Genomic DNA, 230,686 nt, shown 5'->3' with positions numbered 1-230,686 from the left:
GGGGCGTTTTTCCACAACTAGATGCTCAATCTTCGAATCGTTGGTCTAAAGTAAACATGAATAGTGGGTATCAAACGTTTGGATGGCATCTAACAGCAATGCATTCAACAGCAAAATGGCATTATTATATTACGAAACCAAACTGGAACCCTAATCAGCCATTAACGCGCGATCAATTTGAACTTGTTCCATTCTATGAAAAATTTGATGGCGGTGCTCGTCCAGGACAGAAAGTAAGTCATCAGTTAACTGTGCCTGAGCGCTCAGGTTATCATGTCATTCTTGGTGTTTGGGACGTGGCAGATACTGTAAATGCGTTCTACCAAGTAATTGACGCTCAATTCAGTGGTGGAAGTAATCCTACTCCAAATCCAGACCCTGGTTCACCAGAACAGCCACCTGCATACCCTGCTTGGACGTCAACTGCAACATACGTTGGCGGTGACTATGTGACACACAACGGTCAAGTATACCGTGCAAAATGGTGGACGCGTGGTGAAACTCCTGGTCGTGCCGATGTTTGGGAGCTTATCCGCTAACGCTTTTACTTATCCCCCTATTATAAAAAGCACATTATAAGGAGCAAATCCCTATATGTGCTTTTTTGTTTTAGACGAAGATGTTCACTATCTTTTAGATAAAAATGATGAAAAACTACAATTAACGACGTATCGCTTCAAACGTAATAAGCGATGTTTCCTTCGATGGAGCTTTATCATGAAGATAGTCCGCCGACATTTGTATAGATGTAAATCCAGCTTCTTTAAGCATATATGTAAATTCTTTCACTCCGTACCAATGTACCTTAAATTGTTGCAACTCTGTATCAACCTCTTTACCAGATCGCCACTTCCGGTAGGTTAAATAGGTAAGTGAATATTGGTCTATCCAGTTCAGTTCCACCTCATAAACAGAGAGGGTAATTCCTTCTTTATCACTGAGTTCAACTGTTCTTAACGATTGGCTGTCTTCTGAAAACACCTTAGGAAAACCCAAATCAATCAAAATCCGGCCACCAGGTGAGAGATGTCGATTGAAGCGCATTAACGTTTGCATTGCATTTTTTCGGCCATTTAATAGAGCAAAAGAGCCCGTAGGCATTATAATCGCCTCATACGTGTGAGGTAACTCCAATTCTTCAAGCCTCTGTGTCATGAGAAATGGATGAAGGTTTCGTTTCTCACAATGCTCTCTACATAAAGCGAGCATATCGTTTGATGCATCTACACCATCCACACATAAGCCATTCTCTAGAAGCGGAATAAGCATTCTACCAGTTCCAACACCTGCTTCTAATATTCTGCCTGTAGTGCCTGCTAATCGCTGCTGATAAAACTCAATATCCCCAGACATTGAAAACCCAATTGGTTTTGTTGCCTCATAAAATTGCGTACTTAACTTTCCATACTCGGAAAACATTCACTCTCCACCTCACAGATGTATTGATTGAAAAAGTGCGTAATTTTTCTCACTCCAATGTGTTCAGTAAATTCACCGTCTGTCCATTCCTCAATGACTTTTCTCCAAAACGTTTGCGCAGGTTGATTCTCTTTTAATTGCGAAACATGCCAACGCCCTTCATAATCTTGGAAGATCTGTCTAGCAACCAGTCTACCTAAACCCTGTCGCCGATACTTCCTCATAATAAAGAATTCTGCGATCGAATGATAAGGTCGTTGCCTAATCTCAATCTGTTTAACAAGAACAAAACCTGCGTAACAATTATCCACAATCACAAAGTACGGATCATGCTTAGGCTTTGTCCAATAATCGAGTAGAGGATAATCCGTATAGCGGCCGTTCGATTCTACATCTAAATCAATATACGATGAAAAATCGTGCAAATAAAACTGCACTAAATTTGAAAGTATCTGACGCTGTTCCACTTCTGCTCTTATTAACTGAACGTTCATTTCACACCTTCCTTTACAGTATAGATCGTGACCTCGAATACAACGAGGTCGTATGACTAGAACCTCCAACTGACCGTCTTACATCCCAGTATATAGGCATAAACATTCGGTTTCTCCTAATCACTCCAGTTGCAAATGAATAAAAACGGTCCTCACCCATTTTTCGAACGATGCATCAATGGGTTGACCCATCGCATGGAAATAACCCCAATCTAGTACAAGTTGGTGTAACAAGTGAATGCGCAAACGAAGCTGAACCTCTACTAGTGGTTGTCCGGTAGTGTATTCAGCTATAAATTGGTTTGCAATGTCTACTAGGTCATGCCTCTGATAAAAAAGGGTCATTTTCGTTAAATCTACTAACGAATCTGCAAAATAACTATTTGTAAAATCAAATAATCCACTTATTGCCCATTGCCCTTCTAGTTGATCTATTAGGAAGTTTCCAGGTTTAACGTCACCCATAATAAAACACGGGTCATTCATCTTAGAAAAAACATCGTTAGCTCTTCTCAGCTCTCCATATAACCAACGTTCATCTCCTTCTGTTAAGGTTGAATACTTCTTTGCGTCATGGAACCAATGAACGATTCGGTTAAAGAGCCAGTCTTTATAACTAGAATGAAAAGGTTCGATCGTATGATTAAGAGGATGGAGCTGACCATACGATAAGCTTTTCCATTCATGCATTTCTTTTAATACACCTGCTAACGATCTAGCAATAGCAGAATGATCCGCCACTATCAATTTTTCCGCTACATCATGAAGATGTATTCCTTTCATTTTTGGCATGATGCTATAAGCAAATCCTAGAATAGTTGGATCGTGATGAACAATATAAGGAGTTGGCACTTGGAGAGACGTTTTTCCCGCTAAACAATCAATAACATACTTTTCTTCCTCTAACTGTCCTTCATAGACGGGATTTCCTTTTACAATCCATTCTCCCTTAGTAGACACTATAGACAATGTCTGCTTCATGGCGCCTTCCTTGGTTTCATTAAAGCTACGTAGCGTTCCTAGCCCGTGAACAGCGAGTAGCTCATTCATTTGTGCTGTTGTCGGAAGACCAATTGTTTTAGATGTAAATAAAAGCTCCGCAGTCAATTGAGTCACATCCTTATAAAAAAATCCGAAACGATTATATTCTACACCATGAATTGATTTCCTTTTTTTATCACAAAAATGAAGTGATAACGGAACTGGTTAAATCCAATTGAATAGGGTATACTAACCTTACAATTAACGTAAACTAAAAAACCGCCTAGTGTGCGACCACTAGACGGGTGCTGAACCCCACATAGAGTGGGAACTGGCGCAAGAAGAGAGTTAAGTCCTCCTGAGCCGTCAACTCATCGTGGGGACTTAATTTTTTTTAATCAGCAAAAGCACCAACGTCACTAAGGCAAGAATAAACATCCCAAACCCTAAAGCTAAACTAAGTGCTTCAAAAACCGACACGGCACCACCCCCTCTTGAGAGTGCTACCAATCCCCACAGCTATGAGTTATTCAACTCCTTTTATCATACCATCATTTTACCAGCGAACGGCTAGTTTTCCTTTATATCTCTCTCTTGTTTTTCAACTTCTCTTAACTCACGCATAGATGCTTTTATCTGTAGCCGCCGCACCAATTGGAAAAAGAAAAGTGCAAACCCTATATATACAAATCCAATAACGAATGCCATTTGAAAAGCAGTGAACCATTCACTCAAAAACCCACCAGCCACCATCGCCAGTCCCATAGCACTCGTCTGTACCATGGACAAAGTGCCCGAAATCACTCCCCTTTTTGACGGAGGAAGGATTTTCATTAAGACCGTATCAAAGCAGATCGTGCTAATCCCCCCTACAAACGTAATGCTCGCCGCTACAATCAGCGCCTGTAAAAAGAAGACTGATTGACTTAACAAGAGGTGACCGACTCCTTCAAGCGCAATCATGATAACCCCTATTATTAAATAGTTTTTTTTAAGGTAAATGGTTACCTTCGAACTAAGTACAAAACCTAGACCAAGAGCGGCGTACATGAAGCCAACGCCAAGCTCTCCACGCTCAAATTCATCAAGAGCAATCATATTCATTACAATATTATCAATCCCATTCGCTAATGGCATAAGAAGCATCATGATGAAAAAAACTTGTAACACCCGTATGCCAACAAACCATTTTATTGTTTGTAACAAAGGTAAACGGACCGTTGGTATTGGCTGCTGTTCTCTTGTTTTAATAGATAAAATCGGTTTTAAGACGGCTGCCGCGATAAGCAAACAAACGGCATTCAAAACAAATAACACGTTTGTCCCTATCCAAAATGCAAGTATGCCACCGATCAAAGAACCAAGCACAAGCGTATAGCCAATCAGATGTTGCTCCATTCCGTTAACGTGCAACAGGCTCTTTCTTTGTACAAGATCTGGTATCGCAGCAAATCGAACAGGTCGATAGAATGCATTGCCAATAGCAGTGAGAAAGGTACTGACAAAAAGCCACCGTACATCTCCTGCACTAATCGCTACAAGTGGTAACAAGGCAAATGGGGCACGAGCCCACGCTGACCAACTCATCAGTTTAATTTTATGAAATCGATCCGCTAGCATACCACTTATAGGAGCAAGTAGAATTGTTGGTAATACTTGCAACGAGAGCAAGATTCCTAATGCGAACCCTGAGCCTGTCAATTGAAAGACAAGTGCAAATGAAGCAACTTGAGCAAATCGATGACCAATTTCGATAAAAAGTGAACTCCAAAACAAATATGAATAGGCTTTCTCTTTCTTAAGTATACTTGCCATATTTCCTCCATCTAATTAGATAATTATCAAAATAGATTCCAAAAAAGAGAACCTGCTTAAACAGGCCACATCTCTTTCGGATTCAATTCATATTGCTGTTCATTTCGGTACATAAAATGAGACATGATTAATTCCCTTCTAATTGTTGCAAAATCACTGTTATAGCGTTTAATTACTTGATTAACATCTGTTTCAGCGTACTGGCGCCCTTCATCAAATTGTCGTGCGATCACTTCGAGTATAATGAGTCTTTTCTTCCGTTGCGCAGGTAGATGGCTTAACATTCCCTCTCGATTAAAAAAGCTTTTTACAACGGATGCCTTTTCTTCAATCGTTACATCGAAATACTCAAACCGGTCATCTCCACCAATACGAATGATAGCTTCTGCCATTTGCTCGAGCTTCGACTCGTTCAAATGAAAATAGATGGTGTTCTTGTCTCTTCGTTGGTATATCACATCAATTTCTTTTAGCTTAGTTAAGTGATGAGAAATAGTTGGTGGAGTAAGTCCAAGCTTCCCTGCAATGGCACCATTGTGAAGTGGCCCTGCTTTTAACATGCTAATTATTTGAATTCTTGTCTTATCCCCAAGCGTTTTATGAAAATGAACCATTCGACTTAATTGCATGATATCCCTCCATCTAATTAGATAATAATCGAAATAGATGAAAATGAAAAGAGGAATCATCACTTATTCCTCTTAAAAAATGGCTGATCGAGTAATAATATCGTCACTTGTACATTGTGTGGCTTCAAATATGGTTAACCCCGTCTCTTCTAAGAACGCTTTAACAACAACATATCCGACTGCATAACCGGCCGCAAATGAAAGACCTACTGGTTGATAGCCTCTCTCTGTTGCATAAGAATCACCGAACATATAGCTACTTACTTCTGCAAAACCTTTAATGTGTAAGGCATCTTTTATAACAGATATGGAATCATTTAAATCATCTTCATCTAAGCCAGTTACCCAAGGACCGAGCTGCTCTTTTCCATAAATGGTTTCTGCGAAAACATCTGCTAACCCTTCAATAACAATGTATTCCCCTACAGTTACATCGCCATGGCTCCAATTAAAATAAGAAAAACGCAGATTATGATGAAATTCATGGGCAAGCAACCCTTCAAAACGGCTGGTATTTCGCTCATTCGGAAACAGAAGTACCATCAAATAGCCTGGAATTCCACCGAACCCTGTATACCCTTCGTGCAAGCTTAACTTCTCTTCATCTGCTAAATAAATCCCTAATTGAATGGCATTCGCTCTCACTTCTAAACCTTGATCGTTCGCTACTTCCAGTAAATGTTTTAATGCCCGTTCCCCGCGATCAACTATGTTCATAGTTCGTAACCGTTCTACTCCCTCTTTCAGAATCTCCCGGTCTTCTAATTTAGCGAAACCTAACATGTCCGCAGCATAGAGAACGTCATAACCATTTGGTTGTTTTGCCTTCATTGGCACTTGCAAGTACGTCCACATCGTCTTTAATGGTTCCATCATCGTATAGCGAAAAAATTGTTGTTTTTGCTCCAAGGTCTCGCACCGTAGTAACTCCTCATATTGTTGTAATGGATCATTTACCTTTATGATCATCGTATCCCCTCCTATGCTTACGATAGTGGATGACGTAACGTGAAGGTCAACATAAAAAATAAGCATTTACTTTTAAATAGGCTTTTGCTATAGTAAAGTCACAAATCTCGATGAAGTAAATTTTCTAAATAATTAATTTATAATAGTAACGACAAAAAATCCGCAAAAGTCCTTCTGTTTCGCTAAAGGAAATGCAGTTAAAGCAGCGAATACAAAAGAAAACGAATCTTTTTTTAAAGAAGAGGCATGAATTCTTTTGGGATTGCCTAAGATGAAGATAGAGTACATCTTCGTCATAAGCAAAAGGTTTGCGATTATGTGAAAACAGGTACACACTAGAGTGAAAAGGCGAAAGGGTGATAAGGATGGAACAAGCCATTGTTTATGATCTTCTTAATCAACAATTTTTACATGCCTTAAAAGAATTGGCGGCACGACCAGCTGACGAAGATCAACAAATGGCAGCTGACATAGTGGGCTTACTTACGAAAAACCCTCAAGCTATTCATGCCATTGATAGCGACTATAAAGAAGCAACGATCATGGCGTGCTGGTCACCTCAGTTAACCAATCAATCTCATTGCACAAATCCTTCATAAACTAAAGGAACGTGTCTCTGCTCATCAAGTCAGTTGATGAGCTTTTTTAGAGCACACTCCTCGTCCACTACCTTTCCTGTTGTCTTTTTTCATGATATCGTGTACAATCAAGAGCGGTTAAACTGTATACTTCGAACAAAAGTTTTTAACTTGTGGACCTTTTCAGAGCGATAACTGCTCTTTTTCCGCCACACTGGGCTTCGTGCCTAGTGTGGCTTTTTTATGTAATTAAGGGAGGTAAAAAAATGAAATCAACATGGCTCTATTCATTAGCTGTATTAATCGGGGGTGCTTGCTTTGGCATTTTATCCACTTTTGTCAAAATTGGTTACGGACAAGGAGCTGACCTCGTTCATGTGGTCATGACACAGTTCTTTTTTGGTTTTCTCATTTTAGCCATCTTACTGTTTTTCTCAGCTCGTAAAAAAATACCCTTAAAGATGGTAGTGGCTCTACTCGCTTGTGGTATCCCTACAGGTCTTACAGGCATTTTTTATTATCATTCGTTGCAAACATTAGATGCATCACTTGCCGTTATTTTTTTGTTTCAATTTGTATGGATTGGTTCCTTTTACGAATTTATTTTCGCAAAAAAAATACCATCCAAACGACGCCTTCTTTCTATTGGCGTGTTGATAGCTGGGTCCATTTTAGCAGCTGGTGTTTTACAGACAGCTGTACAATTTGATTGGGTTGGTGCCTTCTGGGCGTTGCTTAGTGCATTTTGCTCTGCTTTATTTATGTATGTAACTGGCGTGGTCGGTACTGAAGTTCCTGTTGTCCAAAAAGGATTTATCATTTCCATCGGTGGGTTCCTCTTATCAGCGATCATTCTTGTACCGACAGCAGAAACCCTTTCATTCACTGGAATTGAGACAGGATTTATCGGTATTGCCTTTTTACTTGGCTTATTTGGCATTGTCTTGCCTCCACTCATGTTCTCAATTGGTATGCCAAAGATAGGCTCTGGTCTAGGGGCCATTCTTTCTACAGCAGAACTACCTGTTGCGCTAATTTTATCCATTGCCTTACTTGGTGAAACGATTTTACCCATGCAATGGGCAGGTGTCGCCATTATTTTCGCGGGTATTTTCTATGGCAACGTTGAAAGAAAAAAAGTCAGATACGAGTACGCAAGGGAATAACCTTGCGTACTTTTTAGTTGTCTAACGTTTTTGTCATCTTAACAATTTCTTGTTGATATCCGAATGTCTCGTAAAACGTGACTGCATGCTCATTGGCTTTAAAAACATCTAAAACAATTGTATTCACTTCGTGCTCCTGTGCCCATTCTTCTGCTTTTTGCATCAGCCGCTTCCCAACACCCTTCCCCTCGGCTTCAGACGTGGTGGCAACAGCCGATATGTACGCTTGTCGCTCATTAGTAAAAAAATCACTTTGTAAGCGCATTTCCAAAAAACCTAAAAAATGGTGATCCTTTTCAGCAATGAAGAGGGACAAATCGTCACGCTGAAGGGATTCTAGTAATAATGCTTCCTGTTTTTGTTCCAACGCTACTCGATCACGATGTTTCATTAAGCCAAATTGCAAAAATCGTTTTGTTAACGCCATTACATTACTTCGATCTTTTTCTTCAAATGAACGAATTTTCATAGTTAGCCTCCTTGTTACTACCTTATTGGAAAGCAGATGTAAACACAAGACTAGCGACGGTAAAAAAGACTTAATGACCGATGGTACTCATGATCACTAAGTCTAGGATGATAACATTTCTATGATAGCTCCACTGTATCCATCTTACGTAACGTGCTATCTCCTAAAACATCTGACCGACTAACGGCACCACTTGTCATCCGACTTAAAAACACGGCAAGAACACCTGGTAATAGAAGCGCATTCCCAACAACTGTAAACGCAAGCAATCCAGCAAATAAAATAAGTTGTAGAAAGCAGCCGATCGTATACAATGGATACTTTAACAATAATTTCAAACTAATCCCCATAGCTCTTACTAAGCTCACGTTGTATTTATTTATAAGTGGGACTGTGTAAAGCTGACTTAAAAGAACCATTCCTGCAAAATAGCTTTGAAAACAAGCGATAGCAAACGCTACATAGCTTTGCTCTACCGACCAATGCCACCATGAAGCAACGAGTATAACAGCAAACCCTCCAAAAAAGAATGAAAGACCTAACGCTTTAAAATACTGGCATTTTAAAGAAATGAAAAACGTTCGCATTAACGGGACGTTTTTATTTGTTAATACCGTTTCCATACTAGTAGCAGCCGCTAACCAAACTGGTCCACCCAAAAAAAGCACAAAGGCAATCGCTAACTGCCACGGCAAAAATAATAGAAATGGGACGCATAGAAGAGAGACCAATACACTTATTGAGATAATTGAAACAATATGCTGATACAAATCTTTTGCCGTTATACGCACTATCGATGTAACTGAAAACATAGCCTCACCCGATCCTTTGTTTCGTTTCTATATCAAATAAATGCATTTTTTCCGTTTGAAACGTCATCGCTATCGTTTCACCTGCTTTACTAAAATGTTCTCCAGCCGTTTTTGATATAACAGACTGTTTATTAAAAGAAAAGTACAGAAGATTCTCTGCCCCTAAATGTTCAAATACCTTCACCTTCACTTCTACATTCCCCTTTGGGTCTAGTAAAATATGTTCTGGCCGAATGCCAAACATGACATTTCGATTGACGTAGGCACGAACATAGTCTTGTAAATCTAAAGGAATATCTAAGAGATACTCCCCCATCTGTAACTGCTTCTCTGACAGGACGTAAGCAGGAATGAAATTCATTGCCGGAGAACCGATAAACCCTGCCACAAACATATTTTGTGGTCGTGCATACAACTCTTTCGGTGAAGCGATTTGCTGAACTTTTCCTTCGTTCATTACAACAATTCGTTCGCCAAGTGTCATGGCTTCTACTTGATCATGGGTGACATATACAATAGTTGCCCCTAATCGTTGATGAAGCTCTGCTAGTTCAATTCGCATTTGCACTCGTAGTTTTGCGTCTAAGTTCGAAAGTGGCTCATCAAAAAGAAAGACTTTAGGGTCTCGTACAATCGCTCGACCTAACGCAACCCGCTGACGTTGCCCTCCTGACAACTCCCGTGGCTTTCGATCCAATAATTGATCCAATCCTAATATTCTCGACGCATATGAGACTTTTTCTTCTATTATCGCTTTGTCCATTTTCATATTTTTTAAACCAAAACTTAAGTTTTGTTCAATCGACATATGAGGGTATAGCGCATAATCTTGAAAAACCATGGCAATATCCCGATCCTTTGGATGAACATGATTAACAAGTTGGCCATCAATATAAATATTTCCATCTGTTTGCTTCTCAAGCCCTGCAATCATTCGGAGGGATGTTGTTTTCCCACAGCCTGATGGGCCTACGAAAACAAGAAACTCTTTGTCTTTAATCTCGAAGGTTGCTTCGTCAACGGCTGTAAAGATACCACCTTTTTTTGTATCAGCAAACGTTTTTGTAATCCCTTCAAATACTATCGTTGCCATTTTTTCACCTACCCTTTCACCGCACCAATCGTAATGCCTTGTAAGAAATACTTTTGCAAGGAAAAAAACAAGATAAACATTGGCAATGCTGCAATAACTGAACCAGCCATCATCGCACCAAAGTCGGTGGCTTCGGCAAATTTAAAGCTCGCTAGTCCAATCTGAATCGTTCTCATTGAACTTGTTTGTGTAACGAGGAACGGCCAGAAAAATTCATTCCACGTAGCCACAAATGTAAAGATTGCTAACACAGCCAAACCAGGCTTTGAGATGGGTAGAATAATTTTATAAAAGATTCGCCATTCACTACAGCCGTCAATTCGAGCTGCTTGAATAAGCGTTGATGGCAATGTTGACATGTACTGCTTCATTAAAAAGATGTTTCCTACAGTCGCAAACATTGGTAGCATAATCGCTGTATACGTATTTCCTAGTTGAAACGTGTTCACCACAATAATATAAACTGGAATAAGCGTCACTTGTGCTGGAATCATCATCGTTCCAAGTAACATCCAAAAAATTGTATTCCTACCAGGAAAACGCAGCTTTGCAAAAGCATAGCCTGCTAGCGAACAAAACAATACATTTGTGAACGTTAGAACCGATGAAATAAACAAACTGTTCCCAAGCCACCTCATGGCATCGGTTTCAGTAAAAAAGCGGATATACGTAGCAACTGATGGGTTTTTCGGAAACCACTCTGGAGAAAAAGATGCACTCATGGATGTGTCTTTAAAAGACATGACAAGCATCCAATATAACGGGATTAATGTAATGACGATCCAGAACAATAAGATGGCGTAACTGACTATTCTTGCTGCTATTCGTTTTCCATTTGCGCGCTTTATGCTTGAGTCTTTTTGATGGTGAAAAGCAGGCTGATTCACGCTCAATGCCCCCTTTTTTAAAATTCGACATCACTTGACATTAGTTTAAATTGAAAAACAGAGGCTAGAATAATGACAATTCCAAGGGCAAAGGATTCAGCAGCCGCTAGCCCAAATTGATAATATTCAAAAGCATGTACATAAATTAAATACGCAATGGTGGTTGTGGCAAAATTCGGTCCACCTTGAGTCATTAAATAAATACTCATAAACACTTGGAAGGAGCCAATAATCCCCATTACAAGCAAGTACAGAGTCGTTGGTTTTAAAAGCGGCATCGTAATGTTTTTAAATTGAGACCACCCGCTGGCATGATCGATATCTGCAGCCTCATACAAAGACTTCGGAATCCCACCTAGGGCAGCTAAATACAAAATAATCCCTGCACCATGACCCGTTAACCAGCTCATTAAAATAAGCGAAAATAATGCTGTACTTTTGCTTCCAAGCCACATCGTATTCTCCATACCGATAAAACTTAGGATCATATTTAAAAGCCCCATATTTGTCGGATCATAAATCCAGAACCAGACAAGCGCCATCGTTACACCAGAAGCAACAGTAGGGAGATATAATGACGCCTTAAAGAAGGTTTGTACTTTTTTTCCTCTTGGAAAGATAAGCACCGCCAGCACAAGCGTAATTCCAACGCTCACCGGTACAGTCGCTACCGTAAAAACAAACGTATTGCGCATAGAGCGCCAAAATATTTCATCTTGAACCATGGTTTGATAATTCTCTAGCCCAATAAATGTAGATCCCATAACATGGTATTGTTGAAAGCTCATAATAAACGCATAAATAACTGGAATAAACGTGAATAGCAAAAAGACAAGAATAGGAACAAGAATGAACACATAACACCATCCGTAGTCTCTTAAAAAGAGGGTCAGTTTAGACGGTGATGCCTGTACGGTTTCTGTCATAAGAAGCACTCCTTTATCAAGAAAGTAGAGGAGAGAAACGAGCCCCCTACTTTCCGGTTAACTAAGGTTGGTACTTTGCTGCTGCTGCTTCCGTCTTAAATTTTTCAAACGCTTCCTCAGGCGTTAATTCTCCACTAATTAGACCTTGAAATGTCGGAACAACGACCTGTGTCTTAAACATGTCGTCTTTAGCAGCAAGCTCACTCGTAATTGGATTTGGCGGTAATACGTTACTCGCAAGTCGTTCAGCGGCAAGTCTATTCTCATCTGAAAGTGGTAGCTCATAGTTATCAGCTGCTTCTTTATGAATAATCGGTAAAGCGAGCGCGGAGGATGTCTTTCCAATTGCATCTGCACCAGCTAAGTGTTCAAGTACTTTAACGCTATTATCAATATGCGCATCATCAGCATTATTTTGTGTGAATAATAAGTAACCTTCAGCCCCACCTTGTGAAACCTCTACTTCTCCCTCGTGATGAGGAATTGGAAGCAAGACAAAGTCTAATTCTTTTCCTTCTGTAACACCATCTTGAATCTCTTGGTTACGATTTTGAACGATTGCATCTGCGTAAGGAATTGCCCGTCCGTAGAAAAGGGCTTGGTAGTTGTAATACATTTCTTGTCGTTTTGCCGCATCAATGGCTGCAGTCTCAGCTGGCATGATTCCTTCATCTCTTAACTTCACAATAAACGCCATTGCTTCTACTATTCTGTCGTCATCCCATTGAATACCCTCTTCTGTCATTCGATAAGGGATTCCATTATTTCGAGCTAAATGGTCTAATAACTCTTCATCAACACCTTGAAATACAAATCCATATTGCTGATCACCGTGATCATTTTTCTGTTCGCCGATAGAAGCTAGCTCATAAAATTCATCCCATGTCCAGCCTTCTGACTGAATTTTCTCATAATCGACATCGTATTCTTCAAGCAATGCTTTATTGCCACCCCATACATGAAGATATTGATATAACGGTAAGCCATACATGGACCCTTCTAACGTCATATGATCAAGTGCTATCTCATCATAATCGCTTAAATCAATGGATAATTTGTCATCTATAGGTACTAAAAGCTCTGTCTCTTTATATTTCCCGAGTGGTCGACCAAAATATAAATCCGGTGGACTGCCTGAATTTAAGGCAATATCGAACTTCTGTAAACCTTCTGCCCAAGATAGCACTTCATACTCTACTTTAATTGTCGGATTCTCTTTTTCAAAAGCAGCAATGGATTCTTTTAATTCCCCTTCATATTCACCATGAACAGGATACGTCCATACTTTTACGACGTCTCTTTTTTCTTCATCCCCTCCACCACACGCCGTTAACGCAACAAACATAGCGCCTGTTACGGTAGAAAGCATTAACAGCTTCTTCATTCCCATTTCCCCCTTTTTTTCGTTACTTGCTCTGCTTTCTTTCCCCCTCCTTTTTGTCAGTCGATAGTACAATGTATGCCCTAGAATCTTTGGACATACCATTTTGAGCTAAAACAGTATAACGTTTATGGTGTTTATCAATCGAGTGAGAAAGCTAGCAGAAATTACTATATTAAAAAAATAATGACGACTTCCTGATAACTATGTATAATGATGTACACACAGAGAGAACAAAAGTATTTTTAATTAGCACTACACGGGGTGAGAGTATGAAACAAATTGAAACCATTAGTTCGTTCGCAGGAAAGTATTTTGTTTTTTTCGTCATAGGTGCAAGCGTGTTTGCTTTCTTACAACCAGAACCATTTTTACCTATCGCTAGCTATGTTCCTATTTTACTGGGCATTATTATGTTTGGGATGGGCATGACGTTAAAGCCTGTTGATTTTAAAATGGTAGCAAAACATCCATTACCTGTATTTCTTGGGCTTGTTGCTCAATTTACCATTATGCCATTAACAGCATTCGGCATTGCCTACTTATTAAGTCTTCCACCAGAATTGGCAGCTGGTCTCGTTTTGCTTGGTTCTGTACCAGGAGGAACATCGTCAAACGTTATGGTTTATCTTGCAAAAGGAGATTTACCTTTATCGATTACCATGACGTCATTTTCTACTCTTGTAGCACCAATTGCTACTCCAGCAATTCTATATATTCTTGCTAACCAATGGATGCCTGTTCAATTTTGGGACATGTTCACCATGATCGTACAAGTTATTATCATTCCAGTGGCTCTTGGCGTTACGATAAAACGATTTTTGCCTACTTTTGCTAAGCAAACAGAAAAAGCAATGCCTCTCGTATCGGTACTAGCCGTACTAGCTATTCTATCTGCTGTAGTCGCTGCAAACAATGAGGCCCTTGCTTCTACCGGGATGGTTGTCTTTTTCGCTGTCATGCTTCATAATGCAGCCGGGTTAATTCTTGGTTATTTTGCTGCTGCTGCGTTCCGCTTATCACCTAGTCAATGTAGAGCGGTCTCAATTGAAATTGGCATGCAAAACACAGGACTCGGGGCGACCCTTGCTACTGCTCACTTAACGCCATTTGCTGCGATTCCGAGTGTATTTGGAGCAGCTTGGCATAACTTTACTGGAACCATTGTCGCAACCTATTGGGCAAGAAAAAATAGTGATAAAGAACATGTTTCAACGCAAAAGAAAAGTGCATAACCACAATGGCTAGCGGATGATCTTTATAACAGGATCATTCGCCTTTTGTTTTAAAAAGACGTCACTCAAACAATCGCGCAAAGTCGGATACCAATCGTGAACCTAAGTAGAAGCCCCCTAGAATGCATAAGGTTTCTTTATCCTCACATACTAAAGCTACCTAAGAGGAGGACAAGAAAATGAAACGATACCAGCTACTCGTTCTACTTACGATCGTACTCTTGAGCGTCATTCATTCATCTGCTAGCTTTGCAGCGATTAAAGAACGTTATGAATATGAACAAACAGGTAAAGTTTTTTGGGAAGCTGATACAGACGAAACCAAACTGGCTTTAACCTTTGATGATGGACCTCACCCTGCTAACACACCTGAATTACTGGATATTCTAAAAGGATATAATGTAAAGGCGACGTTTTTCGTTGTCGGAAAATGGGTCGAAGCCTATCCTGACATCGTCCAACGCATGCTTGATGAAGGACATGAAGTGGCTAACCATACATATTCTCACATTTATGACGAGGCCATAACAAAAGAGGATTTAATGGAAGAAATTGATCACGCCAATCAAGTTTTAGAGGAAACGGTTCATATACGTCCAACTTATTTCCGTCCGGTAGGAGGATACTACACAGATGATATTATTGATGCCGCCATTGACTTAAAACAAGATGTACTCCTCTGGTCTTGGCATCAAGACCCACGGGATTGGGCTGGAACGCCGACAACTGAAATTGTGAAACACGTTGTCGATCATGCACAAGGAGGCGACGTCATTTTACTTCACGATGGTGGCGGAGATCGCCAAAAAACATTGCGAGCAGTGAAATTGATTATTCCTGTTTTAAAACATCAAGGGTATCAATTTGTTACGGCTTCAGAACTTTTAAAGCCCTCTCCTATCTACTTAAATTAAAAGAAGAGTTTCTCCGAAAATTAACAACAAGCAAGGCATCCCCTGTGCCTTGCTTGTTCCTCATTTTAAATTTAAAAATTGAAGGATACGGTCAATAAACGTTTGCTCTTCTTCCTCTTCTTGCACCTCAACAGGAAGCGCTTCTTCTTCATCTTCTTCAATCTGCTTCAATGGTTCAGAGCGAATAATCTGTTTGTCATCCTCTATGACCAATGATCCGTTTCGAATATCAAACTGCAGATCGGCATCTTTTTCATACGTAACCGATGTCGTATGTTCAAGAATATATTCGTTCCCATAAACGTCTTCGAACTGCTTCCCTTTTTCTACCGTTTTTGTGTCAAACGTATCCACACCATAATCAAGTAGTCGCTTTGTATCATTGTAACTATCGTTGGTTGTCGGTGCATTTAGTGTAACAACAATATATTCATCGTTATCAGTCTCATAGGTCGTCACTAGTGTAAAACCTGATTGAGAGACAAACCCATTTTTCACACCTGTTACATTCTCATGATCGCGTACAAGTTGATGGTGATTGTACAGGGTTGTTTCCCATCCTTCACCTACCCATTCTAGTTCTTCTATTGCGACGATTTCTCGAAATGTGCTATTCTTCATAGCATACTTCGTTATTTTTGCCATGTCTGCAGCTGTTGTATAATGATCGTCATCGTATAAACCATGTGGATTTGTAAAATGCGTATCCGAAACACCGACTTGTTCTTCTACAAACGTATTCATCAGCTCTGCAAACTCTTCTTCACTACCTGCCATATGCTCCGCTATAGCTGTACCAGCATCGTTTCCTGAATTGATTAATAAACCTTGTACAAGCTGCTCTAGCTTCATCTCTTCCTCTTCTAAAAGATAGACAGAAGTTCCAATGACATCAACAGCATTCTCACTAATTGTCACCATGTCATTCAAGTCTCCGTATTCAATCGCAAGAATACCTGTTACGATTTTGGTTATGCTTGCTGGGTACATTTGTTGATTGGCTTCTTTATCAAATAGTATTTCTCCTGATTTTGCGCTCATCAACACCGCTGCTTCACTATGTACGTTCGGTGCATCTTCTGTGTTTGCAACTACTGAGTTCGATGACACAGCTAGTATAACGATAACCATCATTGCACAACAAACGGTACGTAATTTGGTTCTCATATGAATTCCCCTTCGACTTCATTCTACAATTTCCCCATCCTATATTTAAGCAGAAGGAGATCAAAGGAATGTAACAAAGAGATAACAATATTGTTTCAAGTCCTAACGATTAAGCGTTTTGTGGTACAAGCTTTGCATGAACAACAAAACGACCATCCGAACCAGCAGTGTCATCGCACGTCGAAAGCGTAATGATTCGATCTCTGCTTGATACCTCGGTAGTTGATGAATACATCGATCGTGCCTGTACTTCTTTTAAAAATTCACTGTATGCCTCATCATCTTCAAAGTCTGTTTCAATGTAATATACATCTGTTGTCGTATAATACACCGAAAAAACGTCAATCGTATATTGTCCATCTGGTGTGTCAAAAAAATGACCGTGGCTATCATAAAAGAATGCTTTGTCCGTAAACCGCTCTAGCTCATTAAACATTGTTCCGTCTCTCATATGATGCCCATATAAAATGGTGTGTTTCGCTTCTTCAGGGTGGTTTCGATAATCCATGAAAATGCTACCTGCTCTTGTACGTTCCCCTTTGTAATTCCGATTTAAATAGTAATCATTATCACTACTTTGTAAAATAGGGTAATGAATGACTGTGTCATTAATAGAAATCCATCCGACAATATCTTGATTCATGGTTTGTAGCTCGTCAAAGGCATTTTCACCCTTACTGCTTCTTTCTTTCTGGAACAAGTGAGGATCAGAATAGATTGCTTTTGCTTCTAACAACGTTTGCTTATTTTCGTACGAATCATACCAGATATAAAGAAGATGACCACTCGCATAAAGAAACACAAGTGCGAAAAGACCAGTTACGCCTTTACTCCATATCTGTTTCATTTTTTCACACCCCTTCCCTAGACACTTTCCCTGTTGGAATAAGCAACGGCCTTGTTCCTTCACTCCCCTTATCAATACGCGCTCGTACACAAAATACGTCTTCTACCAACGAAGTTGTCAACACATCCTGCACGTTTCCTGCTGCTACCAGCGACCCTTCTTTCATTACCCACAAATCATCACTATATTGCAACGCTTGGTTTAAATCATGTAAGACCATTACGATGGTTTTGCCTTGCTCCCTTTTCAACCCTTCAATTAAATCAAGTAATTCAAACTGATGATAAAGATCTAAATACGTCGTTGGTTCATCTAAAAGTAATATAGGGGTCTGCTGAGCCAGAGAGAGTGCCAACCATACTCTTTGGCGCTCTCCACCTGACAACTGGAGGAGAGATTTGTTAGCCATGGTGTCTAAACCTGTCATCGCTAACGCTTCCTCAACCGCTTGCTCATCTTCTTTTTTCCATGAACGGAATCTGTTCTGATATGGAAACCGCCCGTACTTTACAAGGCTTTTAATGGTAAATTCATGTGCAACATCGTTTTGCTGGTATACAATCGCTAGTTGTTTTGCCCAATTTTTCAAAGAATACGTATCGATATTTTTCTTATAGAGAGTGGTATACCCTTGTTGCACGCGAAGTTGTCTTGCTAAAAGCGATAACATAGTGGACTTCCCACTACCGTTCGGCCCTACTATAGACGTGATGTGGCCAAGCCGAATTGAACCACTTAATTTATCTATGAGTGGTTGCTGTTTACTATAGGAGAAAGACACATTATGTAGTTCCATCATTGATACGCCCCCTGACTAGCAGAAAGATTAAGAACGGTCCACCTATAATCGACATAAAAATGGATGCTGGAATCTCATTCGGTGCTAATACGAGCCTGCCAAGTGTATCTGCTAGTAATAAGATCCAAGCTCCAGCAATGGCACAGAATGGTAGCAACCACTTATAATCAGAACCAATTAGTTGTCTACCAATATGAGGAACTAGTAATCCTAAAAATGCAATGACACCCGCGACTGCTGTTGCAATGGACGCAAGTACAACCGCTGTTATTGACACGAGCAAACGAGTTAATGTTACTTTCATTCCAATTCCAAGGGCTGTTTTATCACTAAGTAATAATCGGTTGCAAGCTCCCGCTAGGAACAAAGAAAGCAAGATTGCGACACCACCATAAAGCACCATCATTGTTGCATCAGACCACGTTTTCATCGCTAACGTGGAAGTCGTTGCTGCCGAAATACTCGTAACCGAATAACTTCCTCGATAGTTAAATACGTCCGCTAATCCTGTAAATGTAGCGTGAACTGCTACACCGATCAAAATCAACTTTAGTGGGTTTAAACCGCCTCGATAAGCAAAGCTATACACAAGGAGAAAAGCAATAATTCCTCCAATAAAAGCAAAGAGTGGCATAAAGAAATACAACTGCGGATAAAGGGTCACAAACAATAACGAGGTAAAGCTTGCACCTGACGAAATCCCAATAATACTTGGATCTGCAATCGGATTCCTCATTACAGATTGCATTAATGCACCTGAGATGGCTAAAGCTCCACCTGCAAAACAAGCGATGATGATACGTGGAAACCGTAGATCATAAATAACGTTGACCTCTTCATCTGTTTTTGAACCTAAGCCATCTAGTAGTTGAGTAAACGATATACGAATACTACCACTCATAACAGCTAGATAGAGGAGGAAGAGAAATGTAATGATTACACTTGCAAAAACAATGATTTTCTTCACCTTTCGTTGTCCTCTGGATGCAACATTTCCTCTAAGGCATCCAATGCTTCAAGAACAGCCATGTTTCCAGTCGTTCCAAACAATTCTTCCTCCAAATCGTAAACACGCCCTTTTTCCACTGCATGAAAATGTTTCCAAATATCATTGCTTTTAAATTCCTCATCAAACATCTCGATCACCTCTTCTGGCATACCATGGGCTGCACGTAAAATAATATCTGGATTCGATTGCTGCAAATATTCTGTGTTTGAAGCTAAATACTCCATATCATTATCGACATCAATTGCTATTTCTCCTCCAGCAATCTCAACAAGATCACCTATATATGAATGTTTAGTAGCAACAAGATAGCTTCCTGGAACCCCCATCAAAACGAGAACCGACGGCTTCTCGCTATGGCGATAGGTCTCTTCAAGCGCAGCTATTCGACTATTGAATCCGTTGGCTAAAGCAGTCGCTTCATCCTCACGATTGTACCGCTCACCGATACTCAAAATTTCTTGAATCATGCCTTCAACACTTTGAAAATCTAAAAACTCTGCCTCAATCCCAGCTGATGTAAAAGGTTCTTCTAAATCAACTTGCAACGTTGATACACTCCAAACAACATCCGCCTGTAGCTGTCGAATTTGTTCTACATCTGGGCTCATTGGATTACCTAGTTCAGTCACATCCTCATAACGTGTAGGCAGTTCTTTATAACTGGTTGGAATACCGACTAACTCTAAATCAAGAGCAGCCGCTAATTCTGTTGCAGATACTGTCGTAGCAACAATTCGCTCTTCTTGAGCGGAAGCAGCAGAAGAAGGAGAGTGATCTCCTTCTTTTGGATCACTTGTTGGCTGACATGCCGCAAACAGAAACAAACTCGTTAGCACGATGCCATAAAGTGACTTCTGCATAGCCATCCCTCTTTTCATTATTTTTACAACGCTTTTCTCCTGTTTTGTCTCCATTTCCATACAAAGAATGAAGTAGACAGTAAAAGCAATGCGAGGTAGAAGCTTACTAAGGCAGGGTCTGACGTTTGTGGATTTTGCTGATTAACGTTCGCTGCATTCCCTACTCCACTCCCTGCCCCATTATCAGAGCGATCATAAATAAGGTCATTGTCATTACCGTTATTACTGCCATTCCCATTGTCATTGTTGGTTCCTAAATGAGTCACAGGATTTGGCGCTTGATCCGCTTTAACGAGGGTTAAACTTTCTCGATCAAATTGAATATCTACTTCATATTGATTGTCATAGTCAAAACCAGGAATTCCTTTTACAATAATATGGACCCAGGCATCAATCGCTTCGTGGATAGACTTTGTTTCAAAACGCACTGTTTGCTCATTCTTATCAAGGTCTTCATTTACGACGGCTGGACGGACTCCATTAATTTTCAGATCTTCGTACCATGTACGATTTGTTAATGTAAGATCGATTGTATACGTACCATCCTTAAAAAAGACAGTAGCAGGTTTTTTCGTGTACTCGTCCATTACCGATGTCTCTGTCGTACCTTTCTTTAAAACAGAAAAACTAACAGTATACTCACCATTCACAAGTTCTTCATCAAGTGAACGCTCTTTGTGATCACTTTTTGGTTTTTCTTCTTTTGGTTTTTCTTCATTAACTGGAGTCGGCTCTTTTTCTTTTTCAACTAATGTTAAAGATTCCTCGTTAAATTGAAGCTGAGCATCGTACTGATTATCGTACTCAAAACCAGGTATCCCTTCTACACGAATGTGTACCCATAGATCAACCAACTCAATTAAATTTGAAACAGCAAAACGAACAACTCTCTTGTCTTCTGTTTCATCAACTGTCACTACTTCTGGACGTTGTCCGTTGATTGTTAAATCACGATACCAGCTTTCATTAAGTAACGTTAAATCAACTGTAAATTCACCGTTTTTTACATAAATGGTTGCCGGTTTTTCTGTATAACCATCCATAACGGAAACATCACTTGAGCCTGACTTTAGCACGTTAAACTCAATCTGATATCGACCGTCTACAAGTTCGCCCTCATTAGGTTGATTCGGTGATGGTTGTTCTGGTTGTTCTGGACCATCTTCTACTTTCTTAGCGTTTTCTAAGTCGAAAAACAGACGAAAATCTTGTGTATTTTCGTAGACATTCCCATTTGGTAAAGCAACACGCATAGACACTTTGGCTGCTTGTGGATTTTTTAGCTCATCGACGTTAAACGCATATGTACGCGTATTCTCGTCTGTATTTTCATTTACAATTGTACCTGTTACTAGCTCACCATTGTTCAACACTAAGTTCGTAATTTGATGACTTTCTTTTACCGTCACTGTTAATTCTTGTTTCCCTTTACCGATCGTTACTTGTGCTGGATTAACCAAGTAGCGACTCATCGCCGAATCACGATCTTCGGTTGCATGCTTTGCTGCAAACGGCACATCATATTTTCCATGTTGTAACGAGCTCCACGTTGGCCCTTCTTCCGGCTGTTCTTCTTTTGGTTGTTCAACTGGCTCTTCTTCCGGCTGTTCTTCCTCTGGTTGCTCACCTGGCTCTTCTTCTGGCTGTTCTTCTTTTGGTTGTTCAACTGGCTCTTCTTCCGGCTGTTCTTCCTCTGGTTGCTCACCTGGCTCTTCTTCTGGCTGTTCTTCTTTTGGTTGTTCACTTGGCTCTTCTTCTGGTTGTTCTTCTTCTGGTTGTTCACTTGGCTCTTCTTCTGGTTGTTCTTCTTCTGGTTGTTCACTTGGCTCTTCTTCTGGCTGTTCTAATTCAATCATTGTTGCGTCAGCATAATGAAACGCAATATCGACATCATATTGGTTATCGTAATGAAAGCCTGGGATGCCTGTTACCACAATGTGTACCCATGCATCTACTGTTTCTGCATTCGTTATAAAACGTACGATTTGTTTTCCCTGCTCTGTATTCTCTGAAATGACTTCAGGTCGTTGTCCTTCAACAGTAAAATCCTTATACCAACTACTGTTTGTAAGGGTTAAATCAACTTGAAAGGTTCCATCTTTCACTACAACTCTAGCTGGTTTTTCTGTATAACCATCCATGACAGAAGCCTCAGTTGACCCTTTCTTTAATACAGTAAACGGAACATCATACATACCATTTTCTATTTCATTCATACTTTCTGCCGCAAAGCTAGTGGATGGTGCAATGAGACTAAAGACTAACAGAAATGTCAGGAGCACATTCACCATACGATTATGAATTTTCACTTTGTCTCTCCTCCTACTTTTAAGCTTGTTTTACTTGTCTACGAAGGAGTACAATAGCACTGACAATGACTAAACTCATAAGTAAAGCAATGGGTGCCCCGTCACTTGTTTGTGGGTTGTTCTCCCTCTCTGTTTTATTGCCATAAATGTGTTTTGGATCATTGTTATTTGACGATTGAGCTGCCCCCAGCGGCTCTTCGTCTTCTTTTGTTTCTTCTTTTGTTTCTTCTTTCGTTACCGCCTCACCAGTCGGCGTTAGTGTATTTTCATGGAAGTCAAGCCGAACGGTATACTGATGGTCATAATCAATATCTGGCACAATGACATGTATTTTTGATTCAGTCATTCCATTTATATCATCTAGCGGGAACTGTACAATCCGCTTATCTGCTGCTGTATCTTCAGATAACACTGTGACGTTTGAGAAACTTCCGTTTGCCTTAGATTGATACTCCACAATCCAAGAACTATTATTTAACGTTAGTTTTGCATCGATTTGACCATTCTTTACTGTTAGTGTAGCCGGTTTTTCCCAGTAATCATTAGCAATTGATGCGGATGAATCACTCCCGTGCATGACCGTGTAATCAATTGTATACGTACCGTCTGCTAGTTCTGCCTTACTAACTGATGGGAAGACTACAGACAGAAATAAAAAGGTTGCCCCTAGTAGAAGACATACTTTTTTCCATTGGATACTCATTACATCTCTTCCTTTTCTATATTGTTTATTTAGGCCTCTTGGGTTTTCGGTAAAGGCATCCGAACAATTTCAACTTCGTAAAATTCAATTTCGTTTCCTAAAATGTAGTCAGGTCGAGCATTCTTCCCAGAGTGCGCTTCACGAAATGCTTCACTCTTCGTCCAAGCGTGAAAGTCTGCCTTTTCCTCCCAGCGCGTACTAATTGTTATTTCATCGTGCTCTTTTTCCTTTGAATTGACCAATACTTCTAATCCAAGAAAGCCCTTTGCATATTCAATTTTCCCAATTTTGTCAAAGCGTTCTACAAGCTTGTAGCCTTCCCCTTTACGAATAAGTGTTTTATTTGCCACTATAATCATTTACTTCTCCTCCTAAAGTTTAGTACGTGTGTCTTGCCCGCTTTCTCCGTTCACCTCCTTTAAAGATAAGATGCTACAATCGAATCGTGTTTTTCTTTAACAAATAAAGAAAGAATGGGGCCCCTAAGCAAGCTAATAAAATTCCAACTGGTAATTCAATGGGATCAAAAACGGTTCTTGCTAGCGAATCTGTAAAAACAACAAGCGCTGCCCCACCAATCATTGAAAATGGTAAGAGGTAACGAGAATCACTGCCAATTAGAAGTCGAATCATATGGGGTACGACTAGCCCAACAAAACCTAAAAGACCCGCAACACTAACTGCTGCTCCTGCTAGTAAAGCCGAAAGTAAGATGAGGTAAAACCGCATCCGTTCTACTGGTGCGCCCAGCAATTTCGCAGTATGGTCCCCTAATAACATCAGGTTTAATGGACGAATGGCTAAGAGGGCAAGAATTAAGCCGATCACTGCATAGGGCCATACAAATTCAACATGATACCATCCTCTACCTTGAAATCCACCAGCTAACCAAGGCAAGATTCCCTGAACACGGTCACTATAAAGAATCATAATGCCACTTTGTAGTGCTCCACATAGCGCATTAATGGCTACGCCTGCCAAAATAATCTTTAGTGGCGATGCTCCTTTTTCCCATGAAAGGGTGTAAATACAGAGCATGGCAACAATAGCACCAACAAATGCAAATGCTGGCGTTAAAAATCCATACTGCGGTAGGGCAACCATCGCTATACTTGCAGCCAAACCTGCTCCTGCTGTTACACCAATAATGCTTGGATCAGCAAGGGGGTTTTTCATTACCCCTTGTAAAATCGTTCCTGCTGCGGCTAAACATGCGCCTGCAAAAGCTGCCACAATGAGCCTTGGGAGACGAACATTGATTAATATCAGTGCATTTGCTTCGGTTTGGTTTTGTAAAGCTTCAGTCAAATCGGTAAGAGTAAACGTCACAGCCCCAAGAGATATACCTGTTAAAAAGGAAACGGCTAAAAAGATAGGTAGTCCAATTGCCAACCATTTTCGACGCTTATTACGTGTTTGAACGGTTAATTCACTCACTCTGCGCCTCAGTTAACTGCTCGCGCATATAGTCAATCGCTTCTGTTACACGGGTTCCCGGATTTGTACCAAACAGATCTGCTGGCAGTATATTCATACGTCCCTCTTGCACTGCCGGCAATTGTGACCATCCAGCGTGTTGCTCCATTTCCTGAATAAAACTTTCTTCTACACTTGATGGATCTCCATGTGCCATAAAAAAGACAATAGCTGGATTGGCTTGTATGACCCTTTCCGGTGAGAGCGCCGCATATTGTGGATAATCTTGCAGTTGTTCAAATTCCGCAGCGATGTTTATCCCACCTGCAGCTTCTAATAGATTTCCTGCTAATGAATTTGGTAATGCTACTAAGTTGGACCCTGGTGCGCCATAAATTAATAATGCTTTTGTTTCTGTATGTAATGGCTCATCCACCATCTCTTTTTCCGTTTTCTCTATCCCGCGAACGATATGACGAGCCTTTTCTTCTTGTTGTACAACCTCTCCAATCAACGTAATTTGGGCTTTAATATCGTTAATTGAATTGGCTCTTGTTAGCACTACCTCAGCTCCAGTCCCCTCAATAGCAGTTACGTCTTTTTGATTCATTGGATCATTTGCGAATACAACATCTGGCTGAGTAAGCGTTAGTCGTTCGATGTCCACTTCATGATAGGAGCCAATTTGCTCTGCTTGGTCAGCCTCTGCTACAACGGGTTGACCCTGACTTGTTGGTCGTGCTACAACTTCTTGTTCCAGTGCGTACACAATATCAAGCTCCCCATTTCCTAACACTGCAATTCGTTCAGGAACTTGAGCAAATTGGATGGAACGATGGGCGATATCCGTCACCCCGTGACTTGCTTGTTCACTGTCAGCATTCGTTGCTTGACATCCGACTAGAAGCAACCCGAATAGGAAAAAGACAAACGAGCGCAGTTTCATTTTCAAAACCCCCAACGATAATGAGAATCAATTTCATTTAAGTCTTATGATATTGATAATGAATCTCATTGTCAATTACTAGTTTGAACGTTTTACATTATTTTTTATCTTTATGTACTACCTCACCCCTCCTGATCTTCTCGTTTTCATTCAATAAGTGCCGCAACAAATAAAATACTGAAATAATCTATAAACACTTTTTTTCGTTTGACTCTAAAAAATCCAAAAAACTAATTGAAAATGATTATCACTATCATTTATTATCTAAGATATACACTAAAGGAGTGAAGATCATGCGCATTTGCTTACTATATGCTTCTATGTCTGGAAATACCGAAGACATGGCCATCATCATAAAAAAGGAACTTGAAAAAGAAGAAATTGAGGTTGTTATGGAGGAAATGGATGGCTATGAAGTGGAGAAGCTCACCGATTTCACCGGAATCATTCTCGGAAGTTATACGTGGGGAGATGGAGATTTGCCTTACGAAGTGGAAGAGTTTGAGGAAGAACTTGTCCATGTTGACTTATCTCGTATACCTGCTGCTGTCTTTGGTTCAGGTGATCGGAATTACCCGTCCTATTGTGAGGCTGTGCACATATTTGAAAAAACACTAAAAAAAGCGGGGGCTGTCCTTGTTTGTAGCGGATTTAAAAACGAATTTGAACCAAAAAATGAGGAAGAAATAGAGGCGTGTCGCCACTTTGCCCAACAATTTTCCGTTGCCTTAAAAGAACGAGTCTAGCACCCTCTTTTTCTCAACGAAGGCAGTCTTCACCCCCTTACTCTCCTATTGAGGGGTGATCGTTAAGCTCACTCATACTTGTTGGCGAAGGGTCAGAGCTACCTTACACCCTTCCCCTTCCACTGACTTGCACATTCATCGTCAACTATCGATTATTATATGACGACAGGTTGATCGGCACTGTTCAGAGTCACTGACAGCGACAACATAAATCTCTCATTTGCTCTGTTATTTTAACCTTTTGCTTGAGAAGACTTGATGTTTGTACGATTCTTCTTTCGATACGTTGGTTTTTTGGTAAAATCAAATTCAACTTTCCCTTCCTTTAACACAAGTGCTGCAGAAAACGATTTACCTGCCTTACTTTTGAAGCCTTTTAATACAGCTGTTTCACCTTTCGTCAGTAGACGTTTTACCATCCCTTCTGTTAAGGTCTTTTTTGCTAGTCTTTTGACGATCACAAACTTGCAATTGTTCTCCTTTGACTTAGAGCAAGCGAACACAGGTCCTCTTTGTACAACCGCCGCCCCACAAAGTGGACATGGGCCTATACCTGCACTTTCACTCGTGTCGATGGTAGAGGTGTCTAATTTCATTGTCTTCACATGACTCGGTGCATCCGTTAACAGTCGATGAATATACGTATGAATGTTGGAAATAAATGTTGCGCTATCCTTTTCTCCTTGTCCAATTTTCCGCAAAAATAGTTCCCATTGAGCTGTCATTTCCGCCTTGCTTAATAAATTGCCTTCTACAGCTTCACAAAGGATTTTGCCTTTAGGGGTAACATAAACGCTATTTTTATTGATCGTAATGTACTCTCGACTTTTTAGTGTTTCAATAATATTTGCTCGTGTAGCCCCTGTACCAATTCCAGTTACTTCGTTGAGAATCGCTTGTTCTTCTTCGTCTTCTACAAATTTACCAGCTGTTTTCATAAGTGGAATAAGCTGTCCTTCTGTATAATATGCTGGAGGTTGAGTTTTTCCTTCTTTCGCTTTAACCATCGCCTGAATTGGTTCTCCTTTTTCTAGAGGAGGCAAAACTTGTTCGTCTTCTTTCTTCTTAGATTTGCTACTTTGAAACAATTCTTTCCACCCTAAAGCTTGCTCGATCTTACCCGTTGTATGAAACGCCAAGCCTTGTACATCAACCGTTACTTTTGTCTCCTCCACTTTATAAGGAGGTGCAAACATGGCTAAGGTTGTCTTCACTACTTCCAAGTAAAGGTTTCGCTCATCTTGACGAAGTTTTTCTACTTGGCTGGCAGTTGGTATTTTTTTTGTTGGTATAATAGCATAATGTTCCTGTACTTTAGCATCGTTTACATAGCGCTTTCGTGGATAGAGATATGCTGGTTCAAATGGACTTTCTAAAAGTTGCTGATAGCCAGTTACGTTTTTTCGTAGATAACTAAACTCTGCTTGTGTAATATGATTCGATTCGGTTCTTGGATAGGTTAGCCATTTTTTCTCATACAGCTTTTGCATAATCTTTAGTACTGTGGACGGACTATATTTCCATATACGGTTCGCAGTTGCCTGCAACGTTGAGAGACTATGAAGCAAAGGAGAAGGAACTTCCTTATTTTTCTTCGTTAACTCAGAAATAACACCTGGCGTCTTCCCTTTTATCCCATGCTTCTCTAATAACGTTGTGACATCTTCTTTTGTTTTCAGACGCTGTTTATGGGATGCTTGAAAGGTACCTCTACTGGCATCCACGTTCGCCTTTAATTCAAAGAACGGCTCCGACACAAATGCCTCAATCTCCTTTTGTCGCAAATAGATTAAGTAAAGGGTCGGCGTTTGTACCCTACCAACGGAAAAGGTATCTTGCACTCCTTTCGTTTGAAGTAACAATGAATACAACGGACTCGCGTTCATTCCCACTAACCAATCCGCCACCTGCCTCGCTTTTGCCTCCTCGTACATTGGTAAGAATTTTTCGCCGGGCTGTAGCTGAAGAAACCCTTCGCGTACGACGTCATTTTCCTGCGAATTAATCCATAGTCGCTTAATAGGAACATGGTTACGTACTCCTGCTTGTTTTATAATCGACCGAGCAATATTTTCACCTTCACGGTCTGGATCTGTAGCGATAATAATCGTTGTTGCTTTCTTTAGCCAATTCTTGACTATGTTGAACTGTTCTTGCTTGCTACGAGGAACTTGAAATTCTACTTGTTCAGGTAAAATAGGCAGATTTGCTAAGTTCCAACGTTTCCATTCTTTTTTATAGTGACCTGGTAAACAAAGCTCGACTAAATGACCGATTCCCCATGTCATAATGGCTTCCCCTTTAAAAAAGCGTGGATCTTGAATCGTAATATAGCCTTTCTGCTTTGTCGTTTGCTTAAAAACCGCTGCATAGCTTCTCGCTTGGTCAGGTTTTTCTGCTAATATAACAGTTGTCATGAAATCCCCCCTGTACTACCAATTCCTTTGGAGTGTACGGCTAGTATACTACGATCACCGTTTCATCTGCACCCTGCCACCATAGAAGATTCGTTCCTTTCCAACAAATAGGATAAATGACACACCATTCTGTTTAGTAGTGGTAAAATAAAGTCTAAATAGAGGGGGAATTCAATGTGAAGGGAACCTGGTTTTTGCTATTATTAGTAGGGCTAGCTGGTTGTTCAGATAACAGATTGTCTGGAGACACATTACCAGAAGAACAGCCCGAGGATTTCAATTTTCGCCTAGCCTATGGAGTGAGTCCTCAAACGTTTAATGAGATCAATACCATTGATGGAACTTTTACAAAAGATTTAGTTACGGCAGGAACAGAAACAACCTCTTTCTTGTGGGCAGAAGAAGAGCTTGCTTTTTTTTATCAGCAATTTAAGCAGCTCAACATATTGGATCTTCCAAGACAAAGTAAAAAAGCATCCTCCCCTTGTAGCGAACCGTTTCACTCTTATGAACTCTATTTGATTGCAGATGAAGAAAAATACACCCTATCTTGGGATAGTAGCTGCTCAAATAAGGCGCTAGAAGAATGGGAAGGGTTTATGCATAAGGTTCATGATGACATCATTTATCCGAGCGAAGCCTACCAGTCCTTACCCGAAGCAGTGGGTGGCTATGATTAAAAAAATAGAGGCTGGGACAAAAGTAGATAGACAGACCAAAATGACGAACATTCCTGAAAGTAGGAACGTTCGTCGTTTGTTTTATATGAAAATGAGCGGAAGGAGAATCCGAAGACTCCTGGGGAATCAGCACGTGTCCGAAGACTCTGGAGTGGCGGTTTTCCAAGGAGGAGGCTGAGGCCGTGTCCCCGGAAAGCGAAGGATTCTCCTGTAGCGATGCTACTCAGCATATTTTGGACTATTCGTCTTTTCAACTACGACTTTTCGTTATGTCCCAGCCTCTACCGTCTTAACCGATTTTCGTCTTCTTCACGCCAATCACACAATCGCTTTACACGATTCATTAAATGCCGATGATCTCTGCAACGCTCTCGTTTTGTTTTTCGTTCCATAATCGATTACTCCTCTGCTTGGTTTTTGTAGTATTGCTTTTCTTTCTTTGCACTACTAAACGTTTTTTGCGTTGGATAATGCGCTTTTGAAAACGAACCACCACTCACATCTTTAACCGTATGAACAACGGTAAAGGCGTTCTCATCAACATCTCGGATCAATTTTTTCAAATAAAAAAGCTGTTGTTTGGACACAGATACATAAATTAAATGCTCATCCATTCCATTTTCATCATTCTTCCCCTGCAAAATAGTTGTATGCGCCCCTAAATTGGTACGAACGCTTTTTGCCACTGCTTCATACGAACTAGAGAAAATATGCACGACTTTTTTAGATTCGAAACCTTCTAATACATAATCGGTTACCTTTTTACCAATAAACAACGCCACCACCGTATACAACGTTTGAACTGGGCCAATGACAAAAATTCCCCCTACCACAATCGCGGCATCGAGTACAAAATTAGTACCTGTTAATTCCCAGCCCAATTTATGGTTTACCATTCGAGCAATCGTAGAAGAACCACCTGTGGTACTACCTGAACGAAAAACAAACCCGAATCCAATTCCAGTAAACACGCCAGTGTAAAGTGCAGCAAGAAGAGGGTCATGAACGGGTCCACTCTTATCTTCAAGCACGTATAAAAACAATGAAAACAGTGGAATTGTCACTATTGATTTTACAATCATTGTTCGCGGTAAATACCGGTAGCCAATCAGTAAGATTAAGCCATTTGCAAGTAGAGTGACAAATGAAGGAGACCAACCAATACTGTAGTACAGTAAAAGCGCGAGACCTGGAATACCACCTTCTGCTAATCCATTTGGCATCGCAAAAATAGCGACTGAAAAAGCAAAGAAAAACGTTCCAAGAATCATAAAACCATATTCTTTCATACGCCACTTCCTCTCTCTATCTAGTGAGTGTGCGCTGCGAACCATGTAGTACGATGCTTCATTTAACTTGTTATAGCTCCATTACCCGTTTTAACAAAAAGTAGTCACTTTATTGACAACAAAAAAAGATGCGTGTTAGCGCATCTTTTTTTCTAAAACGATTTATCCTAGCTTTCTGTTATTGGTTTTATCGGAACACCATCTTTATAATACAATTCTGGTGAAAGGATTAGAAAATAAATATGAACTGTTTCAAATCCTTCCTCACGTAAAAGTGCGGCTAAATTGCTCGCTATCTGGTCATGGACCGATTGAGCTCTGGAAAACATTCGAATTTCTATTGTAAGAGGAACATTCAAAATTGGTTCTAAGGTGCTCCTCTCAATTTTCACTTTTTCTTTTGAGATATGGACGATTTCCGAGAATACATCAATAACAACTGGTGCAAGTGCTTGTAGTCGCTCGGACGAAAAACCTGTAAAGCGTAAATATGGCAACCCCATCACGTCTTTTCTTCTAGTTTCTACTTGATAAGTGTACTTGTCTCCTTTTGAAAATGCAACGAAAGACCGCCCAAAAAGACGTCCAATCATACGCACGTCATATAAAGCTATAGGACACAACGAGCGAACCGCACTCAAGGGGGAAGTGCGGTTCAGTGTGTATATATATTCATAAAGGAAGGGGGAGAAACAAATCTTAGGCATGCCTATGATTCGTTGTCCATTTAATAGCCGCTTTCTTTACACTCTAAACCTGTTTTCCACAAAAATTTCACCCTTTTTTATGTAAAAATGTGTAAAGGGATCATGGTAAAAGAGTTTACTTGCATGAGAAGATTGTCCCTTTTTTTAAGTGTGCATATGAACATCAGTAAAGGACAGGTTGTCTCCTTGAAAGAATCTTGATATGTTTAAAGAAAAAGAGATTGGATTTTGTAGAATGACGATACATGAGTGGATTATGATAATTCTCGCCTTTTTTATTGCACTCGGCGCAATTGACTGGTGTTTAGGTAATCGGTTTGGTCTGGGGAATGAATTCCAACACGGCATCATGAGCATGGGGCAGGTTGCGCTAGCCATGATTGGCATTATAACCATTGCGCCACTTGCTGCCCAGTGGCTAACCCCCGTTATCTCACCACTCTATCTAGCAGTCGGTGCAGACCCCTCATCATTTGCCAATACCATTCTCGCACTTGATATGGGTGGCTATGCCCTCGCACAGGAGATGGGTATTGATACAGACGCAGCGCGTTTTTCTTGGGTCTTTTTAGGGACGATGCTCGGTCCAACGATTGTCTTTACAATTCCCATTGCATTACGCATGGTCGAAACAGGTGATCAACCTGCACTTGCAAAAGGCATGCTAATTGGATTAAGTACTGTTCCTCTCGGTTGTTTTATTGGTGGACTAACTGCAGGAATGGCTCCATGGATGATGCTGCAAAACTTACTAATTCCTACGATTTTTTCGTGCATTGTCATGTATGCATTACGCTTTTATTCAAAAACCTCTATTACGTTATTTTTATTATTTGGCAAAGCCATTCAAACGGTAGGGGTGCTTGGTTTAGCTCTTGCTGCCATCACTCATCTTTCTGGATACAACATTCATCCTAAACTTGCTTCGTTCGAAGAAGGTTTGTTGATTGTCGGAGCGATTGCGGTAGTTCTTGCAGGCGCATTTCCTTTTGTCGCTTTTTTAAAGCAAGTATGTCAGCCCCTATTTGCCCGTGTAGGACAACGATTCTCACTCGAAGGTGCTGCCATTACGGCAATGATCACTTCGTTAGCCCATGCTATACCTGCTTTTAGCTTATTAAAAGACATGTCTGTGAAGAGTAAAGTAGTTGCAACGTCCTTTATGGTGTCCGGCGCGTTTGTTTTAGGCGGGCATCTCGGTTTTACCGCCAGTGTTGATCAAAGTATGGTCGTCCCGATGATCATCGGAAAACTTATTGGCGGAGGAAGTGCTGTCTTTATTGCGCTTATTGTTGAACGCAATAACAACACACTAAAACCGAATCCATAGGATTACATTAGTTCACGATCGATGAGGTAGATTCCAAAGAGAGTCTACCTTTTTTCACTTCCCTCAATTAGTTGGTTAGCGTTTTATTCATCCTTTGACATTTTAATAAAATTAGGTATAGTAGTATACGTAAACGCTTACGCAAACGATTACGTATTCGTTAAGAAAGGAATTTAATCACATGAGCCGTGTAAGTATTAAAGATGTGGCTAAGGAAGCGTCTGTGTCCACTGCAACTGTGTCCCATGTTGTAAATGGTACTCGTTTTGTTGCTGAATCCACAACCATTCGTGTTAAACAAGCAATGAAAAACCTTGGCTATACACCAAATTTCGCAGCAAAAACTTTACGAAGTCAAAAAACGTCTACCATCGGTATTGTTCTTCCAGATATCGGAAACCACTTTTTTACTTCCGTTGTTAAAGAGATCGAATCCGTTCTAGGCGAACAACAGTATCAATTATTAGTTGGCAATACAAATGAAGACATCGAAACAGAACGCAAAAAAATTCAAGCGTTTATTTCTCAGCAAGTTTCAGGGCTTATTATTGCATCAAGCGCAAAGCATTATAGCGAGATTGCCTGGGACATTCCTGATGATTTGCCAATTGTTTTTATCGACCGACTGCCAGAGGAAACGAATCAAAGTTCCATCGTTGTTGATAACGAAAAAGGAGTTCAAATGGCAATTGAACAATTCATTCAAAGTGGTCATCAGAACATAGGGCTTATTACAGGTATTCATTCTTTAAGCACAACAAAAGACCGTATAAAAGGCTACAAATTGGCTCTAGCCAAGCATGGCCTTCCGTTTTCGACTAACCTAATCTACAATGGAAATTCTAAATTTGAAAGTGGTTACAAAGGCTGTGAACATTTACTAGGCACAACCAACGCATCAGCACTATTTGTCGCAAATAATTTAATGAGTGTTGGTGCGATGACCTATTTAACAGAGAACGACATAGCTGTGCCAGATGACGTCGCTATTATTGGTTTCGACGATTATAGGTGGGCAGAAATCACCTCACCACCGTTAACCGTTATCAAACAACCAGTCGAACAAATTGGTGCAGCAGCGGCAACAGAACTCTTAGAACAAATTGAATTGGGACAGCCAAGAAACAAACCATACCGGTTTGAAACGGAGTTAATCCTTCGTTCTTCCCATCACAATCATAAATAAGAACTAACTTTTTTAAGTTTTTTATAAGGAGCGTTTTTGTCTTGAAAAATAATAATCGTGAAATTGCAGAAGCCATTATCGCCGCTGTTGGTGGTGAAACAAATATAAAGTCGATTGCTCATTGTGCAACTCGACTCCGAATTATGGTATATGACGAAGAAAAGATCGAGAAAGAGACTGTTGAGGGTATTGATAAAGTAAAAGGAGCCTATTTTCATTCCGGGCAATATCAAATTATTCTCGGTACCGGAACAGTCAATCAAATCTATGAGAAAATCGAAAAATTAGGTGTTAGCGGCTCCACGAAAGAAGATCAAAAGAAAGAAAAGAACAATCAAGGTAACTGGTTTCAACGGATGATACGCACGTTTGGAGATGTGTTTGTACCGATCATCCCTGTTCTTGTCGCTACAGGTCTTTTCATGGGCGTGCGAGGGTTATTTATGCAGGATCAAGTCTTAGGATGGTTTGGATTAACGGCAGAAACCATCCCTGAGAATTTTCTTCTGTTTACAGAGATCCTAACAGACACAGCTTTTGCCTTCTTACCTGCACTGATTGCTTGGTCTGCATTTCGTGTATTTGGCGGTAGCCCGGTTATTGGTATCGTATTGGGACTTATGCTTGTGAATCCTGCATTACCTAATGCATGGGCAGTTGGAGATGGCTCTGCTGATCCAATTACGTTCTTTGGACTTATTGAAGTTAGTGGCTATCAATCATCTGTTTTACCAGCGTTTATTGCTGGATTCTTAGGTGCAAAATTGGAAATTGCTATTCGTAAACGAGTTCCTGAGGCACTTGATCTTATTTTAACACCCTTCTTAACATTATTCATTATGATTACCTTAGCTTTATTTGTAATTGGTCCTGTCTTTGGTGCAGTAGAACAAATTGTCATGACTGGTGTACTCTTTTTACTTGACGTTCCATTCGGCATTAGCGGATTAATTATAGGCTTCTTTCACCAATTAATTGTTATTACTGGTGTACATCATATTTTTAACTTTCTAGAAGTACAGCTTCTTGATCAATTAGGAGCAAACCCTTTTAATGCCATCATTACTGCGGCAATTGCTGCTCAAGCAGGGGCTGCACTTGCAGTTGGTTTAAAAACACGCAGTAAAAAGTTAAAAGCACTTGCGCTCCCATCCTCTTTTTCCGCTTTTCTTGGTATAACTGAACCTGCTATCTTTGGTGTTAATCTACGTTATGGAAAACCTTTTGTAATGGGCCTTATCGGAGGTGGTGCAGGTGGCTTCTTCGCTTCACTTGTAGGATTAGCTGGTACGGGTATGGCCATCACTGTTCTACCTGGAACGTTACTCTACCTTAACGGACAAATTTTATTCTATATCTTAGCGAACATCATTGCGGCTGGAGTAGCCTTTGGATTAACTTGGCTCTTTGGTTATAGTGATAAGAAAAAAGAAGAGATTGAACAAGCATGAAGGAGTATGAGTGTTTATGAAATGGACAAATGAAAACCGCTATCGTGCATATAGTCAAATGAGCAAAAAGGAAGAAACCAAATTGCATGAGACGGTCAGCCATTCACCCTGGAGGCAGCACTATCACATTCAGCCCCCTACAGGTTTGCTAAATGATCCGAATGGGTTTAGCTATTATAACGGGATGTATCATTTGTTTTATCAATGGTTCCCTTATGGGGCTGTTCATGGGCTAAAGCACTGGTACCACGTTGTTTCACCAGACCTTGTTCACTGGGAAGAGAGAGGTCTTGCCATTGAACCGGATCGCTCATATGAGAGTCATGGAGCCTATTCAGGTAGTGGAATTGTTCACAAAAATAAGCTTTATTTATTCTATACTGGGAATCAACGCACAGCAGATTGGGAGCGTATTCCAAATCAAGCATTAGCCATCATGGATGAACATGGTTCCATTAGCAAGCACCCTACCCCTCTTTTAATTGGTTCGCCAAAAGGGTATACAGAACATTTTCGAGACCCTAAAGTTTGGCAAGTGGGGGATGATTTCTACTTCGTCATAGGGGCACAGCGAGAGACCAAAACCGGGGCCGCACTACTTTATCATTCAAGTGATCTAGAGAATTGGTCGTTAGTAGGGGAAATTCAAACAGAACTAACTGATTTTGGCTATATGTGGGAATGTCCTGATTACTTTGAGCTTGACGGAAAAGGAATCTTTATCTTTTCACCACAAGGATTGGAGCCCGTAGGTTTTCATTACCAAAACATTTACCAATCAGGCTACCTAATTGGCCAACCGCTTGATGTCACAACAGGTCATTTTAGCCACAACCTTTTTTATGAGTTAGATGCAGGCTTTGATTTTTACGCACCGCAATCTACCATGACACCTGACGGTCGTAGAATACTAGTTGGTTGGATGGGACTCCCTGACATTGAGTACCCGACTGATCCCTATGACTGGGCTCATTGTTTAACACTACCGAGAGAAATATCCGTAAAAGAAGACAAGCTCATTCAAAAACCCATCCGTGAACTAACGAAGCTTAGAGGGGAGCAATTTAGCTTTTGTGATGTAATTGGAAATTTTTATACGGAAGCCGGTACGGCCTATGAAATGATCTTAACATTCGACGCCATACAAGCAGAGTCCTACGGCATTTCCTTTCGTACAAGTGATGTCGAAAAAACAACCCTAACTTACAACCGAGAAAGCCGCCTTTTAACCTTGGATAGAGGCCAATCAGGTCAAGTGCCCGCACAAACATATGGAACCACTCGATCTGTTTTATTAGAAAGCAGTGACCTTTTATCGCTTCATGTATTTGTTGACACATCATCTGTCGAACTTTTTGTGAATGATGGCGAGGTTGTTTTAACAAGCCGTATTTTCCCTCAAGACGTATCAACAGGTTTTCAGGCCTTTGCTGAAAAAGGAACCGTACATGTAAACGGAACCCATTGGAGCCTCTCCTAACAAGGAAGACCCCTCCTTCTTTTAGCTAGAACTAGTTAAGGAGGGGTTTCTTATTCTTCTTCCGAATCATGAAACGGACTTTGTTCTTCATTTATTTGCGTGTTGCCTGCGTTGTGAAAGGCTTCAATTTCATCTTCTGAAACATCGCCAACAATGATCATCTGAGTAGGCATCACATGCAGATCCCTTGCTGTAACATGGGTCTGTACAATGTAGATCCCATCTTCACCAAACTCATAAGGAATGGCATAGACTCCGTCAGCATCTAGTGTGCCTTCAATAAGCTCTCCAGCATCTCGTTCTTGGTCTTTCCATACTTCGAACACAACTTCCTCTGCATCATCTACATCTTCTTCACCTTGGGTAACATATGCACGTAGCACAGTTTTAGAGTCTGCAGGAATATGCTCCTCCACTTGGATATCCACATCAACAAGATCTGGTACACTCCACTCTTCCTGCTTACCTTGCATACAGCCGCTAAGTACTAATAAAACAATTAATCCCCCTATTAATAGCGGTTTCACTTTTACTCTGACCTTCCTTTCTAATCAGACCTCTTACACTTAGTTTACAAGAAAAGTGTGTAATCTGCATGAAGTTTCACTAGATTCTTCCCTAAAGATTACGTTGTCACATAATCTGAACTCTAATCTGAAGCTATCGAGCAACTGCCTAACCTCTCTCGACATCTGTCAAACCAAGCATGTTTTTCAATGAAAAAAAAGTTGTCTCTTTTATGAAGGAAAAATAATTTTCCTACAAAAAACTTTCCCTTACTGATGCCTAAGTGCCTTTATGATCGTTCAAAAGCGTTGATATAAAAGCATTTTCCCATGTGCAACTTTATTCCTAATAGGCAAGAACTTTAGTATGACCAAAAAAGATTTCTGTAGACCCACATGGAACCTCCTTGCTATAGTCATACTATTGCTTTATAGGAGGGCACGTAATGGAGGAAAGATACAAGGAATTAAAGCAGGGAGAACGAGGTGCTCAAGTCAGCTTAGTGGCTTATATCATTCTCGCTATTTTAAAACTAACAATGGGGATTTACGCTGGTTCAGTTGCTTTACGTGCAGACGGTCTTAATAACGTAACAGACGTTGTTGTTGCCATTGCCGTTTTAATTGGACTCAGAGTGTCACAAAAACCGCCAGATAAGGATCATCCCTATGGTCACTGGAAAGCAGAAACAGTTGCTTCTCTCGTCGCATCCTTCATCATTATGGTCGTCGGTATTCAAGTAATGATTGACGCCGTTACTTCTGCTTTCACAGGTACAACTGAACCTCCTAACGTCATTGCAGCCTGGGTCGGCGCCTTTGGTTTTGTTGTCATGTTTGCCGTCTATCTCTATACACGAAAATTAGCAAAACGCATTAATAGTCACGCCGTCGAGTCTGTTTCTAAAGATAATTTATCAGATGCCCTCGTTAGCGCAGGCGCAACACTAGGGATTATTGGTTCCCAATTTGGGCTACCGTGGCTAGATCCGTTGCTTGCTTTTGTTGTTGGTGTCATTATTTGTCACACAGCCTGGGGGATCTTCTCAAAATCTTCTCTATCCCTTACCGATGGCGTTGACGATCAAACATTAGATGATATAAAAGAGACAGCTCTTGCTGTTGCAAAAGTAAATTACGTGACAGACGTAAAAGCACGCTATTATGGAAGTAATTTAATTGTCGATTTAGTTATTCAGCTTGATCATTCGCTCACCTTTACAGAGGCCCACGATGTATCGACCATTGTAGAAGATCAAATTACAGAAAAACACCGAACCATTGATGTTCATGTGCACGTTGAACCAGAAGGAAAAACCAATCACGAATAAATAGGAAAAGCGGATGATCCCTTGTCACCCGCTTTTTCCCTCTTTGTTTCGATCTTCGACCTTCTTCTTTCATAGCGTTTGGCTACTGTTGAATAACCCAATCAAATGGGTCAGGGAGAGTGTTCCAATCTTGTTGATATTCCTCTTCCGTTAAAAGACACTCCTCTAACTCTTTAAGAATGTCTTCTTTATTCATTCCCATTCCAATAAGAACCACCTTCGTATGGCGATCGCCAAAGGTTGTGTCCCAGTCTTTTGCTACTTCTTTATTTACTGCTAGAATTTGTTGTTGCTGCTCTTTAGGTAAAGCCGCTACCCAGTACGTTACAGGTTCAATCGATACAGACGAACCAGCTTGAGAAAATAATAAAGCATAGTCATTTCTTGTCGCACACCAAACAATACCCTTTGCACGAACAATTGATTGGGGCATAGACTCACACCATTTATCCAGTCGTTCTGCATGAAACGGTCGTTTGCTTTCAAACACAAAGGAAGAGATTCCATACTCCTCTGTTTCCGGCGTATGATTTTCTGGTCCAAGCTCTAATTCCTTTAACCAACCAGCAGACTCGCTCGCTTTGTCAAAGTCAAACAATCCTGTATTTAAAACCTCCTTAATCGGAACTTCAGATCGAGTCGAACGCAGTAGCTTTGCTTCTGGTTGTAGCTTCTTAAGAACCTGTTCTAGTTGCAAGAGCTGCTCTTCTGAAACAAGGTCACATTTGTTAAGAACGAGCACATCACAAAATTCAATTTGATCAATAAGTAAGTCGGCAACCTCTCGGTAATCCTCTTCGCCTACTTCTTGCTTCCGCTCTAACAACGATTCACCAGATTCAAAGTCATGCCAGAAACGATTTGCATCGACAACGGTCACCATTGTATCTAACGTACAAAAACGGCTAAGGTCTATCCCTAATTCTTCATCTACGTAACTAAATGTGTGTGCAACAGGTATCGGTTCACTAATCCCTGAGGATTCAATTACGATGTAGTCGATGTCTCCTTGCTTAGAAAGACGCTCAACTTCTACTAAAAGATCCTCACGTAATGTACAACAGATGCACCCATTGGATAGTTCTACGAGCTTCTCATCTGTTCTTGAGAATCCTCCTTGCTTTTCCACGAGTTCAGAATCAATATTTACCTCACTCATATCATTTACAATAACAGCTACTTTTAAGCCATCTCGATTATGTAGAATATAATTTAATAAGGTGGTTTTACCTGAACCAAGGTAACCACTTAACACTGTCACTGGTATTTTTTTCATTTATTAGCATCTCCTTTTATCAAATCGTAATGATTACGATTTATAATACAGCAGTTACCTAACGTTGACAACCCTTTTTCATAAAACATTTCTTGTAATTCCGTCATACCTGTAATAGAATGTGTAACAAGCATAAATGTGTTTTATGTAGAGAACTAGTTGAGTAGAGTTTAGTGAGAAGAGCAGAGATGAGTAGAGCAAACGATTATAAAAAGGGCATACCCCTGTTTATTTGCTGATGCTTTCTCTGTATACAAACGTATACAAAGGAGGTTTTTTAGTGTGAGTATTCTTTCCACATTGAAAACAAATGAAAAAACAAAACACTACATTACAGACGGAGACATTCTCGTTACAAGAAGAATTGAGACCGTCTCCCCAACCAAAATTGACACAGACATTTTGCCAGAAATAGATGCTGTAAAAGGCGCTGTTTTTTCAAGTAGCTTTGAATTTACAGGGCGTTATTCAAGATGGGATGTTGCCTTTTTACGTCCCCCACTCGAAATAAGCTTTTCAAATAACCGTTATTCCATTAATGCACTTAACGAACGAGGCGAATTTCTATTAGAACTGGTTCGTACTCATTTTTCAAACAGTCGTTTTGATTTTATTCGGGGCTTTAATGACCAACAAACGAGCCTACACGGAACGATCCCGGCTACAGCAGCCATACAAAATGAGGAAGACCGCACCAAACAACCTTCCATCTTTCACATTATTCGAGAACTGAAACAACTATTTGCTTCCGATGAAGATCAATTTTTCGGTTTATATGGTGCATTCGGGTTTGACCTTATCTATCAATTTGAACAGCTTGCGAAAGAAAAAAAACGCCCAGACGACCAAAAGGATCTCGTTCTCTATTTACCTGATGAATTAACCATTGTAGACCATCATTTATCAATCGCCTATACCCTTTCTTATGACGTCCAATTTAATAAGAAATCGACGAATCACTTAGAAAGAACAGGTCAGTTTAAACCATATGAACGAGGAACCCTCACACGGGAAACACCTTATAAAAAGGGTTATTACGCTGATCTTGTTAAGAAGGCCATTCCTTCTTTTCACGCAGGCGACTTGTTTGAAGTAGTGCCAACCCAAGTGCTTGAAAAATCACTTGTCTTAACACCTTCAGAAGTTTTTCAACAACTACGCGACATTAACCCAAGTCCGTATGGCTTTATTATTAATTTAGGTGAAGAGTACCTTGTTGGAGCCTCACCAGAAATGTTTGTCCGCGTGCAAGGGCAACAGGTAGAAACCTGCCCCATATCTGGAACCATTCGCCGTGGAAAAGACCCACTTGAAGACGCACAAAATATTAAAAAACTGCTAAACTCGAAAAAAGATGAAACCGAACTAACGATGTGCACAGACGTTGATCGGAATGATAAAGCACGTATTTGCTTACCAGGCTCTATAGAAGTAATTGGACGCAGGCAAGTCGAAACCTATGCGCGACTTTTTCATACAGTCGATCACATAGTCGGTGAAATGCGTGAAGAATACGACGCCTTAGATGCGTTTATGACGCATATGTGGGCCGTAACCGTTACAGGGGCTCCAAAAATTGAGGCATTACGCTGGATTGAAAAAAATGAAGAGACGCCCCGGGGATGGTATGGAGGTGCAGTTGGCTGGTTCGCTTTTAACGGTGACCTTAATACAGGCTTAACCTTACGGACTACAGCAATTAAAAACAATACTGCAACGTTACGCGTTGGCGCAACGCTTTTGCACACTTCTGACCCGGAAGAAGAGGAAGAAGAAACACTCGTGAAAGTTTCCGCGCTGGCGGAAGCCGTATCGCCACAAAACCATGAACCAAGAACACCACATGTTTTCCAGCAATCTGGTAAAGGCAAACGCGTCCTTATTGTTGATCATGAGGATTCGTTTGTTCATACCCTAGGTAGTTATTTCAAGCAAACAGGTGCAACCGTTTCAACAACACGGTCCATTTATGCACAAGATTTTTTAGAACGGAATTCATATGATTTAGTCGTGCTGTCTCCTGGTCCCGGAACACCTAAACGCTTCGGACTCTCAGACACCATTGCTCTTTGTGTAGAAAAAGACATACCGATCTTCGGCGTTTGCTTAGGCTTCCAAGGCATTGTTGAACACTTTAAAGGTGAGCTCGGCCTGCTTGAAACGCCGTCCCATGGCGAACAATCAGACGTATTTGTTCAACAGAGAGATGGACTGTTTAGCAATGTCCCAAAACAAATTAGTGTTGGTCGCTATCATTCCATTTACGCCAAAACGCTGCCAGATTGCCTACGCTTAGAGGCAACCACTACTGACCATATCCCAATGGCCATTCAGCATAAACATCTACCAATTGCAGGGGTTCAATTTCATCCTGAATCCATACTAAGCAAGTCTGGAGAAGTTGGCTTGCAGCTTATTCAAAACGTCATGGCAAAATTATGCGTATAACAAAGAGGCCGATGAATCCATCGGCCTCTTTCATGAGCTTTTGCAGCAAAGGCTTATTATTGTCAACGTCTTTCGAAACTTAGAAAACGTGTGCCTTGAAATGTTAGTGTCCCAACGTCTCTTTCGGCAAGTAATCCATACTGACTACTCGTTAAAGAAAACTCTAACCGGTCCCCACTCTCAAATTGGAAGGTGGCATAATAAAAAGTGGAAGCACGGTACGAGGAATGCTCATGATGATGAGACGTTCCCTGACGAACGTCAGATCGCTTTGTTGTGACAATTGCGTCTACTCGTAACTTAGGAGATTGATTGTTTGTGTTCCATTCTTTTAACCCTCTAACACCTACACTAATAAAAACGACTAGGACAATCGCAAAAATACAGAAAAACACCACCGGAAATAATGAGAAAAACCAGTCCCCTCCGGTTTCAAAACTATCATACATGTCCATCCCCCCTCTATCATTACGTATCATACGTTATTCGGCACACAATCGGTTCAAACTAAACAATGGCATCAAAAAAAAAGTGCCGCAGAAGCACTTCACTTTTTCAATTCAGCTTTTTCTTAATGAAGCTTGCGCTAGTAAAAAAAACAAACGCTAGTACTCCTAAGAGGACTTCGAATACGATTATTCGTTCCGTATTAAAAAGATAAGAGGAACAAATCAAAAGAAGAACGATACTAATAGAGAAAACGAGACCACTTAGAATAATCGAAACAGTAGACCATTCTTTCATACTACCACCCACTTTTTTACCTTTTTACCCTTTTCTACTATATTATAGCACAAGCACCTTATTTGCTATTTCCGTACATACTGCACCCCACTCTAGGCACATGCATATGCTACAGCAACAACTTTATTGTAGAAAGGACTCTGATGAAGGGTGTTGACGCTTCCACATTGGCTTTATCTCTTTGGCATGTTACTCATTATTGGCACCATGCTTTTTCGAAAAAATGTCGTTGTCCCTGCCATTATTATGACGTTTCTACTAGGGGTCGCCTATACAGGTGCTATCACTACTGGTGTCCAAACGGTTTTCTCAGCTAGCCTTATTGCGGCAGGTGAGCTATTCAGTATTTTCCTCATCATTGCCGTCATGTCTGCTCTTTTACAAGGACTTGAAGCCATCGGTGCGAACAAACAAATGATTCAACCGATTGGGAAAATCATGATTAACGGTCATATCTCGTATCTTATTATTATACTCGTTACGTATATCATTTCATTATTCTTTTGGCCAACGCCAGCAGTTCCATTAGTCGGGGCGCTGCTACTACCTGTTGCTATACGTGCTGGTCTCCCACCTATTGCTGGTGCTGCGGCAATTGTTTTGGCGGGGCAAGGGATGGCACTCTCTTCTGACTATATGATTCAAATTGCACCAATGCTTAGTGCTACAGCGGCTGGTGTTGAGGTGCAGGCGGTTGCGGATCAAGCACTGATTCTTTCTCTCCTTACAGGAATCACCGCCATCCTCCTTGCTTATTTATTTCTTAGACGGCACATTAAGCGAAAAGACGACCGTCATTTAACGAAATGGATGCAGGGCGTTACTCAAATAAAAACTGACGTACAAGTCACGTGGAAATCAAAGCTTTTTGCCATTGTTGTGCCACTATGCTTTCTTTTAGTTGTTGGCTATATGCTCTATACAGCCTTTTTCACTAACTTGTCTTTAGAAGGCGGTGCAGGGGCTGCTTTAATAGGAGGATTAGCATTACTCTTACTCATTTTAACGAGTCTCGTTCATAAACCAAAGCAAGTGTTTGATTCTGTAAGTGATCATCTTGTAGACGGATTCTTATTTGCCTTTAGGGCAATGGGACCAGTTATTCCCATTGCAGGATTTTTCTTTTTAGGAAGTAGTGACTTTTCGTCGGCTATTTTGCAAACAGATGCTTCACCAGCTTTTCTTTTTGAACTGGTCTCAGCTGGTCAACCGTTCATTCCAGAATCCGGTGGTTGGACGGCGTTTGGTATTTTACTAATTGGGATGATCACAGGTCTCGATGGATCTGGCTTTTCTGGCCTACCCCTTACAGGCGCACTTGCTGGTGCTCTCGGTCCAGTATCTGGGATGGACCCAGTCACTTTAGCGGCCATTGGACAAATGGGGGCAGTTTGGGTTGGTGGTGGTACGCTGATTGCCTGGTCTTCCCTAGTAGCAGTTGCTGGTGTATCACGGGTACCAGCACAGGAAATCGTTCGAGTTTGCTTTCTTCCGGTTATCATCGGATTGATCGTTTCAACCCTTTTCGCCGTCTTGTTTTTTTAATTTACACGGACTGTTCACTTAAAAAAGTACCATAGGCTGCTAGTTAAGCAGCCTATGGTACTTTATCGTTAAACAAGCTTTGTTTCATTATAACTATTCCTTAGGCTATTCATTCTCATAGTACGATTTTTTCCCTTTATTCATCACAACCATATACATGTAGCAGCCAAAGACGAGAAACATAGCCGAACTAAAAATATAGACAGGACGAATAGCACTCCATTCTGCAAAAGTACCGATTAATGCAACTGCCACAATCGTTAACACCGCCTCGACCATACCAACAAGATTCGTAAACCGTCCCATAATTGATAGCGGAATATGACGCTGGTAAAAAGTGAGAAACCCTATATTGGCGAATGTAATAGCAAATGTCACGATGAAAACACCCAGTGAAGCTATAAGAAATGTGTGGGAAAATGCAAAAATACAATAGCCAATTGGCGCAACTACTGCACCAATGCCCATTAATATATTTATCTTGAGCTTCTTCGCAAACCAAGCATTCAAAAGTGAACTCACGACCATTCCTAGACCAGCAATGGCGACTAGGAAGCCATACGTACTTTCAGATAATAGTAGCACCGTCCTTGCAAATGCCGCTTCTATGGAATCAATCCCTGCTAAAAAAACAACAAACCCGCCAAATAAGAGATACACCCACGTCACATGTGTATGTTTACGCCCAAAAGCCACAACCATTTTCCAATCTTCCTTTATGACGGGAAGCGTTACTCTTTCATAGACCACTTCTTCATCTTTGGAATCAAGATTAGGAAGTAGCATAATGACAAACGCTGATACGAGTAAGGCAATCGCATTCACAAAAATAGCCATATTGGCTGAACTAACAATAAAAAGCATCCCTGCGATTGAGGGTCCGAGTAAAAAGCCACTGGACTGAATGAAATTTCGCAATGAGTTGAAACGCTGCCTATTCTCTTTCGGGATTAACTTTGTCATATAGACAATTGATGTTGATTCAAACATTGAACTACCCATATTAATCAACAAAACAAGTAGATAGATGAATACCAATGAATCCAAAAATGGTAGACAGAAGATCAAGCATGCACGCACAATATCTAATATGATCATTAGCGTTCGTTTGTTTAACCGATCAATATACGAACCTGCCCACACATCAGTTAAAAGGGTGGCCATTGGGATTAGTAAATACAGAATTCCAACTGCTAAAGGTGAATTCCCTGTCATGGTTAATACCGTTAAATTTAAAGCAAGTAGGTAAACCCACGCACCAATATTTGAAATTCCAACACCAACTAACAAAAGTATAGGGGCTTTCCAGTTCATGTAGCACCACTCCTAATCGTTTTTTTGAACAACGAAAAAAAGTCTCACCTCCCAAGGTTCTTAACCTTGGGGGCGAGACTTCGGATTGTTAGAAGTTTCGCGGTGCCACCCCAGTTTGCTGCTGTATCGCTACAACAACCTTTTCAAGTACGCCATTCACATGAATGGTTATACTCTATCTCAATAACGGGAGAACCCGGCACACCATCACTTTCAGTTGAAATGAAAGATCCTTTGTACAGCTCAGAGACTTGTTTCCTTGCGCCATTACATTCTCCATTCCCACCATCAGGAGTTCTCTGTTATGCTTGTGCACAAGTACTCTTCTCATCGTCGCTTGTTTCGTTTTTTTATTATAGGTATTTTTCTGAATAAAGTAAAGACATTATTTTATTCCATGAAAGATAAAGGATGAGCTTGACGGGGTTGCTTTTTTAAATTCCCAGTCACCGTAGCTGTATACCGAAGAAAAACCCGCCTGATGCAATGACTGCCGCAACGTTTCATGACTTCTGAACGTCAGCTTCATTTGTTCGGTTACATACACCTCTCCAGATTGAGCCCCTTTTACCGTTTCATAAAAGGTATAAACATCATCAATAAATCCATCATAAGTCGTCCAAATTTCTAATGGCTCCCCTGTCTGTTCATGAACAGCGAAATCCGGCGTATCATCTTGTTCCCACTGTTCCCATACCTTTGCTTCGGGATTACGTGTATCAAAAATAAGATGACCTCCCTTTTTCAGCCCACGATAGGCATCTTGGAGCATTTTCTCCCAGCTTTCCTCAGTAAGAAAAACTTGGGACACATTTGCTGTTAATACAACTGCATCATATGTTTCTTTTTTTAACATCGAGCTATCACCAAGAACCCACTGTACCTCTTTTCCTCGCCATTTCTTTTTGGCATAAGCAAGCGCTTCTTCATTCGGATCAATTCCTGTTACATCATAACCTCTTTCTATATAATGAACCGTTAACCGCCCTGTACCGCATCCTAAATCAGCTACTACCTGAACATTGACTTTTTCTAATAAAGCAAGAATAAATTCGTCATCTTTACCAAAGTGATTCAGTTGATCATAGACTAAAGGAATCATGAAAGTCCCCCTATTTATAGTAGTTTATATAAGTAATATTCATTCACAGGCTTTCCATCCACTAGTAAGGAATGGATCTTTTCCCCTTCAACCGTAAATCCTAAATTGCGGTACAGTCGATAGGCTTCTGTGTTGGTTTTCATAACCGTTAACTCCAATCGAGTTAGCTTCATCTCTTTCGCCCATTCGAATAACCGTTTAAATAATTTCGTTGCTACTCCTTTGCCACGAAATGGTTCATCAACACCGATTACAATGTAGGCAGAGTGACGTTTACGCTTTACTGTCCCACCAATCGCCATGATAAAGCCAATTAAGCTTTCGTCTACTTCAGCCACAAATAATTCGGTGGTTTTGGTTTGGATGATTTGTTCAATCATTTCCTGTTGTTTCGCGATTGAAATGTTTTTTTCTTCAGGTTCAAACAACATATAGCCCGAGGAATCGATACGTTTACTTAGTGCTAAATAGTTCTCAGCGTCTTTTAGCTCAATTGTCCTTATGTGCATCTTATCACCCTCTTACTAGCAATTGAAAAAAATGTAAGTTCCCCTTACAATGAAGATCAGTCGTCTTCTTGGAGGGAATGAAATGGCTTTACGTTTAACATCTATTATACTTCACGGTTTACTTGCTGTACTTGCCCTTGTGATTGGCCTAACAGCACTCTATTATCCTAGTAACATTTATGTAGCACCGGTACCAAGCGTTTGGATTACGTTGCTTGTCCTCTATCTCATGATCATCATTGCGTCTACCTTTATGCAACTACGGCGCCCAAGCAGCGGTTTACTAGTCTTGTCCGTTTTGATCCTTACGCTAGGTTTCTTTTCTATTCCAGTTCTAGCAGCATTTATTGAATTCACCTTTCACTTATAAGAGGGTCATTCCTGACTCTCTTCTTCATCATCACGTAATAGTTCCTCAAGCATTGTCTTCCGATGTTGCAAAAAGGAACGTGTCACCGCATAGGCATTTGTCTCTTCATACTCAACTTTTTTTATTGACTCTTCACCGAAATGAAAAATAGCAGCATTCGGAAATCCAAGTAAGATAGGAGAATGTGTTGCAATGATAAATTGGCACTGTCCCTTCTTTGTTAAATCATGCAGTATACGCAAAAACGAAAGCTGCCGCTGTGGAGAAAGAGCTGCTTCAGGCTCATCTAATAAATAAATTCCTTTCTGTCCAAACCGATTTGCAAAGAGGGAGAAAAACGATTCTCCGTGTGATTGATGATGAAGCGATTTGCCTCCATACGCGTTAAGGGCTTCAGGATGACTGTCTAAATAAGAGGCAAAGTGAAAAAAAGACTCAGCTCTGAAAAAGAATCCTTTTGTTGCTTTAGGTAGCCACGATAACCGTAAATAGTCGCCAAGTGAAGATTCAGAAGCATGAAGGTCATACACGTTGTTTCGACTTCCACCAGCCGTGTTAAACTCACATTTATCAGCAATCCCTTCTAATAACGTTGATTTGCCTGAACCATTTTCCCCAACAAAAAACGTAATCGGTGCTTCAATTTTCAGTTCATCCGTCCGCTTTACAAACGGAATAGAAAACGGGTACACGTTGTACGATGCAATACGATCATGCTGAATTGTAATATTTCGTAAAAACATACCAGCCCCTCCAATCTCTCTACTCCATTTTCACACGATTATTCTCCTTAATCAATTGTACTGTAAATAGAAAAAGACCCCCTCTTGAAAGGAAGCACCCGACTTCCTCCTGTCTATTCTCTTTTTTTATTCGTTTAGCTACTAACATGCGATAATCAAAAAAACGAGCACAAAAAGTGTTGATATCACTTTACTTTTTAGCGAAGTGTCATGCGTTTTAACAACGGGTGACTAGCACTAAATGTCACCACACCAATGAGAGCGAGTAAGAAAAAGGATTCAAGAAACTTCCCGTCATATAGCTGAGTAAACCACTTCATACTCGCTTCTCTCACCAAAGGGATTAATAGCAAAAGGCCCATAACAGCAAGCGCAACGTAAAGAGGCATCATTCCATAACGAAAACGCACCGTCCCGAATAAATAGAAAAGGCCAGCTAAAAGAACAGCAAACGTGATATCGTATCCTATTCCATGTATGAATGTAAGCTCAGGTAATAGTTCTTGGAAACCGACAAGTGTCACATTTTCAAGTGAAAATACGCTACTGATCGCCGGTAATATAACAAGATAAAGCCGATGGAGACATTGACCTATTAGAATGGCCGCTAGAAGAATAATCAAACTAGAGAAAAAGAATTGAGAGCGTGTTGCTCCTAGTTTTAATGCATATTCAAGATTATTTTTCGTCAGTTGAAAGCTGTTGGCACATAGCCATACAAGGAATATGGGCCATACAAATAATATAATCGTTGTACCATTTATAAACCAAGCAATTGTGTAGCCTAAAAGTAAAAAGCCTAAAAGCATGAACCAAAAATAAAGGAAGCCTTTTAACATATCTGAGAGAATGAGTTTATTGAGTACCATTAGTTGATTCATACGAACGACCTCTCCTTTGCTGTGTAGTCAATAAAGAACTCTTGAAGCGATAATGGTTGGACGCTACAGTTCATTGGTAACGCCAGCTCCTGACCCTTATCCAACAATATCGCTACTGTCGATTCAGACAAAAACGAATCTTCAGATATGATTTTATAGACTGAACGATTTATTGTTTTCATCGCCTCCGTAGGACCTGTAATACGTAAGGCTCTCTCAGCAAGTTCTTCAACTGGCTCTTGTAATAACACTTGACCATGATTCACAATGATAGCGTGCTCAAAAATGCTTTCCGTTTCTTCAATGAAGTGTGTTGAAAATAAAATGATCCGAGGATAGTCGACGTAGTCTTCAATAATCTCTTTGTATAGCTTTTTTCTCGCCGTCGCGTCCATACCTATATAGGGTTCGTCAAAGATTGTTAATGGCGCTCGGCTGGCTAAGCCAATACTCATATTTAGAGCTGAATTCATCCCTTTTGATAATTCAATTAAACGTTTGTTTAACGGTAAATCATACTCTTTCACAAGACGATGCAGTAGTTCTTGATTTAAATTTGGATAAAAGGCCTCTATCTGTTTTAAAACATCTTTAACTTTAAGCGTTGGTTTGAAATTATCGCTTTCTTGAATAAAACAGATGTGATGTAAAATAGAAGCATTATCAAAAGGGCTGGCACCATATACTTCTACAGTACCGCTATCCCAATTTGCTAACCCTGCCATGACATGCATACACGTCGTTTTCCCTGCACCATTGGGTCCGAGGACTGCGTATATGCCTACTTTGTCAATCGTTATGTTCATATTTCTTAGTATCTCTTGCCCTTTTATCTGTTTTCTTACTTGATTTAATGAAATATTCATTTACGTCTGCTCCTCTCATTATCAATTAGTTGTTTAATGTGCTCATCACTTAAATCGATCTGCGTAGCCTCGTCTAACAACGGTATAATGTAGTTCTGTTTAAACGATTCTTGCCTTTCCTGTATAAGCTTAGCTCTTGCACCTTCCGCTACGAACATACCAATTCCTCTCTTTTTATATAAAATCTTTTGGTCAACCAATAAGTTAATGCCTTTCGCTGCAGTTGCCGGATTAATCTGTAATTGCTTCGCAAATTCATTTGTGGAAGGAATTTGATCCCCTTCTTTTAACGCCCCACTAACAATCTCATTTGCTATCCGAACAGTTAGTTGCCTGAAAATCGGTTGATCACCGGAAAAAGAAAATACCATGTCGTTTAAACCTCCGGGGTTCATTACTTATGTAACTAACCATATAACTTAAGAAAGTATCTGTCAACAGCAAGATCAGGAGTCCGCTTCTCTCTAGCCTTACTTACTGTTTTACTAAATCGTTCTTTTAGCATTCATCTTATTTCATAACAATTTAAAAACAGATTCCCACACAAAAAAGCTATGGATAGGGAAATCCATAGCTTCTTATCTTGTATAAAATTTTTCAGTGAAGAACGGTTGGCCTTCTTCCCCAAAAGCAACGCCAATTCCTACATTTTCAAATTGGGCGTTTAAAATCGCTTCACGGTGTCCAAGTGAATTCATTAATCCTTCATGGGCATAGATACTACTGAACTGCCCCATTGCAAGGTTTTCACCAGCGGTCCTAAAGCGAATGCCATCTTCCTGCATGCGATCATAAGGAGACTGCCCCTCTAAATTAGTGTGATCGAAGTAACGTTTTTCTGCCATGTCAGCACTATGTTTCCTTGCTGTATAGCGCACATCTTCAGCCCACACCAGAATCGGCAAACCATGCGCTACTCTTTCTGCATTCATCACATCAAAAAGTTGATATTCGAATCCATCACGTAATGCCTCATCTTCATCTGCGTACAGCGAACGTTTATCTTGTTCAACATCATGATCCATAATCTGAATCCCTGTCACAGTCAGATCTTGATGTTCATCATAAAACATCGTCACATAACTGTCTTCAAGCTCGAACAAATCATACGCTTCTTCTTCGTTCAATTTATAAGAAAACAGTCCCTTGCGTAGAACATCAATCGGCTCCCCTAATTGCTCTCGCACAACCTGTTGGGGAGTACCATATGTGATACCGCTCTCTGATGCAAGTAAGTCTTGATTCGTATAAAGACCTTTTACGAGGTCATTCTCATTATAAGAAACCATAAAGAAATTCTGATAATCTGAATGATACGCATACCACTCTAACCCGTACTCATTTACAGTCACCCGTTTTGGCTCTCCAACCTCTTCTTCTACTTCTTGTTTCGTATCACCTAGCTCTATATTATGAACGGAAAAGAACGTATCTTCAGGAGTTACAAGGTCTGGTGCTGGGGCTTCAACTGCAACTGCTTCTTCTTCAGGTTGTTCTTCAACAGGCAAAACAGCACGGAGAAAATCGTCTACAAATTCAAAGGAAAAATCAAAGGTTGTATCTCCACTCCACTCTTGAATCGAATCAACAGATGAAGCTAAAGCTTTCTTTGTCGGTTCAAACCAAAATTCTCGTGTACTATAGGCAATGATCACTATAACAACACATACCAGTAATCGTCTCATACGGTCACGCCCTTATTTTTCAATCATACTTATTCTCTACTAGTAAAGGTAACCAACCTTAGTTTACTTCAAACCTTTACGTCTTCATTATAGGAGAATCCTTAACATACAAGCAAAAGGAAAATAATAGAACAATGTGTGAGACGCCTAAACAACTATAAAAAAGACATAAAAAAGGAAGCTTCCCTTTTCGGAGGCTTCTTTAGCTCTCTGTATCTACATGGTCTTTTAACAATTCAAGCAAAGCGAACATTCCCATTATGCCTCCACAAACACTTAAAATGACGAGCATAGGAAGCATGCCTGTAAAGGTTGTCGCGTAAGAAAAAAGATAAGCCAGTACCACACATAAGAAAAGAGCCCCTACTCCTTTAATCATCCCTTTCATACTTATTCAATCCTTCCGATTTTTTAGTATCATTCCCACTTCAGCATGACCCTAAACTTCTTGTCGAAAACGATTGTCTTTCCTTTCCTCATCCATGTTTTGAATAAATCGATAGAAAAGAATGACACTTCCCAAACCTATTAAACAGAATAAGAACGTCATGGTAGTAAAGGATAACCAATGGCTTATCACCAGAAAAGCTCCTGCGCTACAAACACCAAGTAATAAAGCAATTTGATACCAACTCATATAGGTACTACGTGCATGATCTGGAACGATGGTTGCTAACATCGTCTGCTTTATGGGCATATAAAGCACTTCACCAATTGACGCAATAAACATTCCGATTATTAGTATAAATGGTGTCGTACTTATACTTAGAGTAATGTAACCTATAAAAAATAAGAACACCCCACCAAGCAACGTCACATAAGGAGACCACTTTTTTGTCCACTTTGCAATACCGAGTGTGAACAGAATGACAATTACCGTATTCTCAACCTTTAACAACCCAAGCATTTCTATTCCACTTGCTTCAGTAGAAAGAAGTATCAATACCCCTTCCCCTTTTTGAATCTCTTGTACAAATCGAATTCCTAAATAGTTCGTGAGCTGCTCTTCCATTGCAACAACAAGCAAACTAGCAAAGCAGAAGGTCAAAAACCCCCTCTCTCCTAAGCGCTTAGCAAGCTTTTTTCGACAAGCTAACTTTTTGGAGGTATGACGCAATTCAGTTTTTCTTGGCATCGTTTCTTGTATAAAAAAGATGGTTACAATCACAGCAACTAAACTTGTACATGCAACGGAAAGTAATAAGAAAAATAAAAATTTATTAAACAGCATAGCTCCTAATAAACTGCCGATGGCGACACTGATATTGCCTAGCCAGTATGAATAGGTATAAATTTCTTGTCTTTCATTAGGCTGACTGCAATCAAGAATTAATGCTTGATAAATAGGATTAACAGCTCCCGTACTAAATTGGGCCATAAGAAAAAATAAAAATGTTGCTAACGCCGACGTCCCCCACGATCCATTAGACAATGCTGCACCTAAATAGCTAATAATAATTATACTTTCGAACAAAAGAATGAGTTTTTTTCTACCAAATCGGTCTGCTGCAGGTCCTCCTATCATTGCGCCCGCAACACTTGCCATAATAACAGCTATTAACATAAATCCACTTGTAATAACACCCAACTTTGCAGAAAAATAAATAATTAAATAGGGAATAACCATCATCGTTGTTAATTTTGCCATAAACATTAATAATAACCGAATTTGAATGGTTTGAGAAAAGGAACGAAATGAGGACAAACGTACATCTCCTTTATTGACGATTGATTAATCAATCGTTTTTAATGTAGAAAAACGAACCTATTACTTTATAGGTCCAAATAACTGTATAGCCGAGTGCTTAAATGGTTCCCAAAAACTACTGTATCTTGAGTCAGTCGTATTGATGCGAAGTCCAGTTAACAAGCTCGTATACATGGTTGCCACAGTCATCGAATCTTGCTTGACTAGTACATTTGTTTTCTGTCCATTCTCTACTAGTATTTTGACTCGTTCACAAAATTCATCGTTAAACTCATCTAGTTTAGCAAACATATCTGGGTATTTTTGATACTGACCGATAATTTGAACAACAATAGTTAAATAATCTTGAAGCCGGGCGTATAAGTCAATATGCGTGTGAATCATCTTTTTTAACTCAACTACAGGCTCTTCTGCATAGGGGTTAAAAGATAAAACTTCTTCTTTAAATATGTCAATTGGTTCCACAACTACAGCATAAAATAAAGTTTCTTTATCTTTAAAATAAGTAAATACACTTCCAAAACTAACATTTGCCGCTTCTGATACTTTTTTTATTGTTGTCCCTTCAAACCCCAAGGTAGCAAATAAATTGGTGGCAGCAGTAAGGATAGCTGCTCGCTTTTTCTTCATGCTTTCTCGTTGACCATCTGATAGAGGCATCTGTCACACTCCTTTGACGATTGATTAACCAATCAATCATTAAAAGAAGTATACACGAACCTTGAATAGCTGTAAATAAAAAAGACTGTCAACTATTGTCGACAGTCCCTTTCACAACTATTCTACTCGGTCACTATTGGTGCGATTTTTCGTTCCATTTCCATCTTTAAATTCTTCTCTTGTAAAAACATCCGCAACATTCATATTAAATTCAACAAGTTCTAAACCTGTCATTGTTTTAATATTCTCTGCCACTTCTCTTTTTATGGATTGATAAATTTTAGGGATTTCCTTCCCATACTCCACATAAACTTCTAAATCAATCGCTGCTTGTTTCTCACCTACATCAGCACTGATTCCTTTTGTAATGTCTTCGTCACCACCAAATGTTTCTTTGATGCTCGAAAAGAATGAACCGCTCATACCTAAAATACCGTCGGCTTTCATTGTTGCGATTGCAGTAATTTTCTTAATGACTTCTGTATCATAGGTTAAGCGATCGCGGTTTTTATTCTTTTCTTCCTGTTCTCTTTTTTCCTGCATATACGTTTCATCTGTTTTTGTTGTTGATTTAACATTTGTTGTGCTCATTCAAATCATCTCCTTATTTGGATTTACTGTCGTTTACTAAAAAGGGCATCAAGATAGGCTGAAGCATTCAGGTCTCCGTCTGCCCATTTCCCTACTAAAAAACCAATGGTGATAAATATGCCAACGGCAACAGTGTACCAAAAGCCAATGGTAAAAAAGAGAACACTGAACACCGCTGCAATCACAAGACCGACTATACGTCCACGATACCGTTTTAACGTTTCTGGATTCATGCGCACCCTCCTTAAATAACACGTTGCCGCTTATTTTGATTTGGCTGACTCTGTTTCACAAACACCCTTACTTCAGATACAGCTACTTCTAACCAAGATTCTAAATCTTTTTTTACGCGATCCTGTAACTCTTTCGCATTTTGTTGAACAGGATTTGGACCAAATGGCGTATATGTGATGTCTAATGATACACGATTTGAATCCCTAGAGATGCGAGAGCGTATCTCTAATGAACGCATACCATCAAGGGTTCGAGCGCTTTTTAATGCTGTGGATTCAATTGATTGCTTCGAAATGCCAATCTCTCCTATTTCCGTAGAGACATGATAAGAGTCAATTTCACTTTCACTTCTTCTAAAGCTAGCGATGAATAAAATTAACGATATCAAAACTAGGAAGGAAAAGATTCCAATTAATACCCAAAAATAGGGTTCGCCTAATGCAAGAATCTCATCAAAGACATTGTAGACGTCCGTTATTTGAAGAATAATACCTATGGACACTACTAAAGTGATTAACGCAAATAGAGCGACAAAAAACCTAAGAACGCCATTCATTGTCTCACCTCCTATATACATACCTAACATCCATCTTGCAAGAATAGATACGGTTTAAATTTACCCCCTATTTTTAAATCTAAACATTCTTAGACCGACCTTTCGTCCCATAGTTTTTGTTGATTTCAGCAAATTTATGAGGCGCAACACCTAGTTTTTTCAAAAAAAACAGATTTACTCTCCATCCCTTTGGGTATAAGAGAGTAGAGATAAACCGTTAAACAAGGAGTGATAACGTGCGGAACGTGTACGAATTGAAAATGAATTCAGGCGAAACAAAGCTTTATGGAATTAAGGTAAAATTGAGAACGGTATTGTACGAAGGCGTTAATTTAGAAGAAATACTTTATGACTTTGGTTATGAGTGGGAGTTTATCCATACATACTTAGAAGATATTAAACGAGATTGTCAGAACTATACATTAGAAGAAACATTATTGCAGAAAAGACCACTCGAACATTATTAACTTCCTCTATAGCTGTTCTTCTTTTGTTTCATTCAAATAAAAGATAACATAACGCATGACTTCACTTTTTAATCGATAGGAAGGTCCTCCAGTATAAATCGTCTTCCCTTGAACATAACATGCATAAGTAAACGTACGATCCGCTTTCATCTTTGGCTTCAGATCAACAGTCATGTGCCGTTCTCTCATTAGAGCTTTCGTCTTTAACAAATCTTTGTTTAAAAGAAGAAGCGCTTGTTGAATGACTCTTACATATGCTTCTGGAAACATCACGTTTATCTCCCGTTTCAGGAACTTAGTCTGTTCTTTCACTAAAATCTTCTTTGCGAGGGTAGTAAATATATACGTACGTAAAAGTAAAACGGGTTCTGTTTTCACAGTAAGTAAGTGATTAAAATCAAGTTCATCGCTCGCGTTTCTACTCACCCATTCGCACCACCTTTCATTCGTTCATTCAGTATATGAGAATGTACGTTCTCTATACAAGCAAAAAAAAGATCTGACAGCTGGTTAACGAAACCGATGCGATCAGACTTCGGTGCAATGGCGCACTTTCTGAGCTATACCATTTCCATAACTTACTAGTAATAAAAACCGACGCTTCTCTTCATTTACAATCCAGTGATGAACACCAAATCTTATTTTGTGTAAACACGACATGCCACCGATTTAATAGAAAGAACTCCATTTGCATTCTCTTACATGGCCAATGAAATACCCCCAGCGCAAGCCTTATTCTCTTTCAAAACGATTTAAGGAAAACGCCGAAATATCGATCTCTGTCTCGCCTGAACATACAAGTTGACTTAAGGCTTGTCCAACTGCACTACTAAATTTAAAGCCATGGCCTGAAAAACCTGCGGCAACATAAAGATTCTTATAGTGAGGGTGCCGGTCAATAATAAATCGATCGTCCGGTGTCATCGTATACATGCAGGTTTTCCCATAAGCCATATTTCCAACATTTGGTATATGTCGATGTACAAAGGTACGCAAGTCTGCCTCGTCTTCGGAAAACGTTCCAAATGGAGCCATTTGTTCGTCTGGATGAATGGGTATGCCCCCGTCATGACGTCCGACTTTCAAGCCAGCACCTTCAATACTCGGAAACCCATAGTACAAACCATTAGGTGATTCATAAGCAAATGCAGGAAAAGTGTCCTTACCGTAAATCCGTTCATCTGCATGAAACCAAGCGAACGTTTTTCTTAAAGGGGTAAGTGGCAGTTTCAAACCGATTCTATCGAGCAACGAGCCTGACCATGCTCCAGCTGAAAGAATGACTGAATGGGCAGTGTAGGTTTCATCAACTGTATGAACTTGGGCCTCCTGATCGTTTAACGTGATACCGTTTACCTTGCACCCTGTTAAAAGCGTTGCACCATAGTGTTTAGCTAATGCTTCATAAGCAGTGATGCTATCTTCACACTTCAGAACTCCAGATTCTGACTCAAAACAGCCAATTGATTCATTTGGAACATATATACCTGAAAAACGATTATGTAGATCTCTAGGATTTAATATTTGTAACGGTAACTCATAATGTTCTGCACTTTTCATCGTTTCTTGAATAAATGATCCTGTTTCCTTTCCAACGCTAAGTACACCTGTTTTAAGAAAAATTTCTTTTCCACTCTCTCGTTCGAGCTCGTACCATAACGATTGCGCTCTCCTTACAAAAGGGACGTACTGTTCTCCTTCTGCATAAGCATGTCGAATCATTCTTGTTTCACCATGGTGACTTCCACGCTGATGAGGAGGATTCTCTGCGTCTAATAAAAGCGTTCTCTTTCCACTTTTCGCTAGAAAATAGCCCGCAGCCATCCCCATTGAGCCAGCGCCAATAATAATAACATCATTGTGCATGTCTTTCCTCCTATCAAGTGTGGCTGTCTATTGCTTCAAACATCTTCCAATCCTGTCATATGTATGATGACTCTATTTAATCAAACGTTTAATTACGAAAGGTGACCTGTTGCTACTTACCTGCTTGATTACGATAGTGCCTAATCATCATGCCATTTCCCTTTGCCATTTGAAAGGATTGATAAAAGCCCACTAAATCGTCCTCACAGCACAAATCTACCACATAATAATCCCTTAATCCCTCTAACATTCGTGTGACAAGCGTTTTCCCAATTCCTTGATGTTTATATTCAGGTAACACTTCTAAAAAAGGTATGTATGCAGCAAGAACACCATCACTTACAACAGTAATAAAACCTACAACACGCTGATCTTCTGTCCCAAGAAAGAACGATATACGTGCTTTTTTGCAGTCATTCTAGATGTTTTTCAGGAGTAGGGTAGTTTTTTCCCCAATCGTCAAAAAAACGATTAACATTTCAGCTGTTATTCCATCCAACGTTGTTTGGTAATACATCGTTTCCCTCTTTTCCATTTGAAAAAATGCGCCTATAAAGGCGCATCCAGGCTTTTAGCGTATTGCTACAATCATAAACCGTTTTGAATTGGTTTTTATTCCTTGATCGGTTTGGTACTGTTCACAAAAAGCATGTAGTTGTTCGTACTCTCTCTTATCTTTTCCGAACGCCCCTAGTATTGGAGTGTGTTCTAGTAAAAACGCTAAGTCATTTTCTGTTTGATAATATTCAATGGCATCATAATTATACGCCTGAACATGTTTATAGCCAGCAGTTTGAAGCTCCTTCACATAACGATCTTGCAACGTTCCGTCTACAATGGTAAACGCTTGTCCTCGATTAAACCATTCTTTTAGATTTTGTTTGTCGCCTTCGCTCACTTGCTGAGTCATAAAGACAGCCCCCTCTTTCATAACCGTCTTAAGCTCTTGTACATCAAATGGTGCATGACGACAAGTAACGAGATCGTAGTATCGATTTAATTCTCCAATATCCTTGTTGTCCAAGCAATGTGAAAAGACGTTTCTATTCTTAGAGTGCCGGATATTTCTCTCTGCTGTTCTCACCATTTCCGGTGCGTTATCAACAGCATCGATCCTGGCAACAGCATCGGCCAATGTTAATACTTGTTCGGCTCCACCTGTACCTAAATCAAGCAGCATATCATCAGGCGAACAAAAGTCTCGAACCAATTTATAAAAATCCCATTTCACTCCTGAAGAGACAGCATGAACGCGTGTGAAATCCCATCCAATTTCTTTTCCAACATGATTGTATAAACGTTTTAAATCTTGATTGTTCATATTCATAACACCTTTCAATTATATGTGGTTTTCATTGTTTAAAAAGGCAGACGTATCCCTTTGCGGCTAGTACGAGTTTTTTTCTAGCCCGAATGACAGATACCTCGACCGTAATAAAACAACATGTATTCACCTCATTTGAAAGATTATGACGATTATAACATAAATATTAAGTGCGTTATTTAACAATTGAATACGCATCTAAAGAAAAATCAGTTATCCACTTGTTAGAAACGACTCTAAATCCGAGCTGTTTGTAAACATGAATGGCGATCGTATTCTGAGCGAAAACAGATAAGTACACGTTTGGTGAACAGGCTTTTCCAACACGTGTTAACGTACTCGTTATTGCTTTAGCATAGCCTTTCCCTCGAAAAGAAGGCTCGGTTACAATGTTTCCTAACTCTACCAACACCTCGTTATAAAAATGAAATCCCCCAACCGCTGCGTAATGTTCTCCCTCACGAATAGCATAAAACGGATAGCGCTGTAATTCTCTTTCCGCGAAGTAGTTCATTCCGTTTTCAGCTAAAAACCTAGCACACGCTTCCCATTCACTTTCTGTTATCTGCTCAATCAAGTCTCCTTTTAATAATTTTTGATCGTCTTCATGCTTCATGGTAATAAAAGCTACTGGCTCATTCACAGTAAGTTGTGCTGCTTGGAATAAAGCTAAATCTACATCAGATAAGATCGTACCACCCACAATTCCTTCATGAAGATTCAGTTCTTTTCTCACATACGATACGAGTAAGTCAAGATGAAGTTCTTTATCATCAAGACCATAAAAAGCAAACGCCGGAAACGATAACTTGTCAGTATAAGCAAGAACGCCGGTTAGTCTTTCGTTTACAAATTGACCAAAGAAAGAGGCTTCATGCCGACGCATGGATAGATAGGTGAAAAATAAATAATCGTCCTCTGGCTTTACGTTTTCTGCTAGTCTTTCCACTGTTTTCACATCTAATCTATTGTGCTGTATCATTCCATCACCCCTTATTCTAGTTTTCACTGCATAAGACAAAACCCACTTGTTTCTTTACAAGGATAGCGTGTTCGTTTTTACGTTTAAAGCAGTGATGATCCCTTCAGTAATGGTTAGTTGCTTACATAATATGCTGGTAATAGGAAATACCTCTATAACAGCTAACAATGGTAGAAGCCCTCCTTTAAAAGAGGGCATGCGATGCTTCGGAATCCATCCTAAATGACGATACGATTCATCATCCTTTTCTACTAACTCAAGGAGCTGTTGCCTAAGGTCGCCTCCTGATAAAACTTCCTCTGTCTCTTTAATTTGCAAGAAATAATGTGGATCACCAATAGTAACTAACGTAGAGAAAGACTCTGTGTTTAGCATCTTCTGCATCGTCCATTGCAGGTTTTCTTTTAGTTGATCGACGAAGTAGCGCCAATCGACACTCGTCTGATGGAAGAATTGTTTACTTAACGTGGATGCTCCAAATGAGTAACTATGAAAAAAAGCTGGCCTTGACTGTGAGATCACTGTTAATTCTGTACTTGCCCCACCCGTATCTACAAGTACACCTTGATCAAGCACCGTTTTGTCTTTTAAAGCAAGGTAGCCAAGGGCTGCCTCAACATGTCCTGACAAAATATGAATCGTAATATGGAGCTTCTTTTTTATTTCCTCAACAATAGCGAATCTATTTTTAGCCAACCTCAATACACCTGTGGCAAAAACAAAGGAACCTCGACATACGTACGCCTCTTCAACTTTTTTAAACTGCTGTAGCGCCCAACTAATCTTCTTTATCCCTCGATCTAGCAAGATTGATTGGCGAGTGAGCCGATCCACTAATTGTACTTGTGCTTTTTTCCGTGCAACCGTGCACCATAATCCTTTTTCCTTCTTACAAATCGTACACGTTATTGAAGTAGAACCAATTTCAATAATAGATACGTAATGCATTAATAACCCTCCGTTCACAGTCTTCACTATTCATTAATAGAATTGGTTCTTTTAAGAATAAAGAAGCCATATGAAGTAGGAATGAACATCATGTAAAACGATTATATAAATTGTAAATAATGTGTATGAATTGCAAACGTTTCTGCTAACGACCATTTCCGCATGACTTTTCGAAAAACCTCATTGGAGTCTATTATTCAATAGGCGTATGATACAGAAAGAGCCTACTATTTTGGTGGAGCTGTAGTTGGAACCATTTCGGGTACGCTTAGGCATTGTTATTCTCCTTACGGCGGTTGCGATTCTTTCCTTTCTTTCTACTAAACGAATAGCGTACTATAGTCAAGGCGATCCACTTCTACCCTGCTTATTTACTAACTTGATTTGCAGCTAAGCTTTCCTTGGAATTGCAAAACCATTCTCGATCTGCTCAAAACCTAGCTTCGGATAATAATCCATAGCTTCCACTGATGCCCTTAGCAGTAGTGTGACATTTTCCCCTATTTCATCCTTTGTTTTATCAACTAGTTGACGACCGATCCCTTGAAATTGATAAGCTGTATCCACAGCAAGGTCCGATAAATAACAACAATATGCATAATCCGTTAAACTTCGTGCAACACCTATAAGCTTTTCTCCGTCCCAAGCAGTGACAAGCAAATTTCCATATTTGAGCATTTCCTCTAGACGATTCAAGTCTTCTAAAGGTCGGTTAATGGTTGATCGTTGAAAGACAGAAGCCAATTGCTGTGGCGTAATCATTTCACCCACTTTTATTGTAATCATTCGTCTCTCCCTCCTAACGGTTTAACTGTTTGAAAAAGCCTGGATAACTCGTGATAAATCCAAAAGAATCCACTGTAAAAACAGTCGTAAAAGAACCACTTTGGTATTTGAACGTTCTTTGTTCTCCTTCTTCAACTAATGTATAGCGTTGATTTCGTTTCCTGAAATTCATTTTTCTATCAATATAGACAACCTCTAAATCGACGGGTTCATTTATTGTCCATTCGTTACGATTAATTGGTAGGGTATTTGTAAAAGGTGTACAGGACAAATCTATGTCTCTTGCCCCTTCCAATGACTGAATCGTTTGTCCGTTCTTGTCAAACCATCTACCTTGTCCATTCGTCGAAAGTGTAAGGAAGCTCACTGTTCCTTTCTCCTTTAAGTCAATCTTTCTCACTTCCCAACCATGCGAAAGAGTAACAGCATATTCTAAACAAAAAGAAGTATCTTGACCGGTTTGAATCACTGTACTTTCTATGTTTATCTCTACACTCCCTTTCTTCATAAATAAGTATTCAAGCCCCACATGTTCCGTGTTTTGCCAAACAACCTTTTTCATCCTATTCTCCTAATCTATTAAGGATTGAACGCAAGCGGTTCTGTACAAGTATGATAGCCGTTCCTTTTGTAATAGGGAATTGATTCGTCACTCGGCCACACAATCGCAAACTCATACTTATTTGTCCCCACCCATTCATTTACCTTTTTTAACAGTCGAGTCCCTACTCCGTTTCCTCTCGCTTTTGGAATAGTGTACACGTTTGTCATAAAAACAAATGGATAGGTGACACGCCCTGGCCTTGGCACTTTATGAACAAGTTCTGTATAAATATGAGAAACCAACTCACCATTTTCTTCAAAAACCCAAATAAACCAACGATCCTCTTCCAATGCCTCCATTAAAAATGCATCACATTCTTGTTGAAACAGTTGAAAAGATTCGTTACTCTTAGAATCATCATGTTCAATTGTAAAATCCCAACGCATCTTTATAAGCTGGGGGATGTCCGCTCTTGTGGCAAGTCGTATCATCGCTTCCTCCTATAATTGGCTTACAAATTGCTGTACTTCTTTCCGTGACCGTAAAACAAGGACACGCTTCCCTTCTGAATAACGACGAACCTCTTCTAAGACTTGTGGCTTTTTATGTTTCGGAAAATCCCATATCCACTTCAAAAAGGGGAGATCTAGTTTTTCTTCACACCCCTCCCTCATATCTGGTCGTGTCTTGTTTCTATATGTAAGAAATCGCTTTATAGCGCGGTATATGCAAAGGGTTCTTGGCATATCTAAAAAAACGATCGTGTCACAAGCTTTTAATCGAATGGGTAACGTCGAGCCATAATGACCATCCATAATCCATTCTTCTTCTTCCGTAAGGGCTCGTTGTATTGCTTCTTGCTCTTCTCGAGCTGTCATTTCCCAATTAGGTTTCCAATGAAGCGTATCTAAGTGATGGACACGAATCTTTAATCTCTCACCCATCTTTCTTGCTAATGTTTATTTGCCAGCACCACCGCAGCCAATTAATACAATTTTCTTCATATACTTCTCCTCACAAGTTTGTTTGATCAATCTTCTGTAGCTTTTTTAACGAATACACTTGGCTCTACATATCCTCACCAAATCGTATCACCATTTTCGTCACCGTCCCTGCTACTCCGCTAGAATGAACAGATTGCACCCGTATGCTATGCGTACCTTTTTCTAAATGCCAGTCCAGTTGATTATGCTGTAGTTCCCTCTCGGAATCTTGATTGAACCATACTTTAAAATAATTGTGCATTGGATTAACCGTATGGAAGACAAGCTTGAAATTAGGTTCAGCCCTAAACAAATGCAACTGATCAGCTATTGTGGTAGAACCGTTCAACCCATGTTCTTTTATAACCTTTTCAGGATTGACTTGCTCTTTATATTCGAAGATAATCGATGTTTTTGTTGGATCGCCATATATGTCTTCAACTAACTGCGTGTAAACTGCATTTGACAGTTGCATTGCTTGGAATGCCAAAAGTTGTCTTTTACCTTTCAGGTGTAGAACGAAGTCTATGATTTTTCCATCTAATTGCGCATCTGTGGTTACATAGCCTTGATAGACACTTATAAACCTCTTATAGACAGTTTCAGAAACGCCTTTTTCTAATAAACAATGAATTGAGGCATGTTCAAGTGTTTGAATCAGTTCATAGTAGCTGAGAGGCGTTTCATTCATTGAGGCATATACATTACATTGCGTATCTAAGAAAATCCACTTTTCTTGTTCAGTAGACCAAACTTCTGAACAAACATGCGATTGACCTACACCACCATAATCAGCATTCTCACTCAAAACTCGAATAACTCTAGCAACATAACCAAACGCAAGTAGTAAATCCCTCGTTATTCTTGCATATTCAGCACAACGAAAGTTCTCCCCTTTCTCAGCTCGCTTCAACAGTTCCAATGATGTTAAGTGATCTCCATTGTTAAATCCATTGTGTTCAAATCGCTTATGTACCCAATTCATAATTGCTAGAAATTGCTCAAGTTCACTCAAACTTTCCAAATGAACTTGATTTACAACATATTGATACAACCCTAATAGTTCACTTTCGGTAGGGTGATAGAGAGGGAGTTTTAATTGTGATAATTGATTGTTTGTTTCAAGTACTAACACTTTTTCCATCAAACTCTTCTCCTTTCTCTTTCCATTACGTATACATCAAACCAACAAACAAAAAGAAAGCAATGACACCACAATTAAATAAAGTAATGGCTAAAGCAATAAGGGCTACCTTTGATTGCTCCTTTTTTGATAGGATAACAAAGATGATGCCGATAACGCTTACAAGTGTACCAATAAAGATAAACACCATCATCGGAAGACTTGCTCCTTCGTTTGTCGCTGAAGCAATCGGATCTAACAGAAACATAGCAAGAGTTACAAGAATACTAACTACTACTAGTGAATAGGAACGCCATGTATACCTAGGTTCATTCATTCTGACCATTCTCCTTTTTCAATCTATTCTAGCAATCTAAATATAGCATAAATAAAGGACGCGATCATGAGCATCTTCCTATACGTTCAACCAATAACTCTATTCCATTACTTTTAAAATTTTCTTGCATATCAATCAACTTTTCGAGTAAGATAAATACAGCTTTATACTTTTGAAAAAGGAGATGAGACCTGTGCTTTTACTAAATAGAGGATCCGTTTACGTAAACCGAATAGCCTGCGAGTCTCGTCTACAAGGTATAGAGAATTTATAACCTTGCTTTTTCTCGGGACTCGATACGAGTGCCGATTGCATATGGAGGAAAGACGTGCGGCGTAACCGTGCGTCTTTTTTTATGCTAAAAAAGATAAAGACTATTTTTTCAGGAGGACAAAATGTGAATACCTTATTATTACATGTGTACATCCCGCTGCTATTGGATACTGGAGAGCTAGAAGGCGGGTAGCTCCATTGTTGGACTAAGTGAGGAAAGAAGTGGATAGACATGTTTCGCGTATTAAAACAATTAAGCTGGTTTTTTAAAGAACAGAAAAAACGCTACGTTATCGCTATTAGTTTACTATTGGTAGTCAGTATCTTTGAGCTGACGCCGGCTCTTTTAATTGGTAGAGCCGTTGACGCGTTTCAAAGAGGAGCCTTATCACTAAGCTACGCCAGCACCCTAATCGTTATCTTGCTTGCTGTTATTCTCATTAGCTACGGATTAAGCTATATTTGGATGCGACAGTTGTTTGGTGGGGCATTTATTCTTGAACGCCAGCTCCGTAGCCGTTTTATGAAGCACTTGTTTCAAATGGACCCATCCTTCTATGAGAAACGGAAAACAGGCGATTTGCTAGCACGTGGCACAAACGATATGAAAGCCATTTCGATGACGGCTGGTTTCGGCATACTTACTTTAATTGATTCGATTATGTTTATGGCTATTATTCTTATTGCTATGACGTGGCTTATTGATTGGCGGTTAACCCTTGCAGCGGTAGCCCCATTGCCCATTATCGCCATTACTGTAACCATACTTGGGAACAAGATTCATACTCGATTTACAAAAGCCCAAGAAGCATTTGGAGATTTAAATGACCGCGTTCTTGAATCCGTTGCAGGCATGCGAGTCATTCGCGCCTTTCGAAGTGAGCGTAAAGACGAAGCACAATTCGAGAACAAAAGCCTTGATGTTTACAACCGCTACATTCAAGTCGCTCGAATTGAATCATTTTTTGATCCAATTATTACTGTTGTTGTCGGTTTAAGCTATGTCATTGGTTTAGGCTACGGTGCATTTTTAGTGTTTAATCAGCAATTAACACTGGGGCAAATTGTCACGTTTAATATTTATCTTGGTATGTTAATTTGGCCGATGTTTGCCATTGGAGAGCTTGTTAACATTATGCAGCGTGGTAGTGCCTCTTACGAACGAGTCAACGAGACCTTATCTGTTTCGAAGTCTGTCTCGTTACCATCTAATGAGCTCGTTGCTTCCCTTCCCGTTCGCTTAAAAGATTATTCGTTCTCTTATCCAAATTCAACGGTGAATCAACTTCAACAGATCAACCTCACCGTTCACAAAGGGACAACAATCGGTATTGTTGGAAAAACTGGAAGTGGAAAATCTACTTTAGTCAAGCAATTTTTAAAGTATTATCCACCTGGAAATGAGGGACTGTTGTTTGGTAATCATTCAGCTAATGACCTTAGCCAAGAGGCGATTCGTCATTTGGTTGGTTATGTGCCTCAAGACCATGTGCTGCTTTCAAAGACCGTCAAGGAAAATATATTAATAGCAGCAAACGATACAAGTAACACGCACTTACATCAAGTGATTCACACAGCTGCATTTGACCAAGATCTTGCCTTTTTACCGAATGGATTAGATACTCTCGTTGGTGAAAATGGTGTTTCCTTATCAGGGGGTCAAAAGCAGCGTATCTCCATCGCCAGAGCGTTGGCAAAAAATCCGGAACTTCTCATCTTGGATGATTCCTTGTCGGCAGTCGATGCAAAAACAGAAGCTCGCATTGTTGAAAACATTCAACGGGACCGCTCGAATCAAACAACCATTATTACGAGTCACCGAATGTCTGCCGTTGAACATGCAGATGAAATCATTGTGTTAGAAAACGGAACCATTAAAGAGCGAGGAACCCATGAAACACTACTAAAGCAAGGTGGCTGGTACGCTGAACAAGTTCAGAACCAAACGAGTCAAGAGAAAGAGGCGATGTCATGAGTACAGAAAAACGACTAGCTCGTTACGCACTAACGAGTAAAGGGACGATACTCATTGCCCTCTTGATGCTTTCCATTGCTGTAGCAGTTGAGTTAACAGGTCCGTTCATTGCTAAAACGATTATTGATCGGCATATCTCCGGAATTGAACAACCTTGGTATGAAAGTGAACAACACGATCAGTCTGTTGTCTATAACGGCACCTATTATACCCGCGATGCTTATTTAGAAAATGATGCATGGCGAGGGGAAGAAGTTCAAATTCTACAAATTGGGACCCGATTTTACTTTACGACTTCACCTGTTCCAACTGATGGGGAACGACTTTATCAAGACGGTACACTGACAGTAGATCGACACGACGGAACATATACAACAGAAGCAGCCTCTCTCGATCCACAAGAGGTTTTAGCATTTTACGAGCCTGAGATACACTTCATCATTCGCTGGCTTTTACTTTATTTAGGAATTGTGTTCGTTGCGTCCTTTTTTCATTACGGTCAAAACTTTTATTTAAAAAAAGCCGCTCATAAAATTATTCAACGGATGCGCGTTGATGTATTCAACCAGCTTTCGAAAGTACCAGTGCGTTATTTCGATCACCAGCCAGCCGGAAAAATTGTTGCTCGGATTACAAATGATACAGAAGCCGTTCGAGAGCTTTATATGACCGTATTGGCAACATTCTTTTCGAGCTTCATTTACATTATTGGTATTTATGTGGCGCTATTTTTATTAGACAGCCGTCTTGCCTTTATGACCCTTGCGCTCCTTCCGATTTTATTTATTTGGTTTAAACTTTATCGGAAATTTGCAGCTGGATTGAACCGATCGATCCGTGCAAAAAACGCAGAGATTAATGCTTCGATGAATGAAAATGTACATGGCATGAAAATGATCCAAGCATTTAACCAAGAGAAGCAACAGTTCGAATCCTTTGAGGAGTTAAATCAGGCACATTATCGCTATCAGGCAAAGCTACTGAACCTAAATTCTTTAACTTCTCATAACCTAACGTTCGTTGTAAAAAACATTGTCTTTGTCACCTTAATCTGGTGGATTAGTGGTGGGACTGCCGGGCTTATTACACTTGGTGTCTTATATGCGTTCGTTGATTATATAAACCGTCTATTCGAACCAGTCAATCAAGTAATGAATCAACTAGCTAATTTAGAACAAGCAAGAGCGGCTGGTGCAAGGGTATTTGAACTTCTGGATGAAGATGGAGAGGATGTTGATGAAGCAACCATTCCTAGACCAAATGGAGATGTTTCATTTCAAAACGTCCAGTTTGCCTATATAGAAGGGGAGCCTGTCTTAAAACAACTATCTTTTCATGCTAAACCAGGAGAAACGATTGCTCTCGTAGGTCATACAGGCTCAGGAAAAAGTTCGATCATGAATTTATTGTTCCGTTTCTATGACCCTACTAACGGAACCATTAAAATTGATGGTATTGATACAAAGCATCATTCTCCACAAGCATGGCGCTCTCATATGGGCATCGTCTTGCAAGAACCCTACTTGTTTTCTGGAACCATTGCATCAAATATTGCCTATGGCAAACCAGATGCTACGAGAAAAGAGATTGAAGCAGCCGTTCACCTCGTTGGTGGTACCGATCTATTTAACAAGAATGGGTTAGATGAACACGTCACCGAAAAAGGAAGTACCTTGTCCAGCGGTCAGCGTCAGCTCATATCGTTTGCCCGTGCACTTCTAGCAAATCCCGCCATTCTTGTTTTGGATGAGGCGACTTCAAGCATTGATACCGAGACAGAACTGCTTATTCAAAAAGGAATGCAGACATTAAAGCAGAATCGCACAACATTTGTTATCGCACACCGCTTATCAACTATTCAGGATGCCGATCAAATTATCGTACTTGATAAAGGAGAAATTCGAGAGCAAGGCACACATGAAGAATTATTGAATCGTAAAGGGGTTTATGCGCAAATGTATAAACTACAGCAAGGTCAAGCAAGTTAACGTCTACCTCTGACAGATTGTCAGAGGTTTTTTGGGTGATAAGAGTGGGTAATGAACAGAGAATATGCTAGGATAAGAACGGATAAGTGACAGAAGGAGGTCCTGAGAATGGTGACCTATGAAGCCATACATAAGAAAGTCTCAACATATCATCAAGAACATTTGTTGGACTTTTATCATGAATTGAACGAACGTGAACAGCAAACGCTATTGGAACAAATTGATCATTTGGATCTAAGCCATATGCCAAAGATGGCTGCTAAGAGTAAACAGACAAGTACGTCAATAACTGCTCTCCCAAGTCAACCGGCATTTGATTTAACAGAAAAAGAAAAAACACAGCTTTACAATAGAGGTGTTTCATTGCTTTCACAAGGAAGAGTAGCAGTCGTTTTACTTGCTGGAGGTCAGGGAACACGATTAGGTCACGACGGTCCTAAAGGAACCGTGACGATGGATGACAATCCGGAAACATCTTTGTTTGCTCTTCAAGCGCAACAGATTCAAGCACAGCAGCAAGAGGCGCACGTGCAGATTCCTTGGTACATTATGACGAGTCCAATAAATGATGCAGATACGCGAACTTATTTTGCCGACAACCATTATTTTGGACTAAAAAAGGAACAAGTTACGTTTTTCATACAGGATGTAAGCCCAGCAATCACTCCAGAAGGCAAAATCATTCTTGCTGATAAGGGACAGATCTTTCAGGCCCCTAACGGAAACGGTGGCGTTTTTGCTTCTCTGAAAAAAGCCGGTATTCTGAAGGAAATGAAAACGAACGGAATTGAATGGATTTTCTTCAACAACATTGATAATGCACTGGTGCAAGTAGCGGACCCTCTTTTTATTGGATATGCGGATCGAGATGGGGCGGACATTTCTACTAAGTCCGTTAAAAAGGTTGCGCCAAGTGAGAAGGTTGGGGTGCTGGGTCAACGAGACGGGAAGCCTGCGGTTATTGAATACTCTGAGTTAACAGAAGAAGAGCGCCATCATCCTCTTCTTCAAGATGCGAATATTGGCATCCATCTGTTCAAGCGCGACTTTCTTGATCGTACGGCTGACGCTTCACTCCCCTATCATTTAGCACACAAAAAAATCCCATCGATTGCAACGGACGGGACTAAGATAGATCCAGTGGAACCGAACGGGTATAAGCTAGAATTGTTTTATTTCGATGTGTTTCCACTCGCTTCAAGCATGTCCATTTTCCAAGTGGATCGAGAAAACGAATTTTTGCCAGTGAAAAACAAAACAGGACAAGATAGTTTAGAAGAAGCAAGAACACGGTTCTCCTCTTAAAAATTGTGCGGTAGGTTTAAAGACCCTGCCGCTTTTTTCATTCCCCATGCTTCTCTTCTTCTTTTTCCTCGCTATAGAGCCAATTCATGTACGCATACGTCAGAATAATGACAAGCCCTAATACCATTAAGATGATGCTCAAACTGTACGGTATCCAGCCACTAATGTTCGATAAACTATTTGAAAGTTTCCAGTCAGAATTAATGTTAGCCGGCATTGTTAACGCAATGGCAAGATGCATCATTCCGAATAACACAACACCCGCACCGAATAAAACATAGCCATAAACTAATTGCTCATGCTTCATCACATACTCCCTCCCTTTCTATAACAATGCCATTCGTTCCCAAACTTGTTCAATTGTTAAACCATTTAATTTAAACTCATCAAGCAATTTCTCTTTTGAAGAGTATCGTTGCTCAAGGTCTTTTCCTTCTATTTCTACTATCCAAGCACCCTCGTCTTTATAAACATGAATGATACGTTTTTGATCATATACTAAGGGACTCGTACCAGTTCCATCAAGGTTTGACAGCCATTGATGATAAGACCAGTTTATTTTTTCTTCAAGCAATTCAGCATATGCCTGTACTTCTTGGTTAGCGTCTTCTTTAAAAACTTGAACAAGTTTTGCCAAAACATTCTCATCTAAAAAAGCCGATTTCATACTCCATATTTGATTCGCTATTTTTGCGCGAATGCTATGGGTTGGATATGTACTTAGCTTTAAGTAAATGTTTCCTAACCACTCATAATCCATTTCAAATTGCAATGTACGTTCAATTGCATTTCTGAGTTTCTCACTATTCTTTTCTTTCAGTAATGCTTCAAAAGCTTGATGAGTTAGTATCTCATCTTCATCATCTGCATCCTCCCATTCCTCTCCTTCTTCCACACACAACATTTCTAAGAAGGCATCGAAATGATCTGCTAGAGGATACTCCATAGTCTCTGCATCCACTTCAAAATAAACGATTGGTGGGTTCTCTTTCGTTTGACGATAATCAAATGCTAGCCACGAATGACCCGTCCCAGAAAAAAGGACAATGCCTGCTGGCAGATCCCATTCTTTAATTAAATAAGGTGAGTCATAAATGCCACCATCACCAATGCCAAAGAGTTCTTCTACCTCTATATACGGTTCTTGTATATCTTTGGAAGGGGATGGAACTGCATTTGCTGTGAGAGATCCACCGTTTTGTACCTTAACTAACGCTACATATGTAAGAGGTAATACGACTCCAAGTCGTTCTTCTGCCTCCCGCACGGTTGTGTCTGTAGCTGATTCCAAAGAAATTCCCATATTGTCCTCTGCCCAAATGGCTTGCATCAAATCTCTCCTCTTTAAACAAATCCTCTTTTTGCTTCATTATAACTGGAGAGATTATCCAAATTCCACTAAAAAAACACGACCGTTAAGCTGTGTTCCGTTATTTTTATGGATTATTTGACCATAAGCCTGCGTGCTTAAGCACGACACGGGGATGAAGTTTGAGCTGTGCCACCATTAAATCAGCCATGTCTTCTGGTTGCATCACGCTCTCAGGATTCCCGTCTGTTAATTGAAGCTCTTTTGCCATATCTGTGGCGACTGTACTTGGCGTTAAAGTCGTTACCCGGATATTCTGTTTACGAACTTCCATCATTAACGATTCACTTAAACCAATAACAGCTGCTTTTGATGCAGTATAGGCACTCGTTGCTGGCGCACCTTTTTGTCCCGCAGTAGATGCGATCATAATGATGTCACCTGTTTGACGTTCTACCATTTCTGGTAAGACAGCACGGGTGGTGTAATAGACCCCTTTCACATTGACATCAATAATGTTTGTCCAATCCTCAGGGGTTAAGTCCATAAAGCCACCAAACTTAGAGATTCCCGCGTTGTTGACAAGAATATCAATTGGCCCTAATTCAGCACGAACCTGCTCTACAGCCTTCGTGATGGAGTCCAATTCTTCAATTGACGCAGCGGCAATAGCGACGTTCACATCGTATTCTTTTAATTCATCTGCAACGTTTTGCAAGTTTTCAACTGTACGCCCCACTAGCCCTACGTGGATACCTTCTTTTGCAAAAGCAATAGCAGTAGATCGCCCAATTCCTCTTCCTGCACCTGTAATAAGGGCTACTTTTCCTTTAATCGATTGCATCTACCTTCACTCCCATTTCTTCATTTGTTTCATTCTAGCTGATGGAAAAAAGGAACGCAAAAGATGAGAATTAATCATGTTCCTATTGTCTTGTTCATATAGTGGACAAGGAGGTGAGTAAACATGGTGTTGAGTATCGTATTCAGTTATCTTCTTCTAGGTATAAGCTTAGGTGCACCAATAGGTCCTGTTAATGCCGCAAGAATTGAAAAAGGTATTCAAAATGGCTTTATGCATTCTTGGATGGTGGGAATTGGCAGTCTATTTGCAGATGCAACGTTTATGGCATGTGTCTACTTTGGCTTACAACGATTTATTGACGCCCCTTTTATTCAATCGTTCCTCTGGTTATTTGGCGCCTTTGTTCTTTTTTATTCAGGTATTGAAGGAATGATGCGGTCAAATCGTTTTTCTATTATTGAGAACCGTCATAGAGATACCCTCATTCACTGCTTCTTTAACGGCTTTCTTATTTCTATCTCTAATCCAATGTCGATTATGTTCTGGCTCGGCATTTACGGTTCGATCATGGTGAAAACAGCAGAGACAGCGACAAATCAACAGCTCCTTCTCTATACATGCATGATTTTTATCGGCTTAACCATGTGGGACTTGTTTGTTGCTTCAATGACTAGCGGTGGAAGAAGATTCCTCAGACCGGCGACACTAAAAGCGATTGCCTTATTATCAGGTCTTTCCCTCGTTGCTTTTGGGGTTTACTTTGCCATACATGGTATTCAGTTATTCGTATAAAAAAAGCTCATTTGGACGATTCCAAGTGAGCTTTTATTTTGCTTTAAAATTGTACAGAGGCTTGATAATATGTTGAACTTCAACAGAATCTTGAATCTGTTCCAAAATGTCTTTCATCGGTTTATACACCATTGGTGCTTCGTCAATTGTTTCTTCTGATAGAGAAGTTGTCCATATACCTGTCATAGTCTCTTTAAACTCATCTAAATGTAAAGTATCTTTCGCTTTCCTTCTACTCATTAAACGACCTGCTCCGTGTGGCCCGGAATAATTCCAATCTTTGTTTCCTTTACCAGTCGCAAGTATGCTGCCATCGCGCATATTTAATGGAATAATAACTCGCTCACCTTTTTGGGCCGAAATTGCCCCTTTCCGCAAAATCTTTTGCTCCAAATCAATATAATTATGAATGGTCGTAAAGGAGTGTGAAAGCGTCCAACCCATTCCTTTTATAATCTCATCTACCATTGCTTTTCGATTCATCAGTGCATACCGTTGCGCCATACCCATATCATGCATATAATCGTTAAACCCTTCTCCTTCGAGATAAGCTAAATCCTTTTTTATCGTAGGACGCTTATACGCTGAAAGAGCCGCTTGAATGTCATGATTGCGGTTTTCTTGCTTTAACTGTTCAATGAGTGTATCCCGCTCTTGCTTTTGCGTCATTAACTCATCATAAGCACGATTTTGATAATGTTCAGCTACTTGTTTACCTAAATTTCTAGATCCAGAATGAATAACCAGGGCAATCTTATCCTCATACTCATTTAGCTCGATAAAATGATTGCCTCCACCTAATGTACCAATACTATTTAAAGCTCGGTTCTCATTGAACGGAGCTCGAATAGCTGAAAAATCAATTTGTTCAATAAAGGAATGTCTATTTTGCTCGGAACGGACGTTAAACCCGTGTGGAACCTTTGTGCGAATCACATCGTCAAGCTGATCAAAGTTGACCTCGTCTTTATGCTTATCCATTATAGCTACTTCGAGCCCACAGCCAATATCAACACCTACTAGATTAGGGACAACCTTATCTTTAATGGTCATCGTTGTTCCAATTGTACAGCCTACACCTGCATGGGTATCTGGCATAATGCGTATCGTGGACCCTTCAACAAACGATTGATTACACAATTCAACAATTTGATCCATAGCAGTAGAATCAATGGAATGTGTAAAGATCTTTGCGCTATTATACGCTCCTTTTGCTTCTAACAATTTGCTCAACTCCTTTCTCTTATTATATGGTAGCACTCAGGGAAAGCGAGCATTATTTTACAACCTTGACCGATTAGCCTACTCACTATACGCTACATAAAAACCCCTTATTTTTTCCGTATTTAATAAGGGGCCAAATCATTTTTCAATAGCGGAAGAAAATGAATCAAAAAAACTCAATCATTTCCCTTTTTTCAGAAGCACAAGTGAGAGAACGAGCATGAGAAGCGAGATCACAAATGAAGAGACAGTCGCACCAATCGTAATCATAAGATTTAATGCTTCATAAGAAGACAAAGCCACACCTCCTTTTTTTCAAATTGCTATTGAAGCATGATTTGTACTCGTTAAAGAGGGGACAATCTTCATTAATCTCACACCTTTAAAGAAATACGCCAGAAGTGCTACTTTCCCAACAATCGAATGGGTCTACCGTATGAAGCAGCTGATTGCACTTGGGGGTGGAGGCTTTTCAATGGAACCTGAAAACCCTCTACTTGATGATTATTTATTGAAGCAAGCTGATGCCTCTTCACCTAAAGTCTGCTTTCTTCCAACAGCAAGCGGAGATTCCGCTACGTATATTGAACGTTTTTATCATGCGTTTCGTAAAAAAACGTGCACCCCTTCGCATTTATCCTTGTTTAAACCACCGACACGTGATCTACGTTCCTTTATCCTAGAAAAAGATATTGTCTATGTAGGTGGAGGAAATACGGTTAATTTACTACTATTGTGGAAGCATTGGGGAATCGATATCTATTTAAAAGAAGCCTATGAGAATGGAACCATTTTGGCAGGATTAAGCGCAGGCTCAATCTGTTGGTTTGAATATGGAATTACAGATTCATACGGTGAAGGGTTAGAACCGGTAAAAGGGTTAGGCTTCTTACCTGGAAGTCACGCCCCTCACTACGACGGAGAACACGAGCGAAGGCCTCTGTTTCACCAGTTTATCCGCACGAAAAAAATCGAAGGGGGGATTGCCGCAGATGATGGAGTTGGTTTGCATTATCGTGATGGGACGTTACACACAATCGTACGCTCTCGACCAAATGTCCATGCATACGATGTGCGTTTAATTGATGGCAAGCTATCTGAACAACCGTTAGAAGCGATTGATCTTAACGAGCTATAACGAAAAAAACGAGGCTGGGACAAAAGTAGATCAACAGACCAAAATGACGAACATTCCTGAAAATAGGAACGTTCGTCGTTTGTTTTATATGAAAATGAGCAGAAGGAGAATCCGAAGACTCCTGGGGGATCAGCACGTGTCTGAAGACTCTGAAGTGGCGGTTTTCCAGGGAGGAGGCTGAAGCCGTGTCCCCGGAAAGCGAAGGATTATCCTGTAGCGGTGCTACTCAGAATAGTTTAGACTATTCGTCTTTTCAAATACGACTTTTCGTTATGTCACAGCCTCGACCCTTCTATTACGTTCGTAAAGGCTTTAATTTTGCTTCAATGTCTTTACGCTTCGGCTCAAGAAACGGTGGCAGTGAAAGTGCCTTTCCAAAGTCTTCTACCGATTCATCAATGTCAAAACCAGGTCCATCTGTTGCTAATTCATAAAGAATACCGTTCGGCTCTCTGAAGTACAGTGACTTGAAATAATAACGATCAACAAAACCGGATGTCGTAAACCCTTCCTTCTCAATATGTTCCACCCATTGGTGAAGCTCTTCTTCTGTTTTTACACGAAAAGCGATGTGATGAACACTTCCTCTTCCCTCACGCGCTTTCGGTAAGTCTTTATTCTCTTCAACATGAATCTCACCAGCAAGGCCACTTTCCCCAACTTGAAAAACATGAACCGCATATTCACCATTCTTATAATGACCGCTTTTTGTGTAACCAAGTACATCGGTCAGCACTTGAGCCGTCGGTTCTGCATAGCGAACTTGTAACGTTGCTGGTCCAAGACCGATAATCGCATGCTCACCAGGCACATCATCGGTTCCATTTTCAAGAACAGGCGCGGCACTTTCATCAACAATGAGACTCATACGATGACCATCTGGATCTTGGAAAGGCAAAACAAGTACACCGTTCCGATCACGTATGTCTTCATGCTCTACTTGATACGCTTTAAAACGTTCTAACCAGAACTGTAGCGATTCCCTCGAGGAAACAAGTAGTCCAATTTCGTAAATCCGGTTTGTGCCTTCCCTTCTCTGTGCCAATAATGGAATCTCAAAGAAGGTTACTTCTGTACCTGGAGATCCTTTTGCATCTGCATAAAACAAATGATAATTCGACGTGTTGTCTTGGTTAACCGTTTTTTTTACTAATTTCATCCCTAGAATGTTTCTGTAAAATGCTAAGTTTCGTTCCGCATTTGCCGTTAAAGACGATACGTGATGATGACCATGAAGCTTCATACATGTCACTCCCTTTGTTCTCTTGATTTATTAACAGTTTACAAGTAAACTGTTAAAGAGTCAATTTAGTTAGGAGGGTTACCATGCATTATTTTTTCCATCGTAGTCAAACATCCACCGATACGTTTATTTTACTTCATGGTAGTGCAGGAAGAGAGTCAGATTTACTTGACATTGCTGGCGACTTAGATGTTTCGTTTTCTGTTATCGGTCTACGTGGGGAAATACGTGATGGAAAAGGATTTCGTTATTTCTCTCGTCCCGTTGAAGGAGCGTTTAATTACAAAGACATTAGCTACCGCACAGAACGGATTCATCAAACCATTGACGCGATTTTAGCTGAGAATGAAGCTCCTCATGGTAAGTGCCATCTCATTGGCTACTCAAACGGTGCGAACGTTGCCACTAGTCTGCTACTAATGTACCCCCAGGACTATACGAGCGCCATATTGTTTCATCCAAGCAACCTGTTCCAAAACCCGAAAGAGGTTCCATTATCACATACAAAGATTTTTATTTCAGCAGGAGCTACTGATACGCTCGTTCCGCCTGGAGAAGCCTTTGCGTTACAAACACAACTGAACCAATTCGGCGCAGAAACAAAACTCTCGTTAACCGACTACGGACATGCGTTAACGAATGCAGATATCGAAGAAGCCACAAAATGGTGGGAATCTAATTATGGTGGTGCTTTATGAAACAAAAGAATAAATCAAGAGAAGATGTTCTTGCGCTTCTCGTCTGGTTCAGATTATCTCGGACTTACCATCATAGCCTAAAGCAATCAAACACGTTTCTTAAGGAATGGGGCTTAACCGTTGCCCAATTTGATGTGCTCGTTCATATCGGAGCGAATAAGCGTCTATCTCAGTTAGATCTAGCTCATTCTCTCCTTGTAACAAAAGGAAATATTACAAAGCTTTTAGCGAAAATGGAAGAGCACGGTTGGATTAAACGGGAAAAAGAGAAACGCTCAAAATACTTGTCTTTAACAGAAAAGGGTAAACAGTTATACGACGACATCGTGCCTCAGCAAGAGCAGCAGCAAGCCGCTTATTTTAATCACTTAACAAGTGACGAATTAAAGCAATTACACGAATTGTTAAAGAAAGTTCAAGAGCCCCACGCAACGTAAATAGGAATACGACAATTGTCGCATTCCTATTTCATTCCTTCAGCTAGTCACTTCTTTTTTACCATTCCTTACTTGAATCAACCCATAAGCGACAGTCGCCGCTAAAACGCCTGTTACCAATTGAATGAATGGATAATAAGCCGTTCCTAATGCTGGATTTACCCATTCCGCCATATAAGCAACGGTCAGTAAATAGCCTGATAACACGTGAAAAAGATACATAAGTATACTAAATGTGATGATAAATAATACGTATGATTTCATTGCTGTCCCCCTATTCCTTTCTACGTATGTCTCTCTTTGATGTTTCACCTTCTTCACATTAACGAAACCTCTATGGCTACTCTACCAAAAAACGCCTCTAGGTTCGACTAACCTAGAGGATTTTCAAATTAAAAAACGAAACCATGTATAGAGGTAACGATAGGCAAGCACTCTGCCTCCACCTGATATTCGTACAAAGGAGCCGATTATGAATTCTAAAACGCCGAAACATATCCTTTCTTCTGCAACAATTGTCTTAAACAAAAAGCAAGAACTATTACTCATTAAAGGACCGAAGCGAGGATGGGAATTTCCTGGTGGACAGGTAGAAGAAGGTGAATCGTTGATAGACGAAGCGGTTCGAGAAACCAAAGAAGAAACTGGATTGGACGTGGAAATCTCCAAATTTTGCGGCATTTTCCAAAATACGACTGATTCGATCTGCAACACACTCTATTTAGCTAACGTTATAGGTGGGAAATTGACCACAACCCCAGAAGCCCTTGAAGTTGGTTTTTTTCCGATTGAAGATGCCTTAAATATGGTTACGTATCGCAATTTCAAGGAACGGATTGAATACTGTCTTGATCCAACAAAACAACCATTTCTTGTTGTCTTTTAGTCATACTTGCATAACTACTCCGTTCTCCTCCTAGCAAATTCGTGTTGACCCCTCCCCAACTCGTTACGTATATCAACGAGTGTTGGGGCATCTATTTCTACTGTCATTAGAGAACAATCAACCTCACGTTCAATAAAGACCATTCTCTTTAATCTGGTTACTATACTGTGAAGTGCAATTCCACCTTGTGATTATCCCCTCTTGTTCTGTAAAATTAAAAAAATTATATGTATGCGTTTACACGAAAACAAATCAATGTTAGAATGATCAAAATGTAATATTTATTACCTTTTTATTTTATAGGTAATGAATATTACTTTAACTTCTTCGAGGAGGATAACGAAATGGGGATGGCAGTGTGGGCACTTATATCATTCATCGTTATTATTTTGATTTGGGCGATTTTCACAAAACGAAATATTGGCGAAGCCATGATATTAGGCTTTATAACAACATTATTATTTGCAGGCGACCGAGCATTTGAATTATTTCTTCCCAGTTTAATGAGAGGGCTTACACATGAAGTCGTTTTTGCGTCATTAGCATTTATCTTCATGGCACAGCTTATTAATCATACTGGGCTTATCGGACGAATTATTCAGATCCTTAATTCATTAATTGGACGGTTACCTGGGGGAGCCGCTTATGTGAACACCTTTGGCTCTGGTTTATTCGCACTTGTAGCAGGGTCAGGTTCAGGAATTGCTGCAACGACAGGCTCTATCACCATTCCTTGGATGGAACGTTCTGGCTGGAGAAAAGAACATGCAGCATCAATCGTCGCTGGAAATTCTGGGTTCGGTAGTATTATCCCCCCTAACTCCACGATGTTTATTATGTTAGGGTTTGCACCAGTGGCTGCTAGTGTTGGTCAAAGTAGTTTATTTATTGCTCTTTACGTTGCTGGCCTTTATGCATTGGTTCATCGAGTACTCGTCGTCTTTATCATGACGAAGCGCTATAACATTCAACCAGTGCATCCAGATTTAATTCAACCAATTGGAACTTCGTTTCGAGCTGGTTGGACGTCATTACTTATATTTTTAGGTATTATTGTTCCACTTCTTATTAATTTTGGTCCTCTTGCGAATTGGTTTATTTCATTAGAGGGTGTTGGACAGTCAGCAATGGACGCGATTTCCTTTATTGTTTGGGTGCCAGTCTTTATGATTCTTTTCACCCTCGTCGTTGGACGTAACCATCTACCTAAAGGAAAAAAAGAGTGGGGTCGATTTTTCGAGAAAACAGCTCCCTCATACTTTGTCATTGGGCCTGTTTTAATTTTCACCTTCGCCACTAGCGCCGTTTTAAATGAAATTGGGCTAACAGAGCAATTACAAGCACTCATGACATCTTTTGCTGTTCCAAAATGGCTTATGATTGCGATTGTCGGGATTGTTATTACATTAGTGGCAACACCATTAGCAACATCGGCAACAATAGCAACAATTGGTCTTGCATCATTTGGCGCTCTTACCGCTGTTGGCGTTGATCCATTACTTGCAGTCGTTACCATTATGATGTTTGGTGCAACTGAAGGAAGTACGCCGACCTCAGGACCTATCTATGTAGCCACCGGAATGGCAAAAATCGGAGCTGAGAAAACATACATTCCTTTACTAATTTATTACACAATTCCATTATTAATTATTAGTTGGTTGATTGGAATGGGCATACTGCCAATTCCTTTATAGGAGGCGTTTAAGATGAGAAAAGTATTGATGATCATTTTCATATGTTCTGTAACTTTATTTATTCTATTAGGATCTGTACTCGTTCTTGGCCAATTACTTGGCTTAGTCGTTGCAAAAGGGAATTGGGTTATCGGCCTTGATCAAAATCTGGCTAGCACCGTCTTTTTTGTAACATCGATTGCTGCTTTTTCTGGTTATTTACTTTCTTATACTAAAAAGAAGAACACGGAAGGATGACTAACATGAGTACTACGAACATCGTTTTAGACCAAGCACCCGAGTTGTTACCAGAAGAGTGGGTGGAACGAGCAAAAAAAGTAAGTACCACTTTATTAAGTGATGTAATGGATAGACCAATCGAAATGGAGCACTCTATTAAACCATGTCATATTGACAGTGTATTAGTAGGTGCGGCTGTAACGATTGATGTAAAAAGCGGAGATAATTTAGCTGTTCATCACGCAATCTATCATTCCCAGCCTGGTCATGTACTTGTTGTAAATGCTAATGGCTACGATAAACGTGCCGTTATTGGCGAATTAATGGCAGCAGCAGCTGAAGCGTTGCACTTAAATGGCTTTGTCATTGACGGCTTTGTTCGTGACTTCTCTACACTAGCAAAATCTACACTTCCAGTATTTAGTCGAGGGGCAGTACCTGGCGGACCAGAAAAAAACGGACCAGGTCATGTTAATGCGCCTACTCGATGTGGAGGACTAGCGATCCAACCTGGAGATTTTATTATGGGCGATGCAGATGGTGTGATCGTATTACCACGAGAAGAAGTAGAAGGAGCACTTCAGCGCGCTGAAGAAAAGGCTCAATATGAAGCAGAACGATTAAAGAAAATCGCTAAAGGTCAAATTAAGCCTGCTTGGTTAAAATCAATTTAAAACGGTCTCTTCTAAAGGGAACATAGACACTCTATTTAATGTTCGATATGATTTTAAATAAAGACTATGTCCCTTAGGAGTGTACTGTTATGAAAAACCCTTTAGATAGATTAAAAGAAAACATTTCATCTTTACCACGTTCACAGAAATTAGTTGTCGATTTTATTCTTAGCCACTACAACGATGTTGGCTTTATGACCGTTGAAGAACTATCAAAGGAAGTTGGAACGAGTACCACTACTGTCATGCGGTTAATGTCGAGTGTAGGGTTTTCAGGATACTCCGAGTTCCAAAAGAATTTACAACTTCTTTTAAAAGAAGAGAGTACTCCGCACACGAGATTAGAAAAAAATCTAACCACTTTTTCTCAAAACGAAAGGTGGTTAAATCACTATGACTTGCAGCTAGCACAAATACAACAAGCCAATCAGATTAATATGGAAACAAATCTTTCACAAGTTGAATCACTCATAAAAAAAGCAACCAATGTTTTCTGCACGAGTGTTCGTAGTGGGTTACCAGTAGCACAATATTTATCGCACAACTTAAATCGAATGTTCGGGAATACCAAGCTTACTCTTGCAGATTCAAGCGATTGGGTGGACGACGTGATTTCTTTTTCTAAAGAGGATGTCCTCATCGTCGTTAGTTTTGCGCGGTATGGGGCTAGGTTGATGCATTACGCTGATCAAGCTAAAAAAAATGGAGCATCAGTCGTTGTCATTACAGACAAATTTTCATCACCATTACTTGCTTATGCAGATGCGCACTTAATCTGTCCAGCAGAGAGCATATCTTCTCACAATTCGGTCGTATCCTCTTTCTTTCTTGTTGACTATTTAATTAGCGCATTAGCTCTATCAGACTCCGAACGTGTGAAGCAGCGCTTAAGTGAAGTAAACAATGTGCTTACATCTATGAACTACCATATTGAAAAAAAGAATAACTAATTTTTATTTAACGAAGGATGATTTTAATGAACGTACATTTTTTAGGCTTTGGTGAAGCAGCTTACGAATTAGCAAAAGGACTAAAAGAAGAAGGAGTAACGTCCATTCGTGCGTACGACGTTATGATTGACCATGAAACGTTTGGCCAGACCATCAAAGAACGTGCAGAACAAACAGGCGTTAGTTTAGTCAAATCGATAAAAGAACTGATTAAAGAGGTAAACGTACTATTCGTAGCAGTACCTGCCAGTAAAGCAGTGGAAGTAAACGAAGCTGTATGCGCTGAAATTCAAAATGAGTCCTTTCTTTACGTTGATGTTTCAGCTTCAAGCCCTGCTATTAAGCAACAAGTGCAACAAAACCTTGAGCAGAAGCACATTAAATTTGTCGATGCCGCTATGCTAGGTCCTTTACCCGTGTATCAACATAAAGTACCGATAGCTGCAAGTGGAACAGGGACGAATGAGTTCATTGCCAAAATGTCCCCTCTTCACATGTCTATCAAAGCAGTTGGAAACAAGGCTGGTGATGCTTCCGCTATTAAACTTGTTCGCAGTATTTTCATGAAAGGGCTTGTCGGCTTATACCTTGAAACATTGGAAGCCGCTGAAGCGTATCATATATCGGATGAAGTGATAAGTTCCTTAGAGGAAACAATGAATCGCCAACCGTTTGTTGATACATTGAATCGTCTTGTAACAGGGAGTGCTGTTCATGCAGAGAGAAGAGCATTTGAATTAAACAGTTCGATTGCCATGTTACAAGAAGCTGGCATAAACTCAGATTTAAGCCATGCCTCAAAAGAAAGACTTGTAGAGTTAGCTGGAATCGTCAAGAATCACCCTGAGAAAGAATCATTTGCTAACTGGAAAGAAGTCTTAGAGCTTTACTCCATCTAAACAAACAAGCTTGTTGGTGTTCGAAAATACATCAACAAGCTTGTTTTTTAAGGCAAATGTCACGCCCTAACCAACTCCTAGCCTCCCCTAACATTCCTTCTGAATAATCACCGGTCATGTTGTTACCAGCTTTTATTCTGTTTTTCGAAAAAGATAAGCATGAAAACAATAAATTAAACGAGGCTGGGACATAACGAAAAGTAGTATTTGAAAAGACGAATAGTCTAAAATATGCTGAGTAGCACCGCTACAGGAGAATCCCTTCGCTTTCCGGCGACACGGCCTCAGCCTCCTCCCTGGAAAACCACCACCCCAGAGTCTTCAGACACGTGCTGATCCCCCCAGGAGTCTTCGGATTCTCCTTCCGCTAATTATCATATAAAACAAACGACGAACGTTCCTATTTTCAGGAATGTTCGTCATTTTGGTCTGTCTATCTACTTTTGTCCCAGCCTCTTCTTTCTTATACAAAACCGTGGCTGTCTCGCTTTTGATCCCCTTTTCATACGCCTTCAACTTACTAAACACTTAAAGCTTTTTCAACCTTTGAACCTCCATTGACAACCTTTCAAACTCCTGTAACATAGAAAGCAATACAATTCAGGTGGAGGAACAGCTCATGGTAAGTATTCGAGACATTGCAAAAAAGGCGGGCGTCTCTATGACTTCCGTCTCTTATGCATTAAACAACAACCCGAAAATTTCTAAAAAGACAACGGAGCATATTAAACAGGTAGCAGCAGAGCTAAATTACCGCCCAAACGCTGCAGCCCGAACCCTTAAAGCGAGAAAAACGAAAAAAGTAGGCGTGTTCATAAAAGAAAACAAAGGGATTTTCTTTGGGGATATTCTTGCTGGCATTATTGAAACAAGCGCCGAAGCTGGATTTGATACCGTTGTTTGTACAGGTGAAAACGCCACAGATTCTTTAGCTGATGGGTCGGTTGATGGCGGCATTATTATGGATGATTTAATTACCTCTGATGAAATGATGCAACTAGCCGATGCAGGCAAAAAGATGGTCGTATTGGATCGTTTGTTTTACCATAAAAATGTACGCCAAGTACTGCTTGATAATCAAAGAGGTGCGACACAAATGATTGAGCATTTGCTCACCTTCCCTGCGGCAAAAACGTATATTGTTACCGGAAATCAAGACAACTTCGACAGTCAGGAACGGCTGAAAGCCATTCAAAAAGTGATTCAGCATTCACCACCTCCTCACTCTGTTCAGATCCTCACAGGAGAATTTGAGCTAGATGGTGGACTAGAAGCAGCGGAACTGATTATGAAAGAATGGACAGGAGAACCTGTTAACGTTTTTGCCCTTTCAGACAGTACTGCAGTAGGTATGCAGCGGTTGTTCCAGGAACATGGCTTTGTGATAGGAGATCAAATTAGGCTAGCAGGATTTGACAATAATTTATTAAGTCAATATGTTACACCACCTCTAACAACAGTTGATTATTCCACTAGATCATGGGGCAACGAAGCCGCAACAGTCTTAATGGCTTTAATGACTAATAAGGAAGCACACCATTCTCTCATTCCAACAACATTAATGAAAAGAGCCTCTACAAACAACGGTTAGAGGCTCTTAAAATTTTCTCTTGCATTCTATTTTACTTAAGTCGTATACTAGTGTCATTCACAGTTAGTGAAACGTTACAATTTTCACATACACACTATTTTTATATTTTTTTGCCATTAGGTGAAACGTTTCACTTTATTACTCGCTTATGAGGTGTACAGATGACAGAAGAACAATTACAAGCGCTATTACAAGAGATGACAACAGCTGAAAAAGTTGGACAGCTTACTCAATTTGCTGGGGCATTTTACTCTGAACAAGAGGACAGTACCCCAGTAACAGGTCGAATTGAATTTCCTGTTGATGAGGAGATGATTAAACAAAGCGGATCTGTGCTTGGTGTAGCTGGAGCAACAAAGTTAGCGGCCATTCAACGTGAACATTTAAAGAAAAGCCGTTTAGGAGTTCCATTATTGTTTATGGCAGATGTGATTAACGGGTACGAAACCATCTTCCCTATTCCTCTTGGACTTGGCGCAACGTGGGAGCCGGACTTAATCGAAAAATTGCAAACGATTTCAGCTAAAGAAGCAGCCAGTGCTGGCCTCCACATTAGCTTTGCTCCTATGGCTGATTTAGTACGTGATCCACGATGGGGTCGAGTTATGGAATCAACCGGTGAAGATCCATTTTTAAACGGTTTATTCGCAGCAGCCACTGTTCGCGGGCTTCAAGGCGAAGGCTCTCTTATCGCTAAAGATCGTGTTGGTGCTTGTGTGAAACATTTTGCCGCGTATGGCTTAGCTGAAGGTGGACGTGATTATAATACCGTTGACTTATCAGAAAGAGAGCTTCGAGACAAACATCTTCCTGCTTATGAAGCCGCCTTAGATGCTGGGGTTAAGTTAGTGATGACGGCATTTAATACAGTTCATTCAATTCCAGCTACTGCGAACTCCGCCTTACTTCGGGATTTATTAAGAGGAGAGTTACAGTTTGACGGTGTGATCATCTCAGATTTTGGCGCCGTTCAGGAACTGATCCCGCATGGCGTCGCGGAAAACGAAGCCGAAGCGGCTAAAAAAGCGCTAGAAGCTGGTGTGGATATTGACATGATGAGTTTAGCTTATACCCATTCGTTAGCAGCATTACTAGATAAACACGCCATAGATTCAGCCTTACTCGATGAAGCCGTTTTGCGCGTCTTACAATTAAAGAATGAGCTAGGTTTATTTGAAGATCCCTATCGTGGCGTGAGTCCTCAGAAGGAACAAGCGATTGTTGGACACCCTTCACATCATGCTTTTGCACAAACCGTCGCAGAAAAAAGTATGGTCTTACTAAAGAATGATAACGTCCTTCCTCTAACTAAAGAGACAACCGTCGCATTAATTGGTCCTTATGCAGATAATCAAGATCTACTGGGAGAATGGTCAATTTTCGGTAAACCAGACCAGACGACTACACTGAAACAAGCTTTTCAAGGACACTTTGCACATGCCATGTACGCAACAGGTTCTCACCTTTATGAACGAGATGAAGCACTTCTTACGGAAGCGACCATGGTAATGGAGCAAGCAGACTGCCTAGTTCTTGCTTTAGGAGAAGGAAAAGATCGTAGTGGAGAAGGGAGAAGCCGATCCTCTATCACTCTAGCACCATGTCAAATCGAGTTAGCCCGGTTAGCAAAAGAAACCGGGAAACCTGTCATCGTCGCATTATTTAATGCTCGTCCACTGGATTTAACTGAATTAGAACCATACGCTGACGCCATATTAGAATGCTGGCATCCTGGTTCAGAAGGTGCACAAGCTGCTGTTGCCCTTCTATCTGGAGAAGTTAATCCTAGCGGAAAACTAACCATGTCTTTCCCAAGAGCTACTGGTCAAATTCCTGTTTATTACAATGCTTATCAAACTGGACGGCCACTACCTCCTGGAAGCAATGAGCGTTTCTTTTCACGCTACATCGACATTCCAAATGAACCTTTGTATCCATTTGGTTATGGCTTAAGTTATACATCGTTCAGTTATAGCAACCGATCGCTATCAGCAGTAGAATGGGATGGTTCAGCCAGTTTAACCGTCTCTGTAGATGTGACAAACACTGGTAAAATCGATGGGGTTGAAACAGTCCAGCTCTATATTCAGGATCTGGTTGGAGAAGTAGTTAGACCGGTTAAAGAACTAAAAAGCTTTCAAAAAATTACCCTTTCTCCAGGGGAAACAAGAACTATCACATTCGAAATTACTCATGATATGTTGCAGTACTACCATAGCGATTTAACGTATGCGAGTGATTCTGGCCAATTTCGTGTTTATGTAAATGGGAGCAGTGTTTGTGAGCAGGAAAATACGTTAACCTTCTCACTTGTTAAGTCTTAAAAAAGGAGAATCACTTATGCGGAAAAGTTTAGGTGCACTACCGTTGCTTCTTTCTATGGGACTAGTAGGATGTTCAGATGGTGAAGAAGACGGCGTTACATTAGATGTTTGGGCAATCGGTTGGGAAGCAGAGCAACTTGTTAATGAAGGGTATATTCAGCAGTTTGAACAGCAACACCCAGGCGTAAAAGTCAATCTTCAAGCCATTCCGTGGGGAAATATTTACGATAACCTACTCACTGCCGTTGCCTCCGGTAGCGGTCCTGACGTGGTTCAAATGGGTACATCCTATATGGCTGACTTTGCAAGTACTGGTTCGTTTTTACCTTTAGATGAGTACGTTGAGGACTATCCAAATTTAGATTCTGATCATTTTTTTGAAGGTGCCGTTGATTCTACTATCTACAACGGTGAATTAGTTGCCGTTCCTTGGTATGTAGAAACACGCGTCCTCTTTTATCGGACAGACTTGTTAGCTGATGTCGGCTTTCCAGAAGGTCCAGACACATGGGAGGAATTGTATGAAGCTTCAAAAGCGTTATATGATCGAGGAGACGGCTTATATGCTATGACATTACCTGAAAACGACGACACTCTTCCGTACATCTTTGCCTGGCAGAACGGCGTCGAGTTTGAAACGACGGATAAAGGCGTTGATTTCTCTGATCCTGCTTTTGTTGAAGCAGTTACTTATTACACACGTTTCTTTAAAGAGGATCTTGCTCCTCTTGGACTAGGATTAGATCCGATGCAGTCGTTTGTTGACGGGATTCAGCCAATGTTTTTTGAGCCTCCATTCCGATATCAACAATTGATTGATAATTATCCAGAATTTGAAGAGTGGGATACAAAATTAATGCCGAGTAAAGAAAACAATACGTCCGTCATTGGTGGTTCAAACATGGCGATCTTCGAATGGACAGAACATCCAGATGAAGCAGTGGCGTTTCTTTCCTACCTCTCAGATCGTCAAACACAAATCGATTACTTCAAGGACGTCCGTGTGTTACCACCTCGAGTTGATGCTTGGGAAGACCCTGCCCTACAAGAGGATGAACGCCTCTATACCTATTATGAGCAACTGCAACATTCACGTGCTCAACCGCAAGTCTTAAATTGGAATCGAATCAATGATGAATGGAAACGATCTGAACAACGGATTACAAGAGCTGATTACACGATTGAAGAAGAAATAAAGGACTTTCGATCCCGGATAGAACCAATGATTGTGACCGATGAGGAAGAGGAGGAAAACTAAATGGAGTTGGTACGAAAAAAACCATCTAGAGAAGGAAAGCGCCAAAGTGCCCCTTACGTCTTTATTGCTCCGGCCGTTCTGTTGCTCCTATTGTTCGCCGTATTACCAATCATTATTGCTCTTACGATTAGCTTTACAGATATGGATTTACGTGGCATTTCGGATTGGTCGAATATTTCTTTCGTGGGCATTGAGAACTACCGTGTACTTTTGTCTGACCCTATTTTCTGGACATCCATGTACAACACCTTTTTCTATGTCGTTATTGGTGTTCCTCTTGTCATTATCAGTTCATTAGGGGCAGCCTTACTGTTAAATTATAGTTCAAACAAGTTATTCCGTTTATTTCGAGTTATTTACTACATGCCTGCGATTACGAATATTGTTGCCATTGCTGTTATATGGGGATTTCTATATAACGTCTCCTATGGACTTTTCAATCAAGTGTTGCTTTTCTTTAATACAGGACCGGTGCCGTGGTTAGAAGATCCAACAATGGCTAAATTGTCCTTGATCCTCTTAGCTGTATGGAAAGGCATAGGCATAAACATGCTTATTTATTTAGCTGCATTACAATCGATTCCTAAAGATTACTATGAGGCAGCCACCATTGATGGTGCGAGCCGATCTCAGCAGTTTTTTAAGATCACCTTTCCTTTATTAGGGTTTGCGACGTTTTTCATTACGGTGACAACGCTTATTGGCTGGTTACAATTCTTTGAAGAGCCATTCGTTATGACGGAAGGCGGTCCACTCGACGGGACAATTTCAATTGCTCTATTTATTTATCAAGCTGGGTTTAGTTATAGTAATTTTGGCTATGCAGCTGCAGCATCATTTGTGCTCTTTGTCATTATCATTATCGCTACGTTAATTCAGTTTACACTACGTCGAAAACAAGGCGACATGTAGGGGGAGGCTTGTATGGCTGAAAAACAACAACGCTCGAAGATCGAGATTGGATTTGTATCCATTCTTCTCATTGTAATTGGGTTTATTCTTTCAATTCCTTTTTTGTGGATGCTTTTATCGGCATTTAAGCCTAATCCAGAGCTTATTCAAATACCTGTTCGAATTTTCCCAGAAACGTGGACAGTCGAAAACTTCACTCGTCTGTTTACCGAAATGAACTTCGGAACGTATCTACGAAATACATTAATTTTAGTTGGGTGCGCTCTGATTGGATTAATTTTCAATGCAATGGCAGGCTACAGTTTTGCAAAATTTAATTTTAAAGGGAATCGTCTCCTGTTCTTTCTTGTACTTGCCACAATGATGATCCCTGGGCAAGTGACGATGATTCCGGTTTATCTCATTCTTAACGAAATGGGTTTAACCAATACGATGCCGGGTATTGTCTTGCCAGGACTCGTCGCCGCATTTAGCATATTCTTGTTCAAGCAATTTATGACGACTATCCCAGATGCCCTATTAGAAGCAGCTCGATTAGACGGAGCAGGAGAATTTTATATCTTTTTTAAACTTGTTCTGCCAATGGCTAAATCGATTCTAGCTGTGCAAGGGATTCTTGCTTTCATCGGCGCTTGGAATAGCTTCTTATGGCCATTAATCGTTGCAAATTCTCAAGACCTTTATACCTTATCCGTTGGACTCGCCCTCCTTCAAGGACAAGCCGGTGAAAACTACGCATTGCAAATGGCTGGATCAGCTGTAATGGTTGTTCCGATTCTCATTATCTTTGCGATCTTCCAGAAATATATTGTTGATGGATTCACCATGTCAGGCATTAAATAAAAAAAAAACGAGGCTGGGACATAACGAAAAGTAGTATTTGAAAAGACGAATAGTCTAAAATATGCTGAGTAGCACCGCTACAGGAGAATCCTTCGCTTTCCGGGGACACGGCCTCAGTCTCTTCCGTGGAAAACCGCCACTCCAGAGTCTTCAGACACGTGCTGATCCCCCAGGAGTCTTCAGATTCTCCTTCCGCTAATGTTCATATAAAACAAACGACGAACATTCCTATTTTCAGGAATGTTCGTCATTTTGGTCTGTCTATCTACTTTTGTCCCAGCCTCTTTCCTACGTTTAGTCAATAGGGTTTTTATAATAATTCTGATGATGTTATTTTTAAATCTAGGCATAGGAAATAAACCTTATCCCTGTCTATTTTTAAATAAGGTTCCTATGGTATACTACAGTTATTGGTCCATTGAGACCGCGTGCGAGTAATCGTACTCTGTATGATTCCTAGCCATGGAATACATACACTTTATGAGCTTGTTCATACAAGCGACAACGGCAACCTTGTCCTTCTTGGGGGTAGGTTGCTTTTTTAATTTGTAATAATACTCGACAATATGATTAGGAGCTGCTTTCTGCTGGCGGATCATGTTCCGAATGATGAGATATAAAATCTTTCTCCCTTTGGGATTTCCACGTTTATTAATATGGTCTTGTCCATGATATTTGCCAGATTGATATCTGCGGATATCAATTCCCACGAAGGCGTTCACTTTTTTGTGATTTGAGAAGCGGGACAGATCACCAAGTTCCCCCATCACAAGAGCTGCACTAATTTCTCCAATACCAGGTACGCTAAGAAATAAATCAAACTCAGGAAGGTTTTTGGCTTCCTCGATCAGTTCTTTAGATACGCGTTCTTTTTCTTCTAAAAGATGAAGAAGCTGACGCGCATAGTATCGTACCTTTTGAGTTTGAACACTCTCTATAGAGACGGCTGGGTAAGAAGAGTGAGCGTAGCTCATGATCTCGACTGCTTTCTGTTTTGCGCGATTCTGTGAAATGTTTTTTAACGTATGATTGATGAGCTGATTTTTAATTTTTGTGATACTCGACCTTAAAACAAGATCGGGATGAGGAAAGAGCGCAATCAGACTTAAAGCGTAAGGTGTAATTCGACTCGAGAAAAATTGTTCAAGCTCTGGGAAACTAAGCTGGAGTGCATTGTGTAGATACATACGCATCCGTTTAATTTCCTCTTCAATCTCTTGATAAAAACGCGAGAGGTCACGCAGATGTTGATAGATGATGGAATGCGTTTGATTTTCCTCTCTTCTGTGAAGGGAATGAGATTGAGCTAATAAGTGGGCATCGTGTTTGTCGGTTTTCCAGCTTCTGAGTGTCCCTAGCTCAAGCTGTTTTTTAGCCTCTAACGGATTAAGAAGACAGTAACGTAAAGCATTCCTTTGGCAAAACGTCTCCACTGGTTTGGAATAAATCCCTGTGGCTTCAAAGACAACGGTCACACTACCTGGAAGGGTCTGAATGTGATCGAATAGCTGTTGAAATCCTAGTTGATTATGAGCAATTTCTTCTTCGTACAAACATCTTTGGTCTTGATAAATGACCGAGTAACTTTTCCCCATTGATACATCTAAAGCGACTACAAACTCCATCATTGTTCCTCTTTTCATTTAGCATTGAAAGGTCTTCACTTAATCATTCCGATTCTAATTTCCTCTACACGAGCTCAATGGCCCCAACATACTTAAACCTGATTCAGTAATGAAAGTGAAGAAGCTCGGTTTTTAATACGGATTCTAGATCCTTGAGGCTTAGGTCGAGCTTTCTTTCACCTCTCACTATACGCCTAAACGAAAAATAGTGGGTAAGATTCATCCGTCGATGATCTTACCCACTAATCTTAGTATGTTTTTTGCTGATATTCGATAATAAGAACACATCCCGTACAATGGTTACGAATCTTTCTTCTCTTGTAATGCAGATAGTGAGTTTAACAATTCGTTCGGAAGCTGAAGACGTTCTTGGTCAAAACGCAAACTGCCAAACAACTGACTTTCATCTGCTTCTGTTGTATATTTTAACGACTCATTATGAAGGGCTTCCATTTGCTGATCAAGCTCAGCAGCCGTGTCAGCAACCTTCTTAAGTTCTGTTGTCATTTCAGACGGGACTTCTTTTTCAAACTTGTAAAAGATTTTATGCTCTAAACTGGCCCAAAAGTCCATCGCAACTGTTCGAATTTGAATCTCCACTGGAATACACTCGCGGCAGTTTGATAAATAGACCGGAACCTCTACAATGATGTGCATACTCCGATAGCCATTCGGTTTTGGTTTTGTAATGTAATCCTTCACTTCTATAACTTTTAGATCGTCTTGAGATTCAATCATTTCCTTCAGAAGAAAAATGTCCTTTTGAAACGAGCAGTTAATCCGCACACCAGCAATATCCATAATATGTTTCTTAATTTCATTTATGTTAATAGGCAGCTGCTTCCGCTGTACTTTCAACAATAAGCTTTCAGGTGTTTTTAAACGGGATGAAATGTTTTCAATCGGATTGTATTCATGAATGTACCTAAATTCTTCTTCTAGTATCTCGATCTTAGTTGTCATTTCGTCTAAGGCAAACTTATACTTCATCATAAAACGGGTTAGTTCTTTCTTTGCCTCTTTTAGTTGATTCATCGTAACGGCTTTACCTTGTTTGCTCATAGATGTGGAATCCTTTCTTTGTGTAAATAAGTATACGTCTATCATTGCACCTATGTACTTAGTATGTCAAAAGGAGAACCAGTGTAAACTTATGAGTAACCGTGTAACACTTACCGCTTTCAGCGACTTTCCACAAACTCATCCAAAACTATTAAACAGAATATTCCGATTCTGGAACACGCGAATGTGGGTATAGAAATACAAAGGAGGTTCATAGCCATGAAAGCGATTTTGAAAATAGTGATCTTCGGGTTCAGCTTTTGTTTTCTTTTTTGGATTCTTATGCCACTTATCGACTTTATCTTTGCCAAGTTTAACCGCGGCGTTACCTATTCCATTCATCTATTCCTTTTTCCTTTATTAGTCGTTTTTTCATTCTTACTTACACATTGGATATACGAAAAAGCAGAGGACGCTTTTCGTTCTTAATTGTGACTAAACTACAATTGAATAATTAATCAATTAAATGTATAATAATACAAAACAAATGAAAGGAATAAGTTCATGAACATTATTGAAGCCACCGAACAAGATGCTGCTGCCATCCACCTTGTTATGATAGCAGCTTTCCGTGAGTATGAAAAAGCGCTTCCTCCTTCAAGTGCGTTAGATGAAACGATCCTTTCTATTCACAATCAACTCTTGAATGGGGAACAAGCTTTACTTGTACTTGAGAATTCACAACCGATTGGTGTTGTACGTTATTCTTTACATTCAAACGTACTATCCTTTTTCCGTCTCTCCGTTCTTCCGGAAAAAAGAGGACAAGGTATTGCATCCTTGCTTTTAAAAGAGCTAGAAACCATTGCAATAAAAGCCGCGGTTCCCTTTCTCCAATGCAAAGTAAGAGTAAGCGTCCCAAAAAATATTGCCCTCTACCAATCTCTCGGTTACACCATTAAAGAAGAACAAATGTCGCGCGGCATCCCCATTGTGTTAATGGAAAAACCTTTATTTCCCAATATTACCTAACTTCATTGATGTCTGTTAACGACTGGTCTCGGTTCATAGAGGCTGTTCATTTGGACACCTTCAATCGTTAAAAGGTGCTTTTTCATATCGATCCCCCCAGCATACCCTGTTAAACTACCGTTAGAACCCACTACACGGTGACAAGGAATGAGAATAGAAATGGGATTATGCCCCACCGCTCCTCCCACCGCTTGTGCAGACATCGCTCTTCCATGGCTTCGTTCCATTTTTTTCGCAATGTTGCCATACGTCTCCACTTCTCCATATGGAATGGCGAGCAAATGCTTCCATACTTCTTGTCTAAAAGTACTTCCTTCAGGCTTTAATAAGAAATCTATTGAAGGTGCTTCACCTTGCGCGTAACGCTCTAGCCACTCCTCTACTTTTAAAAAGAGAGGCAAATCATTGTCTTCAACTGCTGTAGTATGGATGGTTTGCTTTTCATATTTCTGCCCTCTAAGCCACAATCCCGTTAACTGTTCCCCATTGCTTGCCAATGTAAATGCCCCTAAAGACGTTTCTAAAACCTTCCGATACATTCGATTCACTTTTCCTCTCTCCTATAGCTATCTTTATCATAGCTAAATCATTTACTCTTCGCTAGTGCTGATCATAAGCAAGTAGACTAGCCATATTATCCTTTTCGATGTTGGGAAAATTTATTTTTTGTACAATTAATTGAAATTTCTGCTACAATGACGAATAAGCATATACTCTAACAAGTAGGTGAAAAGCGTGCAACACACATTAACACCTGAAGAAGTAGGTGCCAAGATCGTTGAATGGTACAGCTGCATCATTTCAGCTTCTTATGAGCAAGCCATTCTGTTAAAAGAAGAAGCGCGACATGCCGTTATCCACATGCAAACAAATGACAAGATCTTAGCCTATTATTCACTCGTCGAGTTTAGACACAATATTTTTATTGATGAATTTAATAAGAAGCATGAATTAGGTGACACATTTGAATTTGTTGAAACGGAGGTGGATCGTTATTTAAAGTACCTTTACTATTTCATTAGTGGTCAATACGAATACACACAAGAGCGTTACCGTTCAGCGATTAAGATGTTCCGTAAAGCCGAACGCCTTCTGGAACACGTAAATGATGATGCAGAGGAATCGGAATTTTATTTGTATATTGGATTAGTGTACTATCGGTTAAATCAGTATTTATTAGCCAGCTCTTATTTGGAGCAAGCCGAAACGATTTTCAACCGTTTGAGCTATTACGAAAGAGCACTTAACTGTAAGCAAGTGCTTGGAGCCATACGCTCTGAATTACACGAATTCGAAACAGGCGATGCCATCCTTAAAGAGGCTTTTCGCGAATCAACATTTCCCCGCACATCAGCGCTTATCTTGCGCACACTTGGCTTGAGCAAATTACGTCAAAAAGAGTATGAAGCTGCGAAAACCTATTTTTATCAAGCGTTGGACTATGAAGAACACCGAAGCCATCAGATCGGTATGAAAACACGTTATGATCTTTCGAACACTCTTTTTAAGCTTGACCAAGGCAACGAAGCATTAGAACTGTTTCAACAAGCGAAATCAGAAGCTGATCACTACAACAATAAAGAATACAAGGCACGCTGCCTTTATTTAGACGGTCTTTATATTGCTAAAGATCACGCGTTAGTCGATCAAGCGATAAAGGATTTATACGAATCAAGCTTGCTGTACGAAGTGTGTGAATTAGCAGAAGAGATGGTAGAACTTGCTGATCAACGTAATGACGATTCTACGTCCTTAAAGTATTATCGAATTGCTTATAAAGCAAAAATCAATCAAAACAAATTAGGAGCTGATCAAGTATGAAAAAATTATTCGCAGCGTTTATTATTGTATTAGCCGTATCGTCTACTAGCTTTTTTACTCAAGCCGATAGCGAACCCGATTTCCATACTCTCGGCAAAACAGAAATCGTAGGTTAAAGAGTACCCCCTTGTCAGTGCAAGGGGGTACCTTTTTTCTTTGCTACCAGTAACGTCCAACGATCCTTTTCCTCTATTGCGCCTTCTGTTGTAATGTTCCTCTGCATATGTGTCATTAGCTCCTGTATTTGGCTATCTGACAGTTCATGCAAAATACTTCTGCCCTTCCGTAACCGAATGTCATTAAGTAATACTTCCTTAGATGAATGACGTGCTCTTGTTTCCCAAAACGTCCAATTTTTTTCGAGCATCCATCCAGATTCATTTAATGCTGTGCAGATTTCCTCTACTGAATGCCTTCTTTTCTTCTCAACTCCCATTAAAGCAGGAAAACAATCAAAGAAATGGCCTCGAACATGATTGTTTGTACCTTTCAAAAAGCAATCATCCGTTGTTCTCGTTTGGATAAGAAATAAACCATCTTGGTCAAGGATGCGCTCAACTTCCTGAAAAACAGGTTTAAGGGTATCTATATGATGAAGCAGTGCTCTCGCCAGCACCATATTTGCACCTTGATCTTTTAAACCCGTGCTGGTTGCTGTACCGAGTTGATAACCAACCGTCGGATAAGAATCACTATGTCGCGTCGCTGCTTCAAGCATGACGTTGGAGAAGTCAACCCCTGTCACTTTTGGAACACCCATTGCCGCTAGCGCTCGTGTATATATCCCACCACCACAGCCCAAATCGACAACATGGTTTGGTTGATGTGCTGAAAGAAGAGGAAGTAGCTCCTGCTTCCACGTACTATGGGCCCCTCTGTTGACATAGCTTGATTTATTTTTTTCACTATGAAAATTAATCGACATTGTTATTCCTCCTTTTTTCTCTCTTTTAGTATAAAGAGGTCCCACTCTTCTGGATAATAGAAAGACTGAATCAAGGATGATCCAATTTTCAAATCAAAAAAAGACTTCTCTCTTAGAAGTCTTAAAGCAATGATTTAAGTGCCCGTTCAATAGAGGAATACACATTAACTCCTTTAAAGTCCACACCTATGTGAATAGAAGTTCGTGCCGATCCATTTCCAATTCCCCTACTAAAGGTAAGAGAGCAATACCTTTACTTAACTTAATAATAGGTGCACTTAATTGGGCAATCATCTCTTGCCGACTTCGTAATTGTTCAGCTGTATGAGCCAAATTATTAGCAGTGAATTTCACCATAATAACCTTTAATGCACTTGCTAATCGCTTGTTGTAGCAGCTAGAGATAAATGAAGCAAAACCATCTTTAGACGATCTAAAGATGGCCAATATCTTACTGCCCTCGTTTTCGTCGATCAGAGATTTGTTCAGCGCCTAGTCCATAGTTATCCATATCAATCTCATCAATCACGACTACAGTTGATGCCGGGTTTTTATGTAGCGTTTCTTCCAATAAGTCTGTTACGCCTTTAATTAATTTGTGTTTCTCTTCCTTTGTTAGACCCCCATTTTCTTTTGTTACTTTTATATTGACGTACGGCATGAATCTTTCCTCCTTTAAAATAGTTTCTATTATCGAACGCTATTACGTATCCTTTACCTTCACGACTCCAAAGGTATATGCCAGCGCTACCAAAAGTGCCACCAAAAAGAGGTGCGTCAACCGCTCCATAAGGACGGTTGCGTCAACTAGCAATTGTCCTAGAACATTTGCAATAAAAGCTGTGTGAAAAACCTTCATAAAATACTGAAATAGACGATCTCTCGCTATTTCAATCATACAATTCCCCCCTACACAAATACCGTATCATGATCGAATAAACGTTTAAAGAAAATAATTAGTATACCCCTTTATAAAACAGAACAATCAGACTATAATAAAGAAAAATGTACCAGTGAAATGAGGCGTATCCCTTGTTACGAGAAGATGTCCATGTGGCTGTACCAACCGCTTTTTATGAAGATGAAACCCTTTATATTGAGGCAACAATGACTCATATAAATCACTTAGCTAAAAACGATATTCAATCCGTCCTACTATGTGGTTCAACCGGCGAACAACACAGCTTAACCCTTCATGAGAAACAACTCTTGCTGAATGCTATTCAACAAGAAAGCCACTTAATCGACCATATGGAAATCTTATTTGGCCTCTCATCGATACGGCAAACCGAAGCGGTACAACTTGCCAAGTCCCTTGAACAGTCATCAATAGCTGGTATTTTGCTTGGCTACCCACCTTATATTCGCCCTACACAAAGAGAAGCCATTGCTTACACAGAAGCGATACTTTCTGCTACAAGCAAACCGGTTATCCTTTACAACAATCCTGCACGTACAGGGTTTGACCTCTCAGTAGAAACGATTCTTTCATTAAGCGAACATGAACAGATTATTGGAATTAAAGAAGCAGGGAACCCAGAAAAAATTCCTGAGCTGATGCAACAGCTAACAAAGCCTTTCTTTTTTTACGCTGGTGGCGAACAAAACTTATATTCTAAAATAGAGCTAGGGTTTAATCGTCTTTCTTCTATATCGGCAAATGTGTACCCAAAAGAAATAAAAGCTCTCTTTTTACAGCTCACTACACTTAAACCCACCCCTAGTGCTGACTTTGAGAAACTAACGAACATCGTCGATGAACTGTATGCTGAATCCCTCTTAGTACAGATCAAAAAACGGCTATCAATGGGCCCTTGCCGAGCTCCAATCGGCCAATAAAGTCATAAAAAAGGAAGGTCGCTTTTTAAACAACCATCCTTTCCTTCCATCTATGCTTTTTCTATCACATTCACACCAAATGTTGCAAGAAGATCAAAGAACGATGGACACGTTTTTGAAACACATCCTGGATCGACAAGCTCCACTCCAGACACTTGCGTACCGATAAGCGCCAATGACATGGCAACACGATGATCATCATACGTATCGAGGGTTGTTCCTTGCGGAGTACCTGGGTATACTTTCAAACCATCTTGATATTCTTCTACTTTAATGCCAAGGGCTTTCAACGAATCCGCCATGACTTTGATTCGATTTGATTCATGATACCGAATATGTTCAACTTCCGTAATGGTGATGGGGCCGTCTGCAAATGGTGCCATCGCTGCCAGGGTTAACGTCTGATCGGACATTTCTCGCATTGATATACGAAAGCCGCCTTTAAGTTTAGCAGGCCCTTGTACTTCTACATACGTTTTACCCTTTGTTACTGTACAGCCCATCTTTTCTAGAATCGTAAGAAATTCGATATCAGGTTGTTTTGTCTCAACAGTTACATTCGTCACACGCACTCGCCCATTGTTTAGCGCCGCTAGCGCAAAGAAGTAACATGCCGTTGACGCATCTGCCTCAAGAGTCACATCCTGTGGTGTATAAACCGAAGGCGATACAGTCATTTCAGTTAATTCTTCATTGTACGATACAGTAGCACCAAACGCTTCCATTAAATCCAATGTTAAACGCACGTAAGCATGCTGTACAATGTGATCCGTTATGCTCACTTTTAAAGGGCTCTTAAAATAAGGACCAGCAATTAACAAGCCACTAATATATTGACTCGAAATTTTTCCAGATAACGTTACTTCCCCACCATCTAATGGTTTTCCTTTTATCAAAAGGGGATAGAAACCCTCTTTCTTCTCATAAGTAATGTGACCACCTAAAGAACGTAGCGCTTCAATTAATGGTGCCACTGGTCGCTTTGTCATACTTTCGCTTGCTTCGATCTTCCATTCACCATCATTAGCCGTTACTAAGCTACCAGGCAAAAATCGGGCTACCGTTCCTGCCGCTCCAATGTATAAATCGTCACTTGACCATTTTTGGCCTGTTCCGGTAACCTTTGCTACATCTCCATCCACATCGATAGACACACCTAGTTTCTTTAGCGCATCAATGCACCAATACGCATCATCACTACGTAAAAATCCCTTTAATGTTGAGGTGCCTTTTGCAAGTGCACTCATAATGAATGCCCGATTGGTTAAACTTTTACTTCCAGGTATCGTTACTTCTCCATCGATTTTCTTTGAGCTTGGAGCTACCGCTACTTGTTGTACACCCTTTAAAGGTGTCCATGGACTTCTTGCTCGCTCATCCACATTGCCATCCTTCATTTTCACCATCTCCTTCCTTTTATTCTACTCACGGTTATGTTATAAGTAAAATAAATATTTTGAACATCAGCTATAAGTGAGGTTTATATCATGAAGATGGATCTTTATCATATTTTTTATCTAAGCGCATTGGAACTGAACTTTAGTCGAGCAGCAAAACGATTATTCATTACACAGCCAAGTGTCAGCCAAAGTATTGCTCAGCTTGAAGCACACCTTCAAACTCAACTTTTCCAACGCCTATCAAAAGGCGTCATTCTTACTACAGAAGGAAAGCGACTATTTGAACAAGTTAAGCCTGCATTTGAAACCATCAAATTAGCGGAAAAAACGATGTCAGAACGAGCCACATTAAAACAAGGATCTGTTGCTATTGGTGCCAGTGATTCAGCCTGTAAATACCTTTTACTTCCAAAAGTGCAATCGTTCCAAAAAAAGTACCCAAATGTACACTTAAAGCTTCAAAATGGTTCAACACCAGAACTACTGGCAAAATTACAACAAGGCATGATAGAAATGGCTCTCGTTCATCTTCCAATAGACGACCATCTCTATTCCATTAGAGGAACATACAGCGTTCACAGCGCTTTTGTTGTTGGTGCACGGTACAAGCAGCTAACAGAAAAAGCAAAAACGCTTAGCCAATTAGTCCAATATCCAATTGTTACGTTTTCCCAACAAAGCCAATCACGTATTTACTTAGATGAATTATTCGCCTCGCACCAGTTAACGGTTACACCAGAAGTCGAAGTTAGCGCAATGGATGTTTTGTTAGCATGCACAAAAATTGGCATGGGTATCGCTTTCGTTACAAAAGAATTCGTCCAAGAATCATTAAATCAGCAAGAACTATACGAAATTCCATTAACAACCCACTTAAAACAACGTCACATTGGTATTGTCACAACTAAACATGCGCCATTATCCCATGCAAGCGAATCTTTTCTATCAATGCTTACGGAATCCTTCAACAAACAATAAATGTTTTTGTTTCTTTTGGAGAAACTACTCAAGAACCAAAATGAATTAGAAAAGGAATGAACGAAATCGATCGTTTTTCATATACGTTTGACTCAATCTGAATAGCTTTTTCAAACCGCTCAACTATCGTTTGTCAGTAAACAAAGCAACTACAAACATGCTTAAAAACGAAGCAGTAAAGAGCAGACATTCCTTTCCCTATTCATTAAAAGGTTTACACCTAGTATAAAAAAGGTAAAGAATCAGCACAGGAGGCGATAACAATGGAAACATCACATCAATCAAAAGGATCTGATGGAACTGGCGCACTTGTATTTGGTATTTTATCTTTACTTATCCCATATATTGGCCTGATATTAGGTATTGTAGCTGTCGTAATGGCTTCAGGAGTAAACACCGGAATGGCTACAGGTGGGAAAATAACAGGTATCATTGGCATCGTTTATAATGCACTAATGTTGCTATTATTTGCCACAGGCGTGTTCTTTCTATTTACTTTTTAAAAGCCTCTATACATCAGTAGAAACGCATAACGAACAAGGAGGTACACATCATGATGAGTTTTATATGGAGTTTAATTATCGGTGGTTTAATTGGTTGGGCTGCTGGTGCAATAACCGGAAAAGGCGTTCCCTTTGGTATTATCGGTAATATTATTGCAGGATTTATTGGAGCAAATATTGGTACATGGCTACTAGGAAGCTGGGGACCATCTATTGGCGGATTCGCTATCTTTCCTGCTCTTATCGGAGCGATTATTTTAGTCCTTATTGTTAGTCTTGTCTTACGAGCATTTCGTTCGTAATGAAGAGAAAACAGCTATTTCTACTCGGTCCTACTCATGACCTCGATGGAAATAGTTGTTTTTTTACGTCTTCCAATCCAAACGATCAACGATATTGATAGCGGTATCATTCGTGTATAGGGCATTTTTTTTACTTAAAAGGGTTTTACCGTCATTAAAGAGGGTAATCTACAAAAATACTTCATTTTGTGTGTTGCACTAAATGTTACAACCTACTACGAAAGAAGAGAAGACAGATGGGATTATTATCATTCATTATTTTTACCGTAATCGTTGCGGGTATTTGGCTCTATGCCTACACTCGTAGTCGAAAAGTTAACTTGTCCAGTTCTGAAGGCCTTTTTCTTGGTGGACGAAGCTTAACAGGCATTACGATCGCAGGCTCTATCGTTATGACGAATCTTTCAACAGAACAAATTGTAGGACAAAATGGACAGAGTTATGAAACCGGTATGGAAGTGATGGGTTGGGAAGTAACAGCGGCCGTCGCCATTGTCGCCCTTGCATTAATTTTCTTACCAAAGTATTTGAAGTATGGCGTTGATACCGTTACCGATTTTATTGAAATTCGGTTTGATACAACGACGAAACGCATTGCCTCTTTGCTTTTCATCTTTACATATGTCGTTTCCTTTTTACCTGTGGTTCTATATTCCGGTTCACTCGTCTTTAATCAAATCTTTTCGATCGACGAACTGTTAGGGGTTCATTCACTAGTTGCGATTGCTCTCATATCGGTCATCACTGGCATCATCGGATTGTTGTACTTATTAATAGGTGGGTTACGACTCAGTGCTTTTAGCGACACCGTTTATGGGATTGGCTTATTAATCGCTGGTCTCGCTATTCCATTTTTAGCTTTACTTGCATTGGGAGATGGAGGTATTTTGGCAGGTTTTGAAACGATTCGAGCAAACACACCTGAAAAGTTAAGTTCCTTTGGTGCTGTGAATTCGGAAATGGTACCGTGGCCGACATTATTTTTAGGTTTGTTCTTTAATAACCTATTTTTCTGGTGTACAAATCAAATGATTGTCCAAAAGGCACTTGCTGGTCGAGATTTAAAAGAGGGGCAGAAGGGTGCCTTATACGTAGGGATTTTTAAAATTTTTGGTGCACTGTTCCTTGTCTTTCCAGGAATTATCGCCTATAACATGTTTGGAGATTCTGTTGCGCCTGCCGACAATGCGTATCCAATGCTCGTCACAGCAGTACTTCCTGAATGGGCTTTCGGTATCTTCGCGGCGGTTATCTTCGGTGCGATCCTAAGTTCATTTGTTGGGGCTCTTAACGCAACGACGACTCTTCTCACATTAGACTTTTATAAACCGTTAAAGAAAAATGTGACAGACAAGCAAGTAAGTCGTATGGGGAAAGTATTTACCATCGCAATAGGTCTAACATCTGCACTCATTGCACCACTTATCTCGTTTGCACCTGCTGGATTATTTCACGTAGTTCAGCAATTTAACGGGCTTTATAGTATGCCGCTACTTGCACTCATTCTTCTCGGCTTCTATTCAAAGTATGCAACGCCATTTGCTGCGAAGGTAACATTTATTTTCCATATTATTGTCTACGGCTCCTCCCAGCTGTTTACAGATATTCATTACTTGTATGTGTTCAGTGTCATCCTATTTGTAGACGTCTTTCTAATCTGGGTCATCAGTCGATTTGGACCCAATACGACACCATTTGAATTTCCAAAAATCGAAGCAAAAGTCGACCTTACTCCATGGAAACATAGGAAATGGGTGAGTGCTATCATCCTAATACTTGTCGTCGGCATGTACTGGTTCTTCTCACCAATGGGTATAGCAAAATAGACAAACAAAAGACTAGCTCCCTTGGTAGGGGCTAGTCTTTTGACTGTTTCGTTCGTTAAGATGAGGTACGCACTCTTCGTCGATGAAGTACAGAAAGCCCAAGTCCACCAGCAGCTATCGTTAATCCACCCATTGCATAAAGCAAATGATGACTCGCTGTATCTGGCAACGCTCCTCCTTCAACAGGCTGTGCATGTTCAATGACTTCATCTGGAACTGTAATCGAATCGACACCATTAAAGTTGCTGACTGTTTGATCTAGTGAGATATGCATGTCCACGCTTTCTTCTCCATCATCAATCACCATGGTCATGTCCATCGTCATTTCTGTCATGTAGTACGTATCTTTTTCAACCAACATCTCGTAGCTTAAATCACTAATTTCAAATGCCTCAAACAATGCTTCCTCCCCTTGCATGTCCTCTTCCATCATGAGTTCACCAAGAAGATCGTCGATCATTTCGTTCAGTTGTTCTCCATTACCAGTGTAAGTGAGTAAATAAGAATCTCCTTCATCCGTTACATCCATATCTTCCCCAAGCATTTCTGCTTGTTCACGGGTTGACGTTGCTTGCAGAAGCGCCATCATTTCGTCGCTACTCATTCCTTCATAAACGTACCAATCACCATCTGGTCCTTGCTCATACATCCCTTCTTCAGTCCAATAGACGGTCGTTTCGAGATCACCATCAGGTGTATGAATTGTCGACACTTGATGCATGGCAAATGGATCAAGAATAACGTCTTCCATCGTATGAACTGTAATAGTTACTTCTTCACCAGACATTGGATCAGGCATCGTTAATTCCATTGTCGTTTCACTTGAGAAGCTATCAAGCTCAAGCATGGCTTCATTGGACATTTGAATAATGTCAGCCGCACTTTCCTCATTCGCCAAAGCGTTACCAGTAATCGAAAGAACAAAAAAACTAGCTACCGTAATTGATGTCATTTTTTTCATATGTACAACCCCTATACAATTGTTTAGGTAGAGGCTCCTCTATGTTGATCCTATTCTTGATGCTCGTACCATCTCCCTATCTGTTGTCTTGGTTTCCCTAACACACACAAATGAAACCGCTTTTTTGAAAAAAATTCAAAAATCATATAAATTTGGATACCTTTTTCTTACTCTACCCCTAGTAAATTCAGCACTTCTTTAGTCGCTTCGGCTATCAACTGATCGTCCACAGCATCATCTTTCTCGTCTTTATGAGAAAGGATGGCAAGAACAATAGGCGCGGCCTGTTTTATCTCCAGCTTGCCATCCTTTATGCATATCTGCTCGTATCAACATGTCTCCAGTCGTGTTGTGAATTAGCCCATTAGTACACAGAAAAAAAGCTTCTTCAACGTATCTCGTTAGAAGAAGCCTCTTTCATATATGCATTATCTACATGTGTTCATTATAATCATAACAATAGATTAATAGAATCTCTTTACACCAATAAAATGTTGTTGCCAGTAAGAGTTGTTAATATCAGCATAAGAAACGCCTTCGCTTCCGCCACCAGAGTGAATCATTTGGCCATTCCCTACATAAATACCACTGTGAGAAGCACCTTGTGTATTATAGGTTCCTTCATAGAATAGAACATCACCAATTTGTAGGTCACTTAAGCTGACATGAACACCAGTGCTAGCCCACATTCCTGCATGTGTTCGCTCTACTTGAATTCCGTTATTTTGAAACACATAGTTTACAAAGCCACTGCTATCCATACCTGCTGTTGAAGATCCACCCCAAGCATACGGTGTACCTAACACACTTCTTGCAGTATCTGCAATAGACTGACTTAGTCCTGAAGATGTCTCATTACTTGCCGTTGTAACAACTGGCTCACTATTATCGGTACTTACTTCCGTTACTTCAATAGCTGAATCTTGTCTTGGAGTAGAAGCGTCCACAGTATCAAGTGCTCCTTGTGTTGCTGGACCAGCTATCCCATCTGCTTGAAGACCTTGGCTTTGTTGGAATGAAGTAACAGCGTTCTCTGTTTCCGTACCAAAAATGCCATCATCTGCAACTGGGTAACCTGCATAAATTAAATCTTGCTGTAAATTCTCAACATCTTGTCCACGATCACCAGCCCGAAGAACGTCTGCTTGAATAGCAGTTTCTGAAGAAGATGGTTGAGGGCTATATTCAGTAGGGTCTGCATATGCGGACGCCTCATTATTCATATCTGTTACAAAAAGAAGACCTACGACAAACGAAGTTGATAAAACAATTTTACTACCTGTTGATTTTAAAGTTTTCATAATGACCTCCCAATTAATAGTCGATCACTACTGTAACATCGGTCTGGAAGAAATTCCATTTCAATCAGATTACAGTCTATTGACATTGTTACAAAATGTTCCCAAAAAATAAGCGATTCGTTCTTGAAACCCTATTAAAAACAAGCTTTCTTTAGCACATAGTTTTTTACATTTTTCTCTATCATTCTAGTAATGGCATACATGTATAACACGTTTTGTTCATAACCTAAAAAACTTCCAATAGCTTCACTTTTACAGTGAAACCATTGGAAGAACCTTACTTTCCATTACTGTCTAGTACCATGACCAATTTCAAGTTCAGCTACATAGCCTTGCATTTTCTTAAGAAGACTGTCACGAATTTCATCGTTTTGAAGGGCGAACTCAATTTGAGTCAAAACAAACCCAAGTTTTTCTCCTACATCGTACCGCTTTCCTTCAAAATCATACGCATAAACACTTTGGAACTCGTTAAGCGCTTGAATCGCATCTGTTAACTGGATTTCTCCTCCAGCACCAGTATCTTGCTTCTCAAGGAAATCAAAAATTTCAGGTGTTAAAATATAGCGTCCCATTATCGCTAAGTTAGAAGGTGCTGTGCCTTGTTCCGGCTTTTCTACAAATTGAGATACGCGATAGAGACGATCATGATTAGACTCCGGATCGATGATTCCATAACGATGTGTCTCTTCGGATGGAACCGTTTGAACACCAATAACGGAACGTTCTGTTGCGTCATACTGCTTCATTAATTGTTTTAAACAAGGCGTATCAGCTTGGACAATATCATCGCCTAAAAGTACTGCAAATGGTTCATTCCCAATAAACTTGCGTGCGCAATGGACGGCATGACCAAGTCCTTTAGGTTCTTTTTGACGAATATAGTGAATCTCTACTTTTGAAGAAGCTTGTACTTTTTCAAGCATATCAAGTTTCCCTTTGTTAAATAAATTCTGTTCTAATTCAAACGAATGATCAAAATGATCCTCAATAGCACGCTTCCCTTTACCTGTAACAATAATGATATCTTCAATACCAGCTTCCACAGCCTCTTCAACAATGTATTGAATCGTAGGTTTGTCTACAATTGGTAGCATCTCTTTTGGCATTGCTTTCGTAGCTGGTAGAAAACGTGTTCCAAGTCCAGCTGCTGGGATGATCGCTTTTTTTACTTTAGACATGAAAAAACCCCTTAAATGATATTAATAACTTTTTAAAAGACAATATGTAAGAGCTAAATATTCCTATTAAATTTTACTAATAATTCCCAGTTAGAACGTCCGTTCCGAAAAAAGTTACTCTTAGTATATCTCAATTATCTGTATCTTGCATCATTTTAGTTCATAGAAATTATGCTTCATTTCATCATAAAATTATCTGCTTAAAGAATGGAATTACCATCATCGCTTACCTAATAATAGCGTAACTCTCCTTTTGTAAGACGAGTAAATTGAAAACTTTACAAAAAGTATAAACTTGCTTTATAAATTCTGGATGTAAAATTTATGTACGCGTGAACTCAATGACCTGCTAATTTTAAAAACAAGTCACCTTTGACCGAACTCTATACAGATTTTCTTCGGTTCAAAGGTAACTAACTTTAAGTGACATTTCGTTCGGTTTACAAACAGACTTTCCTACTATTCTGTTGTTAAACTTTTTAGTTACTCCTAAAGAAAAACGATCCATTCATATAAATATAGATTTCGGCATTTGCTCCTGTGTTTAAATTTATAATTCCCCCTACTATGGCTAACAACGTATTAGCTGGAATTGTTACATTTAAACCTGTCGAGCTCCCTGTAAGAATGGTTGTATTTGGATTAGACGCGCCTGCCGTGTAACCAATAAAAGGAATTTGTTGCATCGCAGGGTCTATTGAAAAATTATACGTTCCTTGTGGTGATGTGGCTAATGCAACAAACGGCCTAAAATCAGTGCCAGCAGCCGCAGTAAAAGCACTCCAATTATTAAAAGTTGCAGAGATCCCTGTTAATGTAACCTGTTGAGGGAAAGAAAAGAAAAATTGATAATTGTCATTACCAAATGGAATGGGGATACTAGTTCCATCAGGAACCGTGATATCATTGCTTGTTCTCCCAAAAGAGATTAGATTCACTCGACTCGGAGCCCCACTTGCATTTGCTAATGGATGAACGGTTCCCCTACCAGCTCCCCCTGCAGATGAGAAAACCACGGCAAAGTTTGATGACGACGCAGGTCCTGTTAATCCAGTAATTCCCGTTGGACCTTGGATTCCTTGCAATCCTGTAGCACCAGTTACTCCGGTTACTCCTTGGATTCCTTGTAATCCCGTAGCACCAGTGAATCCGGTTACTCCTTGGATTCCTTGTAACCCTGTAGCTCCTGTCGCTCCGGTTGACCCTTGAATTCCTTGTAACCCTGTCGCTCCGGTTATTCCTTGGATTCCTTGTAATCCTGTAGCTCCTGTCGCTCCGGTTATTCCTTGGATTCCTTGTAACCCTGTAGCACCAGTTCCTCCGGTTACTCCTTGGATTCCTTGTAACCCTGTAGCTCCTGTCGCTCCGGTTGATCCTTGGATTCCTTGTAACCCTGTAGCACCAGTTCCTCCGGTTACTCCGGTTACTCCTTGGATTCCTTGTAACCCTGTAGCTCCTGTCGCTCCGGTTGACCCTTGAATTCCTTGTAACCCTGTAGCACCAGTTACTCCTTGGATTCCTTGTAACCCTGTAGCACCAGTTACTCCTTGGATTCCTTGTAATCCTGTAGCACCAGTTACTCCGGTTACTCCTTGGATTCCTTGTAATCCTGTAGCACCAGTTACTCCGGTTACTCCTTGGATTCCTTGTAACCCTGTAGCACCAGTTACTCCTTGGATTCCTTGTAACCCTGTAGCACCAGTTACTCCGGTTGATCCTTGGATTCCTTGTAATCCTGTCGCTCCGGTTGGGCCTGCTGGACCTGGTCCTTCTGGTCCGGTTGGGCCAGTAGCTCCTGTTGGAGGGCCCGGTGGACCTGTCACTCCGGTTATTCCCGTACTTCCAGTCGCTCCTGTTTCTCCTTGAACTCCTTGGATACCAGTCGCTCCTGTTTCTCCTTGAACTCCCTGAATACCAGTCGCCCCTGTTTCTCCTCTTTCTCCTTGGATACCAGTCGCCCCTGTTTCTCCTTGAACTCCTTGGATACCAGTCGCTCCTGTTTCTCCTTGAACTCCCTGAATACCAGTCGCCCCTGTTTCTCCTCTTTCTCCTTGGATACCAGTCGCCCCTGTTTCTCCTTGAACTCCTTGGATACCGGTGGCTCCTGTTTCTCCTTGAACTCCTTGGATACCGGTGGCTCCTGTTTCTCCTCTTTCTCCTTGAATACCGGTCGCCCCTGTTTCTCCTTGAACTCCTTGGATACCAGTCGCCCCTGTTTCTCCTTGAACTCCTTGAATACCAGTCGCCCCTGTTTCTCCTTGAACTCCTTGGATACCAGTCGCCCCTGTTTCTCCTTGAACTCCTTGACTACCAGTCGCCCCTGTTTCTCCTTGAACTCCTTGACTACCAGTCGCCCCTGTTTCTCCTTGAACTCCTTGACTACCAGTCGCCCCTGTTTCTCCTTGAACTCCTTGACTACCAGTCGCCCCTGTTTCTCCTTGAACTCCTTGACTACCAGTCGCCCCTGTTTCTCCTTGAACTCCTTGACTACCAGTCGCCCCTGTTTCTCCTTGAACTCCTTGACTACCAGTCGCCCCTGTTTCTCCTTGAACTCCTTGACTACCAGTCGCCCCTGTTTCTCCTTGAACTCCTTGACTACCAGTCGCCCCTGTTTCTCCTTGAACTCCTTGACTACCAGTCGCCCCTGTTTCTCCTTGAACTCCTTGACTACCAGTCGCCCCTGTTTCTCCTTGAACTCCTTGACTACCAGTCGCCCCTGTTTCTCCTTGAACTCCTTGACTACCAGTCGCCCCTGTTTCTCCTTGAACTCCTTGACTACCAGTCGCCCCTGTTTCTCCTTGAACTCCTTGACTACCAGTCGCCCCTGTTTCTCCTTGAACTCCTTGACTACCAGTCGCCCCTGTTTCTCCTTGAACTCCTTGACTACCAGTCGCCCCTGTTTCTCCTTGAACTCCTTGACTACCAGTCGCCCCTGTTTCTCCTTGAACTCCTTGGATACCAGTCGCCCCTGTTTCTCCTTGAACTCCTTGAATACCAGTCGCCCCTGTTTCTCCTTGAACTCCTTGGATACCAGTGACTCCTGTTTCTCCTCTTTCTCCTTGGATACCGGTGACTCCTGTTTCTCCTCTTTCCCCTTGAATACCAGTCGCCCCTGTTTCTCCTTGAATTCCTTGGATACCAGTCGCCCCTGTTTCTCCTTGAATTCCTTGAATGCCAGTCGCTCCTGTTTCTCCTTGAACTCCCTGAATACCGGTGGCCCCTGTTTCTCCTCTTTCTCCTTGGATACCGGTCGCTCCCTTTTCAGCGAGCAGTGTATAGTCTGGAGAACGACCTGGAACACCTGTTGGAGAATTTGTATTTACTAAATAGGTGTTTCCATCGAGCGTGACAATCTGACCTACCATGTAACCTGAAGTATTATCAGCGTTAAACGCTTCTACTCCTTCAAATCCGACGCCAGTAGAACCAGTGGGTCCAGTAGGGCCTGGCAAACCTGTAGCCCCTGTCCACCCTCCTAATAACTGGTCATAACACCATTTATTTTCCCTGCCATTGGTACAAGTTCGTTTAAAAATTTGCACACCATTCACGAAAATATATTGATCGGACACGCATTATCCCCTCTTATCTATAAAACATAAATAACGAATATATCCACAACTAATGGACTGTTATCATCCTATGATAAAGGAGGCCAATTGCAACAACTTCATCCATTCCATCTTTCAATATAAAATAAAAAAGAACCCCTGTTCATTCTTATTACAGAACAGGGATTCAAACGATTATTAGTATAGGGTTTTTTCTGCTTCTTTTGTATATAAAATGGCGTCTTCTTGTTTTCCGTCTCGAATTTTTTCTGCCCATTCAGGATCCGCTAGTAATGCGCGCCCTACCGCAACAAAATCAAACTCTTTCGCCTGTAATTTTTCATCAACTAGGCGCAGATTTTCATCAATGGAGTGCTCGTCGTTCCCTTTTTTACTTAAAAATGCATAATCCACCCCTAGTGAACCAACAGAGATGACAGGTTTTCCTGTTACCTGCTTCGTCCATGCAGCAAGATTTAATGGTTCGACTCCTTCAAACTCCGCTTCCCAAATTCGGCGAGTTGAGCAATGGAAAATATCAACCCCGGCTTCCGCAAGCGGCATTAACAGCTGTTTTAACTCTTCAGGTGTTCGTGCTAGCTTCGCGTCATAGACACCGCCTTTCCATTGAGAAAAACGAAACACAATAGGAAAATCTCGACTTACCACTTCTCTGCATGCTTTCACAACTTCTACGGCAAATCGAGTTCGTCCTTCAAGATCACCACCATATTCGTCTGTGCGTTGATTGGTTCGTTCCCAAAGAAATTGATCAATTAAATAACCATGTGCGCCATGAAGTTCTATTCCATCAAAACCAATGCGTTCTGCATCAGCAGCCGCTTGAGCAAACGAACGAATGATCGATTTCAGTTCGTCTTTCGTTAATGCTATACCATTTTCACTACCATCAACAGCTAAACCAGATGGGCTTACTGGAGGAGCGTCTTCATTTGGTGTATTTCCTTGCTTTCTGGCTGAGCCGATATGCCATAGCTGAGGAATAATTTTCCCACCTACGCTATGTACTTCATCAACCACATGCTTCCATCCAGCTAACGCTTTCTCTCCGTAGAAACGAGGTATATCCTTATGCATAACAGCTGCCGGGTGATCAATTGCCGTGCCTTCCGTTACAATTAAACCGACACCATGTTCTGCCCTTCTTTTGTAATAAGCCGCTACTTCTTCCGTCGGTACACCATCAGGAGAAAACACCCTCGTCATCGGTGCCATGACAACTTTGCTCTGAAGTTCTCCTTTACCAAAAGGCGTCTTTTCAAATAATGTTGGTGCAAGTGATTGTGTCATTAATCTCTCTCCTTTAAATAGTTTACAATCATTGTAATTGTTTTGTGTCACGAAATAAAAAGAAAGGTCTTATAAAAAATTGGGAAAATAGCAGAACGAGAATTGCTCTCAGTTCAGATTTAGGAAGGTTAGCTATTTCGTTTGTACTAGCCCCCACCCAATAACAAACCTTTCTCTCCTTTGTGACGAATAAAGTCACCCGTAGTATAATAAGAACAGACACACAATTGAATCACGACGGAGGATGATGCCAATGGCTTCGAAATTTGATGCAGCATTTAATCAAACGTTTAACGAACAAATGGAAAGCATCAACCGATCACTAGAAGAAGATGTGTTGTTCGCCTTAATTGGTGATATTAATACTGGAAAATCAACAACAATTAACGCTCTATTTGGCGCAGACGTTGCGCCAACATCTGGCTTACCAGGGAAAACCGTTGAAATAAAAAAATATGCGTATAAAGAGCATATTCAATTCGTCGATACACCGGGCTTGAACGATGTGGTGCAAACACATTCGCAAGAGACTATTACATTCTATAAGGATGCTGATGTTGTCCTTTTCTTCTTAAATGCAGCGGGTACAGTACTCTCAGAAACAGAAGCTAAAGAACTCGAAAAGCTTGCAACCATTAATAAAGACATTCTAATTGTCCTGAACAAAGTCGACATTGCTGACGATGTGCCTAGCTTACTTCATTATATTCAAGAAAAAACGAGCTATCGCTTTAAAGTCATTCCGCTTTCTTCAAAAACAGGCTTTAATCTTGGCGAGCTAGAAGACCAAATTGGTGATATTCTTCAAAAAAAAAATAAAGAATTGCAGTTCGCCAAAGCGTTAAAAGATAAATCACGCATTGCGAATAAATGGATTAACCGCTCTTCCCTTGCAGCAGCTTCAGCAGGCGCCATTCCAGTACCAGGATCTGATATTGTGCCTATTACAGCTGTACAAGTCGGGTTAATGATTAAGTTAGCAAAGCTTTATGAAAAAACCATTACGAAAGACAGAGCAAAGGAACTTATTGTGACCAACCTTGTTAGCAACATTGGTCGAACAGCCTTTCGTCAGCTTTCAAAGTTCGTTCCTGGCTGGGGCTCAGCGATTAGTGCAGGAGTCGCTGGAACGCTGACGTGGTCACTTGGGAAAGGAATTAAGAAGATTTACGAGCAAGGGTTAGATTTGAACGTGGAAACCCTTGTTCATTATACAAAGAAGTTTAAAGCAGAGCGCGAGAACGCAAAATAACAGCCCCCCTTTAATGGGGAGCTGTTTCTGTTTGTTCTGCTTGAAACGCATCAAGCAATTGGCGAACTTCATCCGTTGATTTTGAGTTCATTAATTGATTTCGCAATTCGCTAGCACCGCGGAAATCCCGAACATAGATTTTAAAGAAACGATGAAGCGGCTTAAACGCTCGGGATTCAATTTCGTGATACTTATCATGAAGGTCCAGCTGGAGACGTAAAAGTTCAAGAAGCTCTTCACTCGTATGCTCCCGCGGCTCTTTTTCAAACGCAAAAGGGTTTGTGAAAATGCCGCGGCCAATCATGACTCCATCAACACCATATTTTTCAACAAGCTCTAAGCCAACTTGACGGTTTGGAATATCGCCGTTAATCGTTAACAGGGTATGTGGTGCAATCTCATCACGCAGTTTTTTAATTTCAGGAATGAGCTCCCAATGGGCATCTACTTTACTCATTTCCTTCTTCGTCCGCAAGTGAATGGACAGGTTTGCGATATCTTGTTTTAATACATGCGTCAGCCATTCAAACCACTCTTCCACGTACGTATAGCCTAAGCGCGTTTTCACACTTACAGGTAAACCGCCAGCCTTTGCCGCTTGAATCAGCTCTGCTGCAATCTCGGGACGACGGATCAAGCCACTACCTTTTCCGTTTCCAGCAACATTCTGCACCGGGCATCCCATATTTAAATCAATTCCCTTAAAGCCCTCTTCTGCCATGCCGATACTCATTTTCCGAAACAATTCTGGCTTGTCTCCCCATATATGGGCAACCATCGGCTGTTCATCTTCAGTAAACGTTAAGCGACCGCGTACACTCTGCTTACCATCCGGATGACAATAGCTTTCAGAATTCGTAAACTCTGTAAAAAACACATCAGGACGCGCCGCATGGCTCACCACATGACGAAACACGACATCCGTCACATCTTCCATCGGTGCAAGTATAAAAAATGGCCGTGGCAATTCACGCCAAAAATTTGCTGTCATAGTGATGTTTCGTTCCTTTCTTCTGTTACTTTCTCTATTTATGCTTGCATTACTCGTTTTTAAGTGGTTCCTAAAACAAAAGGCCCTGCATTCGATTTTACCGAAACTTGAGCCATAGTAGCAAGTATATTTTCATTGGAAATGCTATTCTACATCTGTAAACCGCTTTCAACATAAAGGTAACTGGTTGTTACGAATCGTGTCACCATAGAAGGCAAAGGTAAAGAGGCCGGGACATAACGAAAAGTAGTAGTTGAAAAGACGAATAGTCTAAAATATGCTGAGTAGCAGCGCTACAGGAGAATCCTTCCGCTAATTTCCATATAAAACAAACGACGAACGTTCCTATTTTCAGGAATGTTCGTCGTTCTGGTCTGTCTATCTACTTTTGTCCCAGCATCTTTTTACCATTCGCTTATTTATTGTTTTTTTCTTCGCTAGAAATAATCCCTTGTTCTTTAGCCAGAAGGAACGCTATTTTTGGCGCCCCCCACAAGAGTGGTAATAAAATAAGTGATACAGGTACTGCTGCTATAACGACAAATGATTGGAGCGCATTGACTCCACCATTTCCTACATTAATTAAAATCATGGCTATAATAGACATAATGGAAGCCCAGAAAAATCGAATGCTTTTTGCTGGATTCCCTTTACCTGTGACACTCATGGCAAGTGAATACGACATTGTATCCACTGTTGTTACAACGAACAAGATCGTTAGTAAAAGGAAAAGGAACGGCATCATACTACCGAGAGGCATTTGGCTTGCAATCGCTATAATGGCAGCCGGTAACCCGTTTTCTTCTAATGGAGTCGCAATGGATCCAGGTGTTTGAATCTCATAGAAAATACCTGAGCCACCTAATATCGTAAACCAAATATTTGTTAGGATTGGCGTAATAATCGCCACAACGAGAAATAACTCTCGAATCGTTCTTCCGCGAGAAATGCGCGCCACCATAAGTGCTACCATTGGACCAAAGCCAATAAACCAGCCAAAAAAGAAGAGCATCCATGCGCCAGACCATTCATTATCGCCTCTGAACGTGGTCATTTCTATAAAATGGGACAGATAGGTTCCTGTAGCTGAAATGTAGGAATCAATTAGAAAAATACCTGGGCCGAACAAAACTAAAAAAACACCGATAAACAAGGCTGTATTCACATTTACTTTACTAAGCCACTGAATCCCTTTTTCAATCCCAGTTAATGTTGAAAGTAAAACAATACTCGTAAGGGTTAAAATAATGGTGACTTGGGTTACATACGTATCTGGCCAGCCAAATAACGCATTCACCCCATAGCTCACTTGTAACCCTAGGAACCCAATCGGACCAATGGTACCAGCGGCGGCTCCAATAATACAGAACACGTCAACAGCTGTTCCCCATTTACTGTCTTGTATGCGATCCCCTAAAATAGGGTAAAGAATCGTACGTGGCTTTAACGGCATACCTTTATGGTTATGCGCGTAAACCATTACAATGGAACAAATCGCGCCATACACTGCCCAAGCAGAAAATCCCCAGGAAATAAAGCTTTGTGCAAGCGCCACTTGAATGGCATCGTTCGTCGTTTCAATAATGCCACTATACGTAGGTGGTGCTTCCAGAAAATAATACAACGGCTCTGCCGCAGCCCAGAAGACCCCTCCAGCTCCAAGCCCTGTTGTGACAACGATAGCCAGGTATTTAAAAAAGCCCATTTCCGGTTTATCTAATTTTCCAATGCGAACGGACCCAAGCTTTGAAAACGCAAGAACCGCTCCAACTAAAAACGTCGCTAGTAATAATACTTGCCAATACCCACCAAAATACGTTATGGCGAGTTGAAATCCTTTATCGACTATAAAGGATGTTAATTCCATATTTGTAAAAGCCATCACGACAAAGAGAAGTAAGAATCCTCCGCTCATGATAAAAACTGGCCAATTTACGGTCTGTAACACTTTCTGTTGACCTTTTGCCATCTTTTTCCCCTTTCACTGCTCAAAACCACAAGTCTATACTTTAGCAAAAAAGAAAGCACATATGTGATAAATCGATCCATACTTTTATGAATCAACGCGTAAAATGCTTAGTCTTATGCTAAAAGAGTTCTTTTATTACATTTTGATTACATTTAAGAAAGCGAAGCAAAAATGCGGGATATTAACGAAAAAGAGGCTGGGACATAGCGAAAAGTAGTATTTGAAAAGACGAATAGTCTAAAATATTCTGAGTAGCACCACTACAGGAGAATCCTTCACTTTCCGGGGACACGGCCTCAGCCTCCTCCTTGGAAAACCGCCACTCCAGAGTCTTCAGACACGTGCTGATCCCCCAGGAGTCTTCAGATTCTCCTTCCGCTCATTTTCATATAAAACAAACGACGAACGTTCCTATTTTCAGGAATGTTCGTCATTTTTGTCTGTCTATCTACTTTTGTCCCAGCCTCCGTCTTATTCATACGCTTTTCTTTTAACTAAATGCCTTCATTCTTCCGCTGACTTATCAATCATGACATTCCCTTGTTCATCTTTTATATGTACAAATGCAAAAAAGAGACCTTCCCATCACAACTTGTAGAAGGTCCCGACCATCATTGTTAATTAAGATTCTTTTCATAAGAGATAAGTTCATGTTCTGTATGAAAACCGAGCTTTTGATAAATATGAATCGCTTTTTCATTAGCTGAATTTACACATAATGTAATTTCATCGATCGTTTCAAAAGAAAACAACCATTCTAACCCTTTTGAAAGAAGAGCTGTCCCAATTCCTTTTTCACGTGAATGGGTGTCTACTCCTAAGAATTCAATACTACCTTCTCCAAAATCTGGGCTGGCTTCAACATACACATAACCTATGACTCGTCCTTCCTCATCGCTAGCAATAAAAACCTGGGACGCTTCGCCAAGTTGATCGATCATTTCTTTTCCAGACAAATAGGTTTTAGGAAATAAACGATCATGGAGGTGTATAAATGGGTTGTACTCGTTAGACTGGATGCTGGTGATGGTTTCGGTTTCTACTTTTTTATCCATAAAGGTATGTTTAGAACAGGTTAAAATCGTTTGATCGCTTCCATGTGAAAAGTCGAACTCTTTAGCGAGAGTAAGAACGCTTGTATTCTTTTTTTCAGGAAATAATTCTACCGTTTTTATTGTTGTAGGCATTTCTGAAAGCAGAGAAGTCCAAAGTAATTCTGTCACTTTAGCTGCTTGCTTACTGTTTACAAATGGCCCCCAGATCTCTGCACTCCCTCTTTCCATATCCGCATCAAAACCACACACACCAACTGTTTTTTCATCCTCTATTGCTAAGACAAAAGCATCCATTGCCGGTATATCTCCAAAATCTTCTTTTAATGTATGTAGAATTTCTTCCTCTTTCTTTCCACAAAACCCCACGTGATGCTCTGGTGCCGAATTAATGTTAGCGATGAACCTCGCTATTTCCGTTAATTGCGGTTTTTTAAAAATCTGTATCATATAAAGCCCTCCACTCTATTTATTACGGATACAATGTTACTGTAAGACTTGAAAATCAACATAGCTTCGATACTTTTGGTGTGTATTGTAAAGGGTGTGATGGGTGCCTTCACCTGTCACCTGTCCATTGTCTAAAAAGATAATTCGATCGGCGTTAATAATTGTTGATAACCTATGAGCAATAATGACGACTAGTTTGTTCTCCACATTACGGTGCAAATACTTTTGAAGAATGGCTTCGCTTTCACTATCTAAGTTTGAAGTAGGCTCATCTAAATAAATGATCTCTCTTTCTTTAGAAAGGGCTCTTAAAATATTGACTCGCTGTTTTTGCCCCCCTGATAAATTAGGAGCAAACTCATCTTTCAATGACTCATAGTCAAAATTCATAAAGTTTTGATGAAGTAACGTTAGAAACGCATCGCTTGACTTCGTTTCATTACCATAAAACACATTTGTTTCAACACTTGCATCAAACAATAAGCTATCTTGAGGAATATAGCCAATCTTACTTTTATAGAATGCAGAGTGAGAAACACGTTCGCCATTGTACAGAATAGATCCACTATCTGGCGAATAGAGACCTAAAAGAAGTTTCAATAATGTACTTTTCCCACTGCCAGAAGGACCAACAACTGCCACTACTTCTCCATGCTTTAATTCTATATTCACCTTTTTTAAAACAGGAGTTTCTTTATAGGAGAACGTAAGATTTCTTATTTCAACAGCATCTTGTTTAGGACCTTGGGCTAATTCTTCTGTTACTTCCGATTTGAACGAAAAAATAGAATGGATAAAAACAGAGGCACCTGCGGCTGTCCTGTACGATACCCATATACTTGAAAAAGCTCTTAAAGGACTAAATAATTGGAACAAAATTAAAAATGCTGCTAAAAATCCTCCGAACGTTAAGGTTCCTTGAGAAATTAAATAGCTCCCATATCCCATTACTGCTGTTAGCAGAATGATGGAAAGAATCATCACAAGAGGTTCTAAAAACGCATAGACCTTTGCTTCTTTCATGCCCAAGTTAAAAATAGAGTGTAAGGTTTTTTTCCCATTGTCTACTTCTTTTTCTTCGGTTTTGTATACTTTTACCACTTCAATGTTTTCAATAATTCTTAAAAAATAAGCAGACAATCTGGCAACGTTTAATCGAAAATCATAAGAAATGGTTTGCATCTTCTTGCTAAACGGAACAATAACGCACAAGAATAGCGCTAACGCAATAACGATGAAGAGTACCATATGAAAGGAAATGAGCGAAAGAGCAATTAATGAACCGATAATTAACACAACATTCGTCAATAATTTCGGAACTTGTTCAGTTAGGAACATATTAATTTCCTCTATATCACCTATTAATCTACTTACTAGTTCACCGGGCCGATTATCGTTAAAAAACCGAAGTGGTAACGTTAAAATCTTACTCCATAACTGCAGTCTCAGTCGATAAATCATGGTTTCACAAAGCAAACTTAAGATATACGTGGATAGCCCATTTAGTAAACCTTGAATTAAAAAGAGCCCAATTAGAGCATAAAGCAGTTGACTATTCACCTCATTGTTATAGGTAACATCATCAATGAAGTTTTTAATAATTAACGGTGTAATGACTGCTGATACAGCAAATGCGATGGATAACATTAATCCCACAGTAAGAATGCGTTTAGGAATTTTGATCTTTCTAACAATTTGCAACAAATCGTTATTCATTTTCATTCACAATCGTTCTTATATAGACATTCATCTCCAAACCACCTTCAATTAATCTAAATGATCGAAGCTTACAGGCGTTATAGCAGGAAATCTCGTTCTCAGCTCTCTCATGTTATTAAGTTCTGAAAGCTCCCTCATAAAACGTAGGATAAATTCAAAGGATGGTCCTTTTCGAAATCCCATAGCAATTTTAAATAAGCCTTTACGTACTTTGTTGTCAGGGATAATGGTCTCATATCGATGATGTCTAAAACCAAAACTTGACCCTCTATAAAACAGTGCTCCTGCTTGTTTAGACTGATCATCTAACACACCCATTAAGTAGCCATAATCATCTAAATCATTGTTCTCAATCTGAAATACTACGAACGGAGACCCTTTTTCAGCAGTAGATATCTCTTTAAATAATCCACCAACGCGCGTATTCTTTTTTAACTTTAGGTTGTTTTCAAACACTCGATCAATATAATGGTTTGTCTTGATCTCATTGAAAATAAAAGGAGCATCAAGCACACTGGCAGATTCGAAGGATAAGGCGCTTCCGTTCAGAGTACGAACCTTTTTTATGTATTGTTTTAGCTTAATACTATCGATAATGTCCGCGTCATCCTTTCGACAATAAATATTCACATAGCCAAAGTTGCAAAGTTCTAATCCAAATTGATGAAGCTTTAAACCAGATGAACATTCCATAACAACAGTAAATGGCTGATGTTTGCATTTAGCCAGAATAGCGTCTCTTGTAGTATTGTCTTGAGATAAAGTACTATCAATAATAATGAATGTAAACTTTTTCTTATCTTCAATCGTGTTTTCAAAACTTTGATCCGTATCAAAGTAATTCATTTTCCAGTCATATCTCGTTGGTTCAATGTAGATAATATCGAACCCATTAAAATCAATTTCTCCAGTGTCTGCATACGTAATCGATAAATGCTCTCTAGCGATTACTTCTAACAACCCTTTGCTTTCAAAGTAGTCTGCAAAACAAACCATCGATAATGGATTGTTTTGACTTGGGGAATAGAATGACAATAAGCTATTGAACAGCGTACTCAATGTAGCCATCCCGCTTGAAAAAGCTAAGGCCGTATTATTCCAACATACTTGTTCGTTACTCGTTTGGATCTTATCTTCTAAGGAAGTTGTCTCTATATTTCGTTCGTACGAAAAGTCATGGACCGTTCCTCCATAAGTAGTTGGGGTTTGAAGTGGCGATCTCATAAACGTAGACGTATGTTGGATATTCTTACAAATCCATTTCATTCTAATTGTTTGAGACAGTTCCTCTAGCTTCTGTTCAATTAAGAATGCATTGTCATTTGCTTTGATTTGGTTCTCAATAGCATCCGCTTCTATCGATAGATCTAGTTGTAGATCTTCAGACATACAGTTTAAAAGATCCAGTTCACTAAGTAGATGGTTTTTCATGCGTGCACCTGACCTTCACCAACAGATAATTCTGTAAATTTATCGTTTATATACAAGTATTCTTTTGGGCTCGGAAGACCGTGAAGGGATTTACTCATGGAAACGGTGTAGGCTCCAAATGGAAACAACACGATATAATCGTTTAAAGACAGTTTATTAGAAGCCGTGTTCTCGAAATAGATATCTTTTTCATAGCATGTGTTACCAGCAATGGTTTGTTGTTCCACCTCTCCATTCGAACTAGTGTAAACAATCTTTACATTCCCTTTTGTCCATTCTATTAAATTCCAAGCAGAAGAATCCATGTTGACTACCCCATTGTTCACAGATAAAACACTCGTCTTTAAATAACCAGCCATGACATAAACAAGCATACCAGGTTCGAATATGACTTCTTTCAGTTTCGGTAAATACTGTTCCGTATAGGATTGTATGAGTTCGAATGTTTTATCTAGGTCTTCTTCATTTGAGAATAACCGCGTGAGACCACCGCCAAGGTTTAATGTCTGGACATCTGGAAAAAGAGAAAGAATATCAACTAAATAGTTAAGGGTGTCCTTAACCGTATTAAAATTGTTTAACTCGCCAATGTGGATATGGATGCTAGTCACTTTATAGTGGAACTCTTTTAAAATCTCCTTAAGCGCCTGTTGATTGTCTGATTGACTTACGTTAATGCCAAATCGACTTTTTGATAGATAAGTCGTGGCACCTTTTGATTCAATCGGGATATTTAATCGTAAGCCAATATCCTTGGGTTGCCTGCTTTCATTGTACTGACATGAATAGGCATATAGTTGCTCCACGTTATCAAAATCAAACTGCACATGGTTTTCGATCATTTCATGGATATGCTCGATTTTGATTCCTGGAGATGTTGCACTAATGCGCGAATAACCAGCTACTGTAGCAACTTGATATTCTTCGTACGAAGAGACATCAACCCCGTCAACAACCTTCGACATATATGCATTTAAACCCACATTTCGATTCGCTTTCATTGAAACGTAGAGTTTCATTTTTTTCACACTACCTAAACGACGTCTTAAGTGATTCACAACATGAGTTAATGATTCTGCATCATACACAACTGCCGGGCTCTTAATCTCGTTAGACCTATGAAGCATGTTTTGAGGGAGTTCAGGAAATAGACTCATGATAAATCCACCTTCGTCATCATACTGATTAACGTTAGCAACAGCTCATTTACAAGTAAGGCTTCATGAACTTTATGCTCGGATGGAAGAAATTCAACCACGTCGCCACCTATAATGTCATGTTCTCTTATACTAGTTAAGATAGCCATCAACTCTTTAGGGTGCATACCAAGTGGGACTGGGGTACCTGTAGAAGACATAAAACTAGGGTCTAATACATCGACATCAAGTGTTATGTAGTAGGGCAATCCCTCTCTTAAATAGCGACCGATATCCAGTTCATCAGAAGGAACGACATCAATCTTCTCGGCTTGTACATGCTCTTGATCCACTCTTTGCCTTTGACCAATTTGAAGGATATGTTCAAGATTCCTTTCATTTAAAAAACCATCCATGAAGTTTCCATGGTGGATATCTTTGAATGATACTTGTTCGGTTCCCCCACCATCGTAATGGGCATCAATATGGATCAAACCAATTTTTTTATGCGAGAGAATCCCTTGTAATGACGAATACGTAATCGAGTGATCACCACCGACGATCACTGGCTTAATCTTCGCTAATGTTAGTTTCCTCACAATTTCCTCTAACTGTCTTTGCTGCCTACCGTTTCGATCAAATACGTGTCCAGAAATATCTCCACAATCAAACACTTTACTCGCTAAATGGACCCCTTCTGTATGTTGACCTTTCACTTCTACTTGAGGGAAACCATAGGGAACAATCGATCGACTATGGCGTCTTAAATATTCTGGGCCCAATCGACTGCCTGGTAAATTAGTTACATTGTGGTCAAACGGCATACCAATAATAGCGACAGTATCAGGTATATGAGCACCAACATTAATGACCTCTTCCATTCTCATTCCATTAAAATTAAAGAATCGATTTGTTGACTGGGCAACACTATTTGCCATTTGAACATCTACATTAGCTAGCACAATGAGATCATTCTTTTCAAGCTCTTCTATGGATTCTAGTAATTCCGCTTCTTCAAGTGCTTGTGCTTGTTGATTGGAGTTCCTATAAATCGATATAGCCTGCTCTACGTTTACAGGGACATTGAACGAAGAAAGAAGAGTAAACATATCTAGTGGTATGTGGTATTCCCTCCCCTTCCCCATGTTGGTGAGGATGATGTCTTGAGCACTAGTACGTATCACAGACACATTTGGATTTACTTTATATCGAGTGGAACGGTTCACCTCGTATTTCCTCCTCTAAAGAATGGATTTCTCCATCAATTAACACATATTGGTTTGGTAGATTAAGCCTATTAAATCTTCTAGCATTCGTTAGAGCGTAAGCCCCAAATGCTGGAAAGAGTACCTTGTCGCCTTTTTTTACCTTGGGTACTTCATATTCTTTAAAATCCGATAAAGAATCTCCTTCAAATAACGTATTTCCAACAAAAACAACGCGCTCCACTTCATCAGAACGATTTAGAAAGATCGGATTGCTGCGTATCCAAGGGGATAAATTCCAAAATGATGTATCGCACTGCAACATCGTAACATTTCTTTTCTTATGTACTTTCTTCGAGACAATTTCTGAAATCAAATAACCATTACCAGCTAACAAAGCACCACCAGGTTCAAAAATAAACTCTAACTTTCTGCCATGAACGTTTTCCCAATTACGTATAAGCAGATTCATTTCTTTAAACAGTTTTCGCGTTTCTTCACGATTATGAAATAAATAAAAAAGACCACCGCCAAGATTAATCGTTTTAATTGTATCTATTTGACTTGCAATCTCTAATAAATACTTTAGTTTAAACTGAAAAGAAGCACCGGTAGATTGCCCTGTATGAATATGAAGATTGCTAATTGCTAAATCGTATGTTTCTTTCAACCGTATTAGTTCATCTTTGCTTTCATAAAAATCAATCCCAAATCTGCTATCCAAGCCAAAGGTAGCAATTGTATCCATTTCTTCTGGAATAGGGATTGCAATCCTCAAGCCTACTTCTTTCGAATAACCCATTTCAACAAAATCATTTAGTTGATCCATAGAATCTAAATCCATAACGATATCGTTCTCGACAAACGTTCTCATGCTATCGCGGCTATAATATGGACTTGTCGTCGTTATCTTTCTAAAGCCACTATCTTGAACAAGACGATATTCTCCAACACTCGCAACATCGCATCCGAGACCTAGATGAGCAAAATGATTCAACATTTCCTTGTTATGTATTGCTTTTACCGCTAGATGAAGAAAGGCATTGTCAATTAACTCAATATCCTCTTTCAATACTCTCACTGTATGTTTTATTCCGTCTAAATCATAAATCATCGTCGGTTCCCTCAGTTGATCGACAAGCTCGAATATCTTTCCATCAGGCTGTTTATATAAATGATCCAACAGTGTAATCACCCTCCATAAGCATACTGTTACACATCCCATTCGTTCTTTTTCAAGAGAGAAACCTTAATAGCCATCTATTAAGGTTTCTTTAATTGCCTTGTTATCTTGGACGTGATCCACCTAATAATTCTAAGTCTAGATTAACGATAGGCGTTTCTTTTGATTCAATTTTAGCCATTCATTACACCACCTTTATTATTAGTTGATTAAGTATGATTAAACGGATGTTAGTGAACTCTTGGACGCGATCCACCTAGTAATTCTAAATCCAAATTAACAACAGGTGTTTCTTTTGATTCGATTTTAGCCATTCTTCTCACTACCTTTCCAAATAAAATCCATAAGTATAAAAAAGATGACGGTTATCGCCTAGGACGTGATCCACCTAGCAGTTCTAAATCCAAATTAACAACAGGTGTTTCTTTTGATTCAATTTTAGCCAATATGTTCACCTCCTTTCTAATTAAAAAGGATCATTCTATCTTTTGTTTTGATTGCTATAATGCTGAGCACTGAACCTATCACTCACTTTTCCAACTACTCAGAATATTTTTCTGGAATTATAACGGTTAGTAATCATTCTTCCTAGTAATACAACTGACAAAGATATAAAATGAAGATTATCAAAAAATATAAGATTAGCTTAATTCAATAAATTATAATTGTCAATCAATTCTATAATCGATTTATCTACTACTGACTCAATTCATAGACTAATTTATGGTTGTTAGTAAGAAACTACTTAACAATAGTTTTGTTATATATGTTACAGTACCCGTTTCTTTTACAATTAAAAGGAAGTTAATAAGGAAATTCTTCTCAGTTTCACCTTTTAAATAGAGGGAAAAGAGTAAGACGTTAAAAAAAGGAGGAAGCTACCATGTTGTGGACAATTTTAGTCGTTTTAGTTGTATTATGGTTACTTGGATTTATCGGAGAAATCGGCGGAAACCTTGTACATATTTTATTAGTTATTGCACTCGTCGTTCTTATTTTTCAACTTATCTCTGGCCGCCGGAAACTCTAAAGAAACAGCAAGGCTAAGCGCCTTGCTGTTTTTTTACACTCGTTTATAACCCTTTTATCAGGGTATATACAGAGAACAAATAAAATCGAAATGAGGAACTCCTAATGAAAGGAACCTATACATTATGCATCGCAATCGCTGTCGTTGTTTGGCTACTTGTCATTCTTGCTACTGGTTATCAAACCGTTAACATTATTAGCGCAACCGTTCTTTCAGGATTGACTTATACAATCTTTCACTTCATGGCGTCGGAAATGAAGGCACCCTCGTGAATACCCGGTTAAAGGACGGTCTCTTGTTCAGTTTTGTTTATGCAACAATGATGCTCATTATGAGCCTTGTTTTACGTGAAGGCAATCCAGATTGGCTTTCCACCCTCGGCTTTGCTATAGGAGGTTTTTTATATGGCTTTTTCATACGGCCTTATATGATCAAATGGGAAGAAAAAAAGAAGCTAAAAGAGTAATGGACGTCTCCCAACAATTCATCGCCCTATGCGCTTCTTTTATTCACTTTCCGCTTCATACCTTCCACTATAAACACGCAACCTATTGCAATGAGTATGATTACCTTCGCATGTGTGCCTTAATCCTCAGGGTTCGCCTTAATTTCTATTTCCACAGAAATATAGCTACTCGTTCCATTGCGCTGTTTTCGGGATAATATAAATCAATAAAATCGAAACAAGCACCGTCGCTACAGCTGCTAATATCCATGGTAGCACATTTCCACTTTCTTCTAGCGGGACCACATGACGCGCCAACACTTTCTCCTCTGTGAACAACCCGGCGCTAGCAGCTACATTTTCCTCGTGGGTCGCTTCAGCACTACTTGCAAACAAGGTATCTTGAAGTTCTGTGTATGTTTCTTCTAGAGGCTGAGTAAATGTGAGTATTTTTTGTTCTTCAGGCACTCTAATTTCCCGCTGTTCCGCTTCTGGTTTGTATTGACGGAGCTCTAACAACACTTCTCGCTCTTTATAAACACCAGGTTCCACTCGTTCTTCTTGGGCAAAGCTTGGCATTACCGAAGACAGGAGTAGCACTGAACATACTCCTATCCCCGTAACCATGGCTTTACATTTCATAAACGTCATCCTCTTCTTTTTTGCGGTTTACGACCGCATGACGAACGATTGGAACAGCAATCGTTAGCGCTGCAATAAGCGCCAATGGAAGCATGCCTGTAAGAAATGCATTTTGCGAGCTTGCTTGAATGGAAATATAGAGTTCCGCAATTAGATTATTCGTACTGAAATTTGGCATGGCCATATCAAGGAGCGGGCTTGTAAAGAATAGGACGCACGCAACACTAAGTAGCCATCCAACCCACGGACCAGCCATAAAGGCAACACGGATTAGGCCAGCTGTTGCCAAGATCAAGAGAACCGTAATAATGGTCCATTGTATCGATTGACTTCCACTCATCGTGTAAATTGATAAGCCATAAATGCTTATGACTAAACCAACAATGATTGATAACATGCTAAACAACGACAGATTAACCAAGATTGGCACCGAACTATAGTGGTGTGTTAAAAACCCAATCAGCAAACTTGATAGTAATACAATGACAAGCACAACGATTGGTGGTGTTAGGCTTTCAGCTGGTCCCGTTCCTTGCTCTCCACTTACACCAACAGGACTGGAAAGATGGTTATAGACATAGTCATTGTGATGTCCATCAGTCAAAGCGTTGGCTAAAATCGTGTGAATGTCTTCGTAAACCAGTTCCGTTGTTTGAACGTTGTCTGACCATCTTGAGTTCAAATCATCTGATTTGGCTTGAACTTCAGTCACATTGCTATGAAGATCTTCTGTTTGGGCAATAATATCATCTTGGCGGTTGCTAAGAGATTCAACAGATGCTCCTAATTGTTGAACTTCATCTAATGACATTTGTTGATTGGAAACGACCATTTGCCCATTTAAGCCATCCACCGGTGCTGGTTCTATAGTAATCGCTTCATAGCTTTCAGATAGATTCCCGCCAATAGCGTTACTCGCTTCCGCCATTGCCGCCACTTCTTCGAGAATGGCTTGTTGTTCTTGAGCAATTGATTGCTCTAACTCGTTCAGCACATTATTTGCATCCGCAACAAATTGAGTAAACTCTACTTCTGCTTCCTCCACGGATTGTTGGGCTTCCTCTAGCTGCGCTTGGTTGCCCATAAACGAACTGACGGATTGTCGTGCCCTATCAATGGTAGCCTGAACCTCACGGACACGATTGTCTTCATCGACAAGTTGCTTCACTCGGTCTTGATTTAAATTACCTAGCTGACTATATGCCCAATCTAATTTGGCTAATTCTCCATAATAGGTAAGTAGTTCTTGTACATTTGTTGACAGGATTGGACTGTCAATTAAGGAAGGCGATGCACCTATTCGGTTGAAAACGGCTTGTTCTTGCTTGCGAACTTCCTCAATAACTGGGTCAATCACTTGCGCTTCAAGCTGTTCAACATATTGTTCCAAACGTGATGCATAGTCTTCAAGGTTTTCTACATAATCAAGAAATGCCTCGGTCACTTCTCTATGATCCTCTATTCTCCACTGTGCTACTTTTAATGTTGGTTCCATGTTGTTAAGTAGTTCCATTGCCTTTGTCCATACCCGTTGCAGTTCATCCTGAGAAAAAGTAACAAATTCTGCACGGTACGGTGTAAAGGAAAGAGCTGTATTTACATCTTCTTGGTCCTCCTCTTCTTCTAATGGAGGTTCTTGTTCAGACTCTTCGCCTCTTTCCTCCTCTTCATTCCCGCCTTCGTTATTCTCTTCCTCATTTGGAGGCTCTGTTGGCTGTGAAGGAGGATCTTCATCACCGCTTCCATTATCATCACGATCTCCTGGCGCTGGTTGCTCATTTTCATCGCTGTCTCCATTATCCGGATCAGGTTCTGACGGTGATTCTGGTTCTGTTGGATCAGGTTCTGGAATGTCTATTTCTCCAGGATTTAATCTACCGACTAATTTTTCGATTTCAGCAATCGTTTCTTCTATGTCGTTTAGAAGATCTTCATCAATCGACTCTAGCAGTTCTTCCGGCTGTTCAGGTCGAGAAGGGCTTTCCTGTGGATCCTCGTCCCGTGATAAATGGTAGCGTACATATAACGTTTGGCGGAACTGCGCTTCTGCCCGTTCTTCTTGCGTTGCATTTGCATATTGTCCGATTAGTTCAGCCTGTGCATTTGGAATGCGATCAACTGCTTCGTCTTGGGCAGCATATACTTGGTTAATGTCGCGATTAAACCGATTCATGTCGTCAGTAAATTTATACGAACCGATTGCCCAGTTACCGAGCAAAGAAACGACTCTGTCACCATCATTGGCGAATTGGGGCGCAAAAACACTCTGATTTTCTTGTACATTTCCGCTTCCTACTTGTAAAGCTTGTTGAAACTCATTCACTGCTTGGTTGACAAGGTCGCCATTTTGAGTGTTCGCTTGTAACATCATCTCTGTTTGCTCATTCTGATAGTTCATGTAAAGATCCATTGCATCAGTAAGTTCGTTAAATCCCTCTTGGGCTTCTTCTAGATTCGCACGAGAGCTTTCAGATAAATTGGCTGTATCCGAAGTAGCTGAAAAATACTGATCAAGACGGCTTCGCTGCACCTCAATTTCCTCAGCTAATTCTTGTGAACTTGGCGAGTAAAATGAGTACATTTCATTTAAGAAGTCAACTTCTTTTTGCAACACGTCAGTAAAGTTTCCTCTAACTCGGTCCACTTCCTCCGATACATAGCGCCAATATTGTGTGCTAATTTGCTGATTCATTTTTAATTGGGCACTCTCTAATTCTTTTTGCACCCGTTCTTGGTTCTCTGCATTTAAATTATTATAGATTTCATAATTTACACTCGCCTGATTTGGGAGTGAATCTTGAAACGACATAATGTTCTCGGAAAAAGAAGAATCAATATAGACAATCGCGTCATATTCTTGGTTCGCTAATCCAGCTTGAGCAGAAGCTCTACCAGCCACTACCCATTCATATTCCGAGTCACCTTGCAATGTGGATACAATATCATTACCTAAAATAAGTGGTTCATTTTCCTCATATTGGTATCCGTTGTCCTCATTAACTACTACCATTTTGCCGGAAGCTTTTAATTCTTCTCTCATAGGTTCTTGCCCTATGTAGTGAAAAAAGGCAAAAGGGATAGCAATGATGATTGCGACAAGCAATAACAGCTTGACGATATGTTTTTTCTGCACGTAAGCCACCTCGCTTAAATTCCGTTGGTTATGGAGCTTCTGGTATTTTAATTTTTGTTTCAATTCCATTGACGACATAGTAACCAAAACCTGGTGCGATCTCCTCTTCATTTCGCGTGAAAGAAAGATTGACAAGGGTTTGGTCTGACTTTTTCATGACGATTATATAGTGACGCACCAATTTCAATTCTGCAGTCAGAGGATCGAAGCCTTTCGTGAATTCCGCAGAGTTGCCACATACAATCATTCGAAAACCTAGATGGCTCGAATTTTTGATTAGCTTCGCTAGTTTATCTTGTATGGTCGCATCAACCGTTTGTTGGAAACGGATGAGGCTGTCGATTACTAATAACACTGGTGGAAAAGCGGTGACCGTTCTTCCATTGTTTAACGCATCCATGTAAGCTTGTTCTCGAACAGCCATTTTTTCTTCAGTCGCTGACACCCAGTCTTTTATCTGTTCTTTTTGATCTATATAGGAAATAAGCTTCTGCCCTACATAAGCAGACAACTTGCGGTCTGCGCCATCAACTAATCCAATCTCCTCTACTTCTTGTTGCAAATAGTAGTTTAATAGAACTTTGACAACGTTCGTCTTCCCTTTCCTTGGCTGCCCAACAACTACTAAATGCGGCTCCGATTTTGATTGTAAGAATACTGGCTTAACGGTATCTTCATCAAGAGCAAAAGGAATACTGTCGCCTGGATCGCCAACACGTGTTTTGAAAGCTTCCAACGAAAGCTGTGTAGGTAACATTGCAATTTTTTCCGGCAGCCTAGCGTCTTGGTAACGCCGTCCTAATTGGGCGATCGTCTGTCTTGTTGCTTCCATCATTTCCATGTCATTTTCACCAGCTTCTGGCAAATACAGTTGTGTAAAGGAATGGCTGTCTTTCGCTATAATGGCCCGTCCAGGTATTGGTTCGATTTCGTACTTACTGCGACCAAGCAATGTAATGACATCGTTTCGGTCATTCATAAAATGGACAATTTTCGTCCTCATGGCATTCATGAGTGGCTGACGCAAGGCATTCGCTCTTGTAGCTGTTAAGCTTACATACATTCCTAACGATTGCCCATCGCGAGCAAATTGAATAAATGTGGATTCCAATTGCTCATATTCCTCTTTGATCAAATCAAAGTTGTCAATAAAGATAAATAGAACAGGCAAAGGCTCTGTTGCTGTTTGGTTATACATCGTCAAACTATTGACTTCTTGAACGAGGAATCGTTCGCGGCGATCGTCCATCTCTGCTTTTAGCAAGGCAATCGCTTTCTCAATTTTACGTTTTTCATCAATTTTAAAGTAATCGGCTGTATGAGGTAGCTGCCTAAACGGTAACAACGCTCCATTTCCAAAATCAAAAATGTAAAAGTGAAGCGCTTCTGGATGAAACGACTTGGCAAAAGAAAGCATTAATGCCATTAACGTTGTCGATTTCCCATATCCACCAGATCCAAAGACAGCAACATTACCGTCTTTTAGCCATTGATACTGAACATCGAATTGCCTTTGTGTTTCTGGCTCATCAGCAAGCGCCAGAGGAAACATACCTGCCTCTGTATCTTTTTGTACGGGGGGAAGCCATTCTTCAAGCGGTTCAAGCCATGGGCTTGACGCTTTTTGTATGCTTAAACGCTCCGTTGTTACTTCGATCTCTTTCACAACCGCTTCCATTTCCGTGATGCTCTTTACTTTTTTACTAGCAACTGTTTGGACGTTGGATATAGGTACTAGCCCTGCATCCGTAACTAAGGCAACATCTTCTTCACCTTCATGAGTTTCTCGCAAATACGGCGCACCACTCCATGCAGATTGAAACAATTCATATAGCTCGTTATTACCAACTTGTAAATAAGCCCGCCCTGTTACAGTTAAGTTAGCCGCATCGGGGTTTTTCAAAATTTCTTTCGAATCTTGAGCGTCTTGTACTTTTAACGCGACGCGAAAACGAGCGTTGCTCCAAATTTGGTTGTCAATGATGCCACCTGGCTTTTGTGTCGCAAGAATAAGGTGGACACCTAGGCTCCGTCCGATTCGTGCTGCACTTACGAGTTCTTGAATAAATTCAGGTTCCTCGTTTTTTAATTCCGCAAATTCATCGGATATGATGAATAGGTGAGGCATTGGTTCCATAACTTGTTTATTTTTATACAATTCCATATAGTCATCAATGTGGTTTACTACATTTTGGTCGAATAATCTCTGCCGTTTTCGTAATTCACTTTTGATTGATGCCAACGCTCGCATACTAAAATTCTTGCTATCATTGATATTCGTAATCGTTCCGAGCAAATGAGGAATCGTTTTAAATGGCTGTGCCATTCCCCCACCTTTATAGTCAATAAGAAGAAAAGCTACTTCATGGGGATGGTAGTGAACGGCTAACGATAAAATATACGTTTGCAGAAACTCACTTTTCCCTGAACCGGTTGTTCCTGCTAGCAAACCATGGGGCCCATGAGCCTTCTCATGGATGTTTAGCTCAAGAAGTTCATCCTTCGCTTTAAATCCGACAGGCACTGCAAGTGATTCGGCGCTGTTTGTCGTTTCCCACCGGCGTTCTATTGCTAATTCTTCTGTGTGATCGACGCCAAACATTTCAAGAAAAGAAGCCATATCCGGTATCGATCGACTCATACCTCTTTGGTGATTCAATGATGCTAGCAAGCGGGCATACCACTCATTGGTTATTGCATCGTGCGAATCAAAGGTAAAGCGTTTATGTTCCGCTTTCCGTTCTCGAATGACAATTTCGCCTTCCTTTTGATTGACGGCCTTAATGATTGTGTGAACATATTCAGTTAAATTTTCTTGTGCATCCGTGAGAAAAATAACCGACATCCCTAGAAGCTTGTCCGGTCCCTCTAAATATTCCATGATTGCATGGTCACTAATCAAGCTGCGATTGGCGACTAAAAAAACGAAATGAGGCATGAAACGCTTTGGTTTGCCTTGGCTTTGCTCCAACTCCCGTTCTCGTACCATTTCATAAATGGATGTCAACAGTTGGTCCCGTGTCCGTTCATTGTAGATGAATCCCTTTGCATACATATGCGGCAATTGAAAATGAGGGAGCCATTTCATCCATTCCCAACTTGCATACTGATCTTCGTTGAAAACAGCAACGAAACGAAGATCATGGTAGCTTTGAAAAAAAGTAAGTTGCCCGACCATTTGAGCGACTTCCCGTTGGATTGTCTTCAGTTGGCCGACATAGCCAATAGAACCGCTCGCTAAGCTGAGGCTAAGGGGCGCATCATGAATATAGGAATAATGCTCTTTTAACGTTTCGCCTTCTTCTAGCAGCTCGTCACGATCTCGATTCGCTAAATCGCCACCTGGATCACCAATTTGAAAACTACTTGGGATGGACGATTTTCCAACACGGACATACAAATAATCATCGTCACCGACCGTTTTCTCCCAGATACGACGATTTAAGTTAGCTGCCATGTATTTACTTTCCTCAAAAGATGGAAAATGATAGTCGAGTACATGCCGTTGCTTATCAGCTATTTCTTGAAGTTCGACCCGTTTCTCTTTCAAGTAGCGAGTATAAACACGTTGACGCTTTTCTTCTTTTTGTTTACGGATTTTCCGTTCTCGAAAATAATTGACCGTCGAAGTAATGAGCGTTACGGTGAACATTGTGACCGAAATAATGATAAAAATCCCCCGGGGAATGAGCAAAGCAACGATTCCCATTACAATGAGCATCGCTAGTGGTGGCAATACGATGAGCCAGAGGGCTCGATGGTTATCGTCCAACTCCTGACCCGGAATGGAGAAATTCACTTTTTCTTTTGGTTCTTCATAAATAATTCGCGGCGTTCGACGATACTCAGGGTACTTCTTTTTACTTTCGGAAGTAGGAACGGCTATGGGAGAGAGTCTCGTTTGTATAGGCTCCGTTGATTCAATCGTCAATAAATCGCTTTCCTTAATAACAAACATTGTATAGCCAAGTAATACGATATCTCCATTTTTTACTGGTTGCTTCTTTGTTAGAATTTCTCCATTCATAAACACACGGGCATGCTCTTCTGGATACACATACCAACAGTCGTCTTGCTTAATTAATGCACATGACGAAGTAGGACTTTCCTTCGGCAACACGATGTCAGCTGAACTCTCGTGCCCGATCGAAAGGAACGATTCTTTCCCTATGTAATACACCCATTCGCTTATCGGTTCGCTTTCATACACGAATGTAAAAAGAACGTTATCTTCTTTATATTGAAAGGTCTCACCGGCAGCTAGAATATGCTCACCTATACCTTCACTATCAAGTACACATTGCTTCTGGTCATGAGCGATTTTAGCGATAATCTTAGCTCGGAGAGGCGGAACGAGTAAGTCGACGTCCTCGCTTGAGCCTAACAAACGCTCTGTTTGGCTTAATTCAAGCTGCTGCACATACTTATCATAAAATACCCATAATCGATCCATTGTTCCACCTCCTACGTGCGCCCCTATTCATCTTCGTTCTCTTCTTCTTCGTTTTGTTCAGCGTCATCGTCACGCTCATTTTCTTCGTCCTCGTTTGGTTCAGAATTCGCCTCATTGTCTTCTTCAGCCTCGGTGTCATCTGCAGTTGCGTCCGCTTCTTCCGCTTCCCGTTCTTCTTGCTCTCGTAGATAACGGTCAATATCCGCTTGAATATCGTTCAGTAATTCTTCACGATCATCTCCGGACAAGCTAGTATCTTGACGAACGGCATCTCGCCACTTTAAATTGGCATACATCTCTAGTTCTCCGTCCTGCAATTGACGTGCGATTTCGTTTGCTTCCTCATAATCACCACGACCAATCGTAATCCAATAGTCAAAATAAAGCGGTTCTGCTTGAAGGGTCAATGTATTTTGTACATTTGCTGTTTGATCCATATTCAAGTCTTCATTGGCGACATAGGATTGAGCCAACTGGTACTGTACGACGCGAGGCATTTGGCTCGGATTATATGGTTCCAAGGCAGTAATGACTTCACTAGGGTTACTATTGATATAGGCTTCATTGCTGGCAATAAAAGCATCGTAACGTGGATGAAGGAAAAAAAGCACATAGATGGTATAAATAATAGTCGGTACAAGCAACCCTGCCACAGCAAAAAACAAACTTTTTTGCAAGCGCCACTTTTTCTTCGGCACCATATGTACTTGTCTAGCGCGCTGTTCTTCTTCATGGATCCACGTCTCGACACAACTCAAAAGCGCATCAATTGTTTCAGTCTCTAGCAATTTTTTTGCTCGTGCCGATAGTTTCATCGTGTCTGTAAAACTCATGTACTCACTAAAGCGATACTCACCATCAAGCAATACAAGCAATGTTGTCTTTAGCTCCGCAAACAGCTTATCGTCATTTTTTTCATAAGGCGGAAGGCTTTCTTTAATGCCATAATGAATAAAGTGTATATCAAGCCCTTCTGTTACTAATACATTCTCCGGACAAACAATTAAATGTAGTCTGGAACTAGAATGCTCCACAACTGCACGAATAAGTGAGTAGCCAATAACTTGTTTTGCATAGTCACCTTTGTTTCGAAATTTACTAAAAGGTAACATTGTCTCTTGTGGATGAACAGTAATAACAAGCTCATCTTCATCTTCAGAAATTGTACGTTTGAGGAGCGGATCTTGTTGCTTTAACAACTCCGATTCTAACGAATGAGATTGCTTAATTTCCGCAGTTTGAAATGTTAGTGTGTATGTATTTGTTTCAGGGTCCCTAATAAAGGTTGCACCTGTCTGCTCTTCCAAATAAAATCGCTTTTTGTCCATTCCATGTCCGATCCCTTCAACCAGTGCTATAAAATCTCTATGCGGTCTCCATTTGTTACACCACGTTCAGCGAGTACTTGGCTACCGTAGACATGAGTTTCTTTGTTTTGAACACGGATCCAACTCCCATCACGCTGAGGAACTTCAAGCTCCTCGATGCTCCAAATAAGATCAACGACTTTTTTTGCCGTATATTGATCAGATAGCCGCAAGTCAAACCGTTTTCCTGAATACCGTTTCATGTCAACCGTTACAGTGATGTACATCAAATGCCACCCTTTCATAAGGAAGGACGCAATTGTAAAAAAATTGCGCCCACAGTTGTTTCTATTCCTGACCAATTAACCGCGAATGTTGCCTGCAATTTGTTGATCTGTTTCTTCAAGGGTCCGTCCACTGTTGCGTAGCTGCTCAGATACTTCGCCAAGCAAATCGCCCATACGGACAAAGGATGGCTTTAATTCGTCATACTGTTGAACAAACGCTTCAGAAGCTTGACCATCCCACATACCTTGTAACTGATCTCTGAAACCATCTAACCTGCTTATGAGGTCATGCACCTCTCCACTTGAGCGATTATAGTCATCAGCTTTTTGGTAAAGTTCTTCAGGTGTAACGCGAATCAATCCAGACATATTAACTCCTCCTTTACGTTTTATAGTCTCATGGTAGCCAGTGAAGATTTTACTAGTCAACCATCATCTTACATATTTTCGTAAAATGGTAATATAGTACTGATATTATTAATTTTCTCACACTTCTAATAGTTCTTTCGAACCAGAATAATTGTTCTAATCAAACAGCTCTATTTCGTATACTTTAACCGTAGTAACAACCAACTTATGAAGCATCTTTTATAAAAATAATTATTTTATATTATTATTTAGACAAATGAATGAGCCTATACTTACTGCTAAACGATTTCCCTTTATTTCGTCTTCTTGATAGGACTCAAGAAGTGATGGCCTTCAACTAGAAGCCGATCAACAGCTAGTGCTAATCCTTTGGCACTTCTGTATAGGTAATCGTAAACGGCTGCGTTTTCCCATGATCGATGACGTCTTCAAACTTCCAATGAAAGCGAATCAATTCGTCAACCGCCGTTTGGATACGGCCCTGTCCTTTTACCGCCTCAGACTCCAACTCTTCAATAGTCGCCAAAATGATTTCCCCTTTGCTCGAGTCAAGAATGCCTTGGACATCCTGCTTCAACTCGCCAAGCTTGTCCATCTTCGTTTGCAACAGTTCCACCACAAGGTTGCGTTTCTCGTCGTGTGTTCGTGCTTGTTCAAGCGTATAGGTCCCACTATAACCAAATGTATTCATCGATGACACTTCCCTCAACCTGATAAATAAGTAAACATGCCCGCCACATTGTAGTCGACATCAAACATTTCTTCCACTGCTTGACGCATCGCCTCCGCTTTCTCCCCGATGGACTCCCGATTTTGCTTGACTAACGAAGCAACCCCTTCAAGTGGCGCGCCTTCCAGCGGCAAAAAGGATTCACGAAAATGCAAATTGGTGATAAGCCCGCCGTAAGAGCTAGGCAACAAATGCTGATAACTGCGGTAATTGCTCTCCATCACACTCATCTTTGAAGCTAATTGTTTCTTCTTATGTTGATAAAAGTCTATATACTCATGCTCCATCATAGCCAAGTAGCGTTCAAGCAGCGTATCTTGTTGATCGAGAACCTTCTGCACTGCTTCATACGCGTCTAACGTCTTGCTCAAATTAAGCTTAATTTCGTCCCCACCAGCTGAACCTTCCAAATACAAGTCGCCACCATGATAAGACTTGCCCTCGGCGATTTCATTCATAAGCGCCTCAAGCTTATGGTGCGCTTCCGCCGATTTGGCCACTCCCTCAAACAACGTATTGATCGAGGCAATTTGATTCTCCATCATTAACTTATATGAAACCCCAGTAAAAATAGCATCTTCTACTAATCGAGAAATTGACGTACCTTCACCTTCATGAATCCGCATATAAATCCCTTCTGTTCCTGTCAGAAAAATTTGCAATTCCCATCTCAACTGGCTCGCATCTTCCTCAGACAAATACCCGGCGGTCTCCAACTCATCGACGAGAACAGAGACTGTTGATTTCATCGTATCAAAATCAAGCGGATCAGCGTTAGGATGATCCTTGTAATAAGTCAATGCATCGCTAAACGCCTCGTCCATGACACCAGCAACCCCTTCATCCCCATAAACATGGCCGTATGGGGCTAAAAAATCAAGCAACGCCTGCAGCTCTTCTTGAGGAATCGCTTCCACTGCCCCCACAAACCCTTTGTTCTCATGGTCTGTACGATACGTTGTAACATTGCCCACAGCAAACATCCACGGAAAGGAATCAAGCGCATACAAAAAATCACTCTTGGAGCGGGTTTGATGGATACTAGACTCTTTGTCTTTGTAATACTCCTTAGCGAACGCTTCTAGTTCTGCAGGGGGGATGGATTGGACAGATTCCGTATTTAATCGTGGGTGGTTAAATTCCCTTTCTACAGCTAATCTGAAGTCATCGTCATAACGTATTTGCTGGACAGCATTAGTTTGTGCTCCGTTAAATGTGTTTACTTGAGAAAAATAATCTTCGCTTAGTTGAATAGCTGCTACCGTATTGTGACCTTTTGAATGAGCGAGAGCATAGATAGGAATGTTATCCTCAAGTTGGAATTGTTCTTTAATTCGATCAAGGTATATTTCAGTATCTAACGCATATCCAGCACCCCCAGTCCCCACACCAACACTAAACAAATTGTCAATCCAGTCTTCAGTAGAAACACTGCCCCGTGAAATAAATACCACTTCGTTCACCTCATCAGGATCTTCTTTGTCAGCCAAAACAAGCGCCGTCCCTTTTGCATCCGACGATTCCGAATAGCCGTCCATTCGGTCTATAGTAATCTTCGTGTTAATGGGCCTCCCCATTTCTTCAAGGTATATTCGTTCAATCGCTTCAATAATCTCCTCATCGGTCATCTCCGGGAATTGATACTCAAGGTCTGTAATTCGCATTTGCACCATTTCATCATCAAAAACACTGCCCATCCCCAATCACCTTTCCTATTGGTCTAACAAACGAATAGAATACATTAGCTTTTCAGCTATTTCTGATTCTTCTTCAAGGCTGATGGAACATTCTCCTCCACCTTGGCACATCGCAGTATGCGTGTATGAAATCGCCTGGTTCCTATCCTCGGCAAAAAGGTAACCAAAATATCGCATATACGGACCATAGTCATCCTCATCCTCAAAGCTTTCATAATACATTTCTAAACCATTGGCTTCCGCATATTGATATTCGCCGTCAAAACCTACTTTATTTTTAAAGACATTTAAATAATTTTGTTTTACTTCTTCAGGGTATTTTTTATAATACATCAGTTTAACATCATGCAATTTTCTTTCACTAAAATTATTAAACGTAAAAATAAGTGTTTCAATTGCATCATTTTCAATATCATGAAGCAGATCAGAAATAATCCCATTTTCCGGAATCAACATCTCAAAACCATCAAGTTTCCCTCTCATTCGGTGAAAACCTGGTTTCACGTCAGTATCCACCAAAAACTCTTTTGTAAATTCATCTTCAATCGCTAGAAAATCTTCGTTATTCTCCACTCCTTCGCTCTTCCCTTCCTGCTCAGTGTCATCGTCTGCTGATGTTTGTTCAGCATCAGAATCTTCCTGCTTCTCTTCTCCGTTCACTTCTTCTTCAGGCTCTTGTTGGTTATTGGCAGTATTGCATCCTACAATTAGCAGCACTGCGCAAAGTGTACTTATACGAAGCCACGTTTTCACCGTCATCTCCCCTTTCTAACGGATCAGGGTATCACTTTATGTATTATTAATTATTTGTTTATTTGTCTATTTCCTATTTTAAGATATCCAAACTTCTTTTTTATTGCAAGAATTTCTTATCTTTCCTATTGGTCTAACAAACGAATAGAATACATTAGCTTTTCAGCCATTTCCGCTTCTTCTTCAAGGCTGAGGGAACATTCTTCTCCACCTTGGCAAACACCTATAAATTCATAGGAAATAGCCTGATTCCTGTGTTTTGAAAAAATATAGCTAAAATACTTTAAAACAAGACCGTATTCCCCATCGTCTTCATAGCTCTCGTGATAAATTTCTAAATCATTGGCTTCCTCATATTGATATTCCCCGTCAAAACCTACTTCATCTTTAAAGACATTTAAATAGTTTTGTTTTACTTCTTCAGGGTATTTTCTGTAGTACATCAGCTTGACATGGTATTGTTTCTGTTCATTATGATTATTAAACGTATAAATAAGTGTTTCGATTGCATTGTTTTCAATTGCGTGAAGCAGATCGGAAATAACCCCATTCTCCGGAATCACCATTTCAAAACCATCAAGCTTCCCTCTTATTTGGTGAAAACCTGGTTCCACGTCAGTCTCCACTAAAAAGCTTTTTGTAAATTCATGTTCCACAGCTAAACGATCATCCTCATTGTCCACTCCTTCCTGTTCAGCTTCATCGTCCTCCGGCATTTGTTCAGTACTAGGGCCTTCCTGTTCCTCTTCTTCTTCGAGCTCTTGTTGGTTATTGGCTGTGTTGCATCCTACAATTAGCAGCACTGCGCAAAGTGTACTTATACGAAGCCATGTTTTCACCGTCATCTCCCCTTTCTAAAGGATTAGAGTTGTTTATGTATGAATGTTTTTTGTCTATTCATATATTTTGAAACTCTTTTTCTATGAATCAAGTAAACGAATAGAATACATTAGCTTTTCCGCCACTTCCGCTTCCTCTTCAAGTGAGATCTCACATTCATCTTTCCCTTGACACATAGCCATAAATTCATAGCTAATGGCCTGATTCTGTTCTTTTGAAAAAAGATAACCAAAATACTTTAAAACAGGACCGTACTTGTCCTTGTCGTCAACCTTACCATAATAAATTTCCAGATCGTTGGTTTCTACACGGACATATTCATCTTCAAAGCCCATTTCGTCTTTAAAGACATTTAGATAGTTTTGTTTTAATTCTTGAGGATATTTACTTTGATATATGACTTGTACGTTGTATTGTTTTTTTTCAAGGTTATTATTGATAGCAGCATATATTAAAGTTTCAATTTTATTGTTTTCAATTACATGAAGCATAGAAGGTATAATGGCATTTTCCGGAATTAGCATCTCAAAGCCATCAAGCTTCCCTCTCATTTGATGAAAACCTGGCTCCACGTCAGTACCCACCAAAAACTCTTTTGTAAATTCATGTTCCACAGCTAAACGATCATCCTCATTGCCCACTCCTTCATGCTCTGCTAATGGTTGTTCAGTACTAGGGCCTTCCTGTTCCTCTTCTTCTTCAAGCTCTTGTTGGTTATTGGCAGTATTGCATCCTACAATTATCAACACTGCGTAAAGTATACTTATACGAAGCCACGTTTTCACCGTCATCTCCCCTTTCTAACGGATCAGGGTATCATTTCATTTTATGTATGAATAATTATTTGTTTATATCCTATTTTAAGATATCCAAACTTCTTTTTTGTTGAAAGAGCTTCTTATCTTTCCTATTGGTCTAACAAACGAATAGAATACATTAGCTTTTCCGCCATTTCCGCTTCTTCTTCATGGTTAAAGTTACAATTTTCTTCCCCTTGGCACATAACTGTAAAAGAAAATGAAATTAATTGATTGTTGTCAGCCGAAAATAGGTAACCAAAATATTTCAAATACGGGCCGTACTCATCCTCATCTTCATAGCTCCCGTAATACACTTCTAAATCATTAACTTCTGTATACTCATATTCCCCTTCAAAATTATTAGCATGTTTAAACACATTCAAATAACTTTGTTCTAATCCTTCAGGATAGTGGCTTTGATACATAACTTGAACATCGTATAGTTTTTTTTCAGGCTCATTATTGAACGTGTAAATGACTGTTTCAGCATCATTGTTTTCAGTTGCATGAAGCAGATCGGAAATAATCCCATTTTCCGGAATTAACATCTCAAAACCATCAAGCTTCCCTCTCATTTGGTGAAAACCTGGCTCCACATCGATCTCCACTAAAAAGTTGTTTGTAAATTCATGTTCCACTGCTAAACGATCATCCTCATTGTCCACTCCTTCATCCTCTACTGATGGTTGTTCAGTACTAGGATCTTCCTGTGTCTCTTCTTCAAGCTCTTGTTGGTTATTGGCAGTATTGCATCCTACAATTAGCAACATTGCCCACAGTGCACTTATACGAAGCCACGTTTTCACCGTCATCTCCCCTTTCTAACGGATCAGGGTATTTATTAGATGTTTATTTCCTATTTTAAGATGTCCAAACTTCTTTTTGTTGCAAGAGGTTCTTATCCTATTTGTTAATGTTACATTCTTACCCCCCATCGCACATAGCAATAAATACAGCTTCAAAAAATTAGCCCTTTGGCTGTTTAAGCAACCAAAAGGCTTTTGTCCTAAAAATTATAGCTTTACTTTTTTATTCAAGAAATTTATATAGACGAAAAGGCTTCTGGTTACCTGCTTCATCTAAACCCGGTTTAAGTCCGATAAAGATCGTCTCTTTATTCGCATTGTTTGGATCACGTTCAACTTTTATTCCTTCTGCTTCTAAGGTACCTACATAGCTTCCTTTTATCTTAATGGTTTTTAGGTGTTTAACGTTCCCTCCATTTGTGTAAGAATACTTAAAAATAGTCGGCGTCTCCCCTGCAGCGCCACCAAATAAATAAAGAAATTTATTATCAGTACCTACACCCGTAATGTCAAAACCTTGAAACGAATTATTTGGACGAGGAACTCCCGTAAAATGTGTCAATTGTAAGTGGCTAATATCCTGAATGTTCAATGTGTTTTTAGGTGAATTCCTCAGTGCTTTAGTCACTTCACTCGTTTTATAAATGGCATAGTAGGTATCTTTCGCTGCTGGCCCAATCTGTACCCGAAAAGCCATACGGTTGCTGTCATCTGCAATTGCTACCGCCGTCCGGTAAGCTTTTCCTTTTACATTAGGTGCTACCTTTTCTAGACCTTTTATTGTCTTAACATTTATTACTTCTGCACCTGTTGCTTTAGAAGGATTCACTTTATATTCAATTAATGAGACATCTGTAGACCACTTCTGACTTATCTCACTATTAGCCGTATTTCCAATCCAAATAAATGTTTTTCCGTTTTCTTTTACAACTTCTAATGACTCACCGTGACCAAAATTTTGCAACTCCACATAATCTTTAACGTTGCACGTTGCGCCACTCACTTCACAGCGTGATAAGATCGTTGTGGCATCAACTCTTTGCGTCACAAATACTTCATTCTTATTTCCATAATCAAATGTTTGAATTGCTCTCTTACTCTTTAAGCCCTCATATTGAAATGCTCGATCAATTGTTCTTGATTCAGAAATAGGGTTCGCCTGAACTACTATTTCGCCTAAGAAGAAAAACAATAATGCCAATGTGACTATACTAAATCCTCTTATTAAACTTGTACTCATTTAACTAGTCTCCTTATTCAGTTTTCCTGTATAAAGATAGCATATTGGCTTTGTCGAAAAATGTAGATTTAAAACATCGAATTAGATTTTTATCGCATAATTCACTCGACTTCATTTAAAATCTTTTCTTCTAAACAAAAATGCTCTGTCAGATAATCAACATCTGACAGAGCTTCCTTTATTATTTGACGCGCTTTAATTTATTTCCAGCCTTACGATAAAGACCACCATCTTCATCATAAAAATATTTAAATCCGATAATGGATAACGGTCTCCACGCTTTTGTCCATTTCTTCTCAGAGTGGATGTAACCCATATGCTTTCCTCCTAAGTTCAACGTGCTTGATCCTATTATCTTCTCTCTTCACCACCATATCTAGCGAAGAAAAATAAAATATGTTGGATAAAAACGAAAAAATAACAAAGAGTATCTAGCATCTATGATTCAAATCAGTAATTGATAATGATTATCATTCGTAGTATACTTATTGCTAATAGGAAACTCACTGAAAAGGAGACGATCATATGCAGATCTATTGGACGAAGATTAATCAAATTATTGAAGAATCAGCAGAAGTAAAAACCTATATGCTTGACTGTCCTGAAGGGTTTACATGGGAAGAAGGCTCACACACACACTTTGCGCTAGAGGGATTTAATGCCGATGAGAAGCCAAACCGTAGCTTAATTCGACATATGTCTATATCCACTTTGCCCCATGAGGGATCCATTGGTATTACCACTCGCATTAAAGAACAATGCTCGGAATTTAAATCGATTTTACGAAATCTCGAAGTGGGGCATGAGGTGGCTCTTTTCAAAACCCACTCCAATGTACCGCTAAAGCGGGAAAACAAAAACATTTACTTATTATCAGCAGGAGTTGGTCTAGCTACATTCCGTCCACTTGTACTTGATTATCTCCAGCGTAACGACAACGTCAACCAGATTCATTCCTTAAACGTTGATTCATCAAGGGCTTTCTTATTCACAAACATCTTTGAAAGTAACCCAAATCAGAAGCTTACAACTCAATTTGTCGATAACCGAGCCGCTTATTACGAAGAGGTGAAACATCTCGCTCAAGATAAAAACGGGCTCTTCTATATTGTCGGTAGCGATGACTTCCTTGTAGAAAACATCTCATTGTTACATAAGCAAGGTGTCCATTCAGAGCAAATCATGCTTGATAAACACGAGCAGCAACGACCGAATTTCCTTTCAGAAGAAGTAACACATTAAAAAAACGCGGAAGAGTGATGTTCATTCTTCCGCGTTTTAATCGTGATTTACACTCTTGAAGGGTACAACACGTTTCATGATTCTGCACTATAGACAAACCATTTACGTCCACGTCTATGATAAGGGTCCCTTTAATCAGAATGTACCCTCGTTGAAACACCGTTTATCCTTTTACCGCTCCTTGAGTCATGCCCTCAACAATTTGCTTTTCCATAAATAAATAGAAAAGAATAGTCGGCACGAGTACAATGGTTAATGCTGCCATTTGAGCTGTATAGTTTGTAGAGTGCTGTCCTGCAAAATTAGCAAGACCAAGTGGTAATGTCCGCAAGAGGTCGTCATTGATAAGAACGAGAGCAAAGCTAAACTCATTCCAGTTATTAATGAAGTTAATAATAATGACGGTCGCAAGAACAGGGCGTGTCATTGGCAAAATAATTGACCAGAAAATCTTAAAAACGCCAGCGCCATCCATAACGGCTGACTCTTCAATTTCATGAGGAAACGACTTCATAAAGCTTGTTAATAAGAAGATCGTAATTGATAAATTGAAAGCAATATACGGGAAAATGAGCGCCAATCGAGTATCCAGTAATCCAATGTTTTGCATCAAAATAAACATCGGAACAAGCGTTGCATGAATCGGTACAAGCAAGCCTAGGATAAAAAATGAATAAAGCACCTTTTGGCCTCTAAATTGAAATCTTGCTAAGAAATAGGAAGCAAGTGCACCAAATAGGACCGTTAAGATAACGGCGACACCGCCAACAAACACACTATTAAAAAAGTACGTATTAATATTCGCTGTAAACCAAGCATCGACATAATTCGTCCATACCCACTCTGTCGGTAAACCAAATGGATTTAAAGCGAATTCCTGACCTGATTTAAATGAATTAAGGATCATCCAAACAATGGGGTAGGCATTAATAACCGCAAATGTAATTAAGATCAGATAAATAAGCAACCGCGATGCCCGTTTCTTAAACCAAGCTGTTTTTTCATTTATTTCTTTTCTCGGGACTGGTGATAATGGTTGTTGATCTACTTGCATTCTGTAAACCTCCTTATGCCCGTTTCGTGCCAGTACGTTTTTTTAGAAGCATATTCGCACATACGATAATGGCGATACTAAAGACGAAAATTAAAACTGAAATCGCACTGCCATAGCCGTAGCGCAGCCCTTGGAATGTTTCTGTATACATATAGGTAGCCATTACTTCCGTGGCATTCGCTGGCCCACCACCTGTCATTACATAGATCAAGTCGAAGGTCTTCAAGCTCCCGCTAATGCAAAGAATCACGGCGATGATAATGACACCCCAAATGGATGGTAACGTGACATAACGGGTTTTTTGCCATTCAGTGGCGCCATCTAGTTCTGCCGCTTCCAAAATGTCTTTTGGTACCGTTTGTAAAGCTGATAGGAAAATGATGAAATAAAGCCCTACAAACTGCCAAATAATAACGGCTGCGATTGCATACATCGCATAATCGGGGTTCCCAAGCCAGTTTTGCGCAAGGGCACTTAAGCCGAGATTGTTTAGGAGATGGTTCAATAAGCCTTGCTCCACGTTGTAAATCATACGCCATGTTAGTGAAATGACAACCGTCGAGATGACCACAGGAAGGAAAGCAATTGTTCGGAAAAACTTGGCTCCTTTGATTTTTCGATTCAATAGCAAAGCGAGCACGAGGGCAATCGGGATTTGTCCGAAGACAGAGGCTGCCACAACAATTAAATTGTTCCGAACGGATAGCCAAAACACAGAATCATTAAGAATGGCACGAAAGTTAGCAAGACCCACATATTCCATTGGCGAGAACCCGTTCCATGACATAAAGGAATAGTAAAACGAGATAAAGATGGGAATGATGCTGAAGATACAGTAAACGAGCAACGCTGGAATTACGCCAAGTGCAATCTTCCACCGGCTTTTTAATAAATGCACCTGGATCACGTCCTTTCATCGCCTCATGTTGGAAGCGTTTTCTAAACTCATTGTAACGAGACCCTTCTTTTATAAAAATCCGAAAAGTTACGATTCTATCTGTTTTTCTCTACTTTCTTGCGCTGCATTCATACGCCTATACTGAGTTGGCGTGAAACCAACCTGCTTTTTAAAAACTTGCACAAAATATTTGTATTCTTTATAACCAACATATTCGGCAATTTCAAACACTTTATTGGACGTGTTCAGCAACAGCTCTACTGATTTTTGAATACGGAGACCATTAACATACTCTGAAAAACTTTGCCCCGTCTCCTTTTTAAACAGCATACTGAAATAATTAGGTGTAATAAAATGGCGCTCCGCCACTTCTGCTGCTCGCAAATCGTGCTGATAATGCTTATGAATATACCGTTTCATTTTTTCGATCATCCAGTTGTTCTGTCCATCTTCTTTTAATTCCCCAAGTAAATGGATAAGATCGCAAAGGAAAAGCTGCTCAATGACATTAGAAGTGTTCCATTTACGTAACTCCAGTTCCTCTTGTAACCGTAGCGCCACTCGATCAAAGGATTTGGCAGGAAATCGTTCTTGAAGTTTTTGTTTTAGCGCTACTTCAAGAGAGCGACACCTCTCTACCATTTGGCTAAAGGTCTTCTCTTTTTCCAATAGCTCTGCCACTACCTGATGTATACACGCTTCAAGTTTGCTTTCATCCCCTTTGAGGAGATCTTCCAATAAACGGTGATTGAGACCCTTCCAATCGACAGTTTCTTTAAAACACTGTTGGCTTTCTATAAAGAGACCACTCTCTTTACCACGCACATCATCAAGGAGGATAAGCCCTTTCTGGTAATGATCGTAGCATTCGGATAAAGACTGACCGACTGACGAGCTTACCGTTTGAATGGGGTAGGGACTCTGTTCCATAATGTCTCCCCATATCTCACGAAGCTTGCTGTCATCGAGCATATCGGAATGCTCATTATACACAAGGGTTAACAGCTCATTCTCGTGACCAAAAAGAGAAACATGTTTCATACCATAGGCTCTACATGTTTTTTCTACAACATGTCGTACATCCTCCTGTACACCTTCAAAAGCTTCGCTCGGTAAGGTGTTCTGTAGATAAGCGTAACCAGATACCTCGCTAATCAGTAGCCGGTAACGACCAGTCCATGGTGCGTGTTTTTCTTTTATCCGTTCAGATAGAGGGGAGTGAAAAAGCCTATGACGAAGCTGTTCCGCCATCCAATCTTGAAGGAGACTATTTTTCCGCTCTTTGTGTGCCACAATCTTGTTCCTTACTCGTTTGACGAGCGCCATTAGTTCGTCTACATCCACCGGTTTAAGTAAATAGTCTTCTATTCCTAGCCGAAGTGCTTGCCGTGCATAATCGAAATGATCAAAACCACTAATAATGATCATTTTTGTATCTGGCTTTTCATGAACAATGTGCTCTGCCATTGCAAGCCCATCCATTTCAGGCATGGAAATATCCGTCAGAATCAAGTCGAATGATTGGTCTGCTAGTTTTTCTAGGGCTTGCTTGCCGTTAAACGCCATGTCTACCTCCTGCACGCCAAGGCTTTCCCAAGGAATCGTTTGAACAAGTCCTTGGCATATCACTGGTTCATCATCTACAATTAGCATCCGTATGCTCATAACTGACGCCCTCCTCGTGAACGAATCGTTTTTTCTCCGCTTCACTTTCTATGAATGGCATACGTATACGAATATGTGCCCCTTCATCCGTTTCCATTGCCATTAGTCCACAGGTAAATCCAAAGGTTTTTATGAGACGTTGGTGTGTATTTCGTAAAGCAAAGCCTCTCTCCCTACGATCCGGGCCTTGTACGACATGATTAAACGTATCAACGTCCATATGAAACCCAACACCATTATCTAGCACGTCAATGACAACATACGCTCCTTCACGATACGCTCGAATGGTGATGGTATTCGTTTGTTTTAGTTCAGTAAAACCATGACGAAGGCTATTCTCCACTAGCGGTTGCAAAATAAGCTTTAACGTCAGGCTTTGTTCAATGCCTGCCTCCATAAAGACTGAGAATGTCAACTGATTGCCCAAACGCCGTTTTTGCAGGTCTAAATAGCTTTGGACATATGCTAGTTCGTCTTTGAGAGGGATACATAATTTCCCTTGACTGAGGCTAATCCGAAATAACTTGGACAGATGCTCAATACTTTTTCCAGTCTCAAATGCGTTCTCCAGCCTTGCTGTCCAACGAATCATGTCCAATGTATTGTATAAAAAGTGTGGGTTCATTTGACTTTGTAATGCTTTTAATTCTGACTCTTTATTCTGAATTTCAAGTTTATATTTCGTCTCAATTAATCGCTGAATTTGACTAACAGCGTTATTAAAGCGAGAACCTAATTGTCCAATCTCATCTCGTGAACGCACTTTCACGCGTGCAGCAAAATCCCCTTCCTCAAGGCGCTTTGTCTCTTTTGTTAATTCTGTAATGGGTTTGATGATGGTCAACATAAATCCGACAATGGCTACAAGACCAATCCCACCAGCCACAAGCATGATCATGTGCATCGTTTGCCGCATACCTTGAAATTCATTTAGAATAAACTCTTCTTTTACAGTTGAAATAAGGGATAAATCGGTACCTGTTACGTAGCGTACAACCGCATAATACACATCTCCATCTTCCTCATATTGAAAAAGTGTAGCTCCATCTTGCACGTTCTGAACAACGTCTTGATTAGCGAACCGATTCCCAACAAGATCGGCATTGCGATGAGAGAGCACGAGACCTTCTTCTTGCATCAAAATCATGTCATCATTTGGATGCAAATAGCCACTTGTGATGTGGGAAAATAACTCCCGTTCGTCTAAACGAATGCGTACATTCCCAATCGGTTCAGTAATATCGTACAAATTATTGATGATCCGAAAAAGTGAAACGATCGTATACTCTCCTGTCTCCCAGCCGCTTCGTGTGAGTACGTAAGGGTCTGTCCACACTACCCTTCCAAGCTCTCCTCTAGCCGCTTCTTCCCACTTTGTTTCATCCCCGCTTATCCTCTCTCCAAGGTGAAGTTGGGAACCGTTCATTCCTTCAATCTGCGCCGAGTGAAAGTACGGTTTATTGTTTAAATGAAACGTAAAGAAGCCTCGAATATGATCTCGGAGCCGCTGCATCTCTTCTGGATGACTGCCAGCCCCCTCAACAGGGAGAGTAAAGTATTGCCGAAATTCTTGGCTGTAAATAATGTAGCTTGATAATTCCTCTACTTCTTCCATGACACCGAGTAAGCTTGATTCAATATGACGCAAGTTTTGTTCATTCCGTTCAATGACTTGCTTTTCTAAAATGGAGTTGGACTGATAGTAAACCAATAAACTAATGGTTAATGCAGGAATAAGAATCAGTGACAATAAAATCAAAATTGACTTCCAGCGTAAACTCCAATGACGAAACGACACCCCATTTTTCATCGTAAGCGACAATCCCTTTATATGAGTAGTTGGAAAAGAGCAGTACGATTCTACTGAAGAATGGTCTGCTCTTTGTCTTTTACTATAGCATCATTGTGCGTTTACCGTATTTTGGATATTCTGTGCAGCTTCTTCTGGCGTTGACCGTCCGATCGTAATGGCTTGTAGCTCATTTTGCAGGACGTTGTTTATGGCCTGAGGAAGAACAGCGTCATATACTGGTGCTGGCGGAGCATCTTGAGAAAGTGCAAGCATATCTAAAAAGAGTGGATCCAGATCCGCATCTTCAGGCATATCGACGTCTGCAGCGACAACCCGACCTACGCCAATTAGCTCTTGATAAAATTCTTCATCAAACATCCATTTTAAAAATGCCTCAGCTGCTTCTCGTTTTTCATCCGATAAGTCTGCGTTCAGCGACCATGAATTTCCATAAACAGTGGAGATGGTTCCTGAATCTCCTAAAGGAAACGGGGCAATCCCAACATTCACGTCATCCGGTTTATTGGTTAAGATGCTAATCGCACCCCAGTTCCCGTCAATGACCATGGCAGAGCGCTCTTGTAAAAAGTATTCAATCATCTGGTTATCATCAATGGTGTTCAAATCTTCATTAAAGGCTTCTATTTCAACAAGCTCTTCTATCACCCCAAGAGCATCAACGAAATCTGAATCTGTGAACGACCGCTCTCCTTCAAGTACTTGTGGAATAAAATCATTGCCTGTAAACCGATCAGCAATCGTTGAAATGTAAACCGATTGCAGCACCCATGAAGCCGAATTGCCTAAAGCAATAGGAGTCGTATCGTCTCCACGTAAATCCGTAATCAGTTTCTTAAACGCATCATACGTCTGCGGAAATTCATCATAGCCCAATTCTTCAAGCATATCGACATTATAAAAGACAAAGCTTGTTGGATTCTGAACAGAAGGAATGGCATACACCTCTCCATCAAACGTAAAATCGGCAAGGGCGTCTTCATTTAACAAGCCATTGTCAGTCCAATTATCCACAATAGCGTTAAGGGAGCCTACTGCATTGCCATCCACAAGAGGTTGAAGTTCCGCTCCTGGCCACACTTGAAAAATATCCGGCAGCTGCCCTCCTGCCGCTTGTGTATTTAACCGCGTCCGATAATCAGCATGCGGTGTGGTTTCAATTTTTAATTGAATGTCATCGTGTTCTTCATTAAATTGTTCCACTCGATCCATCGTTAATTTAAAGTCATCTCGATCTGGATTTGCTGAAGCCCAGAAGCTCAGCTCTACCGCATCACCATTCCCTGACCCATCTGCATCTTCTGTACTTCCACCGCAAGCTGCAAGCAGGGTCAACATCCCTATCGTTGCACCTGTATAGACGATTTTCCCGCCTTTTAATTGATTGAACAAGCTCATTCCCCCTTTTATGAAATCGCTTTCACTATGTATTATGACAGAATCCTTTCGTTAAAAAAGTCCATAAAATTAATATAACATCTATAAATTTATTGACTTCCTTACTACAAAAAACCTCTGGTATGAGTTTGGGTACACTCACAGCAGAGGCTTCACTTATTGGATCTTTCAAAAATGGTTTATAAGGCTCACAATCCGTTCTATTAGGCGATCAAACCGAGCTGTTCCCTACAACGGTGAATCGTTCATTCCGGTGCTGCGGCTGTTCAACTTCATCCAGTACAGCTATAGCAAAGTCAGCATAGCTAATATAGCTTTCACCGGCTTGATTCAAAATGAGCTGGTCTTTTCCTTTTGTATACGTACCTGTACGCTTGCCTTCCGCATCAAAGAATGCCGCTGGACTCATGTAGGTCCATGTTAAGCTTGTCGTCTCCAGCAACTTTTCCAGCATAAGGCCTGCACCTTTCGCGATGGGTTTATATGCCTCTGGAAAATCAGGGGTATCAAGTAAGCGTAAGCCCTTTTCCTTATCCACATAAAGACTTCCTGCCCCACCAATAATGATTAGCGGCGTATCGGTTTCGCTAAAAGCTTTTATAAAAGCGTCTCCAGCACGCACAAACAATTCAGTATCGAATGCACCGTACGCACTCACAACCACATCAAAATCCTTTACATCGTCACCCGACAAATGGAACACATCTATTTCTTTAACCTCTATCGACTCACTGACCTTACTCGAATCGCGCACGAAGCCAATCACTTCATGCCCTCGATTCAACGCTTCTTTAACGACGAGTTGCCCTGCTTTCCCATTTGCTCCGATTACACCTATTTTCATCTGTTTTTCCTCCTTGAGTGGTAAACCTGTAATTAAATTAGTTACTTGTAATCATAATAGTTACATCTAATTCGTTTGTCAACCTTTTTTTCTATGCTATACTGAAGCAAAAGCGAAGGAAAAAGAAGGTGACACCATGACCATCAGCAGTCGATTCACTGTTGGCGTTCATATTCTTGCATTACTCGAATTCAACCAAGAAACGGCGATCACATCAGAATTCATTGCCGCTAGCGTTAACACGAACCCAGCTCTCATCCGTAAACTGATGGGGATGCTAAAGAAAGCTCATTTAATTGATGTAAAACCAGGCGTAGCTGGGGCAAAACTAGCAAAAAACTTGAGTGAGATTACGTTGTTAGATGTCTATCATGCTGTTCATGCGGTAAAGGAAAATGAACTATTCTCTGTTCATAAAGCACCTACCATTGATTGCGAAGTAGGGAACAACATTCAACTAACGTTAACACCCGTCCTCCACTCTGCGCAAAAAGCACTCGAAGACCAATTGGCTTCTGTCACCATGGAAGCAATTGTTCATGATATGAAATCTTCTTGATTGACGATGCCAAAGAAAAGACAGCAGACCACCCGTGTCCGCTGTCTTTCATTTGTTATACGAGAATGGCCCATAGAATCATCGTAACTATAATGGTCACGATGCCTTGTAGTAAAGTTGCCATTGTTTGCGCTTTATACGCATCATTGACTTTCATCCCGGTAAATTGTGCAACCACCCAGAAATAACTATCATTTATATGAGAGACGGTCATCGCACCAGCACCTACGGCCATTACCACAAGTGCTAATGGAATGGCCCCTTCGATTCCCATAATCGGTAGCATCGGTGCAATTAACGATGACGTGATCACAAGGGATGTGGTTGAAGAGCCTTGGGCTGTTTTTAACGCAGCCGCTAGTAAGAATGGTACAAGCAAGAACATGGCTCCTGTGAATATACCGCTAATGTCCCAGCTTTGAATGATGTCTTCTACACCTGAATTTCGGATAACAGTACCAAAAGAACCACCGACACCTGTTATTAACAGAATAGGTGCAGCATCCTTCAGCGCTTGACCCATCCAGCCTGTTAGGGTTTCTTCATTAAACGCCGGCAAGAGTGGTAACGCTGCCACAACACCGATTAATAAAGCAATAACCGGTTTTCCTAAGAACATAAGGAAGTTCGCAAAGCCACCTTCCACGCCCAAAACCGCAATGATAGAGCCAAGGCCAATTAAAACAATTGGCAGTAAGATCGGGAGGAATGCTGAAAACGTCGAAGGCATTTTCCCGAAGGACGCAACGACTTTATCATAATCAAATTCTTCTCCTGCTGCTGTCACATCTTCTGGTACTTCAATTTTTGTTGCAACTTTAATAGACCAGAGATAACCGACGAATGTAGCCGGAACCGCAACAATAAATCCTATGAATATGACTGTACCTAAATACGCGTCTGCTCCAATGTTCCCAGCCGCGGCAATCGGACCAGGTGTAGGAGGAACAAGGGTATGTGTAGCGTATAAACCTGTTGCCAGGGCAACAGACATTGACGCCATTGACACCTTTGCTCGTTTTGATAACGCTTTCCTTAAACTGTTTAAAATAATAAAGCCTGAATCACAAAATACAGGAATTGATACAATGAAGCCAATAATACTCATCGCTAGCTGAGGATGCTTCGGTCCAACGATTCGAAGAACGACTTCTGCCATTCGAAAAGCGGCACCAGCCTTTTCTAAAATAAGCCCAATAATTGTCCCAAAGACAATGACGAGACCGATGCTCATCATCAAGTTCCCAAAGCCAGTGTTCATGCTTTCAACAATTAGATCGAAGGACATACCTGACGCAAAACCAACAAATAAGGTACCGAGTAATAAGGATAAAAATGGATGTACGTTAAATTTAGATGTAGCGATGATAATAAGTAAAACACCCATTGCAATAATAAGGAATAGCATGGTAATCCCCCTTTTTGAGCAGGCATTCACACCTGCTCATGTGTCGTTAATCTCGAAACGCAAAGAATGTTCGCACGACTTGTTCAGTGGTCAGTGCTAGATATTCACTGCAACCCTTCATTGCTTGCTCTAAATTCATAGGTCCTTTCACAATACTGAATACACTTGTGATCCCGTATTGATACAGCTCTTCAATTCCTTCGCCAACAGACCCTGCAATGGCAACAACCGGAATACCTTGCTTTTTCGCCGCTTCCGCTACACCCATCGGCGTCTTACCAGAAGCGGTTTGATCATCAATTTGCCCTTCTCCTGTTAACACGAGATCAGCGCCTACAAGCTTCTTTTCTAAATGCGTATGCTCGATAACAAGATCAATGCCTCTTCTCATGGAAGAAGGGAAAAATGCCTGAAACGCTCCGCCTATTCCACCAGCTGCACCTGCACCAGCTTGATCATGGAGCCGAATTCCTGTCTGTTTCTCAATTAAATCCGCCCATGTCGTTAACCCGCGATCCAGTTCCTCCACCATTTCTTGGGTTGCCCCTTTTTGAGGGCCAAACACAGCCGATGCCCCAGTCGGACCAACGAACGGATTTTGAACATCAGATGCAATTAAAAAGGTAGACTCGCGAATACGTTTGTCAAACAAAGCATCATCAATGGCCGTAATCTGACCAACCGCTTCTCCACCGTATCCCACAGATTCGCCATGCTCATTGAGAAGCTTCATTCCTAGTGCTTGTAGCATACCAGTGCCGCCATCATTCGTGGCACTTCCACCAATCGCTAAAACAAACGAACGATACCCTGCATCCAACGCCGCTTTAATGAGCTCTCCAGTCCCTAGAGTCGTCGTCACCATCGGATTACGCTCATGAGCCGGAATTAACACAAGCCCTGACGCACTTGCCATTTCGATTACACACGTCTTCCCATCACCAAGAACGCCATATTCTGCGGTAACCGCCTTACGAGTCGGTCCTTTCACTACAACCTTTACTTTTTTTCCTCCTGTTGCTGTAACGAGGCTATCCATCGTGCCTTCCCCACCATCTGCAACAGGAACGGAGACGACCTCAGCATTTGGAAGCGCTTTCGATATAGCCTGCTTCATGACAGCCGCTACGTCTACAGCCGATAAACTGCCTTTAAACGAATCTGGCGCAATCACGATTTTCATGTTGTAACCACCTTACGTCATTCTTATAAAGATGATTATAATCTGAATATACACGTTTTACATCGTGCGGAATGTACAAAAAATAACGGAAACATTATAGTTTTATTGTACACATCTGACAATGGGGCCACAAACAATACAAAGAGCGAGTTAAGCTCAAAAAGCCCTCTCGCTCGAATACGTGTTTAGCTGTAACTTACTTATTTGACTTTAATCTTTCACTAGCACTATCAAAAACTTTACCATCGCTTCTTGTGCCTATTGCGATTAATTCAACGTTTATCAATTGAACCGTCATTTCACCCAATTCGTTCTCTTTTATTCTAAAAACAACTCTTATCCCATCTCTTCGGTATTTTAATTCCTTACAACCAATCAATTTGCCCGTTAACGGTTTGCCTATTTCATCTGCTCTTTCTTCAAGCCTTCTAATACCCGTTGCAATTAATTTCTTCGTAGAACCATCTAACTTTCTATACTCTTTTTCTGCTTCTTCATCGATAAAAACAACGTTAAATCTTTTTTGCTGCGACATTATTCGAAGAGATCCTTGTCAGTCAGAGCATCATATTCGTTGCCTTTATTAAACTCTTCACGCTCTTTTTTGCTCATATGTGACGTAAAAGGGATTGGTTTTGTCTTACCCTCGTCTGACTTCTCCATTCGCTCAGAAATTTTATGCTCCCATAAAGCTTCACGTAAATCGTCTATCTCTCTATACATACGCTCGTATTCTTCATAGTTCAGAACGACACTTTTTATTTCATTGTGATCTGAAATAAATTGAGGCTCGTAAACCGCTTTTTTCCTAACTTCAGCAAACTTTTTACTTGCATCCGTTGCTTTTATAATTTGACTCTTCTTGATCGGTGGCTCTTTCAAGAAATCAACTCCCATGACCAATCTCCCTCTCTATAAAGTATATGCTCTTAAGTAAAAATTATACACAAAATACGAATAAAAAACAGTACAAAAATACGTATTATTAACTGTATTTTTATGCGAATTTATTCGGTTCTCAAAAGAAAAAGAAGTACAGCCAATCGAACACTCCCCCTCTCTACGACTTTTGTCTGAGCACCGATCAGTCAAATCGATGAGCATGCTCTCCCTCTTATCAACGATTCAAATCGTTTCTTTCTTTCGTACACTAAAAGCAACAACACAAAGGAGTGTAGATAAATGAGAGACGTTATGGTGATTACAGGAGCTTCAAGAGGACTTGGAAAAGCACTAACCCTTCACTATGCGAAACAAGGGTACCGATTAGGAATCTGTGCTCGAAACGAAGAAGAGCTGATGAAGGTAAAAGAAGAGGCGATTGCTTTAGGAGCGGAAGTCGTGGCGGTTCGTGCTGATGTCGCGAACGCAAAGGATGTGGATCGGTTTGTGTCTGTCGTTGAAGCCACGTTCGGAACAATTGATATTTTACTGAACAATGCGTCGATCTTTGGTCCAGGACCACAGCTACTAGCTGATTACGATGAACACATGTTTCAAGACGTGCTTCACACGAATGTACTCAACCCATTTCTAATGACAAAACGAAGCCTTGCGACCATGTTAACAAATGACCGTGGGCTGATCATTTCCATTACGTCTGCTGCTGGTCAGACCGGGTTTGCTGAATGGGGTGCGTACGGGGTATCTAAGTTTGCAGTGGAAGGATTGATGCAAACATGGGCAGATGAACTATCAGAAACCAAGACTGAGGTTTGTTTAGTTGATCCTGGTGAAATGAATACTGCCATGCACGACATTGCCGTTCCCAATTGCGATTATCCTTTACTAGAACCAGAAGAGCTGTTGCCGCTATTCGATCACATCATCCAACATCGTGGCACAGTCAACGGAAAGCGGTTTGACATAGATTCGTTCTTAGAGGAGGCAGCACAATGACCAATCTTGCTTCGCTCCATGAGGCATTCTCGTTGCCAGCGCATCTTCATGCTCATACACCTGCTGAGCATCGTGGACACGATCGTTCCGACGTGAAGCTCCTTCATACCGAGCGGAAGAGCGGACGCATTCAAGACCACACGTTAACCGACCTCACTGAGCTCTTACAGCCGAATGACCTGCTTCTCTTCAATCGCAGCCGAACGATTCCAGCTCAGCTCGTAAGTGAAACCGACAACGTAACCGTTCGATTAGCTCGACAACTGACCGAAACCAGTTGGGAAGCACTCATTCTTGGTAAAGACAAGACTGTGGTTCAACTTCAAGACGGAGTGACGCTTCATGTTCAAGGAGATGGCAGTGAAGCCCCGTTAAAGCGTGTGACCTTTCATGGCCTGCACGAACCGGTTCTGTCGTTTCTCCATAAATACGGGGAGCCGATTCGGTATGAATACATCAACACCCCTTGGTCATTGGAGTCATACCAAACCGTATTTGCGTCTGTTCCTGGTTCCATTGAAATGCCTTCAGCTGGGCGAGCCTTTTCGTGGAAGCTGATTCATCAATTAAAACAAAACCATATTCAAGTGGGCTTCCTTACGCTGCATGCAGGCATTAGTTACTACGAAGACAACCAATGGCCAGACCCTTTGCATCACCCTGAGGCTTATATGATTCCAGCAGAAACGATTACAGCGATTCATGAAGCCAAAGCACGCGGGGGACGAATCATCGCAGTCGGCACAACGGTGGTGCGCGCAGTCGAATCGTATGCAAAAAACAAGCATTCACATCAAGGAGCTTGGAAGGACACAACCAATTTGTTCATTCAACGAGAAACGCCCTTACAGCTCGTAGATGGGTTGCTTTCCGGCTTACACGAACCACACTCTAGTCATCTCGAATTATTACGCGCGTTTTTGCCCGATGACGCACTACTGTCAAGCTACCAGCACGCCTTACAAAACAACTACCTCTGGCATGAATTTGGCGATGTCCACCTCATGCTGTAAAAAGGAGGCAACACCATGTTCACAACACATCACATTGGCATCAACGTACACGACCTAGAAGCAACGCTTTCCTTTTACAAACGCTTGCTTGACGCTACGTTAGTCGAACGCATGGCGTTAAACGGCGAAGAGCTTGCGTTTATCCGAATTGGCAACACCTTGATCGAACTCGTCGATTCAGGGCAAGACAAAGAGGAGGTTTCATCCGCCTCCTCCATCCATCTTGCGTTTCAAACAAACAACCTCACAGACGCAATCGTTCGCTTTCAAGGGCAACAGATAAAGCTAGAAGAAGGTCCCTATCATCTAGAAAACGGCTGGAAAGCGGTATACTTTCGGGGCATCAACAACGAATTAATTGAACTGATTGAATGCCCCTCTACAAAAGACTATGCTTAACCGCAAACAAAGCCGCCTGTGTCCGGTCGCTGACGTGCAGCTTGGAAAACACATGAGATAGATGAGTTTTCACCGTTTTTTCTGTAATCCCTAACCGATCGGCAATTTCTTTATTGCTATAGCCTGAAGCAATCTCCACAAGCACTTCCCGCTCTCGCTTCGTTAGGAGTTCGATTGCCTGCTCTTCCTCAGACATCGGTGTCGCAATCCGGTTGAGCACAAATTTCGTTACTTTATCATGCAGCTTATTTTCACCGTTTAAGACCGCACGCATCGTTTCCACTAATTGTTCTGGATCGATGTCTTTTAACTGATAACCATCGGCACCAGCTTGTAACGCCGGAATCACATGATCCTTATCAGAAAACGAGCTCAACACGAGGATCTTCACATGAGGATAGAGAGTTTTTATCTGGTTCGTCGCTTCCATGCCATTTAATTTCGGCATAAACAAATCCATTAAAATCAAATCAGGCTGAACGGTTTTCAGCTTCTGGAGTGCCTCTTCCCCATTATTTGCCTCACCGACAATCTCCATATCTTCGATGGTATTCAAATAAAACACTAACCCTTTTCGGACAACCGTATGATCGTCCACAATCATCACCTTCATACGTTGTCCCCTTGTACTAGCGGTATGCTTATATTCACGGTCGTGCCTTGATGCCGCGCAGACACAATCGTTACCGTACCGCCCATTTCCTGTACACGTTCCTTTATATTCACGAAACCCATTCCTTTTCTCACAGTGTCGGGATCAAACCCAATCCCTTGATCGACGATCTGTACCGTTACCGCTTCACTACCAAACAACAGACGGACTACTACATCCTTTGTCTTCGCATGCTTCTGACAGTTGTTTAACCCCTCTTGTATCAAACGCCACACGCACACTTCCAATGGCTCAGCGATTTTCTTTAATCCTTCTACTTCTACTACAACAGCTAAGCCAATTAAACGCGCATACGCTTCAACCTTTGCCGCAAGCCCAGACTCCAACCCTTCTGGACGAAGCTGTTTAATTAACTCTTTTAATTCCACAAGAGCTTGATTGCCGAGCTCATGAACATGGGCAACCGTCGCTTTCACGTCCCCATCCTCTAGCTGCCGCTCTAGCCCTTTCACATGCAAGATCAAGGAAAATAACAATTGATTCACACTGTCATGTAAATCACGAGCGAGGCGATTCCGTTCCTCCCGCCGCCATAGCTGTTGCTGCTGACGATTCAACTCAAACTGCTTTAATTGCAGGGAAATATGTGTTAGCACCTCATACAGCACCGACTCGACTCCAGCCGATAACCCTTCATCATACACACACAGCTCAAGCAGATGCTGGTCAAACGGCAAGCGTACCGTCTTGCTCGCATCGCCTTCTTCCCCAGTGAACGTCGACCACTCATTGTAGAAAAACCGAACGCCCTTCCATCCGAAAAACGACTGTAAAGTCTCCCCTACCGTTGCCAAATAGTCGTCCTCATTCGCCACATCCCGTTGAAAGGCGAGATACTTTCCAAGCTGAGAAAGCAAAGCCGTCTGCTTCTGTTCCTCAATATACGCATTCAACCGCTTAATCGTTGCTCCAATTTGATACGCCACCGTTTCAAACAATTCCAATTCATTCCGGGAAAACGTATCAATAGACGGCGACGCGATATTGATTAACCCAAGAGACTCGCTTCCCGCTTTAATGGGGATCGTCGCATGCCGAGACAGACCCCCTGTATCGCCCCAGTCGTTCTCTACAGCAAGCTTCAATCGCTTACAATTCATAATATTAATCGGTTCATGAAGCTCCCCGTTGTTGTATTTATTCACACAATAACAGCTACCCTCTTTAAGAGGCGCGCACGCCTGATGCATCAACCCTACCGGCAACCCTACTTGCGCCACCAATCGCTGCTTCCCTTGTGGCGATACAAGAAAGATCCAGCCCGTTTTAAGCCCAGTCGTTTCAAGAAGAGAGACTAACACCGCCTGTAAAATGTCTTCGATTCGTTCCCCTTCATTTAACGTTTTCGCAATTTCTTTTAACGTCTCAATACTGTTCATTTGTGACTCCTGTAATGGTGTGTCTTTCATTTAGTTTAGCATGAGAGGGGGTGAGGTGGGAGATAAAAGGTGGTTGGGGGAAAAGCATGGTTAAACAAGCAATGCACATTATACGTACTCATTGTACATATTGCCTTAGTGAGATGATATACTAAAAACACTATCAATAGAACGATAGATAGGCGCTTATTATGTGAGGTAGGGGTATGTCGAGTATTTTTGCAAAAAGCTTAATAGATACAAGTAGGTATCGGAGTCTTTTTGTAATTTAAACATTAGACATGAATACTTACGAGGTCGTAATGTTTTGCTGAATGTCTTTATCCATAGCATCAATCTTCTTAACAGTCGCTAACACTTGCTGAAGCAATTCGTACATATTCTGGCTTTCAAGCACATGGGCATGATGCAACAACTCCATCTTTATTTCAGCTAAAACGAGACGAGAATAGATTGCAGACATAAGAAGACCTCCAACATTAAAAATAACGACAGATGAACAATTTGTACGCAACTGATTAATTTCACTATATACGAACAAACTGTACATGTCAATACAAAAGGAGTTTGCAAATGGCTAATTTTCAAGAACGCTTAAAATCCTTAAAAAACGAATCATCAACAAGTTATCAAGAGTTAGCAGAATACCTAGGGATTAGTTTAAGAGCTGTGCAACATTACGCAAGTGGCGCACGCACTCCTGATTTAGAGGGTTTAATTAAAATTGCTGATTTTTATGAGGTATCAATAGATTATTTAGTGGGGAGAAGTGATGAAAGGGAGAGAAGGTGACAAACACCAAACAATTTATACATTCTTTGCCTTTGTAGAGTGTCTTAGATTCTACATTTTAACATCTAATGACTCTATTAGTTTGAATAACTCTTTAACTTTTCAACGATTTCTTTCATTACAACCTCTAAGCTGCCCTCTTTTTCTTTTTCTATTTTCTCCGTTATTTCTACCAGTATTTTTTGTAATGTCAGTTGATCTAAGTTTGAAAGGTTGTCCATTACCCTCACCTCAACGGTTTCTATTATTTATTATATAAAATACACCTCGTTGCCTTAAAGATTTAAGACAACGAGGTGGATATTATGCATACTCTTTTTCAGTTTTCACAACTGGTCTTCCCACTGAAAAATAGTCTACTTTTGCTTTTTTCATTTCTTTAATATCAAAGCAGTTTCTACCATCAAAAATAACGGCTTCTTTTAAATTTTCTTTAAACTGCTCTGACGTAAGCGAGCAAATCTCATCCCATTCCGTTACAATAAATGCAGTATCTGCACCTTTTATGGCTTCTAACGCACTATCTGCATAGTTCATAGCATCAGGAAGTACCTTTTTTGCATTACACATGGCAATAGGATCATACCCAACAACGGTAGCCCCTGCAAGAACCAACTCTTGAGCAAGTACAATAGATGCCGCTTCTCGCATATCATCGGTATTTGGTTTAAAAGCCAGTCCAAGCATCGCAATTGTTTTACCTCTTAACGAGCCAAAGTACTCTCTAGCTTTGTCTACTAATAACCGCTGTTGCTTATAGTTCACTTCAATAACCGCTTTTAGCAGTGTGAACTCATGCTCAACATTCCCTGCAATTTGGACTAAAGCACTCGTGTCTTTAGGGAAACAGGAACCACCATAACCAATACCTGCATTTAAGAACTTATCTCCTATACGTTTATCTTGGCCCATTCCCTTTGCCACATCGTCAATGTTTGCATCCAATTTATCACAAAGATTTGCAATCTCATTAACAAAACTAATTTTAGTAGCAAGAAACGCATTAGAGGCGTATTTGATCATTTCCGCACTACGTATATCGGTGCGGAATACAGGAATTCCGAAAGGCTTATTAATCTCTTCAATTAAGTCTCCTGCAATTGAACTATCTGCCCCAATTACGATTCGATCTCCATGGAACGTATCTTGAACTGCTGAACCTTCACGAAGAAATTCAGGGTTAGAAACGACATCAAATGGAATATCTGTAAGTTGCTCTATATATCTTTTAATATAGTCATTGGTGCCAACAGGTACGGTACTTTTTGTAACAACAACAGCATAGTTATGTAGATGGTCTGCAATATTCGTTGCAACGGATTCGATAAACCTTAAATCAGCTGTACCATCTTCTTTCTGAGGAGTTCCAACAGCGATATATATAGCGTCGGCACCTTCGAATGCTTCTTTATGATTTGTTGTAAAAGAAAGGCGGTCTTCTTTAATATTTTTTACCATTAAATCTGATAAACTAGGTTCAAAAATAGGTGAAATTCCATTAAGCATGCTATTAACTTTTTTTTCATCTACATCCACACAAGTGACAGAATGACCAATTTCCGAAAGAGCAACTCCTGTGACGAGACCGACGTATCCAGTTCCAACAACAGCTACTTTTTTGGCATTCACATTGGCACCTCCTATTAAATATTTTATTATTTATTTTTTATATATACCTTTGTCTTAACTATTGTAATTATACAAAGATAAAGATATAAAAATGAACCTGCAACACTATATAATGCTACAGCAATCACATCATCGTTCAATAGATATACACCCATTATTAAGGCTGTAGCTCTTATAATAATAGAAACGACAGTAAATGATAAATGAAATTTTTGGGCTCCTATAACTGGTAAAGCTTTTATGGTTGGTCTAGTTAACAGCATAAAATATATCCACACGCTTAACCAACGTGCATATTCGCCCGCAGTGTACCAACTCTCACCATAAATTAGTGAAAATAATTCTGGTCCAATTAAAATTATTGTTCCAAATGGTACTATACCTACTAGCGCTAAGACTAAATTAGATTTTATTAATAATTTATCTATTCTTTCTTTCCTATTCGCACCTTCTGCTATTCTAGGATAAAAGACATCCCCAACCGCGTTACCTATTAATTGAGTGGGCACCTCCAATATTTTCTTTCCTAGTACATAAAAACCAGAAGCAGCAGGACCGTAAAAGCTTGATAATATAATAATTGGAAGACTTTCAGATAACCCATTAATTAAAACTTGTGGAGCTCTAAATCTTGGGAAATCATTGTATTTTTTCCTTACCTTACTTACCTCTTCTATATCATTAAAGTTAAAGAAATATTTAAAGAACCTCTTTAGATTTTTTAAATTTGTTACTCTCAATGCCAAACTAAACGCATAAATTGCTTTTCCAAAAACAGATACTAATATCAATACTATTCCATAAGGTTTAAATAAACCTATTAAAGTACTTGACCCATTTGTAATAATTGATTGCTGTACTGCAACTGTCGCTTTTGCTTTAAAATACTTCTTACGAATAACGGTTTGCTGAACAATTTGTAACAAACCATCAAAAAACATAATTAGAGGAATAAGCAATAAAAAACTTCCAAGTAATTCTGTGTTAGTTATATTTCTAAACCAATCTCCGAATAAAAGCAAAAGCAAGAAAGTCAACGTTGATATTAATATTATGGAATAAAATGATAGTTTAATAATCTTTTTCACTTCAGAATTTTTTTGTGGCAAAACTATTGCTATCGGATATGATAGAGCAACCACTGGCATTAAAACTACCGCGAGAGAAGTAAATACTCCTAAGATCCCATATTGCTCAGGTCCATAGATTCTAGTAATGAACAATGAGAAAACCATCGTTATAAATTGAGCGAGCGCTGTTCCAGTTGCAACCGTAAGAACATTTTTGAGAAAACCTTTTTTCCTTATTATTCTTTTAAAATGCTTTATTTTTTTCATGTCATCTACAATCCTATTTAATTCTAGTTTAATTACCCTTTTTTTCTAAATAAAGTTTTTGATTCATTATCAAATGCTTTACGTTCCAGGATAATGCCATTAGTAAAAATAAGTAGTTCAATCTGTAAGATTCCGTTAAACCTCCAATAAAAATTCCAAAAACAGCTACCAGCAGAATAATAGTTATATTTGAATTTCTAAATTTTTGAAGTTGAATACCAGAAACTACTACACAAGAAATTAGCAAGATAAGACCAATTATTCCACTTTCTAAAGTTGTTTGTAGTATTAAGTTATGGGACCCAAAATAAGTATGACTAACCAGTATACGTACATTAATTCCAAAGCCGTACCAAAATGACTCAGGAATAACGTTAAGAACCTGCTCCCAAATAGCAGTTCTACCTGATAGAGTCATGTCCCTTTCTAAATAATCAACTATCAAAGTTTGTAATGGTCCAATCGAATTTGACACCACTAGCAATATCCATATCCCTACATACAATATGGATAAGTTACTAAAGCTAATAAAAGGCTTAATCTTTTTTCTAAGGTTAATTAAGTATAGTACTAATAGCAAAACAATGCTTACTATTGCTGTTGCTGAACTCACACTTAATATTGATACTACAGCAATAATTAATACAATTGAAGATATTAAGGTTAACCTATTTTTAAAGAACCAAGCGTGTAAAAGCACTATTGCTATGCCCGGTATAATAAAATAAGCGAATTGGTTTCTGATACCTAATAACCAAGCCGATCTATATTGATTATCTCGGGGATTATCTAAGTAGAGACCTTCAGGAAATATTAACAAACTAAGGAAATTAGCGACAATATATATTACAAATATTATATATAGCGCTCTTATCAAGGGTTTAGTATAATTTCTGACGACTAAGTTAATCATCAGTAATACTGAAGCGGTTTTTAAAATATTTGAGAAATCGGTTATAGAACCTGCTAAATAGTAACTTGAAAAATATCTCCATACTAGAAATAAAATACTTAAGATAACAAAAATATTCATTTTCTTATATAAGATTGATAACGTCAATGCTACTATAAAAATAATTATGGCTAACAAAATTGAAAGATCATCTATAATTGTTATAGTTTGTAAATAATCCGGCAGTATTAATGGTATAAATACTAAAATTAATACAAGCGTCATATTTATATTCAATTCCTGCTTATTTTTAATCAATATTCCAACCTCAGACATATAAATAATATTATTCTTAGCTAGAGAATTTCATTATATAGTTTAAAAATTTCAGACGCATTTTTCTCAGCTGAAAAATTTAATGCGTATTCTCTACCTGCAAAAGCTTTTTCTCTAACAAATTGTTTGTTGTTTACTGCATACTCTATTTTTTTCGCCAAATCAGAACTGCTTCCCTGATTATATAACAAGCCGTAGTCTCTCCCAATCAGTTCCTCTGTCCCTTGAGTGTTCGCACCTATAACTAAAGATTGACTCAACATTGCCTCAATAGTAACTCTACCAAAAGCTTCTGCCTTTGATGAAACAATAATAATATCAGATTCTACAAAGTAATTATGGATATTACTTTTAAAGCCTAACAATTTAACGTTTTTTTCTAAATCATATTCAGATATTTTCTTCTTCAATAGTGCGGTATATTCTTTATCTCCTACTCCAATAATATCTAAAGAGATATTTTTATAACCCTTATGACTGATTAGAATGTTTAATGCTTCAATACATTCTAGAATGCCTTTTTCTTTGATCAATCTACCAGCTATAGTACATTTTACGTAGTTATCTTTCAAAAGACTCTTGTTATTCACAACAAAATTAGCACTGTCAATCCCATTATATATAGTTGATATATCAACTTTTAATATGTCCTTATATTTCAAAGAAACACTGTTTGATATTGCAATTATTTTATTTGCTTGGCTTATCTGCTTAACTGACTTTTTCTTATCTCTAAATTGTTTATTTAGATCTTCTTCAAGAAGTTCTCGAATATGCCAAACTGTTTTTACTCTTGCAATTCTTGACGCTAAATAACCCCAATTAGCAGTGATAGCATTTATATGGACGATATCAATATTATTTTGTTTTATTAAATAAAACAAACGGATCTCTTGCATGTAATTTATTACTTGCTTTACTTTCCATGCTAAATTCCCATTAAAACGAATTTTATTATCTAAAGGAGCAACCCAGTTATATAATCTTATCACTTTATAACTGATTTCACTTTCAACCAATAACTTTTCAATTTCTCCGTTTTTAGGTATTATAACAATAATATTAACACCCTTTGATTTCAGTAATTCAGCTAGTTTCACTAATGATTTACTAGCTCCAGAGATACCCGAGTACGTAGCAATCAACAATACATTCATATTATCCTCATCTTTTACTTGTCATAGCGTTATCGTAAATTAATTTCAACTTACTCGTTACAGCACTTTCAGAGAAGTTATTAATAGCATAATCTTTAATAAATCTACTATCAAATTTCTCATAATTCTCGTGCATATATATAAGTGAATTAGAAAGATCGTCTAAACTATTCTTATTTACTAACATACCTACGTCTTCAGTAATGTAATCGTCAATTGGTCCATCTTTTAAGCCTATAACTGGCTTTCCACATGTCATAGCCTCTATAAAGGGAACGCCAAAAGTTTCTAAATAACTAGCGGATACAAATACATCGCTCTCTTTAACAAGTTTAGCAGTTTCATTCCTACTAAGAAATCCCATAAAATTAACTTTGTTACTAATTCCCAACTGAATGACTTGATCCTTCAAAGTAGTTTCTAGTTTACCACCACCAACAATTGTTAGGGTAACACCTGTATTTCCATTAAATGCTTTAGCAAATGAATCTATAAGTGAACCAAAACCTTTGACTTCTACTAACCTTCCAACAGATATAAAGTTAAAACTTGAATTGGATTTTTTCTTTTTCTCAAAAGTAAATTCTTGAGCAACCATATTTGGTATCACTTGAATTTTTTTGTTAGTAGATGTTATTTCTGCTACGCTTTCCCTTAATAACTCACCTACACATATAAAAGCAGATGATTCTTCAACAACCCTTTTTAGCAATTTTATTCTAAAAGGTTCTAGATTTTTAGTCTGAACTTTAGTCCAATGTTCTGTTGTAGCTAAAGGAATTTGTAATTCACAAAGAAATGACCATAGCTCATCTGTTAAAGTCAATAAAGGAAAGTGTACGTGGATAATATTGGGTTTCCCATATTTTGATATTATTTCATTAATTATTTTTTTTAGTAGCTTGGATTTAAATCTGTTAAATATCTTTGTAGGCAGTCCTCCTATAGGTAAATTATACCCATAAGCTTTGATCTCATCTTCAGCAGTAAAACTTCCAAATTTTTTTAACTTCTTTATTGACCGATTGTCACAGAATGCATAGATTGTCCTCATACCATTACGATTCAAAGCTTTAGCTTGTTCAAACTCAAAAATGCCCATCATTCCTGTACTTTCTTCAGGATACGCTCTACCAATTACTAATGTGTACACTTAATGGCACCCGCAACTTTCTTCTTAATTATAGTTATGAATTAAATCCTTTATAAAATGTTTCATTGTAAAATCTGGTTTCCAGTTAAAATCTTTATAGAATAAATTACTATCTATTAAGTTATTTGTATTTGGACCACTGTTTTCTTTAATATTTATTACAACATCAATGTTGTGGGACTCTTTTAACAATTTTCTTATATGCTCGGCAATCTGAACTAGAGTTAAGTAGTCATCATTGCCCAAATTATAGACCTCTTTCCACTTAGATGAATTGAATTCGAGCATATTAATGATTCCTGATGCAGCATCTCTAACGTCTAAATAAGAAATTTTCTGATCTCCACCAGTTAGATTTAAAGCTTTTCCTAAAAAAGCATCCTTGACAAACTTATTTGTTAACCTAATATCAAAATTTAATGCTACTAAACTAGCTAATCTAATATTTGTAAAATGGACTCTCTCTTTGCAGAATGCATTGACTATCCTTTCAACAGCAAATTTAGTCATACCATAATTTGATTCAGGTGAGACGTCTATTTGCTCCGTAGTATTATCCTTTTCACTTTGGCTATATACACTTTGTGAAGATATATTAATTACGGAACTTACACCTGAATCTATAGACTTCTTTATAATTTTTTCAGTTGAAATCAACCCAGCAGAAAGTGACGTAGGATTTGAACTTCTCGGAAAGCCTGAATGTATTAAAACATCTGCCTCTATATCTTTACGTCCAAACCACTCAGTAATATCGACAACAGTTAAATTTTCAAATTCCTTGTACTTTGCCTGGAGTTGTTTACTTTGCGAGGTTATTGCTATCACATTGTAACTGTCATTGTTCTTTAATTGATTAATAATTTCACTACCAAGAAGCCCTCCAGATCCACTTAATAAAACTCTTTTCTGGGCAATATTCATTTTAACAGACCATCCAATTCTTGTGTATTAAATCCAGGCAATAATAAATCTTCTCCACTAGTTGATACAACTTTAAGTGATTTATAAATTTTGTCCAAGACTTTTTCCAAGTCATCTCTATTATCTGTAACAGCAAATACGCGCAACACTATTTGTCTAAGTGTCCCTTTAAGTTCCTCAGAAATAATTGTACCAACATCATTTGCAATGACTGCATCTATTACTTCTGGAAATTCTTTTATTCTTTCTAAACCATCAATTCTTGCAATTTCGCCTGGTTTCATTAAAAATGAAACGTTACAAGCATATTTGTTCCAATTAGATTCTATTGGTAGATTAGCAGGCTCTTCTGTCATTCTCCCTGTTAAGGCAAAATTTATCAACATTTTTAATGGATTATAACCATTGATCTCTTCCATTAATTTGTACTCTAATGTTCCAGTTAATCTGTAACCAATGTCATAGATAATTGCTTCCTCTTTTTCAATTAAACATTGCATAAAGACCATACCGTTCTTCAACCCTAAATCTTTAAACATCCTTTTTACTTTTGAATCAGTATTTTCCCTATACTTATCAAGATAAACTGATGGAAAAGTGTAAGCAACAGGTAAAGGGATAACTCCATCTTGATTATGTTTAACGTGTCTATTGCCCATTCCCGTTAAATAGATTTCTCCATCGTTTAATAAATAAAAAATCGTTACTTCCTTACCTTTTATGTATCTTTCAACAATTACTCGTTTTTTCTCGGAATAGCTCAATGCTTTTTCATAGGCGTTTAAGAACTGTGATTCTTCATTACAGATTGTTACACCTTTTGCACCACTACTATCAGAAGGTTTTACTAACACCGGGAACGTTATTTTAGATGTGTTAATGCTATCCTTAGATGGCTCAAATAAAAACTCATCAACTATAGGTATATTATAATTTTTACATACCTCTTTATAAACTTTTTTATCTATCAGTGTATTGAATTGCTCCTCTGTACCGTAGCACGGTAAATTAGCAGCTTCACAGATCCTTGCATAATGAGGTAGAGTTGAATCTGTAAACCCAGTTAAAATTCCATCTACTTTATTTTCTTTTATCAATTTAAGTAACGCTGGTATATCAGTTGTACTTGTCATAAATGACTCATCAGCAATTTTTTTTGCTGGTGATTTATCAATAGGATACCAATCAGTAACCATTGTATAAACCCCCATTGCTTTTGCTTTTCTTACAATTTCACATGAAATTTTTGAACCGCCTAGGATTAATAACTTTTTACCACTAAGATTACTTAACATTTTATACTCCTAACTAACAATTATTTTTTATGAAACCTATATAATGGAAAGAAATCTATGTTACTCTCTACACCTTCAGAAAGCTCTTTATATACATCTTTGTTCCAAATCTTTTTCCCAACATAAAAATCAAACGATGTATTTTTGCCAAACTTCTTCTTAAATTTGTATAGATTATCTTCTTCGCTGTTGCTAGTACCTCCGCCATAATGTATAAGCTCTATTCCGTTATCCTTTGCCCATTCTAACGTTGCGTACTTTAAAATATAAGCTGGGGAATAATTTAGATACTCATTTAATGTTCCTGATAAATGAGCATGTATTGTCTTATTGAATACAAAATAAAATCCAGAAGCAATAACTTTATTTTCGAGATAGACTTCTACTAAAATAATATTTTGACCTAAGTAATTAAGACAGCTATCGAAGTACTCTTCACCAAAATAATAATAGTCACTTGCCTTATTTCTATCCATAGTAGAATAATAGATATTTTTAAAAGAACCTATATTCTCTGGGTTGCGCACAACATTATATTTAATACCATTCAATAAAGATTTTTTTATAATTTTCCTGGCACTTTTTGAGAACTCTTCACTATATGGATCTGTATAATTTAATAAGTCAGTACCGACAGTTTTCCGTATTTTGGTAACATCATATACATTTCCAAAGTGCTTAGCGTTTTCTAGTATTGGATGAAATCTCACAAATTCGCTGATGATATTCTCATTAAAACAATACTGTTTAAAAGCTTCATTAAATTCTTCAACAAGCTCTGCTTCATAACCTTTCCTGACCTTTTCAATAATTGGTCCACCATATCCATAAGGAGTAACGAGGTCATATACTTCATTTTTATATAAGGAAGTAGAAATTTTCCGCTTAATAAACTGATGTCTCACTTTACCTAATTCGCTTTCAAAGAGGAAACTTTTTGATTTTCCATCTTCAATACGTTCATAAAGTTTTCCGTATGAGTCTTCAAAATAAATATCTTGCATTCTAGAACTCCTCTTTATTAAAAACTATTAATAGCTAGGTAGTTTCGCTATTTATTTTATCCCAGTTTTTTAGAACTGCACACAATCTCTCCATATCATTGTGATCATATCTATGATCACATATTAATGATAGTTCATTGTTTTGTATATTTGAATATTGTCCTCTGTTTTGTGGCCAGTGTACTGGACAATAAATACCATTTTCAATTAATAAATTACGCAATTCATCTCTTTTTCCAGCCTTAATAATAACAGGAACAAATAATGGACAAATATCATCTCTAAAGTTTTCCGTAAAAATTGGTTCAATGAATTCTAGTCTTTTTAATTGATCATATATATATTTCGAATTATTAATTCTTACTTTTCTCAACAAATCGCTATCTAATTTGTTCAATATGTTTATTGAATGAGTATCAATCTTATATTTCGTACCAACTTCTTTAAACATTTTGTCGGATTCAGCAAAAATTTTCATAAAATCATTTTTATTAACATTAAAGCCTTTTAAGTATTTTTTCTTTAATTCCATAGCATTAATCTTTGTACTTGCAAACTTGTCACTATTAATAATTGGTTTATTAGCAAGGATTCCATTTTTTTTTAATAATAATCCACCTGAAGCTAAGCCTAGCCATTTCCTAATACTTGCTACATAATAATCTGAACTATTCTCGATAAAGTTTTTGTTAAACAATCCATGAGTGACATCTTCAAAAATAACCGTACCTTTTGATTTGAAATGATCAATACTTTCTTTATTAACTAATTTATTGTTACCAAAATAATTGTTAATAAAAAGAATGTCGCATTCGACATTCTTATTGATATCTACTTCAACTACTTTTAAATTAAAATTATAATTGACTTTATAATAATGTATCTTAACCTCATTTTCCAAAAATGGATCAATCATTGAATCACACAGATAAGACGGCATGTAAACGGTTCTTATCTCTTTGGTTAATTCAATATCTTTTAAAGCTAACTCAATAGCATTTCTACCCGAGAAAACATAAGTGGAATCTGAGAATAACTTTTCAAAATCAAAATCGAATCGATTTTCCTGCTTGCAATTAATTATTTTATCTTCAGTTTCAAAATAACTCCCTATTTCATTTCTCTGATTATAGGTCAAAAAAAAACCCCTTAGTTTATAATTCTTACTACCATAAAACTTTCTGCATTTCTAACACAAATCGTTGATCCTCTAAATTTAGATAGTGACTCAATAGCTTCTAAAGATCTCGGATTAGGAAATTCTTTCACTTGCGATTTGAATTCACTCATAGCCCTTAATTTATCATCTATTGTCTCACTAATATCGGTCCATGCATTTGGTATAAAAGCATTGTCCACAGTTGGAATATTCCACTCTGTTTCAGATAATGTCTCATAAGCATATATTGCTTTTAGCTGAGGACTATTCACTGGTCTTAAAGCCACCATGGCACTTTCTGCAACTCTAGTATGATCATCATGCATATCTCCCTTATGGGGAATATATGCAATATCTGGTTTAACTTTATTAACAGCGTCTAGTATTGATTGATTTAGTTCTTTGAGCGGAATATCAGACAAACCCACAACTGGGAGTCCTAAAAACATTGTTTCTTTAACGCCTAAAATACGGTGTGCAGCTAATGCTTCATTCTCAATTCTTTCCAGGCGTTTTTTATCTACACCACTAGTTACTTCACAGACATACACTTCATGTCCTTCATTTACATATTTCGCTATCGTTCCACCTACACCTAATACTTCATCATCATTGTGTGGAGCAAAAACTAATATTCTCATAAAATTCACCTCAGATTAACTCTTTTGCTGGATTACCTACAACTGTTGTCTTACTTTCAACATTCTTAACCACTACAGATCCTAATCCTAAAATAGCTTCGTCACCGATAGTACACTGATTTTTAATTACACTAGCTGCAATATGACAATTTGATCCAATTTTTACACTCCCACAAATAAAAGTAGGGGAGGTAATAACAGTATTTTTTCCAATTAAAACATTATGAGCCACTATAACTTTTTTGTTTATTTTCACTCCACTTTCGATTATTGTATCGTCTATTGCTCCTTTTGAAATTGAGCAGTTGTCACCAATAAAAACGTTATCTCCTATTGTTACACCACCATAATGCCTTACCATCATTCTTGTACCGTCATCTAACTTAAGTGGATTAAAGCCAGTCTCCCCAATGATATTACCTGATAATATTGTGCAGTTTTTTCCGATCTTTGTACCGCTTCGAATTACTACATTATGATGTATCACTGTACCCTCACCAATAACAACATCTTCTTCAATAATACAGTTAATACCAACCTTTACTCCAACACTTACTTTTGCTTTTTTAGAAATGAACGAATGGTCATTATCATCTTCCACTTCCATTTTTCGGATACTCTCACTCTCTAAATTAGAATTGAATAAGTTATCGAGTATAAAGAAAAAAGCTCTCTTAGGGTTTTTAATATGAATGGTATTTAAAAAACAGCTATTAATAGCTTCACTTGGATCAGCAACTATTAAAGTGATTTTACTACCCTTGAATAACGATTCGTGATCCTCGAACTTATTTAAGGAAGACACGAAAGTAATTGTACTCTTTTTATAGTTAAATAGAGTAGAGAAGCCTTCTAAGATTTCATTTCTATCTCCATGAAAGGAAAACTTGTAATTTGACTTAGTAAGTAAGTCTAATACGTCTTTGATCTTAATTTCCATAAAAAGCCCCTAATTAATTTGTTATTTGTTGCCCTTAAACTTTCCTCTGTTACTACTTATATTTTTTCTTTTTAAGACAGTTAGTATAGTCTTTAATATAATCTTTATATCTAAAGTGAAGCTGACATTTTCTACGTACCAGACATCCATTGCAAGCTTTTCTTCCCATGATAGGCTTGCTCTACCGTTAACTGCTGTTATTCCTGATAATCCCGGTCTAACGTCGTGTCTTTTCTTTTGTTCTTCACTATATAAAGATAGATAAGTAGTTAACAATGGTCTTGGCCCAATTACACTCATATCACCTTTCAGTATATTGAACAGTTCAGGAAGTTCATCCATACTAGTTGACCTAAGTAGTTTACCGAACTTTGTTAATCTTAGTTCATTTGGTAGAAATTCTCCATTTTCATCTTTATCATTTTTCATGCTTCTAAATTTATATAATTTAAAAATTTCTCCGTTCAAACCAGGTCTTTCTTGCTTAAACAGAATTGGTCTTCCTAATTTTGTAAACACAAGAATAGCAACAACAATCATGATTGGAGCTGTAACTATAATACCTATGAGAGAAAGTATTATATCAATTAATCTTTTGAAAAAATTTCCATACATTTATTAAATAGCCTCCGTTTTAAATACAATAATCTATAAACTCTTAATTATTGATGTTATTCTATATAAATCCTTATCAGTCATCTTTGTCTCCGATGGCAAACATACACCATTTCCAAACAACTGTTCCGAAATAGTAGAACCTACATAATCGTAATTCTTAAAATAAGGTTGCATATGCATCGGTTTCCAAACTGGCCTTGATTCAATGTTCTCTTTTTCTAAGGTGTCTATAATATCCAAAGGGGTAGTATCACCAGTTAAAGTAATTGCACTTAACCAATAATTAGGTCGATCAATCTTAATTTCAGGCATCCATTTAATTCCGTTTAACTCTTTTAATTCTCTTTTGTAAAACTCATAAATATATCTCTTCTTTTCTACCCTTTCATCTAAAACTTTAAGTTGCCCTCTTCCTATGCCAGCTAAAACATTGCTCATCCTGTAGTTGTAGCCTAATTCACTGTGTTGGTAATGAATTGCTTTATCTCTAGATTGAGTTGCCCAGAAACGAGCTTTCTCTATCGCTTCCTCATTATTTGACACAAGCATACCACCTCCAGAAGTAGTGATAATTTTATTGCCATTAAATGAAAAGATACCAAAATCACCAAAAGTTCCGGTTTGTTGTCCATTATAAAGGGAGCCTAAGGACTCCGCAGCATCCTCTATTAACACGACATTTCTCTCTTTACACATTTGAGCAATGCGTTCGATGTCGGCAGAAAGTCCATACAGATGAACGACAATTACCGCTTTTACTTCAGGATACTTATTAAAAGCTTCCTCTAATGCATCCGGGCACATATTCCATGTTTCATAGTTACTATCAATAAAGACTGGAGTTGCATTTTGATAGATTATTGGATTTGCAGTTGCAGAAAACGTTAATGTTTGGCAAAATACAATATCCCCACTACCTACACCCGCTGCTTTAAGAGCCAAGTGTAAGGCAGCAGTTCCAGAAGATAGTGCCGCTGCAGCTCTTACTCCCACTTTCTCAGCAAATTCTTGTTCAAATTTATTAACATTTTCACCTAAAGGTGCAATCCAATTAGTTTCGAACGCTTCTTTGACATAATCCATCTCATAACCCTCATCACTCATGTGAGGGGATGATAGGTATATCCTTTTACTCATCTCGGTACTTCCTTCCACATTCACTTAATTTGCTGTAATCAATTCTCTTAAACCGTCTACTTTAAAATTAGCTATATTTAAAAGTTCTTCTCTTAACTGATTCGTATCCATATGGACGTATTGGATTATTAAATTGTATGTAACTTCTATATTGACTTCAGGGGTTTTACCACGGTAAATCATTGGATAAACTTGTTCACTATGAACTTCATCTTCCCCTAATAATTCTTCAAACATTTTCTCTCCAGGTCTCATACCCGAAAATCGGATTGGTATTTCATCTTCAGAAAACCCACTTAATCGTATTAAGTTTTTAGCAAGATCAACTATTTTCACAGGCTCACCCATGTCAAGAACAAAAACCTCTCCACCATCCGCTAAAGACCCTGCTTGTAGAACTAAACGTGACGCCTCCGGGATTGTCATAAAATACCGAACCATTTCTGGGTGTGTCACCGTAACCGGTCCACCAGCTTTAATTTGATCTTTAAATAATGGAATAACGCTACCGCGACTGCCTAATACGTTTCCAAAACGAACAGCGACGAAGCGAGTGTCGCTAATCATATCCATGTGCTGGATAATCATCTCCGCAATTCGCTTTGTAGCCCCCATTACGCTTGTTGGGTTGACAGCTTTATCTGTTGAAATCATCACAAACGTATTCACGCCAGCTAGGTCGGCAGCTTCAGCAACGTTTCTTGTACCAATCACGTTATTCTTAACCGCTTCTTCTGGATTCCGCTCCATAAGCGGTACATGCTTATGTGCTGCCGCATGGAAGATAACATGTGGTTGTCTTTTAAACATAATTGATTGAATTTTTTCCTTATCCTGTACATCTGCAATTTCTGTATCAATAGGTAGATTAGGTAAGTTTCGACGCAACTCCATCTCAATGGAATAAATACTGTTCTCTCCATGACCTAATAAAATGATTTCTTTAGGAGAGAACCGAGCGACTTGACGACAAATCTCTGAACCAATGGAACCGCCAGCACCTGTGACAAGGATGGTTTCTCCAGTAATATAGTCAGCAATTCCATCGACGTCTAGCTCTACAGGTTCACGTCCAAGTAAATCCTCTACTTCCACGTCTTTAAACTGGCTAACTTGAACAGCTCCAAGTACTAAGTCTTCCATACGAGGAAGAATTTGCGTTTTTATCTTTGTATCTGTGGATAATTTAATAATATGATTAAGGTCGGTTTTATTTAATGAAGGGATCGCAATAATAATATGCTCTACTCTTTCATTTGCAACAATTTCTTGTAGGCTCTTTGTACCGCCTAATACAGGGAGATCTAATATCTCTAAACCATGCTTAGTAAAATTATCATCAACAAAGCCAACAGGCGTCAGCGTAGTGTCTTGATCTTGTTTTAACTGTCTCGCAATCATGGTTCCAGCTGATCCGGCACCAATTATGAGTGTGCGTTTACCGTCTTTTTTATTACCCATATAGGCATCTTTATAGACGCGCCACGACATTCTAGATCCACCGATTAATAGTACGTGCATCATCCATGTCATAATAAGTGTCCGTACGTAAAGATCTTGGAAGAAGATCATCTGTGTTAGACCTGCTGCGACGATTGAAATCGTGACCGTGTACACAATTGCTTTCAACTCAGTGATACTTGCATATTCCCAAGCTTTTTTGTACAACTTAAAGCGATAAGCGCACAGATGGTGGACAAGTAACAAAACTATCGAGCTTGCAATAATGACCTCGGTTACTGGTGAAACACCTGCCGTTAAAATTAAGCTACAGATATAGATAGAAAAAAGTACAATTGCAGAGTCAATTCCGATAAGAGCCAATAATCGTTGCTTTAGTGTCATCTTGTTTATTCATCCCCCTACATAAATAATTAAGAAACATAACTATACATTTAACTTTATTTATTAAAAATAAAAACAGTTAGAAAAATCCCTACATCCTTAATGTAAGCGCTTTTCTAACTGTTTTTTGTCTCGGTCGCTTTGACCAGAGGCATTGAACCTCTCCTCACACCATGCCATCGGCGACCTGCGCCTAAGGTGATGACCCTTAGCATAGCCGAGTGCCTTCATTGATAATGGTATTGAAGACATGACCATAATTGTTAAAACTCTCAAAAACAAACAAAAAGTGGTTCAAACCCCACTTTTTTGACAATATCATGCTGATTTCTACAAATTTAAGAGTACTACTCATAATTTATCATAGTTTAATAGGGAAGGCTACAAAAGTTTCCTCCAAAATAAACCTTTTAATGTTAAGCTTTGGTTACGGAATTGGTAGATATTATTAAAATGACGTCATACAATTAAAAAGTTGCGGTTGCATTAATAATGGATAGCCATATACTCAAATTTAATTCCTGGTATGCCTCAACAAAGCTTTAAATTTAGTTATTAATAATTAAACAGGTTGGAGGTAGTGCTACTTGTATCAATCAGTATTTAACTTTTCTTTTAAATTAATGGCTTATTTACTAGCGGCTCTCTTATTATCACTTATGGTTGGAATGCTCTATAGCCTTTATTTATTGCTCATTGGAACTGAATTAACAGGCTTTAACTTCTGGGATCATTCTTTTTTAGCTGGTTACTTTGTTTCACCTATTATTATATCATTGGTTATAAGTTATTTTATTTCTAGAAAATATCTCAGTAGATCGAGAAGCATAGTGACTGCAATAATAATTGCTTTACTGGTTTTAGGTATTCTTTTTCTTCTAGAGTATTAAATCTTCCTATCTTTAAAAGATAATTGGAATGAAGGGTCAGTGCTCCTAAAAAACTAGGTGGACACTTAACAGGTGTTCAAAATTCTCCCTTCTTATCAAGAGGATAGGGAAAGGGGTTGCAATTTAACCAACCAACGGCATAGTATTTTCATCAATATTTGAGAAATACCTTACGAACGTATAAAAGTAAAAGAACCCCCACTCTATGCTCCCTTCAATGTAAAAAATTTGGAGGGAGCATTTTTGTCGATTAAACTTGGAGTTGGTTTACTAGAAGAATTATTCATACTTTATAGTTTATGAGGAAAATACACTCTGTTGTCACTCATTCAACCTCAAACTCGTAGACAACTTCCAAGTCCTTGTTTTTGAATTGCAATTGGATAGGAATAGAAACATCCGCTTCTAGAAACACAAAGGAAAAGAAGATGTCTTGTTCCTCATCAATTGGAAGCTCTCCACTCTCTGTATCTTTAATAGAAACAGAATGAATGCTGTTATCCTCGACAAGAGCGCTAGGCAAAAGAATGCCAATATACGTTTCTTCCGCCCCTTTTACACTTAAAAACGTGGGGTCGCTTTGATGAATGAGGTTTGTTACTTCGCCAATGTGATCCTCTGTCACCATCGCAATACCTGCGTGGTTCCCATCCTCAGTTAGAAAGAGACCGACAACCGGGTCTTGATGGTACGTGCGCAAAGGCTCATGCCTTTTCTCTTGAATGTATTCGGTGTACCTTACCATGGCTTTATCATCTTGCGGAAATAGAAAGAAAGCAGCGAGAATCAGTGCTAGCACAACAGCTAGAGACACCCACAGTCGTTTCTGTTTCATCCGTTTCACTCCTTAAATAGAAAAAAGGTTTAATGAGATATTTTTGTTTCAGTTGATAATGTTTACGATTATGCCTACCTTATACTTTTTTCATAATACCGTTTCTGTAGTATGTCAAGAAAGCACAGATCAATGATAAACCTGTGCTTTGAGTAATATCCTTCTCTGTATTTATTCTAACGTGAACTAGAGTTTTCACTATCATTCTTTATTTTTAAAAGCCATGGATAGACAAAGAAGTATACAAGGAAAAAGCCAAGTGAATAATAAAAAGCTTGCTCTAAACCTAGTATAAAAAAGGTACCAATAAAAATAATTATTGAAATAGAAAACGATAATAGAAAACGATTTTTTGAATTCATGTCATACTCCTTCCCTCTTTATTTTTCTTACACAAAGCATTAGACTTGGTGTCGAAAAATTATTGGTTTTTTGTGATTAAGAGGAAATTGTCGAATATTTTTAGTATCTTCGCAAAATATAAATATTATACGAACCACTCCCAAAAACCATTTTGATAGACTCTGATGACTTTTTATGGGTTCACTGAAATTCCACTCTAACTAAAAACGAAATGCTTAGTAGATTAACTGATTATAACCATATATGATAAATTTATAAATACAGACTATTAATAATTTATAAAAATTTTATAAATGGGGGTTTTCATTTGAAGAAATTATCTCTTTACACAATATCTTCTTTTTTCTTATTAGCCGGATGCTCTTCAGGGACTGACTTGAATGATGTTCAGTTTGTTCATTCCCAGTTTGTTTCTGAGCCGATACCAACTTTTGCAATTACTCTCGAGAACGAAAACAATCAGGAGATTGACGTTGCCTACGAACTATTGTTTTTGGATGATGGAGTAAATGAATACTTTGAACATGAGAGTGCATCTATTCATGCTGAAATTCCAAATACAATTCCTGGAGACCAAGAGTTCACTTTCTCTGTTAACCTTGAAGAAGTGCCACCAGATGATATTTTAGAGAATATGTATGATTTTGATTTGAATCTTCAAGAGTTTGATGGTGATGAGATTGTTAATGAGAGAACCATTGAAGTCAGAGCAGAATAATAAAAAAGACTAGAAGAGTTCAGGCTCTTTCTAGTCTTTATTTAAAGGAATACCCTTATTACCTTTTATGTGGTCGGCATTGTGTACATACATAAAAACACTGATCCTCTTTTATGTAATAAGATTTAATCGTGGCTTTCCTCCACCTATCAATATATAAAAATAAAAAAACAACCAGCTGATTCTTTGGTTGTTCAAATTAAATGAAACATATCGCTTATCTCAATTACCTGTTTCATTTTTGGGTGGTGAGTTAAGCTCAATTACGCTATAGTCAGTATCTTGTTTTGAGGATGAAGCATCGAAAGAATTGGATACGAGATAAAGAGAACTCACAATAAGTAAAGCTGCGATCATGGCAACTACTTGCTTCATGACTGATCAAGTCCTAAAATCGCTTTACACTTCATATCGTGCGCATACTTAGTAAAATAGGCGGTTTTTTTTAGGTCTCTACTCCGTTTATAATATTTCGAAACTTCACTGCTCATTTCATAAGCTTCATAAAAGCATTGACTTGATTCTAGTAATTCTAGGCCCTGCATAATTAACGAATTCTCTTTATCTACATATAAACCACGGGTGACCATTAGCTTCCCTTCAATATCTTTCGCATTCTTCAGTTTGGCCTCTTCTTCTAGCCACGCTAGCCCTTTTTGTTTTTTACCTAATCGTATTTCTAAATTCATAATATGATAATGAGCCTTTATAGAAATAGTTGATTTTTGAAATGCAGGATTCTCTAAAGCTTGTTTAAAGTAGGATATTGCTTCATCAAAGTTTCCTAACCAGATTCTGTTGATTCCAATATTGTATTTGGTTATAGCTTGATTATAGGGAGAAGACTTTGTATCCTCCAATAGGTCATTATACATTTCTTGAGCTTTGCTATGTTGTTGAAGCTCGCTGTATATGCCTGATAAAGTTTGCTTGCATATAAAGACATTAATCTTATAGCTGGAGTTCTTCTCAAAGAATTCTAAGGCTAGTTCAAGATAGGTATATGCGAACGTGTATTGATCAATTTGATAATAACTAATCCCAAGTTTCTGATAGAACTCAGCCTTTTCCACAGGATCTTTGACTTCTTCAATTAATCGTTCGGCAATTTTATAGGTACGTATCGCCGACTTATAGCGCTTGTGATAAAATTCAGCTCTCCCACAAACATAGTAGTACATGAATTTAAGATAATCGTCTGCCTGATTTGCAATGCCCTCCAATACACTCACATCTAAATTGGTTTTCGCTTCCTCTGGAGACACCTTCAAGATTAATAGATCATACTGCAATGAAACCAATTGATAATAAGCAAGCATTTTGTCGTCTGGTTTCATATTGGCAACCAGTACATCGACTTCTGGCTTTAATAACTTTGCTTGTTTTACATCATTTGTCTTAATACAACTATACCAATCTACGATTTGTTGTCCTACCCTCTCAACTGCTAAACCCTTCATAACTACCCTCTTTTCTTTCTATATATACTGAAAAACCCTCGTCTGTTCAAAAGATGAGGATTTTTCAAAATAACAAAGCAGTACTACTTAGACGTGGAGCGACTCTAGGTAAATAATTAATGCTCGTGCTTACTTTCTACTGAACCAAAACTTGCAGGACCATGCTCATGCTTGTGACTTAATGAATCAAAAGTATTTGCCGTATAACTTATAGAACCTAGAACAAAAACAACCGCTAATCCAGTTAACAACTTTTTCAACTTTGATCAACCCCTAGTATTGTTTTATTACCCATTTCATTTGCATACTCTAAGAAATATAAAGCTTTTTTGTAATCATCCGCTTTTTTATAATGTTTGGAAATTTCTTCACACAGATTGCGACATTCAGAATAATACTCATGTGTTTGTAGCAAATTCAAGCCCTTTTCTATAAGCCAGTATCCCTCATTCAAGTAAAGACCACGACATATTAAAAGCTTCCCTTCAATCTCTTTCACATCTTTATTATGTACTTCTTCTTCTAATTGTTCAAGCCCCTCTGCATAGTTTCCCAACCTCATTTGTAAATTTAATACATGGTACTTTGCTTTTAAATAGATAGCTGAATTCCTAAATTCTTCAATTCGTATAGCCTTGTTAAAATGTTGAATAGCTTCGTCAAGATTGCCAACAAAGATTCTACTTAAACCCATATTGTATGTAGTGATCGCTTGATAATAAGGATATGGTTTTGATAATACTAGTAGCTCAGTATAAATCGCTTCGGCTTTCTCATATTCCTTAAGTTCACTATGAATACCTGCTAAGATTTGCTTACAAGATATGACATTCATTATATAACTAGAATCTTTTTCAAAGATCTCTAAAGCCTGTTCCAGATAGGAGAACGCAAATGTATATTGATCAATCCGATAATAACTGATTCCAAGCTTTTGATAGAATTCAGCTTTTTCTAAAGGGTCTTTTACTTTTTCAATTAACCGTTCCGCTATTTTGTATGTTCGTATAGCTGACTTATAACGTTGTTTATAAAACTCAGTCTGACCCCATACATAGTAATACATAAAGTTTAAATAATCATTTGTCTGAACGGCGATGTTTTCTAATATCGTTTCGTTTAACGCTTCTGTCTTTTCATCAGGAGCTTCTCTTAGAACCAACAAATCATACTGCAAAGAAACCAATTGATAGTAAGCTAACATTTTGTCGTCTGGTTCCATATTCGCAACCATTATATCCACTTCTGGCTTTAATAATTTTGCTTGTTTTATATCCTTTGTCATAATGCAGCTATACCACTCTACAATTTGTTGTCCTACCCTTTCGACGGCATATGTCTTCATATCCAATCCTCATTTCTTCAAATTCAATCTCTTCCAATTAGTATACAGGAAATATATTGAAATTTAAGATTTTCAAGGTTGGGAAAATGGTTGAACTAGTAAATTTTTCACATGTCTGTTTTTGTCTATTAGTGTCATTTTTAGTAGAAAGGATATGGTTATACTTCATAGTCTATGAGGAAAAGATACTCGGTTATCACTCATTCAACCTCAAACTCGTAGACAACTTCCAAGTACTGACAACTTCCAAGTCCTTGTTTTTGATTTGCAATTGGATAGGTATTATCACGAGTATAGATTAATAAGTAGCTTTCCTCAGAAAGTGGTTTAATAAATCGAAAATGTTCTTTCACTTCTTTCCAAATCGATTCCCCCCATCCTTTACTACCTCTAAGGTTATTTAATAAGGAATATGATGAATGGGCTTTGTTCGAATAGGCAAAAAAGAAAAATATGCTATCTGTAGCTTTCAAAAATTTTAAGTGCGCCTTATTCATTAAATCACATAACTATATACAAATTTACAAAATTATAAAGTTTTTATAAAATTTGTATAAAAACTGTTGTTTGCTGGTATAAATTGGTCTATAGTTTCCGTTGTAACAAACATCTTAATTGGGAGTGATTAGTTTGACAGCAATTCAGGAAAGTAAATTCTTTAAATCAGCTTTAGCATTATTAGCGACATTGGTGATACTAATGGCTTTTTCACCAGCAATTTCCATGGCTAACATCCTAAGTGAAGAAGACAAAGAACTTTTACAATTGGAAAGAGACCTTGAATTTTTGTTTGGTGAAGCATCTGAATTCAACGGTGAGAAGTACATATTAGATGAAGCAAAAGCATCGGAATATTTTGGTGTGGGTCAAGACTTGGAAACTATTAAAATTTTCATGAAAATTATTAATGAAGAAGAAGTGTTTGGAGAAGAACTTGTCGCTGCTGGAATTATTGAAGTAGCACAAGAAGATGAAATTGGTACATTCTCATGGAGAAGCTGTATGATTGATAAAATCCTCATTGGAACTGGTATTGGTTTCATTAGTGGCGGAATGCAAAAACTAATCGATGATAAAAACTGGAAAAAACTTTCAAAAGAAATCATTAAAATTGTAGGGAAAAATGCAGTTAGAGGTGGCGTTGTAGGTCTAACTGCATCGCTTGGTGTTTGGAGTATTGCTTGTATTGGTAAATAATACTGAAACGAAAAAGCCCTTAAATGGGCTTTTTCTTTGTTAATGGAAAGAGTTTATCCACAACATACATAAGTAGTGTATATAACACAGAGAACGCCAACATATGAAATACAGTTAATGCGAGGTCACTATATAGAACTTTAAAGACCCCTAATTGCAAAATAAATGTTATTAAGAAGTAAAGAATATACTTCATTATGAGTTCCTCCTTTTTATATTAAAGTTGATTATTCATCATCCATTAGGTCTTTATTTTTCTTGTAAGACCTTACTAAAGACAAGAAAGTAAGTAAGTACATTAGGAAGGATACTAGTAAGAACTGTGCTACCATACTTAACCAATCGGTAGAATTTGTTGGTAGATTAATGAAAATAGAGGACAATACAGTGAAAATCCCACCGAATATCAATGATTGTACTAACGCCGTCTTTCTTTCTTTCTTAAATTCCTTTTTGCTAGACAAATTTGTGTATTCAATTCCTGAAAAGGAATATCTTACTGTAATATAAATCGAACCAACACCAATAAGGGCAAGTGTAGATATAGTCATGTCTAGCTGAGTGAAACGACTTAAAGCTAATAACACAATACTCGATAAGAATAACAAAACAAAGCTTTCTGCCATGTAGTAGATGATTTTTTGTTCTTTATACTCATCACTAGGTAACAAGAAACGAATCCACGTTTTAATCAACTTTCCACCTCCCAAAACAAATCATCCAAAGTCTTATTCAAGACTTGGGCAATATCTAAACAAAGCTTTAAAGATGGATTATATTGCCCTTTTTCGATTAAACCAATAGTTTGCCTTGTAACATTAGTTAAATCTGCTAGTTCGCTTTGGGTTAGGGATTTTTCGAGTCGTGCAAGCTTAACCTTATTTATCAATAAAAAATCACCCTTTCCAATTACTAGTTAATTGTAACATATACATTGCATAATGCAAACTATATATTACATATATTCATTATGTAAGAAAGTGTACTTTAATTGTACGTATTACAGGACTTTAAATCTTCCCCCTTAGCTGTCCTATTAACTATGGGGGGATTTTGGAAGTGTTTAAGGAATAATACATAATGCTGATAAGCTAGATTAATTTGCAGAAAAATATAAAGGGGTGAATTTTATGTTTAATTTTGAAAAGAACTTAAAGCAGTTTGTGAGTAGTTATCCAATAACAGTGATCTATATATGCTTGTGTGTCTTATTTTCTCTAATAGTTCTGTTTTTTCTAAATGGTTATAGGGAGCATTCATTATTGCTTATGGGGGCATTGAATGGGAACACGCTCGAAAATGGTGAATTTTGGAGATTCATCACTTACTCAATTGGGCATATGAGTCTTTTTCATCTGATTGTTAATATACCGTTTTTAATGATTCTATCAAGACCATTAGAAAAATATTTTGGTAGTTTTCTATATCTAATAATCCTTGTTTTTTTATCCTTGTTGACCGGCATTACCATTGAGATGTTTCACTCTAGAGATTTTCCTTTAGCAGGGTCTTCAGGAATTGGCTATGGTTTAATAGGAATTTATATGTATTATATTATTTTTAATCAAAACAAATTGAATCAAGACGACAGAAGGTTCATGACAATCTTTAGTGTAATTGGTTTACTTTCAACTTTTACGATTCCAAATATCTCTATTGTAGGACATTTTAGTGCTTTCACTTTTGGTTTGTTAATGGGGTTTATAACAGATTTAATGATTAAGGATAGGAAGAGAATTACTCATTAGATAGTAGATAAAAGAAAAATCTACAGATTAAGAGCAGATGTACTCAGCATTTTTCATTTGTTTTTTAATAAGGCTCATTTACATACCCTTGGTTTTGCCCCTGCACCAGAATAAGAGCTTAGCTATCATTTAGCATACGGTAAATAGTAGCTCTTGAAGAGCAAGAAGAGAAACAAACACAAAAAACATACTAAGATTAGTGGGTAAGATCATCGACGGATGAATCTTACCCACTATTTTTCGTTTAGGCGTATAGTGAGAGGTGAAAGAAAGCTCGACCTAAGCCTCAAGGATCTAGAATCCGTATTAAAAACCGAGCTTCTTCACTTTCATTACTGAATCAGGTTTAAGTATGTTGGGGCCATTGAGCTCGTGTAGAGGAAATTAGAATCGGAATGATTAAGTGAAGACCTTTCAATGCTAAATGAAAAGAGGAACAATGATGGAGTTTGTAGTCGCTTTAGATGTATCAATGGGGAAAAGTTACTCGGTCATTTATCAAGACCAAAGATGTTTGTACGAAGAAGAAATTGCTCATAATCAACTAGGATTTCAACAGCTATTCGATCACATTCAGACCCTTCCAGGTAGTGTGACCGTTGTCTTTGAAGCCACAGGGATTTATTCCAAACCAGTGGAGACGTTTTGCCAAAGGAATGCTTTACGTTACTGTATTCTTAATCCGTTAGAGGCTAAAAAACAGCTTGAGCTAGGGACACTCAGAAGCTGGAAAACCGACAAACACGATGCCCACTTATTAGCTCAGTCTCATTCCCTTCACAGAAGAGAGGAAACTCAAACGCAATCCATCATCTATCAACATCTGCGTGACCTCTCGCGTTTTTATCAAGAGATTGAAGAGGAAATTAAACGGATGCGTATGTATCTACACAATGCACTCCAGCTTAGTTTCCCAGAGCTTGAACAATTTTTCTCGAGTCGAATTACACCTTACGCTTTAAGTCTGATTGCGCTCTTTCCTCATCCCGATCTTGTTTTAAGGTCGAGTATCACAAAAATTAAAAATCAGCTCATCAATCATACGTTAAAAAACATTTCACAGAATCGCGCAAAACAGAAAGCAGTCGAGATCATGAGCTACGCTCACTCTTCTTACCCAGCCGTCTCTATAGAGAGTGTTCAAACTCAAAAGGTACGATACTATGCGCGTCAGCTTCTTCATCTTTTAGAAGAAAAAGAACGCGTATCTAAAGAACTGATCGAGGAAGCCAAAAACCTTCCTGAGTTTGATTTATTTCTTAGCGTACCTGGTATTGGAGAAATTAGTGCAGCTCTTGTGATGGGGGAACTTGGTGATCTGTCCCGCTTCTCAAATCACAAAAAAGTGAACGCCTTCGTGGGAATTGATATCCGCAGATATCAATCTGGCAAATATCATGGACAAGACCATATTAATAAACGTGGAAATCCCAAAGGGAGAAAGATTTTATATCTCATCATTCGGAACATGATCCGCCAGCAGAAAGCAGCTCCTAATCATATTGTCGAGTATTATTACAAATTAAAAAAGCAACCTACCCCCAAGAAGGACAAGGTTGCCGTTGTCGCTTGTATGAACAAGTTCATAAAGTGTATGTATTCCATGGCTAGGAATCATACAGAGTACGATTACTCGCACGCGGTCTCAATGGACCAATAACTGTAGTATACCATAGGAACCTTATTTAAAAATAGACAGGGATAAGGTTTATTTCCTATGCCTAGATTTAAAAATAACATCATCAGAATTATTATAAAAACCCTATTGACTAAACGTAGGAAAGAGGCTGGGACAAAAGTAGATAGACAGACCAAAACGACGAACATTCCTGAAAATAGGAACGTTCATCGTTTGTTTTATATGAAAATGAACGGAAGGAGAATCCGAAGACTCCTGGGGGATCAGCACGTGTCTGAAGACTCTGGAGTGGCGGTTTTCCACGGAGGAGGTTGAGGCCGTGTCCCCGGAAAGCGAAGGATTCTCCTGTAGCGGTGCTACTCAGCATAGTTTAGACTATTCGTCTTTTCAAATACTACTTTTAGTTATGTCCCAGCCTCTTCCACACCACAAACAAATTCTGTTAGAGGCTGTTTACCTTATACGAATGCTGGTACGACGGTATTCTCACTTCCGACCATGCGGATTTTTGATTTCGCCATCTCGATTGCAGCTTCTTTTGCTTTTTGTAAGTAAGCTCTAGGATCTAAGCTTTCTGGTGCATCTTCAAAGTGCTGACGGATGGCTTCTGAATAAGCGTTCTTTAATTCAGTCGAAACATTCACTTTGGCCATTCCGAGTTCGACACATCGGCGTACATCTTCCTCTGGTACGGCTGATCCCCCATGTAGTACGAGTGGAACATCGACGATTGAAGCAATTTGTTCAATTCGTTCAAAATCAATTTCTGGTTTCCCTTTGTATATGCCATGAGCTGTTCCAATAGCTGGTGCTAGAGTAGGTACTCCTGTTTGTTCAACGAATCGTTTACACTCTTCAGGAATGGCTTTCTGCGCATCTTCTTCAGCCACAACGATGTCATCTTCTACACCACCGACTTTGCCGAGTTCTGCTTCAATGTTAACACCTAGTGTTTTTGCCAACGCGATGACTTCTTTAGTACGAGCGACATTCTCGTCAAATGGATGCATCGACGCATCAATCATTACAGAGGTATAACCGGCGCGAATGGCTTCTTTTATGACGTTATAATCTGTGCAATGATCCAGGTGCAGACCAGTTGGAACATTAAAATGCTCAGCTGCTGCTTTTACCACTCGCACAAGGTTGTCCGCTTTTAAAGATTGAACCGTTCCCACTGTTGTTTGGAGAATGACCGGTGATTTTAATGCTGCTGCCGCTTCTAACACCCAAAAGATGCTATCAAATGAATGGACGTTGAATGCGACAATGCCGTGTTTATTCGCTTTCGCTTTCTCTAGCATTGGTGTCGTTGATTGTAATCCCATTAGTTGTCATCTCCTATAATGGCTAAATTAATGTTCTCTGAAAGTTCACGTGCAGTCTGTGCCTGAAGAAAACCATCTCTTTTCTCATCGTCCATCAGGGCTGATGATAAGGCAGCCAACGCTTGCAGGTGGGTAGAGCCAGCTTCTTCTTTTGGAATAAGCAACGAAATAAAGAAAAAGGCGGGTTGATCATCAAACGAATCCCAGTCAATCCCTTGCTCCGTTCGAACAACGATGATGCCCGGTTGGGTAATGGTTTCAGCTTGCGTGTGAGGAATAGCAAATCCGTCTAGGAATCCCGTTGTGCTCTGTGCCTCTCGCTCTTTTAAACCCGCCATCACTCTTTCTGCGTCTGTTGCTATCCCATTTTGGACAGCAATCTCAGCAATTGTAGAGAAGACCTCTTCTTGTGTTTTGGCTGTTGCATGCAAATGAATTTGATTTTCCGTTATCATGTCTTTCACTCCTTTAGGTGTTTAGTCTTCGATTGGTTTCCCTCCAGCAATCTTCTTGCGGTATAAGCCAAATAGAATGCCGGCTAGAATGGAGCCAGTTAAGATAGAAAAGACCCATTTTAATGCTCCTGTTACAACTGGCAAGACGAGAAACCCGCCATGTGGTGCTGGCACTTGGACGCTAAAGTAATACGTCATAATGGCAGCGATAGACGATCCGAACATAAGGATTGGTAATACAACAATCGGGTTTTTCGCCGCAAAAGGAATAGCGCCTTCCGTAATATGAGTTGAACCTAGTATAAAGTTGACCATTCCAGCGTTACGTTCTTCTTTCGTGAAATACTTACGGTAAAACAAAACAGCAAAAGCGGTAATAAGCGGTGGTGCAATACAAGCCGCAGATACCCCTGCCATAAAGTAGAGATTTCCTTGTGATAACAACAATGTTCCTGTTACATAAGCCGCTTTGTTTACCGGTCCACCCATGTCAAATGCACACATGGCGCCTACAATTAATCCTAATAACAGCGGGCTCGAAGTCTGGACGGAAGACAAGAAGGTCATCATTCCTTCATTTATGGATGCGATCGGTGTCATAAGCGGGAACATCACTGCTCCGATTAGGAAAATACCGAGTACTGGAAATAAGAAGATCATTTTCAATCCGTCTAAAGATTTAGGAAATTTCTTCATGACGAATTGTAAAAGAACAATGAGATAACCAGCGGCAAAACCAGCTATAATACCACCAAGAAAGCCAGCGCCAGTTTCAACCGCCAATAGTCCTCCTATAAAACCAACAACCATACCTGAGCGTTTTCCAATCGATTCAGCAATGAACGCAGCCAGGATCGGAACCATTAAGCTAAAACTAAGTCCGCCTAAATTGTTTAAAAAGCCAGCAAAGGCATTATAGGTTTCATGGTCTGGATCGGCCGAATAAATCCCAAATAAGAAAGATAAGGCAATCAGTACCCCACCACCTACGACAAACGGAAGCATGTGAGATACGCCATTCATTAATGACTTATAGATAGAGCGCCCAATAGAGCCGCCTTTTTTAGTTGTAGGCTTTTCTGTTCCTTCTTGATTTGTGTAGCCACTTTTTGCTTTATAGATGGGAGCTTCACCAGTAAGAATTTGTTGAATCAGCGCCTCTGCTCCACGTAACGCTTTAGCCACTGGAACATCAACAACAGGTTTTCCATGAAACCGATCGGCGTTCACATCCTTGTCAGCGGCTACAATAACGCCTTTTGCTTCTTGTATGTCCTGCTCAGTTAAAGCGTTCTCAATTCCAGCCTGACCGTGGGTCTCAACTTTGATTTTAATGTCTACATCCATTTTCTCGGCCGCTTTTTTTAGTGCTGCCGCTGCCATAAATGTATGCGCAATGCCCGTTGGACAACCTGTAACGGCAATGATTTTAACTTGACTCATACGTATTCCCTCCTAGTTACTTCAACTTGATTCAAGAGTTGCGGAACATCCTGCAGATCACTTAATCCCTTAGAAAATGCCGTTGATGCCCCTGTAGCTGTAGCCCTCATTAAGGCTTCCTCTAGAGGGGTTCCATTCTTATACAGTCCTATAAATGTTCCAAGTAGCGCGTCGCCTGCACATGCTGTATTAAGCACGTCCCCTTTAGGAGAAGCGGCAAGGATACATGTATCATCATTTATAAAAATGCTACCCTTCTCTCCACGAGAAATGAGAATGTTTCTGGCGCCTTGAGTGAGTAATTCTTTTCCGTAATGGATACACTCTTCTTCGGTTAATTCGTGCTCAAGACCAAAGAAGTCAGCGAGCTCTTCTTCGTTCGGTTTAAGAAGGTAAGGCTTGTGGTGTAAAATATCCTGGAGCGAGCGGATACTTGTATCTAAAACAAAGTCAATTCCGTTTGTTTCACAGATCTTTGCCATCTCTGCTAAAATTGATTCGCTTACATTTCTAGGTAGGCTACCTGAGACAATGAATGTATCGCCTGCATGAAATTGCGCTACTTTATCAAGCAATTCCTGTTGTTTTTCATCTGTTACTGAAGGCCCTTGATTTACTAGCTTGTACTCTTTATCTGCATTCATAAACACGTTGACTCGCGTAATGCCATCCACTTGAACAAAATCGGTCATTACATCCATTTCATGTAAGGATTGCTCAATAAAGCGTCCAGTAAATCCAGCAACAAATCCCATCGCTACACTATCGATCTTATACTTTTTTAATATAATCGATACATTGACGCCTTTTCCATTTGGCTGGTAGTCTTCATCAACCGTTCGATTCACTCGTCCTGGCTTCAGCGTATCTAGCTCTACGTAAAGATCGATTGCGGCGTTCATCGTGCACGTATAAATCATTTGTCTCACCAACTTTTCTTGGTTTTCTTTCTTGTCCTTATTATGGCACGAGCTATTTTGTAAATGTTTTCAACTTATGAAAACAAGTAGCGCATAACAAAAACCACGCTTCCCTTTAATAGATGGAGAGGCGTGGTTATTATGTGTTTTACTTATGGACAGCATCTTCCCTACGTATCACATAGGCATCTAGTAATACTCTAGCAATAACGTTAAGAGACAGCCTGGAACGGACTTCATATTCAGGTATTGGGGAACCCTCACTCTTATAGCCAAGTAAGGTCATATCGGACAACTTGTTTAACGAAGAATTGACTTTTGTTGTTAACGTAATGGTTGTGACTTGTAAGATTCTTAAGTTTTGACAAGCCTCAACAAGTTCTTCCGTTTCTCCATTCAAAGAAACGAAAATGACTAAATCGGTTTGATGGTTCATCTTCCGAGATTTAATTCGTATGATGTTAGGATCATCATGCATTTCACATGTCTTGCCTAATACTTGTAGCTTTACCATCATTTCCTGTGCAATCATTTGAGAAAATCCTCTAGCGAAGATATAAATTTTTTCAGCATTAAACATTTTCTGGACAACGTCTTCAATTTGTCCAATGCTTTGCAATTGTATCGTTCGACGGACTTCTTCTTCATTTTTCTGTAACGCTTTTTTTATGGAATGATCAATACCACTCAAGTTCCCCTCTGTATCAACCATTTTCTTATCTTGTTCCAATCTATATTTGAAAGGAGTATATCCCCGGTAGCCCATTTTTTTCATTAAACGGACAATGGTTGCTGTTGAAACTGTTGCACGCTCACTTAATGTAACAATCGACATGGTTGCAATCTCATCTAGATGATCATGTATGTACGTTAACAAATAACGTTCCGTTGAGCTCAAGCGCTCAAACGTTTCAGGAGCGATGTTAAATAGTGCTTTATCCATAGTAGACCCCACTCTAAACATTTTTTCAGTAACTCTTTTTTAGTTTACCCAACACTGTTTAAAGAGTAAACGGAACGTAGCCAAAAAGAACGACATGCACAGAACTTATGTGGGTTTTTTGCCCTTACTTATAGCGTTTGAAGGCAAAGGGGAAAGCAAAGTACGGATACTCGATTTCTCTTTTACAAAATGAAAAGAACCTATCTAGTAGATGAAAGGTTCTCAGTGTCGAAAATCTTATCTAAATCAAAACTCCTCCTTTTGATTTTCACCACTTCATTCGCCTCTTAGTAAGGTCTATTCATGTACGCTCGGTTTGATAATTGATAAAGTAAAGGTGGAGATAGAATCAGGAGGTATTACAATGAGATATTTTTCTATTCCTTTCATTCTTTTATTTCTGTTCTCGTGTAATCAAGCAGGCGATACTGCTCCTCTTCGCATTGAAGAGACAGAACAAGCCACCTATCAAGTCTGGAAAGAAGCTACTGAACTGGGTTACTATAAAACAGGCCCAATCGAACTCTCTTTGAACGAGGTACGAGTGATAGATGCCGAATGGCACATTTCTTTTATTGTTGACGGTCTAGACTCCGCTGAAGGTTCATACATCTATGTTGACTATGAGGTGTTTGCTGAAGAAGTTGATGAGGAACTCATCTTCGATACAGATCATTTCACATTAGAAGTGAATGGTGAAGAGATTTTAGAAGAAGTTGACTTACATATTAGCAACGGTATTGAATGGCAAATCATCACTGAGAGTCCGCTTGAAAAACGTATGTACTTTCCATTAAAAACCGTTCAAGCTGCCGATGTTAAACAAGTGACCTTCATGGTTAAAGCACCGTTTGATGCGAATGGAAATCCGATTGATAAACCGATTCGAGTGGACGATGTGTTCTAATAGACAATAGGAGACGTGAATCGTATTTCGTCTTGTAGACCACTTGTTTATCTTTAATAAAGAAAAACCACTGCGCCGCAGCGGTTTTCCTTTATTCTTATTTCACTTCTTCTACTTCTACTAAGCGGACATTGTCCAATTCCATTCCATAAGGAACTGCTAGTTGTGCATCTCCGGCTCGTCGTCCAAAGCCAAACATAAGACTGTAATCCCCATTTTCGTCTACTTCAATGATCGCTTCATGGGTTTCCATTTCCATTCCAATGGAGTGTCGCTTTATCCCTGATTGACTGCCGACTAATTCGGTATTTAGAAAGCGTGGGGTATCGGAACGCATATCAAAGGCTAGTTTGTACACACCTTCTGACACTTCTAGATTTTGAAACAGTTGAATGTGCCACCATTCCCAACCGACCTGCTGAACCGTTGCTCGCAAGGTTTCTTGTTCAATGGCGAAATCGGCTAAACCCGCCCAGCCTTCATACCAGCCTTGGTTGTGGATATTCCACGTATCTGACAATTGGTCAGGCGTACCAAGCTCTGTTGTTTCTGTAAAGGCACCATCTCGCACTAGGTTTTCTCCTATTTCAACCCATTCCCGATCGTCTGGTTCTCCTGGCTGAGGATAGTTCGCGCCTACTTCTTCATACACGCGAACATAATCTACAACGACTTCACCCGGAAATTCAGTAGTTGCGTCTGGTTCACCACCGTACCAGCCACCAACAGCTAAATTTAAAATAAGAAAGAATTCTTGATCAAACGGTGCTGGATACTCGCCGTTATCAGAATGCCATTCGGTTAATCGTGTATACAAATTTCCGTTTACATACCAGCGAAGCTCTCCTGGCTCCCACTCTACGCTATACACGTTGAAATCCGTTGTGGATTGACCCTCTGGAAAACGATAAGCTCCCCCTGAATATTGATTGTTTGGCCACTGACCTCCGTAATGAATCGCTGCGCCAACTTCATCGGTTTCAGAGCCGCGATTTTCCATAATATCAATTTCCCCTGATAACGCCCATCCTCCGTAAATATCTTCTTCAGGCATCATCCAAAAAGCAGGCCAGTACCCTTGACCTTCTGGCAACTTCATTCTTGCTTCAAACTTTCCGTATGCTTGACTGAATAAGCCATTCGTTTGAACTTTACCTGACGTGAAGTCATACGTACCGTGCTCATCTGTAACGGTTTCTTCTTCGGCACGAAGGACAAGGTGTCCATCTCTGATTTCCACATTTTCTTCTTGATAGGATTGTGATTCGTTATTCCCCCATCCCGGGAAGTACTCTCCTCCTGAATAAAACCCGTTACCTGTATCGATGTTCCACTTGGAGCGATCTAATTCCGTGCCTTCAAATTCATCATTCCAGACGAGTTCCCATTCTCGGTCTGGTTCGTTATCGCCAATCCCACCAATTCTATTTATGGATACATTATCTATCGTAATCGTGTGAGGACGGTTTTCTGTATGGTTTTCACCATTTCGAACATTCCCCAATAAAAACATAAGCTGTAGGTCGCTTTGCTGAAACAATGAAAATTCAATTCGTTTCGTATCGGTGTCGGTTGTGACATCAAAGGCATGTTTCGGATTGTTGGAAAGCCCATTAAGCTCAATTTCAATCGGTCGTTCCATTGTGGATGACACATCAAAACTCAATTCATAGACGTTTCCTCCAGCAAGAGAAATTCCTTCTTGAAACAATTGATTTGACCAGCTAATCGGAATGTTCCAATCAGGGTGCATACCAGCGATTTGGTGAATGTGCATGTTCCCTGCTCCATTCTCAACCGAAAATGTTGACTGCCCGCCTTCACCATCCCACGTATCCCAATGCGCTGTTCCCTCGGAAAAATCGCCATTCCGTACAAGATTCTCGCCTGTGCTAGGGGATTCATCGCTTTTTTGTTCAAGCGTATACGGCAACTGTAGATTCGAAGCGAGCTCTGGTGCATTTACTTTGATCTCTGCATCGCCATTCCCAAATCTCATCGACACTTCAACCTGAATCTTACCGTTTTCAAATGCTTTGTAAGCATCTCCCTCCACATGAACCAATTCTCTTGTAAATTGTTCATAAGAGCCTTCCTCTAAAACCCCATCTGTCGCTATTAAATCCGTTTCCTCTACTCGGTCCCACTGCCCATCTCCATCAAAGTCATAGGAAACACGTGCATCGATCCCGATACCGACTGCTGTCCCATTTAAGAATAAATCTGCAACAGCTGTACCGTTTCCATCATACGATCCACTTATCTGTTCGATTAAATAGACATTCCCCTCCCCAGCTGCACGGATCGTATCTGCTTTTAACCCAGTCCCTTGAACACTCGACAATGAGCGCTCCCCGTCTTGTTCTACTAAATAGAGTGTATTAAATAAAGTTGAAGCTTCCGTATTGTTACTCGTTGTTGTAGGAATGAACAATAAAGCCACCATAAAGAATAAGAACCACTTTCGTTTCATACTTATGCCTCCTTTATTCAATTTTTATAAAAGCGCTTACATAAACATCCCCACTTAACGAAAGCGCTTTCGTTAACCGTATCCTACTTCTATGAATCTTTCAATTGGGAAAATAGCAAAGTAGACATTTACTTAAAAAAACTCGCCACTAGAGTAACGGTGGCGAGGTGTTTACATCCATTTACGTATATCATCACTATTTTATCTTACTATAATACTAAAACAGGTGATATGATGACAGAGGATGTTATAGTTCATGGAGGATTAGACGTATGAAAAAGCTTTTTGTTCTTATTTTGACTTCTCTATTTATTGGATGTTCTTTCAATTCAGAGCCAGCACGCTCAACTGAAGAGCATGCCGAGTTAGTATTAGAGAACTTTCTAGAAGAACTGGAGATGGATGTAATTAGCTTACATGCTATACAAGATGTACAGAGGCAAATTGGTTATGTAGAACAGTTTCAAAAACTTGAACACGTTCAGACAAGCTCCGAAATGAAAGATTTAGTAAGCTTCACTGAAGAAAACTATCTATTTGAAGCATCAGAAAACCCAGACCTGACTTTTGAAGATTATTTAGATGACATGGAAAATGTAGCCACAAAGAAAAATCTAGAAGTTGTAGAAAGAAATAGCAGTAAAATTGTAATTGACCAAGGGTATAGAATGTATGACGTGTTGTTTCGCTATGAGTTAGTTTCAAAAAATGACAACAACCAACGATACAATGGTAATGCTCTTTTTACGGTCCGAGTTATTTATGAGCACAAGTCTCACCGCTTTTATACCGCGATAGTTAAAGATGTTGAGTTTGAATCATAAAAGAGTTACTGCATTCCTAACGTTCAATAATCACTAAAAGTTAGTTATAATTCTTATCTCGAGCTGCTTCTGTAGTTATATTAGGTTTTAGAATATTTCATTTTTAACTTAGATGTTTTTCTCTGAACTTTCTGTTTGTTCATCATTAATTGAATTCGAACAGCCAGTGAATAGTATTAGTGCACTGATTAATAGAATGAATCTTAAAATAGAAATCAATCCTATTAACTAGCTTCTAAAACGTCCTCTGCATCGAAATGAAAATGATGATCTTCTATAAACGGATTGCTCACATTAGACGGCACAGATACTGTTGCTAGAACTAACCCGAAAGGTGAGGCTCTTTTACTATGAACAACGGTGAAGGATACACCTAATTTTATTGCGGTCTGAACATAGTAGGCATACTGGTTGTAAGGCTTAGAGCCATTAATCCAGAGACGTAAATCGTTGTCCTTTTCCATTTCTTCAAGCAATACTTTGTAGATCTTTCCGCTGTTTAATTGTTCTGTTGTTATCGCGATAACAACACGTTCATAAATGGCATTTAAGAAAAGTCTCTTTTCATCAATAAGCAGTTGGGGCTTTCCATAAATCTGTTGAAGAATATGCTCATATACATTCATTCATGTTCCCCCTTACATAGTAGGTTCTAATAGATATGGTGCCGCTACCGACTATGCTGGTTTCTCTATCGTTTTTAACGGTCGTTTTTTATTCTTTACCTTTTCTTCAATAGCTGGTGTAAAACGATCGACGCCCAAACGCCCAGCGTTACGCTTGCTTACTAATAACGGAATGGTCATCAGAAGCATAAGTGGATTCGTTGATACAGTTCCAGCCAGCAAGAAAGATGTATTCATGACCCCTCCGAAAAATCCAGCCGTTTTCGTGAAAAGACCAATGATCAAAGCGATTCCGACGAACACCTCACCCCACATAACCATAAAACTAAACAAGTCTGCATTGGGGATTGCTACGTTTTCAAGAAAAGCTACGTACAACGGGTAGGCTACTTCTTCCGTACCCCCTTTTAAAACCGGATTGGCTGCGGCTGCTTGTAAAAATCCACCTGCGTTAAATTCTCCTCCCATCACTTTTCCAATACCTGAGCTAAACCACATCCACCCTAAAGCTATACGTAAAACCGTTAGTGCTACTTGAGCTAATTTAGATGATTGCAAGAACTGTAACATGGTTTTTCCTCCTTTGTGAATGTTTTCACATTCTCTTTACACTCTTAGTATACACGCTTTCATAGATTTGTGAATAACTTCACAAACTAATTCACATAGTGTTCACACTTAAGAAAAATCCTTACGGTTCCCTCTCTTGAAAATTTTTCTCCCTCCCATTTCATAAACGAATTTATATACCCTTTCATAAAAAGAAATGAAATTTTCCGGTTTGCAAAAGTCCGTTTAGGGTAAGAAAAAATGGATATTACCTATTCAATAGGAGGAGTTGAACAAGATTGGTGAAGAGATTTTTTTTAAGCAGCTTAATCGTCATTGTTTTAGCGGCTTGTTCAGAAAATGAAGAAGGAACGACTAATGACGCTAACACAGAAAATGATGACCAAACGGCTGAACAAGTGGAATCCGGGGAAGCGTCTACTTCTTCAAATGAAGAGTTTATCGGATTAGGTGAAGCTAGGTTAGGCGATACATATGAGGAGTTTGTTGAAGCTTTTGGAGAAGACACATCTGACACAGAGGGAATCGGTTTTTTTCAAAACGAATCCATCTGGATAAATTATAATGATACCCTAACCTATACCGTTGTGCTTCATTTTGAAGGAACTGACCAAGTTGATCGTAGCAAAGAGGAAGTAGACGACTTAATTCAAGCTGTCCTTCCTGAAGACTCTCAGTTTGAGCGAGAAGAAATGGATGAAGAAGAAGAGTTATTTATGTTGCACTATACAAGTGACCAGCTTGAAGCGACGTTTCATACAATGACTGGTCACTTAAGTGATCGCACTGATTACCGAGAAGTCCGTGCGGATTTAGTCCCTTCTGAAGAAAATGAGAATAGATTTAGCGGCATTGTGTTCTCTTCTAACTAGAACCGTTTAAAGTCGTGTATGCATAGTAAGAAGCATCACGCTACTTACCTCTATAATTAATTAAGCCCATTCACACTAAGTGAATAGGCTTATTTTTGCGTTTTAAAAGGTGCAACAACGTAAATAAAGCGTTTAATTCCTATAAAAGTGGGAAAAGATTTACTGTCTTTACTATTTGCAAAATGTTAAAACTTTAGACAATCACCTATGAATTCAACGAAAAGGAGACGAACAATGAGAAAAAGTTTAGTTTACGGGGCAATGGTCAGTCTTACTAGCGTTACACTCTTAAGCGCATGTGGGGGTAACGAAGAAGATGGTAATGGAAATGAGCCAACTGATGAAAACGAGAATGCAGAGGTTGAAGCTGAGGGATACAGCCATTTCGATGAAATTTCTATTGAAGGTCATGTTGCTGACACAGTGTTTTACATAAGTGAAAACGGTGATACGTTATTATGGGGAGAGAAGCCTGGCCAATTAACAAATATTGAAAGTTCAAAGGTTTGGATGAATGGTGAAACGAAAGAAGCGGATATCCCAGAACGTGAACATCCTATTCAACCAATGCTTTCTGAAAGTGGAATGATTGTTTATTCCCACTCTGACAGTGACCGACCAATTGAAGAGCGAAATTGGGTAGCGGAACTGAACCCTTCTAGTGAAGAAGTAACCGAATTTTATATGGACAACGACTGGGATCAATATGTTGTTACAATGGGGTCGAATTATTCAGAAGATCCTCGACGCGTCATTAGTAGCCGCAATCATTATGACGATGAGGTGGTACATATGTATCTCTGGGATATGGATTCAAATGAAGTCAAAGAGATTGACTTGACGGAAACCGTTGCAAATGAAGTTGATCTTGAGGAACTAAGTGCATACCCCCATGGAGCCATTACAAGCGATGGAACAGAAATGTATGCGGTTCTAGCTGACGTAGGGATCTTACATTATAACTTAGAAGATGATACGTCTGAATTCATTCATTCAGCAGAGGTTGGATTCTTCGCGAACAATGAAAAATCACAAACATCGATTCTCACCTCCGATGACCGTTATATTCTCTATGCCATGCTGGAGGACAGACGCATGACTCATTTTGCTTACAGTATTGAATCAGGTGAATCGATTGAACTTGGCGAGGGCATTGCGACGTACCCATTAACAGATGGAACCATTATGATGTTTACCTACGATGACGAATTTATTCATTTCAATTTAGACACGGATACCACAACAACGGCACATACCCCAGAGCTAGGTGAAGATGACCGCATTGATAGTTTTACTGTAAGCAGCGACGGAACAACACTGGCATATGCCGTACGTGACGAGAATAACGAAACCGTCATTCAATTAGTTCGAAACTAACTGACGCTCTTGCTTATGTGCTAGTTGCACAAGCACATACAAAAAAGACCCCTTCCATAAGAAGGGGCTCTTCATGATTATCCAAGTAACTGAAGTACTTGTTGTGGAGCTTGGTTTGCTTGAGCAAGCATCGATTGAGACGCTTGAGCAAGAATGTTTTGCTTCGTGAATTCCATGATTTCTTTCGCCATGTCTACGTCACGGATACGAGACTCAGCAGCAGTTAGGTTTTCAGAAGTGTTTTCTAAGTTAGAAATTGTGTGCTCTAGACGATTTTGCCAAGCACCTAATTGTGCACGGTTTTGTGATACAGTGTTGATTGCATCGTTAATCGTGTCAATTGCAGTAGTAGCTGCTTCACGTGTTGTAACGTCAATTCCCGCTCTAGCTTCAGAAGCTTCAGTAGTAACTGCTGAAGTAAGACTTCCAGCGGCTGCTTCTACAGGAGGGATTTGAGTGTTATCTTCAGCTGTTGGAGCGGCAAATGTTAACGTATCTCCGGTGCTAGATGTAAATTCACCTGAAAAACTATCAAGATCAACTGCCTCTCCAGCAGCATTTCTTACGTTTGTTACTTCACCTTGTGCATTTGTAGTAATAGTAAAGCTTGCATCATCACCATCAGTCGCAGTAAATGTAGCTCCAGTATATCTAGCTGAGACATCTGCACCAGCTTCTGCATCTTCTCCTCCACTAACTAATAACGTAGCAGCATCAAATTGACCAATAGTAATGTTTAACTTTTCAGAACTACCGTCTGCCCCAATGTGAAGACTGAATGAGCCAGTACCATTTCCATCAGTACCGCCACCATTAAATATAGATTGACCGTTAAACGTTGTATCTTTGTTAATACGTGTTAATTCGTTCGCCAATTCATCCATTTCTTTTTGAATCGCTTCACGGTCGTTACTTCCGTCATTTGTATCGTTTGCTGATTGTGTAGCAAGTTCACGCATACGTTGAAGGATTGAGTGTGTTTCGTTTAAAGCACCTTCAGCTGTTTGAATTAGAGAAATACCATCTTGCGCGTTACGGCTCGCTTGGTCTAAACCACGAACTTGTGCGCGCATTTTTTCAGAGATTGCTAGACCTGCTGCGTCATCGCCTGCACGGTTAATACGAAGACCTGAAGATAATTTTTCTTGTGCTTTTGCTGCCATTCCTTGGTTTACGCCAAGTTGACGGTGAGCGTTCATTGCGCTCAAATTGTTGTTGATAATCATTGTTCAACACATCCTTATGTTTTTTTGATCTCCACATCCGTTTGGAGATTGTCTTGCGGTGTTGCTACTCTATATATCGAACGGATTTTTAAGATGTTTATAGTTTTAAGGATAATTTTCATTTTTTTAAGATGGCTTTCTTGATTAGAGCCGTCTTTGAGGTCTCACTTACTTTTTTAAATATTTTCTGAAAATACTTTAGATTAACATATTTTATCCGATATAAGTATTGTAAGACAAAATTTAGGAGGTTTTAACATGAAAAAGGTATTTAGCACATGTCTGATTCTGTTTTTTCTTTTCTTGTCTAAAGACGCTTATGCATCAAGTATTCAAGAGACACCTGTTGATTTTGAGTTGATGGAAACCCAATTACTAGAAAAGGTTAGAGAAGATTTTCCTCATGCTCAATTTGTTAAGGATTCTGAGGCTTTTGGGCCCATATCGACTTTTGGCCCCGCTCCACCGTTATCATTCCTATCTGTATATGCAGCTTATTCGGAGAAACATCCAGACTTCGAGTATTTCGACGAATTTCAGTTTAGGTCTGCAGCCGATCATGGAGGCGCGTATATGCATGTCGTCACTGCTGAAATAGGCTATGGTCATCTAAGACAAGCGACAATGGAAGGCACTCGCTTGCAAAGTATACATAGCCAGCACATTGATCTTACAGGAGACAACATTATTGATGGTTGGTTTTATTGGTGGGATGCAAGTGGCTTTGAAGAAGGACAGTTTCAGTTCCAAAATCGCTCAACGAATCACCCTTGGAATTTAATGTCTGATTTCATTTTCATTCAATAGGACGTTGAATCTTTCCCTTTGTGGTAGAAATGTATAATAAAGGGTAACAAAAAGGACTACCTTGTTTACTAAAGCACAGGTAGTCTTTTCTTCTATTCATCGTCACTTCACTGCCTCTCTTCTACTTCCCCTGTTTCTCTGTCTACTTGGTACCAGCCTACTGTATTCATCCTCTCTCCTGAAAAGACAAATACGCGCACAACAAATACATCTTCTTCGTCCTCTCGATCTTCCACACCTATTTGCACTTCTTCAAGGTCATAGTCTCCATGATCTCGAATATAGCCAAACACGATATTCGAGGCATCCTCTCTCGTGATAGCTGTGCTTTCCTCTTATTCATTTGATTCTTCATGTTGTTCTTCCTCATTGAAATCAAACGGTTCAGCTAAAGGGTAGATAGAGATCACTTTCTCTGTTTCATTGACAAGTCGAAGCTCCTCTACTTGGAAGTCAAGGGCAGCTAATTGAACGACGTGTTCAAAATCGATCCGCTCTTGTTCGGATGGCTCACTACCGTCATGTAGGTTATAGCTGACTATCGATTGATTGTCATCAATCGTTGCCTCTTGAACGTTCAGGCCTTCATATAGTCCAGAGCCATATTCCCCATTGTCGTCATCAACAGATGCCATTGCTTCAATCGTCTGGCTAAAGTCTAGCAATTCATCGTCAGCATGATTAATCTCTTTTCCTACACTGTTTCTGCTAGTAAAAATGCTTAAGTAGAGTCCACAACGTTTGCCACTTTTCAATCAAACCACGAAAAAACCCCTGACACATTGGTCAAGGGTTCTCCATTTATTGTTCTTTACGATTGTGGATCGGCTTCGACGACATCGCCATTTTTATAGACGTTGTAGAATCCGACTGTGCCGGAGCCGCCGCTATCAATTAAGTCTTGGCTTTGTGCTTTAAGGGAGTAGAAGTGGTTCCCTTCTGAATCTTCTCTTAAGACACCGTCGCTACTAAAGATGAGGTCATCGTTTTGAAGTTCCTCTTCTGCATAGTGAATCGCTGTTTCCACTGGGAATTGTGCGTCATCGTACTCTGAGAACAGCGCTACCCACGTATTGACGCCAACAATGCCGTCAGCAATCAGTCCGTGTTCGGCTTGAAAGGCTTTGACTTGATCTTCCGTGTTTGGTCCAAATACCCCGTCAACCTCGGTTTCAAATCCAGCTTGGCTGATCGTAAATTGAACAAAGTCAACTTCGTTTCCATACATACCTGTGCTACCTTGGGTAAGCGTTGGCTGGTGTTCTGGGGCGATGTTTAATACGTTTTCATACTCATTTTTTTCATCTGTTGCCTGTACCATTTGATCATCGGAGGCGGATGCGTGCTGCATGGGAAGTGGTGCTGCTACAAGCGCAACCGCCGGAACAATAGCGAACCATTTCTTATTCATCTCGATCTCCTCCTATTTTTGAACTTATAGGATGGCTACCTTCCTAGAGGCAGAACGAAACGTCTTTAGCAATGGTTACACACTTTTTTAGGTTGCTTGAATCTTCTACACAAGTTTGAGATGTGGACACGCTTCACAGTATTCCCTCTTTCCGACTTTATAATTAAAGCAGCAAGTGCGCCTTTTTGGTGCTTCCACGTCAGGGTTATGCAAGTAGAGAAAGGAGCGAATGGGATTCTTCTTACATGCAAATAGGGCACCATCTGCTTGTTGTAAAAACGTAAAATCGTCGATGATGCGTTGCTTTACAATTGGGCTTATGTCTTTCGAAAGCATTTTGCGATAATTGGAATTGATACGGACACCCACGTTTTCCCACAGTATGTTATAGGGCGCAGAAGAGACTTGTTTCATCGTCACGAGTAATGGCGTGAGATGATCTGCGAATAATTCAGACAGCAACGTTTGCCGCATGGTTGTTCGATTCTCAATTGGGATAGTTAGCCACAGCTTGTCTGCATGAGGGATAGACAACTGACGCCCGTTTTCACTTACGTACATTTGATCTGGCGGTAAGCGCAAGACAGCATCAGCGCTTGCCAAGTGATAAAGGGTAGAAGCAGCCACTATTCTGGCATAATGCTTTAGAAAAAGCGAGGCGGCAATCTTTAAATCCGATGTGCCGCAGCTTGCCATGTAACTCTCTAGAAAAGAACGACAGCCCGCTTCTTCAACTAAATAGGATAATCGTCTATATTGTTCATTCGGTTCTTCTTTGTTTATAAAAAACGTGTGGTACTCATCTAGCTGGGTCGTGTCCATTTATAGCCAACACCTTTTTATCAAGTTTATTCGACTAGTATACGGCTCACGATTAAAAAGAACATAGACATTCCAGTCTCTTTTTTGGTGTTTTCCGACCTTTATATGTTTAGCCAATGAATTGGGCAAATTTTTGCAGCATCAACTTATGTGAATACGCGTTGTAGCTCGTATACAAATGCTTTTCTGCAAAGATTTCATGTACGTGATGGTCTTTTACTGCGCGCATCGATTGCCAGACTGGATTGTTTTGTAGGCGACTTAATTGCATTCGAATCTGCTTGTTACTTGGCAGCTGGTTATGCTTTCGGTACACGGTAACGATGATACGGTCCGGTTCATACGCCGCTATCCTCTGCACACTCACTTCCTCTATATGAGCAATGCGGTCAATGCCTTCTGGGGCCCTTACGTGCAAGTCTCCGTACAGGACGGAGCCGATGTTTCGCTTTCCATAGATACACTGAGTACCGTGACCAATACCTATAATCAGTACCCGTTCGTCCCTTACATTTTCACATATCCGTTCTTTCACGTTCTCGACTTGCTCTCTATAGGCTGTTAAAAAGGCAGCTGCCTCTTTTTCTCGTCCGATGACTTTCGCAATCGTGTTCAAATGGGCACGCCAATCGTCTTGATAATTCAGGACGATGGTAGGAGCAATATGGGTTAAAAGCGCTTCTTTTTGGGTTTGAGATTCAGTGGTCATTCCTGTCCGTACAAGTAAATCTGGTTTCATCGCCAGTAATCGTTCTAAATCCGGACCTTTCTCCCCTATGGACTTGGTCTCCATTAAATGCTCTAGCGCAGGAAACGATTCATCTATAATGGCCGCATATGGTTTTACGCCAAGGGCAATTAAATGTCCCGTTACCAAATGATTCAAAGAAGCAATCCTTTGGGTTTGTTTAAACGTATGGCTATAAACAGAAGGGGCATAGCCTTCCTTTCGTTTGAATTTGCGGCTAAAATAAAACTCATCATTAAATCCAACCTGTCTCGCAATTGCGTGCACGCTTAACCGGTTCTCAAGCAACAGCTTCTTAGCTTCTTGCAATCGAACGTGGTTCACATACGCCATCGGACTCATTTTTACATGCTCCTTAAATTTCCTCGCATAGTAGTCGACTTGAAGCTCCGTTCTCTCGGCGAGTTGTTCTCGGGTCAGCTCTTGATGATAATGGGTTTCGATATAGCGCTTGCTTTGTGCGATTCGGGCTTCAATGGATTCGTTCATTTCTTGCTGTTTAACTAAAAGTGTACTCACTAATTCTTGGAAATAGCCATTTGCTCGAAGATAGCCTATATCTGATCCTTCTTTAAAATGTGTGACCATTTCATCGAGTAGGTGCTCAAAACGATAAGGCATTTCCGACTTGGTCGCCTTTGGAAAAAGACATACAGTCGGTTTGAACACATGATCCTCTTCTTTTAATGCAAGGAATTCAATATAGTAGCCGCTTGTAAGCTCCATTGTCTGATTCTGTTCAAAATGCGCAGGGATAAACCTTATGTTCCTCTCATTCGATGTTATTTCCATTAGGAAGCCATGATGACCCTGTGCTTGTCTTATCACTTGAAGGCTTTGAGCGTATGTAATTGATGTTAATTGAAGGATCATTTCCTTCCCCATCATAATCGAATCCCCTTTCACAATCATAAAAGTCGTTTTCTTTCATATTAAAACGGAAATATCCATGGACGCTTCTCTCTTGCTTTACTATCATTATAGTTGATTATGATTCTCACTATCAATTGAAAGCAGGGTATGTATGAACGATACATGGAAAAAAACAAGTCTTGTATGCATGACGCTCCTTCTCAGTGCCTGTTCAACGAGCACAGAAGAAAACATAGAGCATTCAGATAACGAAGTCATTGAACATATAAAGGGTGAATTTGTCGTAGAAGACAAGCCAGAGCGAGTGGTTGTATTAGATGTACAATTTTTAGACCAAATGATGGCTTTAGACGAGATCCCTGTCGGAACCGTTTACGCTGAAACCGATAACGGTCTGCCAGAGTATCTTGGGGAGGCGCCTAGTGATGCGACTTTGCTAGGTACCTACCTCGAACCGAATTTAGAAGCGATCATTAGCACCGATCCTGATCTCATTATTGCCACAGACACCCATGAAGACATCTATGATCAATTAGAACGAATTGCTCCTACCATCATGTTCGATCGAATGGAAGATTGGCAGACAGTGCTCCTTTCCTTTGGGACAATCTTAGATCAAACGGAAAAAGCAGAAACGGTGATAGCCGATTACACAACAAAAGTGGACGAGCTAAAAGCCGATTTGGAAGAATCGGTAGGCGATGAAATCGTTGGTCTCATTCGACCAAGGGATGATATGATACGCCTTCACACTACATCCCACCGAACAGCACAAATCTTGTATGACGATCTCGGTCTGACGCCACCAGAAATGGCTACGTTAAGTTCTGATTCCAGTACGATGATCTCCCTTGAAGTCATGCCAGATTTAGAAGCTGATCATCTCTTCTTACTGCAAGACGACACAAACCTAGACTTAACAGCGTCTTTCCAAGCATCCTCTGTCTGGCAAGGGCTAGATGCTGTAAAGAACGATCACGTTTACGAGAAAAACACCGGTCTCTGGATCGGCTACTACGGTCCAATTGCTATAAACTTGGTCGTTGATCAAATTGCAGAAGAACTGCTGTGACGACAAAAAAACAACTACCCTTTCAAAATTTATGGGTGGTTGTTTTTGTATTTAAAGAAAATGGTCATTCAGTTTTTTGTTTAGAATTGGATAATTTGCTAAAATTAGATTGTTCTTATCCGAAAGGAGGAGTCTTTATTAGAAACAAAGTCGGCCTTTTCATTACTGCCGTTTTCCTTTTTGGCACACCAATAGCCATGTATTCCTTTCACTTATTTCCTGGCGTGTTCACCTATGAGACAACTGAGACTCAACTCTTCGTACGACAAGGTGTGTTCCAACCACATTCCATTTCTTTAGACAAAGAAGATTTTACCCAGCAGGAGCTTTCTTTAATTACTCATTCGATTGACTCGTTACAAGCCAGAGGATTTATGTATTCTTCCCTATTAGCAATGAATGTCGGTTTCGTCCTATTTAGTTGGCATCGACCAAAGTGGAGAATCCTTTTTCTGGTGATCGCTTTAGCCCTCATTCCCCTTTTTTCCTTCTTGTATCTAGACCAGATCCAATCCATTAAAGACTTGTTGCCTTAAGGAAGGTTCTCGCTTTTCCTTAAGGTCTACTGCTATTCTTCTTAGTCACTCATGACTTGCGTATTTCAATAAACATTTTAATTAAATCAGCTCATTCATTTATTATTGTCGGTAGATCAGAATCTTTTTTGAACGTATAGGTTTCATGATCGATTTGAATTCTTACTTCATCATCCCCGTTAAACATCATTTCTTGTCCATTAAATTTTTCACTGTTTATCTTATAGGTTGTCTCTGAAACGTATTCATATGTTCCTTTATCCGTTTCACTTTCGTTGTAGAAATAAAATGTACGATTATCATCTAAATCAAATACCATTGTTGCAAAAGGTAGATCACTGCTTAAATAGGTTCCTTTAAGCGCACTATTTTTTGGAGGTTTGTTGAATACTAATGCAATGACAGAGATTAGCAAAATACTTAAAAAGATACCTATGACAATTGATTTTTTTGAAATATGGTTTTTGCTCAAAATAGAAAGAACCTCCTCTTTTAGGTCTATATACTATCATTATGATACAAGACCATTCCTTATTTTCTTTTTAACTTCATGCTATTTTTAGTCCATACTCGCCACCAGAATTCACGATTGAATTTATCCTCAATCCAAATTCTTCGGTGGCATTTACTTAAAATTAATTCTTTTACATCTTATTTTATCAGAACAAATGATAAATAATCCTGCCATTAGCAGGGTTGAGGTTACGTAATAAAGACCACTTTTCACTTTCCTACTTTTTTTATAAGTTTTCACCTAGCCAATTCCTTTATTACTCTTACAATTGAGAGATAAGTGGAATCAGTTCACTAGATCTTTTTCTTTTTGTCGAAGACAGAAGATAATAGGTAAACTGATACAAACAACCATTAAAAGAATAGACGCATATACTTCAACCATGGGAATGTTAGTCCATTGGTACAAATCGTTTTTTAGATAAAAAGCATCTTTCAGTACACTATTAGCGATCATAATGAACGTAAACGAAACAGGTATGACTTTCATCAGTAATGATAAATAATGCTTACTCGTTTGGGAGATCAACAAGAGGATTCCACTGTAAGCGAGCCCAATTAAATAGATCAAGATCACCATTCTCCCTATCCATTGATTTAATGTCCACTGATAGAAAGATAGCAATAAGGGTTCCTCGCGACTTGTGAAGAAAGAGTTTAATCCATTAGAAAAATAGGGTTTAAAATCAGTTGTGTATAATAAACTTACAAATAATCCTACTATAAAAGTAATCAACATAAAGCTTGCAGTCATACCAACAGCAAATTGAGTCCATCTTATCCTTCGACCATGGTGACTACTCCATTGGGTCTTTTGAATACCTAATAAGCGATCCCTAACAAAAACAGAAGGAATTAATAAAGACATCAGTATAATTAGTACCTTTAGTAAGCTTTCAAAGTGAGCAGCAAAAACCACAGTCAACTCAGGAGGCACTATATTTCGCCAACCTTCATCTTTAAACAGCGTTTTTGAAAGTCGTTCTCTCTCTACTTCTGTATAGAGAGCATTATTTAAAAAGCTTTCAGGTGAATTAAATTGACTTATTGAGTTAAATACTGTTCTTAAGACGGCAATTTGTCCGTCTATTGAATAATTGTTATGATCTACTAAACTCTGCTGAATGGTATTTATTTGTTGATACTTTTCCATCTCTTGTTCATTCAAATCGTTTATGGCACCGGCAGGGAGATTCTCTTCATACCATCGTTCAAATTCGGCAAAATTACTTAGTTGTAATTCTTTAGCAATAGGGTGATTTACTACGATCTTATCCACTTGCTCAATTAAGAACTTATAATCGGCTTCAACCTCTGCTATATCTTCATCATCGAGATTTTGTCCAAAACGGCTCTGCCAATCTGAGGCTTGTTCATAATATTGAATTGCTCCAGCTATTGGCCAACCTTTATGTACAAAGTTTAATTCTAAGTTGTAGAATACAATTGTTATTAACAGTGCAACTAGAAAGATACTTGGTTGCACTAATTTCTTCAATTCAACAATAAACACGTTATTTCACCTCTTTCGTTGAATAGAATGCACCTGTCACAATGCAACTAATACCTAAAAGTAAGAGGTTTACTGCCATAGCGATGGATTCTTGCCAAGGCAAAATTGCATAAGGTCCCATCTCCGTAAACCAATATCCTTGTAGCCTCCAAAGTGAGACTGGATGCCACATTAATACTGCTTGCAAACTCCACCAACCTAACTGGTCGACCATTGCCCCAAAACTCAGAAAGACAACATATACAGCAACAAACACAAGAAACCCTTGAAACAAATGGTTTGTCCATAAACCTATTAGGAAATTAAATCCGTGACAAATAATGACTAGAAAAGCCCCTAATACAATGGATAAAAATGTATAATTGAACAAAGTCATTGGAGACCATGGAATAAAGGGAACTTCTAATAGCTGAGGGAAATATACATTTAGATGAAATTGAGTAGAAATACTCGTATTCCATATTTGTCCAATAGGATGAACAAGATTAAACATGCTAAACGTTACTAGAATCATTGTTAAATAAAAAAGAAATGTAAGGAGTACACTTGCCACATACTTGCTAACTTGTATGTTTCGTCCTGTTTTTGAACTTAGAAGTAGTCTATCAGTTCTTGTGAATGTTTCAGATGTACTTCCATATAAACCAATTAATACAGCAAAGAGTAACGACTCAGCCAAAATGGTATTAAACAATCGATTTCTTATAAAGGTAAATACACTCATGGTTTCTCCTGCTGCGCCAACTTCTAATGAAGCATGCGTTTCGTCTAATTCGAAAACAACCGGAGCCAACGTTTCATATTTTTTCGTCATTTGTTCTGCAACCGAACCTTGAATTTGATAAAAATCAATAATCTCTTCACCTAACTCCGCCGTTGAATAATGGAGAAATACATTCTCTAGTGATCTTGTTTCTGTTAGTAAACGTTGCTGATCTTTACTAGAAGATTGGTGAGCAAGTTCTCCTTTAAACTCGTCTGAAATCACATTCCCCGTTTTTTCTTTGATGTCTTGAACATAATCTAAATAGGATTGGTTTAAGTCTACTGTTGTAATATAAATTGTATTTAGTAGTACACTCGCAATAAAAAAGAAAAGAATAATTGGTTGTTCTAAAAGTTTACGAATTTCATAGAGGATAATTCGCACCATTTTTAGACACCTCATCTCGATAAATATATAGAAAAGCATCTTCTAAGCTGGGACGTACTTCCACACCTTCTTTTGTACTAAATGGACTTGCGATTCTCATTAAATGACCTCTGTCACCTTCTCTTTCACTTAATAACAATTGCTCTTCCGATAACGTATAACTAGCAGGAACTTCATAAATTTTCCCTTGAACCGAGTGAATAATAGAAGCTGGCGTTTCACAACAATAAAGTCGACGATTTTTAATCATAATAATTTGTTTTGCAATGGTCTCAACATCAGAAACAATATGTGTCGATAGAATAACAATTCGATCTTGAGCAAGACGGTGAATTAAATTACGAAATCTTACCCGTTCTTTTGGGTCTAACCCAGCTGTTGGTTCATCCAATATTAATAATTTCGGATTGTTCAACATGGCTTGAGCGATGCCTACTCGTTGAATCATCCCTCCTGAAAAGCGTTTCATTTTTTTATTCTTCACATCAGAAAGCGCAACAAGTTCTAACAACTCATCAATCCTTTTCTCCGCTTCCCTCTTTTTCATCTTCTGCAATGCTGACATATACAGTAAAAATTTGAACGGTGTATAATTTCCGTAATAACCAAAATCCTGTGGCAAATAGCCAATTACTCCACGATACTCCGCCCCCAAGTCTTTGATTGATTGACCATTCCATAAGATTTCACCAGAACTTGGAAATAAAAGCGTTGTAATCATTTTTAATAAAGTTGTTTTTCCTGCTCCATTTGGAGAAAGTAAGCCGTACACGCCGTTTTCAAATGTTAAAGAGATGTCTTCCAAAATTTCATTCGATTGAAAGTGTTTACTAACGTGGCTAAGCATTAGCATAATAAATCGTTCCTTCCTTTTGCATTAAGTAGTTGTACCTCAACAAATAGATAAATAGGAGAATAAACCCAAAACTGATTGCGGTTATAAGTGAAAGAGGAAGATACAACAGAATCTGAGTCATTAAGTCTTTTTTCCAGATAAAGAGAATTCCGATCACTGCCCATATCATTGGGGTGACCCAGTAGTGACAACGCATCGGTAGTTGAAATTCTAAAAGTAGTTGCATACTAGCAAATAAAAATAAAGAAGCAAAAGAAAGACTGAATAGTTTCATTAATGAAAGTTCTTGACCAATTAGTTGCCAAATGAAGACACTCCCAATTGTAGATACAATTAAAGAAATTCCGCTGAACATGAACATACGTAAAATGAATATTTCTTTTAACGAAACTTTCAGTGTCATTTTTAATTCGAATGTTCCTAACAATTTCTCTTTCCACATTCCAAGAAAATACAGTAGGGCATAGCAAAGAGGAGATATCATAAAAACAGCAAAATAAACATACTCAACATGTCCATTCTTAGCGAAAGAATTTAAATCAGGAAGGTAAAGAGCACCTACTCCTAACAGCAAGAGACCGACAATGTATAAAATATCTCCTAATCCCCAGAAAAGGTATCGGAAACCAACTTCTTGAAAAAAAGAACCAATAAATGCTCTAAACGTTACTGGTTTCAAATTCACTTCTTTTAAGATAAGTGCAATGCTTTGATCCTTCTCATCTTGATTAAGAAGAATCATTTTTTGCCTCTTATTCATAGTCATGAAACTCCTCCCTAACTTTTTTTATCAGTCGGTAATAAAGAGCTTTAATTCGTTCTTCTTTTTGAGCAAGCAATGAAGAAATTTCCGGAAAAGATAGTTCACCGTAAACTCTTAAATGGAAAATTTCTTGTATTTCTGGCTGAAAATTCGCGACATATTGATTGATAGCATCTAAAAGCTCTTTCTGATATAAGGTTTCGTGAAAATCTTGTTCTTCCACCAATTCTCCTTCTTTTAATTCGAACCAAGTGATTTTTAGCTTGCGCCGAGAATCAATGACTTTATATGTTCCAATACGAAAGAGCCACGTTCGAAAAGAAGATTTACGATCATCATAGGAACTTAAACCTTTTAAAGCTGAAATAAAAACCTCTTGTGTTAAATCGAGAGCGTCATCTCCATTACCAATTTGCCGGTAAAGATAATAATATAAGTCATCGTAATAACGTCGAATCAACTCTTCCGCAGCTTGATCCGATCCTTTTCTTAGTATGTAACGGATTAAACGCTTGTCACTAAACACATTTCTACTCCTTTCAACATCCTTACTCTTATATTCGAATTCTCACTCCCAATCGTTGCATATAGAATTAAATTAGTGATCTCTCTACCTCTGAAATTAAAACTAGATGGCCTTCCATAAAACGAGAGGATGCTCAAATGATTCATAACCCTGCCATTAGCAGGGTTGAGGTTACGTAATAAGAAATTTTCCTACCTCTATGTACAAATGCCCCTCTTGCTCCACACTAAAAAACCCTCTGACTGTATTCCAAAGCCAGAGAGGGAGGATTATTGGTCCTGCTACATTAACGTGAATGAATCCATTCTGTACTTTCAGCCTGTGCTTCTTTAAGCGCTTGCTCGACAGACAGGGTTCCTGTCAGAGCGCCTTCTATCTTCGCTTGGAGAATGTATCGTGGTTGTGAGGACGCCCACGGATAACGTGGGGTGACAGCGTTCGTCATGGCTTCTAAAACAGGGGGCATCAGCGCCATTTCTTGAATACTATCCCATTCTACCGCTTCTTTAATCACAGGGGTGCTGCCCCATTCTTCCCAGAGAAAGCGCTGAAAATATTCGCTTGAGCTGAACTTAATAAATTCCCATGCTAGGTCTTTGTTTTGACTCGTCTGACCGATGGCAAAGGGACTTCCAGAGAACATACTCCCTGCACCTTCCTCATTCTTAAACGTTTGGACAACAGGAAAGCGGTCTTCTAGTTCTTGGGCATAGATTGGTTTCATGTTTCCATTCCCTTGGTTAACGGCTATTGCGATATTGTTACTAGGGGTTAACCAACGATCGTTTCCTTGCCCGTTAATAAAGCTTCTTGGCATATAGTTAGACAGTTCCATCATAGCATGCAGCGCTTGCTCCATTTCTTCTGAATCAAAGTTTAATTCGATTTCTTCCCACCGTTGACCAGTGCCCCATTCACCACCAAACCCCTCCATAAAATTGGTTGCCGTTAAGGCGGTGTCATGTGTGCCTGCAAAGTAAATGCCATAGTTCTGTTCACCTGTAACGGGATTTTCCCCTGTCATTTGCTTTGCTTTTTCCATTACTTCTTCAACAGTTGGGTAATCCGATAGTGGTTCCACACCCCATTGTTCAAATAGCTCCTTATCGTACTGAATAAATCGACCATCTCCTAGCACAGGTAACGAGTAGATTTGCAAATCATCGTCTTCTGGCCCAAATGTCATCCAGCCTTCTACTAAATTATCGTGGTAGACACTTAAATCAAACGCATCTTCCTCAATGTATGGTTGGAGCGGTTCAAGTAAGCCTTGAGCTGCAAAGTCATTCACACCTGGCATTTGATAGACGTCTGCTTGACTTCCAGCTATCATCGCTTGAGTATTTGGTACATAATTATTCCATGGCATGATGACAAAATCGATGGTAACGCCGGGATGCAGTCGTTCAAACTCTTCTTTCACCGCATGAAACCCTGTTGATTTATGAGCAGTGATCGGATCGGTTGTGTCTTGAAACTTAAATTCTCCAATCATCGCAATGGTTAAATCACTTTCCTCTAGCTGAGGGCTCTCCTCTCCTTCTTGGGGCAAGCAGCCTGGTAAGAGTAGTAGAGACGTGGCGACGAAACAAACAACAGGCAATCGCTTTACATCCATTTGAACTCCTCCTATTCTTTTAAACCGCTTAATGCGATGCTCTGAATAATGTAGCGCTGTAGAAAGACGAAGACGATAATAATAGGTAACACACTCATTGTCGCAAGAGCCATGGTCATTCCGGCGAGAGATGTGCCATTCTCTAATGAAAAACTTGCTAAAAAGAGTGGAATAGTATGCAAGCGTTCCGAGTTTAACACAACAAGTGGCCAAACGAATTCATTCCAATTGCCCATGAACGATAAAATGATTAATGTTGCGGTAATCGGTCCTGCCAGCGGTGCATAAACCTGAAAGAATGTTCTGAATTCACTAGCGCCATCAATTTGAGCGGCTTCTCGCAAGCTATCAGGAACTTGGTCAAAAAACTGCTTTGCCAGGAACACGCCAAACCCATATAAAATCGATGGTACGATAACAGGCCAAAACGTATTCAGTAACCCTGCTGAGTTAAACATGGTGTATAAAGGAATGAGTCTCGCTTCTATTGGAATCATCATCGTTGCGAGCACAATGATAAACAACAGTTTCTTTCCTTTAAATTGCCCTTTGGAAAACGCATACCCTCCTAATAATGCAGCTGAGATTTGCAAAAACACAGAGCAAAACGTAACAAATGCTGAATTCAGGTACGCGCTGAAAATGCGGCCGTTTTCAAACACAAGCTCATAGTTAAACAAGGAAAACGGGTCCGGAATAAACGTTGGTGGAAATGGTACTTGGATATTAGCCAGTCGATCAAAGCTAATGCTTACCATCCACACAAAAGGTGCGACGACAATAATCGCCACGATGGCGAGAGCAACATACAGGACGATCTGTGTTATCTTCTGCATGTTTCTATGGTTATTCATCTTCTCCTTCACCTCCTAAAGCTTTAAGCGAGTTAGTTTGATGTTGAGCACCGTAAAGAGCAGAATAATCAGAAATAAAAGAACGGTAATCGCCGAAGCAATACCAAACTCAAATCCGCCAAAACCACGCTCATAAATAAGGGCAACCATCGTTTGTAACGACCTTCCAGGACTTCCCCCGGCTCCTCCTAATACAAAGATTTCTTGAAACCGTTGCAAACCAGAAATCCAGCCCATGATAATAAGGAAAGCAAAGGTTCCTGCCATATTTGGAATGGTAATAAAGAGCCATTGTTGAAATCCCGTAGCACCGTCGATTTCCGATGCTTCATAGAGCTCTGGAGAGATTGCCTGTAAATTCGCTAGACAGATGATTATGACGAATCCAATCCAATGCCAGATCGTGAGCAAAATAACGCCCCATTTTGATGTTCCCGGATCGGACAACCACGGTGATGTTGGTAAGCCAAGGGTATCTAACACATGGTTAATTAAGCCAACTTCCGGCTGGAGAACGAACATAAAGATCATCGCTGCGGCGACAATGGACGTAACGTTTGGTAAAAAGAACATCACTTTAAACACACTTTTAAAGCGGTTAATACGATTAATCATACTCGCTAAAATAAACCCGATTGGAATGGCTAACAGCAATTGAAAGAAAGCGATATAGAATGTATTGTATACAGCATTCCAAAATGCACCCTGACTTAGAACGCGCTGATAGTTCGTTAAGCCTACCCACGTTTCAATCGTTCCGTTTGAGTTATAAAAGCTTAAACGGAATGATTCGAAAACAGGGTAGACTATAAAACAAGCAACACCTAGAAACGTCGGTAATAAAAAGACGTACCAGCTAAGTGTTGATTTGATTGATTTGTTCCGTCTCGTTTGAACATTTGCAGGCATCTCAACCCCTGTTTTCATTCCTTCCCCTCCTGTTTGCTTTAGATTAGAAGATCCGTCGTTTCCAACCGTCTAGCTTAGCAATTGCTTCTGCATAGTAATAGTCGCCATAAATGAGTGAGACATTGATATCACGTCCTGCTGGACAATGGCCCGTTGCAAATGAAAGAATGGCTTCAGATTGACTCGGTGCAAGGGCATGGGAAGTTAGACCTTTCACCAATCGTCTAGCTGCCTGTCCATAGAGCTGCTTTTCCTTTGGCTCAACGGCTGCCTCTATTTCTAAAAGACCTGATGCTGCTATTGCACCTGCTGAACTGTCTTTAGGTGCATGGTCACGTTCCACACACCGGAAATCCCATAGAGGTACGGCATCTTCTGGTAAAGCCGCAATAAAGTGGTGCGCAATCTTCTTTGCCGCTATTAAATACGCCTCCTTTCCAGTATGTCGATAGGCATTTGCAAAGCCGTAAAGTGCCCACGCATTTCCTCTACTCCATGCTGAATCGGCAGCCTCCCCTTGGCCCCCTAACGCTTCAATAAAAGCCCCAGTATGGGGATCAAAAGAAAGAATATGGCTTGTCGTCCCATCCTCTCGAACACCGTATTTAAGGGTTGTATCGGCATGTTGATTGGCAATATGGGCATAGCTTGGATCATTGGTAACGTTACTTGCCCAATATAGTAAGGAGATGTTCATCATGCAATCAATAATCGCCCAGCCTTTTTTTTCATCGCCATTCCATGCCTTTATAAAGCCACCAACAGGATTAAAACGACCAGCTAAATAATTCGCTGCTTTTAGCCCTATTCGTAAGCTATTTTCATTTCCAGTTTGTTCGTAATCCATAACTGCCGTTAAAAGAAACTGAAATCCAACATCGTGATGGAGTACGATTGGATGGGCCTCAAATGCGGCTTCAATTTTTTCTGTCCACGGTTCTGCTTGTATGCGATAAAACGGATCACCTGTAAGGTCGTGCATCAGCCATAATAAACCTGGATAAAAGCCTGATGTCCACCAATCAACGTCCAGGTCATCGTATTTCCCTTCACGGTTCGTGGCATGAGGTGATTTCTCTCCTATGTTCTTTGCCATCTCCATGACCTTTTCGTTTAGCTGCATGGTCGTCATTCGTGTTTTCTCTGTAATCATGCTCTTCCTCCTTCTTGTCGTTGGACGTTCTTTTTTATGATAGCGCTTCCAAATGAGTGAAAGTAGTGATACAATGATGAAAAATATTGTTCTGTTGTTCAAAACGGGAAGGGTGATGATGTGTGAGTAAACCGTCATTCCAGTTCATACCAGAGCACAAAAAGGCAATTGTCTGGCATAACAATAAAACGAGCTTTCCGATTGAATACTATCACTGGCACCAAGGTTTCGAACTATTAATTGTCTTTAAAGGCTCTGGAAATGTGATTTTAAATCAGCGTGTGACACCGATAACACCAGGGAAATTGTTCTTTTTTCAGCCGTTTCAATTACACCACGTTGCCACATTAAAGAATGAACCTTATGAACGATCAACCCTTCACTTTGATCCACTTCACACCGAGAGACTTCTACATATGTACCCTTCTATGCTCCAACTCTTTTACCACATGCAAAACGATACATTTGATCATCAATTCATTGACTTTACCGCTGATTTCTCCTATATTCAACACCTTTGTCAACTCTACGACGAGAGCTTAGGAACTTGCCCATTGAAAGAGCAAATTGATCGAGAAAATGTGTTCCTTATTCAGCTGTTAGGGTATGTTCAACATCAGCTAAAACATCATTCACCTAGCTTACAGACACGGAATCTTCCCTATGCTGAACGGGTCATGCGCTGGATTGAAGGGAATCTCGCAAGACCATTTAAGCTTGATGAATTAGCAGACGAATTGTTTTTATCTAAGTCCTATCTATCAAAACGGTTTCGTATAGAAACAGGCAGCAGCATTACGACTTACTTAACCGCCAGAAGAATGAAGGAGGCCTGTCACTTATTGCAAACCAGCACCCTTTCATTAGAAGCCATTTGTTCAAAAATCGGCATTACGAATGTCTCGTATTTCATTCAAATGTTTAAGCGAGAGCTGCAAACCACTCCCCACCAATATCGACTTAATTTGCAGAAGCAATGACAACCACGTATAAATGGATGGGGAAATTCAGCAATAGCAAAACAGTTTTTCTTTAACTGGCATCCTAGACTATACGTAATGTGATAAAAAGGAGACGATTGGATGGACACTGTGCGCATTGGTATTATCGGGCTTGGTAACATGGGTACTTCACACGCTTCCTACTTGTTTCAAAACAAAATTGAAGGCGCTATCATTGGGGCATTTCTTGAGGAACGATCTGGACGGGTGGCGGAATTACAACGACATTTTGATGGGATTCCTCTTTTCACAGATGAAGACGCTTTCTTCCGTTCTGGATTGTTTGATGCTGTATTGATTGCCACCCCTCATTATAGCCACCCTCGCCTCGCTCAAAAGGCTTTTGCAGAAGGGTATCATGTGCTTTGTGAGAAGCCTGCGGGTGTCTTTACGAGTGAGGTTCGCGAAATGAATGAAGCTGCTGCTAAAAGCGGTCTCGTCTTTTCGCTTATGTATAATCAACGAACGAAGCCAATCTATCAAACGTTGCGAAAGCTAATTCATGACGGTGAACTGGGTTCGATTAGAAGAATGAATTGGATTATTACGAACTGGTATCGATCACAAAGCTACTACGATTCTAGTAACTGGCGCGCAACTTGGGCAGGAGAAGGCGGTGGTGTTCTTATTAATCAATGTCCCCATCAGCTCGATCTTTGGGGATGGTTGCTACAGATGGAGCCAAAGCGCCTGCGAGGGTTTTGTTCATTTGGCAAATACCGCGACATTGAAGTGGAAGACGAAGTAACGGCCTATCTTGAATACGAAACAGGCGCGACCGGCGTCTTTATTACAACAACGGCTGAAGCACCTGGAACGAACCGGCTCGAAGTAACAGGAACGAAAGGAAAAGTCGTGATTGAGAACGAGGAGCTGACGTTTTGGCAGTTGGAAACAGAGGAACCAGCATTTAACCAATCGTACAAAGGTGGTTTCGGCGCACCGAACAGCCAACTTATTCCGATTGAAGTGAAAGAGGATGCCACTGATCATGAAGGGATTACCCAAAACTTCGTCAATGCGATTCGAACAGGGGAGCCGTTACTTGCGCCAGGGAAAGAAGGTATTTATGGATTAACACTTTCCAATGCGATGCAGCTATCGACTTGGATCGATGATTGGGTGTCTTTTCCTCTCGATGAATCGCTGTATGAAAAAGAGTTAACAAAGCGTATTCAGCAATCTCAAGGAAAGAATCATGCTACTGAAACAACATTGGATGTGTCTGGTAGTCATTAAGGAGGGTCTATAATGGGAAAGCAGGATGGCATGACCTATGCACCAAAGGGAAAACCAAACAAAGTTGTGCAACCAGAGGACTTTTTAGTTGCAGCCATCGCTCTTGATCATGGGCATATCTATGGGATGTGTAATGGCTTGATTGAAGCAGGCGGTACACTTGCAGCTGTTTATGATCCGGATCCAGAGAAGGTGTCTCGATTTATTGACGTGTACCCTAGCGTTCGTGTTGCTTCATCTGAAAGTGAGATATTGACGGATCCCTCCATCCACTTGATTGCGGCGGCCGCTATCCCATCTGAGCGAGCTAACCTTGGCATTCGCGCAATGGAATCAGGGAAAGATTATTTTACCGATAAGACCCCTTTTACGAGCCTTGAACAACTTGAATTAGCGAAAGCAGCCGTTAAGCGAACAGGAAGAAAGTACATGGTCTACTTTAGCGAGCGTCTTCACGTTGAATCTGCAGTCTATGCAGGCGAACTCATAGCGAATGGAGCAATTGGCGACGTCATTCAAGTGACTGGCTTTGGTCCTCATCGACTTCAAGCAGAGAATCGACCTGAATGGTTTTTTCAAAAAGACAACTATGGTGGCATCCTCTGTGACATTGGGAGCCATCAAATTGAACAATTTTTATTTTATGCCGGTTGTTCAGACGCTCAAATCCTTCATAGTAAGGTTGCGAATTATGCAAACCCTGCCTTCCCTGAATTGGAAGACTACGGAGACGCTACTTTAGTTGGGAATACAGGGGCAACTCAGTTTTTTAAAGTGGATTGGCAAACGCCTGATGGGTTGAGCACATGGGGTGACGGTCGAACGTTTATTACAGGCACAAAAGGAACGATTGAACTTCGGAAATATGTGGATGTTGCCCGAGAAAAAAGCGGCGATCACCTTTACTTAGTCAATCAAGATGGTGAACATCATTTGTCCTTGCAAGGAAAAGTTGGCTATCCGTTTTTTGGTGAACTTATTTTAGACTGCATCCATAGGACGGAACGGGCGATGACCCAGGCACACGCATTTAAAGCAGCCGAACTCTGCTTACTTGCGCAACAACAAGCCGTGCATCTTACCTCAAGGGAGAATGTCCGATGAGCGGGCTTCTCCCACTAAACGAACGATTAAACTTTACGTATCAGGCAGATCATAAAAATGTTCAGAACCTCCCCTTTCATTCTCACGAACTTGCTGAAATTTACTATTTTCATCAAGGAAAGTGCACGTATTTCATTGGGGATCAAATCTTGCATTTACAGCCTGGCGATATGATTTTAATGAACGGTTTAACACTGCACTGTCCGAAGCTATTTCGCGATCAGCCCTACGTTCGTTCTACCCTTCATTTTGATCAAGCTTATTTTCAGCGTATTTTTGAAACAATGGGCTATTCAACTATGCTCGCAACGTTCACTCAAGTGAAACCCCTCCGCCTCCCGTTTCGAGGAACGGAAAAAGAGGAAGTGGAGACCTATTTGAAGCGATTAAACGATTGTAAGCCTCTGAGAGAGTCAGATGAATTCGCTCGCTTTCAACTGGCTTTTATGGATTTCCTCGCATTTCTCTCGTCCCATTCAGATAAGCATGGGGACCGACCCTCATCTTATATGTCTCAAAAAGAGAAGACCGTGCAGGCTATTGTAGGGTTTATTGAAGCGAATTACCAAGAGGATTTAAAACTTGAGGCGATTGAGGATGCATTGCATATGAGCAAGTATCATTTGGCGAAGGTGTTTAAAGAGATGACTGGGGCAACGATCTTTAAATACTTATATCAACGACGAGTGAATCAAGCTAAAATTGAATTTTTGCTCCATCAAGCAAGCGTGACAGAAGTCTGTTATCAGGTTGGCTTTAACTATCCATCCCACTTCACAAAGGTGTTTAAACAATTAACAGGCTTGACACCTGAACAATACAAGCGCCAAGCCGTTGCTGAGTAAGCTGGTTGCTTTTACCAGCTTATTTTTTTTGCTTTTGTTCCTGAAGCGCATCTGCAAAACGGTGCAGATTGCTTAGGCTCATTCGTAAACTATCCATTGGGGCACCTTTACATACGTCTTGCTCGACGACGTACCACTCAATTCCATGCCGCTCTCCCCATTGTAAAAGGGGTGGAAAATCAATAATCCCTTCACCTACTTCTGCAAACGTTCGGTCCTCATCTGCGGTCATATCTTTCAAATGAATAACCGGCATTCTTCCTTTGTAAGGCTCCACATAGGAAAGGGGATCATGCCCACCTTTTGCTACCCAAAATACATCAATTTCAGCAAATATGGCATTATCCTCACGTGGCTCTAGTAAATAGGCAAGTGCATCCATTCCTTCAAGCTGCGTTTCAAATTCAAATGCATGATTGTGGTAGCCAATTCGTAACTCTGGTGCTGCTTTTGCTAGCGCATTTAATGTCTTCTTCACTTCACGGTACCCACTTTCCGTTTGAAGAGACTCAGGTAAATAGGGACAAAACACATCGGTTGTTCCGTATTTTTTTGCTTCTTGTCTGACAAGATCAAATTCGTTAGTTAAACGGTCAAACGAAACGTGCATCCCAGCTGTAGCAACACCATTCTTTTTTAAATGGTAGGCGACTTCGTCTTGATCGTAGCCAGGTGGCAACCCAGAGAGTTGAATGCCAGCATAGCCCATTTCCGCAATTTCTTTAAAAACAGGACCAATGCCTGCCGATTTCAACTCATCTCTTACCGTAAATAACGTTGTAGCGAACTTATCTTTCATTGGATCAGCTCCTTACGCCTTTTCTCTTACTATAAAAGGATATTGAAGAAGATGCTTTTCTCTTATTGGCTTACTTACCCATTTAGTAACACTACATTGCTACGCATTACGTTAACGCTTCCATTGGAACTGGATCCATATCGGTGAATGTATAATTCTCACCTGCCATGGCCCAAATGAATGTGTAATGACTTGTTCCCACACCAGAATGAATAGACCACGGTGGCGAAATAATAGCTTGTTCGTTTTTCACAATGATGTGACGGGTTTCGTTGGGCTGTCCCATAAGGTGCATAACCCTTGAAGATGGCTCCATATCAAAGTACAGATACGCTTCCATTCGTCGGTCGTGTAAATGAGCTGGCATCGTATTCCACATATTATTCGGCTCAAGCAATGTCATACCAACCATGAGCTGACAGCTTTGGATTCCTTCTTGATGAATGTACTTATAAATAGTGCGGCGGTTCGATTCTGCGTCTGTGCCAAGCTTAGTCGGTACCGCTTCTGAGATTGGCAATTTCTTCGTTGGATACGATTGGTGAGCCGTTGCAGAAACGAGATAGAACCGAGCTGGATGAGCAGAATCCTCGCTCTCAAATTGAACGATTTCCTTCCCTTTTCCAATGTACAAGCAATCTCGTTTGACGAGGGTATAGTCTTCCCCATCCACACGCACTGTCCCTTCACCGCCAATATTGATCACAGCGATTTCTCTTCGCTCTAAAAAGTAAGCTGTTTTTAAGACATCACTCCAGTCTAATCGCAACGTTTTTTCTACAGGCACCGCTCCTCCGATAACAAGTCGATCATAATGCGAATACGTCCATTGCAAGGTGTCTGTTTGGAACAGGGATTCAATTAAAAACGCTTCTCGAACCTCACTTGTGCTGTACGACTTAAAATCAATCGGATTCACTTCATACCGAATATCCATTCCCTCGCCTCTTTTCCTTTATTATGAACTTAACCATCCACCATCTACTGCAAGAATATGCCCATTCACATATGAAGAAGCATCTGATGCAAGAAACACCACCGGTCCTTTTAAATCAGCAGGAACCCCCCATCGCCCCATCGGAATTCGTGATGAAATCGATTCATATCGTTGTTCATCGTTTCGAATCGCTTCTGTGTTGGACGTCACCATATAACCAGGTGCAATCCCGTTAACACGAACCCCTTTCTTTCCCCACTCGTTTGCGAGAGACTTAGTCAACCCAGCAACTGCATGCTTGCTAGCTGCATACGCTGGAACACGTAAACCACCTTGAAACGAGAGCATTGATGCAATCGTAATAATAGACCCTTTTCCTTGTTCAACCATTCGCGTTCCTACTGCTCTTGAAAGGGAAAAAACAGCATCTAAGTTGATTTGCATAACCGACCGCCACATTTCATCGGTAAAGGCTTCTGCTTCAGCACGTTTAATCGTTCCTGCATTATTGACCAAAATGTCAACGCTTTCAAAAAGGTCAAATACTTGTTTAGCAAGCTTTTCGGCTCCTGTTTCAGCGGCTAAATCGGCCTCTAGTCCAATAAAGGTACTGCCACACCGCTCTACAGCAGCCTTCGTCTCGCTCATATCACTTATTCCAGCACCAATAATCGTTGCCCCTGCTTCTGCAAGGCCAATCGCCATCCCTTGCCCTAGCCCACGACTGGCACCTGTTACTAAAGCAGTTTTTCCCGATAGTGAGAACAATCGTTACCCTCCTAATGTTCATATATGTTCGTTTGGGTTTGATAATAGCACAATTATTCTCATTAGACAATCTTTTTAATACACTTGTATGCCTTGCTTTTCCAACTCGGCTTTCATTGACTGGTCGATTTGCGTATCTGTTACAATTCCGTCAAGTGCGCTTATCTCAGCAAATGTCATTAATCCGGTCTGACCAAATTTTGTTGAGTCTGCTAGTAAAATAACTTCTTCTCCAGCAGTAATTATTTTTTTCTTCCATTCAATATGTTGTTGATTTAACACAGATAATCCATTTTTTACTGAGATTCCAGTCGTGCCGATAAATGCTTTCTTTACATAGAAGGCATCAAGCATGTTTATTGTCTCTGTGCTGTAAAGAGCAGAACTCGTTCCTTGACGTACGCCTCCTAGCATGATGAGTTGAATGGCTTCTTTTTCATATAGTTCAGCCCCTACTTGAATGTCATTTGTAATAACCGTTAATGGTTGATCGCCTAACGTTTCTGCAAATGCCACTGCAGTGCTGCCTCCATCTAGCAAGATGACGTCATGATCTGCTAAGCATGTCTTGGCTTTTAAAGCGATTTCCTTTTTCTTTTCGCCGTGGCTCTGTTGTCTTTTTTGAATGGGTAACAAGCTCGTTTCTGTCTCTAACAAAACGGCTCCACCATGGACACGCTTAAGGAAATGCTTGGCTTCAAGTGCCTCTAAATCAAGGCGGATGGTTTTTTCTGTTACGTTCAATTGCTTACTTGCTTCTGATACTCGAATGGATCTATGTTCAGCTAAATAAGCGAGCAAGCGCTCATGTCGTTCAATCGTTAACATGCTTTTCACCTCGTTAGTAACTATCGCACATTATCAAACATTTGTAAACGTATCCTTAAAGCAAAAAAGTAGAGGCTGGGACAAAAGTAGATAGACAGACCAAAATGACGAACATTCCTGAAAATAGGAACGTTCGTCGTTTGTTTTATATGAACATAAGCGGAAGGAGAATCCGAAGTGGCGGTTTTCCACGGAGGAGACTGAGGCCGTGTCCCCGGAAAGCGAAGGATTCTCCTGTAGCGGTGCTACTCAGCATCTTTTAGACTATTCGTCTTTTCAACTACTACTTTTCGTTATGTCCAAGCCTCTACTCACCTATCTTCTAAACGTAGATAATTGTTCATTTAGTTCAGACGTTTTCCCATATACCTGTTGATAGACATTGAATAGTTGCTGATACGTCTTCACGTTTGCTTTGTTAGGGACGAATTCTTCCTCAATGGACAGAAACGCATCGCCGCATTCCTTCAACGAGGCAAACCAACCACATCCATAAGCGGCCAGCATAGCAGCACCCATCGCAGGGCCTTGCTCTGTTGACAACTTCACGACCTTAGCGTTAAAGATGTCGGCTTGAATCTGTAACCACGAGGCACTTTTTGCTCCGCCTCCAATAGAAATAATCGTCTCAATTTCTTTTCCATATTGTCTAAACAACATCACAGATTCGTGTAAGGAAAACGTAATGCCTTCGACAACTGCACGCACAAAGTGAGCATGCTTATGACCACTGTCCATGCCGATAAAACTAGCTCGAATGGTTGCATCAGCATGGGGAGTTCTCTCACCTACAAGATACGGTGTAAACAGCAAACCATTGGCCCCTGCCGGCACCTCTTCTAGTTCAGCGAGCACTTCATCAAAACGTTTTTCTTGCGCGAACGTTTCTTTAAACCATTGAAGACTGTAGCCAGCCGCAAGGGTTACCCCCATTGTATAAAAGCGCTCTGCAACCCCATGATGAAAATAATGAACGTTACCTTGAAAATCTTTATCGCTGCTTTCCTCGTAAGAGAGAACCACACCAGACGTTCCAATACTAACGAGGGTTTTCCCTTCTTCATAGATACCTGCACCGATGGCGCCACAAGCATTATCAGCCCCTCCAGCGAACACATTGGTTTCGTTAGAAAGCCCGGTGCGTTTGGCGACCTCATCGGTTAATACCCCTACCTTATCATGAGCGTTTACAAGTGGCGGAAACAGAGCTTTATCAAGACCCACTAATCTCGCAATCTCTTCACTCCAGCATGATTGCTTTACATCTAATAAAAGAGTACCAGCTGCATCCGAATAATCCATATGGAGCGCGTTGGTTAGCTTGAGACGAAGATAATCTTTCGGTAAAAGAAAGCTTTTTACTCGATTAAATACTTCTGGCTCATGGTTTTTCACCCATAACAGTTTCGGTAACGTAAACCCGTCTAAAGCTAGATTTTGCGTAATCTCAAGTAGCTTTTTACGGCCTACTTTTTCGTAAATCTCTTTACACTCTTCTCCCGTTCTCGTATCATTCCAAAGAATGGCGTGCCGCAGGGGCTGTTGCTGTTCATCAAGTAGAACAAGACCGTGCATTTGTCCAGAAAAACTCATTCCTTCTATGTCCAATGGGTTGCCTGTAAAGTGAGTAACCATTTCGGCTAACCCTTCTAAGGTTTTCTCTACCCACTCGTTTGGATCTTGTTCACTATACCCAGATTTATGTTGAATAAGGGGGTACGCTTTTGATCGCTCATGAACCGTTTCACCTTGTCGGTTAACAAGAGTAATCTTCACCCCGCTTGTTCCTAAATCAATGCCAATCACATACTTCACGTTATCACCACACCTAGCCCTAGGTTTTTCTATTGATCTGCGTACATTGTTAATACGTATTGATTGATGATGGCTTTTATACGCTCGAGCTTTCCAGACGTTTGTTGGATTGTATCTAACGTATACGCATGTTGCTCTAATTCTTGTAAGCTAACTGTTCCGTCTACAATTTGTTTGCCAATCCCGGTGGAATAACTTTGGTAGCGATCTTCAACAACTGCTTCTAGTACACCATCATCCAGCAACTTTTGTGCTACTTTTAAACCAACAGCAAAGCTATCCATACCCGCTATATGTGCTTCAACTAGGTCTTCTGCTGCGAAGGAGCCTCTTCTCACTTTTGCGTCAAAGTTTAATCCTCCCCGCCCAAGTCCACCATTCTTTAGAATTTCATACATGGCGAGTGTTGTCGCATAAATGTCTGTTGGAAACTCATCCGTATCCCATCCTAACAGAGGATGACCTTGATTGGCGTCAACAGAACCAAGCATTCCATGTATACGTGCGTAGTGAAGCTCGTGCTCAAATGTATGACCTGCTAATGTCGCGTGATTGGCCTCAATGTTAAATTTAAAATCCTTCTCTAATCCGTAGTGTTGGAGGAACGCGTAGCCACTCGCCACATCAAAGTCATATTGATGGGACGTAGGTTCTTTTGGCTTTGGTTCAATTAAAAACTGTGCATCAAACCCAATTTCTTTTGCGTATGCAACGGCTAAATGAAAGAAACGTCCAAGATTATCTAGCTCCAATTTCATATCCGTATTCAAGAGAGTTTCGTAGCCTTCACGCCCTCCCCAAAACACATAGTTCTCTGCACCGAGCTCTTTTCCTATTTCTAGCCCTTTTTTCACTTTAGCCGCAGCATAAGCGAACACATCTGCATGGTTTGATGAAGCCGCACCATGGACAAAACGAGGGTGGGAGAAATTATTTACTGTATTCCACAATAGCTTTGTCTTGCTATCTTTCATATAGTCTTTCATCATAGCAACAATAACATCTTGATTTTTATTGCTTTCCTTCAGGTTCTCGCCTTCTGGCGCAATGTCTACATCGTGAAAACAAAAGTAAGGCACACTTAATTTTTCAAAGAACTCAAAGGCCGCTTCCACTCGCGCCTTTGCCAAATCAAGACCTTTTAAATGATTCCACGGTCTAATCGCCGTTCCTACTCCAAATGGATCTGTTAAATCTTCTGTAAACGTATGCCAGTAGGCTACCCCAAATCGCAAATGGTCTTCCATCGTCTTATCGCCAATAACCTCTTCGGCATTGTAGAATTTAAAAGCAAATGGATTGGTTGAATTCTTCCCTTCGTAGCGAACGTTTGATACCGTTGAAAAATAAGTCATTGTTCATTCCTCCTATAGTTATCCTTTAACAGCACTCGATGAAATCCCTTCCACTATCTTGTTACTAAAAAAGAAAAATGCGATTAAAATCGGTAGCACACTAATGACGAGCGTTGCTCCAATAGCGCCCCAGTCCGTCATATATTGACCAACAAAGTTTTGAATTCCGACGGTTAATGTCTTGTAGCGATCGGAACTGATGAATGTATTCGCAAAAACGAACTCGTTCCAGTTGTAAATCATATTAATAATCGCTGTTGTTGACAAAACAGGAATAGTGAGCGGCAAAATAATGGTGAAAAAGAGCCGATGCAAGGAAGCGCCGTCAATAATAGCAGCTTCTTCAATTTCTTTGGGAATCGTATAATAAAATCCTAAAAGAATCATCATCGTAATCGGCAAATTATAAGCTGTATACGTTAAAACGATGGCCCAAGGGTTATCAATAATCCCTGCATCTAGAAACATACTAAACAATGGAATGAGCGACGAATGGATCGGAATCATTAACCCGATCATAAATAGCCCAAGGACGAGTTTGTTTAGCCTCCAATGCATTCTCGTAATGACGAAAACAGCCATACTCGCAAAAAGTAATGTAAAGAAAATCGATATAGTCGTAATCCAAACACTATTAAAAAAGTAATTACCAATGCCTGCTTCCCAGACGCTGTAGTAATTTTCCCATTTAATCGCTTGCGGTAAAGCAAATGGATTCCCTGCAAAAATTTCGCGGTTGTCTTTTAAAGAGAAGAGAAACAACCATACAATAGGGAACACTTGAATGATGGCTACGATACTCAAGCTTCCGTATAACAGGAAGTAACCGAGTTTTTTCATGCAATCACCTCTCGTTAATATTGGATATCTTCTTTATCCGCGGTTAATTTGCGAACAATATAGGTGACAATTAAGGTAATAACTAGAAGAGCAAAACCGACTGCGCTACCATAGCCAAAGTTGTAGCTACCAAAAGCAAGCTTATACATATAAGAAGCCATCACTTCACTTGCTCCGTTAGGTCCTCCGCCGGTCATGACAAAGATCAAATCAAAGTATTTTAGTGAACCAACAACCGCAAGAACAATGGTGACTTTAATCACACCCATAATTAATGGGAGCTTAATACGAAGGGCAATTTGCAATGGACTTGCACCATCGATCTTCGCTGCTTCAATAATCGTTTCTGGTATTCCTTTTAATGCTGCATAATAAATCAGAATATAAAATCCAGCGTACTGCCAAAGAATCGGAATAAAGATGGAATAAAGAACAATCGATGGGTCCGCAAGCCATAGCGGTGGATTTTCCACTCCGATCCAGCCCAACATGGTATTGAGCATTCCGTTGGAAGGGTTGTAAATTTTGATCCATAGCTGTGCAATCGCTACTGATGAAAGGAGCATCGGAATTAAATATACTTTACGAAAAATAGTGGCACCTCTAATTTTTGACGCCAGTATAAGCGAGACAGCTAAGTAAAGAAGTAAACTTAAAGTTGAAAACAGAGCTAGCAAAAACGAGTGACCTGCACTCTGCCAAAAGGTAGCATCTTGTACAACGTTTATGTAGTTGTCAAGACCAATAAAACTCATTTCGCCAATTCCATCCCAGCTCATTAACCCATAATAACCAGTAAGAAGAAGCGGAATAAAGATTAGTACCAGTAGCAGCAATAGGGCTGGAAGAAGGTAGAGGGTTATAAACCACTTGTTTGACATCACTTTGTTCATTTCACACACCCCCATTGAAAGAAGTAAAAAGGGCTCTTCTTACTAAAAAGCCCTTTTGTTAAAAACGTTGGATCATGTACGTGCACTATTCATCTGATAAAGCGTCTTCATGCGCTTCTGCAAATTCTTCAGGTGTTATTTCTAATCCGAATAAGGACTGAATTAAATCAAGATGTGTTTGGGCTGTCGCAGCAGACATTTGAACATCTGCATAAAGGGTTAAATTCGTTGCTTCATTC

The 230,686-nt window shown here is 39.8% G+C and carries 234 protein-coding genes and 1 pseudogene (2 of these 235 only partly in view); 68 read left to right on the top strand and 167 right to left on the bottom strand.

The window, feature by feature from the left end; genetic code table 11:
• Positions 1-539, top strand: the 3' portion of a protein-coding gene (locus BK583_RS03680; RefSeq protein WP_055736915.1) for a lytic polysaccharide monooxygenase. The gene continues 253 nt to the left of window position 1, outside the view; only the last 539 of its 792 coding nucleotides appear in the window; its start codon lies beyond the left edge, outside the window; the stop codon is at positions 537-539.
• A gap of 121 nt (positions 540-660) precedes the next feature.
• Here BK583_RS03680 and BK583_RS03675 read toward each other — a convergent pair whose 3' ends face one another.
• The 7 genes from BK583_RS03675 to BK583_RS03645 form a co-directional block, all read right to left on the bottom strand.
• Positions 661-1,419: a class I SAM-dependent methyltransferase gene (locus BK583_RS03675; RefSeq protein ID WP_055736807.1), complete on the bottom strand. Its 759-nt coding sequence runs from the start codon at positions 1,417-1,419 to the stop codon at positions 661-663.
• Positions 1,395-1,913 (bottom strand): GNAT family N-acetyltransferase, encoded by a 519-nt coding sequence (locus tag BK583_RS03670; RefSeq protein WP_038483408.1) that lies wholly within the window; start codon positions 1,911-1,913, stop codon positions 1,395-1,397. The genes BK583_RS03675 and BK583_RS03670 overlap by 25 nt, the downstream gene beginning before the upstream one ends.
• Before the next feature lie 120 nt (positions 1,914-2,033).
• Positions 2,034-3,020 (bottom strand): phosphotransferase family protein, encoded by a 987-nt coding sequence (locus BK583_RS03665; protein ID WP_055736806.1) that lies wholly within the window; start codon positions 3,018-3,020, stop codon positions 2,034-2,036.
• Positions 3,021-3,278: 258 nt separating this feature from the next.
• On the bottom strand, positions 3,279-3,374 hold the full coding sequence (locus BK583_RS21370) for a putative holin-like toxin (RefSeq protein WP_038483411.1): 96 nt from the start codon (positions 3,372-3,374) through the stop codon (positions 3,279-3,281).
• A gap of 90 nt (positions 3,375-3,464) precedes the next feature.
• Complete coding sequence (locus BK583_RS03655; protein ID WP_055736805.1) at positions 3,465-4,709, bottom strand: MFS transporter; 1,245 nt, start codon at positions 4,707-4,709, stop codon at positions 3,465-3,467.
• A 56-nt stretch (positions 4,710-4,765) separates the two neighbouring features.
• A complete protein-coding gene (locus tag BK583_RS03650; RefSeq protein WP_055736804.1) occupies positions 4,766-5,338 on the bottom strand; it encodes a DUF2087 domain-containing protein in 573 nt (190 codons plus the stop codon).
• A gap of 72 nt (positions 5,339-5,410) precedes the next feature.
• Entirely contained in the window at positions 5,411-6,307 is an 897-nt protein-coding gene (locus tag BK583_RS03645) for a DUF2268 domain-containing putative Zn-dependent protease (RefSeq protein ID WP_055736803.1), read from the bottom strand.
• Positions 6,308-6,672: 365 nt separating this feature from the next.
• Here BK583_RS03645 and BK583_RS03640 point away from each other — a divergent pair, with 365 nt between their 5' ends.
• Both BK583_RS03640 and BK583_RS03635 read left to right on the top strand, forming a co-directional pair.
• Positions 6,673-6,906: a hypothetical protein gene (locus tag BK583_RS03640; protein WP_038483422.1), complete on the top strand. Its 234-nt coding sequence runs from the start codon at positions 6,673-6,675 to the stop codon at positions 6,904-6,906.
• Between the two features lie 245 nt (positions 6,907-7,151).
• Positions 7,152-8,051 carry an EamA family transporter gene (locus BK583_RS03635; protein ID WP_055736802.1) on the top strand — a complete coding sequence of 300 codons (900 nt, stop codon included), beginning with the start codon at positions 7,152-7,154 and terminating at the stop codon, positions 8,049-8,051.
• A 13-nt stretch (positions 8,052-8,064) separates the two neighbouring features.
• Here BK583_RS03635 and BK583_RS03630 read toward each other — a convergent pair whose 3' ends face one another.
• From BK583_RS03630 to BK583_RS03605, 6 genes are all read right to left on the bottom strand, one after another.
• A complete protein-coding gene (locus BK583_RS03630) occupies positions 8,065-8,520 on the bottom strand; it encodes a GNAT family N-acetyltransferase (protein WP_055736801.1) in 456 nt (151 codons plus the stop codon).
• 119 nt (positions 8,521-8,639) lie between these two features.
• Complete coding sequence (locus BK583_RS03625; RefSeq protein ID WP_055736800.1) at positions 8,640-9,332, bottom strand: hypothetical protein; 693 nt, start codon at positions 9,330-9,332, stop codon at positions 8,640-8,642.
• 4 nt (positions 9,333-9,336) lie between these two features.
• Positions 9,337-10,425, bottom strand: coding sequence for an ABC transporter ATP-binding protein (locus tag BK583_RS03620; protein WP_055736799.1), 1,089 nt, complete (start codon positions 10,423-10,425; stop codon positions 9,337-9,339).
• Between the two features lie 8 nt (positions 10,426-10,433).
• Positions 10,434-11,312: a carbohydrate ABC transporter permease gene (locus BK583_RS03615; RefSeq protein ID WP_078440027.1), complete on the bottom strand. Its 879-nt coding sequence runs from the start codon at positions 11,310-11,312 to the stop codon at positions 10,434-10,436.
• Positions 11,313-11,329: 17 nt separating this feature from the next.
• Positions 11,330-12,238 carry a carbohydrate ABC transporter permease gene (locus BK583_RS03610; protein ID WP_055736798.1) on the bottom strand — a complete coding sequence of 303 codons (909 nt, stop codon included), beginning with the start codon at positions 12,236-12,238 and terminating at the stop codon, positions 11,330-11,332.
• A 61-nt stretch (positions 12,239-12,299) separates the two neighbouring features.
• On the bottom strand, positions 12,300-13,622 hold the full coding sequence (locus BK583_RS03605) for an ABC transporter substrate-binding protein (RefSeq protein WP_055736797.1): 1,323 nt from the start codon (positions 13,620-13,622) through the stop codon (positions 12,300-12,302).
• Between the two features lie 269 nt (positions 13,623-13,891).
• On the opposite strand from BK583_RS03605, the gene BK583_RS03600 reads away from it, so the two are divergent.
• Entirely contained in the window at positions 13,892-14,854 is a 963-nt protein-coding gene (locus BK583_RS03600) for a bile acid:sodium symporter family protein (protein ID WP_055736796.1), read from the top strand.
• A gap of 179 nt (positions 14,855-15,033) precedes the next feature.
• A complete protein-coding gene (locus BK583_RS03595) occupies positions 15,034-15,768 on the top strand; it encodes a polysaccharide deacetylase family protein (protein ID WP_055736795.1) in 735 nt (244 codons plus the stop codon).
• Positions 15,769-15,828: 60 nt separating this feature from the next.
• Here BK583_RS03595 and BK583_RS03590 read toward each other — a convergent pair whose 3' ends face one another.
• The 10 genes from BK583_RS03590 to BK583_RS03545 all read right to left on the bottom strand — a co-directional run bounded on the left by BK583_RS03590 (position 15,829) and on the right by BK583_RS03545 (position 25,824).
• Positions 15,829-16,935, bottom strand: a complete 1,107-nt coding sequence (locus BK583_RS03590; RefSeq protein WP_055736794.1) for a D-alanyl-D-alanine carboxypeptidase family protein — start codon at positions 16,933-16,935, stop codon at positions 15,829-15,831.
• A 109-nt stretch (positions 16,936-17,044) separates the two neighbouring features.
• Positions 17,045-17,782 carry a class B sortase gene (gene srtB / locus BK583_RS03585; protein WP_078440026.1) on the bottom strand — a complete coding sequence of 246 codons (738 nt, stop codon included), beginning with the start codon at positions 17,780-17,782 and terminating at the stop codon, positions 17,045-17,047.
• A 4-nt stretch (positions 17,783-17,786) separates the two neighbouring features.
• The gene (locus BK583_RS03580) at positions 17,787-18,581 is read right to left on the bottom strand and encodes an ABC transporter ATP-binding protein (protein ID WP_236702425.1); all 795 of its coding nucleotides are present in this window, start codon (positions 18,579-18,581) and stop codon (positions 17,787-17,789) included.
• A complete protein-coding gene (locus tag BK583_RS03575; protein ID WP_055736793.1) occupies positions 18,565-19,548 on the bottom strand; it encodes a FecCD family ABC transporter permease in 984 nt (327 codons plus the stop codon). The genes BK583_RS03580 and BK583_RS03575 overlap by 17 nt, the downstream gene beginning before the upstream one ends.
• Positions 19,545-20,450 (bottom strand): heme ABC transporter substrate-binding protein IsdE, encoded by a 906-nt coding sequence (gene isdE / locus BK583_RS03570; RefSeq protein ID WP_055736792.1) that lies wholly within the window; start codon positions 20,448-20,450, stop codon positions 19,545-19,547. The genes BK583_RS03575 and isdE overlap by 4 nt, the downstream gene beginning before the upstream one ends.
• Positions 20,451-20,473: 23 nt before the next feature.
• The gene (locus tag BK583_RS03565; RefSeq protein WP_078440025.1) at positions 20,474-22,759 is read right to left on the bottom strand and encodes an NEAT domain-containing protein; all 2,286 of its coding nucleotides are present in this window, start codon (positions 22,757-22,759) and stop codon (positions 20,474-20,476) included.
• A 19-nt stretch (positions 22,760-22,778) separates the two neighbouring features.
• Positions 22,779-23,462, bottom strand: coding sequence for a heme uptake protein IsdC (isdC, locus tag BK583_RS03560; protein ID WP_055736790.1), 684 nt, complete (start codon positions 23,460-23,462; stop codon positions 22,779-22,781).
• Between the two features lie 29 nt (positions 23,463-23,491).
• A complete protein-coding gene (isdG, locus tag BK583_RS03555) occupies positions 23,492-23,821 on the bottom strand; it encodes a heme oxygenase (protein ID WP_038483458.1) in 330 nt (109 codons plus the stop codon).
• Positions 23,822-23,894: 73 nt separating this feature from the next.
• Positions 23,895-24,899: a FecCD family ABC transporter permease gene (locus BK583_RS03550; RefSeq protein ID WP_055736789.1), complete on the bottom strand. Its 1,005-nt coding sequence runs from the start codon at positions 24,897-24,899 to the stop codon at positions 23,895-23,897.
• A complete protein-coding gene (locus BK583_RS03545; RefSeq protein ID WP_055736788.1) occupies positions 24,892-25,824 on the bottom strand; it encodes an ABC transporter substrate-binding protein in 933 nt (310 codons plus the stop codon). The genes BK583_RS03550 and BK583_RS03545 overlap by 8 nt, the downstream gene beginning before the upstream one ends.
• Before the next feature lie 290 nt (positions 25,825-26,114).
• Between BK583_RS03545 and BK583_RS03540 the strand changes: the two genes are divergently transcribed.
• Entirely contained in the window at positions 26,115-26,570 is a 456-nt protein-coding gene (locus tag BK583_RS03540) for a flavodoxin domain-containing protein (RefSeq protein WP_055736912.1), read from the top strand.
• Positions 26,571-26,803: 233 nt separating this feature from the next.
• Here the strand turns inward: BK583_RS03540 and BK583_RS03535 are convergent, their stop codons facing one another.
• Entirely contained in the window at positions 26,804-28,987 is a 2,184-nt protein-coding gene (locus BK583_RS03535) for a type IA DNA topoisomerase (RefSeq protein ID WP_055736787.1), read from the bottom strand.
• A gap of 176 nt (positions 28,988-29,163) precedes the next feature.
• Here BK583_RS03535 and BK583_RS03530 point away from each other — a divergent pair, with 176 nt between their 5' ends.
• Positions 29,164-29,667, top strand: a complete 504-nt coding sequence (locus BK583_RS03530) for a hypothetical protein (protein ID WP_055736786.1) — start codon at positions 29,164-29,166, stop codon at positions 29,665-29,667.
• Positions 29,668-30,065: 398 nt separating this feature from the next.
• Here the strand turns inward: BK583_RS03530 and BK583_RS03520 are convergent, their stop codons facing one another.
• Both BK583_RS03520 and BK583_RS03515 read right to left on the bottom strand, forming a co-directional pair.
• Positions 30,066-30,956, bottom strand: coding sequence for a YitT family protein (locus BK583_RS03520; protein WP_038483470.1), 891 nt, complete (start codon positions 30,954-30,956; stop codon positions 30,066-30,068).
• A gap of 167 nt (positions 30,957-31,123) precedes the next feature.
• A complete protein-coding gene (locus BK583_RS03515; RefSeq protein WP_078440024.1) occupies positions 31,124-31,549 on the bottom strand; it encodes a DUF1904 family protein in 426 nt (141 codons plus the stop codon).
• A 349-nt stretch (positions 31,550-31,898) separates the two neighbouring features.
• Between BK583_RS03515 and BK583_RS03510 the strand changes: the two genes are divergently transcribed.
• From BK583_RS03510 to BK583_RS03495, 4 genes are all read left to right on the top strand, one after another.
• Positions 31,899-32,993, top strand: coding sequence for an ethanolamine utilization protein EutH (locus tag BK583_RS03510; protein ID WP_055736911.1), 1,095 nt, complete (start codon positions 31,899-31,901; stop codon positions 32,991-32,993).
• 181 nt (positions 32,994-33,174) lie between these two features.
• Entirely contained in the window at positions 33,175-34,179 is a 1,005-nt protein-coding gene (locus BK583_RS03505) for a LacI family DNA-binding transcriptional regulator (RefSeq protein ID WP_055736784.1), read from the top strand.
• A 41-nt stretch (positions 34,180-34,220) separates the two neighbouring features.
• Complete coding sequence (locus BK583_RS03500; protein WP_038483472.1) at positions 34,221-35,630, top strand: sucrose-specific PTS transporter subunit IIBC; 1,410 nt, start codon at positions 34,221-34,223, stop codon at positions 35,628-35,630.
• Positions 35,631-35,646: 16 nt separating this feature from the next.
• The gene (locus BK583_RS03495; protein WP_055736783.1) at positions 35,647-37,110 is read left to right on the top strand and encodes a glycoside hydrolase family 32 protein; all 1,464 of its coding nucleotides are present in this window, start codon (positions 35,647-35,649) and stop codon (positions 37,108-37,110) included.
• Between the two features lie 50 nt (positions 37,111-37,160).
• Here the strand turns inward: BK583_RS03495 and BK583_RS03490 are convergent, their stop codons facing one another.
• Positions 37,161-37,637, bottom strand: a complete 477-nt coding sequence (locus BK583_RS03490; RefSeq protein ID WP_139366162.1) for a FixH family protein — start codon at positions 37,635-37,637, stop codon at positions 37,161-37,163.
• Positions 37,638-38,062: 425 nt separating this feature from the next.
• On the opposite strand from BK583_RS03490, the gene BK583_RS03485 reads away from it, so the two are divergent.
• Positions 38,063-38,947 (top strand): cation diffusion facilitator family transporter, encoded by an 885-nt coding sequence (locus tag BK583_RS03485; protein ID WP_055736781.1) that lies wholly within the window; start codon positions 38,063-38,065, stop codon positions 38,945-38,947.
• A gap of 82 nt (positions 38,948-39,029) precedes the next feature.
• On the opposite strand, the gene BK583_RS03480 is transcribed toward BK583_RS03485, so the two are convergent.
• Complete coding sequence (locus BK583_RS03480; protein ID WP_055736780.1) at positions 39,030-40,223, bottom strand: GTP-binding protein; 1,194 nt, start codon at positions 40,221-40,223, stop codon at positions 39,030-39,032.
• Positions 40,224-40,505: 282 nt separating this feature from the next.
• Between BK583_RS03480 and BK583_RS03475 the strand changes: the two genes are divergently transcribed.
• Positions 40,506-42,671 (top strand): anthranilate synthase component I, encoded by a 2,166-nt coding sequence (locus BK583_RS03475; RefSeq protein WP_055736779.1) that lies wholly within the window; start codon positions 40,506-40,508, stop codon positions 42,669-42,671.
• Positions 42,672-42,733: 62 nt separating this feature from the next.
• Here the strand turns inward: BK583_RS03475 and BK583_RS03470 are convergent, their stop codons facing one another.
• A complete protein-coding gene (locus BK583_RS03470) occupies positions 42,734-43,120 on the bottom strand; it encodes a DUF2500 domain-containing protein (protein ID WP_055736778.1) in 387 nt (128 codons plus the stop codon).
• A gap of 481 nt (positions 43,121-43,601) precedes the next feature.
• Here BK583_RS03470 and BK583_RS03460 point away from each other — a divergent pair, with 481 nt between their 5' ends.
• Positions 43,602-44,960: a hypothetical protein gene (locus BK583_RS03460; RefSeq protein WP_055736910.1), complete on the top strand. Its 1,359-nt coding sequence runs from the start codon at positions 43,602-43,604 to the stop codon at positions 44,958-44,960.
• A gap of 105 nt (positions 44,961-45,065) precedes the next feature.
• Here the strand turns inward: BK583_RS03460 and BK583_RS03455 are convergent, their stop codons facing one another.
• From BK583_RS03455 to BK583_RS03445, 3 genes are all read right to left on the bottom strand, one after another.
• Complete coding sequence (locus tag BK583_RS03455) at positions 45,066-46,274, bottom strand: MFS transporter (protein WP_055736776.1); 1,209 nt, start codon at positions 46,272-46,274, stop codon at positions 45,066-45,068.
• A gap of 385 nt (positions 46,275-46,659) precedes the next feature.
• Entirely contained in the window at positions 46,660-47,376 is a 717-nt protein-coding gene (locus BK583_RS03450) for a class I SAM-dependent methyltransferase (RefSeq protein WP_055736775.1), read from the bottom strand.
• A 14-nt stretch (positions 47,377-47,390) separates the two neighbouring features.
• On the bottom strand, positions 47,391-47,885 hold the full coding sequence (locus BK583_RS03445; protein WP_038483501.1) for a GNAT family N-acetyltransferase: 495 nt from the start codon (positions 47,883-47,885) through the stop codon (positions 47,391-47,393).
• A gap of 82 nt (positions 47,886-47,967) precedes the next feature.
• Between BK583_RS03445 and BK583_RS03440 the strand changes: the two genes are divergently transcribed.
• Positions 47,968-48,255 carry a hypothetical protein gene (locus BK583_RS03440; protein WP_038483504.1) on the top strand — a complete coding sequence of 96 codons (288 nt, stop codon included), beginning with the start codon at positions 47,968-47,970 and terminating at the stop codon, positions 48,253-48,255.
• Between the two features lie 5 nt (positions 48,256-48,260).
• Here BK583_RS03440 and BK583_RS03435 read toward each other — a convergent pair whose 3' ends face one another.
• The 11 genes from BK583_RS03435 to amaP all read right to left on the bottom strand — a co-directional run bounded on the left by BK583_RS03435 (position 48,261) and on the right by amaP (position 56,179).
• Positions 48,261-48,998 (bottom strand): AAA family ATPase, encoded by a 738-nt coding sequence (locus BK583_RS03435; protein ID WP_038483507.1) that lies wholly within the window; start codon positions 48,996-48,998, stop codon positions 48,261-48,263.
• A 197-nt stretch (positions 48,999-49,195) separates the two neighbouring features.
• Positions 49,196-49,879 carry a hypothetical protein gene (locus BK583_RS03430; protein WP_055736774.1) on the bottom strand — a complete coding sequence of 228 codons (684 nt, stop codon included), beginning with the start codon at positions 49,877-49,879 and terminating at the stop codon, positions 49,196-49,198.
• Positions 49,876-50,745, bottom strand: coding sequence for an ATP-binding cassette domain-containing protein (locus tag BK583_RS03425; protein WP_055736773.1), 870 nt, complete (start codon positions 50,743-50,745; stop codon positions 49,876-49,878). Before BK583_RS03425 ends, BK583_RS03430 begins: the two co-directional genes overlap by 4 nt.
• Positions 50,742-51,116, bottom strand: coding sequence for a GntR family transcriptional regulator (locus BK583_RS03420; protein WP_038483516.1), 375 nt, complete (start codon positions 51,114-51,116; stop codon positions 50,742-50,744). Before BK583_RS03420 ends, BK583_RS03425 begins: the two co-directional genes overlap by 4 nt.
• Positions 51,117-51,323: 207 nt before the next feature.
• On the bottom strand, positions 51,324-52,430 hold the full coding sequence (locus BK583_RS03415; protein ID WP_055736772.1) for a CAP domain-containing protein: 1,107 nt from the start codon (positions 52,428-52,430) through the stop codon (positions 51,324-51,326).
• 202 nt (positions 52,431-52,632) lie between these two features.
• A complete protein-coding gene (locus tag BK583_RS03410) occupies positions 52,633-52,818 on the bottom strand; it encodes a hypothetical protein (RefSeq protein WP_038483522.1) in 186 nt (61 codons plus the stop codon).
• Positions 52,819-52,869: 51 nt separating this feature from the next.
• Positions 52,870-54,135: an MFS transporter gene (locus BK583_RS03405; RefSeq protein WP_055736771.1), complete on the bottom strand. Its 1,266-nt coding sequence runs from the start codon at positions 54,133-54,135 to the stop codon at positions 52,870-52,872.
• Between the two features lie 63 nt (positions 54,136-54,198).
• Positions 54,199-54,798 carry a TetR/AcrR family transcriptional regulator gene (locus tag BK583_RS03400; protein ID WP_055736770.1) on the bottom strand — a complete coding sequence of 200 codons (600 nt, stop codon included), beginning with the start codon at positions 54,796-54,798 and terminating at the stop codon, positions 54,199-54,201.
• Between the two features lie 117 nt (positions 54,799-54,915).
• Positions 54,916-55,389 (bottom strand): Asp23/Gls24 family envelope stress response protein, encoded by a 474-nt coding sequence (locus BK583_RS03395; protein WP_038483525.1) that lies wholly within the window; start codon positions 55,387-55,389, stop codon positions 54,916-54,918.
• Between the two features lie 23 nt (positions 55,390-55,412).
• Positions 55,413-55,622, bottom strand: a complete 210-nt coding sequence (locus tag BK583_RS03390; RefSeq protein ID WP_038483527.1) for a DUF2273 domain-containing protein — start codon at positions 55,620-55,622, stop codon at positions 55,413-55,415.
• An 11-nt stretch (positions 55,623-55,633) separates the two neighbouring features.
• A complete protein-coding gene (gene amaP, locus BK583_RS03385; RefSeq protein ID WP_055736769.1) occupies positions 55,634-56,179 on the bottom strand; it encodes an alkaline shock response membrane anchor protein AmaP in 546 nt (181 codons plus the stop codon).
• Between the two features lie 236 nt (positions 56,180-56,415).
• On the opposite strand from amaP, the gene BK583_RS03380 reads away from it, so the two are divergent.
• On the top strand, positions 56,416-56,646 hold the full coding sequence (locus tag BK583_RS03380; protein ID WP_055736768.1) for a hypothetical protein: 231 nt from the start codon (positions 56,416-56,418) through the stop codon (positions 56,644-56,646).
• A gap of 6 nt (positions 56,647-56,652) precedes the next feature.
• Here BK583_RS03380 and BK583_RS03375 read toward each other — a convergent pair whose 3' ends face one another.
• The 12 genes and pseudogenes from BK583_RS03375 to BK583_RS03320 form a co-directional block, all read right to left on the bottom strand.
• Positions 56,653-57,072, bottom strand: coding sequence for a YhjD family protein (locus BK583_RS03375; protein ID WP_055736767.1), 420 nt, complete (start codon positions 57,070-57,072; stop codon positions 56,653-56,655).
• A gap of 306 nt (positions 57,073-57,378) precedes the next feature.
• Positions 57,379-58,512 (bottom strand): N-methyl-L-tryptophan oxidase, encoded by a 1,134-nt coding sequence (solA, locus tag BK583_RS03370; protein ID WP_055736766.1) that lies wholly within the window; start codon positions 58,510-58,512, stop codon positions 57,379-57,381.
• Between the two features lie 112 nt (positions 58,513-58,624).
• Positions 58,625-58,909, bottom strand: a complete 285-nt coding sequence (locus tag BK583_RS03365) for a GNAT family N-acetyltransferase (protein ID WP_269083175.1) — start codon at positions 58,907-58,909, stop codon at positions 58,625-58,627.
• Between the two features lie 174 nt (positions 58,910-59,083).
• Positions 59,084-59,833: a class I SAM-dependent methyltransferase gene (locus BK583_RS03360; RefSeq protein ID WP_055736765.1), complete on the bottom strand. Its 750-nt coding sequence runs from the start codon at positions 59,831-59,833 to the stop codon at positions 59,084-59,086.
• Between the two features lie 178 nt (positions 59,834-60,011).
• Positions 60,012-60,818 carry a GNAT family N-acetyltransferase gene (locus tag BK583_RS03355; RefSeq protein ID WP_055736764.1) on the bottom strand — a complete coding sequence of 269 codons (807 nt, stop codon included), beginning with the start codon at positions 60,816-60,818 and terminating at the stop codon, positions 60,012-60,014.
• Positions 60,819-60,872: 54 nt separating this feature from the next.
• Positions 60,873-61,766: a Ppx/GppA phosphatase family protein gene (locus BK583_RS03350; RefSeq protein ID WP_055736763.1), complete on the bottom strand. Its 894-nt coding sequence runs from the start codon at positions 61,764-61,766 to the stop codon at positions 60,873-60,875.
• A gap of 390 nt (positions 61,767-62,156) precedes the next feature.
• Positions 62,157-62,552: a GNAT family N-acetyltransferase gene (locus BK583_RS03345; RefSeq protein ID WP_055736762.1), complete on the bottom strand. Its 396-nt coding sequence runs from the start codon at positions 62,550-62,552 to the stop codon at positions 62,157-62,159.
• A gap of 13 nt (positions 62,553-62,565) precedes the next feature.
• Positions 62,566-63,114 (bottom strand): putative glycolipid-binding domain-containing protein, encoded by a 549-nt coding sequence (locus BK583_RS03340; protein WP_055736761.1) that lies wholly within the window; start codon positions 63,112-63,114, stop codon positions 62,566-62,568.
• Positions 63,115-63,131: 17 nt separating this feature from the next.
• Positions 63,132-63,587, bottom strand: coding sequence for a GNAT family N-acetyltransferase (locus tag BK583_RS03335; RefSeq protein ID WP_236702423.1), 456 nt, complete (start codon positions 63,585-63,587; stop codon positions 63,132-63,134).
• Between the two features lie 9 nt (positions 63,588-63,596).
• Positions 63,597-64,100, bottom strand: a pseudogene (locus BK583_RS03330) (DNA topology modulation protein).
• 64 nt (positions 64,101-64,164) lie between these two features.
• Positions 64,165-65,223, bottom strand: a complete 1,059-nt coding sequence (locus BK583_RS03325) for a transglutaminase-like domain-containing protein (protein WP_055736759.1) — start codon at positions 65,221-65,223, stop codon at positions 64,165-64,167.
• A gap of 25 nt (positions 65,224-65,248) precedes the next feature.
• A complete protein-coding gene (locus tag BK583_RS03320) occupies positions 65,249-65,539 on the bottom strand; it encodes a hypothetical protein (protein ID WP_055736758.1) in 291 nt (96 codons plus the stop codon).
• Between the two features lie 505 nt (positions 65,540-66,044).
• On the opposite strand from BK583_RS03320, the gene BK583_RS03315 reads away from it, so the two are divergent.
• The 3 genes from BK583_RS03315 to BK583_RS03305 all read left to right on the top strand — a co-directional run bounded on the left by BK583_RS03315 (position 66,045) and on the right by BK583_RS03305 (position 71,080).
• Positions 66,045-67,787: an ABC transporter ATP-binding protein gene (locus tag BK583_RS03315; protein ID WP_055736757.1), complete on the top strand. Its 1,743-nt coding sequence runs from the start codon at positions 66,045-66,047 to the stop codon at positions 67,785-67,787.
• The gene (locus BK583_RS03310; RefSeq protein ID WP_055736756.1) at positions 67,784-69,775 is read left to right on the top strand and encodes an ABC transporter ATP-binding protein; all 1,992 of its coding nucleotides are present in this window, start codon (positions 67,784-67,786) and stop codon (positions 69,773-69,775) included. Before BK583_RS03315 ends, BK583_RS03310 begins: the two co-directional genes overlap by 4 nt.
• Before the next feature lie 108 nt (positions 69,776-69,883).
• Entirely contained in the window at positions 69,884-71,080 is a 1,197-nt protein-coding gene (locus tag BK583_RS03305) for a UDPGP type 1 family protein (RefSeq protein ID WP_055736755.1), read from the top strand.
• A 37-nt stretch (positions 71,081-71,117) separates the two neighbouring features.
• Here the strand turns inward: BK583_RS03305 and BK583_RS03300 are convergent, their stop codons facing one another.
• From BK583_RS03300 to BK583_RS03290, 3 genes are all read right to left on the bottom strand, one after another.
• A complete protein-coding gene (locus tag BK583_RS03300) occupies positions 71,118-71,387 on the bottom strand; it encodes a hypothetical protein (RefSeq protein WP_055736754.1) in 270 nt (89 codons plus the stop codon).
• Between the two features lie 18 nt (positions 71,388-71,405).
• Complete coding sequence (locus BK583_RS03295; RefSeq protein ID WP_055736753.1) at positions 71,406-72,410, bottom strand: SMI1/KNR4 family protein; 1,005 nt, start codon at positions 72,408-72,410, stop codon at positions 71,406-71,408.
• A 106-nt stretch (positions 72,411-72,516) separates the two neighbouring features.
• The gene (locus BK583_RS03290) at positions 72,517-73,233 is read right to left on the bottom strand and encodes a 3-ketoacyl-ACP reductase (protein WP_055736752.1); all 717 of its coding nucleotides are present in this window, start codon (positions 73,231-73,233) and stop codon (positions 72,517-72,519) included.
• Positions 73,234-73,356: 123 nt separating this feature from the next.
• Between BK583_RS03290 and BK583_RS03285 the strand changes: the two genes are divergently transcribed.
• Positions 73,357-73,986, top strand: coding sequence for a LysE family translocator (locus BK583_RS03285; RefSeq protein ID WP_055736751.1), 630 nt, complete (start codon positions 73,357-73,359; stop codon positions 73,984-73,986).
• Between the two features lie 33 nt (positions 73,987-74,019).
• Here BK583_RS03285 and BK583_RS03280 read toward each other — a convergent pair whose 3' ends face one another.
• Entirely contained in the window at positions 74,020-75,210 is a 1,191-nt protein-coding gene (locus BK583_RS03280) for an RtcB family protein (RefSeq protein ID WP_055736750.1), read from the bottom strand.
• A gap of 180 nt (positions 75,211-75,390) precedes the next feature.
• On the bottom strand, positions 75,391-75,507 hold the full coding sequence (locus BK583_RS21430) for a putative holin-like toxin (RefSeq protein ID WP_371836657.1): 117 nt from the start codon (positions 75,505-75,507) through the stop codon (positions 75,391-75,393).
• A 139-nt stretch (positions 75,508-75,646) separates the two neighbouring features.
• Between BK583_RS21430 and BK583_RS03275 the strand changes: the two genes are divergently transcribed.
• On the top strand, positions 75,647-76,348 hold the full coding sequence (locus BK583_RS03275; RefSeq protein WP_055736749.1) for a Type 1 glutamine amidotransferase-like domain-containing protein: 702 nt from the start codon (positions 75,647-75,649) through the stop codon (positions 76,346-76,348).
• 295 nt (positions 76,349-76,643) lie between these two features.
• On the opposite strand, the gene BK583_RS03270 is transcribed toward BK583_RS03275, so the two are convergent.
• The gene (locus tag BK583_RS03270) at positions 76,644-77,591 is read right to left on the bottom strand and encodes a ring-cleaving dioxygenase (RefSeq protein WP_055736748.1); all 948 of its coding nucleotides are present in this window, start codon (positions 77,589-77,591) and stop codon (positions 76,644-76,646) included.
• A gap of 83 nt (positions 77,592-77,674) precedes the next feature.
• Between BK583_RS03270 and BK583_RS03265 the strand changes: the two genes are divergently transcribed.
• Positions 77,675-78,289, top strand: a complete 615-nt coding sequence (locus BK583_RS03265; RefSeq protein WP_055736747.1) for an alpha/beta hydrolase — start codon at positions 77,675-77,677, stop codon at positions 78,287-78,289.
• Positions 78,286-78,726 carry a MarR family winged helix-turn-helix transcriptional regulator gene (locus BK583_RS03260; RefSeq protein WP_038483570.1) on the top strand — a complete coding sequence of 147 codons (441 nt, stop codon included), beginning with the start codon at positions 78,286-78,288 and terminating at the stop codon, positions 78,724-78,726. Before BK583_RS03265 ends, BK583_RS03260 begins: the two co-directional genes overlap by 4 nt.
• A 39-nt stretch (positions 78,727-78,765) precedes the next feature.
• Here BK583_RS03260 and BK583_RS03255 read toward each other — a convergent pair whose 3' ends face one another.
• Positions 78,766-78,990, bottom strand: a complete 225-nt coding sequence (locus BK583_RS03255) for a hypothetical protein (protein ID WP_055736746.1) — start codon at positions 78,988-78,990, stop codon at positions 78,766-78,768.
• A gap of 208 nt (positions 78,991-79,198) precedes the next feature.
• On the opposite strand from BK583_RS03255, the gene BK583_RS03250 reads away from it, so the two are divergent.
• From BK583_RS03250 to BK583_RS03195, 11 genes are all read left to right on the top strand, one after another.
• Positions 79,199-79,612 (top strand): NUDIX hydrolase, encoded by a 414-nt coding sequence (locus BK583_RS03250; protein WP_055736745.1) that lies wholly within the window; start codon positions 79,199-79,201, stop codon positions 79,610-79,612.
• A 344-nt stretch (positions 79,613-79,956) separates the two neighbouring features.
• Complete coding sequence (locus BK583_RS03245; RefSeq protein ID WP_055736744.1) at positions 79,957-81,306, top strand: TRAP transporter large permease subunit; 1,350 nt, start codon at positions 79,957-79,959, stop codon at positions 81,304-81,306.
• Positions 81,307-81,318: 12 nt separating this feature from the next.
• A complete protein-coding gene (locus BK583_RS03240) occupies positions 81,319-81,543 on the top strand; it encodes a hypothetical protein (protein WP_055736743.1) in 225 nt (74 codons plus the stop codon).
• A gap of 5 nt (positions 81,544-81,548) precedes the next feature.
• Positions 81,549-82,199, top strand: coding sequence for an RraA family protein (locus BK583_RS03235; protein WP_051667649.1), 651 nt, complete (start codon positions 81,549-81,551; stop codon positions 82,197-82,199).
• A gap of 89 nt (positions 82,200-82,288) precedes the next feature.
• The gene (locus tag BK583_RS03230; RefSeq protein ID WP_055736742.1) at positions 82,289-83,149 is read left to right on the top strand and encodes a MurR/RpiR family transcriptional regulator; all 861 of its coding nucleotides are present in this window, start codon (positions 82,289-82,291) and stop codon (positions 83,147-83,149) included.
• A 26-nt stretch (positions 83,150-83,175) separates the two neighbouring features.
• Positions 83,176-84,048 carry an NAD(P)-dependent oxidoreductase gene (locus tag BK583_RS03225; protein ID WP_055736741.1) on the top strand — a complete coding sequence of 291 codons (873 nt, stop codon included), beginning with the start codon at positions 83,176-83,178 and terminating at the stop codon, positions 84,046-84,048.
• A 619-nt stretch (positions 84,049-84,667) separates the two neighbouring features.
• On the top strand, positions 84,668-85,639 hold the full coding sequence (locus BK583_RS03215) for a LacI family DNA-binding transcriptional regulator (RefSeq protein WP_055736739.1): 972 nt from the start codon (positions 84,668-84,670) through the stop codon (positions 85,637-85,639).
• 161 nt (positions 85,640-85,800) lie between these two features.
• Positions 85,801-87,963, top strand: a complete 2,163-nt coding sequence (gene bglX, locus BK583_RS03210) for a beta-glucosidase BglX (RefSeq protein ID WP_055736738.1) — start codon at positions 85,801-85,803, stop codon at positions 87,961-87,963.
• A gap of 16 nt (positions 87,964-87,979) precedes the next feature.
• Positions 87,980-89,221 carry an extracellular solute-binding protein gene (locus tag BK583_RS03205; RefSeq protein ID WP_038483589.1) on the top strand — a complete coding sequence of 414 codons (1,242 nt, stop codon included), beginning with the start codon at positions 87,980-87,982 and terminating at the stop codon, positions 89,219-89,221.
• Positions 89,222-90,133 (top strand): carbohydrate ABC transporter permease, encoded by a 912-nt coding sequence (locus tag BK583_RS03200; protein WP_055736737.1) that lies wholly within the window; start codon positions 89,222-89,224, stop codon positions 90,131-90,133.
• A gap of 12 nt (positions 90,134-90,145) precedes the next feature.
• A complete protein-coding gene (locus tag BK583_RS03195; protein WP_055736736.1) occupies positions 90,146-90,976 on the top strand; it encodes a carbohydrate ABC transporter permease in 831 nt (276 codons plus the stop codon).
• A 407-nt stretch (positions 90,977-91,383) separates the two neighbouring features.
• Here BK583_RS03195 and BK583_RS03190 read toward each other — a convergent pair whose 3' ends face one another.
• Together BK583_RS03190 and BK583_RS03185 are read right to left on the bottom strand one after the other, a co-directional pair.
• On the bottom strand, positions 91,384-92,604 hold the full coding sequence (locus BK583_RS03190; RefSeq protein ID WP_245804412.1) for an IS110 family RNA-guided transposase: 1,221 nt from the start codon (positions 92,602-92,604) through the stop codon (positions 91,384-91,386).
• Positions 92,605-92,901: 297 nt separating this feature from the next.
• Positions 92,902-93,663, bottom strand: a complete 762-nt coding sequence (locus BK583_RS03185; RefSeq protein WP_055737218.1) for a GTP pyrophosphokinase — start codon at positions 93,661-93,663, stop codon at positions 92,902-92,904.
• A gap of 219 nt (positions 93,664-93,882) precedes the next feature.
• On the opposite strand from BK583_RS03185, the gene BK583_RS20400 reads away from it, so the two are divergent.
• Positions 93,883-94,092 (top strand): hypothetical protein, encoded by a 210-nt coding sequence (locus BK583_RS20400; RefSeq protein ID WP_139366160.1) that lies wholly within the window; start codon positions 93,883-93,885, stop codon positions 94,090-94,092.
• Between the two features lie 75 nt (positions 94,093-94,167).
• Entirely contained in the window at positions 94,168-94,635 is a 468-nt protein-coding gene (locus BK583_RS03175; protein WP_055737216.1) for a GNAT family N-acetyltransferase, read from the top strand.
• Between the two features lie 2 nt (positions 94,636-94,637).
• Here BK583_RS03175 and BK583_RS03170 read toward each other — a convergent pair whose 3' ends face one another.
• Complete coding sequence (locus tag BK583_RS03170) at positions 94,638-95,174, bottom strand: methylated-DNA--[protein]-cysteine S-methyltransferase (RefSeq protein ID WP_055737221.1); 537 nt, start codon at positions 95,172-95,174, stop codon at positions 94,638-94,640.
• A 196-nt stretch (positions 95,175-95,370) separates the two neighbouring features.
• On the opposite strand from BK583_RS03170, the gene BK583_RS03165 reads away from it, so the two are divergent.
• On the top strand, positions 95,371-96,456 hold the full coding sequence (locus tag BK583_RS03165; protein ID WP_055737215.1) for a response regulator aspartate phosphatase: 1,086 nt from the start codon (positions 95,371-95,373) through the stop codon (positions 96,454-96,456).
• Between the two features lie 130 nt (positions 96,457-96,586).
• On the opposite strand, the gene BK583_RS03160 is transcribed toward BK583_RS03165, so the two are convergent.
• The 4 genes from BK583_RS03160 to BK583_RS03145 all read right to left on the bottom strand — a co-directional run bounded on the left by BK583_RS03160 (position 96,587) and on the right by BK583_RS03145 (position 98,279).
• Positions 96,587-97,381, bottom strand: a complete 795-nt coding sequence (locus BK583_RS03160) for a class I SAM-dependent methyltransferase (RefSeq protein ID WP_055737214.1) — start codon at positions 97,379-97,381, stop codon at positions 96,587-96,589.
• Positions 97,382-97,567: 186 nt separating this feature from the next.
• Complete coding sequence (locus BK583_RS03155; protein ID WP_055737213.1) at positions 97,568-97,828, bottom strand: STAS domain-containing protein; 261 nt, start codon at positions 97,826-97,828, stop codon at positions 97,568-97,570.
• 4 nt (positions 97,829-97,832) lie between these two features.
• On the bottom strand, positions 97,833-98,042 hold the full coding sequence (locus BK583_RS03150; RefSeq protein ID WP_038483604.1) for a tautomerase family protein: 210 nt from the start codon (positions 98,040-98,042) through the stop codon (positions 97,833-97,835).
• A gap of 42 nt (positions 98,043-98,084) precedes the next feature.
• On the bottom strand, positions 98,085-98,279 hold the full coding sequence (locus BK583_RS03145; protein ID WP_038483606.1) for a hypothetical protein: 195 nt from the start codon (positions 98,277-98,279) through the stop codon (positions 98,085-98,087).
• Positions 98,280-98,413: 134 nt separating this feature from the next.
• Here BK583_RS03145 and BK583_RS03140 point away from each other — a divergent pair, with 134 nt between their 5' ends.
• The gene (locus BK583_RS03140; protein ID WP_055737212.1) at positions 98,414-99,220 is read left to right on the top strand and encodes a dihydrodipicolinate synthase family protein; all 807 of its coding nucleotides are present in this window, start codon (positions 98,414-98,416) and stop codon (positions 99,218-99,220) included.
• A 50-nt stretch (positions 99,221-99,270) separates the two neighbouring features.
• Here BK583_RS03140 and aroA read toward each other — a convergent pair whose 3' ends face one another.
• Positions 99,271-100,617: a 3-phosphoshikimate 1-carboxyvinyltransferase gene (gene aroA / locus BK583_RS03135; protein ID WP_078440020.1), complete on the bottom strand. Its 1,347-nt coding sequence runs from the start codon at positions 100,615-100,617 to the stop codon at positions 99,271-99,273.
• A 90-nt stretch (positions 100,618-100,707) separates the two neighbouring features.
• Here aroA and BK583_RS03130 point away from each other — a divergent pair, with 90 nt between their 5' ends.
• The 4 genes from BK583_RS03130 (at position 100,708) to BK583_RS03115 (ending at position 104,229) form a co-directional block, all read left to right on the top strand.
• On the top strand, positions 100,708-101,598 hold the full coding sequence (locus BK583_RS03130; RefSeq protein WP_055737210.1) for a LysR family transcriptional regulator: 891 nt from the start codon (positions 100,708-100,710) through the stop codon (positions 101,596-101,598).
• Between the two features lie 263 nt (positions 101,599-101,861).
• Positions 101,862-102,101, top strand: coding sequence for a hypothetical protein (locus BK583_RS03125; RefSeq protein WP_038483614.1), 240 nt, complete (start codon positions 101,862-101,864; stop codon positions 102,099-102,101).
• Positions 102,102-102,154: 53 nt separating this feature from the next.
• Complete coding sequence (locus BK583_RS03120) at positions 102,155-102,403, top strand: GlsB/YeaQ/YmgE family stress response membrane protein (protein ID WP_038486198.1); 249 nt, start codon at positions 102,155-102,157, stop codon at positions 102,401-102,403.
• 236 nt (positions 102,404-102,639) lie between these two features.
• Complete coding sequence (locus BK583_RS03115) at positions 102,640-104,229, top strand: solute:sodium symporter family transporter (RefSeq protein ID WP_055737209.1); 1,590 nt, start codon at positions 102,640-102,642, stop codon at positions 104,227-104,229.
• A gap of 55 nt (positions 104,230-104,284) precedes the next feature.
• On the opposite strand, the gene BK583_RS03110 is transcribed toward BK583_RS03115, so the two are convergent.
• From BK583_RS03110 to BK583_RS03090, 5 genes are all read right to left on the bottom strand, one after another.
• Positions 104,285-105,190 (bottom strand): DUF6612 family protein, encoded by a 906-nt coding sequence (locus BK583_RS03110; protein ID WP_055737208.1) that lies wholly within the window; start codon positions 105,188-105,190, stop codon positions 104,285-104,287.
• A 464-nt stretch (positions 105,191-105,654) separates the two neighbouring features.
• Positions 105,655-106,491, bottom strand: coding sequence for a C40 family peptidase (locus BK583_RS03105; protein ID WP_055737207.1), 837 nt, complete (start codon positions 106,489-106,491; stop codon positions 105,655-105,657).
• Between the two features lie 287 nt (positions 106,492-106,778).
• Positions 106,779-107,672, bottom strand: a complete 894-nt coding sequence (gene galU, locus BK583_RS03100) for a UTP--glucose-1-phosphate uridylyltransferase GalU (RefSeq protein WP_055737206.1) — start codon at positions 107,670-107,672, stop codon at positions 106,779-106,781.
• A gap of 479 nt (positions 107,673-108,151) precedes the next feature.
• Positions 108,152-111,244 (bottom strand): beta strand repeat-containing protein, encoded by a 3,093-nt coding sequence (locus tag BK583_RS03095; protein WP_078440019.1) that lies wholly within the window; start codon positions 111,242-111,244, stop codon positions 108,152-108,154.
• A 177-nt stretch (positions 111,245-111,421) separates the two neighbouring features.
• On the bottom strand, positions 111,422-112,534 hold the full coding sequence (locus BK583_RS03090; RefSeq protein ID WP_055737568.1) for an NADH:flavin oxidoreductase: 1,113 nt from the start codon (positions 112,532-112,534) through the stop codon (positions 111,422-111,424).
• Between the two features lie 253 nt (positions 112,535-112,787).
• Here BK583_RS03090 and BK583_RS03085 point away from each other — a divergent pair, with 253 nt between their 5' ends.
• Complete coding sequence (locus tag BK583_RS03085) at positions 112,788-113,786, top strand: YcjF family protein (protein ID WP_055737567.1); 999 nt, start codon at positions 112,788-112,790, stop codon at positions 113,784-113,786.
• 10 nt (positions 113,787-113,796) lie between these two features.
• Here BK583_RS03085 and BK583_RS03080 read toward each other — a convergent pair whose 3' ends face one another.
• From BK583_RS03080 to BK583_RS03045, 8 genes are all read right to left on the bottom strand, one after another.
• The gene (locus BK583_RS03080; RefSeq protein ID WP_038483630.1) at positions 113,797-114,777 is read right to left on the bottom strand and encodes a tRNA dihydrouridine synthase; all 981 of its coding nucleotides are present in this window, start codon (positions 114,775-114,777) and stop codon (positions 113,797-113,799) included.
• Between the two features lie 415 nt (positions 114,778-115,192).
• Positions 115,193-116,746, bottom strand: a complete 1,554-nt coding sequence (locus BK583_RS03075) for a BCCT family transporter (RefSeq protein WP_055737566.1) — start codon at positions 116,744-116,746, stop codon at positions 115,193-115,195.
• A 617-nt stretch (positions 116,747-117,363) separates the two neighbouring features.
• Positions 117,364-118,248 carry a GNAT family N-acetyltransferase gene (locus tag BK583_RS03070; RefSeq protein ID WP_055737565.1) on the bottom strand — a complete coding sequence of 295 codons (885 nt, stop codon included), beginning with the start codon at positions 118,246-118,248 and terminating at the stop codon, positions 117,364-117,366.
• A gap of 36 nt (positions 118,249-118,284) precedes the next feature.
• On the bottom strand, positions 118,285-119,970 hold the full coding sequence (locus BK583_RS03065) for an ABC transporter ATP-binding protein (RefSeq protein ID WP_055737564.1): 1,686 nt from the start codon (positions 119,968-119,970) through the stop codon (positions 118,285-118,287).
• A gap of 45 nt (positions 119,971-120,015) precedes the next feature.
• Entirely contained in the window at positions 120,016-121,398 is a 1,383-nt protein-coding gene (locus BK583_RS03060; protein ID WP_055737563.1) for a PLP-dependent aminotransferase family protein, read from the bottom strand.
• On the bottom strand, positions 121,395-122,555 hold the full coding sequence (locus tag BK583_RS03055; RefSeq protein ID WP_055737562.1) for a hypothetical protein: 1,161 nt from the start codon (positions 122,553-122,555) through the stop codon (positions 121,395-121,397). The genes BK583_RS03060 and BK583_RS03055 overlap by 4 nt, the downstream gene beginning before the upstream one ends.
• Positions 122,552-123,760: an arginase family protein gene (locus BK583_RS03050; protein ID WP_078440018.1), complete on the bottom strand. Its 1,209-nt coding sequence runs from the start codon at positions 123,758-123,760 to the stop codon at positions 122,552-122,554. The genes BK583_RS03055 and BK583_RS03050 overlap by 4 nt, the downstream gene beginning before the upstream one ends.
• The gene (locus BK583_RS03045; protein ID WP_055737560.1) at positions 123,738-124,922 is read right to left on the bottom strand and encodes a diaminopimelate decarboxylase family protein; all 1,185 of its coding nucleotides are present in this window, start codon (positions 124,920-124,922) and stop codon (positions 123,738-123,740) included. Before BK583_RS03045 ends, BK583_RS03050 begins: the two co-directional genes overlap by 23 nt.
• A gap of 883 nt (positions 124,923-125,805) precedes the next feature.
• Here BK583_RS03045 and BK583_RS20395 point away from each other — a divergent pair.
• The 3 genes from BK583_RS20395 (at position 125,806) to BK583_RS03040 (ending at position 126,418) form a co-directional block, all read left to right on the top strand.
• Positions 125,806-125,952 (top strand): lmo0937 family membrane protein, encoded by a 147-nt coding sequence (locus BK583_RS20395; RefSeq protein ID WP_124742697.1) that lies wholly within the window; start codon positions 125,806-125,808, stop codon positions 125,950-125,952.
• A 104-nt stretch (positions 125,953-126,056) separates the two neighbouring features.
• The gene (locus BK583_RS20600; protein WP_158318553.1) at positions 126,057-126,224 is read left to right on the top strand and encodes a hypothetical protein; all 168 of its coding nucleotides are present in this window, start codon (positions 126,057-126,059) and stop codon (positions 126,222-126,224) included.
• Positions 126,221-126,418 carry a hypothetical protein gene (locus BK583_RS03040; protein ID WP_038483645.1) on the top strand — a complete coding sequence of 66 codons (198 nt, stop codon included), beginning with the start codon at positions 126,221-126,223 and terminating at the stop codon, positions 126,416-126,418. The genes BK583_RS20600 and BK583_RS03040 overlap by 4 nt, the downstream gene beginning before the upstream one ends.
• Positions 126,419-126,583: 165 nt before the next feature.
• Here BK583_RS03040 and BK583_RS03035 read toward each other — a convergent pair whose 3' ends face one another.
• From BK583_RS03035 to BK583_RS21250, 14 genes are all read right to left on the bottom strand, one after another.
• Positions 126,584-126,997 (bottom strand): type VII secretion EssA family protein, encoded by a 414-nt coding sequence (locus tag BK583_RS03035; protein WP_139366159.1) that lies wholly within the window; start codon positions 126,995-126,997, stop codon positions 126,584-126,586.
• A 31-nt stretch (positions 126,998-127,028) separates the two neighbouring features.
• A complete protein-coding gene (gene esaA, locus BK583_RS03030; protein ID WP_160319324.1) occupies positions 127,029-130,172 on the bottom strand; it encodes a type VII secretion protein EsaA in 3,144 nt (1,047 codons plus the stop codon).
• A gap of 28 nt (positions 130,173-130,200) precedes the next feature.
• Positions 130,201-134,625 (bottom strand): type VII secretion protein EssC, encoded by a 4,425-nt coding sequence (gene essC, locus BK583_RS03025; protein ID WP_055737557.1) that lies wholly within the window; start codon positions 134,623-134,625, stop codon positions 130,201-130,203.
• Between the two features lie 23 nt (positions 134,626-134,648).
• Positions 134,649-135,953, bottom strand: a complete 1,305-nt coding sequence (essB, locus tag BK583_RS03020) for a type VII secretion protein EssB (RefSeq protein WP_055737556.1) — start codon at positions 135,951-135,953, stop codon at positions 134,649-134,651.
• 26 nt (positions 135,954-135,979) lie between these two features.
• Complete coding sequence (yukD, locus tag BK583_RS03015; protein ID WP_035397435.1) at positions 135,980-136,219, bottom strand: ESX secretion system protein YukD; 240 nt, start codon at positions 136,217-136,219, stop codon at positions 135,980-135,982.
• A 75-nt stretch (positions 136,220-136,294) separates the two neighbouring features.
• The gene (locus BK583_RS03010; protein ID WP_035397432.1) at positions 136,295-136,588 is read right to left on the bottom strand and encodes a WXG100 family type VII secretion target; all 294 of its coding nucleotides are present in this window, start codon (positions 136,586-136,588) and stop codon (positions 136,295-136,297) included.
• Positions 136,589-136,949: 361 nt separating this feature from the next.
• A complete protein-coding gene (locus BK583_RS03005; RefSeq protein ID WP_038483656.1) occupies positions 136,950-137,279 on the bottom strand; it encodes a hypothetical protein in 330 nt (109 codons plus the stop codon).
• A 14-nt stretch (positions 137,280-137,293) separates the two neighbouring features.
• Positions 137,294-139,015, bottom strand: a complete 1,722-nt coding sequence (locus tag BK583_RS03000) for a DUF6792 domain-containing protein (protein ID WP_055736734.1) — start codon at positions 139,013-139,015, stop codon at positions 137,294-137,296.
• A 15-nt stretch (positions 139,016-139,030) separates the two neighbouring features.
• Complete coding sequence (locus tag BK583_RS02995) at positions 139,031-139,768, bottom strand: YvcA-related protein (protein ID WP_055736733.1); 738 nt, start codon at positions 139,766-139,768, stop codon at positions 139,031-139,033.
• Positions 139,769-139,893: 125 nt separating this feature from the next.
• Complete coding sequence (locus BK583_RS02990) at positions 139,894-140,607, bottom strand: YvcA-related protein (protein WP_055736732.1); 714 nt, start codon at positions 140,605-140,607, stop codon at positions 139,894-139,896.
• Between the two features lie 81 nt (positions 140,608-140,688).
• Positions 140,689-141,393, bottom strand: a complete 705-nt coding sequence (locus BK583_RS02985; RefSeq protein WP_055736731.1) for a YvcA-related protein — start codon at positions 141,391-141,393, stop codon at positions 140,689-140,691.
• Positions 141,394-141,515: 122 nt separating this feature from the next.
• Positions 141,516-142,214, bottom strand: a complete 699-nt coding sequence (locus tag BK583_RS02980; protein WP_055736730.1) for a YvcA-related protein — start codon at positions 142,212-142,214, stop codon at positions 141,516-141,518.
• A 223-nt stretch (positions 142,215-142,437) separates the two neighbouring features.
• Positions 142,438-143,454: a helveticin J family class III bacteriocin gene (locus BK583_RS02975; protein WP_055736729.1), complete on the bottom strand. Its 1,017-nt coding sequence runs from the start codon at positions 143,452-143,454 to the stop codon at positions 142,438-142,440.
• A gap of 181 nt (positions 143,455-143,635) precedes the next feature.
• Entirely contained in the window at positions 143,636-143,770 is a 135-nt protein-coding gene (locus tag BK583_RS21250) for a hypothetical protein (protein ID WP_269083173.1), read from the bottom strand.
• Positions 143,771-143,979: 209 nt separating this feature from the next.
• Here BK583_RS21250 and BK583_RS02970 point away from each other — a divergent pair, with 209 nt between their 5' ends.
• The gene (locus BK583_RS02970) at positions 143,980-144,696 is read left to right on the top strand and encodes a hypothetical protein (RefSeq protein WP_055736728.1); all 717 of its coding nucleotides are present in this window, start codon (positions 143,980-143,982) and stop codon (positions 144,694-144,696) included.
• A gap of 163 nt (positions 144,697-144,859) precedes the next feature.
• Here BK583_RS02970 and BK583_RS02965 read toward each other — a convergent pair whose 3' ends face one another.
• The 6 genes from BK583_RS02965 to BK583_RS02940 all read right to left on the bottom strand — a co-directional run bounded on the left by BK583_RS02965 (position 144,860) and on the right by BK583_RS02940 (position 152,365).
• Positions 144,860-145,750, bottom strand: coding sequence for a carbohydrate ABC transporter permease (locus BK583_RS02965; RefSeq protein ID WP_051667656.1), 891 nt, complete (start codon positions 145,748-145,750; stop codon positions 144,860-144,862).
• Between the two features lie 13 nt (positions 145,751-145,763).
• Entirely contained in the window at positions 145,764-146,648 is an 885-nt protein-coding gene (locus tag BK583_RS02960) for a carbohydrate ABC transporter permease (RefSeq protein WP_176463686.1), read from the bottom strand.
• Positions 146,649-146,735: 87 nt separating this feature from the next.
• Positions 146,736-148,313, bottom strand: a complete 1,578-nt coding sequence (locus BK583_RS02955; RefSeq protein WP_055736727.1) for a response regulator transcription factor — start codon at positions 148,311-148,313, stop codon at positions 146,736-146,738.
• Complete coding sequence (locus BK583_RS02950; RefSeq protein ID WP_160319304.1) at positions 148,285-150,072, bottom strand: sensor histidine kinase; 1,788 nt, start codon at positions 150,070-150,072, stop codon at positions 148,285-148,287. Before BK583_RS02950 ends, BK583_RS02955 begins: the two co-directional genes overlap by 29 nt.
• A gap of 141 nt (positions 150,073-150,213) precedes the next feature.
• The gene (locus BK583_RS02945) at positions 150,214-151,521 is read right to left on the bottom strand and encodes an extracellular solute-binding protein (protein WP_371836656.1); all 1,308 of its coding nucleotides are present in this window, start codon (positions 151,519-151,521) and stop codon (positions 150,214-150,216) included.
• Between the two features lie 211 nt (positions 151,522-151,732).
• Positions 151,733-152,365 carry an NAD(P)-dependent oxidoreductase gene (locus tag BK583_RS02940; RefSeq protein ID WP_055736724.1) on the bottom strand — a complete coding sequence of 211 codons (633 nt, stop codon included), beginning with the start codon at positions 152,363-152,365 and terminating at the stop codon, positions 151,733-151,735.
• A 136-nt stretch (positions 152,366-152,501) separates the two neighbouring features.
• On the opposite strand from BK583_RS02940, the gene BK583_RS02935 reads away from it, so the two are divergent.
• A complete protein-coding gene (locus tag BK583_RS02935; protein ID WP_038483675.1) occupies positions 152,502-152,924 on the top strand; it encodes an Rrf2 family transcriptional regulator in 423 nt (140 codons plus the stop codon).
• Positions 152,925-152,979: 55 nt separating this feature from the next.
• Here BK583_RS02935 and BK583_RS02930 read toward each other — a convergent pair whose 3' ends face one another.
• The 4 genes from BK583_RS02930 to BK583_RS02915 form a co-directional block, all read right to left on the bottom strand.
• Positions 152,980-154,332 (bottom strand): GntP family permease, encoded by a 1,353-nt coding sequence (locus BK583_RS02930; protein WP_055736723.1) that lies wholly within the window; start codon positions 154,330-154,332, stop codon positions 152,980-152,982.
• Between the two features lie 46 nt (positions 154,333-154,378).
• Positions 154,379-155,515: a glycerate kinase gene (locus tag BK583_RS02925; protein WP_055736722.1), complete on the bottom strand. Its 1,137-nt coding sequence runs from the start codon at positions 155,513-155,515 to the stop codon at positions 154,379-154,381.
• A gap of 196 nt (positions 155,516-155,711) precedes the next feature.
• On the bottom strand, positions 155,712-156,050 hold the full coding sequence (locus BK583_RS02920) for a type II toxin-antitoxin system RelE family toxin (RefSeq protein ID WP_038483680.1): 339 nt from the start codon (positions 156,048-156,050) through the stop codon (positions 155,712-155,714).
• Entirely contained in the window at positions 156,050-156,412 is a 363-nt protein-coding gene (locus BK583_RS02915) for a type II toxin-antitoxin system Phd/YefM family antitoxin (protein WP_052008216.1), read from the bottom strand. Before BK583_RS02915 ends, BK583_RS02920 begins: the two co-directional genes overlap by 1 nt.
• Positions 156,413-156,697: 285 nt before the next feature.
• Between BK583_RS02915 and BK583_RS02910 the strand changes: the two genes are divergently transcribed.
• Genes BK583_RS02910 through BK583_RS02900 form a run of 3 tightly spaced genes read left to right on the top strand, consistent with a single transcriptional unit; the run spans position 156,698 to position 158,826 of the window.
• The gene (locus BK583_RS02910; protein ID WP_055736721.1) at positions 156,698-157,414 is read left to right on the top strand and encodes an SDR family NAD(P)-dependent oxidoreductase; all 717 of its coding nucleotides are present in this window, start codon (positions 156,698-156,700) and stop codon (positions 157,412-157,414) included.
• Positions 157,411-158,427 carry an S-adenosylmethionine:tRNA ribosyltransferase-isomerase gene (locus BK583_RS02905; protein WP_055736720.1) on the top strand — a complete coding sequence of 339 codons (1,017 nt, stop codon included), beginning with the start codon at positions 157,411-157,413 and terminating at the stop codon, positions 158,425-158,427. Before BK583_RS02910 ends, BK583_RS02905 begins: the two co-directional genes overlap by 4 nt.
• A gap of 15 nt (positions 158,428-158,442) precedes the next feature.
• On the top strand, positions 158,443-158,826 hold the full coding sequence (locus BK583_RS02900) for a VOC family protein (protein WP_055736719.1): 384 nt from the start codon (positions 158,443-158,445) through the stop codon (positions 158,824-158,826).
• Here the strand turns inward: BK583_RS02900 and BK583_RS02895 are convergent.
• From BK583_RS02895 to BK583_RS20595, 3 genes are all read right to left on the bottom strand, one after another.
• On the bottom strand, positions 158,807-159,439 hold the full coding sequence (locus tag BK583_RS02895; protein ID WP_055736718.1) for a response regulator: 633 nt from the start codon (positions 159,437-159,439) through the stop codon (positions 158,807-158,809). The two genes, BK583_RS02900 and BK583_RS02895, sit on opposite strands and share 20 nt — an antisense overlap.
• Positions 159,436-160,878: a GAF domain-containing sensor histidine kinase gene (locus BK583_RS02890; protein WP_055736717.1), complete on the bottom strand. Its 1,443-nt coding sequence runs from the start codon at positions 160,876-160,878 to the stop codon at positions 159,436-159,438. Before BK583_RS02890 ends, BK583_RS02895 begins: the two co-directional genes overlap by 4 nt.
• 289 nt (positions 160,879-161,167) lie before the next feature.
• Complete coding sequence (locus tag BK583_RS20595) at positions 161,168-161,341, bottom strand: hypothetical protein (RefSeq protein WP_160319303.1); 174 nt, start codon at positions 161,339-161,341, stop codon at positions 161,168-161,170.
• A gap of 110 nt (positions 161,342-161,451) precedes the next feature.
• On the opposite strand from BK583_RS20595, the gene BK583_RS02885 reads away from it, so the two are divergent.
• Positions 161,452-161,670 carry a helix-turn-helix domain-containing protein gene (locus tag BK583_RS02885; RefSeq protein WP_055736716.1) on the top strand — a complete coding sequence of 73 codons (219 nt, stop codon included), beginning with the start codon at positions 161,452-161,454 and terminating at the stop codon, positions 161,668-161,670.
• A gap of 77 nt (positions 161,671-161,747) precedes the next feature.
• On the opposite strand, the gene BK583_RS20590 is transcribed toward BK583_RS02885, so the two are convergent.
• From BK583_RS20590 to BK583_RS02815, 15 genes are all read right to left on the bottom strand, one after another.
• Complete coding sequence (locus tag BK583_RS20590) at positions 161,748-161,891, bottom strand: hypothetical protein (protein ID WP_160319302.1); 144 nt, start codon at positions 161,889-161,891, stop codon at positions 161,748-161,750.
• A gap of 82 nt (positions 161,892-161,973) precedes the next feature.
• On the bottom strand, positions 161,974-163,299 hold the full coding sequence (locus BK583_RS02880; protein WP_055736735.1) for a UDP-glucose dehydrogenase family protein: 1,326 nt from the start codon (positions 163,297-163,299) through the stop codon (positions 161,974-161,976).
• A gap of 26 nt (positions 163,300-163,325) precedes the next feature.
• Positions 163,326-164,636, bottom strand: coding sequence for a lipopolysaccharide biosynthesis protein (locus BK583_RS02875; RefSeq protein ID WP_078440014.1), 1,311 nt, complete (start codon positions 164,634-164,636; stop codon positions 163,326-163,328).
• A 28-nt stretch (positions 164,637-164,664) separates the two neighbouring features.
• The gene (locus BK583_RS02870; protein ID WP_160319305.1) at positions 164,665-165,846 is read right to left on the bottom strand and encodes an O-antigen ligase family protein; all 1,182 of its coding nucleotides are present in this window, start codon (positions 165,844-165,846) and stop codon (positions 164,665-164,667) included.
• A gap of 38 nt (positions 165,847-165,884) precedes the next feature.
• Complete coding sequence (locus tag BK583_RS02865; protein ID WP_055736934.1) at positions 165,885-167,021, bottom strand: glycosyltransferase family 4 protein; 1,137 nt, start codon at positions 167,019-167,021, stop codon at positions 165,885-165,887.
• 7 nt (positions 167,022-167,028) lie between these two features.
• Positions 167,029-168,174 (bottom strand): glycosyltransferase, encoded by a 1,146-nt coding sequence (locus BK583_RS02860; RefSeq protein WP_055736933.1) that lies wholly within the window; start codon positions 168,172-168,174, stop codon positions 167,029-167,031.
• A gap of 24 nt (positions 168,175-168,198) precedes the next feature.
• Complete coding sequence (locus BK583_RS02855) at positions 168,199-169,098, bottom strand: NAD-dependent epimerase/dehydratase family protein (RefSeq protein ID WP_055736932.1); 900 nt, start codon at positions 169,096-169,098, stop codon at positions 168,199-168,201.
• On the bottom strand, positions 169,095-170,393 hold the full coding sequence (locus BK583_RS02850; protein WP_055736931.1) for an ATP-binding protein: 1,299 nt from the start codon (positions 170,391-170,393) through the stop codon (positions 169,095-169,097). The genes BK583_RS02855 and BK583_RS02850 overlap by 4 nt, the downstream gene beginning before the upstream one ends.
• 20 nt (positions 170,394-170,413) lie before the next feature.
• Entirely contained in the window at positions 170,414-171,397 is a 984-nt protein-coding gene (locus BK583_RS02845) for a peptidoglycan bridge formation glycyltransferase FemA/FemB family protein (RefSeq protein WP_055736930.1), read from the bottom strand.
• Between the two features lie 34 nt (positions 171,398-171,431).
• Positions 171,432-172,535, bottom strand: coding sequence for an aspartate aminotransferase family protein (locus BK583_RS02840; protein WP_055736929.1), 1,104 nt, complete (start codon positions 172,533-172,535; stop codon positions 171,432-171,434).
• Between the two features lie 11 nt (positions 172,536-172,546).
• Positions 172,547-173,197 (bottom strand): PIG-L deacetylase family protein, encoded by a 651-nt coding sequence (locus BK583_RS02835; RefSeq protein WP_055736937.1) that lies wholly within the window; start codon positions 173,195-173,197, stop codon positions 172,547-172,549.
• 10 nt (positions 173,198-173,207) lie between these two features.
• The gene (locus BK583_RS02830) at positions 173,208-174,137 is read right to left on the bottom strand and encodes a DapH/DapD/GlmU-related protein (protein WP_055736928.1); all 930 of its coding nucleotides are present in this window, start codon (positions 174,135-174,137) and stop codon (positions 173,208-173,210) included.
• Positions 174,138-174,158: 21 nt separating this feature from the next.
• Positions 174,159-174,752, bottom strand: a complete 594-nt coding sequence (locus BK583_RS02825) for a sugar transferase (protein ID WP_055736927.1) — start codon at positions 174,750-174,752, stop codon at positions 174,159-174,161.
• A 33-nt stretch (positions 174,753-174,785) separates the two neighbouring features.
• Positions 174,786-175,892, bottom strand: a complete 1,107-nt coding sequence (locus BK583_RS02820; protein WP_055736926.1) for a DegT/DnrJ/EryC1/StrS family aminotransferase — start codon at positions 175,890-175,892, stop codon at positions 174,786-174,788.
• 24 nt (positions 175,893-175,916) lie between these two features.
• Entirely contained in the window at positions 175,917-177,737 is a 1,821-nt protein-coding gene (locus BK583_RS02815) for a polysaccharide biosynthesis protein (protein ID WP_055736925.1), read from the bottom strand.
• Positions 177,738-178,324: 587 nt separating this feature from the next.
• Between BK583_RS02815 and BK583_RS02810 the strand changes: the two genes are divergently transcribed.
• Positions 178,325-178,627 (top strand): hypothetical protein, encoded by a 303-nt coding sequence (locus tag BK583_RS02810; protein WP_055736924.1) that lies wholly within the window; start codon positions 178,325-178,327, stop codon positions 178,625-178,627.
• 325 nt (positions 178,628-178,952) lie between these two features.
• Here the strand turns inward: BK583_RS02810 and BK583_RS02805 are convergent, their stop codons facing one another.
• On the bottom strand, positions 178,953-179,462 hold the full coding sequence (locus BK583_RS02805; RefSeq protein WP_055736923.1) for a hypothetical protein: 510 nt from the start codon (positions 179,460-179,462) through the stop codon (positions 178,953-178,955).
• 670 nt (positions 179,463-180,132) lie between these two features.
• Between BK583_RS02805 and BK583_RS02795 the strand changes: the two genes are divergently transcribed.
• Entirely contained in the window at positions 180,133-180,543 is a 411-nt protein-coding gene (locus BK583_RS02795; RefSeq protein WP_078440013.1) for a hypothetical protein, read from the top strand.
• A gap of 222 nt (positions 180,544-180,765) precedes the next feature.
• Here the strand turns inward: BK583_RS02795 and BK583_RS20585 are convergent, their stop codons facing one another.
• The 5 genes from BK583_RS20585 to BK583_RS02780 all read right to left on the bottom strand — a co-directional run bounded on the left by BK583_RS20585 (position 180,766) and on the right by BK583_RS02780 (position 183,821).
• Positions 180,766-180,918 carry a hypothetical protein gene (locus BK583_RS20585; RefSeq protein WP_160319301.1) on the bottom strand — a complete coding sequence of 51 codons (153 nt, stop codon included), beginning with the start codon at positions 180,916-180,918 and terminating at the stop codon, positions 180,766-180,768.
• Positions 180,915-182,003 carry a response regulator aspartate phosphatase gene (locus BK583_RS02790; RefSeq protein WP_055736714.1) on the bottom strand — a complete coding sequence of 363 codons (1,089 nt, stop codon included), beginning with the start codon at positions 182,001-182,003 and terminating at the stop codon, positions 180,915-180,917. Before BK583_RS02790 ends, BK583_RS20585 begins: the two co-directional genes overlap by 4 nt.
• Positions 182,004-182,119: 116 nt before the next feature.
• Positions 182,120-182,263, bottom strand: a complete 144-nt coding sequence (locus BK583_RS20580) for a hypothetical protein (RefSeq protein WP_160319300.1) — start codon at positions 182,261-182,263, stop codon at positions 182,120-182,122.
• Positions 182,260-183,348: a Rap family tetratricopeptide repeat protein gene (locus BK583_RS02785; RefSeq protein ID WP_055736713.1), complete on the bottom strand. Its 1,089-nt coding sequence runs from the start codon at positions 183,346-183,348 to the stop codon at positions 182,260-182,262. Before BK583_RS02785 ends, BK583_RS20580 begins: the two co-directional genes overlap by 4 nt.
• A 200-nt stretch (positions 183,349-183,548) precedes the next feature.
• Positions 183,549-183,821, bottom strand: coding sequence for a hypothetical protein (locus BK583_RS02780; RefSeq protein ID WP_139366158.1), 273 nt, complete (start codon positions 183,819-183,821; stop codon positions 183,549-183,551).
• 157 nt (positions 183,822-183,978) lie between these two features.
• Between BK583_RS02780 and BK583_RS02775 the strand changes: the two genes are divergently transcribed.
• Positions 183,979-184,545: a hypothetical protein gene (locus BK583_RS02775; RefSeq protein ID WP_055736711.1), complete on the top strand. Its 567-nt coding sequence runs from the start codon at positions 183,979-183,981 to the stop codon at positions 184,543-184,545.
• A 19-nt stretch (positions 184,546-184,564) separates the two neighbouring features.
• Here BK583_RS02775 and BK583_RS20575 read toward each other — a convergent pair whose 3' ends face one another.
• From BK583_RS20575 to BK583_RS02765, 3 genes are read right to left on the bottom strand one after another with little or no spacing between them, the layout of a single operon-like run.
• Positions 184,565-184,741 (bottom strand): hypothetical protein, encoded by a 177-nt coding sequence (locus tag BK583_RS20575; protein WP_160319299.1) that lies wholly within the window; start codon positions 184,739-184,741, stop codon positions 184,565-184,567.
• 31 nt (positions 184,742-184,772) lie between these two features.
• Positions 184,773-185,240, bottom strand: coding sequence for a DUF6773 family protein (locus BK583_RS02770; RefSeq protein ID WP_055736710.1), 468 nt, complete (start codon positions 185,238-185,240; stop codon positions 184,773-184,775).
• Complete coding sequence (locus tag BK583_RS02765) at positions 185,237-185,434, bottom strand: helix-turn-helix transcriptional regulator (RefSeq protein WP_055736709.1); 198 nt, start codon at positions 185,432-185,434, stop codon at positions 185,237-185,239. Before BK583_RS02765 ends, BK583_RS02770 begins: the two co-directional genes overlap by 4 nt.
• Before the next feature lie 241 nt (positions 185,435-185,675).
• Between BK583_RS02765 and BK583_RS02760 the strand changes: the two genes are divergently transcribed.
• Together BK583_RS02760 and BK583_RS02755 are read left to right on the top strand one after the other, a co-directional pair.
• Positions 185,676-186,293, top strand: coding sequence for a rhomboid family intramembrane serine protease (locus BK583_RS02760; protein ID WP_055736708.1), 618 nt, complete (start codon positions 185,676-185,678; stop codon positions 186,291-186,293).
• Positions 186,294-186,732: 439 nt separating this feature from the next.
• Positions 186,733-187,953 (top strand): IS110 family RNA-guided transposase, encoded by a 1,221-nt coding sequence (locus BK583_RS02755; RefSeq protein WP_245804411.1) that lies wholly within the window; start codon positions 186,733-186,735, stop codon positions 187,951-187,953.
• Positions 187,954-188,390: 437 nt separating this feature from the next.
• Here the strand turns inward: BK583_RS02755 and BK583_RS02745 are convergent, their stop codons facing one another.
• From BK583_RS02745 to BK583_RS02725, 5 genes are all read right to left on the bottom strand, one after another.
• Positions 188,391-189,260, bottom strand: a complete 870-nt coding sequence (locus BK583_RS02745; protein WP_055735325.1) for a class II fructose-bisphosphate aldolase — start codon at positions 189,258-189,260, stop codon at positions 188,391-188,393.
• Positions 189,260-189,715, bottom strand: coding sequence for a PTS sugar transporter subunit IIA (locus BK583_RS02740; RefSeq protein WP_055735326.1), 456 nt, complete (start codon positions 189,713-189,715; stop codon positions 189,260-189,262). The genes BK583_RS02745 and BK583_RS02740 overlap by 1 nt, the downstream gene beginning before the upstream one ends.
• A gap of 21 nt (positions 189,716-189,736) precedes the next feature.
• Positions 189,737-191,158: a PTS fructose transporter subunit IIC gene (locus tag BK583_RS02735; protein WP_055735327.1), complete on the bottom strand. Its 1,422-nt coding sequence runs from the start codon at positions 191,156-191,158 to the stop codon at positions 189,737-189,739.
• Complete coding sequence (gene pfkB / locus BK583_RS02730) at positions 191,155-192,078, bottom strand: 1-phosphofructokinase (RefSeq protein ID WP_055735328.1); 924 nt, start codon at positions 192,076-192,078, stop codon at positions 191,155-191,157. Before pfkB ends, BK583_RS02735 begins: the two co-directional genes overlap by 4 nt.
• A gap of 148 nt (positions 192,079-192,226) precedes the next feature.
• Positions 192,227-193,021, bottom strand: coding sequence for a MurR/RpiR family transcriptional regulator (locus BK583_RS02725; RefSeq protein WP_055735329.1), 795 nt, complete (start codon positions 193,019-193,021; stop codon positions 192,227-192,229).
• Positions 193,022-193,385: 364 nt separating this feature from the next.
• On the opposite strand from BK583_RS02725, the gene BK583_RS02720 reads away from it, so the two are divergent.
• Entirely contained in the window at positions 193,386-193,928 is a 543-nt protein-coding gene (locus BK583_RS02720) for a hypothetical protein (RefSeq protein ID WP_055735330.1), read from the top strand.
• A gap of 97 nt (positions 193,929-194,025) precedes the next feature.
• On the opposite strand, the gene BK583_RS02715 is transcribed toward BK583_RS02720, so the two are convergent.
• On the bottom strand, positions 194,026-196,401 hold the full coding sequence (locus BK583_RS02715; RefSeq protein WP_078440010.1) for a family 16 glycosylhydrolase: 2,376 nt from the start codon (positions 196,399-196,401) through the stop codon (positions 194,026-194,028).
• Between the two features lie 272 nt (positions 196,402-196,673).
• Between BK583_RS02715 and BK583_RS02710 the strand changes: the two genes are divergently transcribed.
• A complete protein-coding gene (locus tag BK583_RS02710) occupies positions 196,674-197,225 on the top strand; it encodes a hypothetical protein (RefSeq protein WP_055735331.1) in 552 nt (183 codons plus the stop codon).
• Between the two features lie 224 nt (positions 197,226-197,449).
• Here BK583_RS02710 and BK583_RS02705 read toward each other — a convergent pair whose 3' ends face one another.
• Both BK583_RS02705 and BK583_RS02700 read right to left on the bottom strand, forming a co-directional pair.
• The gene (locus tag BK583_RS02705) at positions 197,450-197,851 is read right to left on the bottom strand and encodes a DUF1694 domain-containing protein (protein WP_055735332.1); all 402 of its coding nucleotides are present in this window, start codon (positions 197,849-197,851) and stop codon (positions 197,450-197,452) included.
• A 51-nt stretch (positions 197,852-197,902) separates the two neighbouring features.
• Positions 197,903-198,421 carry a DoxX family protein gene (locus BK583_RS02700; protein ID WP_055735333.1) on the bottom strand — a complete coding sequence of 173 codons (519 nt, stop codon included), beginning with the start codon at positions 198,419-198,421 and terminating at the stop codon, positions 197,903-197,905.
• A gap of 278 nt (positions 198,422-198,699) precedes the next feature.
• On the opposite strand from BK583_RS02700, the gene BK583_RS02695 reads away from it, so the two are divergent.
• Both BK583_RS02695 and BK583_RS02690 read left to right on the top strand, forming a co-directional pair.
• Entirely contained in the window at positions 198,700-199,293 is a 594-nt protein-coding gene (locus tag BK583_RS02695; protein ID WP_035393619.1) for a hypothetical protein, read from the top strand.
• A 234-nt stretch (positions 199,294-199,527) separates the two neighbouring features.
• On the top strand, positions 199,528-200,670 hold the full coding sequence (locus BK583_RS02690) for a hypothetical protein (RefSeq protein WP_055735334.1): 1,143 nt from the start codon (positions 199,528-199,530) through the stop codon (positions 200,668-200,670).
• 77 nt (positions 200,671-200,747) lie between these two features.
• Here the strand turns inward: BK583_RS02690 and BK583_RS02685 are convergent, their stop codons facing one another.
• Positions 200,748-201,896: a flagellin N-terminal helical domain-containing protein gene (locus BK583_RS02685; RefSeq protein WP_055735335.1), complete on the bottom strand. Its 1,149-nt coding sequence runs from the start codon at positions 201,894-201,896 to the stop codon at positions 200,748-200,750.
• A 258-nt stretch (positions 201,897-202,154) separates the two neighbouring features.
• On the opposite strand from BK583_RS02685, the gene BK583_RS02680 reads away from it, so the two are divergent.
• Positions 202,155-202,703 carry a DUF4879 domain-containing protein gene (locus BK583_RS02680; RefSeq protein ID WP_055735336.1) on the top strand — a complete coding sequence of 183 codons (549 nt, stop codon included), beginning with the start codon at positions 202,155-202,157 and terminating at the stop codon, positions 202,701-202,703.
• A gap of 107 nt (positions 202,704-202,810) precedes the next feature.
• Here the strand turns inward: BK583_RS02680 and BK583_RS02675 are convergent, their stop codons facing one another.
• From BK583_RS02675 to BK583_RS02655, 5 genes are all read right to left on the bottom strand, one after another.
• Positions 202,811-202,996, bottom strand: coding sequence for a hypothetical protein (locus tag BK583_RS02675; protein WP_055735337.1), 186 nt, complete (start codon positions 202,994-202,996; stop codon positions 202,811-202,813).
• A 42-nt stretch (positions 202,997-203,038) separates the two neighbouring features.
• Positions 203,039-203,458 carry a hypothetical protein gene (locus BK583_RS02670; RefSeq protein ID WP_055735338.1) on the bottom strand — a complete coding sequence of 140 codons (420 nt, stop codon included), beginning with the start codon at positions 203,456-203,458 and terminating at the stop codon, positions 203,039-203,041.
• A gap of 56 nt (positions 203,459-203,514) precedes the next feature.
• Positions 203,515-204,114, bottom strand: a complete 600-nt coding sequence (locus BK583_RS02665) for a peptidoglycan-binding domain-containing protein (RefSeq protein WP_055735339.1) — start codon at positions 204,112-204,114, stop codon at positions 203,515-203,517.
• A gap of 105 nt (positions 204,115-204,219) precedes the next feature.
• The gene (locus BK583_RS02660; RefSeq protein WP_055735340.1) at positions 204,220-204,936 is read right to left on the bottom strand and encodes an IucA/IucC family C-terminal-domain containing protein; all 717 of its coding nucleotides are present in this window, start codon (positions 204,934-204,936) and stop codon (positions 204,220-204,222) included.
• 109 nt (positions 204,937-205,045) lie between these two features.
• Complete coding sequence (locus BK583_RS02655; protein WP_055735341.1) at positions 205,046-206,572, bottom strand: helix-turn-helix domain-containing protein; 1,527 nt, start codon at positions 206,570-206,572, stop codon at positions 205,046-205,048.
• A 136-nt stretch (positions 206,573-206,708) separates the two neighbouring features.
• Here BK583_RS02655 and BK583_RS02650 point away from each other — a divergent pair, with 136 nt between their 5' ends.
• Both BK583_RS02650 and BK583_RS02645 read left to right on the top strand, forming a co-directional pair.
• The gene (locus BK583_RS02650; protein WP_055735342.1) at positions 206,709-207,629 is read left to right on the top strand and encodes an ABC transporter substrate-binding protein; all 921 of its coding nucleotides are present in this window, start codon (positions 206,709-206,711) and stop codon (positions 207,627-207,629) included.
• Complete coding sequence (locus BK583_RS02645; protein WP_055735343.1) at positions 207,626-208,165, top strand: hypothetical protein; 540 nt, start codon at positions 207,626-207,628, stop codon at positions 208,163-208,165. Before BK583_RS02650 ends, BK583_RS02645 begins: the two co-directional genes overlap by 4 nt.
• 91 nt (positions 208,166-208,256) lie before the next feature.
• Here BK583_RS02645 and BK583_RS02640 read toward each other — a convergent pair whose 3' ends face one another.
• The 10 genes from BK583_RS02640 to BK583_RS02600 all read right to left on the bottom strand — a co-directional run bounded on the left by BK583_RS02640 (position 208,257) and on the right by BK583_RS02600 (position 218,023).
• Positions 208,257-208,637 (bottom strand): hypothetical protein, encoded by a 381-nt coding sequence (locus BK583_RS02640; protein WP_038483752.1) that lies wholly within the window; start codon positions 208,635-208,637, stop codon positions 208,257-208,259.
• A gap of 327 nt (positions 208,638-208,964) precedes the next feature.
• Positions 208,965-210,176, bottom strand: coding sequence for a hypothetical protein (locus BK583_RS02635; RefSeq protein WP_139366157.1), 1,212 nt, complete (start codon positions 210,174-210,176; stop codon positions 208,965-208,967).
• Between the two features lie 16 nt (positions 210,177-210,192).
• Entirely contained in the window at positions 210,193-211,344 is a 1,152-nt protein-coding gene (locus BK583_RS02630; RefSeq protein WP_055735345.1) for a hypothetical protein, read from the bottom strand.
• Complete coding sequence (locus BK583_RS02625; protein WP_055735346.1) at positions 211,322-212,197, bottom strand: ABC transporter ATP-binding protein; 876 nt, start codon at positions 212,195-212,197, stop codon at positions 211,322-211,324. Before BK583_RS02625 ends, BK583_RS02630 begins: the two co-directional genes overlap by 23 nt.
• Entirely contained in the window at positions 212,184-212,960 is a 777-nt protein-coding gene (locus tag BK583_RS20390) for a hypothetical protein (protein ID WP_055735347.1), read from the bottom strand. The genes BK583_RS02625 and BK583_RS20390 overlap by 14 nt, the downstream gene beginning before the upstream one ends.
• Positions 212,953-213,489, bottom strand: coding sequence for an RNA polymerase sigma factor (locus BK583_RS02620; protein ID WP_038483763.1), 537 nt, complete (start codon positions 213,487-213,489; stop codon positions 212,953-212,955). The genes BK583_RS20390 and BK583_RS02620 overlap by 8 nt, the downstream gene beginning before the upstream one ends.
• 286 nt (positions 213,490-213,775) lie before the next feature.
• Positions 213,776-215,107, bottom strand: coding sequence for an ABC transporter substrate-binding protein (locus tag BK583_RS02615; RefSeq protein WP_038483765.1), 1,332 nt, complete (start codon positions 215,105-215,107; stop codon positions 213,776-213,778).
• Positions 215,108-215,118: 11 nt separating this feature from the next.
• Positions 215,119-215,961 (bottom strand): carbohydrate ABC transporter permease, encoded by an 843-nt coding sequence (locus BK583_RS02610; protein WP_055735348.1) that lies wholly within the window; start codon positions 215,959-215,961, stop codon positions 215,119-215,121.
• Positions 215,962-215,976: 15 nt separating this feature from the next.
• Positions 215,977-216,888 (bottom strand): carbohydrate ABC transporter permease, encoded by a 912-nt coding sequence (locus tag BK583_RS02605; RefSeq protein ID WP_035393654.1) that lies wholly within the window; start codon positions 216,886-216,888, stop codon positions 215,977-215,979.
• A gap of 25 nt (positions 216,889-216,913) precedes the next feature.
• Entirely contained in the window at positions 216,914-218,023 is a 1,110-nt protein-coding gene (locus tag BK583_RS02600; RefSeq protein ID WP_055735349.1) for a glycoside hydrolase family 88 protein, read from the bottom strand.
• A 122-nt stretch (positions 218,024-218,145) separates the two neighbouring features.
• Here BK583_RS02600 and BK583_RS02595 point away from each other — a divergent pair, with 122 nt between their 5' ends.
• The 4 genes from BK583_RS02595 (at position 218,146) to BK583_RS02580 (ending at position 222,212) form a co-directional block, all read left to right on the top strand.
• The gene (locus BK583_RS02595) at positions 218,146-219,003 is read left to right on the top strand and encodes an AraC family transcriptional regulator (protein WP_038483771.1); all 858 of its coding nucleotides are present in this window, start codon (positions 218,146-218,148) and stop codon (positions 219,001-219,003) included.
• 102 nt (positions 219,004-219,105) lie between these two features.
• On the top strand, positions 219,106-220,263 hold the full coding sequence (locus BK583_RS02590; RefSeq protein ID WP_055735350.1) for a Gfo/Idh/MocA family protein: 1,158 nt from the start codon (positions 219,106-219,108) through the stop codon (positions 220,261-220,263).
• Positions 220,264-220,275: 12 nt separating this feature from the next.
• Positions 220,276-221,367 (top strand): Gfo/Idh/MocA family protein, encoded by a 1,092-nt coding sequence (locus tag BK583_RS02585; RefSeq protein ID WP_055735351.1) that lies wholly within the window; start codon positions 220,276-220,278, stop codon positions 221,365-221,367.
• Positions 221,364-222,212 (top strand): AraC family transcriptional regulator, encoded by an 849-nt coding sequence (locus tag BK583_RS02580; protein ID WP_055735352.1) that lies wholly within the window; start codon positions 221,364-221,366, stop codon positions 222,210-222,212. Before BK583_RS02585 ends, BK583_RS02580 begins: the two co-directional genes overlap by 4 nt.
• A gap of 19 nt (positions 222,213-222,231) precedes the next feature.
• Here the strand turns inward: BK583_RS02580 and BK583_RS02575 are convergent, their stop codons facing one another.
• From BK583_RS02575 to BK583_RS02535, 9 genes are all read right to left on the bottom strand, one after another.
• Positions 222,232-223,011 carry a sugar phosphate isomerase/epimerase family protein gene (locus BK583_RS02575; RefSeq protein WP_055735353.1) on the bottom strand — a complete coding sequence of 260 codons (780 nt, stop codon included), beginning with the start codon at positions 223,009-223,011 and terminating at the stop codon, positions 222,232-222,234.
• Positions 223,012-223,117: 106 nt separating this feature from the next.
• Positions 223,118-223,948, bottom strand: coding sequence for a 5-dehydro-4-deoxy-D-glucuronate isomerase (kduI, locus tag BK583_RS02570; protein ID WP_055735354.1), 831 nt, complete (start codon positions 223,946-223,948; stop codon positions 223,118-223,120).
• A 21-nt stretch (positions 223,949-223,969) separates the two neighbouring features.
• Positions 223,970-224,716 (bottom strand): 2-dehydro-3-deoxy-D-gluconate 5-dehydrogenase KduD, encoded by a 747-nt coding sequence (gene kduD, locus BK583_RS02565; RefSeq protein WP_055735355.1) that lies wholly within the window; start codon positions 224,714-224,716, stop codon positions 223,970-223,972.
• A 75-nt stretch (positions 224,717-224,791) separates the two neighbouring features.
• Entirely contained in the window at positions 224,792-225,544 is a 753-nt protein-coding gene (locus BK583_RS02560; RefSeq protein ID WP_038483786.1) for a DeoR/GlpR family DNA-binding transcription regulator, read from the bottom strand.
• A 315-nt stretch (positions 225,545-225,859) separates the two neighbouring features.
• Positions 225,860-227,359 carry a xylulokinase gene (gene xylB / locus BK583_RS02555; RefSeq protein ID WP_055735356.1) on the bottom strand — a complete coding sequence of 500 codons (1,500 nt, stop codon included), beginning with the start codon at positions 227,357-227,359 and terminating at the stop codon, positions 225,860-225,862.
• Positions 227,360-227,388: 29 nt separating this feature from the next.
• Positions 227,389-228,714 (bottom strand): xylose isomerase, encoded by a 1,326-nt coding sequence (xylA, locus tag BK583_RS02550; RefSeq protein ID WP_055735357.1) that lies wholly within the window; start codon positions 228,712-228,714, stop codon positions 227,389-227,391.
• Between the two features lie 18 nt (positions 228,715-228,732).
• Positions 228,733-229,554, bottom strand: coding sequence for a carbohydrate ABC transporter permease (locus BK583_RS02545; RefSeq protein WP_038483795.1), 822 nt, complete (start codon positions 229,552-229,554; stop codon positions 228,733-228,735).
• 14 nt (positions 229,555-229,568) lie between these two features.
• Positions 229,569-230,447 carry a carbohydrate ABC transporter permease gene (locus tag BK583_RS02540; protein WP_055735358.1) on the bottom strand — a complete coding sequence of 293 codons (879 nt, stop codon included), beginning with the start codon at positions 230,445-230,447 and terminating at the stop codon, positions 229,569-229,571.
• A gap of 85 nt (positions 230,448-230,532) precedes the next feature.
• Positions 230,533-230,686, bottom strand: the 3' portion of a protein-coding gene (locus BK583_RS02535; RefSeq protein WP_055735359.1) for an extracellular solute-binding protein. Its footprint extends 1,142 nt past the window's final position; the window shows 154 of its 1,296 coding nt (coding positions 1,143-1,296); the start codon falls outside the window, past its right edge; the stop codon is at positions 230,533-230,535.

This window comes from Shouchella oshimensis (assembly GCF_002019765.1).
Lineage (GTDB): Bacteria > Bacillota > Bacilli > Bacillales > Bacillaceae_D > Shouchella > Shouchella oshimensis.
The sequence above is the reverse complement of the archived record's forward strand: the minus strand, read 5'-3'. Positions and strand labels throughout refer to the sequence as shown.

Coding starts and splice junctions, on each gene's coding strand:
- BK583_RS03675 (WP_055736807.1), bottom strand. CDS start 1,419: ATGTTTTCCGAGTATGGAAAGTTAAGTACGCAATTTTATGAGGCAACA.
- BK583_RS03670 (WP_038483408.1), bottom strand. CDS start 1,913: ATGAACGTTCAGTTAATAAGAGCAGAAGTGGAACAGCGTCAGATACTT.
- BK583_RS03655 (WP_055736805.1), bottom strand. CDS start 4,709: ATGGCAAGTATACTTAAGAAAGAGAAAGCCTATTCATATTTGTTTTGG.
- BK583_RS03650 (WP_055736804.1), bottom strand. CDS start 5,338: ATGCAATTAAGTCGAATGGTTCATTTTCATAAAACGCTTGGGGATAAG.
- BK583_RS03645 (WP_055736803.1), bottom strand. CDS start 6,307: ATGATCATAAAGGTAAATGATCCATTACAACAATATGAGGAGTTACTA.
- BK583_RS03640 (WP_038483422.1), top strand. CDS start 6,673: ATGGAACAAGCCATTGTTTATGATCTTCTTAATCAACAATTTTTACAT.
- BK583_RS03635 (WP_055736802.1), top strand. CDS start 7,152: ATGAAATCAACATGGCTCTATTCATTAGCTGTATTAATCGGGGGTGCT.
- BK583_RS03630 (WP_055736801.1), bottom strand. CDS start 8,520: ATGAAAATTCGTTCATTTGAAGAAAAAGATCGAAGTAATGTAATGGCG.
- BK583_RS03625 (WP_055736800.1), bottom strand. CDS start 9,332: ATGTTTTCAGTTACATCGATAGTGCGTATAACGGCAAAAGATTTGTAT.
- BK583_RS03620 (WP_055736799.1), bottom strand. CDS start 10,425: ATGGCAACGATAGTATTTGAAGGGATTACAAAAACGTTTGCTGATACA.
- BK583_RS03610 (WP_055736798.1), bottom strand. CDS start 12,238: ATGACAGAAACCGTACAGGCATCACCGTCTAAACTGACCCTCTTTTTA.
- BK583_RS03605 (WP_055736797.1), bottom strand. CDS start 13,622: ATGAAGAAGCTGTTAATGCTTTCTACCGTAACAGGCGCTATGTTTGTT.
- BK583_RS03600 (WP_055736796.1), top strand. CDS start 13,892: ATGAAACAAATTGAAACCATTAGTTCGTTCGCAGGAAAGTATTTTGTT.
- BK583_RS03595 (WP_055736795.1), top strand. CDS start 15,034: ATGAAACGATACCAGCTACTCGTTCTACTTACGATCGTACTCTTGAGC.
- BK583_RS03590 (WP_055736794.1), bottom strand. CDS start 16,935: ATGAGAACCAAATTACGTACCGTTTGTTGTGCAATGATGGTTATCGTT.
- srtB (WP_078440026.1), bottom strand. CDS start 17,782: ATGAAACAGATATGGAGTAAAGGCGTAACTGGTCTTTTCGCACTTGTG.
- BK583_RS03580 (WP_236702425.1), bottom strand. CDS start 18,581: ATGATGGAACTACATAATGTGTCTTTCTCCTATAGTAAACAGCAACCA.
- isdE (WP_055736792.1), bottom strand. CDS start 20,450: ATGCAGAAGTCACTTTATGGCATCGTGCTAACGAGTTTGTTTCTGTTT.
- isdC (WP_055736790.1), bottom strand. CDS start 23,462: ATGAGTATCCAATGGAAAAAAGTATGTCTTCTACTAGGGGCAACCTTT.
- isdG (WP_038483458.1), bottom strand. CDS start 23,821: ATGATTATAGTGGCAAATAAAACACTTATTCGTAAAGGGGAAGGCTAC.
- BK583_RS03545 (WP_055736788.1), bottom strand. CDS start 25,824: ATGAAACTGCGCTCGTTTGTCTTTTTCCTATTCGGGTTGCTTCTAGTC.
- BK583_RS03535 (WP_055736787.1), bottom strand. CDS start 28,987: ATGACAACTGTTATATTAGCAGAAAAACCTGACCAAGCGAGAAGCTAT.
- BK583_RS03520 (WP_038483470.1), bottom strand. CDS start 30,956: ATGAAAGAATATGGTTTTATGATTCTTGGAACGTTTTTCTTTGCTTTT.
- BK583_RS03515 (WP_078440024.1), bottom strand. CDS start 31,549: ATGATTGGACGTCTTTTTGGGCGGTCTTTCGTTGCATTTTCAAAAGGA.
- BK583_RS03510 (WP_055736911.1), top strand. CDS start 31,899: ATGACGATACATGAGTGGATTATGATAATTCTCGCCTTTTTTATTGCA.
- BK583_RS03505 (WP_055736784.1), top strand. CDS start 33,175: ATGAGCCGTGTAAGTATTAAAGATGTGGCTAAGGAAGCGTCTGTGTCC.
- BK583_RS03495 (WP_055736783.1), top strand. CDS start 35,647: ATGAAATGGACAAATGAAAACCGCTATCGTGCATATAGTCAAATGAGC.
- BK583_RS03485 (WP_055736781.1), top strand. CDS start 38,063: ATGGAGGAAAGATACAAGGAATTAAAGCAGGGAGAACGAGGTGCTCAA.
- BK583_RS03480 (WP_055736780.1), bottom strand. CDS start 40,223: ATGAAAAAAATACCAGTGACAGTGTTAAGTGGTTACCTTGGTTCAGGT.
- BK583_RS03470 (WP_055736778.1), bottom strand. CDS start 43,120: ATGTATGATAGTTTTGAAACCGGAGGGGACTGGTTTTTCTCATTATTT.
- BK583_RS03460 (WP_055736910.1), top strand. CDS start 43,602: ATGTTACTCATTATTGGCACCATGCTTTTTCGAAAAAATGTCGTTGTC.
- BK583_RS03455 (WP_055736776.1), bottom strand. CDS start 46,274: ATGAACTGGAAAGCCCCTATACTTTTGTTAGTTGGTGTTGGAATTTCA.
- BK583_RS03450 (WP_055736775.1), bottom strand. CDS start 47,376: ATGATTCCTTTAGTCTATGATCAACTGAATCACTTTGGTAAAGATGAC.
- BK583_RS03445 (WP_038483501.1), bottom strand. CDS start 47,885: ATGCACATAAGGACAATTGAGCTAAAAGACGCTGAGAACTATTTAGCA.
- BK583_RS03440 (WP_038483504.1), top strand. CDS start 47,968: ATGGCTTTACGTTTAACATCTATTATACTTCACGGTTTACTTGCTGTA.
- BK583_RS03435 (WP_038483507.1), bottom strand. CDS start 48,998: ATGTTTTTACGAAATATTACAATTCAGCATGATCGTATTGCATCGTAC.
- BK583_RS03430 (WP_055736774.1), bottom strand. CDS start 49,879: ATGAATCAACTAATGGTACTCAATAAACTCATTCTCTCAGATATGTTA.
- BK583_RS03425 (WP_055736773.1), bottom strand. CDS start 50,745: ATGAATATTTCATTAAATCAAGTAAGAAAACAGATAAAAGGGCAAGAG.
- BK583_RS03420 (WP_038483516.1), bottom strand. CDS start 51,116: ATGGTATTTTCTTTTTCCGGTGATCAACCGATTTTCAGGCAACTAACT.
- BK583_RS03415 (WP_055736772.1), bottom strand. CDS start 52,430: ATGAGACGATTACTGGTATGTGTTGTTATAGTGATCATTGCCTATAGT.
- BK583_RS03410 (WP_038483522.1), bottom strand. CDS start 52,818: ATGAAAGGGATGATTAAAGGAGTAGGGGCTCTTTTCTTATGTGTGGTA.
- BK583_RS03400 (WP_055736770.1), bottom strand. CDS start 54,798: ATGCCTCTATCAGATGGTCAACGAGAAAGCATGAAGAAAAAGCGAGCA.
- BK583_RS03395 (WP_038483525.1), bottom strand. CDS start 55,389: ATGAGCACAACAAATGTTAAATCAACAACAAAAACAGATGAAACGTAT.
- BK583_RS03390 (WP_038483527.1), bottom strand. CDS start 55,622: ATGAATCCAGAAACGTTAAAACGGTATCGTGGACGTATAGTCGGTCTT.
- amaP (WP_055736769.1), bottom strand. CDS start 56,179: ATGAATGGCGTTCTTAGGTTTTTTGTCGCTCTATTTGCGTTAATCACT.
- solA (WP_055736766.1), bottom strand. CDS start 58,512: ATGCACAATGATGTTATTATTATTGGCGCTGGCTCAATGGGGATGGCT.
- BK583_RS03360 (WP_055736765.1), bottom strand. CDS start 59,833: ATGAACAATCAAGATTTAAAACGTTTATACAATCATGTTGGAAAAGAA.
- BK583_RS03355 (WP_055736764.1), bottom strand. CDS start 60,818: ATGATACAGCACAATAGATTAGATGTGAAAACAGTGGAAAGACTAGCA.
- BK583_RS03350 (WP_055736763.1), bottom strand. CDS start 61,766: ATGCATTACGTATCTATTATTGAAATTGGTTCTACTTCAATAACGTGT.
- BK583_RS03345 (WP_055736762.1), bottom strand. CDS start 62,552: ATGATTACAATAAAAGTGGGTGAAATGATTACGCCACAGCAATTGGCT.
- BK583_RS03340 (WP_055736761.1), bottom strand. CDS start 63,114: ATGAAAAAGGTTGTTTGGCAAAACACGGAACATGTGGGGCTTGAATAC.
- BK583_RS03335 (WP_236702423.1), bottom strand. CDS start 63,587: ATGATACGACTTGCCACAAGAGCGGACATCCCCCAGCTTATAAAGATG.
- BK583_RS03325 (WP_055736759.1), bottom strand. CDS start 65,223: ATGGAAAAAGTGTTAGTACTTGAAACAAACAATCAATTATCACAATTA.
- BK583_RS03320 (WP_055736758.1), bottom strand. CDS start 65,539: ATGAATGAACCTAGGTATACATGGCGTTCCTATTCACTAGTAGTAGTT.
- BK583_RS03315 (WP_055736757.1), top strand. CDS start 66,045: ATGTTTCGCGTATTAAAACAATTAAGCTGGTTTTTTAAAGAACAGAAA.
- BK583_RS03310 (WP_055736756.1), top strand. CDS start 67,784: ATGAGTACAGAAAAACGACTAGCTCGTTACGCACTAACGAGTAAAGGG.
- BK583_RS03305 (WP_055736755.1), top strand. CDS start 69,884: ATGGTGACCTATGAAGCCATACATAAGAAAGTCTCAACATATCATCAA.
- BK583_RS03300 (WP_055736754.1), bottom strand. CDS start 71,387: ATGAAGCATGAGCAATTAGTTTATGGCTATGTTTTATTCGGTGCGGGT.
- BK583_RS03295 (WP_055736753.1), bottom strand. CDS start 72,410: ATGCAAGCCATTTGGGCAGAGGACAATATGGGAATTTCTTTGGAATCA.
- BK583_RS03290 (WP_055736752.1), bottom strand. CDS start 73,233: ATGCAATCGATTAAAGGAAAAGTAGCCCTTATTACAGGTGCAGGAAGA.
- BK583_RS03285 (WP_055736751.1), top strand. CDS start 73,357: ATGGTGTTGAGTATCGTATTCAGTTATCTTCTTCTAGGTATAAGCTTA.
- BK583_RS03275 (WP_055736749.1), top strand. CDS start 75,647: ATGAAGCAGCTGATTGCACTTGGGGGTGGAGGCTTTTCAATGGAACCT.
- BK583_RS03270 (WP_055736748.1), bottom strand. CDS start 77,591: ATGAAGCTTCATGGTCATCATCACGTATCGTCTTTAACGGCAAATGCG.
- BK583_RS03265 (WP_055736747.1), top strand. CDS start 77,675: ATGCATTATTTTTTCCATCGTAGTCAAACATCCACCGATACGTTTATT.
- BK583_RS03260 (WP_038483570.1), top strand. CDS start 78,286: ATGAAACAAAAGAATAAATCAAGAGAAGATGTTCTTGCGCTTCTCGTC.
- BK583_RS03255 (WP_055736746.1), bottom strand. CDS start 78,990: ATGAAATCATACGTATTATTTATCATCACATTTAGTATACTTATGTAT.
- BK583_RS03250 (WP_055736745.1), top strand. CDS start 79,199: ATGAATTCTAAAACGCCGAAACATATCCTTTCTTCTGCAACAATTGTC.
- BK583_RS03245 (WP_055736744.1), top strand. CDS start 79,957: ATGGGGATGGCAGTGTGGGCACTTATATCATTCATCGTTATTATTTTG.
- BK583_RS03240 (WP_055736743.1), top strand. CDS start 81,319: ATGAGAAAAGTATTGATGATCATTTTCATATGTTCTGTAACTTTATTT.
- BK583_RS03235 (WP_051667649.1), top strand. CDS start 81,549: ATGAGTACTACGAACATCGTTTTAGACCAAGCACCCGAGTTGTTACCA.
- BK583_RS03230 (WP_055736742.1), top strand. CDS start 82,289: ATGAAAAACCCTTTAGATAGATTAAAAGAAAACATTTCATCTTTACCA.
- BK583_RS03225 (WP_055736741.1), top strand. CDS start 83,176: ATGAACGTACATTTTTTAGGCTTTGGTGAAGCAGCTTACGAATTAGCA.
- BK583_RS03215 (WP_055736739.1), top strand. CDS start 84,668: ATGGTAAGTATTCGAGACATTGCAAAAAAGGCGGGCGTCTCTATGACT.
- bglX (WP_055736738.1), top strand. CDS start 85,801: ATGACAGAAGAACAATTACAAGCGCTATTACAAGAGATGACAACAGCT.
- BK583_RS03205 (WP_038483589.1), top strand. CDS start 87,980: ATGCGGAAAAGTTTAGGTGCACTACCGTTGCTTCTTTCTATGGGACTA.
- BK583_RS03200 (WP_055736737.1), top strand. CDS start 89,222: ATGGAGTTGGTACGAAAAAAACCATCTAGAGAAGGAAAGCGCCAAAGT.
- BK583_RS03195 (WP_055736736.1), top strand. CDS start 90,146: ATGGCTGAAAAACAACAACGCTCGAAGATCGAGATTGGATTTGTATCC.
- BK583_RS03190 (WP_245804412.1), bottom strand. CDS start 92,604: ATGATGGAGTTTGTAGTCGCTTTAGATGTATCAATGGGGAAAAGTTAC.
- BK583_RS03185 (WP_055737218.1), bottom strand. CDS start 93,663: ATGAGCAAACAAGGTAAAGCCGTTACGATGAATCAACTAAAAGAGGCA.
- BK583_RS20400 (WP_139366160.1), top strand. CDS start 93,883: ATGAAAGCGATTTTGAAAATAGTGATCTTCGGGTTCAGCTTTTGTTTT.
- BK583_RS03175 (WP_055737216.1), top strand. CDS start 94,168: ATGAACATTATTGAAGCCACCGAACAAGATGCTGCTGCCATCCACCTT.
- BK583_RS03170 (WP_055737221.1), bottom strand. CDS start 95,174: ATGTATCGGAAGGTTTTAGAAACGTCTTTAGGGGCATTTACATTGGCA.
- BK583_RS03160 (WP_055737214.1), bottom strand. CDS start 97,381: ATGTCGATTAATTTTCATAGTGAAAAAAATAAATCAAGCTATGTCAAC.
- BK583_RS03150 (WP_038483604.1), bottom strand. CDS start 98,042: ATGCCGTACGTCAATATAAAAGTAACAAAAGAAAATGGGGGTCTAACA.
- BK583_RS03145 (WP_038483606.1), bottom strand. CDS start 98,279: ATGATTGAAATAGCGAGAGATCGTCTATTTCAGTATTTTATGAAGGTT.
- aroA (WP_078440020.1), bottom strand. CDS start 100,617: ATGAAGGATGGCAATGTGGATGAGCGAGCAAGAAGTCCATGGACACCT.
- BK583_RS03130 (WP_055737210.1), top strand. CDS start 100,708: ATGAAGATGGATCTTTATCATATTTTTTATCTAAGCGCATTGGAACTG.
- BK583_RS03125 (WP_038483614.1), top strand. CDS start 101,862: ATGGAAACATCACATCAATCAAAAGGATCTGATGGAACTGGCGCACTT.
- BK583_RS03120 (WP_038486198.1), top strand. CDS start 102,155: ATGAGTTTTATATGGAGTTTAATTATCGGTGGTTTAATTGGTTGGGCT.
- BK583_RS03115 (WP_055737209.1), top strand. CDS start 102,640: ATGGGATTATTATCATTCATTATTTTTACCGTAATCGTTGCGGGTATT.
- BK583_RS03110 (WP_055737208.1), bottom strand. CDS start 105,190: ATGAAAAAAATGACATCAATTACGGTAGCTAGTTTTTTTGTTCTTTCG.
- BK583_RS03105 (WP_055737207.1), bottom strand. CDS start 106,491: ATGAAAACTTTAAAATCAACAGGTAGTAAAATTGTTTTATCAACTTCG.
- galU (WP_055737206.1), bottom strand. CDS start 107,672: ATGTCTAAAGTAAAAAAAGCGATCATCCCAGCAGCTGGACTTGGAACA.
- BK583_RS03090 (WP_055737568.1), bottom strand. CDS start 112,534: ATGACACAATCACTTGCACCAACATTATTTGAAAAGACGCCTTTTGGT.
- BK583_RS03085 (WP_055737567.1), top strand. CDS start 112,788: ATGGCTTCGAAATTTGATGCAGCATTTAATCAAACGTTTAACGAACAA.
- BK583_RS03080 (WP_038483630.1), bottom strand. CDS start 114,777: ATGACAGCAAATTTTTGGCGTGAATTGCCACGGCCATTTTTTATACTT.
- BK583_RS03075 (WP_055737566.1), bottom strand. CDS start 116,746: ATGGCAAAAGGTCAACAGAAAGTGTTACAGACCGTAAATTGGCCAGTT.
- BK583_RS03070 (WP_055737565.1), bottom strand. CDS start 118,248: ATGATACAGATTTTTAAAAAACCGCAATTAACGGAAATAGCGAGGTTC.
- BK583_RS03065 (WP_055737564.1), bottom strand. CDS start 119,970: ATGAAAATGAATAACGATTTGTTGCAAATTGTTAGAAAGATCAAAATT.
- BK583_RS03060 (WP_055737563.1), bottom strand. CDS start 121,398: ATGAAAAACCATCTACTTAGTGAACTGGATCTTTTAAACTGTATGTCT.
- BK583_RS03055 (WP_055737562.1), bottom strand. CDS start 122,555: ATGAGTCTATTTCCTGAACTCCCTCAAAACATGCTTCATAGGTCTAAC.
- BK583_RS20395 (WP_124742697.1), top strand. CDS start 125,806: ATGTTGTGGACAATTTTAGTCGTTTTAGTTGTATTATGGTTACTTGGA.
- BK583_RS20600 (WP_158318553.1), top strand. CDS start 126,057: ATGAAAGGAACCTATACATTATGCATCGCAATCGCTGTCGTTGTTTGG.
- essC (WP_055737557.1), bottom strand. CDS start 134,625: ATGGATCGATTATGGGTATTTTATGATAAGTATGTGCAGCAGCTTGAA.
- essB (WP_055737556.1), bottom strand. CDS start 135,953: ATGGACAAAAAGCGATTTTATTTGGAAGAGCAGACAGGTGCAACCTTT.
- yukD (WP_035397435.1), bottom strand. CDS start 136,219: ATGTACATCACTGTAACGGTTGACATGAAACGGTATTCAGGAAAACGG.
- BK583_RS03010 (WP_035397432.1), bottom strand. CDS start 136,588: ATGTCTGGATTGATTCGCGTTACACCTGAAGAACTTTACCAAAAAGCT.
- BK583_RS03005 (WP_038483656.1), bottom strand. CDS start 137,279: ATGAATACATTTGGTTATAGTGGGACCTATACGCTTGAACAAGCACGA.
- BK583_RS03000 (WP_055736734.1), bottom strand. CDS start 139,015: ATGGGCAGTGTTTTTGATGATGAAATGGTGCAAATGCGAATTACAGAC.
- BK583_RS02975 (WP_055736729.1), bottom strand. CDS start 143,454: ATGAGTACAAGTTTAATAAGAGGATTTAGTATAGTCACATTGGCATTA.
- BK583_RS21250 (WP_269083173.1), bottom strand. CDS start 143,770: ATGGGTTACATCCACTCTGAGAAGAAATGGACAAAAGCGTGGAGACCG.
- BK583_RS02970 (WP_055736728.1), top strand. CDS start 143,980: ATGCAGATCTATTGGACGAAGATTAATCAAATTATTGAAGAATCAGCA.
- BK583_RS02965 (WP_051667656.1), bottom strand. CDS start 145,750: ATGCAAGTAGATCAACAACCATTATCACCAGTCCCGAGAAAAGAAATA.
- BK583_RS02955 (WP_055736727.1), bottom strand. CDS start 148,313: ATGAGCATACGGATGCTAATTGTAGATGATGAACCAGTGATATGCCAA.
- BK583_RS02945 (WP_371836656.1), bottom strand. CDS start 151,521: ATGAGCTTGTTCAATCAATTAAAAGGCGGGAAAATCGTCTATACAGGT.
- BK583_RS02940 (WP_055736724.1), bottom strand. CDS start 152,365: ATGAAAATAGGTGTAATCGGAGCAAATGGGAAAGCAGGGCAACTCGTC.
- BK583_RS02935 (WP_038483675.1), top strand. CDS start 152,502: ATGACCATCAGCAGTCGATTCACTGTTGGCGTTCATATTCTTGCATTA.
- BK583_RS02930 (WP_055736723.1), bottom strand. CDS start 154,332: ATGCTATTCCTTATTATTGCAATGGGTGTTTTACTTATTATCATCGCT.
- BK583_RS02925 (WP_055736722.1), bottom strand. CDS start 155,515: ATGAAAATCGTGATTGCGCCAGATTCGTTTAAAGGCAGTTTATCGGCT.
- BK583_RS02920 (WP_038483680.1), bottom strand. CDS start 156,050: ATGTCGCAGCAAAAAAGATTTAACGTTGTTTTTATCGATGAAGAAGCA.
- BK583_RS02915 (WP_052008216.1), bottom strand. CDS start 156,412: ATGGGAGTTGATTTCTTGAAAGAGCCACCGATCAAGAAGAGTCAAATT.
- BK583_RS02910 (WP_055736721.1), top strand. CDS start 156,698: ATGAGAGACGTTATGGTGATTACAGGAGCTTCAAGAGGACTTGGAAAA.
- BK583_RS02905 (WP_055736720.1), top strand. CDS start 157,411: ATGACCAATCTTGCTTCGCTCCATGAGGCATTCTCGTTGCCAGCGCAT.
- BK583_RS02900 (WP_055736719.1), top strand. CDS start 158,443: ATGTTCACAACACATCACATTGGCATCAACGTACACGACCTAGAAGCA.
- BK583_RS02895 (WP_055736718.1), bottom strand. CDS start 159,439: ATGAAGGTGATGATTGTGGACGATCATACGGTTGTCCGAAAAGGGTTA.
- BK583_RS02890 (WP_055736717.1), bottom strand. CDS start 160,878: ATGAACAGTATTGAGACGTTAAAAGAAATTGCGAAAACGTTAAATGAA.
- BK583_RS20595 (WP_160319303.1), bottom strand. CDS start 161,341: ATGTCTGCAATCTATTCTCGTCTCGTTTTAGCTGAAATAAAGATGGAG.
- BK583_RS02885 (WP_055736716.1), top strand. CDS start 161,452: ATGGCTAATTTTCAAGAACGCTTAAAATCCTTAAAAAACGAATCATCA.
- BK583_RS20590 (WP_160319302.1), bottom strand. CDS start 161,891: ATGGACAACCTTTCAAACTTAGATCAACTGACATTACAAAAAATACTG.
- BK583_RS02875 (WP_078440014.1), bottom strand. CDS start 164,636: ATGAAAAAAATAAAGCATTTTAAAAGAATAATAAGGAAAAAAGGTTTT.
- BK583_RS02865 (WP_055736934.1), bottom strand. CDS start 167,021: ATGAATGTATTGTTGATTGCTACGTACTCGGGTATCTCTGGAGCTAGT.
- BK583_RS02855 (WP_055736932.1), bottom strand. CDS start 169,098: ATGAATATTGCCCAGAAAAGAGTTTTATTAAGTGGATCTGGAGGGCTT.
- BK583_RS02850 (WP_055736931.1), bottom strand. CDS start 170,393: ATGTTAAGTAATCTTAGTGGTAAAAAGTTATTAATCCTAGGCGGTTCA.
- BK583_RS02845 (WP_055736930.1), bottom strand. CDS start 171,397: ATGCAAGATATTTATTTTGAAGACTCATACGGAAAACTTTATGAACGT.
- BK583_RS02835 (WP_055736937.1), bottom strand. CDS start 173,197: ATGAGAATATTAGTTTTTGCTCCACACAATGATGATGAAGTATTAGGT.
- BK583_RS02830 (WP_055736928.1), bottom strand. CDS start 174,137: ATGGAAATTAAGATCAAAGACGTATTAGACTTACTTACTAAGTCAAAT.
- BK583_RS02825 (WP_055736927.1), bottom strand. CDS start 174,752: ATGTATGGAAATTTTTTCAAAAGATTAATTGATATAATACTTTCTCTC.
- BK583_RS02820 (WP_055736926.1), bottom strand. CDS start 175,892: ATGAGTAAAAGGATATACCTATCATCCCCTCACATGAGTGATGAGGGT.
- BK583_RS02815 (WP_055736925.1), bottom strand. CDS start 177,737: ATGACACTAAAGCAACGATTATTGGCTCTTATCGGAATTGACTCTGCA.
- BK583_RS02805 (WP_055736923.1), bottom strand. CDS start 179,462: ATGAAACAGAAACGACTGTGGGTGTCTCTAGCTGTTGTGCTAGCACTG.
- BK583_RS20585 (WP_160319301.1), bottom strand. CDS start 180,918: ATGAAGCAAGTAGTTGCCATGATCGCAGCTTTACTTATTGTGAGTTCT.
- BK583_RS02790 (WP_055736714.1), bottom strand. CDS start 182,003: ATGAAGGGTTTAGCAGTTGAGAGGGTAGGACAACAAATCGTAGATTGG.
- BK583_RS02785 (WP_055736713.1), bottom strand. CDS start 183,348: ATGAAGACATATGCCGTCGAAAGGGTAGGACAACAAATTGTAGAGTGG.
- BK583_RS20575 (WP_160319299.1), bottom strand. CDS start 184,741: ATGAAGTATATTCTTTACTTCTTAATAACATTTATTTTGCAATTAGGG.
- BK583_RS02760 (WP_055736708.1), top strand. CDS start 185,676: ATGTTTAATTTTGAAAAGAACTTAAAGCAGTTTGTGAGTAGTTATCCA.
- BK583_RS02755 (WP_245804411.1), top strand. CDS start 186,733: ATGATGGAGTTTGTAGTCGCTTTAGATGTATCAATGGGGAAAAGTTAC.
- BK583_RS02745 (WP_055735325.1), bottom strand. CDS start 189,260: ATGGGATTACAATCAACGACACCAATGCTAGAGAAAGCGAAAGCGAAT.
- BK583_RS02740 (WP_055735326.1), bottom strand. CDS start 189,715: ATGATAACGGAAAATCAAATTCATTTGCATGCAACAGCCAAAACACAA.
- BK583_RS02735 (WP_055735327.1), bottom strand. CDS start 191,158: ATGAGTCAAGTTAAAATCATTGCCGTTACAGGTTGTCCAACGGGCATT.
- pfkB (WP_055735328.1), bottom strand. CDS start 192,078: ATGATTTATACGTGCACGATGAACGCCGCAATCGATCTTTACGTAGAG.
- BK583_RS02725 (WP_055735329.1), bottom strand. CDS start 193,021: ATGGATAAAGCACTATTTAACATCGCTCCTGAAACGTTTGAGCGCTTG.
- BK583_RS02720 (WP_055735330.1), top strand. CDS start 193,386: ATGAGATATTTTTCTATTCCTTTCATTCTTTTATTTCTGTTCTCGTGT.
- BK583_RS02715 (WP_078440010.1), bottom strand. CDS start 196,401: ATGAAACGAAAGTGGTTCTTATTCTTTATGGTGGCTTTATTGTTCATT.
- BK583_RS02710 (WP_055735331.1), top strand. CDS start 196,674: ATGAAAAAGCTTTTTGTTCTTATTTTGACTTCTCTATTTATTGGATGT.
- BK583_RS02705 (WP_055735332.1), bottom strand. CDS start 197,851: ATGAATGTATATGAGCATATTCTTCAACAGATTTATGGAAAGCCCCAA.
- BK583_RS02700 (WP_055735333.1), bottom strand. CDS start 198,421: ATGTTACAGTTCTTGCAATCATCTAAATTAGCTCAAGTAGCACTAACG.
- BK583_RS02690 (WP_055735334.1), top strand. CDS start 199,528: ATGAGAAAAAGTTTAGTTTACGGGGCAATGGTCAGTCTTACTAGCGTT.
- BK583_RS02685 (WP_055735335.1), bottom strand. CDS start 201,896: ATGATTATCAACAACAATTTGAGCGCAATGAACGCTCACCGTCAACTT.
- BK583_RS02680 (WP_055735336.1), top strand. CDS start 202,155: ATGAAAAAGGTATTTAGCACATGTCTGATTCTGTTTTTTCTTTTCTTG.
- BK583_RS02665 (WP_055735339.1), bottom strand. CDS start 204,114: ATGAATAAGAAATGGTTCGCTATTGTTCCGGCGGTTGCGCTTGTAGCA.
- BK583_RS02660 (WP_055735340.1), bottom strand. CDS start 204,936: ATGGACACGACCCAGCTAGATGAGTACCACACGTTTTTTATAAACAAA.
- BK583_RS02655 (WP_055735341.1), bottom strand. CDS start 206,572: ATGATGGGGAAGGAAATGATCCTTCAATTAACATCAATTACATACGCT.
- BK583_RS02650 (WP_055735342.1), top strand. CDS start 206,709: ATGAACGATACATGGAAAAAAACAAGTCTTGTATGCATGACGCTCCTT.
- BK583_RS02630 (WP_055735345.1), bottom strand. CDS start 211,344: ATGGTGCGAATTATCCTCTATGAAATTCGTAAACTTTTAGAACAACCA.
- BK583_RS02625 (WP_055735346.1), bottom strand. CDS start 212,197: ATGCTAATGCTTAGCCACGTTAGTAAACACTTTCAATCGAATGAAATT.
- BK583_RS20390 (WP_055735347.1), bottom strand. CDS start 212,960: ATGAATAAGAGGCAAAAAATGATTCTTCTTAATCAAGATGAGAAGGAT.
- BK583_RS02615 (WP_038483765.1), bottom strand. CDS start 215,107: ATGGATGTAAAGCGATTGCCTGTTGTTTGTTTCGTCGCCACGTCTCTA.
- BK583_RS02610 (WP_055735348.1), bottom strand. CDS start 215,961: ATGAATAACCATAGAAACATGCAGAAGATAACACAGATCGTCCTGTAT.
- BK583_RS02605 (WP_035393654.1), bottom strand. CDS start 216,888: ATGAAAACAGGGGTTGAGATGCCTGCAAATGTTCAAACGAGACGGAAC.
- BK583_RS02600 (WP_055735349.1), bottom strand. CDS start 218,023: ATGATTACAGAGAAAACACGAATGACGACCATGCAGCTAAACGAAAAG.
- BK583_RS02590 (WP_055735350.1), top strand. CDS start 219,106: ATGGACACTGTGCGCATTGGTATTATCGGGCTTGGTAACATGGGTACT.
- BK583_RS02585 (WP_055735351.1), top strand. CDS start 220,276: ATGGGAAAGCAGGATGGCATGACCTATGCACCAAAGGGAAAACCAAAC.
- BK583_RS02580 (WP_055735352.1), top strand. CDS start 221,364: ATGAGCGGGCTTCTCCCACTAAACGAACGATTAAACTTTACGTATCAG.
- BK583_RS02575 (WP_055735353.1), bottom strand. CDS start 223,011: ATGAAAGATAAGTTCGCTACAACGTTATTTACGGTAAGAGATGAGTTG.
- kduI (WP_055735354.1), bottom strand. CDS start 223,948: ATGGATATTCGGTATGAAGTGAATCCGATTGATTTTAAGTCGTACAGC.
- BK583_RS02560 (WP_038483786.1), bottom strand. CDS start 225,544: ATGTTAACGATTGAACGACATGAGCGCTTGCTCGCTTATTTAGCTGAA.
- xylA (WP_055735357.1), bottom strand. CDS start 228,714: ATGACTTATTTTTCAACGGTATCAAACGTTCGCTACGAAGGGAAGAAT.
- BK583_RS02545 (WP_038483795.1), bottom strand. CDS start 229,554: ATGAAAAAACTCGGTTACTTCCTGTTATACGGAAGCTTGAGTATCGTA.
- BK583_RS02540 (WP_055735358.1), bottom strand. CDS start 230,447: ATGAACAAAGTGATGTCAAACAAGTGGTTTATAACCCTCTACCTTCTT.